The 230686-nt window shown below is 69.3% G+C and carries 217 protein-coding genes, 5 pseudogenes, 1 CRISPR repeat array and 1 riboswitch (2 of these 224 only partly in view); of the genes and pseudogenes, 141 read left to right on the top strand and 81 right to left on the bottom strand.

The window, feature by feature from the left end; translation table 11 throughout:
• From FHR38_RS25830 to FHR38_RS25840, 3 genes are all read right to left on the bottom strand, one after another.
• On the bottom strand, positions 1–1106 hold the 5' portion of the coding sequence (locus FHR38_RS25830) for a cytochrome P450 (protein WP_184537088.1). It extends 214 nt beyond the left edge of the window; the window shows 1106 of its 1320 coding nt (coding positions 1–1106); the start codon lies at positions 1104–1106; its stop codon lies off the left edge, out of view.
• A 16-nt stretch (positions 1107–1122) separates the two neighbouring features.
• Positions 1123–1989 carry an SDR family oxidoreductase gene (locus FHR38_RS25835; protein WP_184537089.1) on the bottom strand — a complete coding sequence of 289 codons (867 nt, stop codon included), beginning with the start codon at positions 1987–1989 and terminating at the stop codon, positions 1123–1125.
• A gap of 62 nt (positions 1990–2051) precedes the next feature.
• Entirely contained in the window at positions 2052–2660 is a 609-nt protein-coding gene (locus FHR38_RS25840; RefSeq protein ID WP_184537090.1) for a DUF4232 domain-containing protein, read from the bottom strand.
• A gap of 169 nt (positions 2661–2829) precedes the next feature.
• Between FHR38_RS25840 and FHR38_RS25845 the strand changes: the two genes are divergently transcribed.
• Entirely contained in the window at positions 2830–3453 is a 624-nt protein-coding gene (locus FHR38_RS25845) for a DUF4291 domain-containing protein (protein WP_184537091.1), read from the top strand.
• On the top strand, positions 3450–3938 hold the full coding sequence (locus tag FHR38_RS25850) for a GNAT family N-acetyltransferase (protein ID WP_184537092.1): 489 nt from the start codon (positions 3450–3452) through the stop codon (positions 3936–3938). The genes FHR38_RS25845 and FHR38_RS25850 overlap by 4 nt, the downstream gene beginning before the upstream one ends.
• Positions 3939–3959: 21 nt before the next feature.
• On the opposite strand, the gene FHR38_RS25855 is transcribed toward FHR38_RS25850, so the two are convergent.
• Positions 3960–4328, bottom strand: a complete 369-nt coding sequence (locus FHR38_RS25855) for an ArsC/Spx/MgsR family protein (protein ID WP_184537093.1) — start codon at positions 4326–4328, stop codon at positions 3960–3962.
• Between the two features lie 151 nt (positions 4329–4479).
• Between FHR38_RS25855 and FHR38_RS25860 the strand changes: the two genes are divergently transcribed.
• On the top strand, positions 4480–6312 hold the full coding sequence (locus tag FHR38_RS25860; protein WP_312882409.1) for an RNA ligase family protein: 1833 nt from the start codon (positions 4480–4482) through the stop codon (positions 6310–6312).
• Position 6313: 1 nt separating this feature from the next.
• A complete protein-coding gene (locus FHR38_RS25865; protein ID WP_184537095.1) occupies positions 6314–9295 on the top strand; it encodes a poly(A) polymerase in 2982 nt (993 codons plus the stop codon).
• A gap of 5 nt (positions 9296–9300) precedes the next feature.
• Here the strand turns inward: FHR38_RS25865 and FHR38_RS25870 are convergent, their stop codons facing one another.
• Positions 9301–10179 carry a MerR family transcriptional regulator gene (locus tag FHR38_RS25870; RefSeq protein WP_221449188.1) on the bottom strand — a complete coding sequence of 293 codons (879 nt, stop codon included), beginning with the start codon at positions 10177–10179 and terminating at the stop codon, positions 9301–9303.
• Between the two features lie 352 nt (positions 10180–10531).
• Between FHR38_RS25870 and FHR38_RS25875 the strand changes: the two genes are divergently transcribed.
• The 3 genes from FHR38_RS25875 (at position 10532) to FHR38_RS25885 (ending at position 12345) form a co-directional block, all read left to right on the top strand.
• Positions 10532–10708: a hypothetical protein gene (locus FHR38_RS25875; RefSeq protein ID WP_184540513.1), complete on the top strand. Its 177-nt coding sequence runs from the start codon at positions 10532–10534 to the stop codon at positions 10706–10708.
• A 153-nt stretch (positions 10709–10861) separates the two neighbouring features.
• Complete coding sequence (locus tag FHR38_RS25880; protein WP_184537096.1) at positions 10862–11344, top strand: MarR family winged helix-turn-helix transcriptional regulator; 483 nt, start codon at positions 10862–10864, stop codon at positions 11342–11344.
• 11 nt (positions 11345–11355) lie between these two features.
• A complete protein-coding gene (locus tag FHR38_RS25885; RefSeq protein ID WP_184537097.1) occupies positions 11356–12345 on the top strand; it encodes a pirin family protein in 990 nt (329 codons plus the stop codon).
• Positions 12346–12510: 165 nt separating this feature from the next.
• Here the strand turns inward: FHR38_RS25885 and FHR38_RS25890 are convergent, their stop codons facing one another.
• Positions 12511–13098: a YflT domain-containing protein gene (locus FHR38_RS25890; RefSeq protein WP_184537098.1), complete on the bottom strand. Its 588-nt coding sequence runs from the start codon at positions 13096–13098 to the stop codon at positions 12511–12513.
• 135 nt (positions 13099–13233) lie between these two features.
• Positions 13234–15357 (bottom strand): ATP-binding SpoIIE family protein phosphatase, encoded by a 2124-nt coding sequence (locus FHR38_RS25895; RefSeq protein WP_184537099.1) that lies wholly within the window; start codon positions 15355–15357, stop codon positions 13234–13236.
• A 195-nt stretch (positions 15358–15552) separates the two neighbouring features.
• Here FHR38_RS25895 and FHR38_RS25900 point away from each other — a divergent pair, with 195 nt between their 5' ends.
• On the top strand, positions 15553–16395 hold the full coding sequence (locus FHR38_RS25900) for a mechanosensitive ion channel family protein (protein WP_184537100.1): 843 nt from the start codon (positions 15553–15555) through the stop codon (positions 16393–16395).
• A gap of 152 nt (positions 16396–16547) precedes the next feature.
• Here FHR38_RS25900 and FHR38_RS25905 read toward each other — a convergent pair whose 3' ends face one another.
• Together FHR38_RS25905 and FHR38_RS25910 are read right to left on the bottom strand one after the other, a co-directional pair.
• On the bottom strand, positions 16548–16922 hold the full coding sequence (locus FHR38_RS25905; protein ID WP_184537101.1) for a DUF6401 family natural product biosynthesis protein: 375 nt from the start codon (positions 16920–16922) through the stop codon (positions 16548–16550).
• Between the two features lie 13 nt (positions 16923–16935).
• Entirely contained in the window at positions 16936–17148 is a 213-nt protein-coding gene (locus FHR38_RS25910) for a hypothetical protein (protein ID WP_184537102.1), read from the bottom strand.
• Positions 17149–17331: 183 nt separating this feature from the next.
• Between FHR38_RS25910 and FHR38_RS25915 the strand changes: the two genes are divergently transcribed.
• Positions 17332–18564, top strand: a complete 1233-nt coding sequence (locus FHR38_RS25915; protein WP_184537103.1) for an MFS transporter — start codon at positions 17332–17334, stop codon at positions 18562–18564.
• A gap of 31 nt (positions 18565–18595) precedes the next feature.
• On the opposite strand, the gene FHR38_RS25920 is transcribed toward FHR38_RS25915, so the two are convergent.
• From FHR38_RS25920 to FHR38_RS25935, 4 genes are all read right to left on the bottom strand, one after another.
• Positions 18596–18853, bottom strand: a complete 258-nt coding sequence (locus FHR38_RS25920; protein WP_184537104.1) for a hypothetical protein — start codon at positions 18851–18853, stop codon at positions 18596–18598.
• Positions 18854–19018: 165 nt separating this feature from the next.
• Entirely contained in the window at positions 19019–19477 is a 459-nt protein-coding gene (locus FHR38_RS25925) for an SRPBCC family protein (protein WP_184537105.1), read from the bottom strand.
• A 78-nt stretch (positions 19478–19555) separates the two neighbouring features.
• Positions 19556–19966, bottom strand: a complete 411-nt coding sequence (locus tag FHR38_RS25930) for a DUF2795 domain-containing protein (protein ID WP_184537106.1) — start codon at positions 19964–19966, stop codon at positions 19556–19558.
• A gap of 60 nt (positions 19967–20026) precedes the next feature.
• A complete protein-coding gene (locus tag FHR38_RS25935) occupies positions 20027–21016 on the bottom strand; it encodes a YihY/virulence factor BrkB family protein (protein ID WP_184537107.1) in 990 nt (329 codons plus the stop codon).
• A gap of 157 nt (positions 21017–21173) precedes the next feature.
• Here FHR38_RS25935 and FHR38_RS25940 point away from each other — a divergent pair, with 157 nt between their 5' ends.
• Positions 21174–21578, top strand: coding sequence for a ChaB family protein (locus FHR38_RS25940; protein WP_184537109.1), 405 nt, complete (start codon positions 21174–21176; stop codon positions 21576–21578).
• A 35-nt stretch (positions 21579–21613) separates the two neighbouring features.
• On the opposite strand, the gene FHR38_RS25945 is transcribed toward FHR38_RS25940, so the two are convergent.
• From FHR38_RS25945 to FHR38_RS25960, 4 genes are all read right to left on the bottom strand, one after another.
• Positions 21614–23053, bottom strand: a complete 1440-nt coding sequence (locus FHR38_RS25945) for an aldehyde dehydrogenase family protein (RefSeq protein ID WP_184537110.1) — start codon at positions 23051–23053, stop codon at positions 21614–21616.
• Between the two features lie 88 nt (positions 23054–23141).
• The gene (locus tag FHR38_RS25950; RefSeq protein WP_184537112.1) at positions 23142–24770 is read right to left on the bottom strand and encodes a hypothetical protein; all 1629 of its coding nucleotides are present in this window, start codon (positions 24768–24770) and stop codon (positions 23142–23144) included.
• Positions 24771–24772: 2 nt separating this feature from the next.
• Complete coding sequence (locus tag FHR38_RS25955; protein ID WP_184537114.1) at positions 24773–25087, bottom strand: hypothetical protein; 315 nt, start codon at positions 25085–25087, stop codon at positions 24773–24775.
• Positions 25088–25332: 245 nt separating this feature from the next.
• On the bottom strand, positions 25333–26667 hold the full coding sequence (locus tag FHR38_RS25960) for an FG-GAP-like repeat-containing protein (RefSeq protein ID WP_184537116.1): 1335 nt from the start codon (positions 26665–26667) through the stop codon (positions 25333–25335).
• An 810-nt stretch (positions 26668–27477) separates the two neighbouring features.
• On the opposite strand from FHR38_RS25960, the gene FHR38_RS25965 reads away from it, so the two are divergent.
• The gene (locus FHR38_RS25965) at positions 27478–27981 is read left to right on the top strand and encodes a hypothetical protein (protein WP_221449189.1); all 504 of its coding nucleotides are present in this window, start codon (positions 27478–27480) and stop codon (positions 27979–27981) included.
• 27 nt (positions 27982–28008) lie between these two features.
• Here the strand turns inward: FHR38_RS25965 and FHR38_RS25970 are convergent, their stop codons facing one another.
• Positions 28009–28659: a response regulator gene (locus FHR38_RS25970; RefSeq protein WP_184537118.1), complete on the bottom strand. Its 651-nt coding sequence runs from the start codon at positions 28657–28659 to the stop codon at positions 28009–28011.
• Positions 28656–29807 (bottom strand): sensor histidine kinase, encoded by a 1152-nt coding sequence (locus FHR38_RS25975; RefSeq protein ID WP_312882410.1) that lies wholly within the window; start codon positions 29805–29807, stop codon positions 28656–28658. Before FHR38_RS25975 ends, FHR38_RS25970 begins: the two co-directional genes overlap by 4 nt.
• 131 nt (positions 29808–29938) lie before the next feature.
• Between FHR38_RS25975 and FHR38_RS25980 the strand changes: the two genes are divergently transcribed.
• Positions 29939–30409, top strand: a complete 471-nt coding sequence (locus FHR38_RS25980) for a hypothetical protein (protein WP_184537120.1) — start codon at positions 29939–29941, stop codon at positions 30407–30409.
• Positions 30410–30415: 6 nt separating this feature from the next.
• Positions 30416–31501: an alpha/beta hydrolase gene (locus FHR38_RS25985; protein WP_184537122.1), complete on the top strand. Its 1086-nt coding sequence runs from the start codon at positions 30416–30418 to the stop codon at positions 31499–31501.
• Positions 31502–31825: 324 nt separating this feature from the next.
• Here the strand turns inward: FHR38_RS25985 and FHR38_RS25990 are convergent, their stop codons facing one another.
• Complete coding sequence (locus FHR38_RS25990) at positions 31826–33562, bottom strand: transposase (protein WP_184534137.1); 1737 nt, start codon at positions 33560–33562, stop codon at positions 31826–31828.
• A gap of 105 nt (positions 33563–33667) precedes the next feature.
• Between FHR38_RS25990 and FHR38_RS25995 the strand changes: the two genes are divergently transcribed.
• Complete coding sequence (locus tag FHR38_RS25995; RefSeq protein WP_184537124.1) at positions 33668–33850, top strand: hypothetical protein; 183 nt, start codon at positions 33668–33670, stop codon at positions 33848–33850.
• Positions 33851–33900: 50 nt separating this feature from the next.
• Here the strand turns inward: FHR38_RS25995 and FHR38_RS26000 are convergent, their stop codons facing one another.
• Together FHR38_RS26000 and FHR38_RS26005 are read right to left on the bottom strand one after the other, a co-directional pair.
• On the bottom strand, positions 33901–36231 hold the full coding sequence (locus FHR38_RS26000) for a hypothetical protein (RefSeq protein ID WP_184537126.1): 2331 nt from the start codon (positions 36229–36231) through the stop codon (positions 33901–33903).
• Positions 36228–36506: a hypothetical protein gene (locus FHR38_RS26005; protein WP_312882411.1), complete on the bottom strand. Its 279-nt coding sequence runs from the start codon at positions 36504–36506 to the stop codon at positions 36228–36230. Before FHR38_RS26005 ends, FHR38_RS26000 begins: the two co-directional genes overlap by 4 nt.
• A 313-nt stretch (positions 36507–36819) precedes the next feature.
• On the opposite strand from FHR38_RS26005, the gene FHR38_RS26010 reads away from it, so the two are divergent.
• Positions 36820–37086: a winged helix-turn-helix domain-containing protein gene (locus FHR38_RS26010; RefSeq protein ID WP_184537128.1), complete on the top strand. Its 267-nt coding sequence runs from the start codon at positions 36820–36822 to the stop codon at positions 37084–37086.
• Between the two features lie 322 nt (positions 37087–37408).
• On the top strand, positions 37409–37609 hold the full coding sequence (locus FHR38_RS26015; protein ID WP_184537130.1) for a DUF397 domain-containing protein: 201 nt from the start codon (positions 37409–37411) through the stop codon (positions 37607–37609).
• A gap of 191 nt (positions 37610–37800) precedes the next feature.
• Here FHR38_RS26015 and FHR38_RS33740 read toward each other — a convergent pair.
• From FHR38_RS33740 to FHR38_RS26025, 3 genes and pseudogenes are all read right to left on the bottom strand, one after another.
• Positions 37801–38514 (bottom strand): annotated as a pseudogene (locus FHR38_RS33740) (sensor histidine kinase); the annotation flags it as partial.
• A gap of 171 nt (positions 38515–38685) precedes the next feature.
• Positions 38686–39426, bottom strand: a pseudogene (locus FHR38_RS33745) (caspase family protein); the annotation flags it as partial.
• The gene (locus FHR38_RS26025; protein ID WP_184537132.1) at positions 39335–39700 is read right to left on the bottom strand and encodes an effector-associated constant component EACC1; all 366 of its coding nucleotides are present in this window, start codon (positions 39698–39700) and stop codon (positions 39335–39337) included. The gene FHR38_RS26025 and the pseudogene FHR38_RS33745, both read right to left, overlap by 92 nt.
• Before the next feature lie 280 nt (positions 39701–39980).
• Here FHR38_RS26025 and FHR38_RS26030 point away from each other — a divergent pair, with 280 nt between their 5' ends.
• The 7 genes from FHR38_RS26030 to FHR38_RS26060 all read left to right on the top strand — a co-directional run bounded on the left by FHR38_RS26030 (position 39981) and on the right by FHR38_RS26060 (position 44469).
• Positions 39981–40244 carry a hypothetical protein gene (locus FHR38_RS26030; RefSeq protein ID WP_184537133.1) on the top strand — a complete coding sequence of 88 codons (264 nt, stop codon included), beginning with the start codon at positions 39981–39983 and terminating at the stop codon, positions 40242–40244.
• Between the two features lie 9 nt (positions 40245–40253).
• Positions 40254–40511, top strand: a complete 258-nt coding sequence (locus tag FHR38_RS26035; protein ID WP_184537134.1) for a hypothetical protein — start codon at positions 40254–40256, stop codon at positions 40509–40511.
• Positions 40511–41158, top strand: a complete 648-nt coding sequence (locus FHR38_RS26040; protein WP_184537135.1) for a hypothetical protein — start codon at positions 40511–40513, stop codon at positions 41156–41158. The genes FHR38_RS26035 and FHR38_RS26040 overlap by 1 nt, the downstream gene beginning before the upstream one ends.
• A 2-nt stretch (positions 41159–41160) precedes the next feature.
• The gene (locus FHR38_RS26045; protein WP_184537136.1) at positions 41161–41592 is read left to right on the top strand and encodes a hypothetical protein; all 432 of its coding nucleotides are present in this window, start codon (positions 41161–41163) and stop codon (positions 41590–41592) included.
• Positions 41593–41882: 290 nt separating this feature from the next.
• Positions 41883–42074 carry a hypothetical protein gene (locus FHR38_RS26050; RefSeq protein WP_184537138.1) on the top strand — a complete coding sequence of 64 codons (192 nt, stop codon included), beginning with the start codon at positions 41883–41885 and terminating at the stop codon, positions 42072–42074.
• A gap of 86 nt (positions 42075–42160) precedes the next feature.
• Entirely contained in the window at positions 42161–42583 is a 423-nt protein-coding gene (locus FHR38_RS26055; RefSeq protein WP_184537141.1) for a hypothetical protein, read from the top strand.
• 242 nt (positions 42584–42825) lie between these two features.
• Positions 42826–44469 (top strand): DNA/RNA non-specific endonuclease, encoded by a 1644-nt coding sequence (locus FHR38_RS26060; protein WP_184537143.1) that lies wholly within the window; start codon positions 42826–42828, stop codon positions 44467–44469.
• Between the two features lie 18 nt (positions 44470–44487).
• On the opposite strand, the gene FHR38_RS26065 is transcribed toward FHR38_RS26060, so the two are convergent.
• Both FHR38_RS26065 and FHR38_RS26070 read right to left on the bottom strand, forming a co-directional pair.
• Complete coding sequence (locus tag FHR38_RS26065; protein ID WP_184537145.1) at positions 44488–45657, bottom strand: winged helix DNA-binding domain-containing protein; 1170 nt, start codon at positions 45655–45657, stop codon at positions 44488–44490.
• Complete coding sequence (locus tag FHR38_RS26070) at positions 45654–46628, bottom strand: helix-turn-helix transcriptional regulator (RefSeq protein WP_184537146.1); 975 nt, start codon at positions 46626–46628, stop codon at positions 45654–45656. Before FHR38_RS26070 ends, FHR38_RS26065 begins: the two co-directional genes overlap by 4 nt.
• Positions 46629–46790: 162 nt before the next feature.
• Here FHR38_RS26070 and FHR38_RS26075 point away from each other — a divergent pair, with 162 nt between their 5' ends.
• Positions 46791–47216: a VOC family protein gene (locus tag FHR38_RS26075; RefSeq protein ID WP_184537148.1), complete on the top strand. Its 426-nt coding sequence runs from the start codon at positions 46791–46793 to the stop codon at positions 47214–47216.
• A 299-nt stretch (positions 47217–47515) separates the two neighbouring features.
• Positions 47516–47974 carry a hypothetical protein gene (locus FHR38_RS26080; protein ID WP_184537150.1) on the top strand — a complete coding sequence of 153 codons (459 nt, stop codon included), beginning with the start codon at positions 47516–47518 and terminating at the stop codon, positions 47972–47974.
• Between the two features lie 108 nt (positions 47975–48082).
• Here the strand turns inward: FHR38_RS26080 and FHR38_RS26085 are convergent, their stop codons facing one another.
• On the bottom strand, positions 48083–48862 hold the full coding sequence (locus tag FHR38_RS26085; protein WP_312882413.1) for a sigma factor-like helix-turn-helix DNA-binding protein: 780 nt from the start codon (positions 48860–48862) through the stop codon (positions 48083–48085).
• Here FHR38_RS26085 and FHR38_RS32945 point away from each other — a divergent pair.
• The 3 genes from FHR38_RS32945 to FHR38_RS26095 all read left to right on the top strand — a co-directional run bounded on the left by FHR38_RS32945 (position 48846) and on the right by FHR38_RS26095 (position 50972).
• A complete protein-coding gene (locus FHR38_RS32945) occupies positions 48846–48977 on the top strand; it encodes a hypothetical protein (protein WP_281384926.1) in 132 nt (43 codons plus the stop codon). The genes FHR38_RS26085 and FHR38_RS32945 overlap by 17 nt on opposite strands.
• Positions 48978–49238: 261 nt before the next feature.
• Positions 49239–49505, top strand: coding sequence for a DUF4190 domain-containing protein (locus tag FHR38_RS26090; protein WP_184537154.1), 267 nt, complete (start codon positions 49239–49241; stop codon positions 49503–49505).
• 435 nt (positions 49506–49940) lie between these two features.
• Positions 49941–50972, top strand: coding sequence for a hypothetical protein (locus FHR38_RS26095; RefSeq protein WP_184537156.1), 1032 nt, complete (start codon positions 49941–49943; stop codon positions 50970–50972).
• 32 nt (positions 50973–51004) lie between these two features.
• Here FHR38_RS26095 and FHR38_RS32575 read toward each other — a convergent pair whose 3' ends face one another.
• On the bottom strand, positions 51005–51202 hold the full coding sequence (locus FHR38_RS32575; RefSeq protein WP_312882414.1) for a hypothetical protein: 198 nt from the start codon (positions 51200–51202) through the stop codon (positions 51005–51007).
• A gap of 204 nt (positions 51203–51406) precedes the next feature.
• Positions 51407–52192 carry a polyprenol monophosphomannose synthase gene (locus tag FHR38_RS26100; RefSeq protein ID WP_184537158.1) on the bottom strand — a complete coding sequence of 262 codons (786 nt, stop codon included), beginning with the start codon at positions 52190–52192 and terminating at the stop codon, positions 51407–51409.
• Positions 52193–52466: 274 nt separating this feature from the next.
• Between FHR38_RS26100 and FHR38_RS26105 the strand changes: the two genes are divergently transcribed.
• Genes FHR38_RS26105 through FHR38_RS26140 form a run of 8 tightly spaced genes read left to right on the top strand, consistent with a single transcriptional unit; the run spans position 52467 to position 61356 of the window.
• Positions 52467–54230 (top strand): HAD-IIIA family hydrolase, encoded by a 1764-nt coding sequence (locus FHR38_RS26105; RefSeq protein ID WP_184537160.1) that lies wholly within the window; start codon positions 52467–52469, stop codon positions 54228–54230.
• Positions 54227–55195 carry a glycosyltransferase gene (locus tag FHR38_RS26110; protein WP_184537163.1) on the top strand — a complete coding sequence of 323 codons (969 nt, stop codon included), beginning with the start codon at positions 54227–54229 and terminating at the stop codon, positions 55193–55195. Before FHR38_RS26105 ends, FHR38_RS26110 begins: the two co-directional genes overlap by 4 nt.
• On the top strand, positions 55186–56400 hold the full coding sequence (locus tag FHR38_RS26115) for a glycosyltransferase (protein WP_184537165.1): 1215 nt from the start codon (positions 55186–55188) through the stop codon (positions 56398–56400). The genes FHR38_RS26110 and FHR38_RS26115 overlap by 10 nt, the downstream gene beginning before the upstream one ends.
• Positions 56400–57224: a D-sedoheptulose-7-phosphate isomerase gene (locus FHR38_RS26120; protein WP_184537167.1), complete on the top strand. Its 825-nt coding sequence runs from the start codon at positions 56400–56402 to the stop codon at positions 57222–57224. The genes FHR38_RS26115 and FHR38_RS26120 overlap by 1 nt, the downstream gene beginning before the upstream one ends.
• A 53-nt stretch (positions 57225–57277) precedes the next feature.
• Positions 57278–58681 carry a PfkB family carbohydrate kinase gene (locus tag FHR38_RS26125; RefSeq protein ID WP_246447771.1) on the top strand — a complete coding sequence of 468 codons (1404 nt, stop codon included), beginning with the start codon at positions 57278–57280 and terminating at the stop codon, positions 58679–58681.
• Entirely contained in the window at positions 58678–59406 is a 729-nt protein-coding gene (locus FHR38_RS26130; RefSeq protein ID WP_184537171.1) for an SDR family oxidoreductase, read from the top strand. The genes FHR38_RS26125 and FHR38_RS26130 overlap by 4 nt, the downstream gene beginning before the upstream one ends.
• On the top strand, positions 59403–60386 hold the full coding sequence (locus tag FHR38_RS26135) for a glycosyltransferase family 9 protein (RefSeq protein WP_184537173.1): 984 nt from the start codon (positions 59403–59405) through the stop codon (positions 60384–60386). Before FHR38_RS26130 ends, FHR38_RS26135 begins: the two co-directional genes overlap by 4 nt.
• Positions 60367–61356 carry a DNA topoisomerase IB gene (locus FHR38_RS26140; protein ID WP_184537175.1) on the top strand — a complete coding sequence of 330 codons (990 nt, stop codon included), beginning with the start codon at positions 60367–60369 and terminating at the stop codon, positions 61354–61356. The genes FHR38_RS26135 and FHR38_RS26140 overlap by 20 nt, the downstream gene beginning before the upstream one ends.
• Positions 61357–61381: 25 nt before the next feature.
• Here the strand turns inward: FHR38_RS26140 and FHR38_RS26145 are convergent, their stop codons facing one another.
• The 3 genes from FHR38_RS26145 to FHR38_RS26155 all read right to left on the bottom strand — a co-directional run bounded on the left by FHR38_RS26145 (position 61382) and on the right by FHR38_RS26155 (position 63163).
• Positions 61382–61780 (bottom strand): hypothetical protein, encoded by a 399-nt coding sequence (locus FHR38_RS26145; RefSeq protein ID WP_184537177.1) that lies wholly within the window; start codon positions 61778–61780, stop codon positions 61382–61384.
• Positions 61781–61891: 111 nt separating this feature from the next.
• Entirely contained in the window at positions 61892–62326 is a 435-nt protein-coding gene (locus tag FHR38_RS26150; protein ID WP_221449190.1) for a CueP family metal-binding protein, read from the bottom strand.
• 333 nt (positions 62327–62659) lie between these two features.
• Positions 62660–63163 (bottom strand): hypothetical protein, encoded by a 504-nt coding sequence (locus tag FHR38_RS26155; RefSeq protein WP_184537181.1) that lies wholly within the window; start codon positions 63161–63163, stop codon positions 62660–62662.
• Positions 63164–64009: 846 nt separating this feature from the next.
• Here FHR38_RS26155 and FHR38_RS26160 point away from each other — a divergent pair.
• Positions 64010–65719 (top strand): tetratricopeptide repeat protein, encoded by a 1710-nt coding sequence (locus tag FHR38_RS26160; protein WP_221449191.1) that lies wholly within the window; start codon positions 64010–64012, stop codon positions 65717–65719.
• 70 nt (positions 65720–65789) lie between these two features.
• On the opposite strand, the gene FHR38_RS26165 is transcribed toward FHR38_RS26160, so the two are convergent.
• The 3 genes from FHR38_RS26165 to FHR38_RS32950 all read right to left on the bottom strand — a co-directional run bounded on the left by FHR38_RS26165 (position 65790) and on the right by FHR38_RS32950 (position 67534).
• Positions 65790–66224: a hypothetical protein gene (locus tag FHR38_RS26165; protein ID WP_184537183.1), complete on the bottom strand. Its 435-nt coding sequence runs from the start codon at positions 66222–66224 to the stop codon at positions 65790–65792.
• A gap of 84 nt (positions 66225–66308) precedes the next feature.
• Positions 66309–67259, bottom strand: a complete 951-nt coding sequence (locus FHR38_RS26170) for a TIGR03557 family F420-dependent LLM class oxidoreductase (protein ID WP_184537185.1) — start codon at positions 67257–67259, stop codon at positions 66309–66311.
• Between the two features lie 143 nt (positions 67260–67402).
• The gene (locus FHR38_RS32950) at positions 67403–67534 is read right to left on the bottom strand and encodes a hypothetical protein (RefSeq protein ID WP_281384928.1); all 132 of its coding nucleotides are present in this window, start codon (positions 67532–67534) and stop codon (positions 67403–67405) included.
• A gap of 224 nt (positions 67535–67758) precedes the next feature.
• On the opposite strand from FHR38_RS32950, the gene FHR38_RS26175 reads away from it, so the two are divergent.
• Positions 67759–69276, top strand: coding sequence for a glycoside hydrolase family 3 protein (locus tag FHR38_RS26175; protein ID WP_184537187.1), 1518 nt, complete (start codon positions 67759–67761; stop codon positions 69274–69276).
• A gap of 71 nt (positions 69277–69347) precedes the next feature.
• Here FHR38_RS26175 and FHR38_RS26180 read toward each other — a convergent pair whose 3' ends face one another.
• Entirely contained in the window at positions 69348–69632 is a 285-nt protein-coding gene (locus FHR38_RS26180; RefSeq protein WP_184537189.1) for a GNAT family N-acetyltransferase, read from the bottom strand.
• 105 nt (positions 69633–69737) lie between these two features.
• On the opposite strand from FHR38_RS26180, the gene FHR38_RS26185 reads away from it, so the two are divergent.
• The 7 genes from FHR38_RS26185 to FHR38_RS26215 all read left to right on the top strand — a co-directional run bounded on the left by FHR38_RS26185 (position 69738) and on the right by FHR38_RS26215 (position 74134).
• Positions 69738–70091, top strand: coding sequence for a hypothetical protein (locus tag FHR38_RS26185; RefSeq protein ID WP_184537191.1), 354 nt, complete (start codon positions 69738–69740; stop codon positions 70089–70091).
• Between the two features lie 143 nt (positions 70092–70234).
• Positions 70235–71056 carry a DUF1206 domain-containing protein gene (locus FHR38_RS26190; protein WP_184537193.1) on the top strand — a complete coding sequence of 274 codons (822 nt, stop codon included), beginning with the start codon at positions 70235–70237 and terminating at the stop codon, positions 71054–71056.
• 124 nt (positions 71057–71180) lie between these two features.
• Positions 71181–72377 carry a mechanosensitive ion channel family protein gene (locus FHR38_RS26195; protein ID WP_184537195.1) on the top strand — a complete coding sequence of 399 codons (1197 nt, stop codon included), beginning with the start codon at positions 71181–71183 and terminating at the stop codon, positions 72375–72377.
• Positions 72378–72564: 187 nt separating this feature from the next.
• Positions 72565–73002, top strand: a complete 438-nt coding sequence (locus tag FHR38_RS26200; protein ID WP_184537197.1) for a phage holin family protein — start codon at positions 72565–72567, stop codon at positions 73000–73002.
• The gene (locus tag FHR38_RS26205; protein ID WP_184537199.1) at positions 72999–73319 is read left to right on the top strand and encodes a DUF3618 domain-containing protein; all 321 of its coding nucleotides are present in this window, start codon (positions 72999–73001) and stop codon (positions 73317–73319) included. The genes FHR38_RS26200 and FHR38_RS26205 overlap by 4 nt, the downstream gene beginning before the upstream one ends.
• Complete coding sequence (locus FHR38_RS26210; RefSeq protein ID WP_184537201.1) at positions 73316–73588, top strand: DUF4235 domain-containing protein; 273 nt, start codon at positions 73316–73318, stop codon at positions 73586–73588. Before FHR38_RS26205 ends, FHR38_RS26210 begins: the two co-directional genes overlap by 4 nt.
• Positions 73589–73930: 342 nt before the next feature.
• Positions 73931–74134: a cold-shock protein gene (locus FHR38_RS26215; RefSeq protein ID WP_091424054.1), complete on the top strand. Its 204-nt coding sequence runs from the start codon at positions 73931–73933 to the stop codon at positions 74132–74134.
• A 270-nt stretch (positions 74135–74404) separates the two neighbouring features.
• On the opposite strand, the gene FHR38_RS26220 is transcribed toward FHR38_RS26215, so the two are convergent.
• Positions 74405–74611, bottom strand: coding sequence for a hypothetical protein (locus tag FHR38_RS26220; protein ID WP_184537203.1), 207 nt, complete (start codon positions 74609–74611; stop codon positions 74405–74407).
• A gap of 128 nt (positions 74612–74739) precedes the next feature.
• Here FHR38_RS26220 and FHR38_RS26225 point away from each other — a divergent pair, with 128 nt between their 5' ends.
• Positions 74740–75609 carry a methyltransferase domain-containing protein gene (locus FHR38_RS26225; RefSeq protein WP_184537205.1) on the top strand — a complete coding sequence of 290 codons (870 nt, stop codon included), beginning with the start codon at positions 74740–74742 and terminating at the stop codon, positions 75607–75609.
• 15 nt (positions 75610–75624) lie between these two features.
• On the top strand, positions 75625–76650 hold the full coding sequence (locus FHR38_RS26230; RefSeq protein ID WP_184537207.1) for an adenosine deaminase: 1026 nt from the start codon (positions 75625–75627) through the stop codon (positions 76648–76650).
• Positions 76651–76920: 270 nt separating this feature from the next.
• Here the strand turns inward: FHR38_RS26230 and FHR38_RS26235 are convergent, their stop codons facing one another.
• The 5 genes from FHR38_RS26235 to FHR38_RS26255 all read right to left on the bottom strand — a co-directional run bounded on the left by FHR38_RS26235 (position 76921) and on the right by FHR38_RS26255 (position 82834).
• On the bottom strand, positions 76921–78312 hold the full coding sequence (locus FHR38_RS26235; RefSeq protein WP_184537209.1) for a sensor histidine kinase: 1392 nt from the start codon (positions 78310–78312) through the stop codon (positions 76921–76923).
• 29 nt (positions 78313–78341) lie between these two features.
• Complete coding sequence (locus FHR38_RS26240) at positions 78342–79031, bottom strand: response regulator transcription factor (protein WP_184537211.1); 690 nt, start codon at positions 79029–79031, stop codon at positions 78342–78344.
• Positions 79032–79111: 80 nt separating this feature from the next.
• Positions 79112–81190 carry an amylo-alpha-1,6-glucosidase gene (locus tag FHR38_RS26245; RefSeq protein ID WP_184537213.1) on the bottom strand — a complete coding sequence of 693 codons (2079 nt, stop codon included), beginning with the start codon at positions 81188–81190 and terminating at the stop codon, positions 79112–79114.
• On the bottom strand, positions 81187–81567 hold the full coding sequence (locus FHR38_RS26250; protein ID WP_184537215.1) for an SCP2 sterol-binding domain-containing protein: 381 nt from the start codon (positions 81565–81567) through the stop codon (positions 81187–81189). The genes FHR38_RS26245 and FHR38_RS26250 overlap by 4 nt, the downstream gene beginning before the upstream one ends.
• 121 nt (positions 81568–81688) lie before the next feature.
• Entirely contained in the window at positions 81689–82834 is a 1146-nt protein-coding gene (locus tag FHR38_RS26255) for a class I SAM-dependent methyltransferase (RefSeq protein WP_312882416.1), read from the bottom strand.
• Positions 82835–82948: 114 nt separating this feature from the next.
• On the opposite strand from FHR38_RS26255, the gene thrS reads away from it, so the two are divergent.
• Positions 82949–84973, top strand: coding sequence for a threonine--tRNA ligase (gene thrS / locus FHR38_RS26260; protein WP_184537219.1), 2025 nt, complete (start codon positions 82949–82951; stop codon positions 84971–84973).
• A gap of 63 nt (positions 84974–85036) precedes the next feature.
• Here the strand turns inward: thrS and FHR38_RS26265 are convergent, their stop codons facing one another.
• The gene (locus FHR38_RS26265) at positions 85037–85795 is read right to left on the bottom strand and encodes a D-Ala-D-Ala carboxypeptidase family metallohydrolase (protein WP_246446750.1); all 759 of its coding nucleotides are present in this window, start codon (positions 85793–85795) and stop codon (positions 85037–85039) included.
• Positions 85796–86004: 209 nt separating this feature from the next.
• Between FHR38_RS26265 and FHR38_RS26270 the strand changes: the two genes are divergently transcribed.
• On the top strand, positions 86005–86523 hold the full coding sequence (locus tag FHR38_RS26270; protein WP_184540237.1) for an HIT family protein: 519 nt from the start codon (positions 86005–86007) through the stop codon (positions 86521–86523).
• A gap of 85 nt (positions 86524–86608) precedes the next feature.
• Here FHR38_RS26270 and FHR38_RS26275 read toward each other — a convergent pair whose 3' ends face one another.
• A complete protein-coding gene (locus FHR38_RS26275; protein WP_184537221.1) occupies positions 86609–88768 on the bottom strand; it encodes an elongation factor G-like protein EF-G2 in 2160 nt (719 codons plus the stop codon).
• A gap of 253 nt (positions 88769–89021) precedes the next feature.
• Between FHR38_RS26275 and pgsA the strand changes: the two genes are divergently transcribed.
• The 8 genes and pseudogenes from pgsA (at position 89022) to FHR38_RS26315 (ending at position 95897) form a co-directional block, all read left to right on the top strand.
• The gene (pgsA, locus tag FHR38_RS26280; protein ID WP_184537224.1) at positions 89022–89648 is read left to right on the top strand and encodes a phosphatidylinositol phosphate synthase; all 627 of its coding nucleotides are present in this window, start codon (positions 89022–89024) and stop codon (positions 89646–89648) included.
• Positions 89645–90583 (top strand): annotated as a pseudogene (locus FHR38_RS26285) (phosphatidylinositol mannoside acyltransferase); the annotation flags it as partial. The gene pgsA and the pseudogene FHR38_RS26285, both read left to right, overlap by 4 nt.
• Positions 90584–90693: 110 nt before the next feature.
• Positions 90694–91854: a glycosyltransferase family 4 protein gene (locus FHR38_RS26290; protein WP_184537228.1), complete on the top strand. Its 1161-nt coding sequence runs from the start codon at positions 90694–90696 to the stop codon at positions 91852–91854.
• Between the two features lie 84 nt (positions 91855–91938).
• Positions 91939–92439, top strand: a complete 501-nt coding sequence (locus FHR38_RS26295) for a hypothetical protein (protein ID WP_184537230.1) — start codon at positions 91939–91941, stop codon at positions 92437–92439.
• A gap of 169 nt (positions 92440–92608) precedes the next feature.
• Entirely contained in the window at positions 92609–93526 is a 918-nt protein-coding gene (pdxS, locus tag FHR38_RS26300) for a pyridoxal 5'-phosphate synthase lyase subunit PdxS (protein ID WP_184537232.1), read from the top strand.
• On the top strand, positions 93526–94131 hold the full coding sequence (gene pdxT / locus FHR38_RS26305; protein ID WP_184537234.1) for a pyridoxal 5'-phosphate synthase glutaminase subunit PdxT: 606 nt from the start codon (positions 93526–93528) through the stop codon (positions 94129–94131). Before pdxS ends, pdxT begins: the two co-directional genes overlap by 1 nt.
• A 260-nt stretch (positions 94132–94391) precedes the next feature.
• Entirely contained in the window at positions 94392–95141 is a 750-nt protein-coding gene (locus tag FHR38_RS26310; protein WP_184537236.1) for a YebC/PmpR family DNA-binding transcriptional regulator, read from the top strand.
• A gap of 84 nt (positions 95142–95225) precedes the next feature.
• A complete protein-coding gene (locus tag FHR38_RS26315) occupies positions 95226–95897 on the top strand; it encodes a ribonuclease FAU-1 family protein (RefSeq protein WP_184537238.1) in 672 nt (223 codons plus the stop codon).
• Between the two features lie 139 nt (positions 95898–96036).
• Here the strand turns inward: FHR38_RS26315 and FHR38_RS26320 are convergent, their stop codons facing one another.
• Positions 96037–97494: a glycosyltransferase family 2 protein gene (locus FHR38_RS26320; RefSeq protein ID WP_184537240.1), complete on the bottom strand. Its 1458-nt coding sequence runs from the start codon at positions 97492–97494 to the stop codon at positions 96037–96039.
• Between the two features lie 5 nt (positions 97495–97499).
• A complete protein-coding gene (locus tag FHR38_RS26325; protein ID WP_184537242.1) occupies positions 97500–98321 on the bottom strand; it encodes a glycosyltransferase family 2 protein in 822 nt (273 codons plus the stop codon).
• Between the two features lie 268 nt (positions 98322–98589).
• On the opposite strand from FHR38_RS26325, the gene FHR38_RS26330 reads away from it, so the two are divergent.
• The 16 genes and pseudogenes from FHR38_RS26330 (at position 98590) to FHR38_RS26405 (ending at position 117453) form a co-directional block, all read left to right on the top strand.
• Entirely contained in the window at positions 98590–101625 is a 3036-nt protein-coding gene (locus tag FHR38_RS26330) for an AfsR/SARP family transcriptional regulator (RefSeq protein ID WP_184537245.1), read from the top strand.
• 121 nt (positions 101626–101746) lie between these two features.
• Positions 101747–102115 carry a peptidase inhibitor family I36 protein gene (locus tag FHR38_RS26335; RefSeq protein WP_184537247.1) on the top strand — a complete coding sequence of 123 codons (369 nt, stop codon included), beginning with the start codon at positions 101747–101749 and terminating at the stop codon, positions 102113–102115.
• 15 nt (positions 102116–102130) lie between these two features.
• A complete protein-coding gene (locus FHR38_RS26340; protein ID WP_184537249.1) occupies positions 102131–103000 on the top strand; it encodes a hypothetical protein in 870 nt (289 codons plus the stop codon).
• A 51-nt stretch (positions 103001–103051) separates the two neighbouring features.
• The gene (locus tag FHR38_RS26345; RefSeq protein ID WP_312882417.1) at positions 103052–104224 is read left to right on the top strand and encodes a YncE family protein; all 1173 of its coding nucleotides are present in this window, start codon (positions 103052–103054) and stop codon (positions 104222–104224) included.
• A gap of 140 nt (positions 104225–104364) precedes the next feature.
• Positions 104365–105933, top strand: a complete 1569-nt coding sequence (locus FHR38_RS26350) for an MFS transporter (protein WP_184540241.1) — start codon at positions 104365–104367, stop codon at positions 105931–105933.
• Positions 105934–105943: 10 nt separating this feature from the next.
• A complete protein-coding gene (locus tag FHR38_RS26355) occupies positions 105944–106552 on the top strand; it encodes a TetR/AcrR family transcriptional regulator (RefSeq protein WP_184537251.1) in 609 nt (202 codons plus the stop codon).
• A 134-nt stretch (positions 106553–106686) separates the two neighbouring features.
• On the top strand, positions 106687–107214 hold the full coding sequence (ruvC, locus tag FHR38_RS26360; RefSeq protein ID WP_184537253.1) for a crossover junction endodeoxyribonuclease RuvC: 528 nt from the start codon (positions 106687–106689) through the stop codon (positions 107212–107214).
• Complete coding sequence (gene ruvA, locus FHR38_RS26365; protein ID WP_184537255.1) at positions 107211–107813, top strand: Holliday junction branch migration protein RuvA; 603 nt, start codon at positions 107211–107213, stop codon at positions 107811–107813. Before ruvC ends, ruvA begins: the two co-directional genes overlap by 4 nt.
• On the top strand, positions 107810–108880 hold the full coding sequence (gene ruvB, locus FHR38_RS26370; protein ID WP_184537257.1) for a Holliday junction branch migration DNA helicase RuvB: 1071 nt from the start codon (positions 107810–107812) through the stop codon (positions 108878–108880). Before ruvA ends, ruvB begins: the two co-directional genes overlap by 4 nt.
• A 120-nt stretch (positions 108881–109000) precedes the next feature.
• The gene (yajC, locus tag FHR38_RS26375) at positions 109001–109354 is read left to right on the top strand and encodes a preprotein translocase subunit YajC (protein ID WP_221449194.1); all 354 of its coding nucleotides are present in this window, start codon (positions 109001–109003) and stop codon (positions 109352–109354) included.
• Between the two features lie 164 nt (positions 109355–109518).
• A complete protein-coding gene (gene secD, locus FHR38_RS26380) occupies positions 109519–111426 on the top strand; it encodes a protein translocase subunit SecD (protein ID WP_184537261.1) in 1908 nt (635 codons plus the stop codon).
• Position 111427: 1 nt separating this feature from the next.
• Positions 111428–112630 (top strand): protein translocase subunit SecF, encoded by a 1203-nt coding sequence (secF, locus tag FHR38_RS26385; protein WP_184537263.1) that lies wholly within the window; start codon positions 111428–111430, stop codon positions 112628–112630.
• 85 nt (positions 112631–112715) lie between these two features.
• Entirely contained in the window at positions 112716–113279 is a 564-nt protein-coding gene (locus tag FHR38_RS26390; RefSeq protein WP_184537265.1) for an adenine phosphoribosyltransferase, read from the top strand.
• Positions 113280–113715: 436 nt separating this feature from the next.
• Positions 113716–115986 (top strand): annotated as a pseudogene (locus FHR38_RS26395) (RelA/SpoT family protein); the annotation flags it as partial.
• 175 nt (positions 115987–116161) lie between these two features.
• Positions 116162–117013: an alpha/beta hydrolase family protein gene (locus FHR38_RS26400; RefSeq protein WP_312882418.1), complete on the top strand. Its 852-nt coding sequence runs from the start codon at positions 116162–116164 to the stop codon at positions 117011–117013.
• Positions 117010–117453, top strand: coding sequence for a MarR family winged helix-turn-helix transcriptional regulator (locus FHR38_RS26405; protein ID WP_184537271.1), 444 nt, complete (start codon positions 117010–117012; stop codon positions 117451–117453). Before FHR38_RS26400 ends, FHR38_RS26405 begins: the two co-directional genes overlap by 4 nt.
• A gap of 157 nt (positions 117454–117610) precedes the next feature.
• Here the strand turns inward: FHR38_RS26405 and FHR38_RS26410 are convergent, their stop codons facing one another.
• Positions 117611–118447 (bottom strand): peptidylprolyl isomerase, encoded by an 837-nt coding sequence (locus FHR38_RS26410; RefSeq protein WP_184537273.1) that lies wholly within the window; start codon positions 118445–118447, stop codon positions 117611–117613.
• 66 nt (positions 118448–118513) lie between these two features.
• A complete protein-coding gene (locus FHR38_RS26415; RefSeq protein ID WP_184537275.1) occupies positions 118514–119407 on the bottom strand; it encodes a peptidylprolyl isomerase in 894 nt (297 codons plus the stop codon).
• Positions 119408–119668: 261 nt separating this feature from the next.
• Here FHR38_RS26415 and FHR38_RS26420 point away from each other — a divergent pair, with 261 nt between their 5' ends.
• From FHR38_RS26420 to FHR38_RS26430, 3 genes are all read left to right on the top strand, one after another.
• Positions 119669–120388 (top strand): MBL fold metallo-hydrolase, encoded by a 720-nt coding sequence (locus FHR38_RS26420; protein ID WP_184537278.1) that lies wholly within the window; start codon positions 119669–119671, stop codon positions 120386–120388.
• A gap of 43 nt (positions 120389–120431) precedes the next feature.
• Positions 120432–121778, top strand: a complete 1347-nt coding sequence (gene hisS, locus FHR38_RS26425; RefSeq protein WP_184537280.1) for a histidine--tRNA ligase — start codon at positions 120432–120434, stop codon at positions 121776–121778.
• Positions 121779–121845: 67 nt separating this feature from the next.
• Positions 121846–122790, top strand: coding sequence for an acyl-ACP desaturase (locus FHR38_RS26430; protein WP_312882419.1), 945 nt, complete (start codon positions 121846–121848; stop codon positions 122788–122790).
• Between the two features lie 124 nt (positions 122791–122914).
• Here FHR38_RS26430 and FHR38_RS33350 read toward each other — a convergent pair whose 3' ends face one another.
• From FHR38_RS33350 to FHR38_RS26455, 5 genes are all read right to left on the bottom strand, one after another.
• Entirely contained in the window at positions 122915–125290 is a 2376-nt protein-coding gene (locus FHR38_RS33350; RefSeq protein ID WP_221449197.1) for an ABC transporter permease, read from the bottom strand.
• Positions 125287–126018 carry an ABC transporter ATP-binding protein gene (locus FHR38_RS26440; protein WP_184537283.1) on the bottom strand — a complete coding sequence of 244 codons (732 nt, stop codon included), beginning with the start codon at positions 126016–126018 and terminating at the stop codon, positions 125287–125289. Before FHR38_RS26440 ends, FHR38_RS33350 begins: the two co-directional genes overlap by 4 nt.
• Positions 126015–126539 carry a PadR family transcriptional regulator gene (locus FHR38_RS26445; RefSeq protein ID WP_184537285.1) on the bottom strand — a complete coding sequence of 175 codons (525 nt, stop codon included), beginning with the start codon at positions 126537–126539 and terminating at the stop codon, positions 126015–126017. Before FHR38_RS26445 ends, FHR38_RS26440 begins: the two co-directional genes overlap by 4 nt.
• A 123-nt stretch (positions 126540–126662) precedes the next feature.
• Entirely contained in the window at positions 126663–127517 is an 855-nt protein-coding gene (locus FHR38_RS26450) for an SGNH/GDSL hydrolase family protein (protein WP_184537286.1), read from the bottom strand.
• Positions 127518–127737: 220 nt separating this feature from the next.
• Complete coding sequence (locus FHR38_RS26455) at positions 127738–128367, bottom strand: DUF998 domain-containing protein (protein WP_184537288.1); 630 nt, start codon at positions 128365–128367, stop codon at positions 127738–127740.
• Between the two features lie 220 nt (positions 128368–128587).
• Between FHR38_RS26455 and aspS the strand changes: the two genes are divergently transcribed.
• Positions 128588–130399: an aspartate--tRNA ligase gene (aspS, locus tag FHR38_RS26460; protein ID WP_184537290.1), complete on the top strand. Its 1812-nt coding sequence runs from the start codon at positions 128588–128590 to the stop codon at positions 130397–130399.
• 197 nt (positions 130400–130596) lie between these two features.
• Positions 130597–131421, top strand: a complete 825-nt coding sequence (locus FHR38_RS26465) for an SDR family oxidoreductase (protein WP_184537292.1) — start codon at positions 130597–130599, stop codon at positions 131419–131421.
• Here FHR38_RS26465 and FHR38_RS26470 read toward each other — a convergent pair.
• Positions 131396–132007 (bottom strand): GNAT family N-acetyltransferase, encoded by a 612-nt coding sequence (locus FHR38_RS26470; protein ID WP_184537294.1) that lies wholly within the window; start codon positions 132005–132007, stop codon positions 131396–131398. The genes FHR38_RS26465 and FHR38_RS26470 overlap by 26 nt on opposite strands.
• A gap of 91 nt (positions 132008–132098) precedes the next feature.
• Here FHR38_RS26470 and FHR38_RS26475 point away from each other — a divergent pair.
• A pseudogene (locus tag FHR38_RS26475) lies at positions 132099–132674 on the top strand (helix-turn-helix domain-containing protein); the annotation flags it as partial.
• 146 nt (positions 132675–132820) lie between these two features.
• Positions 132821–134347 (top strand): MFS transporter, encoded by a 1527-nt coding sequence (locus tag FHR38_RS26480; RefSeq protein ID WP_184537298.1) that lies wholly within the window; start codon positions 132821–132823, stop codon positions 134345–134347.
• Here FHR38_RS26480 and FHR38_RS26485 read toward each other — a convergent pair.
• Positions 134305–135030: a GNAT family N-acetyltransferase gene (locus FHR38_RS26485; protein ID WP_184537300.1), complete on the bottom strand. Its 726-nt coding sequence runs from the start codon at positions 135028–135030 to the stop codon at positions 134305–134307. The two genes, FHR38_RS26480 and FHR38_RS26485, sit on opposite strands and share 43 nt — an antisense overlap.
• Positions 135031–135229: 199 nt before the next feature.
• On the opposite strand from FHR38_RS26485, the gene FHR38_RS26490 reads away from it, so the two are divergent.
• Together FHR38_RS26490 and FHR38_RS26495 are read left to right on the top strand one after the other, a co-directional pair.
• Positions 135230–135439 (top strand): hypothetical protein, encoded by a 210-nt coding sequence (locus FHR38_RS26490; RefSeq protein WP_184540247.1) that lies wholly within the window; start codon positions 135230–135232, stop codon positions 135437–135439.
• Between the two features lie 141 nt (positions 135440–135580).
• On the top strand, positions 135581–137206 hold the full coding sequence (locus FHR38_RS26495) for a replication-associated recombination protein A (RefSeq protein WP_184537303.1): 1626 nt from the start codon (positions 135581–135583) through the stop codon (positions 137204–137206).
• Positions 137207–137317: 111 nt separating this feature from the next.
• Here the strand turns inward: FHR38_RS26495 and FHR38_RS26500 are convergent, their stop codons facing one another.
• Positions 137318–137833, bottom strand: a complete 516-nt coding sequence (locus FHR38_RS26500) for a hypothetical protein (protein ID WP_184537305.1) — start codon at positions 137831–137833, stop codon at positions 137318–137320.
• A 986-nt stretch (positions 137834–138819) separates the two neighbouring features.
• Between FHR38_RS26500 and FHR38_RS26505 the strand changes: the two genes are divergently transcribed.
• From FHR38_RS26505 to FHR38_RS26550, 10 genes are all read left to right on the top strand, one after another.
• Entirely contained in the window at positions 138820–139455 is a 636-nt protein-coding gene (locus tag FHR38_RS26505; RefSeq protein ID WP_184540249.1) for a hypothetical protein, read from the top strand.
• A gap of 145 nt (positions 139456–139600) precedes the next feature.
• Positions 139601–140065, top strand: a complete 465-nt coding sequence (locus tag FHR38_RS26510) for a DUF948 domain-containing protein (protein ID WP_184537307.1) — start codon at positions 139601–139603, stop codon at positions 140063–140065.
• A gap of 61 nt (positions 140066–140126) precedes the next feature.
• Entirely contained in the window at positions 140127–140432 is a 306-nt protein-coding gene (locus tag FHR38_RS26515) for a hypothetical protein (protein ID WP_184537310.1), read from the top strand.
• Positions 140429–143110, top strand: coding sequence for an alanine--tRNA ligase (gene alaS, locus FHR38_RS26520; RefSeq protein WP_184537312.1), 2682 nt, complete (start codon positions 140429–140431; stop codon positions 143108–143110). The genes FHR38_RS26515 and alaS overlap by 4 nt, the downstream gene beginning before the upstream one ends.
• 94 nt (positions 143111–143204) lie before the next feature.
• Positions 143205–143663 carry a Holliday junction resolvase RuvX gene (gene ruvX, locus FHR38_RS26525; RefSeq protein WP_184537314.1) on the top strand — a complete coding sequence of 153 codons (459 nt, stop codon included), beginning with the start codon at positions 143205–143207 and terminating at the stop codon, positions 143661–143663.
• Positions 143663–144856: an endolytic transglycosylase MltG gene (mltG, locus tag FHR38_RS26530; RefSeq protein WP_184537316.1), complete on the top strand. Its 1194-nt coding sequence runs from the start codon at positions 143663–143665 to the stop codon at positions 144854–144856. Before ruvX ends, mltG begins: the two co-directional genes overlap by 1 nt.
• Positions 144853–145680, top strand: a complete 828-nt coding sequence (locus FHR38_RS26535) for a shikimate dehydrogenase (protein ID WP_184537318.1) — start codon at positions 144853–144855, stop codon at positions 145678–145680. Before mltG ends, FHR38_RS26535 begins: the two co-directional genes overlap by 4 nt.
• A gap of 133 nt (positions 145681–145813) precedes the next feature.
• Positions 145814–148069 (top strand): Hsp70 family protein, encoded by a 2256-nt coding sequence (locus tag FHR38_RS26540; protein ID WP_184537320.1) that lies wholly within the window; start codon positions 145814–145816, stop codon positions 148067–148069.
• Positions 148070–148143: 74 nt separating this feature from the next.
• Positions 148144–149322, top strand: coding sequence for a chorismate synthase (aroC, locus tag FHR38_RS26545; protein ID WP_184537322.1), 1179 nt, complete (start codon positions 148144–148146; stop codon positions 149320–149322).
• Entirely contained in the window at positions 149322–149825 is a 504-nt protein-coding gene (locus FHR38_RS26550) for a shikimate kinase (protein WP_184537325.1), read from the top strand. Before aroC ends, FHR38_RS26550 begins: the two co-directional genes overlap by 1 nt.
• Here the strand turns inward: FHR38_RS26550 and FHR38_RS26555 are convergent.
• Positions 149815–150552, bottom strand: coding sequence for an alpha/beta fold hydrolase (locus FHR38_RS26555; RefSeq protein ID WP_184537327.1), 738 nt, complete (start codon positions 150550–150552; stop codon positions 149815–149817). The genes FHR38_RS26550 and FHR38_RS26555 overlap by 11 nt on opposite strands.
• Positions 150553–150635: 83 nt before the next feature.
• Here FHR38_RS26555 and FHR38_RS26560 point away from each other — a divergent pair, with 83 nt between their 5' ends.
• On the top strand, positions 150636–151646 hold the full coding sequence (locus tag FHR38_RS26560) for a helix-turn-helix transcriptional regulator (RefSeq protein ID WP_184537329.1): 1011 nt from the start codon (positions 150636–150638) through the stop codon (positions 151644–151646).
• 51 nt (positions 151647–151697) lie between these two features.
• Entirely contained in the window at positions 151698–152675 is a 978-nt protein-coding gene (locus tag FHR38_RS26565) for a zinc-binding dehydrogenase (protein WP_184537331.1), read from the top strand.
• A gap of 93 nt (positions 152676–152768) precedes the next feature.
• Here FHR38_RS26565 and FHR38_RS26570 read toward each other — a convergent pair whose 3' ends face one another.
• Positions 152769–153389 (bottom strand): helix-turn-helix domain-containing protein, encoded by a 621-nt coding sequence (locus FHR38_RS26570; protein WP_184537333.1) that lies wholly within the window; start codon positions 153387–153389, stop codon positions 152769–152771.
• Between the two features lie 100 nt (positions 153390–153489).
• Here FHR38_RS26570 and FHR38_RS26575 point away from each other — a divergent pair, with 100 nt between their 5' ends.
• The 9 genes from FHR38_RS26575 to FHR38_RS26615 all read left to right on the top strand — a co-directional run bounded on the left by FHR38_RS26575 (position 153490) and on the right by FHR38_RS26615 (position 159679).
• Complete coding sequence (locus FHR38_RS26575) at positions 153490–154110, top strand: class I SAM-dependent methyltransferase (RefSeq protein ID WP_312882420.1); 621 nt, start codon at positions 153490–153492, stop codon at positions 154108–154110.
• A 96-nt stretch (positions 154111–154206) separates the two neighbouring features.
• Positions 154207–155295, top strand: coding sequence for a 3-dehydroquinate synthase (gene aroB / locus FHR38_RS26580; RefSeq protein ID WP_184537337.1), 1089 nt, complete (start codon positions 154207–154209; stop codon positions 155293–155295).
• Between the two features lie 223 nt (positions 155296–155518).
• Positions 155519–155977: a type II 3-dehydroquinate dehydratase gene (gene aroQ, locus FHR38_RS26585; RefSeq protein ID WP_184537339.1), complete on the top strand. Its 459-nt coding sequence runs from the start codon at positions 155519–155521 to the stop codon at positions 155975–155977.
• An 83-nt stretch (positions 155978–156060) separates the two neighbouring features.
• Positions 156061–156618, top strand: coding sequence for an elongation factor P (efp, locus tag FHR38_RS26590; RefSeq protein ID WP_184537341.1), 558 nt, complete (start codon positions 156061–156063; stop codon positions 156616–156618).
• Between the two features lie 23 nt (positions 156619–156641).
• Positions 156642–157052 (top strand): transcription antitermination factor NusB, encoded by a 411-nt coding sequence (nusB, locus tag FHR38_RS26595; RefSeq protein ID WP_184537343.1) that lies wholly within the window; start codon positions 156642–156644, stop codon positions 157050–157052.
• Positions 157053–157199: 147 nt separating this feature from the next.
• On the top strand, positions 157200–157931 hold the full coding sequence (locus FHR38_RS26600) for a hypothetical protein (RefSeq protein ID WP_184537345.1): 732 nt from the start codon (positions 157200–157202) through the stop codon (positions 157929–157931).
• 18 nt (positions 157932–157949) lie between these two features.
• Complete coding sequence (locus tag FHR38_RS26605; RefSeq protein ID WP_184537347.1) at positions 157950–158279, top strand: hypothetical protein; 330 nt, start codon at positions 157950–157952, stop codon at positions 158277–158279.
• Positions 158280–158288: 9 nt separating this feature from the next.
• The gene (locus tag FHR38_RS26610) at positions 158289–159071 is read left to right on the top strand and encodes a hypothetical protein (RefSeq protein WP_184537349.1); all 783 of its coding nucleotides are present in this window, start codon (positions 158289–158291) and stop codon (positions 159069–159071) included.
• Entirely contained in the window at positions 159068–159679 is a 612-nt protein-coding gene (locus FHR38_RS26615; RefSeq protein ID WP_184537351.1) for a hypothetical protein, read from the top strand. The genes FHR38_RS26610 and FHR38_RS26615 overlap by 4 nt, the downstream gene beginning before the upstream one ends.
• A gap of 137 nt (positions 159680–159816) precedes the next feature.
• Here the strand turns inward: FHR38_RS26615 and FHR38_RS26620 are convergent, their stop codons facing one another.
• Complete coding sequence (locus FHR38_RS26620) at positions 159817–161340, bottom strand: right-handed parallel beta-helix repeat-containing protein (RefSeq protein WP_184537353.1); 1524 nt, start codon at positions 161338–161340, stop codon at positions 159817–159819.
• 149 nt (positions 161341–161489) lie between these two features.
• Positions 161490–161978 carry a transcriptional regulator BldD gene (bldD, locus tag FHR38_RS26625; RefSeq protein WP_184537356.1) on the bottom strand — a complete coding sequence of 163 codons (489 nt, stop codon included), beginning with the start codon at positions 161976–161978 and terminating at the stop codon, positions 161490–161492.
• 286 nt (positions 161979–162264) lie between these two features.
• On the opposite strand from bldD, the gene pyrR reads away from it, so the two are divergent.
• From pyrR to FHR38_RS26715, 18 genes are all read left to right on the top strand, one after another.
• Complete coding sequence (gene pyrR, locus FHR38_RS26630) at positions 162265–162849, top strand: bifunctional pyr operon transcriptional regulator/uracil phosphoribosyltransferase PyrR (RefSeq protein ID WP_184537358.1); 585 nt, start codon at positions 162265–162267, stop codon at positions 162847–162849.
• Complete coding sequence (locus FHR38_RS26635; protein ID WP_184537359.1) at positions 162846–163772, top strand: aspartate carbamoyltransferase catalytic subunit; 927 nt, start codon at positions 162846–162848, stop codon at positions 163770–163772. The genes pyrR and FHR38_RS26635 overlap by 4 nt, the downstream gene beginning before the upstream one ends.
• Before the next feature lie 16 nt (positions 163773–163788).
• Positions 163789–165066, top strand: a complete 1278-nt coding sequence (locus tag FHR38_RS26640; RefSeq protein ID WP_184537362.1) for a dihydroorotase — start codon at positions 163789–163791, stop codon at positions 165064–165066.
• Positions 165066–166220: a glutamine-hydrolyzing carbamoyl-phosphate synthase small subunit gene (carA, locus tag FHR38_RS26645; protein WP_184537363.1), complete on the top strand. Its 1155-nt coding sequence runs from the start codon at positions 165066–165068 to the stop codon at positions 166218–166220. The genes FHR38_RS26640 and carA overlap by 1 nt, the downstream gene beginning before the upstream one ends.
• Complete coding sequence (gene carB, locus FHR38_RS26650; protein ID WP_184537365.1) at positions 166213–169569, top strand: carbamoyl-phosphate synthase large subunit; 3357 nt, start codon at positions 166213–166215, stop codon at positions 169567–169569. Before carA ends, carB begins: the two co-directional genes overlap by 8 nt.
• 114 nt (positions 169570–169683) lie before the next feature.
• Positions 169684–170697 (top strand): quinone-dependent dihydroorotate dehydrogenase, encoded by a 1014-nt coding sequence (locus FHR38_RS26655; protein WP_184537368.1) that lies wholly within the window; start codon positions 169684–169686, stop codon positions 170695–170697.
• A gap of 121 nt (positions 170698–170818) precedes the next feature.
• On the top strand, positions 170819–172096 hold the full coding sequence (locus FHR38_RS26660; RefSeq protein WP_184537370.1) for an adenosylmethionine--8-amino-7-oxononanoate transaminase: 1278 nt from the start codon (positions 170819–170821) through the stop codon (positions 172094–172096).
• A gap of 118 nt (positions 172097–172214) precedes the next feature.
• Complete coding sequence (gene pyrF / locus FHR38_RS26665; protein ID WP_184537372.1) at positions 172215–173054, top strand: orotidine-5'-phosphate decarboxylase; 840 nt, start codon at positions 172215–172217, stop codon at positions 173052–173054.
• 171 nt (positions 173055–173225) lie between these two features.
• The gene (gene mihF / locus FHR38_RS26670) at positions 173226–173543 is read left to right on the top strand and encodes an integration host factor, actinobacterial type (RefSeq protein WP_184537374.1); all 318 of its coding nucleotides are present in this window, start codon (positions 173226–173228) and stop codon (positions 173541–173543) included.
• A gap of 26 nt (positions 173544–173569) precedes the next feature.
• Positions 173570–174133, top strand: coding sequence for a nucleoside/nucleotide kinase family protein (locus FHR38_RS26675; protein ID WP_184537376.1), 564 nt, complete (start codon positions 173570–173572; stop codon positions 174131–174133).
• Between the two features lie 76 nt (positions 174134–174209).
• Positions 174210–174473: a DNA-directed RNA polymerase subunit omega gene (gene rpoZ / locus FHR38_RS26680; protein WP_184537378.1), complete on the top strand. Its 264-nt coding sequence runs from the start codon at positions 174210–174212 to the stop codon at positions 174471–174473.
• A 15-nt stretch (positions 174474–174488) separates the two neighbouring features.
• Positions 174489–175694 carry a bifunctional phosphopantothenoylcysteine decarboxylase/phosphopantothenate--cysteine ligase CoaBC gene (gene coaBC / locus FHR38_RS26685; RefSeq protein WP_184537380.1) on the top strand — a complete coding sequence of 402 codons (1206 nt, stop codon included), beginning with the start codon at positions 174489–174491 and terminating at the stop codon, positions 175692–175694.
• Between the two features lie 88 nt (positions 175695–175782).
• The gene (gene metK, locus FHR38_RS26690) at positions 175783–176976 is read left to right on the top strand and encodes a methionine adenosyltransferase (RefSeq protein WP_184537382.1); all 1194 of its coding nucleotides are present in this window, start codon (positions 175783–175785) and stop codon (positions 176974–176976) included.
• Between the two features lie 59 nt (positions 176977–177035).
• Entirely contained in the window at positions 177036–179054 is a 2019-nt protein-coding gene (locus FHR38_RS26695; RefSeq protein ID WP_312882421.1) for a primosomal protein N', read from the top strand.
• A gap of 122 nt (positions 179055–179176) precedes the next feature.
• On the top strand, positions 179177–180160 hold the full coding sequence (locus FHR38_RS26700) for an AAA family ATPase (RefSeq protein WP_184537384.1): 984 nt from the start codon (positions 179177–179179) through the stop codon (positions 180158–180160).
• Positions 180161–180266: 106 nt separating this feature from the next.
• Complete coding sequence (gene def / locus FHR38_RS26705) at positions 180267–180827, top strand: peptide deformylase (protein ID WP_184537386.1); 561 nt, start codon at positions 180267–180269, stop codon at positions 180825–180827.
• 5 nt (positions 180828–180832) lie between these two features.
• A complete protein-coding gene (gene fmt / locus FHR38_RS26710) occupies positions 180833–181759 on the top strand; it encodes a methionyl-tRNA formyltransferase (RefSeq protein ID WP_184537388.1) in 927 nt (308 codons plus the stop codon).
• Positions 181756–183225: an RsmB/NOP family class I SAM-dependent RNA methyltransferase gene (locus FHR38_RS26715; protein WP_376771436.1), complete on the top strand. Its 1470-nt coding sequence runs from the start codon at positions 181756–181758 to the stop codon at positions 183223–183225. The genes fmt and FHR38_RS26715 overlap by 4 nt, the downstream gene beginning before the upstream one ends.
• Positions 183226–183302: 77 nt before the next feature.
• Here FHR38_RS26715 and FHR38_RS26720 read toward each other — a convergent pair whose 3' ends face one another.
• Positions 183303–184193 carry a septum formation family protein gene (locus FHR38_RS26720; protein ID WP_184537390.1) on the bottom strand — a complete coding sequence of 297 codons (891 nt, stop codon included), beginning with the start codon at positions 184191–184193 and terminating at the stop codon, positions 183303–183305.
• 97 nt (positions 184194–184290) lie between these two features.
• Positions 184291–185241, bottom strand: a complete 951-nt coding sequence (locus tag FHR38_RS26725) for a septum formation family protein (protein WP_246446755.1) — start codon at positions 185239–185241, stop codon at positions 184291–184293.
• Positions 185242–185408: 167 nt separating this feature from the next.
• On the opposite strand from FHR38_RS26725, the gene FHR38_RS33650 reads away from it, so the two are divergent.
• Positions 185409–185735, top strand: coding sequence for a transposase (locus FHR38_RS33650; RefSeq protein WP_376771437.1), 327 nt, complete (start codon positions 185409–185411; stop codon positions 185733–185735).
• Here FHR38_RS33650 and FHR38_RS26735 read toward each other — a convergent pair.
• The 11 genes from FHR38_RS26735 to FHR38_RS26785 all read right to left on the bottom strand — a co-directional run bounded on the left by FHR38_RS26735 (position 185660) and on the right by FHR38_RS26785 (position 197067).
• Positions 185660–185887 carry a hypothetical protein gene (locus tag FHR38_RS26735; RefSeq protein ID WP_184540515.1) on the bottom strand — a complete coding sequence of 76 codons (228 nt, stop codon included), beginning with the start codon at positions 185885–185887 and terminating at the stop codon, positions 185660–185662. The genes FHR38_RS33650 and FHR38_RS26735 overlap by 76 nt on opposite strands.
• A gap of 248 nt (positions 185888–186135) precedes the next feature.
• Complete coding sequence (locus FHR38_RS26740) at positions 186136–186864, bottom strand: GntR family transcriptional regulator (protein ID WP_184537394.1); 729 nt, start codon at positions 186862–186864, stop codon at positions 186136–186138.
• Positions 186865–186964: 100 nt separating this feature from the next.
• Positions 186965–188167, bottom strand: a complete 1203-nt coding sequence (locus FHR38_RS26745; RefSeq protein WP_221449202.1) for a dipeptidase — start codon at positions 188165–188167, stop codon at positions 186965–186967.
• Positions 188168–188233: 66 nt separating this feature from the next.
• Entirely contained in the window at positions 188234–189223 is a 990-nt protein-coding gene (locus tag FHR38_RS26750) for an ABC transporter ATP-binding protein (protein ID WP_184537396.1), read from the bottom strand.
• On the bottom strand, positions 189207–190190 hold the full coding sequence (locus FHR38_RS26755; protein ID WP_184537398.1) for an ABC transporter ATP-binding protein: 984 nt from the start codon (positions 190188–190190) through the stop codon (positions 189207–189209). The genes FHR38_RS26750 and FHR38_RS26755 overlap by 17 nt, the downstream gene beginning before the upstream one ends.
• Positions 190187–191023 (bottom strand): alpha/beta fold hydrolase, encoded by an 837-nt coding sequence (locus FHR38_RS26760; protein WP_184537400.1) that lies wholly within the window; start codon positions 191021–191023, stop codon positions 190187–190189. Before FHR38_RS26760 ends, FHR38_RS26755 begins: the two co-directional genes overlap by 4 nt.
• On the bottom strand, positions 191020–192201 hold the full coding sequence (locus FHR38_RS26765) for a M24 family metallopeptidase (RefSeq protein ID WP_184537402.1): 1182 nt from the start codon (positions 192199–192201) through the stop codon (positions 191020–191022). Before FHR38_RS26765 ends, FHR38_RS26760 begins: the two co-directional genes overlap by 4 nt.
• A 3-nt stretch (positions 192202–192204) precedes the next feature.
• Entirely contained in the window at positions 192205–193086 is an 882-nt protein-coding gene (locus FHR38_RS26770; RefSeq protein WP_312882422.1) for an ABC transporter permease, read from the bottom strand.
• 169 nt (positions 193087–193255) lie between these two features.
• The gene (locus FHR38_RS26775; protein WP_184537404.1) at positions 193256–194209 is read right to left on the bottom strand and encodes an ABC transporter permease; all 954 of its coding nucleotides are present in this window, start codon (positions 194207–194209) and stop codon (positions 193256–193258) included.
• Positions 194210–194239: 30 nt separating this feature from the next.
• Complete coding sequence (locus tag FHR38_RS26780; protein WP_312882423.1) at positions 194240–195868, bottom strand: ABC transporter substrate-binding protein; 1629 nt, start codon at positions 195866–195868, stop codon at positions 194240–194242.
• On the bottom strand, positions 195865–197067 hold the full coding sequence (locus FHR38_RS26785) for a dipeptidase (protein ID WP_184537406.1): 1203 nt from the start codon (positions 197065–197067) through the stop codon (positions 195865–195867). The genes FHR38_RS26780 and FHR38_RS26785 overlap by 4 nt, the downstream gene beginning before the upstream one ends.
• A gap of 288 nt (positions 197068–197355) precedes the next feature.
• On the opposite strand from FHR38_RS26785, the gene rpe reads away from it, so the two are divergent.
• From rpe to ribH, 7 genes are all read left to right on the top strand, one after another.
• On the top strand, positions 197356–198036 hold the full coding sequence (rpe, locus tag FHR38_RS26790) for a ribulose-phosphate 3-epimerase (protein ID WP_184537408.1): 681 nt from the start codon (positions 197356–197358) through the stop codon (positions 198034–198036).
• Between the two features lie 2 nt (positions 198037–198038).
• A complete protein-coding gene (locus tag FHR38_RS26795) occupies positions 198039–198995 on the top strand; it encodes a GGDEF domain-containing response regulator (protein ID WP_184537409.1) in 957 nt (318 codons plus the stop codon).
• A 226-nt stretch (positions 198996–199221) separates the two neighbouring features.
• A riboswitch (FMN riboswitch) is annotated at positions 199222–199395 on the top strand.
• 164 nt (positions 199396–199559) lie between these two features.
• A complete protein-coding gene (gene ribD / locus FHR38_RS26800) occupies positions 199560–200621 on the top strand; it encodes a bifunctional diaminohydroxyphosphoribosylaminopyrimidine deaminase/5-amino-6-(5-phosphoribosylamino)uracil reductase RibD (RefSeq protein WP_184537411.1) in 1062 nt (353 codons plus the stop codon).
• A 3-nt stretch (positions 200622–200624) separates the two neighbouring features.
• Positions 200625–201221, top strand: coding sequence for a riboflavin synthase (locus FHR38_RS26805; RefSeq protein ID WP_184537413.1), 597 nt, complete (start codon positions 200625–200627; stop codon positions 201219–201221).
• Positions 201218–201919 (top strand): nicotinamide riboside transporter PnuC, encoded by a 702-nt coding sequence (gene pnuC / locus FHR38_RS26810; protein ID WP_184537415.1) that lies wholly within the window; start codon positions 201218–201220, stop codon positions 201917–201919. Before FHR38_RS26805 ends, pnuC begins: the two co-directional genes overlap by 4 nt.
• A gap of 5 nt (positions 201920–201924) precedes the next feature.
• Positions 201925–203199: a bifunctional 3,4-dihydroxy-2-butanone-4-phosphate synthase/GTP cyclohydrolase II gene (locus FHR38_RS26815; RefSeq protein ID WP_312882424.1), complete on the top strand. Its 1275-nt coding sequence runs from the start codon at positions 201925–201927 to the stop codon at positions 203197–203199.
• A 3-nt stretch (positions 203200–203202) separates the two neighbouring features.
• The gene (gene ribH / locus FHR38_RS26820; protein WP_184537417.1) at positions 203203–203682 is read left to right on the top strand and encodes a 6,7-dimethyl-8-ribityllumazine synthase; all 480 of its coding nucleotides are present in this window, start codon (positions 203203–203205) and stop codon (positions 203680–203682) included.
• 78 nt (positions 203683–203760) lie between these two features.
• On the opposite strand, the gene FHR38_RS26825 is transcribed toward ribH, so the two are convergent.
• From FHR38_RS26825 to FHR38_RS26835, 3 genes are all read right to left on the bottom strand, one after another.
• Positions 203761–204156: a MerR family DNA-binding transcriptional regulator gene (locus FHR38_RS26825; RefSeq protein WP_184537419.1), complete on the bottom strand. Its 396-nt coding sequence runs from the start codon at positions 204154–204156 to the stop codon at positions 203761–203763.
• Complete coding sequence (locus FHR38_RS26830; RefSeq protein WP_184537421.1) at positions 204157–205419, bottom strand: MFS transporter; 1263 nt, start codon at positions 205417–205419, stop codon at positions 204157–204159.
• Between the two features lie 82 nt (positions 205420–205501).
• Positions 205502–208405: an AfsR/SARP family transcriptional regulator gene (locus FHR38_RS26835; protein ID WP_184537423.1), complete on the bottom strand. Its 2904-nt coding sequence runs from the start codon at positions 208403–208405 to the stop codon at positions 205502–205504.
• Between the two features lie 202 nt (positions 208406–208607).
• Here FHR38_RS26835 and FHR38_RS26840 point away from each other — a divergent pair, with 202 nt between their 5' ends.
• The gene (locus tag FHR38_RS26840) at positions 208608–209087 is read left to right on the top strand and encodes a PLAT/LH2 domain-containing protein (protein ID WP_184537425.1); all 480 of its coding nucleotides are present in this window, start codon (positions 208608–208610) and stop codon (positions 209085–209087) included.
• 249 nt (positions 209088–209336) lie between these two features.
• Here FHR38_RS26840 and FHR38_RS26845 read toward each other — a convergent pair whose 3' ends face one another.
• On the bottom strand, positions 209337–210392 hold the full coding sequence (locus FHR38_RS26845; RefSeq protein WP_184537427.1) for a hypothetical protein: 1056 nt from the start codon (positions 210390–210392) through the stop codon (positions 209337–209339).
• Positions 210393–210540: 148 nt separating this feature from the next.
• Here FHR38_RS26845 and FHR38_RS26850 point away from each other — a divergent pair, with 148 nt between their 5' ends.
• The 5 genes from FHR38_RS26850 to FHR38_RS26870 all read left to right on the top strand — a co-directional run bounded on the left by FHR38_RS26850 (position 210541) and on the right by FHR38_RS26870 (position 219733).
• Positions 210541–211437, top strand: a complete 897-nt coding sequence (locus FHR38_RS26850) for a helix-turn-helix domain-containing protein (RefSeq protein ID WP_184540266.1) — start codon at positions 210541–210543, stop codon at positions 211435–211437.
• Between the two features lie 62 nt (positions 211438–211499).
• Positions 211500–211895 (top strand): VOC family protein, encoded by a 396-nt coding sequence (locus FHR38_RS26855; RefSeq protein WP_184537429.1) that lies wholly within the window; start codon positions 211500–211502, stop codon positions 211893–211895.
• Positions 211896–212052: 157 nt separating this feature from the next.
• Positions 212053–218010, top strand: a complete 5958-nt coding sequence (gene proA, locus FHR38_RS26860) for an anti-phage protein ProA (protein ID WP_184537431.1) — start codon at positions 212053–212055, stop codon at positions 218008–218010.
• Positions 218011–218179: 169 nt separating this feature from the next.
• Positions 218180–218521: a DUF5713 family protein gene (locus FHR38_RS26865; protein ID WP_184537433.1), complete on the top strand. Its 342-nt coding sequence runs from the start codon at positions 218180–218182 to the stop codon at positions 218519–218521.
• A 429-nt stretch (positions 218522–218950) separates the two neighbouring features.
• A complete protein-coding gene (locus FHR38_RS26870; protein WP_184537435.1) occupies positions 218951–219733 on the top strand; it encodes a DUF2249 domain-containing protein in 783 nt (260 codons plus the stop codon).
• Between the two features lie 333 nt (positions 219734–220066).
• Here FHR38_RS26870 and FHR38_RS26875 read toward each other — a convergent pair whose 3' ends face one another.
• Positions 220067–220729, bottom strand: coding sequence for a hypothetical protein (locus FHR38_RS26875; RefSeq protein WP_184537437.1), 663 nt, complete (start codon positions 220727–220729; stop codon positions 220067–220069).
• Positions 220730–221255: 526 nt separating this feature from the next.
• Between FHR38_RS26875 and FHR38_RS26880 the strand changes: the two genes are divergently transcribed.
• The 3 genes from FHR38_RS26880 (at position 221256) to FHR38_RS26890 (ending at position 224867) form a co-directional block, all read left to right on the top strand.
• Entirely contained in the window at positions 221256–221507 is a 252-nt protein-coding gene (locus FHR38_RS26880) for a hypothetical protein (protein ID WP_184537439.1), read from the top strand.
• Between the two features lie 369 nt (positions 221508–221876).
• Positions 221877–223229 (top strand): hypothetical protein, encoded by a 1353-nt coding sequence (locus tag FHR38_RS26885; RefSeq protein WP_312882425.1) that lies wholly within the window; start codon positions 221877–221879, stop codon positions 223227–223229.
• Positions 223230–223373: 144 nt separating this feature from the next.
• A complete protein-coding gene (locus FHR38_RS26890) occupies positions 223374–224867 on the top strand; it encodes an alpha/beta hydrolase (protein ID WP_184537443.1) in 1494 nt (497 codons plus the stop codon).
• A 34-nt stretch (positions 224868–224901) separates the two neighbouring features.
• On the opposite strand, the gene FHR38_RS26895 is transcribed toward FHR38_RS26890, so the two are convergent.
• Positions 224902–225417: a MarR family winged helix-turn-helix transcriptional regulator gene (locus tag FHR38_RS26895; protein WP_184537446.1), complete on the bottom strand. Its 516-nt coding sequence runs from the start codon at positions 225415–225417 to the stop codon at positions 224902–224904.
• A gap of 692 nt (positions 225418–226109) precedes the next feature.
• Between FHR38_RS26895 and FHR38_RS26900 the strand changes: the two genes are divergently transcribed.
• The 3 genes from FHR38_RS26900 (at position 226110) to FHR38_RS26910 (ending at position 229177) form a co-directional block, all read left to right on the top strand.
• Positions 226110–227036, top strand: coding sequence for a quinone oxidoreductase family protein (locus FHR38_RS26900; RefSeq protein ID WP_184537448.1), 927 nt, complete (start codon positions 226110–226112; stop codon positions 227034–227036).
• 121 nt (positions 227037–227157) lie between these two features.
• On the top strand, positions 227158–228342 hold the full coding sequence (locus FHR38_RS26905; protein WP_184537450.1) for an FAD-dependent monooxygenase: 1185 nt from the start codon (positions 227158–227160) through the stop codon (positions 228340–228342).
• 229 nt (positions 228343–228571) lie between these two features.
• Positions 228572–229177 carry a hypothetical protein gene (locus FHR38_RS26910; RefSeq protein ID WP_184537451.1) on the top strand — a complete coding sequence of 202 codons (606 nt, stop codon included), beginning with the start codon at positions 228572–228574 and terminating at the stop codon, positions 229175–229177.
• 173 nt (positions 229178–229350) lie between these two features.
• Here the strand turns inward: FHR38_RS26910 and FHR38_RS26915 are convergent, their stop codons facing one another.
• Positions 229351–229716, bottom strand: coding sequence for a cupin domain-containing protein (locus tag FHR38_RS26915; RefSeq protein ID WP_184537453.1), 366 nt, complete (start codon positions 229714–229716; stop codon positions 229351–229353).
• 187 nt (positions 229717–229903) lie between these two features.
• A CRISPR array of direct repeats spans positions 229904–230686; the repeat unit is 37 nt; unit sequence CCAACACCGGCCGAACCTGGCCGGTCTCCATTGCGAC (it continues 303 nt past the right edge of the window).

Genomic DNA, 230686 nt, shown 5'->3' on the forward strand with positions numbered 1-230686 from the left:
GGGTCCTCCGGACGGTCCACGAACCGCTCCGGTCGGAACTGGTCGGGATCCGACCAGAGCCGCGGATCGTGGTCCGTACCGTAGAGACCCAGCAGCACCCGCCGACCCTGCGGGAACCGCACCCCGTTCCAGTCGAAGTCGGTCCGGACCCGGGCCACGACGGCCGGGAAGAACGGGTAGAACCGGCGTACCTCCTGGGTGAACCGCCGGGCGACCTCGGGATCGGAGCCGTCGGACAGTTGCTCCCGGCACCGCGGGTGCAGGTGCAGGGCGAGCGCCGCGAAGGTGATGAACCGGTCGACGGCTACCACGGGCCGCAGGATGTTCAGCAACTCCACCGCCGCGACCCGGTCGGGTAACAGTTGCCTGTCCGGCTCGCGATGCTCGGCGAAGGTGTGCCCGTCCGGCTCGCGATGCTCGGCGAAGGTGTGCAGGACGCCGCCGACCGGAGCCGTCAGTTCCCCCCGCCGGACCTGCCGCACGATCTCCGCCAGCCACCGCTCGCAGTCCCGTCGGGCCCGCCGCCCTCGCCAGTAGGCGGGACCGACGGCCGCCGGGGCGGCGATCAGCGCCTGGAGGTCCGCGGTGCGCCGACGTACGTCGTAGGCGGCCAGTGGCACCCCGGCCCATCGGCACACCGCCCGGCACAGCACCCAGGAGACCTCCTCGTAGAGGACGATCGACTGGACCCGTTTCCATCGGTCGAGGGCGGCCTGCCATTCCTGCTCGAAGATGTCGACCAGGTCGCGGATGCTCTCCGGCGTCATGATCGACATGAACATCCGCTTGCGGGACCGATGGGCCGCATCGTCCAGCCCCTGCACCCCGCCCTGCCCGAAGAGCGTCTTCGGCAACCGAGCCGGCGCGGCCCCGGCCCGCTCGAACCGGTCCGGATCGTAGAAGACCTTCGCTGCCTCGGCGCCGACCAGGCACAGGGTGCGTTCGAACAGCAGTCGGGTCTCGAAGACCTCGGAGCCGTACCGGCGGCACCGGTCGGAGATGAAGTCGTATCCGTCCCGGACCAGGGCCAGGGTGCTGTCGAGGCCCCTGGTACGGGGGACCGGCGTGTCCCGGAGGGGTGGCGTGTCCCGGAGGGTCGTTCGCATGATGGCTCCCGTGATCTCAGCCGGGCAGGGTGAGGCCGCCGATGGGGGCGAGCACCTCGCCGCTGTAGTACGACGACAACTGGTTGCTGGCGAAGAAGACGTACGACGGGGCGATCTCGTCCGGCTGTGCCGGGCGGCCCATCGGCACCTGCTGGCCGAACTCCTTGACCTGCTCGGCCTCGAAGGTGGCCGGGATCAGCGGCGTCCAGACCGGGCCGGGGGCGACACAGTTCACCCGGATCCGCTTCTCCATCAGCGACTGAGCCAGCGAGTAGGTGAAGGCGATGATCGCACCCTTCGTGGCCGAGTAGTCGATCAGATGGTCGTTGCCCTTCAGCCCGTTGATCGAGGCCGTGTTGATGATCGCCGACTGCTCCGGCAGGTGGGCCAGGGCCGCCCGGGTCACCCGGAAGTAGCTGTGGATGTTGACGTCGAAGGTGTGTAGCCACTGCTCGTCGCTGATCTCGGTCAGCGAGTCGGCGTTCTGCTGGTAGGCGACGTTGTTGACCAGGAGGTCCAGCCCACCCAACTCACGTACGGTCTGGGTGACCACGTGCTGGCAGTGCTCGGCCTCGGCCAGGTTGCCGGGGATCAGCACACAGCGCCGGCCGGCCGCCTCGACCAGTTCGGCGGTGTGCCGGGCGTCCTTCTCCTCACTGAGGTAGGCGATCGCGACGTCGGCGCCCTCCTTGGCGAAGGCCACCGCGACCGCTCGCCCGATGCCGGAGTCGCCGCCGGTCACCAGCGCGCGCCGGTTTTCGAGGAGACCGCGACCGACGTAGTCGGTCATCTCGTCGCGCGGGTGCGGGTCCATCCCCTCGGTCTGACCGGGGTACGGCTGTTCCTGGGCGGTGGGCAGTGGTGTTTGTTCCGGTGTGCTCATTTTGCGCAGGTACCCCGGCTGATCGGCCGGGAAACGGCGCACGGGTCAGTTCTGCGCGCTGGTCAGCGCGGTGACGAGGGCCCCTTCGGCAGTGTCCACGGGCTGACTCCGAGTCGGCCGGTCGTACCCAGGTCGAGGCCGCCGTCCACCGCCACCACCTGCGGGCTCTGCCCGTCAGCAGGGGCGATCTCCAGGTAGGTGGCGGTCGTCGCGGTCACCGACGCGTCCGTCACCGTGTTGCGCCAGACTACGACGGCCGCTGCTGCCTGGCCGGGTGGCAACTCGACCGGCTTCGGTGCGCCGTCGAAGCCCGTGATGGACGAGGTGATGGCCGAGAAACCATCGAGGACGTCGATCGCCATGGGCTTGTGTTCCGCGTCAAGGACGCGGACCGCCGGATATCCGGTGACCTGGTATGGGTCGTTCCCGCAGTTGATCATCTCCAGGCGGGTCACCCGGAGTCCCATGGCGGCTTCGACCGGACCAGATTCGATCATTACGCCCGCTTCCGGGCAGGCGGGAGTCACGCTGGTGGGGGCGGCCGGAGGGGTAGCGGCAGGGGTCGGCGCGGGCGATTTCGTACACCCGGTCACGAGCACGGTGATCAGGATCAGTGGGCTGAAGAGCCGGATTGACGCTACTCGCCGGGTGCCGACGGATGCCAAGTTCACCGGGTGATTGTCTCGGCCCGACCAGAGCGGCCTGCGGGAAGCCCCGGCCGGTGTTCGGTGCGGCACATCGGGCGTCGCCGACCGACCAGCCCCGGCCCGCGCCGGTGTGCCAACACCCCGGGCGGGAAATCCGCTCGCCCCCGGATCGTCGCGGGCCGACCATGGGTCGGTGAGCAGCGACAACCGCCAGATTCGAGCCGAGTACGACGATTCGACCCTCACCGTCTACCAGGCCTATCCGCCGCACATAGCCGAACCCACGGTAGAGCGAGGGGGATTCCCCGACTGGTACAACCGGGGCCGGATGACCTGGATCAAGCCGTCCTTCCGCTGGATGATGTATCGCTCCGGGTGGGCCACCAAGCCGGGGCAGGAACGGGTGCTGGCGATCCGGATCCGGCGTGACGGCTTCGAGTGGGCGTTGGCGCACGCCGCACTCAGCCACTTCGACCCGCAGCTACACGCCAGCCGGGATGCCTGGCGGAAGTCGCTGCGTGCGTCCCCGGTGCGGGTCCAGTGGGATCCGGAACGGGACCTGCACCTCGCCCCACTGTCGTACCGGGCGATCCAGGTGGGACTCTCCGGTCCGGCGGTCACCCGCTATGTCGACGACTGGGTGACCGCCGTCGAGGACGTCACCGACCTCGCTCACGAGATCCACACCCTGGTCCGACAGGGAGACCTGGCGCAGGCCGCCCGACTCCTGCCGGTCGAGCACGCCTATCCGCTGCCCCCACCACCTGCGATAGGTGCTCGTGTTCATGCACCTCGGCTCAGTAGGGTTTCCACATGAGGATCCGAGCCGCCGACGACGACCGGGACTGGCCGCAGATATTTCCGTTCTTCTCGCGAATCGTCGAGGACGGCGAGACGTACGCCTATCCCGACGGGATGACCGCTGATACGGCCCGATCACTGTGGATGGAGCCGCCCCCGGGGCAGACCGTGGTGGCCGTACGCGGTGACCAGGTGGTGGGTTCGGCGAAGATGGGGCCGAACCGCCCCGGGCGTGGTGCCCACGTGGCAACCGCCAGCTTCATGGTCGACGCGGCCCACCAGGGTACTGGCGTCGGCCGAGCATTGGGCAGCTATGCCGTCGAGTGGGCCCGTGCCGCCGGCTACCACGGCATGCAGTTCAACGCGGTGGTCGAGACGAACAGCGTCGCGGTACGCCTGTGGCTCTCCCTCGGTTTCGAGATCCTCGCCACCGTGCCGGAGGCGTTCGACCACCCGAGGTTCGGCCTCGTCGGCCTGCACGTGATGTACCAGAAGTTCTGACCGGCACCCGGGGCGGTCCGCCTAGCCTGCGCTGCGGCGGATCGCCTCGGCCAGCGCCTCCGGGGTACGACCGACCAGCGCCGAGCCGTCGTCGAGGAGCAGGATCGGCCGCTGGATGAGTTCGGGTGCCTCGACCATCGCCTCGATCCAGCGGTGGGCGTTCGCCTCGTCGCGAGGCCACTGCGCCATGCCCCGCGTTGCCGCCGCCGGTTCGCCGGTGCGGCAGATGTCCCACGGTTGCGCGTCGAGGCGGCGCAACACCTCGGTCAACTCCGCGGCGGTCGGCGACTGCTCCAGGTAGGCCCGTAACCGGTACGGCACGCGTGCCTCGTCCAGCGTGTTCCGCGCACCGGCACACTTCGAGCAGGACGGGTTGTTCCACAACTCCATACCACCGATCCTGCCAGCCGGTCCCGTCCGGCCGGAGCCGGCCCGGTGCGGCCAGCCGAGGGGAGCGGCGGCTATTCGGTGGACCGACGACGCTTGCGCCTCCTACAGTTCCGCGCAGCGTTTCATCGGTCATCGGGGGCAGGGTATGCGGGTGCACTATCCACGTACGCCGCACCTGCCCTGGTCACCCGGGGCAGGGGCGGACGACGTACGGGCCGGGGACCTGTCCGGACTGGTCGGCCGGGAGGTGGTGGTCACCGAGAAGCTCGACGGCGAGAACACCACCATGTACGCCGACGGGCTGCACGCCCGCTCGTTGGACTCCGCGCACCATCCGTCCCGGGCCTGGGTGAAGGCCCTGCACGGCCGGATCGCGCGAACGATCCCCGACGGGTGGCGGGTGTGCGGGGAGAACCTCTACGCCCGACACTCGATCGCCTACCACCAGTTGGAAAGCTGGTTCTACGCCTTCTCCGTCTGGACCGGCGAACACTGCCTGGACTGGGACCGGACGGTACGGTTCGCCCGCCGGCTGGGCGTACCGACCCCACCGGTGTTGTGGCGGGGCAACTTCGACGAGCGGGCCCTACGGAAACTGCGCCTGGACCGCACCCGCCAGGAGGGGTACGTCGTACGGACCGTCGACGGCTTCCACCGGGACGAGTTCGCCCAGCGGGTGGCCAAGTGGGTGCGGCCGGGGCACGTACAGACCGACGAACACTGGATGCTCGCCCCGGTCGTCGAGAACGGCCTGGGGGTGGCCGCCCCGCTGTGGGCGGTGCGCTCCGGAGCCGATCCAGGTCTGTCGTCGCTGCTCGCGGCGGTCGGCGTCGGTACCTCGGAACTGAGCGCGGCGGACGTACCGGAGCCGGTCGCGGTCGCGCGGGCCGAGGCAGGGCTGGTCGACGTCCGCACCCGGCTCGACCTGTTGGGTCGCTGCGGCGATACCCGGTTGGCCGGCGTGCTGGCGGCGCTGTTCCACGGCTGTCACCGATCCTGGTTGGCTCCCCGGCTGGTGGCTCCGCTCGGTATGCCGCTGGCCCGCCGGATCGCCGACCTGGTCGGGTTGCACACCCGGCTGCACCGGCCGTTTCCGGACAATGCGCGTCGAGCCGGCCTGGTCCGGTGGACCGCCGTCGCCGACCTGGGGGTGCTGCACGCGGTCGCCGCCGCCAGCCTGGCCGCCCGAGCTGTCGTCGATGGTTCAGCCCACGCCGACCGCCGAGCTGTCGTCGACGGTTCAGCCCACGCCGACAGTCAAGACGCTGCCGACGCCCGGGAACAGGTCGACTGGTCCGCCCTGTACGCCGAGAAGGCGGGTCTGCTCGGCGAGACGCCGTTGGCGTCCCTCCGGACCGGACTACGGCAGGCGTTGCGCGGGTGCGCCGCCGACGCGGCGGACCGGTGCTGGGCCGAGGCACGGGAGGCGTACGCGCTGGGGCGGGTGACCACCGCCGACTCGGCGGTAGCGGCGACCTGGCGGTGGCGCGACGGCGACTTTCCCCGGCTGGTCCTCATGGTGGGGCCCTCGGGCAGCGGAAAGAGCAGCCTGGCCCGGCGTCTGCCCGGCGTCGACGATGTCGTCTCCCTCGACGACCTGCGCGCCGCCCACGGTTCCCGGGCCGACCAACGGGCGAACGCGGCCATCCTGCACCACGGGCTACGCCAGCTCGACGATCTGCTGACCGATCGGCGAACCGTGGTCTGGGACGCCACCGCGCTGAACCGGCAGCAGCGTTCCCTGGTGCATGCCGTGGCCCGACGCCGCAACGCGTCGACCACCCACGCGGTCCTGCTGGTCCCTGAAGACGTGCTGATCCGGCGTAACGCCGAACGTCTCCACCAGGTGCCGTCAGCCGTGCTGGCCGCACAGCTACGGCGCTTCTGCCCGCCGTATCCGGGGGAGGCGCACCACACCTGGTATGTCGACGCGACTGGGGCGGTCCGCGACGTCGCCGGGACCCTGGCCGGCGAGGAGGACTGAGATGCGGACCAGCGAGGAGATCTACCACCGGATTCGCTGGGATCCGCGCTTCGACCCGGCCCGGTTCGTGCTCGGGATCAACGTACGCGGAGCCTCGCCCAAGCGGGTGCCGCTGCCCGCGTTCGTTCCGGGCGGCGACATTCCCTGGCACCGGGTCCTGTTCATCGAGGCGGACGGTGAGGTGGTCTGGGACCGGTCGGCGGGGGTGGACGACCTCGACTCGTCCCAGCTTGGCCGGGTCCGGCAGCCACGCCTGCTGCGGGCACCCCTGTTCACCGCCCGCTCGCCGTACGTCTGGGATCCGGTCGCGGGTTGGTGCCCGGCGGCGACCAGCCCGACTGGGCGGGTGGCGTCGGCGTCCCCGATGTCGGCGGCGCTGCGGGTGCTGACCTGGAACACGTTGTGGGACCGCTACGACAGCGACCGCATCGACACCGCCCGGCGCAGGCCGCTGCTGCTGGCCGCGCTGGAACGCGCCGACGCGGACCTCATCGCGCTCCAGGAGGTCGAGGTAGACCTGCTCGCCCTGCTGGCCGGCAGCCCGTGGATCCGTTCCCGCTACGCCCTGACCACCGATCCCACGTCCCGTGAGGTCGACGGCGACGGCCTCCTGTTGCTCAGTCGACTGCCGGTACGGGAAGCGGGCCGGCTGCCCCTCGGCCCGTACAAGGCCGTCGTGGCCATCACCGTGGAGTCGGCCGCCGGTCCGGTCGTGGTGGCCACGACCCATCTCACCAGCGACCATGCCGACGATGGTCCGGGTCGGCGGGACGTCGAACTGGCCCGGGTCGCCGAGGCGCTGACCACGGTGGACACCAACCTCATCCTGGTGGGCGACTTCAACGACGGTGGCGACCGACCCGCCGAGGCGCTGCGTCTGCGGGACGCGTGGACCGAGGTGTACGGGTCCGACGACCGCACCCCGACCTTCGACCCGCAGGCCAATCCGCTGGCGGCGGTCTCCTCGCTTTCCGGTCGGGCGGGGCGACTGGACCGCGTACTGCTGCGGGGGCCGGACCTGCGGGTCGCCGACGCGGCCGTACGGGGTGACTCGCCGGCCACCCCGGACAACCTGTTCGTGTCCGACCACTACGGCGTGGCCGTGGACGTGGTCGTTGGTGGGACCCCCGGGGGCAGCGACTACGCCGATGTCCTCGACGCCCATCCGACCGCCCGGACGGCGCTGGTCTGGCTTCCGCCGGAACAGCTCTGGTCGGCGATCCAGGAGATCCGTTCGGCGCATGACCCGCAACTGCACCGATGGCCGCCGCATGTCTCTGTGATGTTCGGATTCGTGCCGGAGGCCGACTTCGAGGCGGCGGTTTCGTTGCTGGTCGATGTCGTGGCGGAGATCGCCCCGTTTTCGGTGCTACTCCGGGGCGTACGCGCCTTTTCGCACGGCGACGACGCGACGGTCTGGCTCGATCCGGCAGCGGCCGGGGCAGCACCGTGGATCGGGCTACGGGACACGGTGGAACGGAGGTTCCCGCGCTGTCGTGGTCGTGGTGCGGGATTCGTGCCGCATCTGAGCCTCGGTCGGTCGCGGAAACCGGATCGGCTCGCCGCTGACTTCGAGGTGCGACTCGGCCACCATCGTGCCCAGGTGGGGGAGCTGGTCCTGTTGTCCCGGCGGGGTGTGGAGCCCATGCGCCCCCGGGCGACCGTCGCTCTCGGTACCGGAGCGGTGCGCTGGGTGGACCAGATCGGTGCCGTGGCTCCGATCGATGTTGTCGCCGGGACGGGCCGGGTCGAACGGCTAGTGGGACGACTACGGGACGCACTGCCGGATGCGGTCGTCCACGTCGTCGGATCTCGCCGGCTGGGCTGTGCGGTGGCCGGCGCGGATCTGGACCTGGTGGTGGCGCTGCCCGATTCGGTGGACCTGACCGAGCTGGCGGTACGGGTGGCAGCCGCGCTGCCGGCGGCGACCGACGTACGACCGGTGGTCGGTGCCCGGGTGCCCGGCCTACGCCTACGCGTCGGCGACCTGGACGTGGACCTGGTCGTCGTCGCCACCGCGGGGATTCCCCCGGTCGAGGCGGTGTCCCGTCGGACGGAGCTGGGGGAGCCGGCGGCGATGGCCCTGAGCGCGGTCAGTGACGCGGAGGCGATCCTCGCTGCGGTGGACGGGAGCCGCGCAGGGGTGGACGAAGGCTCTGCCGGGGTGGACGAAAGCCGCGCCGGGGTCGACGTGAGCCGTCTGCGGTTCGTTCGCCTGGCCCGAGAGGTGAAATCCTGGGCGCGGGCCCGTGGACTCGACTCGGCCCCGTTCGGCGGACTACCCGGCCTGGCCTGGACCATCCTGGCGGCGCGTACGGTCTGCGACGCCGGAGCCATCCCCACCGCCGACCTGCTCGGGCACTTCTTCGGCCAGTGGGCGGCGTGGGACTGGCGTCGACCGATCGCGCTCCGACCACCCCCGGGCGGCGACTCGTCAGGGACCGTCCCCGATTCGCCAGCGTCCGTCCCCGACTCGTCGGACGCAGACCAGGCCCCGGCGGTGTGCGTGCTGACCCCCACGGCTCCGGTCCGCTCCGGTAGCGAGCAGGTCGGGGTCGCCGGGCGGGAACTGTTGACACAGGAGCTCTATCACGCCTGGGAGACCGTGCAGGCGGCGAGCGACGACGGCCGAGATCCCTGGCCGGAGCTGCTGTCGCCACCGCCGTTGCACCGGCGGCACCGAGCGTGGGCGATCGTCACCGTACGGGCCCAGCGGAGTGAGGGGTTCGGCGTGACGTTGGGCCGGGTCCGGGGCCGGATACGGGCACTGCTCGCCGCGCTGGAACGGGCGGGGGTACGGGACGTGCATGCCTGGCCCCGGCCGTTCGAGTACGAGCCGGAGCTGGCCCGCTTCGCGGTCGGGATCGGTCCCGTGCCCCCGGATCCGGCCAGGCTCGCCGAGATCACCGCCCCCTGGACCGCCGGCCTAGCCGGAACCAGTGTCGAGTGGGCGGCCGGTGGCGAGGTGCCGACACTGCGCTGACGCTGTCACGTGCCGGGCAGCACCGGCATCACCACCTCGACCCCTACCGGCTGACCATCCTCGATCAGCCCGATCTGGCGTAGCTGGGGCAGGTCCAGCTCCAGGCCCCGGTTCTCGGCCTCGACCAGTAGCGCCACGACGGCCGGGTGGGTGGCCCCCACGACGGCTGGCATCGGCTCGTCGTGTCGCCACCGGACCACCAGTTCCGGACCTGCGGGGACCTGCCCCACCTCGGTCACCCAGCCGGGCACCGACCAACCGGGTGCCGGTGGACGGGCCACCGGCCAGCAGCAGAGCAGGTCGATCGCCGTACCCTCCTCGGCTGCCGGACGGGTGGTGCTGGCCGTGGGGTCGGCCGACCCGGCGGTCCGGAACGACGACCAGAATGGTCCGGTCGGGGCGTTGTCATCCGCCGACAGTTCTCGCCACAACGCGGCGAAGCCCGCGTTGGCCCGTTCGTCGGCGGCTTCGGGATCGATGTCGTCGGACGCCGGGAGCCGGAGCCGTACGCCGACCCAGTGGGTGCCGGTCGCCGTACGTTCCTGGACCGTCCAGCGCCAACTCTCCGCGCCGAGCACCGGTTCGAGGGCGGCCAGCGCGGCATCTTGTCGTTCCCGTTCGGCGGCGACCTGCGCCCGGTGTCGGGTCAGTACCGGCTCGGCGTCGTCGGGATCGGCCAGGATCCGGGCCGCGTCGGTCAGGGAGACCCCGGCGGCGCGCAGCGCCTTGAGTCGGATCGCCGGGGCCAGCTGTGCGGCGGTGTACCGCCGGTAGCGGGTCCAGGGGTCGACAGCCGCCGGTACGAGCAGTCCGCGCTCGTCGTACAGCCGGAGGGCCTTCACGCTCAACCCGGTCAGCTCCGCGAACTCGCCGATGTTCATCATGCCGACCAGTCTGGGGTCTTCCCCTGGGGCAGGGTCGAATTCGTCTGTCCGGCTGGCCTGGGCAACCGGTGGGGCAGACGGGACTTACCGCCCGACGTGGCGCACCCGCGCGGGTGGCCGGCGGAGAACCCGGGAAAAAGGCGGGGTAGCGCTGGTTTCCGCAGCACCATAGCGGCAACTCACAGCGCAGGTTGCCACATCGACAGGTTGGTGCGGCCGGACCCCGGTCGCCGCCGCCAGCCCGGGTCGATCTTCGCGAGGGGAGAGTCGACGCTGCTCGTCCTGGGTAGGGAACGAGCGGACGTGTGACGACGGCGTGGGTACGAGGCGACCTGGCGCGTCCGGAGAAGACGTGCCCCCCGACATCCCGGAACGAACCAGTGGCGAGGAGGCCAGCATGCCCCCGGAGACGACCAACCCCCAGGTGAACCCTGCAGAAAAGCCGGTGGAGAGTGAACGGGGAGCGCTGGTCGCGGTGCTGGTCATGGTCCTGCTCGGCGTAGCCGGGATCTTCGCGGTCTCCGCGTGACCCTCGCTCGCTCGGGTGGGCCCTGGGGCGACAACTACCCAATCCACTCGAATTCTTAAAAGTTCCAAGAGTGCGTGATTCGAGGCAGCAGGCGTGATCACCGCCTCACGCCGATGAGTGCTTCGAATTTGAAATAACTGCTAGTGTCGAGGCATGACGGAGAGCCTGGACAGTGCGCGGCTGGCTTGCTGGCGCGCCTACATCGAGTCGAGTCAGCGGCTGCTCACCCGCCTGGAGGAGGACCTGCGGGCGACCAGTGAGCTGAGCTTCGCCGACTATCACGTCCTGGTCCTGCTCTCCGAGGTCCCCGGTCAGCGGCTACGGATGGGCGAGCTGGCCAATCGCCTGATCTTCTCGCCGAGTCGGCTGACCTACCAGGTCTCCGCCATGGAGCGGCGGGGGCTGGTAGCCCGGCAGTCCTGTCCCGGGGACCGCCGGGGCAGCGAGGCGGTGCTGACCGCCGCCGGCCTGCTCGCGTTACGCGAGGCTGCCCCGCATCACCTCGCGTCGGTGCGTACCCACTTGATGGACGACCTCGACGACGCGGAGGTTGCCTGCCTGACCCGGGTCTTCGAGCGACTCGGCCGGCGACTCGGCGCCCCCACCACCACAGCATCCGACCTTTCGAACCGCTAGGAGCGACCGCCATGCCTGCTGTCACCGTCCAGGATGTCCTGGTCCTGCCTCGGCTGCCCCAACTGGACCAAACGACCACCCACTACCGTCCCGTGACGCGGGTGACCACCGCCCCCAGCGGCTACGAGGGCGAGGGTTTCCCGGTCCGGCGCGCCTTCGCCGGGGTGCCGATGCGGGAACTCGACCCGTTCATCCACCTCGACCAGATGGGCGAGGTGGACTACGCGCCCGGCGAGCCCAAGGGGACCGCCTGGCACCCGCACCGGGGCTTCGAGACGGTCACCTACATCATCGACGGCATCTTCGACCACCAGGACTCGCACGGTGGCGGCGGCACGATCACCAACGGTGATACTCAATGGATGACAGCCGGCAGTGGCTTGTTGCACATCGAGGCGCCGCCGGAGCACCTGGTGATGAGCGGTGGGCTGTTCCACGGCCTGCAACTCTGGGTCAACCTGCCCCGGGTGGCCAAGATGAGCCCGCCGCGCTACCAGGACATCCGAGGCAAGGAATCCGCCCTGTTGACCAGCCCGGACGGTGGTGCCCTGATCCGGGTGATCGCCGGGGAGATCGCCGGCCATCGGGGACCCGGTTCCACCCACACCCCGATCACGATCAGCCACGTCACCGTCCAGCCCGGTGCGGAGGTGGAGCTGCCCTGGCGTCCCGACTTCAACGCGCTGCTCTACGTGCTCGGCGGGCGCGGTACGGTCGGCCCCGACCGGCGGCCGGTGCACACCGGCCAGCTCGTCGTACACGGGCCGGGTGACGCCCTGCGCTTCGCCGCGGACCGTCAGCAGGACAGCCACACCCCGCAGCTGGACCTCTACCTGATGGGTGGGGAGCCGATCCGGGAGCCGGTGGCCCACTACGGCCCGTTCGTGATGAACACCCGGGACGAGTTGATCAAGGCGTTCGAGGACTACCAGGCCGGTCGGCTGGGCGTCGTTCCCGCCGCCCGGGTGCCGCACACGGACGGTCGATCGCCTCGTCCGTGACGACCTGTCGAGCCGGGACATGGACCACGACGACGCGCCGACATGGACAGGTGCCCGGGCGAATCAACGCCCCGGGCACCTGTTCGTTCCTTCCCAACGGCAGCTCGTTCAGCCGTAGCCGTAGCCGTAGCCGTAGCCGTAGCCGCACCGCTGCCGCTGAGGGAGCTAGTGCGCGGTTGGTGCCGCCTGCCAGTTCATCCGGGTCAGCAACTGCCGGGCCTGGTCGGCGAAGTCAGTGTCGACGGTGACTGCGTACTGGCCCGCTCGTAGTGAACTGGTCGAGGAGAAGTCCCGCTGGCCACCGGTCATGGCATGGGCGATGGCACCGAAGACCGCCCCCCACACCGCACCGATCAGCAGCGCCACGATGATGACCGCGAACCAGTTCGCCGTGGCGAAGATGCCGAAGAGCAGCCCGATGAACAGACCGAACCAGGCACCGGTGGCCGCACCGGCCAAGGCCGCCTTCACGGTCGTCATCCGCCCGAGCACCGTCTCCACCAGGGTCAGGTTGGTGCCGATGATGGCGGTGTGCTCGACGGGAAACCTGTTGTCCGCAAGGAAGTCCACGGCCCGCTGGGCGGATGGGTAGTCAGGATAGGACGCCATGGTGACCGTGGGACGCCCCATGTGTAGCCCACCGTCGCCGCTGGGCATCGAAGGCTGACCGCCCGGTCCGGGTGGCAGGTTAGTCCCACCCGGCATACCCGGCATACCCGGCCAGGCCGTACTCGAAGTCGAGGGTGTGGTCATTAGTCTGCCTCCTTCGTCAACAAGCTGGATTCCCCACCCCGGCCCCGCGGTAACCCCTGCCGCTTCGGCAACCCACCCCGCTCGCAGGTCAGGAAGGCCCCTTCTTGTCGCTTTCTGCCTCGGAAGGAGCCCTTCCTAACCGGGAAGCAGCATCTCGAACCAGACCGTCGACCCCCGCACCGTCGGATCCGTACCCCATGCGTCGCTGAGCTGTTCGATCAGCCCAAGTCCCCGTCCCCGACTGCTGAGCGTGTCGGTACGTGCCCGGGTCACCGTTCCCCGGGTGCCGCTGTCCGCCACCGACACCAGCAACCGCTCCGAACTCAGGTCGATCTCCACCCGGGCCGCCGTACCGGCGTGCAGAAGGGCGTTCGTGGCCAACTCGCTCGCACACAGCACCGCCGCGCCGATCATCGGCTCGGGCACCTGCCAGGCGGTGAGCTGGGCGGTCATCCAGCGCCGGACCCGACCCGGCGCGGTCGGCTCCGCCGGTACCGCCATCGACGCCGACCGACTGGGGGTCCGCGCGTGCTCCACCGCGAGCACCGCCACATCGTCCTCCGTCGTACCGGGCACCGCCGAGGTGGCCACCGCGCAGAGCGTACGAGGATCACCGCCGGTCGCTGTCGCGAGCGCCGTGGACAACCGCCGCAGCCCGTCGGACAGGTCCCGGTGTCGACGTTCGACCACGCCGTCACTGAAGAGCAGGAGGGTGTCACCGGGCAGGAAGTCGACGGTACTGGTGGTTCGTCGACCGTCCAGACCCAACGGCACACCGGGCGGTACCGACACGTACGTGGCGGCCGGCCGTTCGCCAGGCTTGCCCCGACGGAGCAGCGGGGCGGGATGCCCGGCACTGGCCAGGGTCAGCTCATTGGTCGCGGGATCGATGACGCCGTACACCACGGTCACGAAGAGTTCGTCGCTGTGCGCCTCGGCACCCAGACTCGTCACCAACCGGTCGAGCCCACGCAGGACGATCGCCGGGTCCGGCTCGCCGAGGGCGAGGGCTCGCAACGCGGCCCGTACCTGCCCCATCAGGGCGGCGGCCCGTACGTCGTGTCCGGCCACGTCGCCGAGGACCACGGCGAGCCGACCGTCCGGCAACGTGAACGCGTCGTAGAAGTCGCCGCCGGCCGCGTTGCCGTCCACGCCGGGGGCGTAGCGGGCCGCCATCCGTAGTCGGGGCAGCTCCGGCAGGTTCTCCGGCAGCATGCTGCGTTGGAGGAGTTGCGCCGTGCCGTGCTGGGTCTCGAAGCGTCGGGCCCGCTCGGCGGCCTGTGCCACCAGCTCTGCCCAGGCCGAGAGCAGTGCCCGTTCGGCCGGCAGCCAGGGGTACGGGGTCTGGTAGCCGAGGGTGAGTGCGCCGTGCAACGAGGCGGTACGCAGCGGCAGCGTGGCGAGTGCCCGTACCTTCTCGTCGTGCCGGTCGGTTGCGGTGTCCCGCAGCGGCTGCCCGTCACTGGTATAGACGGGTACGCCGTCGCGGGCGGCCACGATCAGCGGGGCGGGGGAGTCCGTCGGGTGACGCCGCCACAGTGGTGGCAGACGCTCATCGGCCTCGTCGAGTACGTCGCCACGAACCCGTCGGACCAGCCGCCAGCCCATGCCGTCGTCGACGCCGAACGCGACCTGGTCGGCGTTGAAGGAGTTGACGGCGTGGCGTAGCGCCACCCGGGCGACGTCGTCGAGGGTCACGGTGCCGGCCAAGGCCGTGCTCAGCTCGCTCAGGCTCTGTAGCTGCTGGGTCATCTGCGTCGTTTCGGCGGCCACGGTCAGGACACCGATGACGCGGCCAGCGTCGTCCCGTACGGCGCAGTGTCCCCGTACGAAGATCGCCTGATCGGCCCGGCCGGCGGTAGCGCGGAGCGGTAGCGAGGTTTCCCGTTCCAGGAAGGGTTCCCCGGTGCGGTAGACCCGCTGGATGATGTCGCCGACCGCCCGCGCTCGCCACGTCTCGGCGAAGATCTGCGCGGCGGGCTGCGCGAACGCGGCCGGGTGTCGGGAACCGAGCAGCTCGGCGCAGCAGTCGTTGTAGATCAGTGTCAGGTCGTCGCCGTAGGCGAGTGCCATCGCCACCGGCGACGAGAGTACGAGGTCGACGACGGCTCGCAGGGTGGGATCCCACAACTTTCGGGGGCCGAGGGGGGTTTCCGACCATCGATAATCGTCATCCAGTGGGTTTGGGTCACCCGGCGACGAGGAGCTGCCGGACGGCCCGATGGGTGTTGCGGGGCCTCGCCCCACCGTGCCTGGCATGTCAGCAGCCTAACTGGCGGGATGATGGGCGATGTTGATCAATGACCGGATCGCCCCTGATCGCCCCGGCCGACACGTGTCTGGGATCGGGTGCTCGGTTTTGGACGGCAGCATTTTCGGGCCGCGACGCCGGTTGATTCCGTTGCGGAGGGGTATGCGGCGCCGGTTGGGTCAAAGTGTCATAGGGGGACGACCATGCCCGGAACTCTCGCGGTCAGGCAGGCCGACATCGGGAGCACGCTGATGGACATGTGGCGGACGGTGCTGCTGTTCGTTCCACGGGCGATCGCGTTCGTCGCGATCCTGATCGTCGGATGGATAGTCGCACGCTTCGTGCTGAAGATCGTGGACAAGGCGCTGGAACGGGTCGGGTTCGATCGTGCCGTGCAGCGGGGCGGTGTCGGGCGGGCCATGGAACGCACCCGGTACGACGCCAGCGACATCCTTGCCAAGCTCGCCTACTACGCGATCCTGCTGTTCACCCTGCAGTTCGCCTTCGGCATCTGGGGGCCAAACGCGATCAGTGACCTGATCCGAGGCGTGGTGTCCTGGTTGCCCCGTGCCTTTGTCGCCATCGTGATCGTGGTCGTGGCCGCCGCCATCGCCAGCGCGGTACGGGATCTCATCACCGGCGCGTTGGGTGGGCTCACCTACGGCCGACTCCTGGCGAACCTGGCATCGGTCTTCATCATCGCGCTCGGTGTGATCGCCGCCCTCAACCAGGTGGGCATCGCGACCACGGTCACCACACCGGTTCTCATCGCGGTGCTCGCCACCGTAGCCGGGATCCTCATCGTCGGGGTCGGCGGTGGGCTGGTCCGGCCGATGCAGCAGCGCTGGGAGGGCTGGTTGCAGCGGGCTGCCAACGAGTCGCAGACGATCCGGGAACGCAACCAGGCGTACTCGGCCGGCCGTGGGGATGTCGAACGTCAAATGGCTGACCGTCCGACCCAGGTGCTGCCGCGCGCCGAGGAACCCGCACGGATGCCCGGCGGCGGGGGTGCCCGACACGACCAGCCGGGCACCGGAAACCGCTGATCAGACGACAGTGGGCCCGAGCGTCGATCTGTGAACGGTAGCCCGAGCAGGCGATCTGCGAACGGTAACCCAAGCCCGAGCATCGATCTGCCGATGGTGTGCCGATGCCCTCGATCCAGTGGATCGAGGGCATCGGCATGCAATGCGAGATCTCAGTGGCGTCCGACGCGGGCCACAGCGCCAGACCGCTGGGCCAGATCGCAGACCGCCAGTAGTCGCAGCAGCATCCAGTCGGCGTCGGCCCATTCGATCGGTTCGACCGGCAGGTGCCAGCCGTTGTCGGCGGCAGCCTCCCGTACGCCTTCGGCGTAGCCGGCCAGCCGCACCGCGCCGATCGGTCGCCGGTCGCCATCGAGACTGTCCCGAATGCTGGCGGCGTGCTGGTCGAGGGTGGCTTGTAGGCCCGGCCGGCGTGCTGCGGCGGAGAGCCCGGGGGTGCCCACCGAGGCCATCAGGTCGGTGAGCGCGGCCCGGGCCGACTTGTCGGCGGTACGACGGGCGGCCTCGCCACTGAACGGTCGATTCATGCCAGGCGGCGGTCTATTCGGCGGAACGCGCGTCGGCCGGGCGGCGGCGACGAGCGTCGTCGGCGATGATGACGGTCGCCACCATCAACGCCACGCAGACGCTGAAGAACCACGAGTCGTCACTGAGCAGTCGGGCGGAGACGGGGGCCTGGAGCGCGGTCAACACGAAGCCGAGCCAGGCCCAGCGGCGCTGACGCGCGGAGAGGAAGCCGGAAGCCTGATGCATTCCGAAAGTCTGCCTCCGGATTCGGTGGGTTGCCGTCAGCCGATCGGACGAACCTGACTGCTCTGTCCGGGTTGGTAGCGCTAAGCGGCAAGTGAGAGCCCTCACGGCACTGTGCCGCTGATAGTGGCGGACAGCACCATCAGCATTGGCAGGCCACTGGTTGGTCCGGAAGGATCAACGATCATGCACACCCGGCAGCCTCGTTTCTCCCTGCTCCTCCTGGCGTACCTGGCCTTTGTCAGCCTCGGCCTTCCGGACGGCCTGATCGGCGTCGGCTGGCCATCGATCCGGTCGGACTTCGCTGTGCCCACCGAGGCGGTCGGCCTACTACTCGCCGCCAGTACCACCGGCTATCTGACCTCCAGCATCGCCGCGGGTTTCAGCATCGCCCGGCTGGGGGTGGGCTGGCTGCTGGCCGGCAGCACCGCGGTGGCCAGCCTTGCCCTGACCGGGTACGCCCTGACCCCTGGACTCCTCGTCATGATCGGCTTCGCCGTGCTGTTGGGGCTGGGCAGCGGCGCGATCGACTCGGGCCTCAACGCCTACGCCGCCAGTGCCTTTGGCCCCCGGCACATGAACTGGCTGCACGCGTTCTTCGGGCTCGGCGTCGCGGTCGGACCACTGATCATGACCTCGGCGATCAGCACCGGTCTCACCTGGCGGTGGGGATACGGCTTGGTGGCCGTCGCCCAGGTGGCGTTGGCGCTGGCCTTCGTGTTCACCGTACGAGCCTGGACGGCCGGCCGGCGTCGAACGCTGCCAGCAGAGGTGCCCTCCGGCGCAGCTTCCGCACCGCGGGCCCGGGACACCCTGCGGCTACCCGCGGTCTGGTTCGGGGTGCTGGCCTTCGCCGCGTACGTCTCGATCGAACTGGGTGCCGGACTCTGGGGGTTCCTGCTGCTCACCGAGGGTCGGGGGATGGGGGCAACGGCAGCTGGGCTCTGCGTGTCGGGATACTACGGCAGCCTCTTCCTCGGCCGGGTCGTCCAGGGTCTGGTGGCCGAGCGGGTGGGCAGCACACAGGTGCTCTGGTGGAGCCTGCTCGGGATCGCCTTCGGCGCGGTGCTCGTCGCGCTGCCCGGACCCGGCTGGCTCGCCGTCGTCGGTCTGGCCGTCGTCGGCTTCGGGGCCGCGCCGGTGTTTCCGCTGCTCACCCTGACCACCGTTGAGCGGGTGGGGGCAGGGCACGCCGACCGGGCTATCGGGCTTCAGATCGGGGTCGCCGGTGCCGCCGGTGCGCTCGTACCGGGCGGGATCGGGGTGTTGATCAGCCGGGTGGACGTCGAGGTGTTGGGGCCGGCCCTGCTGGCACTGTCCCTACTGCTCCTGCTCGCCGTCTACGCCGCGTCGAATCAGCGGGCCCGTCCCGAGGTGGCTGTGGTAACCGAGCGATCCGGCGTGCGCAACCCCACGTAGCCAACAGGGTCGGCGGACAGACCCGGAGCCCTCAGTGGGGGCCTGTGCGGCCCGTGGTCGAGGGCCGGTACGCCCGCTGGTCGTCGGTCATCTCTCGGCCCTTGGCGGTCCGGTCCGGTCGTTCGTCGGCGGCTTCCGGGCCGTGACCGAATGCGGACTCTGCCCCGGCGTCGTTGCCCGTGGCGTCGTCGACTTCGCCGTCCGCCGCCGGGCTGGCCATCGCGCGTTCCAGTTCGCTGAGCGGGAGTCGTTCCTCGTCGCGCCACACCGCGCCATCGTTGTCGGTCATACCTACTGCGGTACCCGGACAGTATGCCGGCAAACTGCGGCAAACAGACCGGTGGCCGGCGGAGAAAGTCTCCGCCGGCCACCGGCGTGCTGTCGGCTCGGGCTGCGGTCGATGCTGCTGGCTCGACCTTGTCGCAGGTCAATGCTGCTTCGACCTTGTCGCAGGTCAGTGATGCTGCTCGACCTTGCCGCGCCAGGCGCCGGTCTCGGTGCCGCGACCCTCGATGAACTCCTTGAACCGCATCAGGTCGGCCTTGGCCCGACGGTCCACGAGACCGAGCTTGTCGCCGGCCTTCTCCGCCATACCGTGCGGTTCCATCTCCATCTGCACGGTGACCCGGGTGTGGTTGTCGTCGAGCCGGTGGAAGGTGACCACCCCGGCGTTGTTCGTGCCGTCGGTGGAGGTCCAGGCCACCCGCTCGTCCGGGATCTGTTCGGTGATTCGCGCGTCGAACTCACGCTTGACGCCAGCGATCTCCACCTTCCAGTGCGTCATGGTGTCGGAAATCTGCTGGATCTCCTCGACCCCCTCCATGAACTGGGGGAACTCCTCGAACTGGGTCCACTGGTCGTACGCGGTACGCACCGGCACCGCAACGTCCACAGATTCGGTTACCCCACTCATTGGTTCCTCCTTCGTCCGCCGGCCCGACCGGGGTGACCGGACCGGCCTTGGTTGGTTGTTACCCCCGTGGCGGCGTCCCTACCAGCGCTGGGTTTCGTTTTCGTGGCCCAGCGCAGCCCAGACCTCGGAGACCGTCTGGTACTCGACGCCCGAGGGGAGGCGAGCGAGTTCGGCGAGGAGGTCCTCGGGAGCTTCGTTCTCCTGCGCGTTACGCCACAGGCTCTCCCGGTCTCCAGGCAACGCGGAGAGGCTGATGAACCGCCCCAGCCGACTGCGCTGCTCGACCTCCAGCGGGGTCATGCCCCACGGGGCGCCACTGCGGGTCTCGGTGTTGAGGACGGTGGTTGCGTCCGGTTGGTCCTCGCCGGCCGGTTCAGGTTGGCGCCACTCCTGGGCTCGCGAGCCGGTGGTGCCCTGCACCGTACCGCTGACCTCCCGGCTCATCTCGTCATCGAGCCTCGGTCCGTGCTTGCTGTTACCCCGTTCCATGTCTATTGCCCTACCCTCCGGTAGTCCGGGTAAACACCTCTCCGGTCCGACGCGCCCGGTTCAGGACGCGGGTGGTTCCTTTGCCTCCTTCGGTTGCAGCACAGGTTCCGTCGGGTCCTCGGCGCCGGCCTGGATGGCTCGCCCCCGTTGCAGCTCGGCGTTGATTTCGACGCCCAACAACAGGGCGCAGCAGGACAGATAGAGCCAGACCAGGAAGACGATGATGGCGGCGAGGCTGCCGTACGTCACGTCGTAGGAGGCGAAGTTCGCTACGTACAGGCCGAAGCCGTACGAGACGACCCCCCAGGAGATTAGGGCCACCAGACCGCCGACGGTGAGCCACCGGAACCGGGGCTGCCGGACGTTGGGCGCGATCCAGAACAGCAGCGAGAGCAGCAGCATCATGATGGCCACCAGCAGCGGCCACTTGGCGACCGTCCACGCCATCCGAGGCGCGTCGCCGAGGGAGAGGGCATCGCCTACCGCGTTGGTGACCGGCCCGCTGACGATCAGCAGGGTGGCCACCACCGCCATCAGGATCAGGCCGACGGCGGTCATGCCGAGCTGGAGCGGACGCAACTTGTAGAACGGCCGCCCCTCCTTGATGCCGTAGATCGCGTTGGAGGCCCGAGTGAACGCTCCGACGAATCCGGACGCGGACCACAGGGCACCGATGAGACCAAAGCTGAGCAGTACCTTCGCCGAACTCTGCTGGGTCACCACCTCCTTGATGGCGCTGGTGAAGCCCTCACTCGCCACCACGGAACCGGCACCGATGTCCCGGCCCAGGTCGATGATGGTGTCGATCGTCTGTTCCCCGTTGGAGACCAGACCGACCAGTGCCACGACCACGATGGCGGAGGGAAACAGCGCCAGTACCCCGTAGTAGGTGAGCGCGGCGGCCCAGTCGGCACAGTTGTCGTCGGAGAAACCCTTCACGCTGCGGACCAGCACGCCACGCCAGGTGGACCAGCGCAACTGCCGTAACCGGCGAGGAAGGTGCTGCCGCCATGTCTCGTCCGCAGTGTCCGGATCTGCCTCGTGTGCCATTTCCGCTCCCCTCGCCGCTGCGGGGGTGTGACCCGCGAGACCGCCGTACCCCAGGGATGAACCGGACAAACGCCCTGCTACCGGTTTGCCGGTGGCGGCTGAGGGAACGGGTCAAGACAGGACCGATGCAGTCGGCACGGAAACGGAGGAGATGAACATGCCTGGTCGCGAGTCACTACCGAGCACCGTGCAGCGCTCCCCGAAGAAGGCCCAGGACACCTGGGTCAAGACACACGACTCGGCCGTCGAGACCTACGGCGAGGGGGAACGGTCGCACCGGACCGCCTTCGCGTCGTTGAAGCACTCGTTCGAGAAGGTCGGCGACCACTGGGAGCCGAAGGGACGCAAGGGGCCCAGCGACGCCCAGGCGGCCGGCGGTGGTCCGGCTCGTCGGGCGCCCACCGCTGGTGGTGTGGACGCCAACGCCAGCAAGGACCATCTGATGGACATCGCCAAGAAGCTGGACGTCAAGGGACGCTCTCGAATGAACAAGTCCGAGTTGGTCAGCGCGATCGAGAAGGCCAACACGCGGGCCACCGCGAAGGCGCGCGGGCGGCGCTGACCCGACGGGTACGGCCCACCGCCGGTCGGGCGCTGTCACCAGTGCCCGACCGGGCCGCCCGGGGCACCGAGGTGCACCACCTTCGCGACGGTCAGTTCGTCGAGCAGTTCGGGGCCGTACCCGAATCCCTGGCCGCTGCCTCGGCGCGGCTGCGCGGCACCGCCGGGAGCCCCACCGAAGACTGCGTTGATCTTCACCGTGCCGACCGGCAACTCTCGCCAGGCCCGCTGGGCGTTGCTCATCGATCCGGTGAGTACGGTCGCCGCCAGCCCGTACGTCGACCGCGCCGCTCGGGACAGCGCCTCGTCGAAGGAGGCCACGGTCAGCACCGGGGCGACCGGACCGAACGTCTCCTCCCGCATCACCGTCATGCCGTCGGAGCAGTCGGCGAGCACCGTGGGCGGGTAGAAGGCTCCCGGTCCCTCCGGAACCGTCCCGCCGCAGCGCAGCCGTGCGCCATCCTCCACCGCCGCCCGGACCTGGGCCGCCACGTGTTGCCGGTGCCGCCGGTCGACCAACGGTCCGAGGTCGGTCGCCGGGTCCCGACCCGATCCCATCCGCATCGCCTCGGCCCGCCGGACCAGTGCGCCAAGAAACGGCTCGGCCACCGCCCGGTGTACGTAGATCCGTTCGACCGAGACGCAGAGCTGCCCCGAGTTGGCGAACGCGCCCAGCGCGGCCTGTTCCGCCGCCCACTCCGGGTCGACATCGGCGTCCACGATCATCGGGTCACTGCCGCCGTTCTCCAACACCGCCTTGGCGTACGTCCGGACACACGCGGCGGCGATGGCCCGGCCGGTGGGGGTGGAGCCGACATGGGCCACCACGTCCACCTCCTGGGCGGCGAGCTGCGCCCCTACCCGGCCGTCCCCGGTGAGCAGGGTCAGCACGCCGGGTGGCAGGTGTTCGTCCAGCACCCGGGCCAGCAGCCAACCGGTGGCCGGAGTGCGCTCGCTGGGCTTGTAGACGACGACGTTGCCGGTGACCAGGGCCGCGCCGAGCAGGCCACAGGAGACCGCCACCGGATCGTTCCAGGGCGTGATCACCGCAACCACCCCCCGGGGCTGTACGGCCATCAGGTCGATCGCCTCCGGGGCGCCGGCCAGGGCCCGGCCCCGATGCAGTGGCCCCAACTCGGCGTACTGTCGAAGCGTCCCGACGGCGGCCTCGACACTGGCCCGGGCCGTCCCGATCGGCCGCCCCATCTCGGCGGTCTGCACCGTGGCGAGCTGGTCGATCGCGGCCTCCACGGCGTTCGCCGCCCGGTGCAGGAGTGCGCCGCGCTCGGCCGCCGCAGTGCCGGCCCAGCTCGGGGCGATCGCGCGGGCGGCCTTGACCGCCGCCGCCACGGCCGCCTCGCTGGCTATCGGGGCCCGGCTGACCGGGGAGTCGTCCGCGGGATCGACCACCACGAACTGGCCCGCGTCCCCGTCCGCGCCCCACGTGCCGCCGATGAGCTGCCGCACCTCGTACATGAGGCCCTGGATGCCCCGGTCTGGCCGGAACAAACACCATTGCGCCCGGTGGTGGGGCCCCGGATGCGGCAGGGCCCGGGGCGAGCCTTTACGCCGAAGCGGTCGCCTTGGCGGTGTCCTTCGGCAGCACCACACTCGAGACGGCCGACTTCTTGTCGTCGCCCATGCAGCCGTTGAGGAAGTCGTCCTCCTTGACCCGTACGACCTTGCCTTCCGGGTTGTCGAAGATGAGCTCGTCGCCGTCGCGCCCGATCAGCAGCATCCACTCCTGGGAATCGCCTTCGCCGATCCGCACCGGAACGCTGTGCCCCTTGTCGACTGCGGCCACCGAATCCTTGAGGGCGGTCTTCACCGAGTCGTTGTCGCTGCGGTCGACCTCGCGTGCTCCGTACGTGGTGCCGAGTTCGGACGAGTGCTTGTTGAGCCCGTTGGCCATGCCTTCTGGGTTCTCGGTTGCCATGTCCGACCAGTAGGGGTTGGCCCGAGCACTGATCCCCCCGGTTGGGTCGCCGTCCGGCTGCTGCGACTGGTCCGAGGTGTTGCCGGTGGTGTTGCCGTTCTGACCGGTGGTGTTGCCAGTGTCGTTGCCGCTCTTGCCGGTGTTGTTCGGATCCTGCCCGGACGGGTCGGAGCCACCCGGTTGGGAACTCGACGGGCTTGACGAGCCAGCGGGATTCTGACCGCCTTGCGGGGTCTGCTGGCCCTGGTCGTTGGCGTTCTGGTTGGTCGCGTTCGGATCGGTAGCGTTCTGGTTCTGGTTGTTGTTCTGGTTGTTGTTGTTCTGGTTGTCGGAGGTTGGCTTGGCGACCGGCGTGATGAGGTTCGGTTGATTGGCGAGCCACTCCGGCGACTTGTTCTTGATCTGTTCGGCGAACTTCCCGACCGCGTCCAGGCTGTAACCGTTCGCCAATGCCTTGAGCAGGTAGGCCTGGTGCTCCGGTGTGGGTGCGGCGGACAGCAGGGCGCTGAGGCGCGCGTTCTCCTCCGGAGACAGGTTCTTGCGCAGATCGGCTGCTTTCTTGGCCTCGTCCTCGGTGAGGATGGTCTTGAACTTGCCGCCCTTCGTCGCGGTTGCCAGCAGCACCGCGTTCACCGCGCCCATGCCCTCGAACCGTTGTGCGACGGCACGCCGCTGCACTTCCTTGAGTTCCTTGATGAGCTTGTCGTTAGCCTTGAGACTGTTCCGGTAGACCTGCTGGTTGAGCTCGAAGAGGCGGAGTGCCCGTTCGGCCAGGTCCTTCAACTTTTCCCGGCTGTCGGCGGCTGCCGTCTCGTTGTACACGTTGACGAGCCGGTTGTAGCGGCGCTCATGCTGACCGGCGAGTTCCCGTACCTGCTCCGCGTGTTCGCGCAGCGCTTTCGCCGCCATTCTCATCGCCGGCTGGGTGCGGTCCATGAGCTTGCCGGTGGCGCTGACCACCTCGCGAGCCGACAACCCGGCCGAGCTCTCCCACAGTTCGGGCAACCGCTTCCGGGCGATCACTTCGACATTGTCCACGAGTTTCTCGACCTGCCCGCCGAGCCGACCGAAGGCATCCGCGAGGTCGTCCAGCTGCTTGGGGCGACCCGGCGGACGAACCAGCATCCCTAGAACGGTGTAGATGCTGGTCAGCATCGCGTTCCGTCTGGCGGTCAGGTTCGGCCTGGCGGCCTTGAGTTCGGTGGACTGGGCTTCGATGCCCTTGATGATTTCCTCGAGCTGGGCCTCGGTCGCCACGGCTACGACAACTCCCGACCAAGGGCCCGGGTGGCCGCGTTCTCGGTGTCGTCGTAGGAGTTGGCGGCACGCTGTAGGCCGTCGTGCACCAGCGAGAGTGCTTCCATGTAGACGCCGATTTCGTCGAACCACGCATCCTGCATGCTGACGTACGCCTGGTTAGCCTCGCGTAGGCCGATCGCCTGCTGTGGCTCGTTGGTGTCGCCAGCCCAGGCACTGCGGGCCTGGTCGAGTTCGCTCGTGACATCGTTCGCCTGCGAGATGGTCTTACGCAGCTCCGGCAGGCTCAGGGAGACACTGTCACCGCCCTGTGGCATCGGCCGCGGTGAAACATCGGTCGGCTGCGCACCGGTTCCGGGATCCGGCGTGCGCGCCTGTCGCGTTTGGACTGACTCCACGTTGGCACGGTAGCGCACCCGGCCCTGCTCGGGTAGTACGGCGGTCACGGATGTTTGGCGCACTGTGCTACCTCGCGGCGGCGGCTCGATGCGTGGTTCGACCGGCACGGGTGGCTCGGGTCGGGAGTCTGCCCCGACCCGAGCCGATGTGGGCACGTGCCGCGTCAGGGGGCCAGGCGGTAGTCGTTCCAGCCGGGGCCGAGAGGGTACGCCTTGCTGGAGTTGAGCCACCCAGCTCCGGTGCCGGGGTAGCACCAGAGGGTGCCGTCGGTGTTGCGGGCGAGGATGTCGTCGTTGCCGTCACGGGTGAGGTCACCGATGCCGACGAGTTCGGTGAAGCCGTTCCAGCCGCCGCCAAGGGAATATGCCTTGGTGGAGTCGAGCCACCCACTACTGCTACCGGGATAGAACATGAGCGTTCCGTCGGCATCCTTGCGGGCGGCGACGTCGACGTGCCCGTCACCATTGAGGTCGCCGACGCCGATGACGAAGCTCATGGCGTCCCAGCCGGCACCGAGCGAGCGGGCCTTGGTGGAATCGAGCCACCCAGCGCCGGTTCCGGGATAGAACCAGAGGGTGCCATTGGTGCGGCGGGCGAGCAGGTCGTTGGTGCCGTCGCCGTTGAAGTCCCCGACCCCCGAGATTCGGTCCATGTCGTTCCAGCCGCCGCTACCCAGGGGGTACGCCCTGGTGGAGTCGAGCCAGCCGGTGCCGTTGCCGGGATAGAGCCAGAGGCTTCCGTCGGCGTCCTTCCGGGCGATGACGTCGGTGTGCCCGTCGCTGTTGAGATCGGTGGTGGTGATCAGACCCATGGCGTCCCAGCCGGCACCGAGTGATCGGGCCTTGGTGGAGTCGAGCCAACCATTGCCGCCGGGGTAGTGCATGAGTTGGTGGTCTGCCCGGACCGCGAGGACGTCGGGTGTGCCGTCTCCGGAGAGGTCGTGCCGTGTGGTGGCCCGCCCGCAGTTCTCACTGGTGATATAGCTGCGTGCTGGCAAGTCGACGTAGGTGAAGGACACGCCGTTGAAGACGGCTGGCTGTCGTACGCCGTCGAGCCGTTCCTCGAAGTGGAGGTGGTACGACCCGGGCGATCCCACGTCGCTGACCCGGCCGACCTGGTCTCCCATGTTCACCCTGGTGCCGGTCGGCGCCAGGCTGCTGACCTCCATGTGCAGGTATCGGGTCGACCAGCCGGCACCGTGGTCGACGATGACATAGGAGACGCCGTCGTTGTAGACGCCGGAGCCGGTGACCGTACCGGATGCGGCGGCGAGCACCGGTTTGCCCCGGTCGTCTGCCCCGGCACCGTAGTTGAAGTCGATGGCCCAGCCGTGCCCGGAGCGGGTGTTGCCACCCCAGGTTTCGCCACAGGGGAACGGTGCCTGGAAACCGGGGCGTGCGGCCTGGGCCGGGGACGCGGTGACGACTCCGACCAATGACGTGCTCGCCAGAATCATTGCCGCGCCGAGCGCGACCTTCCGGAGAAGGTGGATTCGCATCGCTGCTCCTCTCGTTGGGGACTCGGGAAGGCGGCGGCTCCGGCTCCGGCTCCGGCGTTGCCACGGGAAGGGGCCGGCGGAAGCGCCTCCGCCGGCCCCAATGCTCAAGCTGAACGATGATCGCGAATACGTAGATCTGTGGGATGTCGTGTTGTCGTCTCTGCTCGCCGCTACCCCCGGATCGAGGTCCGAGCAGGATCTGCTCGCCGCCCACCGCCCTGGGTGGTGGTTCAGTCCTTCAGGCGGATCGTGACGGTGGCGGTGTCCGTACGACCGTCCTGACTGAGTCGATAGACGAAACTGTCGGTGAGTCCGTGTGCGGCATCGCGGATGTAGACGATTTCGTACCGGGGGTCGTGGTTGCTGAGGTGGCCGTACCGGGGCGGGTCGACGATGGTGTCGTTGCCGTAGAGGGATGAACGGGACGATCGGGCGCAGCCAAAGGCCTTCCGGCGGACCTCGCCGCCTGCGCCGACTCGGTCAACTGCCCGGGACGTTAACTGTCACAACGCTGAGAGATCGCCATCTGCCCGTGATCTGACAGATACGTTCGGTGATTGACTGTCCGGCTGGTTTCGCGTTGCACCGCCCCGTGCTCCTCGTTGGAAACCGCGAGGTTCGTGGCCATTGCGGTGACACCGGGAACTAGCCGCCGGTAACGTGATGATCGCGCGAAGTGCTCCTCGTTCGAGGGGCGGTGGTGACCCTCGTCAGCTGTCTGTCGCGATGGGGTGAAGTGTGCCGCGGACCTAGTCCAGGCCCGGCCAACACGCGTCGAACATCTACCCGAAGCCGGGATTCGGAGGTCCCATGTCGTTGATTCGTCGTATCCTCAGCCGCCGGACTCTCGCCGCGCTCGGTGCTGCGCTTCCCGCGTCCCTCGGGGTCCTCGCCGACGCCAGCCCAGCGCACGCGATCAGCCATACCGAGGCCACGTCCCAACTCCAGGCCGCCGGCATTCCCTGGACCTCCACCGGAGGCTGCAACGACCAGGAACTGTCGATCTGCACCTCGTTCGAGAGGATCCGACCGGCCGTGATCGCCGGCATCATCACGTTCCAGCAGGCCAGTGGGTGTGCGGTCGCCATCACGGGAGCCACTGAAACCGGCCACCCGGGCCTCGGCTACAGCCACTCCAACGGCTACAAGGTGGACATCAGACTGAGCGCCTGCGTGCAGGACTACATCGCGGCCAACTACACCTACCTCGGCTACATTGCCGGCTTCGGCCACCAGTACGAGTCCCCGGCGGGCAACCTCTACACCAGAGAGAGCAGCCACTGGGACATCCTCTACTACACCTGCGGCTGCTGACCCGGCCGCGAAGCCCACGACGGGCCGCTAGATGAGCCCGGCCTCCTGGGCGAGGAGAGCGATCTGGGTGCGGTTGGTCAGGTCGAGCTTGGTCAGGATGTTCGAGACGTGGGCCTTGGCGGTGGTCAGGCTCATCGCCAGCTCGGTGGCGATGTCGGCGTTGGAGTGGCCCCGGGCGATGGCGATGACGACATCGCGTTCGCGCGGAGTCAGGGCGGCGAGCGTGGCGCGTGCTCGTTCGTACGACGCTGCGCCGGAGGCCACGTGTTGCATGAGCCGGCGGGTCACGGCTGGGGACAGGAACGGCTCACCGGCTGACGCCGCCTGGACCGCCTGAACGATCCTGGCCGGTGGGGTGTCCTTGAGAAGGAACCCGCTGGCACCTACCCGCAGGGCTCGGATGATGTGGTCGTCGGTGTCGAACGTGGTCATCACGATGACCTCCGGTGGCCGAGGACGGCGACGAATACGTTCGGTCGCGGCGATGCCGTTCATACCGGGCATCCGGATGTCCATGAGTACGACGTCGGGGGCGTGCCGGTCGACCGCCGCCATCGCCTGCGTGCCGTCCACCGCCTCGCCGACGACCGTGATGCCGTTCGCGCCGTCGAGCATCATCGCGAGCGCACCACGGACGAGCGGATCGTCGTCGACGATCAGGACCCGGATCGTTGTCATGCCGGCCACGGTAGCCAGGCGGAGAGTCGGAACTGCCCGGCGGCGTCGATCTCGTGCTCCAGCCCACCAGCGGATAGCGCCACCCGTTCCGCCAGACCGATCAGCCCGGTGCCCGATCCCGGGACCGAGGGGCTGCCGGCGACGGTCTGGTTGCGTACCTCAATGGTCAGGCGCGAGCCGGGACCACCGGTGAGCCGGAGGTGCACCGCTTGCCCGGGGGCGTGCTTGCGGGCGTTGGTGAGCGCCTCCTGGACGATGCGGTACGCGGTGCGACCGATCTGCTGCGGTGGCTCAGTTGCGGGAAGGGGGTTGTCGACCTGGACGGGTTGGCCGGCGGCGCGTGCCTCCCCGATCAGCCGGGGCAGGTCGCCAAGCGACTTCATCGCCGGAAGGTCGGCATCAGCGTCGTCGGCGTCGTCACTGCGCAGGAGCGTGATCACCTCGCGGAGTTCCACCAGCGCCTGGTGTGCGCTGTCCCGAATGACGGTGGCGGCTGCGGCAAGCTGTTGTGGTGCGGCGTCGGGGCGGTATTCGATCGCCCCCGCGTAGGTGGCGAGCAGCGACAGCCGGTGCGCGAGCACGTCGTGCATCTCGCGGGCGATCCGGGCCCGTTCGGCCTGCCGGGCCTCGGCGACCTTGTGCTGCTGGTCCTGCTCGGCCCGGCGGGCCCGCTCGCGTAGCGCCGCCAGCAGCTTGCGCCGGGCCTGCGCCCACGTGCCCCAGCCCAGTAGCGCCGCGTACGCCGCCGTCATGAGCAGTAGCCACCACCGGTAGGGCAGGCCAGCCGGTGGCCGCCAGAGGCCCTGGACGGCCTGCCCCGCCACACCGGCCGCGGCGACCAGTGCCGCCTGGGGAAACGGCCGCACCCGTGCGGTCTGCAGCGCGGCAAAACTCGCGACCGGTGTGGCCACCGGGGACACCGCCGCAAGCAGACCGGCCACGACACCGCCCGCGATCGGCTGCCGCACGATCCACGCGGTCACCACCAGGGACAACGCGGCAGTCACCAGATCAAGCCCGACGAGCGTGGGCGACTCCGAACGGGTCGTCGTCCACACCATCAGACCCACGAGTACGCCGATCGCCACCATCGATATCGCCGTCGCGGCGACCCTCGACCGCATGTTCGTCCAGCTCACCGCGTTCACCGCCGGAGGCTACCGAGCGGCCGGAGGGTGCGACCACCTACTAAAGGAGGGGCCGTCGGTTCTTCCGGGAGGAGCCGGCGGCGCTCGGCGACGGATGTGGGCGGACCCGGACCACCGGCATGCTTCGGCCCATGACACAGCAAATGAGCGGGATGTTCGTACAACACCGACAGGGCTCGCTTGCCTTCGGAGCGGCAACGTTGCGGACGGGATGGACGTGGCGGCGGGCCGAGATCCGGATCGGCGAGCGGGTCTGGACCGTCGGGCCGACCGACCGGCACCGCATCGGTGTCACCGCCCACGCGGGCGACAGTCCGGCCGTACGGCTGCACCCGCAGCAGTCGCACGTGCCGGGCCCCGGCGGGCCGGTCCGCTGGCATCCCGGACACCGCGGCGGCGAGTTGACCCGCGACGGCTGCCGGATCCGGTTGCGGATACCAGCCCGTCCCCGGGGGGCGATCCACGTCGACGTGACCGGCGATTGGCCCGACCTCGACCTGGTTGTGCTCACCGCCGTCTTCGCGTTGATGTCCCGACGCCGGCACCGGACCCTGAGGATCGTGGCGATCGTCGGAGCCACCGGCCATGGCCCGGTGGGGTGAACCACGATGCCCTGGGGTTACCTGACCTCCGTCACCCTGCCGGCGGTGTGCGTCCTGGCGGTGTTCGCCGCGCGTCGCGCACCGCGACCACTGGCAACCATCTTCTTCTACCTCGGGTTCATCAACGAGCTTCCGATCTTTGCCGCCTATTTTCTGATCGGCTCCGCCGCGCTGGCAGCCGGGCAAGGTGACCTGGACACCAGCGTCGGTTGGCTCGCGCTCGCGATCAGCCTCCCTACGCTGCTCGGGCTCGCCGTCCTCGTCGCCAGGGCGCTGCGGACCGGTCGCGTCCTGACCCGTGCGCTGACCGAGCAGTGGGGTCCGCTCCCTACCCGAGCCCGGACCCGCGTTTCCGTGCTGCGGATGCTGCTGTGGCCGAACCTGCGCCGCCGGTTCGACGTGCAGCGGACTGCCAACGTCCGGTATGGCGACGCCCACCTCCACACCCTCGACCTCTACCGCCGCCGGCACGCTGGTGCGGGAAACCGGCCGGTCTTCATCCATCTGCATGGCGGCGGGTTCGTCGGTGGCCGCAAGAACCAGGAGTCCCTGCCGTTGATCTACCAGCTGGCCCGGTCCGGCTGGTGGTGCGTCAGCGCCAACTATCGGCTCAGCCCCGCCGCCAGCCGCGACGACCAGGTCACCGACGTCAGGGAGATCATTGCCTGGGTACGTGCGCACGCACACCGGTATGGTGCCGACCCGAACAGGATCGTCCTTGCCGGCGGCTCGGCCGGTGCCCATCTCGCCGCGCGGGCGGTCCTCCCGGAGGCGAGTCCCGGCCTCAAGGCCGTCGTCATGCTCTACGGCGGCTACCCCGACCTCGCCGCGATCGACGTCTCACCCGGCACGCCACCGTTTCTGATCATGCACGGTACGCACGACACCCTCATGCCGGTCGAGGTCGCCCGCCAGTTCGTCGCGCGGTTGCGTACCCGCTCGCCCAGCCCGGTCGTCTACGCGGAACTACCCGGCGCTGGACACACCTTCGACATCTTCCACTCCCCGCGCTCCAAGGCGATCGTCGAAGCCACCCAGGCATTCCTCGACGACGTCGTCCGAGGAGCGGCGCCCGGCTCGTCTAGGTACTGACTCGCGGATCTTGGTGGTTGGGAAGGCGCGTAGCCAGTCGAGGGCCGCGCCCAGGTCCAGGGGCGGCCTGGAGATGTGCGCCACTTGTCCTAGCTGGTCGCCAGGCCAGAACGATCCGGCGGGGGTTAATCCAGCAGATCCTGATGATCATGCCCGCCAGGGGGTGACTGCTCCACTGCTTTGTGAACATCTGTTGCTGTCAGGCGGGCTGTTGCGAAATGAAGTTGGGGGGTGTTAGCGGGTGCTGGTGGTATTCGGGGTTTGATGTTGTTGGGGCCTGTGGGGTGTGGCCGGCGGGTTGGGGTGGTTCGTGGACTGGCTGCGCTATGCCTTGCCGGGTAGGAGATGGCCGGTGGTGCGGAGGGTGTGTACCAGCCGGTTGATGTTGTAGGTGGCGCAGATGAACTTCCATTCGGCGGTAGCACGGTCCAGACCGCGGCGGGTGAGGGTGCGGATGCCTGTGTTGTGTTTGATGTGGCCGTGGGGGGTCTCGGCGATGTGTCCGCGTTGGCGGTAGGTGGCGATGCCTTCGGGGGTGCGTAACCGCTGGGCCATCTGCTGGACCGGATCGGTGTGGTGGGGCTGGTCGGGATCCGGTGGCGGGTCGGCGGGTTGGGTACGGGCCGATTTCTCCACGTCGTGGCTTTTGCCGGTGGCGATGAGCCGGTCGGGTCCGGCGGCGGTGAGATTCTCCTCGGACAGGTAGCCGGCGTCCATGACCATTGTGCCGATCCCGTTCGGGTGGCGCGGACAGGATCGGCGGGTCGCACCGGTGGCCGGCGAGGCGGTTGGTGTTGGCGGTGAGTCCTGGCTGTCTTTTGGTGGGCAGGTGCAGGTCAGTTGCGCTGCTTCGGCCTGGTCGCGATGGGCACCGGTGATGAGGTTGGCGGCGTCTTCGGCGGCGGCCATCATCGGCTTTGCCTGTTCAACATCACCGGTGTCCTGGGTCAGTTCGGTGGCGATGATCAGATGGTCGGCCGAGACCACGTTTTGCGGGTTGTAGCCCTGGATGAACCCGGACTTGGTCGGCATGAGCCGACTGTCCGGGTCGGTGACGTTACGCACCCGCGGCCGTTGATCGGCCACCTGGCGTTCCCGCTCGGCCGCCCGCGCCAGCGCCTTGTCCAACCACGTACGCGCCCGCACGACCGCGAAGTGTTCATCGACCGGGCGGGGCCGCGCACCGACCAGCCCGCTACCCGTCGCGGCGATCTTGTCGGCGTTGCGCTGCTCCCACTCGGCGATCGTGGCTTGCCGAGCGGCGATGGCCTGTTCCAGCCGTAGCCTGGCCGAGGCAACCTCCGCGTTGACCGGCACGTTACCGCGGATACGCTCACCGCGACGTTGACGCTGCAGATACTGATCCGCCTTAGCCCCAGCCTCGGCCTGTCCGGCGGTCCGCTCGGCCTCCAGCTCGGCCAATGCCCGCCGCAGCCGCGGCCCACGACAGCGCTCATCGGCCAACTCCTCGGGCAGCTGGTCACCGCCGCAGGCGCCGCCGAACAGCGCATCCTCGGCCGTGTCCGTGGCCCGGTGCTCGGCCACCGCCTCGGCGGCCACCTCGGCCAACTCGGCGCGAATCCGTTCCTCGCTGCGGTTGGCCTTCATCGACGCGTTCGCGCCGATCTTCATCCCATCCAGCGTGATCGTCTCCAGCCGCCCCATCCCCGCCTTCGCGCACAGCAGCAGCACCTCGGCGAACAAGTTCTCCACCAACTGCGGGGCCATGTCAGCGAACCGCCAGATCGTCGTGTGATCCGGCACGTCCTGCGCGCAGATCACCCGGAACCCCACGTCCTCCCAGCACAGCCGCTCAATCCGCCGTGACGAGCGGATCCCCCGCGCGTAGGCATAGAACAACAATGTCAGCATCATGTCCGGGTCGAAGCCCGCCCGACCCACCCCACCCGTGCGACACCGGGCATGTATCTGCGTGGTGTCCAACAGCCGCACCGCCTCGATCAGCACCCACACCGGATGATCAGCCCGCAGCCACTGCCGCATATCCGGCGGCATCAGAAACTGTTGATCACGATCAACGGGTCGGTACCCCTTTGCCATACCACCATTCTATCTAAATATGCACAAAAAGGAGATCAACCGCCCCCAACTTCATTTCGCAACAGCCCGCAGGGCAGCAACAGATGTTCACAAACCCTGGCCATCATGACCGCCAACCAGCTCGACCTGACCGTTTCGCGGACCCAACCCGCAGATCACGAGGACGCCTCGGACCGAACCGGACTGATACGCGACCGGGCCGGACTGATACGCGACCGGGCCGGGCTAATACGCGACCGGGCCGGGCTGATACGGCCGGGCCAGCAGGCTCGGAGCTGGTCGGCCTGACGAGGTGGCGTGCTCGCCCGTCAGATAGTTCGTGATCCGCAGGACACGGCCTAGCCCGGTGCGAGACCGATCGCGGCGAGGGCGATCGGGACGGTACGGGCGCTGACCAGGTGCCGCAGGCTGTCCCGGTGCTCGTGGACGTAGAGGTGGCAGCCGGTGTGGTGGTATCGGATGCTCACCGGCTGCCCGGCGTGGTGGTGTGCGAGCCGCCGGATCAGCGGCACCAGGTCCTCGACCAGCGGGGCGGGTTCCGGGGTCTGCGGCACGCGGATGCCCTGCCTCGGGTCGGCCGGTACGGCGTCGGCCAACGCGTTCTCCAGGTATTCGAGGAAGTACGCGGAGGCGGCCTCCGGGCTGGACTGATAGGGCTGCAGTGCGGGGTCGAGTGGCTGCCCCGGCGGGATCATCGCGATGTTCCAGCTCTCCCCGTGGATCAGGCGCGGGTCGTGCTCGTTGAGCCGATGGTCGGTCAGGGTGACCACGAGGGTCTGGTGCAGGCCGAGGGCGAGCCGGATCAGCTTGGTGATCCGTACGGCCGCCGGTGGCGAGATGTCGATCAGCAGTCGACCGGCCGGATGCTGACCGCTGGCGTCGGCGATGTACCGGGCGTACGGGTCGACGCCGAGATGGTCGACGGTGACCGTACCGTCGAGGAGGTCCTGCTCGACGCGATGGTCGCCGTCAAGATAGGTGAGATCGGCCGGTCGGGCGTCCAGGACCCGCGCCCAGTGCCCGAGCTGATATTGCGCCGGCAACTGCCGGACCGGTTTACCGCCCGGCTGGGTGGCGACCTGCGGTGCGTCGTTCAGGTCGACGTCGGCCTGCGGTGCGTCGTTCAGGTCGACGTCGGCCTGCGGTGCGTCGTTCAGGTCGACGTCGGCCTGCGGTGCGTCGTTCAGGTCGACGTCGGCCTGCGGTGCGTCGTTCAGGTCGACGTCGACCTGCGGTGCGTCGTTCAGGTCGACGTCGGCCTGCGGCGCGTTGTTTAGGTCGACGTCGGCCTGCGGCGCGTCGACAGACCTTTCCGGGGGCAGCCAGTTGAGGTGCAGCGTGGTGTCGGCGAGGTCGGTCAGGGTGACCACCATTCCCCGGTAGACCCGGCCGCTGTCCCGGCAGGCGTGGCACGCGCCCGTCTCGGCAGCGACCCCGGCCCCGTCACACCCTGGGCAGGCCGGATCGGGTGGGCGGTTGCCGAGCGTGCAGAGGCAGATGCGTAGCCGATGCTGCGGGTCGCAGGCCGGACACGGGTCGTAGGGGATCGGATCACCGTGCCAGGCCGGGGCCGGCGGCTCCCAGGTGCGGGACAGGACGATCTTCGTCTCCCGCACGACCTGGCCGGTGCTCTGCTCGGTCAGCACCTCGACCTGATCCTCGACCTGGAGCCGGGTGTGTTGCCAGCGGCCGTCGCGCCAGATCGCCTGTGCCCCATGCGCCGCCCCGCCGACACCCTCCAGGTCGGCGTACACCCGTCGCTCGACCTGATCCACGTCGATCACCGGCGGTCCCGACCGGTGTGGCCGGTGTGGCCGCAGGAAGTGTGGGGGAGCGGTCAACGACCGCTCGACCAGGTTGAACATCGCGTCCTGCGCGGTGGTGGCCGCGACCGCCGCCGGCAGGTCCTCGGCCCAGCTCCGCTGCCTGCTGGGCACCCCGCCGCCCGGGAGCTCATACCGGATGTCCCAGTTCAATCCGCGGCCATTTGGCTTGCGGACACGTAACCCCTGGCCACGGCGGCGGACCTCGACCACCAGGTCCAGACACCAGAGGTCCGCGAGGTGGCAGAGCCAGCCCAACTCGGCGTCCAGGTTTCGCTCCGGGGAGGGCTCTGTGCGGGCGAACCAGAGTCGCCACGGATGCCAGCAGTGGCGGGTGATAGCCGCCGCCTCCAACTGCCACCGGTCGGCGGCCGGTAGGGTCGGCTGCCAATCGGTGGGCAGCAGGATCGGGAGCGGGTCAGCGGAACCACCCGGCGGGAAGGCGTCCCACCACTCGCCCGCCCCCACCTCGGCGGCCAGGGCGGCGACGACGGGAGAGAGGGCCAGCTCCCACCGCCCGCCGGCGTTGCGCCGGGGTTCCACCCCACCGGGTACGACGTTGAGCGAGCGCACCGCGCCGGTGTCCAGGTTGGCCACGGTGAGTACGAGCTGGGCCCGGCGTCGCCCGGTCCGGCGGCACTGGTCGCAGTCGTGGCCCACGTAGCCGCTGCCCTTGCACAGCTCACAGTCCTGATAGGCGCGGCCGTCCGCGCTGTGCCGGTCGCTGGTCGCGTCGACGAGGAACCGGTTGCCCCAGCGTACGCACTGGCACAGCACCAGCTTGCGGCCCTGGCCCTCACAGTGGTCGCAGGACACGACCGGTGGCGAGAACATCTCCAGGGTCACGCGCGCAGCCCACCTCGGGGCTGGCACGACCCGTCGTGACCGGCCCGGCGCTCGCAGCGTCGCCCGTTGGCGACCAGCAGGTCGCAGAAGATCCGATGGTGCTGGTTCTGCTCGCCCTCGTAGGTGAGGGTGGCCTCGCCGCCGTCCAGCTCGTCCAGGAACGCCAGGGACCGTACCAGGGTCCTGGTGAAGATCAGTGCCGAACTCAGGTCGCGTGCCGTGAACGGCAGATGTGCCACGTACCGCGTCGACTCGACCTTTCGTATCTCACTCACCGGATCAGACCGTCCTTTCCGCAGCTCATGGGGGTTGAAGGGGCGGCTCGGCACCCTGCCGCAGGGGCCGAGCCGCCCACGCTGCCAGCAGAGGGACCCGGAGGGATCGGGATTGGCAGCGCACAGCAACGAACGGGGCCGGGACGGGCAGCTCGTATGGGTCGCCCGCCCCGACCGGAGGTGAACACCCCAAGTGCCATGCAAGGAGTGCTCGCGAACCAACTTAGGCGGCCTACGCGCCTAAGTCAACGAATTCTTGTCGAGAACTTGCTCTTCGTGATCAAATCGGAGGTGCCATGCAAGGGGAGTCCATATGCCTACACAGCCGGACTATGTTCGGATTTCAGATGCCTACGCGGCGGCCATCGTCGCGGGGACGCTGAAACCTGGAGACAAGCTCCCGTCAATCGCTGAGATGACGGAGCGCTACAAGGTCGGCGCGACCACCATCAAGATGGTGCTGGTACGCCTCGAAGCGCGTCGCCTCGTGCGTCGTCATCAAGGGAAGGGCACGTTTGTAGAGCCCCGCGACAGATGGTTGCTACCCGACGACGAAGACGAACCCATGATCGAGATTTGACCTTTTGCTGTGGTCTTAAGCCCTTCATGCGCCTGAGAGCATTTCGGCAACAACGACGGAGGATGTGCGGTCGTCATACTCGCTGCGGTAGCACTGTCAAGCGTGCTTGCTACAGGGTGGATTCTGATCAGCTAACGCGATAGTGGTGACCGCATCCAGCAGGGAGCATGTCCCGGGGCGTGCACTCGGCCTGCCTGCCGCATCTCAACAAGCCGTCGGTGGGTGTACGCGTACGAGCTTGCCTGGGACGATCTGGGTAGCCGCGCCCTCGACGAGGACGTGTCGCGAAAGCGGATCACCGAGGCACTGGAGGGATTCGACAATGGCTGACCTGACCAGCGCTGTCTGGCGCAAGAGCACCCGCAGTGGCAATGGAGGCAACTGTGTCGAGGTGGCGGACAACCTGCCCGACGTGATCGCCGTCCGGGACAGCAAGGACCCGCACGGTCCCGCCCTGACCTTCGCCGCCCGCCCGTGGGCGGCGTTCGTCACCGGGCTTCGCGACAGCGGGACCAGCCGATAGCCAGCGCAAACCGGGGGAGCAGTCGGCGGAAGTCCGCCGTACTGCTCCCCGGTAGACGTTGAGTGGCCGCTCCAGGCAGCGCGGCCCCGACACTGACGGCCAACCTGTGTGGGTTGGGTCTACCTGGCCTCCTTCAGGGTCTCCGTGGCGTCGCTCGAAGCCTGTCCAGGGACTTGCGCCCGACCTCTCGCGGCGTGCACCGGGGCGGTTGCTACCCCGGGGGTCTGCGACGTGCGGTCAGGCGGCCGACGTTGGTCGATGATTGCGGTGGCCGGCAACAACACGTCGGCGATGGTGCCGCCCTCGGCGGCTGTGCGGAGTTCCACCTTGACCCTGTGGCGAGCCGCTAGCCGAGCCACGACCAGAAGCCCAATCATTCGATGTTCTGCCACCCGGAAGTCAGGCGGCGCGGCAAGTCGATTGTTGATTTCAGCTAGCTGTGTCGGCCCTATACCGATGCCGCGATCGATGATCTCGATCGCTACTCCGCTACGAAGTCGGCGGGCCCGCACGGTAACCGGGTAGTTCGGTGGCGAAAACGCGGTCGCATTCTCGAACAGCTCGGCGATCAAGCATACGAGTCCGTTGACGGCGTGCGCGGCGATCTCGATGTCAGGGTCGATCTTGTCAAGATTGATCCGCGTATACTGCTCGATTTCGCTCTGGGCGGCACGTAGCACATGATGAAGGGCTGCGTGCTGGCGCACCACGACGTCGGAGTCCGCGTCGGCCAGTATCAGGAGGTTGTCGTTGTTGCGGCGCATGCGGGAGGCGAGATGGTCGAGCTCGAACAGTTCGACCAGACGGTCCGGGTCCTCTGTGTCGCGTTCCAGCCGGTCTAGTTTTACGAGCAGTCGGTGCACCAGATACTGCGATCTACGGGCCAGATTGGCCAGGAGCACAGCGGGCGCAGAATTGTCCGGTTCCGTTCCCTGTAACGGTGCCTCGGTGCCTTCACGGGACTGATGGACGTCGTCCATCAGGGTCCGGTGCAACGGGTTGGGCGCAAGCGCCAGCCGACCAGCAGCGTCGGTGTGCAGCCGGCGTGGTTGTGGAAGGTTACGGGCCTTCATACAGGCACGGAGATGTGCGTATATGACGTCCAGGGTCAGGAGCGGTGGGGCACCCGGCACCCCGTGCCGCAGCATCTGGACCAGCTCGCTGGTGAACTCGGTGATCTTCGTACCGGTAATCGCCGGCTGGTTCGCCGGGCTTGCGGTGAGGACGTAAGCCCCGGCGATGTCGAGCTGTTCCAGGAGCGCCGCGGTTTCGGCGGCCATGATGGGAGCCGCCGCACGGCCCGAGAAACAACAGTCGAGGATCACCACCCGGTTCTTCGCGGGACTGTCCAGCACCTCCTCGCGCAGTACGTCGTAGGCCAGCGAGTGGAAGGCGGGCCGCTCGGGATCGGTCTCCTTGAGGGCGAGAAAGAGTTGGCTGCGACGCAACCCGCCCAGCCCATGGCCGGCGTAGTAGACCAGCAGCATGTCGGTCGCCTCGGCAGCGGCTTTGCCTACCGCGCGGCCTACCGCATTGCCGTCGGTGGGGTCCTGGACCACTGAACAGTGCCTGGAAGGCAACCGGCAGATTCCTTCGTCGGTCAGCACGGCGGCCATCTCGCGCAGACTTCGCCGTACCGAACGCAGGGGCGGCAGGCTGGAGTAACGGCTGGTGCCGATGAGCACCGCGCGGGAGGCGGCCGGGTCGAAGAGGCGACCGGACATCTCAGTGGGTGTCAGTCCACGGCTTGACGGCTGCGGCGACCACCGCCTCCACGTCCTCGACGCCCTTGGCATCGAGGTGCAGTTTGGTGCCATCCGGAAGTTCCAATCGCAGTCCGACCTTGCCTGGTCGGCCAGGCGAGCGACGGCGCAGCCAGAGAGCCAGCCCGGTGGCGAGGATGGTCGCTACGCCACCCGGCACGAGGGCGATGGAGATCGCCTCGATGGCGGTACCCATCTCATCCGGCCCAGGTAATGCGCGTACTGGTCGGATGCGGCCTCGAAGTTCGTCGTAGTCGCTGAGGAGGTCGACGAGGCTGGCGAGATCATTCTCGCTGCCGTTCTCGATGTGCAGTACCGCGAGAGGCATCGAGTGGTTCCTAACGTCGGAGAGTTGACCTGAATCGTTACCGGGACCTGACCGTCCAGTATGCACATCGGCCGCGACTGGGCGAGCGTCGAGAAGGAATACGGACTGACGGCCAACCTGCGGGCGTGCTCGCCTGCTCCCCGCGTCAGACGCGGGGCTGCACGAGGGTGATCGCGCCCGATAGTGTGCGTGGGGTCACGGATAGGTGACGACCCCTACGTCGTGTCGGTGACCCGCCCCTCTGTGCTCGGCCATCGACAGCCGCTACCAGGAGGATCACATGGCCAGCATCGAGGAAGTCAAAGCAATCCTTGCCCAGGCCGCCGAGCAGGGCAATGTCACGGTCAACCAGATCCAGGCCGCTGCCGCCAACGTCGAGCAGGTGCTCAACCGGCTGCGAGCCGTCTCGGCCGGTACGGGGCACCCGAAGACCGCCGAGGCGATCGCCCGTGCCGAACAGGCCAAGCAGCAGCTCGCCCAGGCCGCCGTCCTGATCCAGGGCAGCTCCGCCGCCGCCCGCGAATACCGCAGCCTCCTCGGCTGAGGCCAGCCGATGAATATCGGCGAGGTCAAGGCAGCCATCCAGGCAGGTATTGAGGCGTCCGAGCGGAGCAGCCAGCTGATGGATGAAGTCCGGGGGAAGGTGTGTCAGACCCACGAGCTTGCGGAAGTGACTGCTCAGGATAGCCAGCATGACACCCTGACCAAGGGACTACAGCTTCTCAAGGCAGTGGACCGGGAGATCACCCTGACCCAGCGGCGGCTGGCCGACGGCACCTCTGCCGCCGATAAATACCTCAGAAGTCTGTGATGGGGGATAGCGTCGGGGACGTCGTCCGCCAGTTCCAACGAGTGATCGATGCGTTGGACCAGACCGCCGGTGTGGTGAAGTATGCGCAGGCGGTTACAGAGCAAGCGTACGGTCACTACGACAAGGCGATGCGCGGCAGCGCTCATGATGATGTGACTCGCGCGAAGCGGGCGACTCAGACTGCCGCCGAAAAGGCTGGCAAGGCTGGTCGCCTTCTTTCGGAGGCGGCCACGGCGTTTGCTGAGTACGTGAACCACATAGCGCCCGGTAGTGTGGCTATCGCATCGGCGACGTCGGAGGGGATGCTCGGCGGCGAACAACTGGTTAGGTTGCCGGGGCGGCGCGGATCCCTGTCAAGTCGACTCCTGAACAAGACTAAAGATGTTGCGAACTCGGATGACGGTTTGCAGCATGCCAAGAAGATCGCGAATGCGATCCAAGATGCCGTACGGCCCAGCGGAACAGCAGCGCCGAAGACGGTGGGGCCGACTATTAAACCATCGTCAGCTCCTCAAGGCGCACATGCAGGCGACGTGCTGCTGACGACCTTGGTGGTGGCTGTGATGGGTGTGAAAGGTGCCGAGTTGGCTGCAAGGTTGCGTCGGAAAGTCCAGAGCAACCGGATGAAGGGCAAGCGAGGAGCGTAGAGATGGAAAAGAACACCCTCTTCTTGAAAGCGATGCTTCAGCAGGACTGGGACTTGTTCGAAAAGCTCTCGGCTGAGTTCGAGCAGCAGGGCAAGGGGACGCCAGTGGCAATCATCGGCACTGCCTTCCACCTCGCCGTACATCAGCGCTTCGGGCATAGTCGGAGCATGGACGATGTCATCCGCTTCGTTGCGGATGCGCGAGCCTTCCTCTCTGAGGGACGAGACCTTCCCACCCGGGAAGCCGAAGCGCTCATCTGCGCCACCCTCGATATGGATTTTCCTGACGTCGAAGAAATCATCGACAGCCTCGACGTCGGTGCTATGGCGGAAATCGAAGGCCAGCTTCTGTTCAAGCTCGTGTCGGATGCGAGCCCATCGGAAGAGCAACTCGACGCCTTCCTGGTAGAGGCGGAGGTCCTTGCCAGGCAATAGGCCATGCCTGGGCTTGCCTCGGCGGTTCGGTTTATGTAGGAGTGGCGAGGTTGCGAGCGCGTGAGCGGAACTGAGTGAACTGATCCGGGCGATGGCTCGGCGTGACTGGGGACGATCGACCGCCTGCTAGACGAGCTGCGCGCGCTCGAATGGGATGGGGCGACGTAGGAGATAGGCACGGCGTTTGCTCTGTCTGTTTATCGACGTTTTCATGGTCGAGCGGACCTGCATCAGATCAGCCGCTTTGTTGCCGAGACGCGCTCGCAGTACCAGGATGGGGGGGATTGCCGGTGCTCGAAATGGAAGGGCTGATCCGAGCTGCGTTGGGCGAGGTGGATCTGATGGACACTGTTAGTCCGGACATTGCGTTGTCTGCTCAGATTTTCATCTTTGGAATCTTGCTCCAGGATGATCGCCTTGCCGAAGCTGAGCTCGAATCGTTTATCAAGGAGGCCGAAGGGCCAGCCGTTGAGTTCATGTAGCTGCTGGGGCAAGAGTGCCCCACGGATCAGGACTCGGTTATCGAGAATGCGAGAGCGGCCTAGCAGGAGCCTGGAGAGGTGGTTTAGTGGCGATCAGCCCTGATGTCGTGGAGTACGTGCGCACTCTTGTGCGGGATGACCATGAAGCAAACGATCAGATCGAAGTGCGCTTTGGTGATGGCAAGTGGGGTGAAGCGGTTGCCTCGTTCATGAGTGCCGTATTTTTCTATGCGATGGACTTGCGCTTCCAAGGAAAGTGTGATGACAGGTCGATCCTGGCTTTCGTTGCGGAGCTGCGGTCTCAAAACCCGGAATTCGAGATGGACCCAAAGGTGGCAGAACGGGTCATTGCTGCCACCCTCGACGATGGGCTAGAGCTTGCCGTAACCCCAGAGGCGCTTGGCGCAATTCAGACTCTCGCCGCGTACAAAGCCCTATCGGAAGCCAACCTGTCTGATGCTGAACTCGACGCCCTGCTTCACGATGCCGCGCGTCTAGCAGTCGGGTAGCAGGTCTGCTCGACCAATGGGCGCGAGCAGGTGGGGTCGTTTCGCCAGCTTCATTCGGAAATCTCCACTGGTTGACGCTCTCCAGTCATGATCGAATGGGTCGGGGCTCATGGTCCACCCCAGGTGGTCGATGTTCAGGTGGCGAGCGGCGTCCCTGGATCACGAGCCGATGCCGGATGGCTCCCCCCGGATATGCACCTTCGTCCAGTGTCTATGACATCCCGTCGTGGGACCGTGTATCTATGCACGGCTTTCGTTCGCCCGCTGTCGCCGCTCGCCCCCGTGCTGTCGGGAGCATCGCCGCCCCCGCCCGGTCCCACCCGCTGCTCGCGATGCAGCGCATGGCGGGAAACCGTGCGGTGGCGGGCCTGTTGACCTCCGGGCCGATCGTTGTCCAGCGGTCCAGCCGTGACGACCTGCTGACGGCGCTGCGCACCGCCGTGCAGGCGGGGCAGTGGCAGGAGGTGGCCACTCGGCTGAATGGCTTCAACACCGCTGACATCAAGCGGCTGGCGGCCGGTCTGTCGGTGGGGGAGGCGGCGAACACCCGAGCGGCCGTGTCCACCTATCTCGCCGGCTGGCCCCAGGAAGAGGCGATCATCGCGGCCCTGGACGCTGGCCGGGCCGAGGTGGCCAGGATCGGCCGGATCTACCACGCGTACGAAGAGGCTCTCCGCAGCGGAGACTGGCCGACGGCGGTGCAGCAGTTGCACGCCATGTCGGACGTGGACATCGCCGCGCGGCTGCGAAAGCTGCCACCGGACTCGTTGCGGGCGCTCTGCGGGGCCGCCCCCGAGCTGAGCGAGCGGATCACGCGACTGGCGAACAGCATGGCCAGCCAGCGAGGTGTGGAGGTACCCGACGGGCTTGGACACCTCGTGGTCGGCGGACGTGATCTCGGTGCCGTCCGCGAGTTTCGTGCGGGCGGGGAGTCGACCGTCGAGGTGACGACGCCCGCAGCGCGCGGCGAGGGGGCGTCGATTGGTGCTCGGCAGATCGCCGAGGGCCTGCTGCTGGTGAGCCAGGCGGACGTCCCGCTGACCCCGGCGTCGGAGGCGGCCATCCGGAACCTTCTGGGTACTGCCGGTTCGGGTGCCGGTGCCGGTGGTGCCGGCGGCACCACTGCTCTCGCGGGCGCCGAAGGTAGCGCCGTCGCCACCGGTGTGGCCGGGACGGCACCCGCGCGAATCGCCGTCAGTCTCGCCGTACGCGTACCGGTCGTCGGTGTGGCGTTCCTGGTCGGCCTGCTCGGCCCGTACGCCGTGGGGTGGGCGATCGTCCATGCCGAGGAGGTCGACAAGGCGTTGAAGGAGTACGGCGGCACGTTGCCCCCGGGCGGCGGGCTGGCGCAACCCGAGGTGGACACGATGTCGGGCAGCGCGCCGTCATCCGCGCCGCAGGGTCAGCGAGAACATCAGGACGGTGGCGACGACTGCCGCGACTGCAAGCCGGGTGCCGACCCTCTCTACGGGCCGCTGGACGATCTCGGGCGGGCCACCGGCGTACGAGCGATCCTCAAAGGGCGTACCTGGAGCGGGCAGGAACCACAGGACGACCCGGCTGGTTTCGTCACCGGGATATCCGGTACGGCGGAGGGCGGCCAGCAGGCCCGCGCCCACCTGCTCGCCAAGGTACTCGGCGGCAACGGCGGCGCGCGGAACCTGGTCACCTTCGGCCAGGCCGAGAACGTGAAGATGTACGAGCAGCTTGAGTCACGGGTGGAGGAACACCTGACGCTCTTCCCCGAGCACTGCGTCGAGTTCGTCTCCACCCCGCAGTATCCCGGCCGGATTCTCTCCGCTTCGCTGATCCACCTTTTCGCCCGCGATCTCTGCACCGGGCAGGTCATCGTGAACGAGCCGGCATACAACCGCAGCCTGCACTGATCGGCCGAATTCGCCGCTTCAGGGTCTCATCGCTGGTGATGTGTAGATCGTGGGGACACGGAATCTGGCGAGCCAGGTGGTCAGGCGTTGCGCTTCGGTGTCGAGCAGGCGTTGCTCGGCTGCCGCGATCGGCTCCACCAGCCGTACGTTCACGGTGCCGGTATCGTCCTGTACCCAGCAGCCGACGGCCCTGCCGTTGACCCAGGCGGTGGTGCCGGCGTTGCCACGTCGCTCGAAGAGCAGGTCGCGGTGCGGGCCGAGAAAGAAGCCTCGCTCCTGCCAGCCCATCACGGTCGGGTCGAGTACGGGCAGCAGTGCCGCCCACGGTCCGGGGTCCGGCACCCGGTCGAGGTCGTCGGGCAGCAGCCAGCCGATCTGGCCGGAGTCCAGCGTGACCGGCACCGCCGCGAGGTCGGCGAGGGCTTTGCGGGCGATGGTCTTGGTGGTACCGAGCCACCAGACGAGGTCGTCCTCGGTGCCGGGGCCGAACAAGTACAGCCAGCGGCGCACGATCTCGCGGTATCCCTCGGTGGCGGTCACCGGGTCGGGCAGGTCACCGAGCCAGTGGCGCATCAGGGTCCACCGGGGCCGGGAGGTGGACCAGCCGGCGGTGTTGGTGCCGCGCACGACGTCGGCGGTGAGGCCGAGGTGGGTCAGCACCCGTGATGCCGCCGTCCAGGGGTCGTGCGGGTTGACCGTCACCTTGACGTCGATCGTCGGTACGGTGCGGCGGATCTCCTGGGCGATCCGCCCCTCCGGTGTGTCGGCGAGCAGGGCGAGCACCTCGGTACGGGCGAGGTCGAGCCAGTCGTTGCCGTCGGTGACGAGCCCTGCCGCCACGACCTCCTTGGCCATGCGGGCGCGTTCGGTGGCGGCGACCCGGGTGGCGGGGCCGGACCAGGCGGCGGGCAGCAGGTCACGGGGGAAGACGAACAGGGTACGCCGCATGGCGAGCTGTTTGACCAGGCTACGGTCGTCGTACAGGGCCCGGTCGACATCGACTGTCGTCATCGACTCTGTTCTTGCCCAGCACGAGAGGTAGACGGTGGCGGGCTCGGTGGCGTGCAGGACGGTCATCGCCCGGGTTACCGCCTCCGGTGACCCGACGCGGAACTGCGGGGCGAGCGCGTGCCGGGTCGCGAGCCGGGCGCGGCGCTCGGCGTCGTACACGTGGCGCGTCGGTGTCATGCGGCCGCGCCAGCGTAGCGGCGGGCGAGTCGGGCGAAGGCGTCCTTCAGCTCCCGGGGACGAATGACTTCGACGTCGGTGTCGAACCGGCCGAGTGAGGCGGCGAGAGCGGTCCATGACCAGGAGCCCTGGACGAGTTTGCAGCGGTCGGGGCTGATTTCTTCGACGATCCCGTCCCGGGTGTAGGTGGCAACGACCGTGGCGGGGAGGTCGAGGATGACTTCGCCGACGCACGGCCAGGCCGAGGAGTTCCCGTTACCACGGAACCTTCCGGCCACGAAGGTGGCCACGTCCGCGGTCGGCAGCTGCCGTGGGGTGAAGCGTGGGCCGGTGGGAATGCGGGGGTTGATGCGGTCGACCCGGTAAATGCGCCAGTCGTCGCGGTCGAGGTCCCAGGCGACGAGATACCACCGGCCGTACCAGTTGACGAGGTGGTGCGGCTCCACCCGGCGTGGCGGCGCTTGGGCGTCCGGCTCGGTGCCGGCTGGTGCGTAGTCGAAGCGCAGCACCTCGCGGGCGTGGACAGCCGTGCCGATCGCTGCCAGCACGGTGGTGTCGGCCGGGGAAGCAGGCCGCATGCGGGGTGCTTCGACGGCAGTGACCTGTAACAGGTCGATGAGGTGACGCAGTCGGCTGGGCATGACCTGCCGGACGGTGGCCAGCGCCCGCGCTGCGGCCTCCTGGATGTCGGTGCCCGAAACGGCGGTGAGCTGCAGGGCAACGGCGATGGCGACCGCCTGGTCGTCGTCGAACATCAGTGGTGGCATCTTGGTACCGGCATCGAGCCGGTATCCGCCGTCGGGTCCTTTGAACGTTTGAATCGGGTAACCGAGTTCGCGTAGGCGGTCGATGTCGCGTCGTACGGTGCGGGGGCTGACCTCCAGCCGTTCGGCCAGGAGGCCGCCCGGCCAGTCCCGGCGGGCCTGCAACAGGGAGAGCAACGACAGCAGCCGCGCCGAAGTTCTTGGCATGAATCCGATCCTGCCGAAAGTAGTGGCCAGTTGCTGACCTCTTCACCCGCGATTGTCTTCGTGGTCGGGGCAACCACTCCGACCTCAGGCCGGCGGGGCAGCGCCGTACCCGCCGGAACAGGACGACCCGCAAGGGTCGCAGCACAGCAAGGGGACACCGCAATGAGCGTCAACACCGTGGCTCACATCAACCTGCGCGGCAACGCGCGGCAGGCTCTGGAGTTCTACCAGTCCGTCTTCGGCGGCAACCTGGTCGCGGTCACCTACGCCGACGCCCACAACGTGCAGAACCCCGACGAGGCCGACCAGATCATGTGGGGTCAGGTCACCTCGCCGGAGGGGTTCTCGATCATGGCGTACGACGTGCCGGCGTCGCGGCCGTGGAGCCAGGGCGACCAGTCGTTCTTCGTCTCCGTCCGGGGTACGGACGCCGATGAGATCAGCGGCTACTGGAAGAAGCTCAGCGAGGGTTCGACCGTGCTGGTCGACCTCGGCCCGGCCGGCTGGGCACCGCTGTACGGCATGGTCACCGACCCGTTCGGCATCACCTGGGTCCTCGACGTGGCCGTCGGGAACCACGCGGCCTGACCGGTAGAAGGCGTCTCCGTCGAGCGCGGTGCGGGGATACGGCTGTGGTGGTGAGCTGTCCCGCCGACCGCCCATCGACCATCTTCCTCGGAGTCGGGTATTTTGCGACACTCGTGGCAGCTTCCACGCCGACTGTCTGAAGGGGAATCGTGCAACCCTCAACGCCGGATGATTCGCCCCCGACGCCGCAAACAGGTCCGACACCGCCGACTGATTCGTTCCCGCCGCCGCCCGCACCCCCGACATCGCAGACAGGTCCGCCGCCGCCGATCTCACCGCAAGGCCCGCGTGGTGGGGGCGTGAAGTGGTACTACTTCGTCATCGCCGGCGTCATCGCGCTGTGCCTGATCTGCTCCTGCGCCGGTGGCGTCGCCTACTTCGCGTTCCGCGACCGCCCGGGGGGAGGAGTCGGGCTGGATTTGCCCGGTACGGACCCGACCGCCGGCTGCGCCGAGGCGCTCCGGGGAGCACCGTCCGACAACTCCGGTGATGCCGGCGACCCGGCGAAACAGCGCAGGTGGGCAGCGCACTACCGCGAGGCTGCGGAGAAGGCCAACAACGCCGACATTCGATCGGCGATTCTCGAAGAGGCGGCGGCCTTCGACAAGTACGCGAACACCTTGGAAGAGGTCAACGCCAAGAAGAGCGCGGGAACCGACGACGTCGACGATGTCCTCGCCCTCACCCGGGGACTGCGGGAGCGGATTGCCGCTCACCGAAAGGTGATGCTGGCCTGCCAGGCAGCTGGATACAACTAGCGCCGACGGGCACAGCTCGCCTGCCGGGTCTGCGGCACCCGAGCGGTGTCATCTCGACGGGCGGCGATTCGTCCTATCGCCCACTACGTCGAGGGAGGCATGAAGCCCCTACGCGGGATCTGCTAGCCGCACCGTCCACGGCAGGAGCTTGTCGGGGTTGCGTACGGCCCAGATGCGCCTGATCCGGTCGCCGACGATCTCGAACGCGTACACCGAGGTGGTGACGCCGTTCTGCTGCGCGATCAGACCCGGCTGGCCGTTGACCGTGCGCTCCAGGATGGTCTGGTCGCGGAACCGCTCCCCGAGAAGGAGCAGCGAGCGCATGATGCGCTCGGCACCCTCGACCGGGTGCAGCACGGTCCGGACGAGGCCGCCGCCGTCGGCGATCACCGTGGCGCTCGGATCGAGGAGAGCGACGAGAGCGTCGATGTCCTTGGCCTCCCACGCCCGTTTGACGTCCCGGACGATCCGAGCGTGCCGGGATGGCGCAGCCGCAGGTACCTGCGCGGACCGGATGCGCCGCCGCGCCGATGCGGCCAGCTGGCGGCAGGCCGCCGGAGTGCGGCCGACGATCTCGGCCACTTCGCCAGAGGGATAGCGGAAGACGTCGTGCAGGATGAACGCGACGCGTTCCGCCGGGGTCATCGATTCGAGTACGACGAGGAAGGCCATGTTGACCGACTCGTCGAGGGTCACCCGGTCGGCGGGGTCGACGCTGCTGCCGTCCGACCGTCCGATGATCCATTCGGTCGGTTCGGGTAGTGGCTCGGGGATCCACTCGCCGACGTAGGTTTCCCGCCGGGCTCGCGCCGAGGAGAGCACGTTGAGACAGAGACGGCTGGCGACCTTGGTCAACCAGGTGCCGAGAGATGTGATCTCGTCCAACACCGTACTGAGCCGCATCGCGGGCACCGAACCAGCGGCGATCGAGGTGGGCTTCTCCGGGGCGTGTGTCAGCCTGGGCCGGAACGCCGGCCTACGGCAGTTCGACGGCCTGCTCTGACGCCTCGTCCCGGCCCGACCGTCTCGGCGGGTGTCGCGTCTGGGACCTCAGGGGAACCGCGTCGCGAGTGTCGAGTGTTGCTCGATTACGGGAAGCGCAAAGGCATATCGGCATATCTAAAATCGACGCATGACTAGTCCCAGCCCCGATGTCAGTTCTGACCCGGTGATAACCACTGACCATGGGCCGGATGCCCAGCAGAGGCCGGCCGCCGACCCGGCACCGGCGACTGTCCGGGTGGTGCCTACCTCCACTGTCGCCATGGTGAGCCTGATCGCTGGCATCTTCGGTGCGGTAGGGGGCTGCCTGTTCTGCGGGCTGCCACCGATCGTGGCCATCGTCACCGGACATGTGGGCCTTGCCCATACCCGCCGCGACGAGGCTAGCGGTTATGGGATGGCCCTTGCCGGCTTGATCCTGGGTTACGCGCTGATGATCCCGACCCTTCTGATGCTCTTCATCAGCTTGTTCACCGTGGTCAACTCAGGACCACCGGAATTCGTACGCGAAATCCTCTACAGCTTCTGATCGGCGGATCTAGTCTCCGCTGGCTGACGACAACGCAGAGGTGGGCGGTTGACTAGGCGGCACATGATGGCCCGGTGAAGCTGCGCCGCCCGTACATGTATCGGGTTCTTGTTCTGTTGTTCGGGATGCTGCTGCTTGCCGGAGCGGTCTCCCTTCCGTACGAGGCGGCGACCCAGGGCGTCGGCTGGGTTGCTTGGCTCTTCTGTGGTGCGGTTGCGCTGTTTGGCCTGGCGATGGGCGGTCGACTCGTGCGGCAGGCGGCGCTGCCGTTCCGAGTGGATGTCGACTCGCAGGGCTGGTCGATTCGGACGCCGAGGCTCAACCGGCACCTGCGCTGGGACGAGATAGCTGCGGTTGTTCTTGCCGATGCCCCCCGCAGCACAGCGTCCACGTGCGAGGGCGGGTCCGCGGCTGCTGCTGGTACCAGCAGTCGGGGTGAACCTGGGGGTGTCGCCTACCGAAGAGAACCCGGTGGACGGGCGGGCGGCTGTAGAACTGTTCCAACTCAATGAGGTGGACTACGACGAGGCCCGGTTCGCGCGAGAGTTGGTGGTGCTGGCTGGCGACCGCTTCCATAACCTCTGCCGCCAGCTGACCCGGCCGACGAGAGCGATTCCGCTACGCCGATTCCCGGACGGGCCCGACCACGCCCGGCTGATGCGCTGGCTGGACCGGCAGAAGGCCCTGCGGTTCGCCGGGTGGTATCTGTTCGTCCTCGTCCCTCCGTTGCTACTTGTTGGCCTGGCGGCACGGTACAACGAGTTTCTTGGCATCGTCGTCTTGGTGGCGGCTGCGGTGGTGATCGTCGCCGGGACCGCGAAAATCTGGGTAACCTCCGGCGATTGCCGAGGGTTGGCCGACGGAGAAGCAGCGATCGACGGTGCAGACCTGGTGAATGGCATAGCCGGCGTGCACCATCGGACCAACCTGTATTCCGGATCGGTCAACGTGCTGCGATCTGGCTTGCTGAAAGGCTTCGGCAGAGCATGGTTACTGGCCTCCCCGGGGCACAAGGGGCACCAGGTAGCGGACCTGCTGCTCAGCGATCCGCGCACCGGACAGCTACGGAGCGAGGAAGATCTGCGTGCGTTGGTAGCGGTACTGGGTGCCTCCTCACAGGAGAGCGACCGAGCCGCAGGTCGGCAACTCGAAGAACTGGCGGCGCAGGCACCGAGATCTGCGATGCTCCCCAGCATCACCGAATCGGGTGATCCGCCTTTCTCCGTCTATATGTACGTCCTGTGGTTGGCGGTAAAAGGTGTGGGCCGTGCGATTGTGTTACTGGGTGTGGTCTTCACGGTCGCGATGGCGGGCGGCATGGCAGGCGAGGGTTCGGCTCTTGTCGGGCCTGCGCTGTTCATCATTGCCGCATGCCTGTTCGGCGTCTGGGTCTGTTATGCGTTGTACCGCACGATTGGGCTTCTCGACGCGTTGCTCGGGTTTGCGGTACGGGCACTCCGCGCGTGACCCTCGCAAACGGCGAGAGTAGGACCATAGGGCTATTCGCAGCGGTCCTCGGCGCCTCGACCAAAGGGCTCGCAGCAGTCGGGCCGGTGGTCGTACACGCGTAGGTCCCTGCCTTGAGCGTGCCCCCAGTCGCCGGTGCGTTGATAGAGGCAGGTCCGCCACAGCGCGGTCTCGCCGGTAGCGGGCACGACCTGCCCGCTACCTGGCCCGCCCCGCAGCAGGACCTCCACGACGCCGACGTTACGCCCGCAGGTGGAACAGGGCACCTGATGGGTGCGATCGGTGGCGGCTCAGCAGCAGAGCGGGCGGCGTGTCGTACTCGTGAGACGCATCCGATCATGGGGCGCGGCGTCATGGGGAGCGGCTTGGCTGGGGTGGGTGGCCGCACGGCGGCAGAACGGCCCCGAGGCGCGGGCCGTTCCGCCTGAGCGGGTCTACTTCGGCTGGGGGTCGTTCCGGGTGATGTTGCGGTGCCGGCTGCGCAGCTTGAACGGCATCAGGGCACTTTCGATCTTGGTGGCCGTCGTCATCTTGGATTCGCCGTCGCGGCGCTCCTCGAACCGGATCGGCACCTCAAGGATGGTGTGTCCGAGTTTGGTGGCGAGGTAGTGCATCTCGACCTGGAAGCTGTAGCCGTTGGACTGCACCCGGTCCAGGCCGATGTCCCGCAGCGCGTCGGCGGACCAGATCTTGAAGCCGGCGGTCAGGTCCCGGATACGTACCCGCAGCAGGGTGTGCACGTAGAGGTTGGCCCAGCCGCTGAGCATGCGGCGGTAGAGCGGCCACGCCTCGTCGAGCTGCCCGCCGGGCACGTAACGAGAGCCGATTACCACGCTGGCCTTGGTGGAGAGCAGAGTGCCGAGCATGCCGGGCAGCGCCTCCGGCGGGTGGGACAGGTCGGCGTCCATCTGCGCCACGTACTCCGCGCCGCCTTCCAGGGCGCGGCTGATGCCATCGACGTACGCCCGACCGAGCCCTTCCTTACCGGCCCGGTGCACGACCTGGATGCGCTCGGGGTGCTCGGCGGCGAGCTTGTCGGCCACGTCCCCGGTGCCGTCCGGCGAGTTGTCGTCGGCGATCAGGATGCTCAGGCCCGGCAGGGGGAGAGCGAGGAGGCGATCGACCAGCACAGGCAGGTTGTCAGCCTCGTTGTAGGTGGGTACGACGACGGTTAGGCGTGCGTCCCGCCACGGAGAGGGCAACTGTACGGGTTCGATCATCGGGGCATCCTCGGTTTGCCAATAGCGGTCAGTGGCAAGGGTAGTCAATGCAGAACGCGGCCCTTTACTGTGGTCGGCCAAGATCATGATGATTCGGCCGATATCACCTGATAATTCGGGACAAAATACCGAAGTTGTACGGGTGGCGGCCTGATGCCGGTCGGGAGCAGCCCAGGTTTACCCCTCCTGCTCCTGGGAATTTGCCCGCGTGCAAAACGACCGGGTTGATCCTCGCGAGGGTAGGCCGGGTGCGGTAGGCGCCCGCCTCGGTGCGATGCGACCCGGCTCCGGTTCCGCCCCGATCGAGGGGGTGGCCCGGTTCGAGTCACCCGCCCCGATCGAGTCATCCGCCCCGTTCGAGGGGGTGGCCCGGTTCGAGTCTTCGGCCCTGTTCGAGGCCGTTCTCTTCGACCGTGACGGGACCCTGATCCACGACGTTCCGTACAACGGAGACCCGGACCGGGTGCGACCGGTCGCCGGTGCCCGCGAAGCCCTCGACCGGCTCCGCGCGGCCGGCCTGCGGATCGGAGTGGTGACCAACCAGTCCGGTGTGGCCCGGGGACGGTTCACCGCCGAGGACCTGGCCCGAGTAAACGCCCGCGTCGAAGAACTACTCGGCCCGTTTGACACCTGGCAGGTCTGTCCACACGCCGCACCGGCCCCCGGCGAGGTCGGCTGCCGCTGCCGCAAACCCGCCCCGGGCCTGGTGCGGGCGGCAGCACGCGAGCTGGGCACGACACCCGGCAGGTGCGTGGTCGTCGGGGACATCGGTGCCGACATGACCGCCGCCGGAGCAGCCGGTGCCGCCGGCATCCTGGTGCCCACCCCGGTCACCCGCACCGAGGAGGTGGCCGCCGCGCCGGCCGTCGCCGGTGACCTGGCCAGCGCGGTCGACCTGATCCTGCGCCGGCACCGATTGACCAGTGCCGTCCGCAGCGCGGGCACCGGTCGGAAACGACCGCGATGCGTCCTGGTGGCCCGCCCGGACTCGGCCGGTGACGTCCTGGTCACCGGCCCTGCCATCCGCGCCGTCGCGGCCGGAGCCGACCGGGTGGTGATGCTCTGCGGCCCCCGAGGGCGGGCCGCCGCCGAACTTCTGCCCGGGGTGGACGAACTCATCGAGTGGCCGCTGCCCTGGATCGACCCGCAACCGGAGCCGATCGACCGGGCCATGGTGGACCGGATGGTCGACCAGCTCACCCAGGTCGGTGCCGAGGAGGCGGTGCTCTTCACCTCCTTCCACCAGTCCGCGTTGCCGCTCGCGCTGGTGCTGCGCCTGGCCGGGGTGGGTCGCATCGCCGCGATCAGCGACGACTATCCCGGCTCGCTGCTGGACGTACGGCATCGGGTGCCGCTGGGTATCCCGGAGGTCGAACGGGCCCTCTCCCTCGCCGCCGCCGCTGGTTTCCCACTGCCCCCCGACGACGAACCGGTGCTACGGCTGCGCGCCGACTGCCTCACCGTCGACTACGTAGCCTCCCAGCCCGGCGATGGCGATGGCGATGGCGATGGCGATGGCGATGGCGATGGCGACGATGGGGTGGCCGAACCCGGGTATGTCGTCGTACATCCCGGATCGTCGGTCGAGGCACGAGCCTGCCCACCGGAACTCTGCGAACGGATCGTCACCGCGCTCTCCGCCGCCGGCCATCGGGTCGTGGTCACCGGCGGGCCGGGGGAGGGCGAACTCGCCACCCGGGTCGCCGGCCGGCACGGTGTCGACCTCGGCGGGCAGACCTCGCTCACCGGACTCGCCGCGATCATCGCCCGAGCCGGCTGCCTGGTGGTCGGCAACACCGGTCCGGCTCACCTGGCCGCCGCCGTCGGCACCCCGGTGGTCAGCCTCTTCGCCCCCACCGTTTCGTACGGACAGTGGGGCCCCTATCGGGTCCCGGCGGTACGCCTCGGCGACGCCGCCGCCGCCTGCCGGCACACCCGGGCCACCACCTGCCCGGTCGCGGGACACCCGTGCCTGTCCACCGTCGAGCCGGACAGCGTCGTGGAGGCGGTTCGGCTGCTCGGGGAGAGGTCGCCATGAACATCCTGCTCTGGCACGTGCACGGCTCCTGGACCACCGCCTTCGTGCACGGCAAGCACCGTTACCTGGTCCCGGTCACGCCAGACCGGGGGCCGTACGGGTTGGGGCGAGCCCGAACCTATCCCTGGCCGGACACCGTCGAGGAGGTGTCCGCGGAGGAACTGGCCGACCAGGACGTGGACCTGGTCGTACTGCAACGACCCGAGGAGTACGAGCTGGCCTGCGTCTGGCTGGGCCGCCGGGTCGGCCGGGACGTGCCGGCGATCTACGTGGAGCACAACACGCCGAAGGGGGATGTGCCCAACAGCCGGCATCCGATGGCTGACCGGGCCGACCTGCTCATCGCCCACGTCACCCACTTCAACTCGCTGTGCTGGGACACCGGTGGCACCCGTACGACGGTTGTCGAGCACGGCATCGTCGCGCCCTCGGTGCGGTACACCGGTGAGCTGGACCGGCTCGCGGTGGTGGTCAACGAACCGGTACGCCGCTGGCGGGTCACCGGCACCGACCTGCTGCCCCAGTTCGCTGAGATTGCCCCGCTGGACGTCTTCGGCATGGGCGTCACCGGACTGGCCGAGCACCTGGGCCTGCCCCCGGACCGGATGACCACCTACGACGACCTGCCGCAGGCCCGGATGCAGGCCGAACTCGGCCGCCGCCGGGCGTACCTGCACCTGTGCCGCTGGACGTCCCTCGGGCTCAGCCTCATCGAGGCGATGACCATCGGCATGCCCGTGGTGGTGCTCGCCGCCACCGAGGCGGTCGCGGCCGTACCGCCCCGGGCCGGGGTGCTCTCCACCCGGGTGGACACCCTGCTGGACGCCGCCCGCCGGCTGATCGACGACCCGGCGGTCGCCCACCGGGTCGGGGCCGGCGCCCGCGAGGTCGCCCGTACCCGGTACGGCCTGGATCGGTTCCTGGCGGACTGGGACCGGCTGCTGGAGGAGGAGCTATGCGCCTAGCGATGATCTCGGAGCACGCCAGCCCGCTCGCCGTGCTCGGCGGGGAGGACGCCGGTGGCCAGAACACGCACGTCGCCGAGCTGTCCACCGCGCTGGCCGCCGCCGGCCACGACGTACGGGTCTACACCCGACGCGACAGCGCCGACCTGCCCGGTACGGTGCGCATGCTCGACGGGGTCTCCGTGGTGCACGTACCGGCCGGGCCAGCGGAGCCGATCGCCAAGGACGAACTGCTGCCGTACATGGACGAGTTCGGCCGATGGCTGGCCGCACAGTGGCAGGGCGACAACTGGGTGCCGGAGGTGGCACACGCCCACTTCTGGATGAGCGGGCTCGCCGCCCTGACCGCCAGCGAGCTGACCGGGGTGCCGGTGGTGCAGACGTACCACGCTTTGGGCACGGTCAAGCGGCGACACCAGGGCGCGATGGACACCAGCCCGGCCAACCGGGTCGGCTACGAACGCGACCTGGGCCGTACCGTCGACCGGGTCGTCGCGCAGAGCCAGGACGAGGTACGCGAGCTGATCCGGATGGGGGTGCCCTGGTCCCGGATGACGGTGATCCCCTCCGGGGTCAACGAGCAGAACTTCTCGCCGGTCGGGGCGGTGGCCTACCGGGGCGACCGGCCCCGGATTCTCTCCGTCGGCCGGCTGGTCGAACGCAAGGGCTTCCAGGACCTGATCAGCGCCATGCGGCTGGTGCCGGAGGCCGAGTGCGTGATCGTCGGCGGCCCGCCGCCCGAGCAGCTCGCCGACGATCCGCAGGCCCGCCGGCTGCGGGCACTGGCCGAGACGTACCGGGTGGCTGACCGGGTGTGCCTCGTCGGTGCGGTGCCCCGCGAGGAGATGGCGCAGTGGTATCGCTCGGCCGACGTACTGGTGGCCGCCCCCTGGTACGAGCCGTTCGGCCTGACCCCACTGGAGGCGATGGCGTGCGGTGTGCCGGTGGTCGGCACCGCCGTCGGTGGCCTCACCGACACGATCGTCGACGGGCTCACCGGTGACCTGGTGCCGCCCCGGGATTCCCGGGCACTCGGTCTGGCGCTGCGGAGCCTTCTCGACGACCAGGTACGCCGGCTCGGCTACGGCACCGCCGCCCTGGACCGGATCCGGGACCACTACTCGTGGCGGCGCGCCGCCGACCAGCTCACCGCCATCTACGCGGCCGTCAGCGGGGTACGCCGGCCGAGTCGGGTGGTGGCCTGATGACCGAAGCCATCGGCAGGGACGTGCTGGCCGGCGACACCGGCCGGGAGCCGGTCACCCCGGTGCTGCCGCAGACCGTGGGGGACGCGCTGCGGCCAGGCGACGTACTGCGGCCGGGCGATGCGCTGCGGCCAGGCGACGTACTGCGGCCCGGGGCCGCCGGCATCCTGGACAGTCACCTTGCCGGCCTGGCGGCGGCGTTGCTGCCCTACCGGGAGGTGGCCGACCGGCTCAGCCGGTGGGGTGACGAGCTGACCCGGCGGCTGGTTGCCGGGGGACGGCTGCTGGTCGCCGGCAACGGTGGCAGCGCGGCCGAGGCCCAGCACCTGGTCACCGAACTGGTCGGCAAGCTGCGCGACGACCGTCAGCCGCTGTCGGCGATCGCCCTCTGCGCGGACACCTCGGCGGTGACCGCGATCAGCAATGACTACGGGTACGAGAACATGTTCGCCCGACAGGTACGCGCCCATGGCCGCACGGACGACATTCTGCTGCTGCTCTCCACCAGCGGCCGCAGCGCCAACCTGGTTCGCGCCGCGCAGGCCGGGCGGGAGGTGGGGCTGCGGTGCTGGGCACTGACCGGTCCCGCCCCCAACCCGTTGGCCGAGGTCTGCGCCGAGGTGGTCGCCGTGCCCTCGTCCGACCCGCAGGTGGTGCAGGAACTGCACCTGGTCTCGGCGCACGTGTTGTGTGAGTACGTCGACGCCGCCCTGCCGGGCGTGCTCGCCGATCAGGTCGAGCGGGCTCAGGTCGGGCAGACACAGGTCGGGCAGACACAGGTCGGGCAGGCTCAGGTCGAGCCGGGCCGGGGAGCCGGCTGGTGACCGGCCGGCTGGTCGTCCTCGGCGACACGCTGCTCGACCGGGACGTCGAGGGCATGGTCAACAGGCTCTGCCCGGACTCGCCGGTGCCGGTGCTGGACGAGAGTAACCACGTGGACCGGCCCGGCGGCGCCGGCCTGGCCGCGCTCTTCGCCGTCGACCAGGGATTCGAGGTGGTCCTGGTAACGGCGCTCGCCGACGATGCCGGCGGAGCCCGGCTCAGCACCCTGCTCACCGCCGCCGGGGTACAGGTCTACGCGTTGCCGCTGCCCGGCTCCACACCGGAGAAGATCCGGCTGCGGACCCGGGGCCGGATGCTACTGCGCTACGACCGGGGTGGCCCGGCCGGCGCACCCGGCGAGCCCACCGAGGCGGTGCTGGAGGTGCTGGCCGAGGCGGCGGCGATCCTGGTCAGCGACTACGGTCGGGGCGTCGCGCGGCAGCCGGGTCTGCGGTCCGCGCTGGCCGCGACCCGGGCCCCGGTGGTGTGGGATCCGCACCCACGCGGCCCGGGGGCGGTGCCTGGCGTGTGGTTGGCCACCCCGAACGAGACCGAGGCCCGGGAACTGTCCGGTACCGCCACCAGCGGACCGCGGCTGGACGTCGCCGCGCGCGGAGCGCAGGGACTGCGGCAGCGCTGGCGGGCGCGGGCAGTCGCGGTGACGCTCGGTGGCGAGGGTGCGCTGCTGTGCCACGCCGGCGAGACGCCGCTGGTGGTGCCCGCCCCGACCAGCGCCGATGGTGACACCTGCGGGGCCGGCGACCGGTTCGCCGCTGCCGCGACCGTCGCACTGGCGCGGGGCGCGCTGGTCTCCGAGGCGGTGCAGCACGGGGTGGCCGAGGCGTCTCGATATGTTGCCGGCGGGGGAGTGGCGGCGGCCGTACCGGCCCCGGTGGCGGTGACCCCGCCGGCCCCGGAGGTGGCGGTGGCGGTGCCGGTCAACGGGCGGGGGGAGCGGATCGGGGTCGCGGCGGCCGGCGCGGTCGTCACCCGGGTACGGGCGGCCGGTGGGACGGTGGTGGCGACCGGTGGCTGTTTCGACCTGCTGCACGCCGGGCACGTCGCCACCCTGGAAGCCGCCCGTCGACTGGGCGACTGCCTGGTTGTCTGCCTCAACTCCGATGTCAGCGTGGCGAACCTCAAGGGACCGGACCGGCCGCTGGTCCGCCAGGCGGACCGGAGCCGGCTGCTGGCCGCGCTCGGCTGCGTCGACGCGGTCGTGGTCTTCGACGAGTCCACCCCGCACGCCGCCCTCTCCTGGCTGCGACCCGACATCTGGGTCAAGGGCGGCGACTACGACACCGGTGGTGGGGACGAACCCCGGCTGCCGGAGGCGGAACTCCTGCATCGTTGGGGTGGACAGACCGTGGTGGTGCCCTACCTGGACGGTCGGTCCACCACCAGCATGATCGACGCGGCCCGGACGACCGGCCGCCAGCCGGTGGGGGAGAGCCGATGACGAACGACCGATCGGACATCGGCCCGGCCGGGGCGGAACCGGGCACCGGTCCGGCCGTCCTGGTCACCGGCGGATCGAGTGGACTCGGCGCAGCCGTGGTCGCCGGGGTGGTGAAGGCCGGCGGGCGGCCGTACGTGCTGGATCGGCAGGCCCCCGAGGACGGGGTGCCCTGGGTGGAGTGTGACCTGGCCGACACCCGGGCCGCTGAGGCGGCCACCCGGGAACTCGCCGAGCGGGCCGGCGGGCTGGACGCGGTGGTCACCGCCGCCGGCATGGACGTACCCGGGCGGCTGGTGGACGTACCGGCCGAGACCTGGGAACGGGTGGTGACCGTGGACCTGCTGGCCACCGCCGCGGTCATCCGGGCGGCCCTGCCGCATCTGGAACGCTCACACGGTCGGATCGTCACCGTCGCCTCGACGCTGGGCGTCAAGGCGGTCGGCGACGCGACCGCGTACTGCGCTGCGAAGTTCGGGGTGGTCGGCTTCACCCGGGCTCTCGCCGCCGAACTCGCCGGCTCCGTCGGGGTCACTTTGTTGGTGCCGGGTGGCATGCGTACGGCCTTCTTCGACGAACGCGAGGAGAAGTACCGCCCCGGTTCGGACGCCTCGCTCAACGACCCGACCCACGTCGCCTCGGCGGTGCTCTTCGCGCTCGGGCAGCCGGCCGGCTGCGCCGTACGGGAGATGGTGGTCTGCGCCGAGACGGAGACCTCGTACCCGTGATTCTGGTGCTGCGGGCGCTCGGCGTCGGTGACCTCGCCACGGCGGTGCCGGCGCTGCGCGGGCTGCGCGCCGCGTTCCCCGACCGGACCCTGGCGTTGGCCGTGCCGGCCTGGTTGATCCCGCTGGTCGAGCTGATCGGCGGTATCGACCAGATCGTTCCTACCGACGGCCTGGCCAGCCGCGAGTGGGGTATCGACCCGCCGCACTGGGCGGTGAACCTACACGGGCAGGGGCCGCAGTCACACCGGTTGCTGCTGGGCGCGCGCCCGCAGCGACTGGTCGCCTTCGCCTGCGCCCCGGCCGATCACCACGACGGCCCGGCGTGGGACGCCGACGAGCACGAGGTGCACCGCTGGTGCCGCCTGCTGGCCTGGTACGACATCCCCGCCGACCCGACCGACCTGGGGCTGCGTAGACCCAGCCCGCATCGGGTACCGGTGGGTGTGACCATCGTGCATCCAGGCGCCAAGGTGATGGGCAAACGGTGGGCGCCGGGGCGGTTCGCGACGGTGGCCCGGGAGCTGACCCGGCTGGGGCATCGGGTGGTGGTGACCGGGTCGACGGCCGAGCGGGACCTGGCCGAGCGGGTCGCCCGCCAGGCCGGTCTGCCGGGGGACCGGGTGCTCGCCGGACGGGGCGACCTGGCCGAGTTGGCCGCCCTGGTGGCGCACGGCCGGCTCGTGGTCAGCGCCGACACCGGTGTGGCGCACCTGGCCACCGCGTACGAGACGCCCTCGGTGGTGCTCTTCGGTCCGGTCTCGCCCCGACGGTGGGGACCGCCGCCGGACCGCCCGTGGCACCGCACGCTGTGGAGCGAGGAGCTGACCGGCCGGGTCGGGACGGATCAACGTGCGGATCGGCGGGCGGACTGGCAGTGGGTGCGGCCGGCGTTGGCCGCGATCGACATCGACCAGGTGCTGGTGGCGGCGGACGAAGCCGACCGGGCGGGGCAGGCGCGCGGTGCGGTTACGACGAAGTGACCTCGGCAAACCCGGCTACGGGCGGCGGCGTCGTGGCCGTGGCACGACCTATCTCGACCAGGCCGGGCAGCCGATCCGCGACCGAGCCGAGATCGACCGACTGGACGCGCTGGCCATCCCACCGGCCTGGCGGGATGTCTGGATCTCGCCGCATCCGGGTGGGCACATCCAGGCCACCGGCACCGATGCCGCCGGTCGCAAGCAGTACCTCTACCACCCGTTGTGGCGGCGCAAGCGGGACGAGGCCAAGTTCGACCACGTGCTGGAGGTCGCCACCCGGCTGCCGAAGCTGCGAGACCGGGTGGAGAACGACCTGGCCGGTCGAGGGTTGAGTCAGGAGCGGGTGCTGGCCACGGTGACGAAGCTGCTGGACATGGGGACCTTCCGGGTCGGCAGTGACCAGTACGCGGCCGGCGACGACGCCACCTTCGGAGTGGCCACGTTGCGCCCCGAGCATGCCCGGTCCCGCCGGGGGCGGATGGTGTTCGAGTTTCCGGCCAAGGGCGGCATCGAACAGATCTGCGAGGTGGTCGACCCGGACCTGTGTGCTGTCCTGCGTGACCTGCGCTCCCGTCGTCGTACGGCGGATCGGCTCTTCGGCTACTGGGATGGTCGAGCCTGGCACGACGTACGCAGTGACGACGTCAACGACTACCTGCGCGCGTCCAGCGGGGGCGAGATGACGGCCAAGGACTTCCGTACCTGGCACGCCACGGTGCTGGCCGGCTCGCAGCTCGCCGCCGCCGGGCCGCAGCCGTCGGCCACCCGGCGGAAGCGGGTGGTGGCCGGGGTGATGCGGGAGGTGGCCGAGTTGCTGGGCAACACTCCGACCGTGGCCCGCACCTCCTATGTGGATCCTCGGGTGGTTGACCTCTACCACGATGGCGTGGTGGCCAGGGTCGACGCGGACACCTCCCGGGAGGCAGCCGAGAACGCCGTCCTGGACCTGCTCGCGCCGGAGAAGGAGTGATCCCTCCGGCGACGGGCTGGCCGGGTCAGGGTGCCTGTACGGGATAGGGGCCGGGGCCGTACGGCATGGAACTGGCCTGCGTCGGCGGGGTGTCTCGGCGTTCGACCTGGGCGAACCCGGCCGCGTACCGGCTCTCCTGGGGCCAGCCACCGGCTTCGTGGAACAGGCGCATCGCGGTGGTCACCACCTGTTCCAGCGGCTCGTGGGCCTCGATCTCCACGGTGACTCCGGGGGTGTCCACCCGGACCTTCGTCGCGGTCTGCGGGGTGGTGATGGCTACCGTGGCGGTCGGTTCGCGCTCAGGAGTGCTTGCTTCGGGCTCAGGGGTGCTTGTTTCGGGCTCAGGGGTGCTTGCTTCGGGCTCAGGGGTGCTTGCTTCGGGCTCAGGAGTGTTTGCCTCGGGCTCAGGGGTCTCGCTTGTCACGGCGACCATTGTCGGGTGATGCTCCGGTTCCTACCACCCCGATAGGTCGCGCGTCCGTACCCGGTCGATCACGGACCGCCTCCGACCAGGCACGGACGCGCCAGAGAGTGCTCAGGCCAACCGCAACGTCGTCAGGCAGGTCGGCGCCTCCGGGCCGGTGGAGATTGTTGTTTCGCCAACCTTGCCACCGGAGGCGATCCGCAGCGTGCCGGTGATGCCACGAGGCAACCAGAATCCCACGAAGCCGTTGGCGAAGGTGGTGCTCACCTCGTCGACCAGCACCTTGCCGCTGGCGTCGTCCACGACCCTTACCTGCACCTCAACACCGGCCAGCTCACCCTTGCACGTGGTGAGCGAATGGTAGAAGCACTCGTGGGTCCGCTGCACGTATGGGGCGACCGACAGGTAGAAGCGGTCGCCGGGCAGGGCCAGGCTGTGCTCCTGCCCACCGGCAGAGACCATCAGTTCGCTCGGGCGCACCGACGCCTTCAGGTCAGCCGGCCGCTGTTGCAGGTCCAGCCGGTCGAGTTGGTCGATGACCTCCACCGTGCTCTTCCCAGCCAAGCCAAAGCGGGCCAGCAGCGTATCGGCTTCCGCAGACACCGACGGTGCCGCTGATCTCGCCGAATCGGTTCCAGTATTCGCCGTGGTGTCGCCGCCGCTGGAGCAACCGGTCACCATTAGCACTGACACCGCAGCCGCGAGGACGAATCGTCTCATGGTCATAACCCTGACACGGCCGCCAGACACGCTGCTTACTCGGACGACGGGAGGGGACGAAGACAGGCCTTCGGGCCGTCCAAGGACAGGCCAGCCGGGCCAGATATTCGGCCCAGCCGTCCCTTCCCACGCCTTATTACAGGGGGCGCACCGCCGCCGCTAGTCGTTGAGCACGTGGGACAGTTCGTCCCGGAACCGCCGCTCCGACTCGGTGACGATGTCGCCGCCGAGGCCGAGCAGACCACCGGTGCTGGCGGCGGTGACCACCTGTTCGGCGATCGCTACGAGCCAGTGCTTGTACGCCCCCGCCTCCCCCTCGTCGACCTTCCTGGCGAGCAGGGTCGAGGCGGCTCGGGCCCGCTCCAGCACGTCGGCGATCACCGCCTGCGGGTTGGTCGGCTCGATCGCCGGCAGTTCCTCGCCCGCTTCCGGGTCACCGACCCGGGACACCAGTTCGCCGGCGATGGCGGCGACCAGCGGGCTGGCCGATTCCCGGCCGGCGGCCATCGCCTCCAGGCCCACGGCGTTCTCTGTCCGGGTCCGTCGGGCACCGTCGGATTCGGCGGCGCTGGCTGCGGTGAGCACCGACTGGGGGAGGCCGACCAACAGCCCCCACTCATCATCGGAGAACCCGAACGTGCTGGACACCGGTGGGGTGGTCACGGCAATGCCCTCCCGTATTCATGGCAGCGCGAGTCGCGCCAGGACGTTTTGTCACAGTAACCTTAGTGCGATAGAGCCAAACTTCCTGACTCGCCGAGGTCGTCACCAGACTGCCCGGTGTCACTGCCCGGCGTCGGACAGGCCGGGGGTGAGCGGCTGCTCGGCGTGTGCTCGGTCGTTACCCTCAGGTATCCGGTGGTCTTCCGCAACGACCCCGACCGACCCGGGCGGGACATAGACCTCATTAGTTCTATGGAAATGTGGTGGAATCTGCTGCCCTGTTCGGTGGGAGCCTCATTCCGTCTCGGAACGAGCGCCCTGTCGTGGCCAGAGTTCTCGTAGTCGCACCGGCGGGCTGGGTGTCGATTCATGAATTATTTGCTCTCCCGGAGCATCCTTTGTGCGGTTGCTGTGCAGAACGATTCAGAGTGTCGTCGAAGGTGGCAGGGTGCAGTCAGCTGATTCCGCTATGGGCGCGTGACGCCTGCTCGTTCTGCTGCTCCGGGTGCTCGCGAATTGATGTGGCGTATCGTGGCGACTCGCTCCGAGGTGGCCGATCTTGGCCCGGTTTGACCTCTCCTGGCGAATGATCCTACGACTTTTGTCGATTAGCCTGACCGCGCGAGTGCGGCCAACGATCAGTCTTCATATTTCCCTTGATCGGGTTTACGCTCTGGGCCAGTCCGGAGATGGATCACAATGGAGGTGCCTCATGAAGAAGATGGCAATTCGCCGCAAGAGTGCGCTGCGTCTGGTGTCCGGTGCCCGTCGGCTCTGGATCGAGTGGTGCTGGTAACTCCCGGCACGGCGGGCGCCCCCGGGCGCCCGCCCCTGGGGCGATCGGAGATGGACCTGACCGGTGAGCCGGACGGCTACGACTGCCACCGCGACCACGGACCGTACGCGGGAGTCGCGGACTTTCTGGGCCGGATCGCCGCCGACCGTCCCCGCCTGGTCTCCCGCCACCAGGTGGAGCTGTACGCGATCGCACCCCGGCTGGACCACGCGGCGCGACCGGCCGCCGAGGAGGAGCCGATCCGGTTCCATCCCGCCCGGCGCACCGCCTACCTGGCCTACGGCGCGGCCGAGTTCGTGGCGGCCTGGGCAGACACCCTTCGGCAGCCGGTCACGGTGCGGTTCGACCACGTCGACAGCGCCGACGAGACCACTGTCGAACTACTGGCGGCGTTGACCCGACGGATCGAGTCGCCGCTGCTGCGCCTGGACCTGCGCGACGGTGGCCCCGACCCGTCGACGCCGGCCGACCCGACGCCGGAGGCACTGCGTACGGCATTGGGCGACAGCCTGGCCCGGGGCTTCTACCACCACGCCGCCCGGACCGCTCAGCGCGGACGCGGCATGGTGACCCCGGACGGCGACCTGCGGCACTGGTGGGCGTTCACCACCGGCCTGGCCACCGCCCTGGTGGCGCTGGACCGCGCTGCCGAAGCGCTCGCCCTCTATCACGAGACGCGCGCCGTCACCGACGATCCCAAGATCGCCATGTCGGCCGCGTACGCCACGGCCATGCTCTACGCCCGGCACCTGCCACCGGCAGAGCAGGACCCGGCACGGGCGCGGCGCTGGCTGGAACGGGCGGTCGCACTCGCCGCCGGAGTGGACGACTCGCGACAGCGGACACTCTCCACCGTCTTCTACGAGCAGGGCCTGGCCCTGCTGGACAGCCGGGCGGGGGAGACCGGTCGCGCGCTGCGGCTGGTGGACGACGGGCTGGCCCGGCTGACGGCGGTACTCGCCCCCGGCGAGCGCCGGCAGGACCTGGCCCGGCTACGCCACAACCGGGCCCAGGTGCACCTCGCCCTGGGGGATCCGGCGCAGGCCCTGGCCGACCTCGACACCGTCATCGCGGACGATCCGGACAACTGCGAGTACTACGTGGACCGAGCTGCTCTGCACCGGGCGGCGGACCGTATCCAGGCGGCGATCCGGGACTACGACACCGCCATCCGGCTGGGACCGCACCTGCCCGAGGCGTACTACAACCGGGCCGTACTCCAGCAGGAGCGAGGTCGCGTCGCACGGGCGCAGGAGGACCTGGAGCGCGTACTCGCCATCGATCCGGGGCACGTCGATGCCCGGATCGCACTGGTCAACCTGCACCTCGAACGCGGCGCACTGGACGCGGCCGAGGCCGGTGCGCGGGCCGGGTTGGAACTGGCCCCGCAGGAACCGGCGCTGCTGTGCACCCTCGGACTGATCCGCTCGGAGCGCGGCGGCCTCGTCGAAGCCGACGAGCTGCTGACCCGGGCCCTGGCTCGGGATCCGGACCTGGTCGAGGCATGGACGAACCGGGCTGCCGTCCGGTTCGACCGGGGGGACGCGGCCGCCGCCGTGGCCGATCTGGATCGGGCGATCGCGCTGTCGGCGGCACCCGAGCCCCGCTACAACCGGGGTACGGCGTTGATGCGACTGGGACGATGGGACGAGGCCGCCCGCGACTTCACCGACGCGCTCGCTCTGCCCGGCGTGGACCGGGCACTGCGTCGCGACCTGCGCGCGGAACTGGCCCGCTGTCGCCGTGCCATGGCCGGTTGACGACGGTTAGGAAGGGCCCCTCCCTATCGGTTTCTGCCTTGGGAAGGGGCCGCTCCTCACCTCGGGCCGATCAGGGGTGCTGCGGAGCAGCACCACGGAGGGCCCGGTTGCGGAGGGCGAGGCCGAGTCCGGCCGACGCCGCCGTGCCGGCCAGCGAGCCGATCGCGACCAGGAACGCCCCGATGATCCACAGTCCGTCGGCGTTCCGGTCGGTAGCGGCGTCGATGGTGAAGCAGAGGGTGAACACCACCGGTAGCACGATGGTGGCCACCCAGGGGCGGCCCCGCCGTCCGGCGACGAACGCGAGCAGGCCGAGCAGAAGTACGGCGAGGATGACCTGCCACGCCTCGTACGGCCCGGACTCGGACATGGTCTCCGGGTCGAGGTCCCTGTGCTGGTCCCAGGCGAAGAGCGCGCCGTAGACGGCCGCCGTACCCACCGCGACGAGAATCGCCCAGAGTGCGGCCGAGTCCGGCTTCCGTCGGTCATTGTGTACTTCAGTCACGCCATGACCCTCTCCCGACCAGCGTCGGCACGCAATGAGTACCGCGACCCAGTCCGCGGTCGACCGATCCTCGGTAGCGGGGCGTCAGCGCAGGCGGGGCAGCACCTGCTCGGCGTAGAGATCGAACAGTCCCTGGTAGTGCGGCCCGACATTGGCGACGTAGACCTCGTCGAAGCCCGCCTTGGCGTACTGGTCGATCATTTCCAGGTGGCCGGCCGGATCGTTGCCGCAGACGAAGACCTCCTTCATCATCTCCGGATCGACCAGTTGGGACGCCTGCTCGAAGTGTCGCGGGGAGGGCAGCACCTGGGACAGCTCGCTGGGCACTCCGGCGTTGGGCCAACGCTCGTACGCGATCCGTACCCCCTCGTCCACGCTGTCGGCGTACGCCGCCTTGAAGCCGGCCTGGCACGGCTTGTCGCCGCCCCCGTCGTCGCGGAACCGCTTGACGAGATCGGCGTCCGGAATGGTGCAGAGGTAGCCGTCGCCGATCCGGGCGGCCAGGGCCGTCGACTTGGGGCCGAAGCCGGAGACGTAGATCGGTGGTGGGGTTTCCGGCCGGGTGTAGATCCGGGCCTGCTCCACGGTGTAGTGCCGGCCCCGGTGGTTGACGAACCGGCCCGTCCACAGTTTGCGGATCACCTCGACGGACTCTTCGAGCATCTCCAGACGGACGTTGGCATTGGGCCAGGCGTCGCCGAGGATGTGCTCGTTGAGCGCCTCGCCGGTGCCGATACCGAGGACGAACCGCCCTTCGTGCAGTACGGCGCTGGTGGCCGCCGCCTGGGCGACGATCGCCGGGTGGATGCGGGTCGTCGGGCAGGTGACCGCAGTGGTGACCGGGAGCCGGCACACCTGGCTCAGCGCACCGATCATCGACCAGACGAACGGGCTCTGCCCCTGGCTGTCGGTCCACGGATGGTAGTGGTCGGAGATCCACAGCGCCTGGAAGCCGGCCTTCTCGGCACCACGTGCCTGGTCCAGTAGTTCGGCGGGGGTGAACTCCTCGCAGGACAGGAAATAGCCGATCCGCATCTGGTCCTCCTTCACAGGCTCGGGCGTGATGTCGCATGCCCGGCGCGGCGCGGTGTCCGATACCGGACGTGATACCCGGATCGGGGCCGCTGATGCCTGGACGGTGCCTGGACAGGAGGCTGGGCGGGCGGCTGGTCGCCGGGTCAGCGACCGCCCCGGCCGAACAGGGAGCGGATCGCCGCGAGTAGGAGCAGCGTGCCGAGTACGGCCCCGAGCAGTTGTACACCGGGCACGTCGTACCAACTGACTTCCTCAGCGGCCAGGATCTGTCGCATCCTGGCACTCTTGCACGGGCTGCCCGGCGGCGCGAGGGGTGCCGGCGTGGGGAAGTCGAGGTCGGCAGCTCGGCTGGCCGGCGATGTGACGATTTGTTCCGGTGGGAGCGCGCCAACAGTAATAGGAAGGTTTATTGACTATTGCTTGTCTCGATGTGACCATGGCACCAGCCCGCCTCGACCGTGGCAGGGTGATCCTGCGTATGACGGGGGTACGGCACCGGATGAGTACTTCGTTGGACGCCCTGACGAGCCTGGCCAGCACGGTCCTCCAGCCCGGATTCGAAGGCACGACCCCGCCGGCCTGGGTGCGACGCTGGCTCGGGGAAGGGCTGGGGGGAGTCGTACTCTTCGCCCGCAACGTGGACAGTCCAGAACAGGTCGCCGCCCTCACCACGGCGCTGCGGGCGGAACGCCCCGATCTCCTCATCGCCATCGACGAGGAGGCAGGCGACGTCACCCGGTTCGAGTCTCGCCTCGGCAGCTCCCGGCCCGGCAACCTGGCCCTCGGCGCCATCGACGATCCCGAGCTGACCGAGGAGGTCGCCCGGGACCTCGGTGTCGAACTGGCCGAGGCGGGGATCAACCTGAACTACGCCCCGGACGCCGATGTCAACTCCAACGCCGACAACCCGGTCATCGGTGTCCGCTCCTTCGGTGCCGATCCGGAGTTGGTGGCCCGGCACACCGCCGCGTGGATCCGAGGGCTACAGGCCACCGGGATCGCCGCGTGTGCCAAGCACTTCCCCGGGCACGGGGACACCAACGTCGACTCGCATGCGGACGTGCCGTACATCGGTGCGACCTGGGAACAACTCGTGGCCTGCGAGCTGGCCCCGTTCCGGGCCGCGATCGCGGCCGGGGTGCAGGCCGTGATGACCGGCCACCTGTTGGTGCCCGCCCTCGATCCCCGTCGCCCGGCGACCCTGAGCCGGCGCATCCTGACCGGACTGCTTCGCGACGAACTGGGCTTCCAGGGGGTGGTGATCACTGACGGCATCGAGATGCGGGCGGTCACCCACCGGTACGGCTTCGAGGCGGCGGCCGTACACGCGCTCGCCGCCGGTGCGGACGCCATCTGTGTCGGCGGGGAACACTCCGACGAGGGTTCCGCTCGGCGGCTACGCGATGCGATCGTGGCGGCGGTGGTTGAGGGAACGCTGCCCGAGGAGCGGCTCGCCGAGGCCGCCAAACGGATCGAGCAGTTGGCCGCCTGGACCATACAGGCCGGTTCCACCCGCCCGAAGTGGACCGGAGCCGACCAGAACGGCTCCGCGATCGGAACGGCGGCAGCCCGCCGGGCCGTACGGGTGACCGTCTCGCCACAGCACGACGGTGTCCTGCCGCTGACCGGACCGGCGCACGTGGTGGAGTTCGCGCCCCCGACCAACATCGCCATGGGTGCCGAGACACCGTGGGGGGTGGGTGCCCCGCTCGCCACGCTGCTGCCGGGCACCACGACCGTCCGGATCGGCGTTGAAGACCTGCCCCCGGATGTCGAGCCGTCCGCTGCGCTGGTCGCCGACGCGAGGCACCGGCCGCTCGTACTGGTGGTTCGCGACCTGCACCGGCACGACTGGATGGCGGCGGCGGTGAGTCGAGCACTGGCCGCCCGGCCGGACGCGGTCGTGGTCGAACTCGGTGTGCCCGCCCGGGTCGTCGGGGACGTGCATCTGGCCACCTACGGCGCGACCCGGGCCAGCGGCTGGGCTGCGGCAAGCATCCTTGCCGGCCGCCCCTGACCGGTCCGCCACGGGTGCCCGTGGGACCTGCGCCGGGTCAGCGGTCAGTGGGACCTGCGCCGGGTCAGCGGTCAGTGGGTGGCGAGCAGGTCGGCGTATTCCGGGTGTCGATCGATGAAGGCGGCTACGAACGGGCAGCGAGCAACCACCCGGTCACCCCGTGCCCGGGTCTGGTCGAGGGCCTCCCGGACCAGTCGGCTGCCCACCCCCTGGCCGCTGACCGACGGGTCGACCTGGGTGTGGGTGAAGACGACCAGGCCGGGGCGCTGCTCGTAGCCGGCGAACCCAGCCAACGCGTCGTCGACCAGGATCTCGTAGCGGCGTCGGGCGGGATTGTCCTCGACCAGAAGATTCACCGCGCCATTGTCCCCCGGGGTGGCCCGGTCGTGGGGCTTGCGGGCAGATCCCGGGGCAGTCGTGGTGGGCCGGAGGTGCATTCGCCTCGTACCCTTGGCCGGGTGATGACTCGACGTACGTCCCCCTCGGCGTCCGCCCTCCGTCGTACCGCCGGTCTCTTCGCCGGCCTTGCTCTCGGTCTGGCCGTCCTGACCGGCTGCAACTCCGAAGGTGCCAGCACCGACTGCGGGGTCGACGCCTGCACCGTCACCTTCAACCGGGGCGTCGATGCTCGGGCGAGCGTGCTCGGTGTCGAGGCCAAACTGGTCGGGGTCGACAACGACATGGCGACCATCGAGGTCGCGGGTGAGCGGTTGACCCTCACCGTCGGGCAGCAGGCGACCGAGGTGGGTGGCCTGTCGGTGGTGCTGGAGAGCGTCACCGACGACACGATCGCGGTGCGGATCGCCCGGAACTGAGCCGGCGGGCCGACCTACGGCTGACGGTTGGGCGTGCGGGCCGACCTATGGCTGACGGTTGGGCGTGCGGGCCGGCATGCGGGTGGTGACGGTTGGGCGCGGGTCACGTTTGGAAATCTCGGCGACGGGTGAATTGAGTCGCCATGTCGTTGACCCGTGACGCTCAGGCCGCCGCCACCCGTACTGCGGACAATGGCCTGCTCGAAACCCTCGCCCGAGCCGGTTTCATCGGTTACGGGATCGTCCACCTGCTCTTCGCCTGGCTGGCCCTGCAGATCGCCTTCGACCGGCCCACGGAGGAGGGCGACCAGTCCGGCGCACTGCGTACCCTGGCGGCGCAGCCGTTGGGGAAGTTCCTGGTCGTCGCCATCTGCGTCGGTCTCGTCGCGATGGCGGTGTGGCAGGCGCTGGAAGCCGCCGTAGGTCATCGTGACGAGCAAGGCCGGCAGCGGCTGTTGGAGCGGATCACTTCCGCCGGTCGCGCGCTCGTCTACCTCTACTTCGCCTGGACCGGCGTCAAGGTGGTGCGTAACGCCGCCTCCTCCAGCGCGGACAAGCAGCAGGCCCTGACCGAGCAGGTGATGTCCTCCACTGGCGGTCGGTGGCTGGTCGGTCTGGTCGGACTGGGCCTGGCCGCCCTCGGGGCGGGGCTGGTCTACTACGGTGCGGTCAAGCGCTTCGAGCGGCACCTGAAGACCGAGCAGATGAGCGCCCAGGTGCGGAAGGTGAGCCGCCGCCTCGGTATGGCCGGCTACGTGGCCAAGGGCGTCGCGTACGGCATCGCCGGGCTGCTCGTACTGGTCGCCGCGGTGCGCTACGACCCCGAGAAGGCCCGGGGCCTGGACGGTGCGCTGCACACGCTGCGGGAGCAACCGTACGGAGCGGTGTTGCTCGTTCTTGTCGCCCTGGGCATCGCCTCCTTCGCGACCTTCTGCCTGGTGCAGTCGAAGTATCGCAAGGTCTGATTCAGGGTTTAGTCCTGGACAAAAGGGCTAAATTGCCCGCTATCCCACTTTGTCGAAGACCGCCAGTCACCGACCGACGGGCGGTCTTCGACTGCGTACTGGTTCATGGGGAAGGAGCTACCCGGTGCAGACCTACCTAGGGACGATCGTCGGTGTGCTGGCCGCCGCCGCGATCGCCCTCATCGTGGTGGCGGTGGTCCACCGGCTCGTCCGGCCACTCGGCCGGCGATCCCTGCTGATGCGGGAACTGTCCGACCACTCCTACCGCCCGTTCCGGGTGGCGGTCACCGTCCTCGCCGTGCAGTTCGCCGTACGGGCCACCACCGGCTATGCCGTCGGCGAGCCGTGGCGGCAGGCGCTGCTGCACATCCTGGTGCTGGTCGTCATCGTCACCACCGCGTGGCTGGTGGCGTCGCTGCTCCTGGTCACCGAGGACACCGCGCTGGCCCGGTTCCGCACCGACGTGCCGGACAACCGCCAGGCCCGGCGGATCAAGACCCAGGTACGGATCCTGCGTCGGGTCACGGTGGCGGCCATCGTGGTGCTGACCATCGGCGTCGCCCTGATGACCTTCCCCAGTGTGCGGGGGGTCGGCGCGAGTGTGCTCGCCTCCGCCGGTGTGATCGGTGCGGTGGCGGCCCTCGCGGCGCAGAGCGTCCTGGGCAACGTCTTCGCCGGAGTGCAACTGGCGTTCAGCGACGCGGTACGCCTCGACGACGTGGTGGTGGTCGAGGGGGAGTGGGGGCGGATCGAAGAGATGACCCTCAGTTATGTCGTGGTGCAGATCTGGGACGACCGGCGACTGATCCTGCCCACCTCGTACTTCACCACCAAGCCGTTCCAGAACTGGACCCGGACCCAGGCCGCCGTGCTCGGCACGGCCGAGTTCGAGGTGGACTGGTCGGTACCGGTGCAGACGATGCGGGAGGAACTGCGGCGTGCCGTGGAGGGCACCGAACTGTGGGACGGTCGGGTCTGCGTACTCCAGGTCACCGACGCCGTCGGTGGGGTGGTCCGGATACGGGCGCTGGTCAGCGCGGCGGACAGCCCCAGCCTGTGGGACCTGCGCTGCCTCGTACGCGAGCACCTGGTCGGCTGGCTCCGGGACCAGCGACCCACCGCCCTACCCCGTACGCGCACCGAGATAGGCGACGCGAACAGCGACCTCGCCTGGCAGTGGGTCCAGCCCCGGCGACCGAACCCGACCCCGGCCGAGCAGGGCGTACCGGATGACGCGCGAGTCTTCGGCGGCAGCGACGACGGCGACGCCCGGAGCACCACCTTCGTCGGCCCCGAGGAACCGGTCGACGCGCCGCGTTGACCGGCAGCGGTGTCGACCTGGGCGGTTGGGCCATGGCCAGGGCCGTGGAGCGGGACAATCGTGCCAGCAGGACCGATCTGTTCCCACCGAGGTCAAGGCCTGGGTAGAGGATTGACCGCCACGAAGGCGGGGCATACACCCCGGGCACGGGAAAACAGGACCTCGGGTACCAGGAAAGGAGGACACCATGGCCGATGCTGCCAAGGGCACCACCCCCCGGCCGGTTGGCGAACAGACGACGGCCGAGCTGGTGCAACGGGCGACCGAGCAGCTCTCCCGACTGGTGCGCGACGAGATGGCGCTGGCCCGCGCCGAACTCGTCGAGAAGGGGAAACACGCCGGGCTGGGCGCAGGACTGTTCGGTGCGGGCGGGGTCCTCGCCCTGTTCGGAGCCGGGACGCTCGTCACCACGATCATCCTGGCGTTGGCGTTGGCGATGCCCGCCTGGCTCGCCGCGTTGATCGTGACGGTGGCGCTGTTCGTCCTGGCCGCGATCCTGGCGTTGATCGGTAGAAAGCAGGTTCAGCAGGCGGTGCCGCTGGTGCCGACGGCGGCTGCGGAGAGCGTACGCGCCGATCTGGCAACGGCCAGCTCAGCCTTGCGGGATCGGGGGCGGGCGGTATGACGATCAACAACGGGATGGGTGACCGGGAGGCGTTGCAGGCCGAGATCCGGCGCACCCGGGCGGAGTTGGGCGAGACCATCGAGGCGCTGGCCGCGAAGGCGGACGTGAAGGCGCGACTGCGGAGTACGGCCACCCAGACCAAGGAGCGGGTTCGGCTACAGGCTGACCGGGCGGCCGGTGCGGTCCGGCGACCGGTACGTGATGCCGGGCAACTCGCTCGTCGCAACATCGTTCCGGCCGCTGTCGTCGGTGCGGCGGCGGTGGGGACGGCGGCTATCGTGATCTTGATATTGGTGATGCGCAGGAGGCACAGGTGAGCAAGGCCATCAACCGGGCGGTCTACAAGCCGGTGGGCATGTTGCTGGGGATCGGCGCGGGTGTGCTCGCGGGCGCACTGTTCAAGCAGGTATGGAAACTGACGGCGGGTGACGGCGAAGCGCCGCGGGCCACCGATGAGGACCACGGCTGGGGCGAGATCCTGGCCGCTGCCGCGTTGCAGGGCGCGATCTTCGCTGTGGTCAAGGCGGCCGTCGATCGGGGCGGCGCGGTGGGCGTACGTCGACTCACCGGCAGTTGGCCCGACTGAGGTGTTAGAAAGGGTCCCTTTCCATCGTTCTTTGGATAGAAAGGGACCCTTCCTTCGTCTGGCGGGGGCGGGGAGAGGTGGCCCGGTGGGGTGGACGGTTCGACCGTCGCCGGGAGTGTGGGAAGCGATGAAGTTCGTCGGTCCTCAGGTCACATGTCGGAGAATTTCGTCGGGTAGGCTGTGCGAAGTTTTTGCGTACGTGGTTTGCTGTTCCACGCTGTTGAGAGATGGCGTGGGTTGAGGGAAGTCCTCCTTCGTGGGGGCCGACTCAGGCGCCGCTGCTCGAAAACGGCCAATCGGCCGCACGGCGTGCTCGGCCGCCAGTTTTAGAAGGAGATACACATGGCGCAGGGAACCGTGAAGTGGTTCAACGCAGACAAGGGCTTCGGCTTCATCACCGTCGATGGCGGGGGTGCTGACGTCTTCGTCCACTTCTCGGCCATCCAGTCCAGCGGCTACCGCACGCTGGAGGAGAACCAGCGGGTGGAGTTCGAGATCGCTCAGGGCCAGAAGGGCCCGCAGGCGGAGCAGGTCCGCCCCATCTGATCCGGTGCCGGCCGGCTGCCGCCGGCCACGAGGTATCCGGCCACCAAGAATCCGACCACGTCAGGGTTCGGCCACGGATCAACGATCGAGCCCCGCACTCTGTTCGAGTGCGGGGCTCGATGCCGTTTGGTCCCGCGCGACTGGCGCTTGCGCGAGTTGTGGCGTAGGTGGAGCGCCGGCTGCGATGCCAGGGGGGCGCCGCGCCAGCCGGGGCGGTCAGGTGGAGCGCCGGCTGCGGTGCCAGGTGGGGTGCCGTGCCGGCCGGGGCGGTCAGGTGGAGGGCGTACGGTCTCGCCGGCTGCGTAGGCCGAGGACCAGGGAACCGACCCCGACCAGCGCGACGAGCGGGCCGATCATCGCCCAGAGGGTCACCCCGGTCATCATGCTGCCCTCGACGTGGCCCAGCCCCTGCACCGTCCACATCGCTCCCATGATGACCGCCAGCAGGCCGAGCGTGAGCGGTAGCCAACCCTTCATCGTCTTCCTTCCGACGCTTACGGCCAGGGAGTTGCCCCTGGCCAGCGCTCCGAGCCTAGCTTGTGCCCGGCGTGATCTCCGCATTATGGTCAGTCACAAGACGGACGTACGGTTTTTTGGGAGGCGTCATGTGGGATCCCACGACCTATCGCCGGTACGACGCCGAGCGGTCCCGGCCGTTCGACGAGTTGCTCACCCGGGTGGCCGCCGAGCACCCGCGCGCGGTGGCCGACCTCGGCTGCGGACCGGGCAACCTTACTGTGCGCCTCGCCGAACGTTGGCCCGCTGCTCGGATCAGTGGACGCGACTCGTCGACGGAGATGATCGAGGAGGCCGCCCGGCTCGGCTCCACCGTCGATTTCCGCGTCGGTGACCTGCGCGACTTCACCCCTGAACCGGACGTCGACGTGGTGGTCAGCAACGCCGCCCTGCAGTGGGTGCCCGACCACGAGACGCTGCTCGCCCGCTGGGCCCGGGAACTGGCCCCCGCCTCCTGGATCGCGGTCCAGCTGCCCAACAACTTCGACGCCGCCTCACACCGGACTCTGCGGCAGCTCGCCGCCGAGCCCCACTGGCGTCAGGTCGTGGCACCGGTGCTGCGTGCCGATCCGGTCCGGAGTCTCGGCGACTATGTGGACCTGATGGTCGGTGTCGGCTGTGCGGTGGACGCCTGGGAAACTACCTACGTGCACCTGCTGCCGGCCCGGGAGCTGGCTGCCCCGGACGCGGCCGACCCGGCATCAGCGAGCCCGGCATCAGCGAGCCCGACCCCAGCCAGCCCGACCCCAGCTTTCGGGCGGGGCGAGCATCCGGTCCTCACCTGGCTGGACGGCACCGCCCTGCGTCCGGTACGCGCCGTGCTTGGTGGCCCCGGGCCGGAGTGGGACCGGTTCCGCACCGAGTTGGGCGATCGGCTCGCCGAGGCGTACCCGGTCCGGGACGGGTGGGTGCAGTTTCCGTACCGTCGGGTCTTCTTCGTCGCCCGGACCCGTACCTGACCAGAGGGAGAATTCGTGACCGACCTGTCGGCCTTCATCGCCGGGCTGCCCAAGGCGGAGCTGCACGTGCATCATGTCGGCTCCGCCTCCCCGCGCATCGTGGCCGAGTTGGCCGCCCGGCACGAGGGACAGACCCCGGTGCCCGCCGACCCCGACGCGCTCGCCGACTACTTCGCGTTCCGCGACTTCGCCCATTTCATCGAGGTGTATCTGAGCGTCGTCGACCTGGTCCGGGACCAGACCGACGTCTGGATCCTCACCCACGAGGTGGCCCGGGAGTTGGCCCGGCAGCAGGTCCGCTATGCCGAGTTGACGGTCACCCCCTACTCGCATGTCCGTCGGGGCATCCCCGCCCCGGCCTTCTGCGAGGCGATCGAGGACGCCCGGGTCCGGGCCGAGGCCGATTTCGGCATCGCCCTGCGCTGGTGCTTCGACATCCCCGGCGAGGCCGGTCTCACCTCCGCCGAGGAGACGTTGCGTATCGCCCTGGAGCAGCGGCCGGACGGCCTGATCAGCTTCGGTCTGGGTGGGCCGGAGATCGGCGTGCCGCGGCCACAGTTCAAGCCGTACTTCGACCAAGCGCGGGCGGCCGGCCTGCGGTCCGTACCCCACGCCGGCGAGACCACCGGCCCGGAGACCATCTGGGACGCGCTCCGCGAGTTGGGCGCGGAACGGATCGGACACGGCACCTCCGCCGTACGGGACCCTCGGCTGCTGGAACATCTGGCGGAGCGACGGATCCCGCTGGAGGTGTGCCCGACCTCCAACGTGCGGACCCGGGCGGTGCCGACGATCGAGGAACACCCGCTGCGGACCATGATCGACGCCGGAGTGCTGGTGACCATCAATTCGGACGATCCGCCGATGTTCGGTACCACCCTCAACGACGAGTACGCCGTCGCCGCCCGGTTGCTCGGTTACGGTCCTGCCGAGGTGGCCGGACTGGCCCGGGACGCGGTCTCCGCCTCGTTCCTGCCCGCGCCCGACCAGGCGCGATTGATCAGGGAGATCGACGACTACCTGGCGACCAGCGGGAAATGATCCGGTAGGCCGAGTCGCGTGTGGGCGCGCGAGGCGGGACCTGAGGGTGGGGGACCGCATCCCGCCACGCGCGCCGGGCTCCGTCGGATCTTAAGGGCGGTCGAGGTGAACTCCGGCGGAACCATTCTTGGATCACCGGTGACGTTGCCATCGGTCGCGGCGCGTCGATACGTAGTTAATTCAGAAATAAGGAAGATCTGACCAACACGAAAAGGTTTCACTCGATCGTTCCGACACCGTTGGTGACCGGCACAGCTCAGCCAATCGGGATCAATTGTCCGACGAACGGGCTCGCGGCCAGCGGCGGACACTGGAGTCCCGTTCCCGGGCCAGCCGCCCCACCAGGCCGAACCGGCTGACCTGGCGGGGGGCGGCGTCGGCATCGGCCAGCAGCATCACGACGCTGGCTCCACCCAGGTGGGCCCGGTCGATGCTGACCGAGCCGTTGGCCTGTCGGGCCACCCGACGGGCGATGTCGAGTCCGAGGCCGGTGGACCCCTGGTCGCTGCTGCCCCGGCGCAGCGCCCGGTCCGGGTCGGCGATGCCCGGGCCGGCGTCGTCGACCCGGACCGCGACGTAGCCATCCCGCCGGGAGACCACCACCTCGAACGCGGTGCCCTGCGGCGTGTAACGGAAGACATTGCCCAGCACGGCGTCCAGCGCCGCGGCCAGCTCGGCCCGGGGGACCGGTACGGGGATGCGCAGCTGCGCGCCGAGTACCTTGTGCGGGCGGTTCTGGTCGCCGGCCAGCGCGGACCAGAACACCATCCGATCCCGGACCACCTCGCTGACGTCGCAGACCGCCGGACCGGCCTCCTGGGTGACCGTCTTACGGGTGGTGTTGATCAATACGTCGACCTCGCCCTCCAGGGTGGCGATCGCCTGCCGGATCCGTCGGATGGTCCGCCGCCGGTCGAGTTCGGCCTCACTGAACGAGCCGGCGCTGGTGTCGTCGGAGTCCAGCGCGTCCGCGTCCAGCCGCAGCACGGTCAGCGGGGTCCGCAACCGGTGGGACAGGTCGGCCACCAGTTCCCGTTCGTCGGTCCGGGAGGTGACCAGACGGTCGGCCATCCGGTTGAAGGCGTACCCCGCCTCGGCCAGTTCCCGGGGCCCGCTGGGCTGGATCCGTACGCCGAGATCACCGTCACCGACCGCGAGGGCCGCCCGGACCAGGTTGCGAGCCGACGCCACCGCTCGGGCGGCGATCCGGTCGACCACGATCACCGAGGCCACCACCAACCCGGCCGCGATCGCCACCAGCATGAGCCAGGTGGTGCGGGTACCCTCGCGCAGCGTCGCCTGGGTGACGAAGACCTCGATCACCGCCACCTGGTCGCCGACCAGGAGCGGATCCAACCGGACCACCCCGCCCGGCACCTCGGTCACCAGCGGCTCGCGCTGCGTGGCGGCCTTCGTGACGTCCTCGGCGCGGGCCCGGCTCGGTGCCTTGCCCGCCAATCCGTGTACGACCGGCCGCGTCGCCGGGTCGCCACCACTCGCGGCGATCGCCCGCTGCACCGCCGCCGGTTCGGCGTCGACCAGCAGCGCGCCGGCCACCAGCGCACTACGCCGGGCCGCGTCGGCCACCGCCTCCTCGTACGCCTCGCGTTGCAGCACGAGTCCCAACGGAATGAGGAAGGCCAGGGCCACGATGGTGCTCATGCCGGCACCAAGATAGGCCAGCGCCCGCCTCAGTCCGGGGCCACCAGCCGAAATCCGACCCCCCGCACGGTGCGCAGGTAGCGGGGTTTCGCTGCGGACTCGCCCAGTTTGCGGCGAAGCCAATACAGATGTACGTCTATTGTCTGGTCCTCGCCGACCGACGGCTGCCGCCATACCTCCTCCAACAACTCCCGGCGGGAGACTACCCGGCCCGGGCGCGCAGCGAGATAGGCCAGCAGGTCAAACTCCTTCCGGGTCAGCGCCAGGGGGGTCCCGTCGAGGTGGGCGCTACGTTCGCCGACGTCGATGCGCAGTCCGCCCACCTCGTGTACGGCGGGGGGTGCCTCCCGGCTGGACCGCCCGGCCCGGCGGAGCACGCTCATGATCCGGGCATCGAGATGGGCACCGGTGAACGGTTTGACCATGTAGTCGTCCGCCCCGGCACGTAGCAGCCGGACGATCGCCTGCTCGTCGTCCCGGGCGGTGGCGATGATGATCGGGACGTCGGTGATGCCGCGCAGCATCCGTAACGCGTCCGAGCCGTCGAGGTCGGGTAGGCCGAGGTCGAGCACCACCAGGTCCGGCACCTCGGCGGCCACCCGACGCAGGGCCTCCAGGGCCGTACCGACCGCGTGCACGGCGTGCCCCCGGTCGGCCAGGGAGCGCAGCATCGCGCCGCGTACGACATGGTCGTCCTCGACCAGGAGCACCGTGGCCACGTAGAGACCGTACTGCCCGCTGCGGGTGCGGTGCGTCACCGCCCCGGGACGAGGGGCGCGGCACCGGCGGAGCGGGGTGCTCAGACCGGGTACGACTGGTGACGATGGGTGTCGGGTTTGCCAGCCTGTCCCCGGGCGAACGCGTCGGCGTGCCCCCACCGGCCCGGAATGTTGAGCAACTCGATCCGGCCCATCTGCTCCGGTAGGGCGGGGATCACGACCAGGTGTTCGCCGCACGGTTGGAGCCCGAGCAGCGTCCACAGCAGGGCCAGCGGTGTTCCGGCCGACCAGGCCTGCGGGCTGCACGCGGTGGGGTACTGGACCGGATACTTCGTCAGCGCCCGGTCGTAGCCGGCGAACGCCTCGGGCAGCCGTCCGTGGAAGAACTGCGCGGCGTCGATCATGCTTTCGGCGATGAGCCCCGCCTCCTCGGCGAAACCGTACCGCCGGAGTCCGGCCGCGATGATCGAGTTGTCGAAGGGCCAGACCGTGCCGACGTGGTAGCCGACCGGGTTGAACCGCCCCTCGCCCTCGGCCAGCGTACGGACGCCCCATCCGGAGAAGAGCCGTGGTCCGATCAGGTGCTCCGCGATCTTCCCGGCCCGATCCTGGTCGACGATCCCACTCCACAGCAGGTGCCCCATGTTCGAGGAGAGCGCGTCCACCGGTCGGCCCTCGATGTCGAGAGCGAGCGCGTAGTACTCGCCGTCGGCCACCCAGAAGTCACGGTGGAACCGCTCCTTGAGTTCGGCAGCCTCCCGTTCCAACCGCTGGGCGAGAGCCGGATCGTTCCAGAACCGGCGGGCCAATCGGGCACACCGCAGCTTGGCGGCGTACGCGTAGCCCTGGAGTTCGCAAGTGGCCCGGGGGAAGGGGGGCAACCGGCCATCCCGGTAGGAGACCCCGTCCCAGGAGTCCTTCCAGCACTGGTTCTCCAGGCCGTTCCTGGTGTTCCGGCGCTCGTACCAGATGTAGCCGTTGCCGAGGATGTCGCCGTACTCGTCGATCCAGTGCAGTGCGGCGCGGGCGTCGGTCTCCAACTCCCGGACCAGGCCGCCGTCACCGGTCCAGCGCTCGTATTCGTCGAGCAGGATCAGGAACAGCGGTGTGCTGTCGGCGCTGCCGTAGTAGGGCGAGTGGGGCTGCTCCTCGAAGGCCGCCGACTCCCCGTTGCGCATCTCGTGCAGGATCTTGCCCGGCTCCTCGTCTCGGAAGTCGTCCAGCCGGGTACCGATCAGCAGTGCCAACACCCGCAGCGTCGTGTGGGCGAGTTCCGGGATGAAGGGCAGCGCCTGGAAGCTGGTGATGATGCTGTCCCGTCCGAACAACGCCATGAACCAGGGCAGTCCGGCGGCGGGCATGGTCTGCCCGGTGGCGCCCAGCGGCTGGTACCGCAGCGCGGCGAGGTCCACGAGGCTGCGCCGGTAGCACGTCGCCAGCGCCTCGGAGTCGCAGTTGAGTGTCGGGGCGTTGGCCAGCCAGTCTTCCAGCTTCTCCTGCATGCTTGTCTTGATCCACGCGGGTGATTGGTGTATCCCCTCGCGGATGTCCCGTCCGCCCACCGCTTCCACCCGGGTGTCGACCCGTAGATCGGTTTCCCAACTGCCGTGCGGTTCGATCCGCACCCGGAAGGTCAGCCCGTCTTCGTCGAACTGCGCCGGCTCGGACGCTGAGATCAGCGTCTCCCGTCGGAAGCTCTCCCGCTGGTAGCCGAGGCGGAGCAGGCCGTTCTCCACCCGTACGTAGGATTGCCCCTTCTTGTGCTGGATGTCCTTGATCTCGAAGAGGTCGGCGAAGTCACTGGCCGCCTCCATCCGGATGGTCAGCTCGATTGGCTCGTTCTTGTGGTTGAGCACCGTCAGGTGCTCGCTGAAACTTCCCCCGATGGTGCGTTGCCGGATGATCGACACCTTGGCGTCGACGTAGTGGGTCGGCTCGCCCGGCACCAGGAAGAACCGGGTCTCGAAGTACTGGACATCGTCGACCGAGAGTGAGTTGAGCCGTTCGCCGTTGACCGTCAGATGCCATTTCGACAGGAACCGGGTGTCGTAGAGGAACATGCCGGTCGGCACACTGGGGGTGGCGTCGATGTCGCCGCGCCGGTCGCTGACCACGAAGCTGCTGCCGTCGATGATGCTGACAAGGTCATCTGTTGTCATTGCTGCCTCCGCTCCGCGTTGACCATCGCTCGGGGATGCCGGGCGTTGGGCGGCCCGGGAACGAGTCGCAGAAAGTGGATGAACAGGGGCAGTCGTCCCCAGGAGGAGATCTCGTTACGTAGCACCGCCGCCGCCGGCTGCGTCTCGCCGGTGATCATCCGGTCGAATGCCCTTCGATCCGCGCTGACCACGCAGTCGGCTTCCCGCTCTCCCTCGCGCGAGGCCCATACGTTCTGCTCGCGGAAGGTGACGAACCAGCGGTCCATGCCCGCCTCGGTGGCGAGGTCGAACCGGAGCGTCCCGGTGACGTCCGGGGGGAGTTCCGCTATCCGGCGTTGGTGGAGCCCCTTGAAGAACTCCTCGGTCGGGATTGCCATTCCGATAACCCCCCGTCGCCGAGCCGGCGCGGTGCCTTCGCACGCGGATCATGCTGTGCGGCGGGTATAGCCGACCCGGGCAGTCCTAAACCTCCGGCCGTTCCGCCGTCGGTCAACCGGATCAGGGCAGACGGAGCGTCCAGCGGTACGCCTGCACCAACCCGGTGTCGAAACCGGCGGCCGAGCCCCACAGGAAGAGGCGGAAGCGACGGTAGAGCGGTTCACCCCAGCGGGCCACGATCTCCTCCCGGGCGGCGTCCAGCCGGCGCGCCCACTCCCGGCAGGTCAGGTAGTAGTTGTGCCGGTCGTCGGCCAGGCTGAGCAGCTCGAACGGGGACCGGGCCACCTGGTGGAGGTACTGGTGCAGCAGCAGCGGAGCTGAGGCACCCGGGTAGATGTAGCGCTTCATGAACGTCGAGGCGGCGTGCTTGCGGCGCATGGCCAACGCGTCCAGGTAGACCCGACCACCGGGCCGTAGGACCTCGGCGTACTTGCGCAGCGTGGTGCGGTAGTCGGGCAGGTGCTCGGTGACCCCCATGTTGACGATGGCGTCGTACCTCCGGTCGGGGGTGTAGCCGAAGATGTGCTTGCGGATCACCCGTACCGGCAGTTGCTCCCGGTCGAAGAACTCGGTGAGGTAGCGCTCCGACTCCTTCGACAGCGTCGTCGTGGTGACGTTGATTCCCCGGCGCGCGGCGTGCTCGGCGAAGGCGCCCCACCCGCCGCCCACCTCCAGGACGTGGTCGCCCGGCCGTACGCCGATCGCGTCCAGGGCGAGGTCCATCTTGCGGGTCATCGCGTCTTCGAGGGGCTCGTCGTCGGAGAGGAAGACCCCCTCGGTGTAGCAACGGTGCCGGGTGTCGAGGAAGGTGAGGAAGAACTCCGAGTCCTCGTCGTAGTGGTGGGAGATGGTCCGGCGATCATCCTCCTGCCGGCCGCCGCGTACGACCGCGGGCAGGAACCGACCCAGCCAGGCCACCGGATGGAAGTCGGAGAAGAAGGCGCGCATCTTCAGCGCCGAGGCGAGGTCACCCTCGACGTCGAGCCAGCCCTGTAGGTAGGCGACCGCCACGCCGAACTGGTCCAGGTCGGCGAGGGCCTTCGCACCGCGCGGGTCGGCGACGCTGATGGTGAAGAGCGGATCACCACTGCCGAACCGGTGCGCCGGACCGCCGTTGGTCGTTACGGCGAACGGCAGCGCCGGTCGTGCGGCGAAGTACCGCACGTACCTGCGTTGTAGTGAGTCGACCAGGTCGGATGTTCCCACGGCGTCAATGTAGCGCTGCGGTCGCGTCGGCGGAGGGCGTTGAAAACACGACCGATAACATCGCAGGTGCCGAACCATGGCCTCGTCCTTTTTATCCCGATTGAAGGAGTCATCGTGTCCGCACCCCGTACCCCTGTCGTGGCCGACCCCGTCGTCGTCGCGGCCGGGACGACGGCGGCCGACGCGGTGGCCGCGGCGGGCTTGCCCACCAGCGGCCCGACCGCGATCGTGGTGGTCCGCGACCCCGAAGGCGGGCTGCGTGACCTGGACTGGACGCCGGAGGCCGACACCCCGGTCGAACCGGTCGCCATCGACTCGCCGGACGGGCTCAACGTGCTGCGGCACTCCACCGCCCACGTGCTCGCCCAGGCCGTGCAGGACATCTTCCCCGAGGCCAAGCTCGGCATCGGCCCGCCGATCGACAACGGCTTCTACTACGACTTCGCCGTCGACAAGCCGTTCCAGCCCGAGGACCTGGCCAAGCTCGAAAAGCGGATGCAGGAAATCGTCAAGTCCGGTCAGCGCTTCCGTCGCCGGCGCTTCGAGAGCCTCGACGAGGCAAAGGCCGAGCTGGCCGCCGAGCCCTACAAGCTGGAGCTTGTCGACGTCAAGGGCACCGACGCGGGCGTGGGTGCCGGGCTCGACGTCGGCGAGGTGATGGAGGTCGGCGCTGGTGAGCTGACCATCTACGACAACCTCGCCGCCAACGAGGACAAGGTCTGCTGGTCCGACCTGTGCCGGGGACCGCACCTGCCGAACACCCGGCTGATCGGGGCGTTCAAGCTCATGCGCTCGGCCGCCGCCTACTGGCGCGGCTCCGAGAAGAACCCGCAGCTACAGCGGGTATACGGCACTGCCTGGCCGACCCGGGACGCGCTGAAGGCGTACCTGAAGCTGCTGGAGGAGGCGGCCCGCCGCGACCACCGCAAGCTCGGTCGCGACCTGGACCTGTTCAGCTTCCCCGACGAGCTGGGCTCGGGCCTGCCGGTCTTCCACCCCAAGGGTGGGGTGATCAAGCGGGAGATGGAGGACTACGTCCGGGCCCGCCACATCGAGGAGGGCTTCCAGTACGTCGGCACCCCGCACGTCTCCAAGCAGGGGCTCTTCGAGACCTCCGGCCACCTGCCGTACTACGCCGACACGATGTTCCCACCGATGGAGCTGGAGGGCAGCGCCTACTACCTCAAGGCGATGAACTGCCCGATGCACAACCTGATCTACCGCTCGCGCGGCCGGTCGTACCGGGATCTGCCGCTGCGGCTGTTCGAGTTCGGCTCGGTCTACCGCTTCGAGAAGTCCGGCGTGGTGCACGGCCTGACCCGGGTGCGCGGCTTCGCCCAGGACGACTCGCACTCCTACGTCACCCCGGAGCAGGCCCCGGGCGAGATCCGGCACCTGTTGAACTTCATCCTCGGGCTGCTGCGCGACTTCGGCCTGGACGACTTCTACATCGAGCTCTCCACCCGGGACCCGAAGTCGGACAAGTTCATCGGTTCGGACGAGGAGTGGGAGAACGCGACCCGGGTGCTGGAGGAGGTCGCCCTGGAGACCGGACTGGAGCTGGTCCCGGACCCGGGTGGCGCGGCCTACTACGGTCCGAAGATCTCCGTACAGGCCCGCGACGCCATCGGCCGGACCTGGCAGATGTCGACCATCCAGTACGACTTCAACCAGCCGGCCCGCTTCGGGCTGGAGTACCAGGCGGCGGATGGCACCCGGCAGCAGCCTGTGATGATCCACTCGGCGAAGTTCGGCTCGATCGAGCGCTTCCTCGGGGTGCTCACCGAGCACTACGCCGGGGCGTTCCCGGCCTGGCTGGCACCGGTGCAGGTGATCGGCATCCCGATCCGCGAGGAGCACACCGGCTACCTGGACGAGTTCGTGGCGGCGCTGCGGGCCGAGGGCATCCGGGCCGACGTGGACGCCTCCGACGACCGGATGCAGAAGAAGATCCGCAACGCCCAGCAGCAGAAGATCCCGTTCATGGCGATCGCCGGTGACTCCGACGTCGAGGCCGGTACGGTGTCGTTCCGCTACCGGGACGGCTCGCAGCGCAACGGCGTACCGCTGGCCGAGGCGGTGGCGCACGTCGTCGAGGTGGTCCGGTCCCGGACCAATGCCGGCCCGTCCGCTGAGTAGTGAGGAAGGCCCCTTCCTGTCGCTTCCTGCACAGGAAGGGGCTCCTCCTCACGTCCGGTCAGGTCAGATGCCGCAGGTCGGGGCGGACCAGAACCGCGACGGAGAGTCGGCCACGTGTACGTGGTCGTTGTGCCCGACGTAACCGGGGCCGAGGATCTGCGTGAAACCGTGGTAGCGGGCCTGCTGGGCGAGGCGACACAGCGAGTGCGGCCCGACACCGAGGTCGACCCCGTCGCCGTAGAGGTGACGGCTGTTTGAGGCCCCACCGACCGCGCTGTTGCAGGAATAGCTGCGGAACCCGCTGGTGACCCGGATCGACTGGTCGCCGAGGGCGTGGCGCAGTGCCTGGAGCTTCCACATCGACACCAGCGCGTTGAACTTGGCCGTGCCAGCGGCCACCGCCCCGCCGGACCAGGTGCTGTTGCAGCCGTTCAGTTCCGGGTAGGTGAAGTTGATCGGGGTGCAGTCGTTGTCCTGCAACGCGTAGAGCTTGCTGAACGTCTGCGGTCCGGCCGCGCCGTCGGCGGTGAGGCCGTACGCCTGCTGGAACCGGATCAGGGCGGACCGGGTCGCCGGGCCGAAGGATCCGTCGAGCGCCAGTTCCGAGTTGTAGCCGGGGTAGCCGGAGATGCGGATCTGGAGCTGCCTGACGTCCTCGCCGGTCATCCCGGAGACGAGGGCACGTCCCCAGGTGTAGCAGCCGTCCGCCTGAGCGGCAGTGCTGGTCGCGACGACCCCCACCAGCGTGGTGGCGGCCGCGAGCACCCCTGCTGCCAGCAGTTTGCCCAGCCGCCGGACCATCGAAGCGGTACGTAGAGCCATGAGACCTCCATCGATGACTATCATGATTATTGGATGAAAGTTTCATGATGTTGGCGTTGGAGGTCAAGAGCCTTCATTCGTTGACATTGTTTCGAACTACCGGTCTGATCCGGTACCTGGTGAAGGGCGGCGACGGCGTGGGCACCCCGTGCCCGCCGAACCGTAGGATCGGCGGTGTGACAGGGGTGGATTGGCGCGCGGGCACCGCGATGGCAGACGGGTTGGAGCGGCTCTGGACGCCGCATCGGATGACCTACATCTCCGGCGGTGACCGACCCGCCGGCGGCTACGAGGAACCGGCCGGCTGCCCGTTCTGTCGGGCACCCGGGCAGGAGCCGGGGGAGAGCCTGGTGGTGGCCCGAGGTGCGCACGTCTTCGTGGTGCTCAACCTCTACCCGTACAACCCGGGACACCTGCTGGTCTGCCCCTACCGGCACGTCGCCGACTACACCGAGCTGGACGAGGCGGAGACCGTCGAGCTGGGCGTCCTCACCCAGACCGCGATGCGGGTGATCCGACAGGTCAGCAACGCCCACGGGTTCAACCTGGGCATGAACCAGGGCGGCGTGGCAGGTGCCGGCATCGCCGCCCACCTACACCAGCATGTGGTGCCCCGCTGGGGCGGCGATGCCAACTTCATGCCGGTCATCGGCCGGACCAAGGTGCTGCCGCAGTTGCTCGCCGACACCCGGGACATGCTCGCCGAAGCCTGGCCGGCCCGAGCCTGAGCGGACCCGGCCGGCTGGTAGCTACTCGGGCTGGCCGACCTGAGCGGACCAGCCGGCCTGAGCCTGAACGGGCACCGGCCGGAAGCTACTCCTGGGCCGAGGCGCTCTTGCGGGTCTGCTCGGCGAGGTGGGCGGGCATCGGGTCGTACCGGGCGAAGGACCGGCGGAAAGTGCCGGTGCCCGAGGTCATCGACCGGAGTTCGACGGCGTACCGGACCAGCTCGGTGGCGGGCACCTCGGCTCGGACCAGGGTCCGCTCGCCGCTCTCGTCCGGCTCGGTGCCCAGCACCCGGGCACGCCGACCGGAGAGGTCGCTCATCACCGCCCCGACGAACGAGTCGGGCACCCGGACGACCACCTCGTCGACCGGCTCCAGGAGGAGGATCTGCCCCTTCTCGGCGGCGTCGCGCAGGGCCAGAGCCCCGGCGGTCTGGAAGGCGGCGTCCGAGGAGTCGACGCTGTGCGCCTTGCCGTCGAACAGGCTCACCCGTACGTCCACCACGGGGTAGCCGGCGACGATGCCCCGCTCCATCTGGGCGCGTACGCCCTTCTCCACGGAGGGGATGTAGTTGTGCGGTACGGCGCCACCGACCACCCGGTCCACGAATTCGAAGCCGCCGCCCCGGGGCAGCGGCTCCACCTCGATGTCGCAGACCGCGTACTGGCCGTGACCGCCGGACTGCTTGACGTGCCGGCCGTGTCCCTTGGAGTTGGCTGCGAACGTCTCCCGCAGGGCGACCCGTACCGGTTCGGTGTCGAGGTCGACCCCACCGGCCCGCAGCCGGTCGAGCACCACGTCGGCGTGCGCCTCGCCCATGCACCACAGCACCAACTGGTGGGTCTCCGGGTTGCGCTCCAGCCGCATCGTCGGATCGCCGGCCACCAGCCGGGCCAGGTTCTTGGCCAGGGCGTCCTCGTCGGATCGGGTCTTGGCGACGATCGCCACCGGCAGCAGTGGCTCGGGCATCTCCCACGGGGCGATGAGCAGCGGATCGTCCTTGGCGGAGATGGTGTCGCCGGTCTCCGCCGTACCCGATTTGGTGATCGCGCAGATGTCGCCCGCCCGGCATTCCGGCACCTCGCGCAGGGTAGCGCCGAGCGGCGAGTAGATGTGGGCGACCCGCTCGTCGGCGTCGTGGTCGGGGTGCCCCCGCTCGGCCATGCCGTGCCCGGAGATGTGCAGGGTCTGCTCCGGCCGTAGCGTGCCGGAGAAGACCCGGACCAGGGACACCCGGCCGACGTGCCGGTCGATGGTGGTCTTGACCACCTCGGCGACCAGGGGGCCGTCCGGGTCGCAGGTCAGCGGCGGCCGGGGCGAGCCATCGATCCCGGCGACGGCGGGCAGTTCGTGTTCCAGCGGCGACGGGAACCCGGCGGTCAGCACCTCCAGCAGGCCGTCGAGGCCCACTCCGGTCTCGGCGCACACCGGGACCACCGGGTAGAAGTGTCCCCGGGCCACCGCCCTCTCCAGGTCCTCGATGAGCAGCGAGACCTCGATCTCCTCACCGCCGAGGTAGCGGTCCATGAGGGTCTCGTCCTCGCTCTCGGCGATGATGCCCTCGATCAGCTCGTCCCGAGACTCGGCGATGGCGGGCAGGTGTTCCGGATCCGGGTCCCGGACGTCCGCCGGCAGGCCAGCGGTGTAGTCGAAGACCCGCCGGGTGATCAACCCCAGCAGACCGGCGACCGAGACACCATCGTCACCGAGCATCGGCAGGTAGAGCGGCATGACGTTGTCGCCGAAGACGCGCTGGCACAGGGCCACGGTCTCGTCGAAGTCTGCCCGGGGGTGGTCCAGCCGGGCGACGGCGACGGCGCGGGGCATGTCGACCGCCGCGCACTCCTCCCACAGGGCGGCGGTGGCGGCGTCCATGCCGTCCACGGCGGAGACGACGAAGAGAGCGGCGTCAGCGGCCCGAAGCCCGGCGCGCAGTTCGCCGACGAAGTCGGCGTAGCCCGGGGTGTCCAGAAGGTTGATCTTCACGCCGTCGTGCAGCAGTGGCGCGCAGGCCAGACTCACCGAGCGCTGCTGGCGGATCGCGGCCGGATCGTGGTCGCACACGGTGGTGCCGTCCGTGACGGTGCCCGCCCGGCTGACCGTGCCGGTCGCGGCGAGCAGCGCCTCGACCAGAGTGGTCTTACCGGCCCCGGAATGGCCGACGAGCACCACGTTGCGAACCCTGCCGGGCTCGTTCACCACCGGCGCCGAGCCGGTGACTCCCTTCTCCTGATTTCTCTGCGCCATTCGGGCGCACCTCCCTAGGCCGATGGATGGTGGCGACCGCCGCGCGCGACGGGGGAGCTGCCCGGGCGATTCCTGCGGCGATATCCTCGGGTGGCGTGCTGAGTGCCGGGAACGTGCCGGGCAGTCGGGTGACTTACCTCACGTTTCCCCTTCCGATCCCACACCCGTATCGGTCCGTACACAACCCCGCGACGCGAAGTAGGCGCCACCGTGCGTACCGCCGGAGACCGGCGACCGATATCGTGGGACCGCCATGGCGAAGATCTTCCAAGTGTCGGCCCGGGCGGGTATGGCCCGCGTCGTCGAACCAATAGCGCGCGGCCTGCTGCGGCGGGGCGTGTCCCCGAACGCGGTCACGGTCGCGGGCACCGTCGGTGTACTCATCGGCGCGATCGGCTTCGGTGCCCGTGGGCATCTGGTCGCGGGTGCCCTCATCGTCACCGTTTTCGCGCTCACCGACCTGCTCGACGGGACGATGGCCCGAATGCGGGGCGGCTCCAGCAAATTCGGCGCCTTCCTGGATTCGAGCATGGACCGGATCGCCGATGGTGCCATCTTCGGCGCGGTGACCTACTGGCTGGCCAGCCAGGGCGACTCCTGGGGGGTCGCGGCGGCGCTCATCTGCCTCGTGCTCGGCCAGATCGTCTCCTACGTCAAGGCCCGCGCCGAAGGGCTGGGTCTGACCTGCAACGTGGGGCTCGCCGAGCGCACCGAACGACTGATCATCGTCGGGATCGGTGGTCTGCTCAGCGCGGTCGTCGACTGGGGGCTGACCGCAGCGCTCTGGGTGCTGGCGGTCCTGTCACTGGTCACCGTGGGGCAGCGGATCGCCCACGTCTACCGCCAGGCGCAGCGGGCCGAGCTGGACGTGGACGCGTGAATCTGGCCGAACTCGGTTATCTCGCCGGCTGGCGCGTCGTACGGGCGCTGCCCCGCCCCGTTGCCGAGGCGGTCTTCCGCGTGGGTGCCGACCAGGCACATCGCAGGGGCGGCCGGGGTGCGACGAGACTCGCCGCCAACCTCCGCCGGGTGGTCGGCCCCGAGCTGCCGGCGGCAGAACTCGACGCGTTGAGCCGTCGGGCACTGCGCTCCTACGCCCGGTACTGGATGGAGGCGTTCCGACTGCCCTCCCTGTCCCAGGAACAGGTGCGGCGCGGGTTCCGGCTGGAACGGCACGAGCTGCTGGCCGAGGATGTGGCCGCTGGACGGGGCGCGGTGGTGGCGTTGCCGCACGGCGGCAACTGGGACGCCGCCGGGGCCTGGGTGGCGGCGATGGGGTGGCCGTTGACCACGGTCGCCGAGCGGCTCAAGCCGGAGGCGGTCTTCGAGCGCTTCGTCGCGTTCCGGGAGGGGCTCGGGATGGAGATCATCCCGACCCACGGTGGGGCGCGGCCACCGTTCGACATTCTGGTCGACCGGGTACGCGCCGGACATGTCGTACCGCTACTCGCCGACCGGGACCTCTCCGCGCGGGGTGTGGAGGTGACCTTCTTCGGCGGCCGTACCCGGATGCCGGCCGGGCCGGCGCTGCTCGCCATCCGTACCGGCGCGCCGCTCTACGTCGCCTCGATGTGGTACGAACCGGATATTCCGTGTGCCCGGCTGGAGGGTCCACTGGAGGTGCCCGACCCGGAGAGCGGATCACTGGACCAGCGGGTTCGGGTGCTCACCCAACGGGTGGCCGACTGCCTGGCGGCGGGCATCGCCGCGCACCCGGAGGACTGGCACATGCTTCAACGCATGTGGCTCGACGATCCGACCGGCGCCGCCACCACCGTCCCGGCGGAACCGGTCGGGGTAAGCCCGACGACGGGCGACCCGTCTATGGTCCCCCCGCTGACCGGTGACCTCCCGTCGGCGGGGGAGTCCTCCGGGGTGCGCCCACCGTCCACGTCCGGGCCGGTCTGAGGGGGAGGGCGGCGCCAGTGCGGATCGGCATCGTGTGCCCGTACTCCTTCGACGTCCCCGGTGGGGTGCAGAACCACATCATGGACCTTGCCGAGGCGTTGATCAGCCTCGGTCACGAGGTCAGCGTGTTGGCCCCCGCAGACGAGGACGCACCGCTGCCGCCGTACGTGGTGCCGGCCGGTCGATCGGTGCCGTTCCCCTACAACGGCTCGGTCGCCCGGATCACCTTCGGTCCGGTCTCCACCGCCCGGGTACGGCGCTGGCTGGCCCGGGGCGACTTCGACGTGCTGCACGTCCACGAGCCGTTCGTACTCAGCCTGTCGCTGTTGGCCGTGTTGTCCTCCCGGGGACCGGTGGTGGCGACCTTCCACACCGCGATGACCCGGTCGAAGGCGATGGCCGCCGCGCAGGGGATTCTGCAACTCGTGCTGGAGCGGATCACCGCGCGCATCGCGGTCAGCGCGTTGGCCCGGAAGGTGCAGGTGGAGCACCTCGACGGGGGCGCGGTGGAGATCCCCAACGGGGTCGCCGTGGCGAAGTTCGCCGACGCCGAGCCGCTACCGGGCTGGCCCGGCGAGTGTCGCCCGGGTGAGGGCGGAACGCTGGGCTTCCTGGGCCGGTTCACTGAGCCGCGTAAGGGCTTCCCGGTGCTGCGCGAGGCGTTCGTGACCCTGGCCGAACAGCGATCCGGACTGCGGCTGCTGGTGGCCGGACCGGGCGACGTGGCCGATCTGCACGAGGGGGTGCCACCGCACCTACGGGACCGGATCACCTTCCTCGGCATGGTCCCCGAGGAGGAGAAGGCGCGGATGCTGCGTAGCGTCGACCTCTACGTGGCGCCCAACATCGGCGGCGAGTCGTTCGGGATGATCCTGACCGAGGCGATGGCGGCCGGGACGACGGTGGTGGCCAGCGACCTGGACGCGTTCCGTCGGGTGCTGGACGGTGGGCGAGCCGGGCAGCTCTTCACCACCGGTGATCCGATGGCGTTGCGCCGGGCGCTCGCCGAACTCCTGGACGACCCGGACCGGCGCACGGAGTTGTCGGCATGCGCTAAGCAGGTGGTGTCATCCTTCGACTGGCCGGTGGTTGCTCGTCGAGTTCTTGAGGTATACGAAACAGCGATCGAGGCCACCCACGGTCGGGTGATCGACGAGGAGTGGATTGAACCGCGCTGACCGCTATCGGATGCGGCGCGAGGTCGAAGAAGCGCCGTGGGCGTCGGATGCGCCCTCGCGGAACTGAATGGGAGCGACACTACGATGCCGGGCATGTGGTGGGTGGTGGGCATCGTAGTGGTGGTTGTCCTGACGTCGGCATACCTGACCTGGACGGCGGCCCGGGTCGATCGGCTCCATCGCCGGGTCGAATCGGCGGCCCGGGCGCTGGATGCGCACCTGTTGCGTCGGGCCGCCGCCGCCGCGGTGCTGGCTGAGGAGTGCTACGCCGTCGAGTTGTACGCGGCGGCCCGGATCGCACTCGACGCCGGACCCGACGAGCGGGAGGCCGCCGAGAACGATCTCACCCGCCAGCTCCGCAGCACTCCGCTGGTGCCGGACGAACAGGCGGCGGAGGCGGTGGTGGCGGCGAGCCGCCGCCTGGTGTTGGCTCGTCAGGTACACACCGACCTGGTCCGGGACGCCCTGTCCGTACGGCGACGTCCGGTCGTACGGTTGTTGCGAATGTCCCGCAAGCATGAGCGTCCCCGCTACTTCGACGTGGACGACCCGACCCTCACCCCGGAGCCGTTGTCGGTCGGGTGAGCGGCACCACCGGGTGCCACAGCGCAGGGGTGAGCGGTGCCACCGCGCAGGGGTGAGCGAGGCCACAGCGCAGGCCACCGGTGGGTCGATTGGCTGTCGGTCGCGGGCCGAGCCCGAAGTAGCATCGGGGCTGAGTCGCATTCCACCACCTCTGAGGAGCGAAAACGCCGTGTCCGATGCCGCTACGCAGTCTGCCGCCACCACACCCGTAACCGGCACCGCCCGCGTCAAGCGGGGGATGGCCGAGATGCTCAAGGGCGGTGTGATCATGGATGTGGTCAACGCCGAGCAGGCGAAGATCGCCGAGGACGCGGGTGCCGTCGCGGTGATGGCACTGGAGCGGGTGCCGGCCGACATCCGGGCCCAGGGTGGCGTCTCCCGGATGAGCGACCCGGACATGATCGACGGGATCATCAACGCCGTCTCCATTCCGGTGATGGCCAAGGCCCGGATCGGACACTTCGTCGAGGCGCAGGTGCTTCAGGCGCTCGGCGTCGACTACGTCGACGAGTCCGAGGTGCTCACCCCGGCCGACTACGCCAACCACATCGACAAGTGGGCCTTCACCGTGCCGTTCGTGTGTGGGGCGACCAACCTGGGCGAGGCGCTGCGTCGGATCACCGAGGGTGCCGCGATGATCCGTTCCAAGGGCGAAGCGGGTACCGGTGACGTCTCCAACGCCACCACCCACATGCGCAAGATCCGGGACGAGATCCGCCGGCTCACCTCGCTGCCGACCGACGAGCTGTATGTCGCGGCGAAGGAGCTGCAGGCGCCGTACGAGCTGGTCAAGGAGATCGCCGAAACCGGCAAGCTGCCGGTGGTGCTCTTCACCGCCGGAGGTATCGCCACCCCGGCCGACGCGGCCATGATGATGCAGCTCGGTGCCGAGGGTGTCTTCGTCGGCTCCGGCATCTTCAAGTCCGGCAACCCGGAGCAGCGCGCCGCGGCGATCGTCAAGGCGACCACCTTCTATGACGACCCGGACGTGCTGGCCAAGGTGTCCCGTGGTCTGGGCGAGGCGATGGTCGGCATCAACGTCGACGACATCCCCGTCCCGCACCGGCTCGCCGAGCGCGGCTGGTGATGGCCCGACCGACCATCGGTGTGCTCGCCCTGCAGGGCGACGTACGCGAACACGCGAACGCACTGGCCGAGAGCGGTGTCACCGCCCGGCCGGTGCGTCGCCCCGAGGAACTCGACCAGGTCGACGGCCTGGTGATCCCGGGCGGCGAGTCGACCACGATGAGCAAACTGGCCGACGTGTTCGGGCTGGCTGACCCGATCCGGAAGCGGATCGCCGACGGTATGCCGGTCTACGGCTCCTGCGCCGGGATGATCATGCTAGCCACCGAGGTACTCGACGGCCGGCCCGACCAGCGCGGCTTCGACGGGATCGAGATGACCGTACGGCGTAACGCGTTCGGTCGGCAGGTCGACTCGTTCGAGGCGCCGGTGGAGATCACTGGCGTTCCCGGGCCGGCCTTCCACGCGGTCTTCATCCGGGCCCCCTGGGTCGAGCGGGTCGGCGACGGGGTGGAGGTGTTGGGCCGGGTGACCGACGGTCCGGCCGACGGCCGGGTGGTGGCGGTACGACAGGGCAACCTGCTCGCCACCGCCTTCCACCCGGAACTGACCGGTGATCTCCGGGTGCACCGCTATTTCGTGGACGTCGTCCGAGCTGCCGCCTGAGTAACGCTGGATCCTGGCGGGTCATGTCCCTAGCGGGTTTCATGACCCGCCAAGTTCTGTCAGCGGACAGCCACCGGTGGTGGTGTGGTCACGGCGCGGCGGGCCGCCGGTAGGATTGGCCCGTTTCAGGAGCCGAGCCTGGCCGCGGCTGCCTTCGCGCATCATGACCACCGGGTCGCGCATCGATCACGGTGGAAATTGGGCGGGGTGTGGAGATCGTGGAGGGTGACGCCGAGTCGGGGTAGCTACGGAGGTCATCCATGTCCGGCCACTCAAAGTGGGCGACGACCAAGCACAAGAAGGCGGTCATCGACGCCAAGCGCGGCAAGATGTTCGCCAAGCTGATCAAGAACGTCGAGGTGGCGGCACGTACCGGCGGTGGTGACCCGGCGGGGAACCCGACCCTGTTCGACGCCATCCAGAAGGCCAAGAAGAGCTCGGTCCCCAACGACAACATCGACCGCGCGGTCAAGCGTGGCTCCGGCCTCGAAGCCGGCGGCGCCGACTGGCAGACCGTGATGTACGAGGGCTACGGCCCGAGCGGTGTGGCGCTGCTCATCGAGTGCCTGACCGACAACCGCAACCGGGCCGCGACCGAGGTACGCACCGCGCTCACCCGCAACGGCGGTTCGCTCGCCGACGCCGGCTCGGTGTCCTACATGTTCTCCCGCAAGGGTGTCGTGATCGTCCCCAAGGCCGGACTCTCCGAGGACGACGTGCTGATGGCGGTGCTCGACGCCGGAGCCGAGGAGGTCAACGACCTGGGCGAGGCGTACGAGGTGGTCTCCGAGCCGGGTGACCTCATCCCGGTCCGCACCGCGCTGCAGGACGCCGGCATCGAGTACGAGTCGGCTGAGTCCTCCCTCATCCCCAGCGTCAACGTGCCGCTGGACGAGGAGGGCGCGCGCAAGGTCTTCAAGCTGATCGACGTGCTGGAGGACTGCGACGACGTGCAGAACGTCTACGGCAACTTCGACGTCTCCGACGAGGTCATGGAGGCCGTCGGCTGACGGTCCTGACCGGTGATTGCACCGGGCATGGTTCGGCCCGGAGTCCGATAGCTCGGCCCGGAGCCGAGGGTGAGGGGGTGGCGGATGATCACGACTGGGACTACCGAACCGGAGAGCCGGTTCGCCCCCGGTGACGTCGTGGTGCGGCGGGAGATCCTGCTCGGCGAGGTGTGGTTCGCCTTCCCGACGATCTGCGTCGAGGATTCCGACGATCTCCTCGCCCTCTACGTACCCACCGGCACGGTCTTCGGCTTTCCGGAGACGGGACGGTTTCCCGCCGGCCGGCACCCCTGGCAGGGTAGGTCCAGCCAATGGTCCGGGCACGGGAAGTTGATGCTGCACCGGCCGGGGGAGGCGCACGCGATCGACGTCTTCTGGACCGGTCCGGAACGGTCCTTCGCGGGTTGGTACTTCAACCTGCAGGACCCGTTCCGGCGTACCCGGATCGGCGTCGACACCCTCGATCACGAGTTGGACCTGTGGTGGGCGGCGGACGCCGACCGCTACGCATGGAAGGACGTCGAGGAGTTCGAACAGCGTCTCGTCGAGGGACGCTATCCGGGCCAGGCGGCGGCGATTCGGGCCGAAGGACACCGGATCGCCGCCCTTCTCGACGCGGGCCATCGGTGGTGGGACGAGGGCTGGGCCAGGTGGCGGCCGGATCCCACCTGGCTCCCCCCGTCCCTACCATCGGACTGGGCGGACCTGCCGGTGACCGCTCATCGGGACAGCCCGCCGTTGTCGGTCAGCTCCTGACCCACCGCGATCTGGAGTTCGGCCACCCCCTGCTCGGCAGCGTCCGGGTGGTGGTCAAGGTAGATCTCCCGGTGCAGGCCGAGCGGTCGGTAGCCGTTGGCGTCGATCCACCGGGCCAGGATCTGGTCGCCGGACAGGATCAGTCCCGGTAGGCCGCCGACGACGCGCGCATCGGGGCGGCGCCCGAGCGGCGGGCTCGCCGACAGAGGTTTCCTTCTGGATCGCGGTGGTGCCCGTCGAGGCCACCCAGCCGGTGCCACCACGTCCGCTCGACGAGCAGTAGTCCCGTGGGGAGGCTCCGGGTCGGGTGGACGTCGTACCGGCGTGCCCGGCCCGGCCGGTCGGCAGGGCCGGCCCGTTCCGACGGCGGGCGGCGGGCGGCCGGAGCGCCCCCGTACAGGCCGGCGGTGGGGAAGCGGATGGCCACGGCGAGAAGCTGGTCGAGGGCACCCGGGATCAACTCGACGTCGCCGTCCACCAACAGCAGATAGTTTCCCTCGCCCCGATCGGCGACCCGATTCACCGTTGCGGTGTCGGCGTCGACCACGGTGACGCACAGCCGGGCCCAGTCGGATCGGAGGCTGGCGAGGCAGCGGTCGAGGGCGACCCTCGGCCGGCGGATGACGAGCACGTCCACTGTGCACGGGCGACCGGAGGGCGGCTGGTCCGGGGCCATCGCGCGCAGCCCGGCGGCCCGGGCCCAGCGCTGCCGGGGACGTAGCCTTCCGGCCCAGTTCACCAGCAGGAACCCGGGCAGACGCGGCCAGAGCGCCGGCTGGGTGGCGACCGTGGTGAGATTGCGGCCGGCCCCGGCGGCGGGTGAGGCGCTACCTGTTCGCGTCAACCGATCTCCGTCCCGGCCCGGACCGCGGTGGTGGCGGGCCAGCGAGGCGAGTTCGGCGTTGCCCCGACGCCATCGGCTGGCCACTGCGATCAGCTCCCGCCAGCGGGGCAGCACCAGTAGAAAGCCCCCCGATCCGACCACTCGGCGCTCGGCGGAGGTGAAGCGCGACCGGACGTACGCGTCGTCGGCGGTCAGCTCGGGAAACTCCGTCCACCGGGCCCGCCCGGCGGGGTTCACCGCATAGCAGCCCGCGCCGACCACCTGCCCGGACACGGCCGGAAGAGCGAGCCACACGGCCGCGAAGTCCCGTCCGAGACGGTCGGTGGGGCGTACCAGCACCGGTCGAGGGGCGACCAGCCGCGCCGCCCGGGTCTCCGTCAGTGCGTCGACCAGGGCGGGCAGGGTGCCCGGGGTGATGACGGTGTCCGCGTCCAGATAGAGCACCGAGGCGTCGCCCCGTCGCTGCCGGTCGCCCGCGTTGAGCGCCGCTGCCTTGCCCGCCGCCGGCAGCTCCACCAGCACGACCTCCGCCGGCCGCCGTGATCCATCCCGGGCTGGGAGATCGGCGGCGATCGCCCGCACCAGCTGCGTCGTACCGTCGGAGCAGCCGTTGGCCACCACGATGATCCGTAGGTCGATCGTGTTGGCATCGCAGAGTACGGCCCGCAGGCAGCCGCCGATCAGCGACTGCTCGTCGTGGGCCGGTACCACGACGTCGAGCCGGCGGCCGAGACCCGCTGCCGGTCCGGGCACTGTGGTCACCCCGTCCCCAGCCGGCCGCGCAGCATCGCGACCGCCCCGTGTACGGCCAGGAAGACCGCGACGGCCGGCCAGCGGGCCGGTCGGGTTGCCAGGTTCCGCAGGATGCCGTGGTAGCGGGCGAAGTCGTCCGGATGGGGCGGCAGCGGGGCGACGCTCACCAGTTCCCGATTGCCCCGGTGGTAGCGGCAGCGGGCTCGGACCAGGGCCGCCAGCCCGTCCGGTACGACCACCTCGTAACTGGCCGCCACGACCCGCCGTTCGTGCGGCGCGAAGTGCCACCGTACCCACTTGTCGTCCGAGTGCAGTCGGGGAAAGCGGGCCCAGCGACGCCGGCCCTCCTCGGAGACCGCGTACGCGCCGAAGGTGACCGGGGAGTTCCGGACGTAGGGCAGTTCCCGCCAGATCCGGTAGTAGGCCCGAGACACCAGGCTGTGTGGTGGTGCCAGCCCCAGCACCGGGACGGCGAAGTGGATTCCGGTGCTGGGGGCGAGCGCGTCGGTGAGGTTGGCCAGGGCCAGGGGCGACAGTTTCGCATCCTGGTCGAGGTAGAGCCGGGGTCCCGGGGGAAGGTGCCGCTCGGCGGTGTCGAAGGCGGCGGCCCGCCCGGGCGGGGTACGTACGACTTCGCACTCCGCGCCGACGTCGCTGAGCACGGGGGCCAACCGTCGGGCCTGGGCGAGACTCTCCGGCCGGTCGTCGTTGACGGCGACGACCACGTGAAGGTCGCCGGTGAAGTGCTGTCCGGCCAGGGAATGGATGCTGCGCTCCAGCAGGAGCGAACCTTGATGGGTGGGAATCACCACGCCGATGTGGGTCAACGGTCCTCCCTCGCCCGAATTCGGGCCGGTAGCGGTGGTCTGCGCTCCACGGATGACAAGCCCTTGATACCGCTGCCGAGTGACTGGCACATCCCCGGCGCGGGCGGGCCGCTCCGCCGAGGGGCCGGTACCTCGCGCCGATCAGCGGAGCGGAAGACGAACGGAGAATGCTGAACAGGATCGATGTGTTGGCTATCGACTCGATGTGCAGCGTCGAAGTTAGCATTGACAAACATCGTTCTGCTGTTGGTGTGGGAGGTGTCGGCGGATGACCGCTCCCGTCCCCCTCGAGATCAGCCTCCTCGGTCCCGTCGAGGTACGGGTCGCCGGAACACTCGTACCGCTGGCCGGGCAGCAGATCCGTACGTTGGTCGCGGTGCTGGCGCTGCGGACCGGCGAACCGGTGCCGATGTGGCGGCTGATCGAAGCACTGTGGACGGGCGAACCGCCTGCCCGTGCCCGCAACCAGGTGCAGGTGTACGTGTCCCGGATCCGTAAGGCGCTGCTGCACGCCGGCTGCCCCGACCAGGTGCTGAGAACCCGCGGCGAGGCGTACCTGTTGGATCTGGACCGTGATCGCGTGGATGCCCTGCGATTCACCCGCCTCACCACCCTGGCGGAGGAGCGGGTGGCGGGCGGGGCATCCGATTCGGTGGCCGGCTTGCTGCGTGAGGCGCTGGCGCTCTGGCGCAGCGACCCGTTCGCCGACGTGACCAGTGGCGCGCTGCGAGCCGATGCCGCTGCCCTGGAGGATGCGCGTTGTGCGGCCCGGGAACGCTGGTTCGACCTGGAGTTGGCCCGGGGCGGGCACCGGTTCCTGGTGGCCCAGTTGCGCTCTGCCGTCGCGGAACGCCCGCTGCACGACGGCTTCCGCCGCCGGCTCATGCTGGCGCTGGCCGGCTGTGGCCGCCACGCCGAGGCACTCGACACCTACCGCGAAGGGCGGCGCATCCTGCACGACGAGCTGGGGCTCGACCCCGGCACGGAACTTCAACAGTTGGCGCAGTCGATTCTGCGCGGTGTCGTACCCGGGTCGGAGTTGATGCCCGTGCCGCCGCTGGCGGCACCACGCGACCCGCCCGCGCCCGCCGCGGTCTGCTCCCTGCCACCGGCGGTGGCGGGTTTCGTCGGTAGGGCGCTGGCGAAGAACGTGCTTCGAGCGGGGCTGGGCCGGTCCGGATCGCCACCGGGCATGGCGCTGGTGACCGGTCCCGGGGGGATCGGCAAGTCCACCCTCGGGATCCGGGTGGCACACGAACTGCGGGACCGGTATCCCGATGGCCAACTCTTCATCGACCTGCTCGGCAGTCGTGCGGAGCCGATGGCGCCCCGCGAAGCCCTGGGCCACCTGCTGCGCGGGTTCGGTGTAACCGGTGCGGTGCTGCCCGACGACATTACCGAGCGGTTGATGCTCTACCGGTCCATCGCGGTCGAACGACGGGTGCTCATCGTCCTCGACGACGCCGCACACGAGCAGCAGGTTCGCCCGCTGTTGCCGGGGGCCGGTGGCTCCGCCGTCCTGGTCACCAGCCGATCCCGGCTGGTCGGGCTGGACGATGCCATCCGGGTCGAACTCGGTGTGCTGGACCGGGTCGAGTCGTTACGGCTGCTCGGCAACATCGCCGGTGAGCACCGACTCGTGGTGCAGCCGGCCGCCGCGGACCGGATCGCCGCGCTGTGTGGCGATCATCCGCTCGCGGTACGCATCGCCGCCGCCCGCCTCGCTGAACGTCCACATCTGCGCCCCGAACGCCTGGCCGACGAGCTGTCCGACGAGCGAGCCCGGCTGGATGCGTTGCGCGCCGGTGACCTGGAGGTACGGGCGACCCTGGCGGTGGGTTACGGCGGTCTGGACCCGGCCGGTCGCCGGGCGGTACGCCTGCTCAGCCTCGCCGACCTGCCCCACTTCCCGGCCTGGGCGGCGGCCTGCGTGCTGGATCTGCCGCTGGTCGAGGCGGAACGGCTGGTGGAGACGATCGTCGACACCCGACTACTCGAACCGGTGCTGGATGAACCGGGGGGCGAGGTCCGCTACCGCTTCCACGAGCTGGTCCGGGTCTTCGGCCGGGAGCGGGCGGCCATCGAGGAGCCGGCGACCGGCCGCGTCGAGGCGTTGCAGCGCTGTCTCGCCGGTTACCGAACCGCCACCGAGCGGGCGGACGCCATGCTGGCGGCCGGCATCCTGGGCGTCCGGCGACAGCCGGCGGAGCTGCCCCCGGTTCCACCGGTGTGGATCGACGCGGTCCGGCTGGACCCGGCGGCCTGGTTCACCCGCGAACTGCCTGCCCTGGTGGCGCTGGTCCGGCAGGCGGTAGCCACGGGTGAGGTCCGGCTGGCCGGGGCGCTCGCCGCCGGCATGGCGACCTTCCTGGAGACCCGGAACCTCTACGACCACTGGGTCGACACCCACACCCGGGTGCTCTCCGCCGCCCGAACCGCCAACCTCCGGCCGATCATCCTGGCGATGCTCCGTAACCTCGGCGAACTGCACGCCATTCGGGACGAGACCGCCGCCGCGATCTGCTGCTTCACCGAGGCGCTGGCGTTGGCTCGGGAGACCGGGGAGCGGGCCTACGAGGTCGCCTCGCTGGCCGGTCTGGGCTACCTCCATCGCCTGACCGGGCGGTATCCGTTGAGCATCGAGGCGTTCACCACGGCTGCGGCGGCGGCTAGGCGGGACGGCAACCGTAACGGCGGGATCTTCGCCGAGCAGGGCGTGGGAGCGGTCTGGTTCGAGCAGGGTCGCCTTGCCGAGGCCGCCGTCCGGTTCACCGACTGCGCGCACCACAGCCGGGTGGCCGGTTACCGGGCGGGGGAGGCGCAGGCGCTTCGCGGCCTCGGGCTGGTGCACCTGGTGCGGGGTGAGCCGGCCCGGGCGGCCATGCTGTTCCGCCGGGCCCGCCGGATCAGCGCCGCGCTCGGCGACCAGCTTGTCGAGGCGTACGCGACGCAGTTGTTGGGGGACGCCTATGCCCGCAGCGGCCGGTACGGCCGGGCCGAGTCCCTGCTCCGGTCCGCGGACCGGGTCTTCGCCCGGTTCGGTAGCCGGTTCGGTCGGGCGATGGTGCTGGTCAGTCTGGCTCGGGCCCGGATCGGCCGGCGTCGGCTGGTGCCGGCACGGGTACTGCTGGAACAGGCCGGCCCGATCTGGGGGCGGCTGGGCATGCCGTACTGGGGTGGGCAGGCGTTCGACCTGCTCGCGGAGGTGTGCCGGCGGACCGGTGACGCGGTGGGTGCCGACCGGGCCGTTCGGCAGGCCCAGTTGCTGCGATACGGCGGAATCACCGCCGATGCGGCCGACTGACCAGTGGGGCCCGGGTGGATTCAGCGGGTGTTCAGCGGTGGTACAGCGGCACCCGACACGCTGGTGCCGTCAACCGCCGTCCCATCAGCGGACGGGGGGCCGAAGAGAACGGAGAGCCATCGTGCGCCTACGGAAGCGGGTCGTGGCGGTGCTCGGTGCCACCGTCATGGCGACCGCCGGCCTCGTCGGAATCGCCGCGCCGGCCAGTGCCGACCCCTGCCCGTCGGGGGCCACCTGTGCCTACACGTCGACGAACTGGAGCGGGGCACCCGGACCGGTCTACGGGGACAACCGGGACCTCAGCATCTATGCCAAGTGGCGAGGTGCCGAGTCCATCTACAACAACGGCAACTCCTGCCATGTCTACATCTACTCCAAGGTCGGCTACGCCGGCAGCCGGTATCCGCTGGCCCGGGGTACGGGTTGGCAGAACATCATCGGTTCGGCGCTGTGGCATCACGCGTACAGCAACCTCTGGTACGGCTGCTGAACCGGCATGCGACGGGTGAGCACCGCGTTCGTGGCGGCGGCGCTCGGCACGGCGGGTCTGGTCGGTTGTGGCGGGAACAGCCTCGCCGACCGGGCCCAGCCGGGGCGGCTCTATCCCTTCGACAGCGCGGTCTATCTGACCGTCCAGGAGGAGCGGACCGCCCAAACCGTGCTGGAGCGGGCGACCGCCGCCTGCATGCGGGATCGGGGGTTCGACTACACCCCACTGTTGGACCGGCGCGGGGAGGTCGAGCCCGACAACCCGTACGGCCTGCTCGACGCGGCTACGGCCAACACCGACGGGTACGGGATCGTGCCGGCCGTGCTGCGGCGTCGGGAGCGTCCCGTGGCGACGACGGGTCCGCAGCCCGATCCGGCCTACGTGACGGCGCTCAATGGCAGCGAACAGGCGCGGCACACCCTCGTGCTGCCCGGTGGCGAGGAGGTGGCGGTCGCCTCGGACGGTTGCGTGGCGAAGGCCCGCGTCGATGTCTACGGTTCCGACTGGGACCGGCTTTACTACACGTTCCAGTCGTTGAGCAACACCGTGATCGAGCGCGCTGGGACCGACCCGGCGGTGACGGCGGCGACGGCCGACTGGTCGGCGTGCGTCGGTCGGGCGGGCCACCCGGCGGCCAAGCCGAGCGACCTGCGTCAGGCGATCGAGAGCAGGGCGGCCCAGGCTGCCGACGACGCGGCGATCCGGGCGGCGGCCCGGGCCGAGTTGGCGGTCGCCCGAGTGGACGCCACCTGTCAGGACCGTGCTGGTCTCCGGGCGGCGGTGGCGGGCGCGCAGGCCAGCGCCGAGCGGCAACTGCTCACCGAGGTGCTACGACAGGACCTGCATCGGTTGCACCAGCTCAAGCGGGCGGCGCTGAATCCCTGACCTGGCGGAAGCCGCCCGAAAAGCACCAATTCATGAGTAAAATCAGCATTTGTGAAGAAGGTGAAGCGTGGGATCGCGGTAACGCTGGTGGGACTGCTGGCCGGGCTCGGTGCCTGCACCGAGGTGCCCCGTAGCTCGGTGAAGATCCCCGAACAGGTGCCGCCGCCCGTGCCGGCGAACGAGCTGATAGCTGGCATGCCGGCCTATCTGGGCGGCCCGAGCGTCTACGCCGCCGCCGGGCCGAACATGCTCAGCGAGCAGGTACGGGAGGACAAGTCCCTGGTCTACGTGCCCAACACCAACAGCGACGACGTCTACGTCATCGATCCCGCCACGTACAAGGTGGTCGACAAGTTCCCCGGCGGGCCGGAGCCACAGCACATCGTCCCCTCGTACGACATGCGCACCCTCTACGTCGCCTCCAGTCGGATCCCCACCGGCGGCCTGATCCCGATCGACCCGAGGACCGGCAAGCCCGGCGAGTTTCGGAACCTGGAGGACGTCTACAACCTCTACTTCACGCCGGACGGGCAGCAGGCGATCGTGGTCGCCGAGGCGTACAAGCGACTGGACTTCTACGACCTCAAGACGTGGCAGCGGACGAAGTCGCTGGAGTTCCCGGAGTGCGCCGGGATCAACCACATGGACTACTCGGCCGACGGTCGGGTGATGTTGTTCAGCTGCGAGTTCGCCAACCGGATGCTGGTGCTCGACGGGACGACGCACGAGAAGATCCGGCACTTCGACCTGCCCCAGGTGATGGACGGGATGCCGCAGGACACCCGGTTGACCCCGGATGGGCAGCGGTTCCTGGTGGCCGACATGAATGCCGACGGCGTGTACGTCTTCGACAGCACCGCCACCAGTCGGCTCGACTTCATCCCCACCGGCGAGGGGGCGCACGGCATCTACTTCAGCCGGGACGGTCGGGTCGCGTACGTGACCAACCGGGGGGAGGGCAGTGTGACCGTACTCGATCTGGCCACGCTGAAGCCGACCGCGACCTGGCGGATTCCCGGCGGCGGCAGCCCGGACATGGGTGGGATCTCGGCGGACGGCAAGGTGCTCTGGCTCTCCGGTCGCCAACACAACGAGGTGTACGCGTTGAGCACCGACGACGGCAGACTGCTCGCCCGGATTCCGGTCGGCGACGGTCCGCACGGTCTGACCATCTGGCCGCAGCCGGGTCGCTACTCGCTGGGGCACACCGGCAACATCCGTTGATCGATCCGGTGGGTGCGCTGGGTCACATGCGAAACGAGACGGTTCCGTATCGGTTCTTCGTCTTGTAGCGTCCTTCCCCGTTACGAAACTGCTCCGTGTCGTATTTCGGCGCGGGCGTACCGGGGGAGAGCAGCGGACCGATGCAACTGCACGAGAACACCGGACACCCGAGGCGGTGGAGCATCCTCGGGGTGCTCGTCTTCAGCCTCCTGGTCGTGGTGCTGGACAACACCATCCTCAACGTCGCGCTGCGCGTCCTGGCCGACCCGGTGCACGGCCTGGGCGCCACCCAGGGTGAGCTGGAATGGTCGATCAACTCCTACACGCTCGTCTTCGCCGGCCTGCTCTTCACCTTCGGGATCCTCGGCGACCGGTACGGGCGCAAGCGCTTCCTCCTGATCGGACTGGCCGTCTTCGGCCTGGCGTCGCTGCTGTCCGCGTACTCCCAGGAGCCCGGCCACCTGATCGCCGCGCGAGCGCTGATGGGGTTGGGTGGCGCGGCCATCATGCCGGTCACCCTCTCGATCATCTCCAACGTCTTCGACCCCCGGGAACGGGCCCGAGCCATCGGCATCTGGTCCGGTGCGGTCGGCCTCGCCGTCGCCATCGGCCCGATCCTCGGCGGGCTGCTGCTGGAACACTTCTGGTGGGGCTCGGTCTTCCTGATCAACGTGCCGGTGGTGCTGGCCGGACTGGTGGCGGTGGCGCTGCTGGTGCCCGAGTCGCGTAACCCGCAGCCGGGCCGGATCGACGTCGTCGGCGTACTGCTTTCCGTGGTCGGGTTGGTCGCCCTGTCGTACGGCATCATCAACGGTGGCGAGCACGGCTTCGACCGGCCGGGGGTCTGGGCCGCGATCGTCGGTGGCCTGGTCGTGCTGACCGCGTTCGTCGCCTACGAGCGGCGTATCGAGTACCCCTCACTGGACGTCCGGCTGTTCCGGCTGCCCCGCTTCGCGGCTCCGATCGCGGTGGTGGGGCTGGTCTTCTTCGCCTCCATGGGCATGATGTTCTTCGGCGCCTTCTACCTGCAACTGGTACGCGGTTACACACCGCTGGAGACCGGGCTGCTGTTCCTGCCGTTCGCCAGCGCCCAGCTCGTGTTCGCCCCGACCAGTGCCACCCTGGTCAGGCGCTACGGTGCCCGAGTGGTCTCCACCATCGGGCTGGTGCTGGTGACACTCACCCTCGGTGCGTTCACGGTCATCGAAGCGGACACCTCGGTGTGGATCGTCGGCACGGTCTTCTTCTTCCAGGGGGCCGGCATGGCCAGCATCATGCCGCCGGCCATGGAATCGATCATGTCGTCACTGCCCCGGGAACGGGCCGGCGTCGGCTCGGCGGTCAGCAACACGGTCCGCCAGGTCGGTGGGGCCCTCGGGGTGGCGATTCTCGGTTCGGTGCTCGCCGCGATCTACCGCACCGAGATCGAGCCGGCCACCTCGGCGTTGCCCGACGCGGCCCGGGCGGCGGCCAACGAGTCGATCGCCGGGGCGTACGGGGTGGCGGGGCAGCTCGGCCCCGACGGTGGCAACGTGATCACCGCCGCCAACGACGCGTTCATCTCCGCCATGCACGTCGCCTCCGGGGTGGCCGCGATCATCGCTGCCCTCGGCATCCTGGTGGTGCTGCGCTGGATGCCCGGCCGACACGTACAGCAACAGGTCACGCCAGCACCGACCAGCGAACCAGAGTTGGTCCCGGTGTCGTAGGTCGGGGACAATGCCTGACATGACGACTGACGCGGGTGTTCCGAGGTCCCCCGGGCGACCTCGGAGCACCCGCGCGGACGAGGCGATCGTCGACGCCGCACTGGACCTGCTCGCCGAGGGCAACACCGTCGACGCGCTCGCCATCGAGGCGATCGCCACCCGGGCCGGGGTGGGTAAGGCGACCATCTACCGGCGCTGGCCGAACAAGGTGGCGTTGCTGCGTGACGCGCTGGCCACCCTCAAGGGACCGCCGCCGGTCCCCGCCGGCCACTCGATCCGCGACGACCTGGTCACCCTGCTCGGCCCGGTCGGCTCCCACGAAGACCCGCGCGCCACCCGAATCATGCCGTGCCTGGTGCCCGAGATCCACCGCAGCTCGGAGCACTACCGGATCTACCAGGAGATGCTCGAACCGCGTCGGCAGTTGATGCGCGACGTCCTGCGCCGGGGGATGGCCTCCGGCGAGCTGCGCGCAGACCTCGACATCGAGTTGACCATGTCACTGCTGACCGGTCCCGTGCTGTTGCAGCGGTTGCTGCACTGGCATCGGATCGACGAACACGATCTGCCCGAGCGGGTGGTCGACGCCATCCTCGCCGGCATCGCCATCCGACCCTGATCCGCCATCCCGGAACAGCCGCCCGTCCGGTGTGTCCCCGTGCGCCGGTGTCACCCCCGGCCAGTAGGGTGTCGAACACACGTACGTGCGGCCGGATCCGAGGGTGGGCCGGTGGACCGGGGGAGGGGACCGCATTGCGGGTGCTGGGCATCGACCCGGGGTTGACCCGGTGCGGCGTCGGTGTGGTCGAGGGACTGCCCGGTCGGCCGTGCACCATGGTCGCCTACCACGTTGTGCAGACCGATCCGGGCGAGGAGCTGCCGCTGCGCCTGCTGCGACTGGACCAGGAGCTGACCCGGCTGGTGGCCGAGCACGAGCCGGCCAGTGTGGCCGTCGAACGGGTGTTCAGCCAGCACAACGTTCGTACCGTGATGGGCACCGCGCAGGCCAGCGCGATCGCCGTACTGGCCGGGGCCCGGGTGGGGTTGCCGGTGCAGACCTATACGCCCAGCGAGGTGAAGGCGGCGATCACCGGCTCGGGTCAGGCCGACAAGGCCCAGATGACCAGCATGGTCACCCGACTGCTGCGGCTGGACGCCCCGCCGAGGCCCGCCGACGCCGCCGACGCGCTGGCGCTGGCCATCTGTCACATCTGGCGTGGCGGAACCCGGTCCAAACTGGCCGCGGCAGCCGACCGGGTCCGACAAGGAGGAACGAGATGATCGCCAGCGTGCGCGGGGTCGTCGCCGCGGTCTCGCCCGCCGGGGCGGTGATCGAGGTCGGCGGGGTCGGTCTGGCCGTGCAGTGTGCGCCGGGCACCGTGGCCAACCTGCGGGTGGGCGAGCCGGCCCGGCTCGCGACCAGCCTCGTCGTACGCGAGGACTCCCTCACCCTCTACGGCTTCGCCGACGACGACGAGAAGCACCTCTTCGAACTGCTCCAGACCGCCAGCGGGGTCGGCCCCCGGCTGGCGCAGGCGGTGCTCGCGGTGCACACCCCCGACGCCGTACGCAAGGCCATCGCCAACGGTGACACCGCCGCCCTGACCCGGGTGCCCGGGGTCGGCAAGAAGGGTGCCGAGCGGTTGGTGCTGGAACTGCGGGACAAGATCGGCCCGGTCCCGGTGGGTGCGGACGGCGCGGCCGGGGTCACCGCCGGGGCGTGGCCGGAGCAGGTGCGCCAGGCGTTGACCGGGCTGGGTTGGACGGCAGGGCAGGCCGACCAGGCGGTGGCCGCCGTGGCGGAGAGCCTCGACGGGCCGGTCCCGCCGGTCCCGGTCCTGCTCAAGCAGGCGATCCGGCTGCTCGGTAGGACCCGATGACCGCCGAGCCCGAGGGCCTGGTCTCGGCGTACGCCAGCGACGCCGAGCGCGATGCCGAGGCGACCGTACGCCCGAAGCGGCTGGCCGAGTTCATCGCCCAGCACCGGGTACGCGACCAGCTCGACCTGCTGCTGCGTGGCGCGATGAAGCGCGGTGCGCCGCCGGACCACATCCTGCTCAGCGGCCCACCTGGCCTCGGCAAGACGACCCTGGCCAACATCGTCGCCGCCGAACTGGGGTCTGGCATCCGGACCACCAGCGGTCCGGTGATCGAGCGCTCCGGCGATCTCGCCGCGATCCTGACCAGCCTCGCCGAGGGCGACGTGCTCTTCATCGACGAGATCCACCGCATCGCCAAGCCCGCCGAGGAGTTGCTCTACAGCGCGATGGAGGACTTCCGGGTCGACGTGGTGGTGGGCAAGGGCCCGGGGGCGACCGCCATTCCGCTTGACGTCGAGCCGTTCACCCTGGTCGGCGCGACCACCCGGGCCGGGTTGCTGACCGGTCCGATGCGTGACCGGTTCGGCTTCGTGGCGCACCTCGACTTCTACGCCCCGGCCGAGTTGGAGGCGCTGCTGCAACGCTCGGCCCGGATCCTCGGCGTGCCGATCACCGACGACGGGGCGGCGGAGGTGGCCCGCCGGTCGCGGGGTACGCCCCGGATCGCCAACCGGCTGCTACGCCGGGTACGGGACTTCGCCGAGGTCCGCGCCGACGGGGTGGTGACCCTGGAGGTGGCACAGGCCGCGTTGCGCGTCTACGACGTGGACGACCTGGGCCTGGACCGGCTGGACCGGGCGGTGCTGACCGCGCTGGTCGACTCGTTCCGGGGCGGGCCTGTGGGGCTGTCCACCCTCGCGGTGGCGGTCGGGGAGCAGTCGGACACGGTCGAGGAGGTGTGCGAGCCGTTCCTGGTGCGGGCCGGTCTGCTGGCCCGTACGCCCCGAGGCCGGGTGGCGACCGAGGCGGCCTGGCGGCACCTGGGCAAGCCTGTCCCAAATGGTACATTTAGTGGCGGTGTCGCTCCGGCGCCCGATCTATTCTCTCGGGACCCTGATCGTCCGTGATCCGTTCGTGATCCGTGCCACCTTCGGCGTTCCCAGCAACAGGGATTAGACTCGCCGCCGTCTGTACAGGACGTGAGATCCTGCCTCCGCTCCGGTTCCCTTGGGCGCGGTCGGAGGCCAATGGGAAGGTCATTGACCGTGTTTTACGCAGCAGAGAACAGTGGTGGAGCCGGCAGCTTCATGCCGATCCTCATGATTGTTCTGCTTTTCGGCGTTATGTATTTCATGATGATCCGGCCGCAGCAGAAGCGGCGCCGCGAGGCGGAGCAGATGCAGTCCGGGATTGGCCCGGGCGACGAAGTGGTGACCATTGGTGGCCTCTACGGCACCGTTGCCGGCGTCGATGACGAGACGGTGCTGCTGGAGGTGGCGCCGGGGGTCCAGACGCGGTACGCCCGTCCCGCCGTCGCTCGTGTCGTGAACAAGGCGACCCCGGCCGAGACGGTCGTCGAAGAGGTGGAAGTAAAGGAGTGACCTGTCCTCGCCAAATCGGCCAGGATAGGTAATATATCGAAATATCTGAAAGCCGCGTCCGGCGTACCCCAGCGCCTGGCGCGGTACGAACGTCGCCGGGTATACCGGCGCCCCACTCGCCGCGGAGCATCAGCGGCCGAACCGCGCAGGGAGACAGGACAGCCGTGGCACCACCTCAGGGACAGATGCGGCCCGGGCGGCAACTTGCCGTACTCGGGCTCATCTTTGCCGTCCTTTACCTCTTGGTCTTCTTCGCTGGCGCCAGCGGCGGTTGGAAGGAGCGCCTGGAGCCGAAACTCGGTCTGGACCTCATCGGTGGCACCCGGGTGACGCTGGAGGCGACCACCAGCGACGGCCAGCCCCCGTCCGAGGGCAACCTCGAAGAGGCCCGGCGGATCATCGAAGACCGGGTCAACGGTTACGGCGTGGCCGAGGCCGAGGTCGTGGTCGAGGGCAACCGGAACATCGTCATCTCGCTGCCCGGTGAGAACCGCGACCTGAAGGACGTCGGTGCCGCAGCCGAGCTGCGCTTCCGTAAGGTGCTGAAGGTTACCGACGGCGGCGGCGTCGCCGCCCCCGCGCCGGCTCCCTCGGGCAGCGCCACCCCGACCCCGGGTGCCTCGGGCAGCCCCGCCCCCGGCGCGTCCGGCACCCCCGCCCCCGGAGCCTCGGCCTCGGCCGGGGCCGGCGGCGGACAGGGCGGCATGGCCCCGAGCGCCACGCCCACCGCGGAAGCCAACGTCATCAGTGCTCCGGCTGCGACGCCGAGCGCCTCGGCTCCGGCTGACCCGGGTGCCGCCCAGAGCATCGAGCAGCAGCGGGCCGCCATCCAGCAGAAGGTCGGCGCGGCGGCCTGGCAGACGGCCAGCGCGCTGCAGGCCCCGGCGGACGTCACCCAGGACCCGACGGTGGCCGAGAAGCTCAAGCCGTTCGGTGCGCTCTCCGGTCGCGAGGTCGGCGCGCTGACCCCGCAGATGCAGTTCAACATTCCCACGATCACCTGCGCCCAGCTCGACGACCGGGCACCGGCCGCGATCCGGGACGAGAGCCAGCAGGCCGTGGCCTGTGAGGGGCCGGTCAAGTACTTCCTCGACGTGGCCAAGGTGCTGGGCACCGACGTCAGCGACGCCAACGGAGTGCTCGACCAGACCACCAGCCAGTGGGTGGTCAGCCTCGACTTCACCGGCGAGGGCCAGAAGAAGTGGACCAACCTGACCCGGGAGGCGTTCAACAACGAGGGACAGGCGTGTGACGCCGGTGCACTGGGGGACAGCGGCAAGTGCCGGGTGGCGGTCGTACTCGACAAGAAGGTGATCTCCGCTCCCGAGATCCAGGGCGTGCTGACCGGTAACTCGCAGATCACCGGCAGCTTCACCAACCAGAGCGCCAACGAACTCGCCGGCCAGCTACGCTACGGCGCGCTGCCGGTCACCTTCGAGCAGTCGGAGGCGCAGACCGTCACCGCGACGCTGGGCGCCAGCTACCTGCGGGCGGGTCTGCTGGCCGCCGGTATCGGCATGCTGCTGGTCGCCATCTACGCGTTCTTCTACTACCGCCTGCTGGGCACGGTCATCTTCCTGAGCCTGATCATGTCGGCGCTGCTGGTCTTCGGCGCGCTGGTGGTGCTCGGCCGGCAGATCGGCTTCACGCTGACCCTCGCCGGTATCGCCGGGTTCATCGTCTCGCTCGGTGTGGCGGCCGACTCCTTCGTCATCTACTTCGAGCGGCTCAAGGACGAGATCCGGGAAGGGCGCAGCCCGCGTAGCGCGGTACCCCGCGCCTGGACCCGAGCCCGCCGTACGATCATCTCGGCCAACACCATCACGATCATGGCGGCCGTCGTGCTCTACATCGTCTCGGTCGGCACGGTGAAGGGCTTCGCCTTCGCGCTGGGTCTGGCCACGGTGCTCGACCTGGTGGTGGTCTTCCTCTTCCGGCATCCGATCATGACGATGTTCGCGCGGACCAGCGCCTTCCTGTCGCCACGGGTCAGCGGTCTCGGCCGGGTGCTCCAGTCAAGCGACCAGGCTGAGCCGGTCAACCCCCGCAACCCGCGCGCCAAGGAGGCCTGACATGAGCGGTCGTAGCGGTCTGGCCACCCGGCTCTATCGGGGCGAGGCCGGCCTCAACATTGTCGGTAAGCGGAAACTCTGGTTCGGCGTCGTGGCCGTGCTGGTGCTGATCGCGATCGGCAGCATGGTGATCCGGGGCTTCGGCCTCGGCATCGAGTTCAGCGGCGGTAACGCCTTCCAGGTCCCGGCGAGTGTCGGCACCCTGGAGGATGCGGAGAAGACGGTCAAGGAAACCATCCAGAGTGTCGGCGGCGAGGAAAAGCACGTCGTGTCGACCCAGCGCATCGGTGGGGCCAACGGCACCTACGAGATGCGTACCACCGACCTGGACACCGAGGAGTCGGCGCGGGTCCAGCAGGAACTGGCCCAGAAGTTCTCCATCCCGGTCGACCAGGTCAGCGTCAATCGGGTGAGCGCGGCCTGGGGTAGCCAGGTCACCGAGCGCGCCCTGCTCGGTCTGGTGATCTTCATCGCGGTGGTGATGGTCTACCTGATCCTGCGCTTCGAGTGGCGGATGGCGGTGGCCGCGGTCTCGTCGCTCGTTCTCGACCTGCTGCTCACCGCCGGTATCTACTCGCTGGTCGGCTTCGAGGTCACCCCGTCGACGATCATCGGCTTCCTCACCATCCTGGGCTTCGCGCTCTACGACGTGGTCGTGGTCTTCGACAAGGTCCAGGAGAACACCAAGTCGATCACCGGCAGCGGCACCCAGACCTACGGCGAGGCGGCCAACCTGGCCATCAACCAGACCCTGATGCGGTCGATCAACACCGGTCTGGTGTCGTTGCTCCCGGTCGGCGGTCTGCTCTTCATCGGTGCCGGTCTGCTCGGGGCGGGCACCCTGAAGGACCTGGGCCTGGTGCTCTTCTTCGGTATGGGCATCGCGGTCTACTCGTCGATCTTCTTTGCCACGCCGGTGCTGAGCGTGCTGAAGGACTACGAGCCGCGCATCCAGGCGCACACCAAGCGGGTCCTGGCCCGTCGGTCGGCGATCGCCTCGGGCGAGGTCAAGCCGAAGGGTGCGGCGGCGCGGGCGCGCACGACGGACGAGTCGGCGGACGAGGTGGAGGAAGACGCGGCGCTCGCCGGTGCGACCCCGAAGGTCGGTAGCCGACCGGCGGGCAAGCGCTCGGGCGGTGCGCGTGGCGGCCGTCCGGCTGGCGGTGGCGGCAACCGACCGGGTGGCGGCAGCAAGCGACGCTGACCCCCGGAACACGCCGGTGACAAGGCGTCCGGCATGCTGTGCGAGCAGCATGACGGACGCCTTGTTTCGTGAGAAAGAGGACCAGGTGACGGAGACCCAGACCGAGGTACGGGGAGACAGCGGCCCGGCCACGGCACAGCTGGTGGCGAGCCGGGTGCTGGACGTGCCCGACTTCCCACAGCCGGGCGTGATGTTCAAGGACCTCATGCCACTCTTCGCCGACGGCGCGGTGTTCCGCGAGGTGATCGACGGCATCGTCGACTACCACGGTCGGGACTCCTTCGACGTGGTGGTGGGCATCGAGGCGCGCGGGTTCGTGATCGCCGCCGCCATCGCGTACGCCACCGGTGTGGGTGTCGTCCCGGTGCGTAAGGCGGGCAAGCTGCCCCGCCCGGCGTACGCGGCCTCCTACGCGCTGGAATACGGCGAGGCGACGCTGGAGGTGCATCAGGACGCCTTCACCGCCGGTCACCGGGTGCTGGTGGTGGACGACGTGCTGGCCACCGGCGGGACCGCAGCGGCGACGCTGGACCTCGTCGAGCGGGCCGGCGGACAGATCGCCGGCTTCACCGTACTGTTGGAGCTGGCCTTTCTCAGCGGTCGGGAGCGACTCGCACCCCGCCCGGTTCATGCATTGTTGACCGTCTAGGCGACTGCCGTTCCGTCGGTCGGCACGGTACGGGTCGAGGGAGGGCATCGGACCGCCCCGGCGGGTACGATTGCCTTTTCCTGGCCAGGTAGAGACCGTTCCGCCTGGGAACACAGGAGCCGGCCAGCCCGGGTTCGGGTGGCCCGTTCCGGAAGGTGTGAGGAGGCCGGTGTCCCACGATGTCGTCCCTCCGGTGGAGGGCATGGTGCATCCGACTGGCGAGGCCAAGAGCGCCGCGAACGGTTCGCCCGAGCAGGGCGGTCCGCCGACGGCCGGCCAGACGTCGTCGACCCGTAACGGAGCCGGTGTCGAGGGTTCCCCCGCACCGGGCGCTGCTGCCGGTGCCGGATCAGGCGCCTCGCCCGCGCCGGTACGCGCGTCCGGTGAGTCCGCCGTGGCGGTGCGTACGACCGGTGACGACGGGTCGGGGCCCTCCGGCTTCGGGCTGGCCAGCGCCCCGACCGGTAGGCGGGTCCGGGCGCGGTTGGCCCGGTTCAACGCCCCCTGGCAGACCTCCCAGGTCAGTGAGGTGCTGGAGCCGCTCATCGCGGCGCATCGCGAGCACCACCCCAAGGCCGACGTCCGGCTGTTGCAGCGGGCCTTCGACCTGGCGGCCCGCTGGCACACCGGGCAGTACCGCAAGTCCGGGGATCCGTACATCACCCACCCGCTGGCCGTGGCGTCGATCCTGGCCAATCTCGGGATGGACACCACCACCCTGGTCGCGGCGCTGCTGCACGACACCATCGAGGACACCGACTACCGCCTCGACCAGATGCGGGAGGACTTCGGCAGCGAGGTCACCCTGCTGGTCGACGGGGTCACCAAGCTCGACAAGGTCAAGCTCGGTGACGCGGCCAAGGCCGAGACGATCCGCAAGATGGTCGTCGCGATGGCCAAGGACCCCCGGGTGCTGGTGATCAAGCTGGCCGACCGGCTGCACAACATGCGTACGCTGACCTTCCTGCCCCGGCCGAAGCAGGAGCAGAAGGCCAAGGAGACGCTGGAGATCCTGGCCCCGCTGGCCCACCGCCTGGGTATGAACACCATCAAGTGGGAGCTGGAGGATCTTGCCTTCGGCACGCTTTTCCCGAAGCGTTACGAGGAGATCTTCAGGCTGATCGGTGAGCACCAGCCGCAGCGCGAGGCACTGCTGCGCCAGGTCACGCAGAAGGTGCAGGTCGACCTCAAGGCCGCGAAGATCAAGGCGGAGACGACTGGACGACCCAAGCACCTCTACTCGATCTACCAGAAGATGATCGTGCGGGGTCGGGACTTCAACGACATCTACGACCTGGTCGGGGTGCGGATCCTGGTCGACACGGTGCGCGACTGCTACGCCGCGCTCGGGGTGATCCACGCGAACTGGCAGCCGGTGCCGGGCCGGTTCAAGGACTACATCGCGATGCCCAAGTTCAACATGTACCAGTCGTTGCACACGACGGTCATCGGGCCGACCGGTAAGCCGGTCGAGATGCAGATCCGCACCTACGCCATGCACCGTACGGCGGAGTTCGGCATCGCGGCGCACTGGAAGTACAAGGAGCAGAAGGGCGCGACGATCGTCGGCCCGCCGGCGCACATCGACGAGATGACCTGGCTGCGGCAGCTGCTCGACTGGCAGCGGGAGGCCAGCGACCCGAGCGAGTTCCTGGACGCGCTGCGGTTCGACCTGTCCAGCCAGGAGGTGTACGTCTTCACCCCCAAGGGGGACGTGATTCCGCTGCCGACCGGGTCGACGCCGGTCGACTTCGCCTACGCGGTGCACACCGAGGTCGGGCACAAGTGCATCGGCGCGCGGGTCAACGGCAAGCTGGTGCCGCTGGAGTCGACACTCTCCAACGGCGATGTCATCGAGATCTTCACCTCGAAGTCGGACACCGCCGGCCCGACCCAGGACTGGCTCGGTTTCGTCAAGAGCCCCCGGGCCCGGACGAAGATCCGGCAGTACTTCAACAAGGAGCGTCGCGAGGAGGCGATCGAGGCAGGTAAGGACGCGATCGTCAAGGCGATGCGCAAGCAGGGGGTGCCCCTGCAGCGGATGCTCAGCTCCGACAACCTGATGACGATCGCCCGGGACCTGCACCTGGCCGATGTCGCCTCGCTCTACGCGGCGGTCGGCGACAGTCAGGTCTCCGCCCAGTCGGTGGTGCAGCGGTTGATGGCCACCTACGGCGGCGAGGAGGGCGCGGTCGAGGACATCGCCGAGACCGCCGTGGCGACTCGTCCACCCCGGAGCCGGGCCAGCAGCCACGACCCTGGCGTGGTCGTACGGGGCGTCAGCGACGTCTGGATCAAGCTGGCTCGCTGCTGCACCCCGGTGCCACCGGACACCGTGTTCGGGTTCGTCACCCGTTCCGGTGGGGTCAGCGTGCACCGGGACGACTGTGCCAACGCCGAGGACCTCAAGGTGCAGAGCGAGCGGATCGTCGAGGTGAGCTGGAAGCTGACTTCGGCCTCGACGTTCCTGGTGGCGATCCAGGTGGAGGCGCTCGACCGGCACAAGCTGCTCGCCGACGTGACCCGGGTCCTCTCCGACGAGCGGGTCAACATCCTCTCCGCCACGGTCACCACCACCCGGGACCGGGTGGCGGTGAGCCGGTTCAGCTTCGAGATGGCCGACCCCAAGCACCTGGGGCACCTGCTGGCCGCCGTACGCAAGGTGGATGGCGTCTTCGACGCGTACCGGGTCACCTCAGGCGCCTGAGCGCTGACGACTACCGGGTAGGAGGCTCCTACCCGGTACTCAGGCTGCTCGGTGTGCTTGCCCTGCTGCCCTGCCTGCCTTGCCTGCCCTGCCTGCCCTCTTGGCCACAGGGGAGCCGTCCCGTAAATTATTTCGTATGCGAAGTGACTCGCCAGTAACATCCGAGGTCGTCCGGGTGCCGGTACAGAAGGCGGGGGAGATCTCGGGCACTCTGTGGTGGCCGCCGGACCAACCGACCGCCGCCGTGGTCATCCATCCCGCGACCGCCACCCCCGAGCGGTTCTACGCGGCGTTCGCGACCTATCTGGCCGAGAACGGGCTCGCTGTCGTCACCTACGACTATCGGGGTACCGGCAAGTCCGGGTCACCGCGCAGCCATCGCGCACTCCGGATGCGCGACTGGATGGATCACGACGTCCCGGCCGTGGCCGCCTGGACACGCCAACGGTTTCCGCGACTGCCCCAGCTCGCCATCGGACACAGCGTCGGTGGGCACGCCCTCGCCCTCGGCAACGGCATCGAGGAACTCACGGCGCTCGCGTTGGTCGCTTCGCATGCGGGGGAGACGCGTACGATCCCCGACCCCGTCGAGCGGATGCGGGTCCGGCTGGTGCTGAACGTGGTGGGGCCGTTGCTCGGCACGGTGCTGGGCTACGTCCCCGCGCGACGCATCGGGTTGGGCGAGGACCTTCCCGCCGCCGCCATGACCGAATGGGGCCGATGGTCCCGCCATCGCGGCTACTACTTTGGCGATCCGTCGATGCGGGCGTTGGAGCGGGCAGCCACCGTCACCCAGCCGGTACTGGCGATCGGGTTGCACGACGATCCATGGGCCATACCCCGGCAGATCGACGCGATCACCGACCATCTCGTCTCCGCCCGGGTCGAGCGTCGTACGTATTCCCCGGCTGACGCCGGGGTGCCGTCGATCGGCCACCACGGGTTCTTCCGCCGTACCGTCCGGGATACGCTCTGGCCCGAACTGTTGACCTGGCTCCAGAAACAGATCGCTAACCTTGCGCAATGACGGACATCGGTCCCCCGCCCCGGTTGGTCTTCCAGCTCACCGTCGCAGAGCGGTCGGTACGCCGCTGGATCGACGCCCGGTCCGGCGACACCGGGATCGGCGCGGCCGGGGCCGGTGTGCTGTTCCACCTGGCCAGCCACGATCATGCGTCGATCGGTGACGTGACCGCCGCCCTCGACGCGTCCCCGTCCGGGATGAGTGGGCTGGTCAACCGGCTCGAACGCGCAGGTCTCCTGAGCCGGTCGTCGGACCCGGCCGACGCTCGCGCCACCCGGCTCACCCTGACCCCCCTCGGTCGGCAGACCGTCGCGTCCGCCCGGGTCGTCCTGGGCGGGCTCAACACCCGCCTCACCGACGGGTTCACCACCGAGGAGTTACAGGTCGTGAGCCGGTGGCTCACGCGCATCGCGCACGAGCTGCGTCCCGGGGCCAGCGACTGACCGAGGAGGACCGACCGGGGGCCTGCGACTGATCGGGCCCAGTCACTGAGCGGGCGCAGCCACGGGGCCAGCGACCGGACCGAGGGCAGAAACGACCGAAGCGGCTGGTTCGTCGTCCGGACGACGAACCAGCCGCTTCGAGAGGTCTGGCGGCGGGTCAGCCCTGCGGGGCGCTCATCACCAGGCTCTTGATCAGGACTTCCTTCTTCGGGTGGCCACCGCCGGCCGACTGGCCGAAGGCGTTGTCGTGCCCCGCCGCGCCGACCTGCTTGACGATGTCCATGCCGCTGGTGATGGTGCCCAGCACGGTGTAGGCCGGGTCCAGCTCAGAGTCGCCGTAGACGATGAAGAACTGGCTGCCGGTGCTTCCCGGCTGGCCCGAGTTGGCCATCGCGATCACGCCCTCCGGGTAGGCCGGACGCTTGTCGGTCGGCAGGTTCTCCTCGGCGAACCGGTACGCCGGGCCGCCCGTGCCGTCGCTCTCCCGGTAGCCGGCACCGGTGGCGCTCGGGTCACCGCACTGGAGCACCTGCAGGCCCTCGGTGACCAGCCGGTGGCACTTGGTGTTGTCGAAGAACTTCTTCTCGGCGAGGTGGGTGAAGCTGGAAGCGGTGCACGGGACGGCCGCCAGGTCCAGTTGCGCGACGATCGGGCCGAGGTTGGTGTCGATCGTCATCACCTGGCTGCCGGTGTTCTTGGCCTCGACCGGTGGCAGGCCGACATCCTTGGTCTGCGGGCTGCGCTGCTCCGCCGGTGCCTCGATCCAGCTACACACCGCCGCCCCGGCGGTTGGCGTCGTGCCCTGGTCCTTGTCGTCGTCACCGAGGCTGGTCACCAGCCACACCGCACCGGCCACGACCAGTAGCAGGGCTGCGCCCGCACCGATACTGGCCTGCAGCTGACGGCGCTTGCGGGCCTGGGCGGCGCGCTCGGCCATCTCCTTTTCCAGTCGTGCCCGCGCCGCAGCGCGCTGCCGCTCTCTGGTGGACGTCACGGTGGCTCCTCCTGGGCTGTCTGGGCGGTGCGTATCTAGTCTGCGGTCTGTCCGTGGCCGAGCAGGTCAGGACTTCGCGGCAGCGGTCGGGGTGGCCGAGGGCGCGGTGGTCGGGGGTACGGCGCTCGCGGTCGACTCGACCGGCGTACCGGTGGGGTCTACCTCACCAATGGTGAGGCTCTGCACCACCACGTCCGACTTCGGTGTCACCTTCGCCCCGGAACCATTGTCCACGGTCTCCAGGGCGCCGATCTTCTGGACCACGTCCAGCCCGCCGGTGACCTTGCCGACAATCGGGTAGCCGGGCTGGGCCGGGCTGAAGTCCTTGAAGAAGATCAGGAACTGGCTGCCGTTGGCCCCGGGGGCGTTGCTGGTCAAGGCCACCGTGCCCGCCGGGTAGATCGCCGGCTGGCCCGGCGCCGGACTCGCCGCCGGCACCGACGGGATGTTCTCGCTGACGAAGGAGTAGGTCGGGCCGCCCTGCCCGGTGCCGCTCGGGTCGCCGCAGCGCAGCGCCCCCTCGTCGGTGATCTCGTGGCACTTCGTGTTGTCGAAGAACGAGTTGCTCGCCAGATGGGCGAAGCTCGCACCCGCGCACGGCGCGTTGCCCAGGTCGAGGGCGACGGTGATGGGAGCGCCCTGGTTGGTGGTGATGGTCATCGGGCGGGTACCGGCGTCCGGCAGCCCCGTCGTGGCCGGCTTGCCCACCTCTTTGAGGTTGCTGTTGCCAGACGAGTCCTGGGGAGTCCAGGCACAGATCTCCTTGGCGGTCGGGGTGGACTCGCGGTCGAAACCGCCGAGCGCCCAGACCGAGCCGAGTACGACGAGCGCCAGTGCCACTGCCGCACCGATACCAGCCTGGATCTGTCGCTTCCGTCGGGCGGCGGCCGCCCGACGGGCCATCTGCCGATCGAGCTTTGCCCGCGCCAGTTTTCGCTGCCGGTCCCTGCTGGAAGCCACCCGCGCTCCCCTTTCCTCTGACCCGGATCCCGTGGCGGACGGCAGGCTGCCGTTGTCGGGCGTCAAGTGCGCCACGCCACACGCCCGCCAGAGTGTACGGCTATCGGCTGAGAAAGTGGTGTACGAGGTCGACCGAGTGGTGATCGGACAGCATCATTGTTGCCACTGATACCAACGGGAGTGGTGTGTGCCCGCGAAAAGCGGGACGGAGCGACGGATAGTCTTTCCTGGACGACAACCGTGGACGGGAGGATATCCGACGTGTTGATCGCCGGCTTTCCCGCTGACTTCCTGGGCACCAATTGTTATGTGGTGGCCCCCGGTCGCGGTGAGCAGTGTGTCGTGGTCGACCCCGGCATGGGGGTGCTGGACCAACTCGACGCCGTACTCGCCGAGCATCGACTCCAGCCGGCCGCCGTCCTGCTCACCCATGGGCATCTCGACCACACCTTCTCGGTGACGCCGGTATGCGGGGCGAAGGGCGTCACCGCCTACATCCATCCGGCCGACCGGGAACTGCTCGCCGATCCGACGAAGGCGCTGTCGACGGACCTGAGTCAGATGTTCGGCGGCCGGCTGCCGTACACCGAGCCGGAGGACGTGGCCGAGCTGACCGACGGCGCCACGATCACCCTGGCCGGGCTGGAGATCACCGTCGACCATGCCCCCGGCCATACCGGCGGGTCGGTGCTGTTCCGACTGCCGGCGGCCGGCTCACCGTTCGAGGCGGAGCAGCTCTGCCTCTCCGGAGATGTCCTGTTCGCCGGTTCGATCGGCCGCACCGACCTGCCGGGCGGCAGTATGCCGGCGATGTTGACCAGCCTGCGGGACAAGATCCTTCCGCTCGCCGACGACACCGTCGTGCTGCCCGGCCACGGACCCGCGACCACCATCGGCCGCGAGCGCGCGAGTAACCCGTACCTGCGGGAGGTCGCCGACCGCGACGGCACGCGCCCGGCCGGTCCCACCCGAGGCTGGTAACCACACCCGGCGCCACGTCGCACCGGGAGTTTCAAGGAGCATGATGAGCAAGCCCACGCCGATCTCCGGATTTCCCGAGTGGCTGCCGCCGCAGCGGATGATCGAGCAGTACGTCCTGGACCACATCCGTAACACCTTCGAGCTGTACGGCTTCGCCCCGCTGGAGACCCGGGCGGTGGAGCCGTTGGACCAGTTGCTGCGCAAGGGCGAGACCTCCAAGGAGGTCTACGTGGTGCGGCGGTTGCACGAGGATCCCGCCGAGCCGACCGGGGATGACGCCCTGGGTCTGCACTTCGACCTGACCGTGCCGTTCGCCCGGTACGTGCTGGAGAACGCCGGCCGGTTGCAGTTCCCGTTCCGGCGCTACCAGATCCAGAAGGTGTGGCGCGGAGAACGACCGCAGGAGGGGCGCTATCGCGAGTTCCTTCAGGCCGACATCGACATCGTCGACCGGGACACGCTGCCGGCGCACTACGAGGCGGAGTTGCCGCTGGTGATCGGGGACGCGTTGAGTGGGCTGCCCCTGGGCCAGTCCGCCGGCCAGTCGCCGATCCTGATCCAGGTCAACAACCGCAAGGTCTGCGAGGGGTTCTACCGGGGGATCGGGCTGACCGACCCGGAGGCGGCGTTGCGGGCGGTGGACAAGCTCGACAAGATCGGTCCCGACCGGGTGGCGACGCTGCTGGTGGACACCGCCGGGGCCAGCCCGGCACAGGCCAAGGCATGCCTGGCGCTGGCCGAGATCTCCGCGCCGGACGCATCGTTCGCCGAGGCGGTGCAGGCGCTGGGCGTACAGGATCCGTTGTTGGACGAGGGCCTGGCCGAGCTGGTCGCGGTGGTGGAGACGGCCGCCGCACACTCGCCGGGGCTCTGTGTGGCGGATCTGCGTATCGCCCGGGGGTTGGACTACTACACCGGCACGGTCTACGAGACCCAGCTGCGCGGATATGAGCGGTTCGGCTCGATCTGCTCGGGTGGCCGGTACGACAACCTGGCCACCGCCGGCAGCACCCGGTTCCCCGGTGTGGGCATCTCGATCGGAGTGTCCCGGCTGCTCGGTCTGCTCTTCGGCGCCGGGGCGTTGACCATCTCCCGGAGCGTGCCGACCTGTGTGCTGGTCGCGCTCGGGGCCGAGGAGCAGCGTCCGGCGAGCAACCGGATCGCCGAGGCGCTGCGTCGCCGGGGTATCCCGACCGAGGTGTCCCCGTCCGCCGCGAAGTTCGGCAAGCAGATCCGGTACGCCGAGCGGCGGGGCATTCCGTACGTCTGGTTTCCGGGGGTCGACGGGGCGACCGACGAGGTCAAGGACATCCGCTCGGGCGACCAGGCGCCGGCCGTGGCCGACGTGTGGAGCCCGCCGACGGGGGACCTTCGACCCGTCCTCGGGTGAGATCCACTGGCGTTTCGCGCGTTCTTAACCTACGGTGGCGTAAGTTACGCCACCGTAGGGAGACGCCGTGACCGCCCGCACCGCCCCGCTGAGTCAAACCGCCCTGCTCCTCGAACTCGAACCCGTCGTCGCGAGCAACCTCGACCGGCACCTCGGGCTCGCCAAGGAATGGTTCCCTCACGAGTACGTGCCGTGGAGTGAGGGGCGGACCTTCGACGGCCTGCTCGACGGGGAGGCATGGTCACCCGAGGACTCGAAACTGTCCGACGTGGCCCGTACGGCGCTCGTGGTCAACCTGCTCACCGAGGACAACCTGCCGTCGTACCACCACCAGATCGCGACCCTGTTCGGTCGGGACGGCGCCTGGGGGACCTGGGTGCACCGCTGGACGGCGGAGGAGGGGCGGCACGGGATCGCCATCCGCGACTACCTGACCGTCACCCGGGCGGTCGACCCGGTGGCGCTGGAACGGGCCCGGATGGTGCACATGTCGACCGGGTACAGCAACGCCCACGACAGCGAGATGCTGCACTCCATCGCGTACGTGTCGTTCCAGGAACTGGCCACCCGGATCTCCCACCGCAACACCGGCAAGGCCACCGGCGACCCGGTCTGTGAGCGGTTGCTGGCCCGGGTGGCGGCCGACGAGAACCTGCACATGGTCTTCTACCGCAACCTGCTCGCCGCCGCGTTCGAGGTGGCGCCCAGCCAGACCATGCGGGCCGTGGCCGACGTGGTGGCCGACTTCCAGATGCCCGGCAACGGCATCGAGGGCTTCGCCCGCAAGTCGGTGGCGATCGCCCTGGCCGGCATCTACGACCTGCGCCAACACCGCGACGAGGTACTCGCACCGGTGCTACGTCAGTGGGACGTCTTCAACGTGTCCGGACTGGACGCCGATGGCGTGGCCGCCCAGGAAGAGCTGGGCCGTCAGCTTGAGGAACTGGATCAGGCCGCCGCTCGCTTCGAGGAGAAGCGGGACGCCCGGCTGGCCCGGCTCGCCAAGCGCTGAGGTGTGGCTCGCCAAGCGCTGAGGTGTGGCTCGCCAAGCGCTGAGGTGTGGCTCGCCAAGCGCTGAGGTGTGAGGAAGGGCCCCTGTCGAGGCAGAAGCGATAAGAAGAGGCCCTTCCTCATCTCTACTCGGTGCGCAGGCCGCCCGGCTTCAGCAGTCGCCACAGTGCCGGCAGGCTGAGTGCGGTCACCAGCAGTACGACCGACAGCGCGAGACCGGACATGCCGAGGATGCTCGACCAGTCGAGGCGTACCTGTTCGTTGGTCATCTTCAGCAGGACCGCACCGAGCGCGGTGCCGATGCCGATCGCCAGCGCCAGTCCGAGCACCACCGGGATGGCCGCCTGCCAGAGGATCGACCAGCTCAGCGTGGTGCGTCTGGTGCCGAAGGCGACCAGCACCGCCAGCAGCCGCCGCCGTTCCCGTAGCTGCTCCAGGGTGTTGACCAGCAGACTCATTGCTAGCAACGACAGGGTCGCCACCACACCGACGTACAACCCACGTTGGATGTCGGCGAACCGGTTGGTCGCCTCGCTCTCCAGCAGGATGCTGACCCGGGTCAGCGGACTGACGTCGCCCGCAGCGTTGCGGACCAGTTCGACGGCGTCCGGCACGTCCGGGTCGAGGCGTAGGAAGACCATCAGGTCCAGCTTTGGCAGCCGGGTCGCCTCGACCGCGCCGGGGGTGGCCAGGATCCCGGCGAGCAGCCGCCCCGCCGGGTCCGGCCGGGACGTGGCCGACCGCGCGTCGGCCGGCACCGTCCAACTTTGATACGTCGAGTCGTAGTGGCTGAAGATCTCGACTCGCTGTCCGGGTGCCGGCGGAAGCGGCTCGCCGGTGAATTCCGGTTGCTCCGGCGGTACGACGAAGACGTCACCATCGGTGCAGCGGTCCACCGTGACCACCTCGGCCAGGGACGGACAGTCGCCGATCAACAGCAGGCTGGTTGGTGGGTCCTGATCGGGGATGGGGGTGGCATTGGCGGGCCGAAGGTTGGTGTGGGCGAGGCTCGCGACGGGGGTGACGCCGGAGAGCGCGGTGAACCGCTGGGCATTCTTCCGGGCCGTGTCCTGGTCGACGCCATCGAGGTAGGTCACGGCCTGGGCGCGGGTGAGGTCCTGCCCGGTGGACTGGGTGTAGTTCTCCGCGACTCCGGCGAAGAGCATCTGTAGCGCGATCCCGCCGGCGACCGCCACCGCGATGCCGTTGACCATTCGGGTCGAGGTGCCGCTGTCGAGTTGCAGCCGACGTACCGCCAACTGCCAGGGCAGGTTGCCATTGGGCAGCCGGTGTACCACCTTCTCCACCAGCCACGGCAGCAGCGCGGTCACCCCGACCAGCAGCAACAGTACGCCGACGACGACCTGGGTCTGATCGAAGGTGTCCCCGGTTTGGTCGATCCCGCCCAGCAGCGGAATGAGCAGCCCGGTGCCGACGACCGGCAGGAGTAGCCGCCACCAGAGTCGGCGGGTGGCCCCACCGGACTTGCGGACCACCCCCAGTGGCTCGATGACGATCCGGCGCAGGGTCAGCAGGGTGACCCCGACCGACGCCGCCGGTACGGCGAGCAGGATCACCGTGGCCAGCACCGGGTCCGGCCGGACGGACTCGGTGAAGACACTGAGACCTTCCAGGGTGACCAGTTCGATGAACTGGCGGCCGACGAGGAAGAAGGCGACCCCTGCGGCGAGTCCCAGCGCGGACAGGAACAGCGCCTCGCCCGCCGCTATCCGGCGGGCCATCCCGCCGTCCGCGCCGACCAGGCGCAGGGCGGCCAACCGGCGGTCGCGCTGTGCCCCGCCGAAGCGGATCGCGGTGGCGATGAAGACCGCGACCGGCAACAGCAGTACGACGAACGCGATCACGACCAGCAGCAGGAGCACCGGGTCCAGCCCCTCGTCGGGGCCCGCGTCGAACTCGCCGAACCGGTCGATGCGGAGCACCGCGCCACCGTGACTGAGCTGGTCGCTGCCGAGATAGAACGCGTACTCGTTCGGCCCCTCCAGCCCGGCGTCGCCGATGACGCCGACGACGGGCTGCGACAGCCGGGGGCGCAGCAACGCCCCCTCGGGCGAGGCCAGCAGCTCGGCCAGCTTGGGGGAGACGATCAGCTCGTTCGGCCCGGGCAGCCGGGTGAGCCCGGGTGGGACGGGGGCCTGCGGGCCCTCCGGCTGTAGGACCCGGCCCCGGATGGACCTGCCCCGGTAGTGGGTGCCGGCCTCGGCGACCAGGAGCGTGGCGGCTGAGGCCGACGGTTGCTCCCCACTCAGGTGCAGGTCGTTACGTGCGGCAGTCCGCTCGGAGCGGGCGTCCATCATGGTCGAGAGGGAGGCCGCCAGCAGCAGCATCGCGATTCCCAGCCCGACCCCGATGGCGGCCATCCCGGTGCGGAGCAGGCCCCCGCGACCTCCGACGGCGGCCATCCGGGCCCCGAGCAGCAGTTCCCGGGCCCACCGAACCGGTCCCGGCTGCCGGCCCGCCGGGCCGGTTGCGCGGGTCACGGTGCCACCAGGGTGGTGTCCCGGGCGCGGCCGTCGCGGACCACGATCTCCCGATCGGAGTACGCCGCCACCCGCGCCTCGTGGGTGACCAGTGCCACGGCGGCCCCGGTCTGCCGGGCGGCCTGGGTGAGCAGCTGCATCACCCGCTCGCCGTTGAGCGAGTCGAGCGCGCCGGTGGGCTCGTCGGCGAAGACCACCCGGGGTTCGGTGACCAGGGCCCGAGCGACCGCGACGCGTTGGCCCTGGCCGCCGGAGGCTTCACCGGGCCGTTTGCCGGCCACGTCGGTGACCTCCAGCCGGTCGAGCCAGTCGTGGGCCCGCCGTTCGGCCTCCTTACGTGTGACGCCGTCGAGGCGCAGCGGCAGGGCGACGTTCTCCAGGCAGGTCAGTTCGGGTACGAGTTGGCCGAACTGGAAGACGAAGCCGAACTCGCCCCGCCGCAGCGCGCTGCGCTCCCGGTCGGACATGGCCGACAGCTCCTGGCCCCGGTAGTGCACCCGACCCGAGTCGGGCCGCACGATGCCGGCGAGGCAGTGCAGCAGGGTGGACTTGCCCGAGCCGGACGGGCCCATGATGGCGACGACCTCGCCGGCTGCGACGTGCATCGACGCACCGGCCAGTGCCGGCGTCGACCCGTACGTCTTGTGCAGGTCGGTCGCGGCGAGCAGCGGGGTGCTGGGCTGTGGTGTGCTGGGCACGTCGTAACCCGGTGGGGGTGGGGTGGTCATCGGCGGACCGCCGTGGCGAGCTGGTCGAGTCGCGCGGTGGTCAACTCCAGCCACCGCAGGTCGGCTTCCAGGTGGAACAGCGCGTGGTCGCAGATGAGTTGGTCGGCGAGATCACCGTCGGCCTTGCGGCGGGTGAGTTCGCGCATGAGACGCAGGTGTTCGGCGCGCTGGGTGTCCAGGAGTTCGGCGGCACCCCGGCCGGTCAGCAGGGCGAGCAGCACCTTGGTGTAGAGGGTGCTCTGCAGATAGGCGTCCGGCTTTTCCGGTTGGGACAGCCACCGTTGCACGTCGGTGATGCCGGCGGCGGTGATGGTGTAGCGCTTGCGCTCCGGCCCGCCGCCGGGCTCGACCCCGTCGACCTCGACGAGTCCCTGCTTCAGCAGCCGGGCCAGGGTCGAATAGACCTGGCCGTAGTGCAGTGGGCGGCTGTGTGCGAACCGTTCGTCATATTCGCGCTTGAGGTCGTAGCCGTGCCGAGGCTGGGCTTCCAGGAGCCCGAGGAAGGTTTGTCCGACTGACATGTCGAAGGACTATACGCGATGCGTATACGCGCGGTGTATACGCATCGTGTATAGCTGTTTGAGCAGGCCTTATCGCTGTCCGTGTGTTGTCTCGCGGGCCGGTGGCGCAGGCGAAGGTGAGGGCTACCAGCCGAAGCCGGCGGCGTACGACACGTCGGCGAGCACCCGCTGGCCGCTCGCGTTGGGGTGGAAGTAGTCCCAGCCGGAGAGCTGTCCGAGGGTGAACGGGTAGTTGAAGACCGCGTTGCCGTCGAACCTGCAGTTGACGCCGTACGCGACACACGCCTGGGCGAGTTGACCGTTGAAGTCGGCGACCCGCTGACGTACGCGGGCGCGCCGGTCGACGTCGGCCTGGGCGGTGGACGTCGGATTGGCCAGCAGCGACTGGCAGATGCCAAAGAGCGACCAGGTGTTCCGGGCGCTGGAGCTGTCCTTACCGACCGCCCACAGTCGGTGTACGTCCGGAATGCTGATCAGGTAGACCTTGGCGTTCGGCAGCCCCGACTTCAGTTGGTTGAGTGCGGCGTCGATGTTCGCCCGGTAGGTGGTCACCGACGTCATCGTCGACTCGGAGCTGGTGCAGGCATCGTTCGCGCCGATCAGCATGGTGACGTATCCGACGCCCTGGGAGACCGCGGTGCTCGCCTGGCCCGCCATGTCGGCGGACTTCGCGCCGGACTTCGCGTCGTTGTGGTTGCGGCCGTTGATGGCGGAATTGACCGCCCGGATACGCGGGTAGTGGCCGTTGACCGAGGTGTCGTCGCCGGTGCTGAACGAACGCGAGGTGCAGTCGACGTACCAGCCGCAGGCGTTGAAGCCCCGGGTGATCGAGTCGCCCAGGCTCGCCATCGAGCTGGGCGGGGGGCCGGGATCTGCGGCTGTCGGGGAGGCGCTGGCGGGGGCGGCGGCCAGTGCGGCGGCTGCGGTGACGGCGGAGAGGAGGATGGGGAGGAGACGGCGGCGTCGAGCGAGCGGCATGGTGGCCTCCGGATCGCGGTAGGACCGGGGAGCTGAGCTCCGGTGGCCGGGATCGTATAGACGTTAATCACTTGTTGCAACCGTCGGTCGGGTGCTGTCGAAGGTGGGGTGAATTAGCTCAACATCGGTTGCCTTCGATCTCTCGTACGCGAATAATCCTCTCGCGTACGTGCAGGTCCTCCTGATTCCAGGCTCTGGCCACCGCGCGTTCGGACGCTGGCTACCGCACCTCGGCAACGGTCGTACGGTGTGCCGCGCGACGGGTCGTCAGCACCACGACCAGTGGCCAGCACGCCTGAGTGCCGGCGGCTATCCGCTCGGAGAGGCCGATCCACGAGCCGCGGGACTGGAGTTCGAACGCGAACCAACCCACCAGTACGAGCAGGAGCCCGGTCACCGCCAACGCCACCGCCGGTCGCAGCGCCCAGGCGAGAGCGCTTGGCCATGCCCCGCTCAGTCGCCCCACCAGCACCGCCCCGGCCGGCCAGAGCGCGACCGAGAGGCAGGCGACCGAGGCGATCACGCCATGAGCGTCGGAGGGGCCCGCCTCGGGCTGTGGGAACAGCGTGACCAGCATGGTGGCGATCCCGCCGATGGCCAGGATGGCCCGACCGACCACCGGTACCGGGCGCAGGCCGGCGGCGGTCAGCAGGTAGCAGGACCCGACGGCCAGCAGCGTGAGGTTCATGATCCAGCGATCGGCGGCACCGTTCGCGGCGAGTTCGCTGATGGTGTCGTCCACTCCGTTGTAACCGTCAGGCTGACGTTCCCCTGCCACGGTCCAGCCTGCGAAGAGCAGCACCGGTGCGGCGGCTGCGGGCAGTAACGTCCACCATGGCGGAGGTCGCACCTGGTAACCGTATGATCACCGAAGGGGTGGGTAGATCGAAATCCGGGAACCCGGCACGTTCGGGATCGGAACCCGAGCCGGTAGTGGCGTTGGCTGTCCCTGCCCGTCCTGACCCGATGCGGGACCGTCCTGACAGAATGCGGGGCAGCACTCGTACTCCGGCCGGACCGCGACAACGTGGGCCGTCCGGACGCTCGGTACCCGTGAGGAGACGCTTTCCGTGATCCGTACCCATGACGCCGGCAGCCTGCGCGCGACGGACGCCGGCACGACGGTGACACTTGCCGGCTGGGTGGCCCGCCGACGCGACCACGGCGGCGTGATCTTCGTTGACCTGCGCGATGCCTCCGGGGTGGTCCAGGTGGTCTTCCGCGAGGAGATGGAGTCCGCGCACGCCCTGCGCAACGAGTTCTGTGTCCGGGTGACCGGCGAGGTGACCCGCCGGCCCGAGGGCAACGAGAACCCGGACCTGGCCACCGGCGAGGTCGAGGTGACCGCCACCGTACTGGAGATCCTCTCCGAGGCCGCGCCGCTGCCGCTGCCGGTCGACGACCAGATCGAGGCCGGTGACGACGTACGGCTCAAGTACCGCTACCTCGACCTGCGGCGCAGCGGGCCGGCCGCCGCCCTGCGGCTGCGCTCCAAGGCCAGCCAGCTGGTCCGCAACGTGCTGCACGACCGGGACTTCCTGGAGATCGAGACGCCGACCCTGACCCGGTCCACCCCGGAGGGGGCCCGGGACTTCCTGGTGCCGGTACGCCTCCAGCCCGGCACCTGGTACGCCCTACCGCAGTCACCGCAGCTGTTCAAGCAGCTGCTGATGGTCGCCGGCATGGAACGCTACTACCAGATCGCCCGGTGCTACCGGGACGAGGACTTCCGGGCCGACCGGCAGCCGGAGTTCACCCAGCTCGACATCGAGATGTCCTTCGTCACCCAGGACGACGTGATCGAGTTGGGCGAGGCGATCGTCGGCACGCTCTGGAAGGAGCTGGCTGGGCACGAGATCAGCCTGCCGATCCCCCGGATCACCTGGCACGACGCGATGGACCGGTACGGCTCCGACAAGCCCGACCTGCGCTACGGCGTCGAACTGACCGAGCTGACCGAATACCTGCGCGGCACCGAGTTCCGGGTCTTCGCGGGGGCGATCGACGCGGGCGGCTACGTCGGTGCGGTGGTGATGCCCGGCGGTGCCTCGCAGACGCGTAAGGAACTCGACGGCTGGCAGGACTGGGCCAAGGCGCGCGGTGCCCGGGGCCTGGCCTACGTGGTGCTGGACGCCGAGAGCGGCGAGGCACGGGGGCCGGTGGCCAAGAACCTCTCCGATGCGCACCTTGCCGGGCTGGCCGACGCGGTCGGGGCCAAGCCGGGTGACGCGGTCTTCTTCGCCGCCAGCGCCAACCGCCGCGAGGCGCAGGAACTGCTCGGCGCGGCCCGGATCGAGATCGCCAAGCGGGCCGGGCTGATCGACGAGAGCGCGTGGGCGTTCTGCTGGGTGGTCGACGCGCCGATGTTCGAGCGTACGGACGACGGTGGCTGGACCGCCGTACACCACCCGTTCACCTCGCCGAACGCCGACTGGCTGGACCGGTTCGAGTCCGCGCCGCAGGAGGCGCTGGCCTACGCGTACGACATCGTCTGCAACGGCAACGAGATCGGTGGCGGTTCGATCCGTATCCACCGGGCCGACGTGCAGCGTCGGGTCTTCGAGCTGCTGGGCATCACCCCGGACGAGGCGGACGACAAGTTCGGCTTCCTGTTGGAGGCGTTCAAGTACGGCCCGCCGCCGCACGGCGGCATCGCCTTCGGCTGGGACCGGACCTGCATGCTGCTCTCCGGGGCGGACTCGATCCGTGAGGTCATCGCCTTCCCGAAGACCCGGGGCGGGTTCGACCCGCTGACCAGTGCGCCGACGCCGATCACCGCGCAGCAGCGTGCCGAGGCCGGGGTCGACGCCAAGGCCAAGCCACCGACTGCGCCGGTGCACACCGGCACCGCTGGCGTCTCCGCCCCGGTCGAACCCTCCTGACCCACTCGACCTGTCTGCTGTCCGTTCTGCTGTCCCCGGCGCCCCGCCCCCTGCCCGTTGATCATGAAGTTGTGGCCGAGAAATGTCGGCCGTCTTCCGGGTGAAAACTTCATGATCAACGGAGCGGAGCGGGGTGGAGCGGGGTAGGGCGGGAGAAGGCGGGGTGGAGCGGGAGCGGGATGGATTGGGGAGATGGTGTGACGCTGCTGGTGGTTGGGGCGAGTGGACACCTCGGGGGTGAGGTGTGTCGGCGGGCGCTCGCGGCGGGGCAGCGGGTGGTCGGGACGTATCGCCGGGCTCCCGGTGTCGTCGACGGTGTCGACTGGCGTCCGTTGGACGTACGTGACCGGGCCGCCGTGGGTGCGCTGATCGGCACCCTGCAGCCCCGGGTTGTCGTCAACTGTGCCTTCGAGTACGCCAGTTGGGTGGTCACCGCGGACGGAGCCGCCCACGTGGCGCTCGCCGCAGCCGAGGCGGGTGCCCGGCTGGTGCATCTGTCCAGTGACGCCGTACATGGGGGACGCTGCACTCCCTACCTCGACGACGAGCCACCCGCCCCGGTCTTCCCGTACGGGGCGGCGAAGGCGGCCGCCGAGACGGCTGTACGACTGGTTGATCCGAGCGCCGCGCTGGTGCGTACCTCGGTGATCGTCGGTGACGCGGCGAGCAGGCAGGTAAGGCTCTGCTTCGACGCCATCTCGGAGACGGGCAGTGTCGCCCTGTTCTCCGACGAGATCCGCTGTCCGATCTCGGTCGACGATCTGGCGGCGGCGGTGCTCGAGTTGGTCGAGTCCGACCATGCGGGGCTGATCAATGTGGCGGGCCCGGAGGCGGTCAGCCGGGTGGAGTTCGGGCTGCTGGTGGCCCGCGTTCACGGTCTCGACCCGGCCCGGATGCGGACCACCACCATCGCCGAGTCGGGCCTTGCGCGCCCGCCTCAGGTGCAGCTCGACAGCGGTCGGGCTGCCGCGTTGCTGACCACCCCACTACGGGCGGTCAGCGAATTCCTGTCCCGGCCCTGACCGTTCGGGTGGCCATACCCGTTGTCGACCCCTCACCGGGACCGCCACTGTCGATCCAGCGGACCTCGCCGTCGAGCATGGTGTCCGACGGGTTCAGGCCGAGCGTGCGGGCGACGGCTACAGACGCGTCGTTGCCCGGATGGATGTGGGCGACCAGCTGATCCACCCCTTGTTCGCGTAGCCAGTGCGCCATGGTGAGCGCCCCCTCGCGGGCGTAGCCGTTGCGCTGGTGGTCGACGCCGACCACCCAGGCGAGCGCCGCCTCGATGCCGCCGGTAATCGGGCGGGTGAGCGTGGCCTGCACGGTGCCGACCAGCTGCCCGTCCGACACTCGGCGCAGCATCCAGTTCAACCAGCCTTGCGTGCCGTCCGGTGACCGTCCGACGGACTGCCGGCGGTACTGGGCTTTGAGCTGCGCGAACGACCGGGGCTCCCCGCCGGTCCAGGTGTGCAGCCGTATGTCGGCGAAGACCGGGACGGCCTCCTGCGCATGCTCGACGCGAAGCGGCTCCAGGCGTAGGCGTGGGGTCAGCAGAGGGGCGGCGGCGAGCCATGCCGCTGGATCTGACACCGCTGGATCAGGCATCGCAGGAGCGTATCGCGCGTGATTTCACAGATCGGCCCACGGTTGTGCACAAAACTTGTGCACAATTTCTATGCAGAGTTATTGTGCACCCATGGCAGCGTCTACTCGACCGACTGGCGACCGTCAGCCCGAGGTCTGGCTCGACAGTCGACAACTCCGTGTCCTCGCCCACCCGCTGCGCTCCCGGCTGTTGAGCGCACTGCGCCTCGACGGACCCGCCACCGCCACGGGGCTTGCCCGAGTGCTCGACACCAACACCGGCGCGACCAGCTACCACCTGCGCCAACTCGCCGAGGTCGGGTTGGTGGTCGAGGAGCCAGATCGAGGCGCCGGTCGGCAGCGGTTCTGGCGGGCGGCGCACGCCAACCACGGCTGGTGGCTCACCGACCATCCGGACGACCAGGCCGCACTGGACTGGCTCGCCGAGTACCAGGTGACCGCCTTCGCCGAAGAGGCGGCCAAGTGGCGGGCAGCGCAGCACCAGCTGCCCCGGGAGTGGCAGGACGCGGCCACGCAGAACGACTACGGCCTTCGGCTCACCGCCGAACGCCTGCGGGCGCTCAACGACGAACTGGCCGAGGTGATCGTGCGCTACCGAGACGAGGCGGCCCGCTCCACCGATGACCAGCCGACCGAGGAGGTGGCGGTCTTTTTCGCCAGCTTCCCGCGCGTGACACTGGCGAAGCCCGGCGCGCCCAACCGTGGGCCGGGGGAGGGCGGAGCACCCGACCTTGACCCGGAAGAAAACGGCGCGCCCGGCCGTGGGCCGGGGAAGGCCGAAGGCGCGACGGCAGACGGGCAGGTGGGGGACTGATGGCCACGCTCACCGTACGTCAGGCGCACCGCCGCTATCTGATCCTGCACGGACTGCGGTGGCTGCCCACCGGGCTGCTCATTCCGATCATGGTTCTGCTCATGCTGGAGCGTGGGCTGTCCATCGCCCAGTTCGGCACGGTCGTCGCCGTGCAGGGGCTGGTCGTACTCGTGTTGGAACTGCCCACCGCCAGCCTGGCCGACGCGCTGGGCCGCAAACCGGTGCTGATCGCTGCCGCGACGATCAACCTGGCGTCGCTCGCGCTCTTCTCCGTCGCCCAGACCCTCGGCTTCTTCCTGGCGGTCTTCGTGCTCCAGGGGATCTACCGGGCCCTGGACAGCGGTCCACTGGACTCCTGGTACGTCGACGCTGTGCTCGCCGCCGACCCGGACGCGGACATCGAACGTGGCCTGAGCCACGGCGGTACGGTCCTGGGCCTGGCCGTCGCGGTTGGCGCGCTGATCAGCGGAGGGCTGGTGGCGCTCGGCCCGATCGGCGGGCTCAGCGCGTTGACGGTGCCGGTGCTGGTGGCCGCCGTCCTACAGGTCGCCGCGCTGATCGCACTGATGTTGCTGCTGGTCGAGGTACGACCGGCCAAGGGCATGACGGCGCTGCGCACCTCCGTACGGCAGGTGCCGAGCGTCATCGGGGGCGCCTTCGGCCTGCTACGGCGGTCCCGGATCGTACTCGCGCTGGTCGCCGTGGAACTGTTCTGGGGCTTCGGGATGGTCACCTTCGAGTCGCTGCTGCCGGTTCGACTGGCCGAGGTGGTCGGTGACGCCGACCAGGCGGCGGCCCTGCTCGGTCCGGCGGGCTCGGCTGCCTGGCTGGCCTCGGCAGCCGGGGCCGCCCTGGTCCCGTTCGTCAGCCGCTGGATCGGCGTGGCTCCGGCGGCGGCACTGTTGCGCATCCTCCAGGGCGCGACGGTCGTCGGAATGGCACTGATCGCCGGCCCGATCGGCCTGATCGCCGCCTACCTTGCCTGCTACGTCACGCACGGCGCGTCCAACCCGCTGCACATGGGACTACTGCACCGGCAGGTCGACGGGCCGTACCGCACCAGTGTGGTGTCGCTCAACTCGATGGTGGCCCAGCCAGCCGGGGCACTCGGCGGGGTGACCCTGACCGCCATGGCCGGGGCTACGACCACCAGCACCGCCATGCTCGTCGGGGCCGGCGTGCTCGCTCTCGCCGCGCCGCTCTATCTGCCGGCCTGGCGGAGCAGGCGGGGAGCCGAGCAGCCGACCGAACCACCGGCCGCTGCCGACCAGTCCGATCCCGGCAGCCCGCTCGATCCTGCTGGCCAGCCCGATTTCGCTGCTCAGTCCAACGGCGCTGCTCAGTCCAACGGCGCTGCTCAGTCCAACGGCGCTGCTCAGTCCTACGGCGCTGCTCAGTCCTACGGCGCTGCTCAGTCCTACGGCGCTGCTCAGTCCTACGGCGCTGCTCAGTCCTACGGCGCTGCTCAGTCCAACGGTGCTGCTCAGTCCAATCGCACCGAGGTACGGGAGATACGACCGGTGTAACCCAGCCGCTGGTAGAGCCGGGTGGCGCGCTCGTTGTGCGACCACACACCCAGCGTCACCCGGTCGTACCGCTCGAACAGGCGGCGGGTCATCGCGGCGGTCAGCGCTGCACCGAGTCCCCGCCCCCGTTCAGCCTCGGCCACTACCAGCCCGGCGAGAAAGCCGATGTCGCCCTGGCTGCGGTCGGCGCCGCAGGCGACCAGCCGGTCACCGGACCAGATGCCGTACCAGCCAGAGACCCCGGGGGTGCCGGGACGGGAGGTGGTGGCCGGGAAGGCCGCGTCGACCAGGGCGGTCATGGCCGGGAAGTCGGTCTCGGTGAGGGGAACGACCCGCTCCTCAGCGGGCTGCTCCGGTGGCTGCCGTTCGGTCCACAGGAACTCCCACTCGTCGCGCTGCACAATCGACAGCCGTTCGGCCACTGCTGGATCGGTGAGCCGAGGCAGGTGTAGCCAACCGGCGGAACGGAATATCGGTTCCTCGGTGAGCAACTCCACCGCCCGCTGCGGGTCGCCGAGGGCGTACCCGTCTCGACCATTCGCGCCGACCCAGACTGTCGTACCGTCCGAGTGGAAGCCGTCGGATGTCCTGTCCAGCGCGAGGCAGTGTCGGGCGTACGGGTGGCCGTCGGTCGCGGCCACGAGCGCTTCCCGCCCACTGATCAGCGTCGCTTCCTTGATCACCGGGCAACTCTAGAGCCGCTGTGGCGTCGACCAGCCGGGCCGGGGACCCGACATGGTGAGGGTCACGTAGCCGCATCCATCGGAACGGCAGGCCGGTAATGACATCCTCTTCGACCCGGGTAGGCCGCACCGAAGATTGACGGACAGTGACGTGGGGTACATCCCGCTTGACCTACCGGAACCCCCACTGGAGGGCCACATGCTCGCCATCGCCGCCGCCGTCGTGTTCGGCTTCACCCTGCTGTTGGACCTGCTCAACACCGACCTGGGTGCTCCGGACCTGTTCAACTGGCAAACCCTCACCCTGATCGGGCTGCTGCTGCTCGCCCTGCACCTCGGCGGCGTCGGCCACGGTACGGCCGGCAGCGGCCGGCGGTGGTACCGGGGCCGCCGCCCGGGGCGGGGCTGACCTCGCAGGACAGGTGCACCGGCTGCGAGACAGGTGCACCCAGGTCGGCCGACCAGGCCATACTCACCTGGTCGGCCGGCCACCGCCGGCCTGGTTTCAGGGAATTTCGGCGCCTGACACCGGGCCGGTACTGTCTTCCTGATGGAGTCCGACGCCCTGTTCACCCTCGGCAATCCCGGTGGCCCGCCCAGCGCAGCCAGCGGGATCGATGGTTTCGACACCCCTGGCGCGGACTCACCACTGCCGGTCCGGATGCGCCCGACCAGCCTGGACGAGCTGGTAGGGCAGGACCACCTGCTGGCACCGGGGGCTCCGCTGCGTCAACTGGTGACCGGTTCGACGCCGATGTCGGTGATCCTGTGGGGGCCACCGGGTAGCGGTAAGACCACCATCGCGCACCTGGTGGCCGGAACCACCGACCGCCGCTTCGTGGCGATGTCGGCGCTCACCGCCGGGGTCAAGGACGTGCGCGCGGTGATCGAGGCAGCTCGCCGCGCCCGCCGGGCAGGTGGCCTGCCCACCGTTCTCTTCATCGACGAGGTGCACCGGTTCAGCAAGACCCAGCAGGACTCGCTGCTCGCGGCGGTTGAGGACCGGACAGTCACCCTGCTCGCGGCGACCACCGAGAACCCGTACTTCTCGATCATTTCGCCGCTGCTGTCGCGGTGCGTACTGCTCACCCTCCAGCCGCTCGGGGACGAGGCGGTCCGCTCCCTGTTGCGCCGCGCGGTCGCCGACGGGCGCGGCCTGGGTGGGGCGGTGGCGCTGGACACCGAGGCCGAGGACCATCTGGTACGCCTCGCCGGCGGCGACGTACGTAAGGCGTTGACCGCCCTGGAGGCGGCGGCTGGTTCGGCCGTGGCCCTCGGTGCGGGCCGGATCGACCTGGCCACCGCCGAGCAGGCCGTCGACGTGGCCGCCGTCCGCTACGACCGGGATGGCGATGCGCACTACGACGTGATCAGCGCCTTCATCAAGAGCATGCGTGGGTCCGACGTGGATGCCGCACTGCACTGGTTGGCCCGGATGCTGGTAGCCGGGGAAGATGCCCGGTTCATCGCCCGCCGGCTGGTCATCTTCGCCAGCGAGGACGTTGGCATGGCGGATCCGACCGCGCTGACCGTGGCGACCGCAGCCGCCCACGCCGTCGAGTACGTCGGCCTGCCCGAGGCCCAACTCAACCTGGCCCAGGCGGTGATCCACCTGGCCACCGCCGCCAAGTCCAACTCGGCGACCGCCGCGATCGGCGCGGCCATCGCGGACGTACGCGCCGGGCGTGGTGGGGCGGTGCCCCGCGCCCTGCGCGACGCGCACTATTCCGGCGCTCGTGGGCTGGGGCACGGTGCCGGGTACCGCACTCCGCACAAAGACCGGCGGGGCATCATCACCCAGCAGTACGCGCCGGACGACTTGGTCGGGGTCGACTACTACCGGCCCACCGGTCACGGCGTGGAGCGGGAGGTCACCGCCCGCCTCCCGGTGCTGCGGCGCATCGTCCGGGGGGAACCAGCCCCCGCATCCGCTACCGAGCACAGCAACGATCGTCCGCCGACAACCGAGGTCACCAACGGCCAGCCTGTCGTCACTGAGCCGGCCACCGATCGGGTGACCGCGGCGACAGTGGATGATGTTGGAACGGGTGTGCCGGGGAACGGAAACGACCCCGTGCGGGCGGTCAGCGGGTCGGGTTCGACAAGTACGCACCGGCCGGACGACCGGAGAGCAGACGACAGCGGCAGGGTGCCTGCCGGGGAGGAACACCAGTGAGATCGCGCGGTTCCGATCGGCCTGAGGACGGCCCCGACGAGCGGCGGGATCCACCGGCCAAGGGACGACGCTGGGGTCGGGGCAGGTCGGAAGCCCCTGCCGAGGAGCCGGTCAGCGGCGAAGAACTCGGTTGGATCGCCGACCTACGTACGGCCAAACAGCAGCGCGCTGATCTGGGGCCGCAAGGGGCTGCCGGCGGGCTGCCGGAGGCACCGAACCTGGGGAGGCCACCACAGTCGGCTGCCGGCACGCCTCCGACCAGCGAATCAACGAGCCGTCCCGAAGCCACCCCACCTGGGCGGTCGCACGCTGACCCACTGCCACCGGTTGCTCCTCCGCCTGGTCGTGTGCCTGGTGGTCCGTCGTCGTCTTCGGTTGCTCCTCCGCCTGGTCGTGTGCCTGGTGGTCCGTCGTCGTCTTCGGTTGCTCCTCCGCCTGGTCGTGTGCCTGGTGGTCCGTCGTCGTCTTCGGTTGCTCCTCCGCCTGGTCGTGTGCCTGGTGGTCCGTCGTCGTCTTCGGTTGCTCCTCCGCCTGGTCGTGTGCCTGGTGGTCCGTCGTCGTCTTCGGTTGCTCCTCCGCCCGGTCGGTCGCCCGTCGGCCCGCCGCCGCCAGCCGGCCCGCCGTCATCCGCCGGCCGGCACGCTGCTGGGCCGTCCCCCGATGCCCGGCCGGCCCCGGCGTCGGACGCGACGGCCATCACCCCGGTCGTGCCGAATTCGGGTAACGCCCGCCCACCGGGGCCCGCGCCGATGCCGAGTGCGGCGCGTCGAGCCGCTCCGGTGCCCCGCCCCGAGGATTCGGGAGCCACCAGCGTGATCCCGGTGCACCGCGAGCCAGCCCGGCCACCGGCGGATCACGAAGCCGGCCGGCACACCTCAGCGCCGCCGGACCGTCGGTCGACGCCAGGCCGCGCCCGTCCGGCTCCACCCACCGGTGTGGTCCCGCCCGATGCGGCACCGCCGGGTCGGGTTCCGCCGCCGTCGCAGGGTCGGGTTTCGCCGAGCCCGATGGTTCCACCGCCCGATGCGGCACCGCCGGGTCGGGTTCCGCCGCCGTCGCAGGGTGGGGATCCGCCGCACCCAATCGTTCCGTCGACCCCACTGACTCCGCCGACCCCGTCGGTGGCGGCGGACCCTCGACCGGGCAGGCCGATTGACCCAACCGGTGCCCGTGCGGTGGCTCGCCCCAGAGGCCCGGTGCCGCCGGGCAGGTCTGTACCACCCGGCGGACCGGCTGGCCCTGACGTCGCAACCGGTGAGGTCCGGGGAGCGGGTGTAGCCCCGGTGTCGAGCGGCCCCGGGCTGCCCCGGGGGGCTGCTCCGATCCCCAGAACATCGTCCGATCTGTTCGACCGCGCCGACCGCCCAACTCCCGCCGGAACACCTGGCGGACCTGACGGTGGACCGGCTGCCGGACCGCCACGCGGTGCCGCCCCGGTAGGCATGGCCCGGCCTGCCCTCCCTGACAGCGCTCTGGGCAGCGAACCCGCCGCCGACCCGCGTCCGGGGCGTGCCCCGCTGCCGGAGGTGGCCTCTGGTACGGAGGAGACCGGCCAGCCTCGCTCCGCCGGGCTCGGAACACTGCGAGTTGCCCGGTCCGAGATCCGTCGCCAGATGCGCGAGCGGCGACGGGTCCGGGTCGCTGTGGTGGTCATGATCAGTTTGCTGGTGCTCGCTGCGCTGCCGCTCTACTTCGGTGTCCGGGCGGCCATGCGGGACCCGGTGTTCAACTCACTGGATCAGTTGGACGTCCCGGCCTGGGCAACGGTCAACACGGTCGACGACGTCAGCGGCAGTCGGTGGTGCCTGGAGGAGTGTCGTTATCGGGAACGCACCGCGCAGTCCGAGCGGGCCGCGGCCGAGACGGCACCGGTCTACGAGAAGGCACTGGCCGCAGAGGGGTGGCAACCCTGGAAGGTGCAGTTCTGCCCGGACCTGCCGGTGCGGACGGAACTGCCCGGCCGGTACACCTGCTGGAAGCGCGACGAGCTGACGCTCGACCTGTGGGTCCGGGACGCCACCTGCACCATCGAAGCCGCACCGGACGCCCCTGCGGTGGAGCCGACCGAGGGGGCAGTGCCCCCGGCAGCGGAGTGCAAGGGATCCCTGGTCTCGATCAAGGTGCGGAACGCCATCGCCGACGATCGGACCGGGCCGCGGCCCAGCACCGACCCGTCGCTTACCGGAGTGGACCCTGACCCGATCTTCAGCGACGATCCACTGGACGATTTGACACCCTCACCGTCCTGAGCCGGCAGCGATCACAGAGGGTAGGGTCTGTCGGTGACGCGAGGTGGGGTGTTTGGCGGTCGGTGACCGACTGCCAGACAGTCACGATACCGGGCCCGACCGGGCGCCGGTCGCGTATCCGAGACTGTGGGTGGAGGAGACAGGCGTGCAAGCTGGAGAGATCGCTGCGCTGGTCGCGGCTGGGGCATTCCTGATGCTGGTGCTCGTGCTGGCTGTGCCGATCCTGCGGTTGCGGCACACGGTCGATGCGGCGACCCGGACGATCAACGATCTGAACGACCAGACCGGCCCGCTGATGCGCAACGTCAACACGACGGTGGAGAACGTGAACACCGCCCTGACGCAGGTCCACACCTCGCTGGACGGGGTCAACATCCAGCTCGCCAAGCTCGACACGATGACCGGGCACGCCCAGAACGTGACCGCCAACATCGCCAACCTGACCACCGTGGTCTCCGCTGCGGCGGCGAACCCGCTGGTCAAGGTCGCTGCCTTCGGCTACGGCGTACGTCGGGCGGCTTCCGCCCGTCGGCACGCCGAGGACGAGCGTGAGGTGCGGGCCACGCTCAAGCAGCAGCGTCGGGCCGCCAAGCGGGCCACCGCCAACTGAACCCGCTCGGGCATCCGCACCCGATCGGGGTGGTGCCACCGCAGGGAGAGAGGATGAGGCCATGAAGCGGTTGCTGTGGTTGGGCATCGGGCTCGCCGTTGGCGCGTTGGTCGTCCGGAAGGTGACCCGCACCGCCCACGCGTACACCCCGGGCGGCATCGCCACGTCACTACAGGAATCGGCTGGCGGCGCAGTCGAGCAGTTGCGTAACTTCTGGGCAGACGTTCGGGACGGCATGGCCGAACGCGAACAGCAGATCCACGAGGCGTTTGCCGAGGGGGTCGCGTTCGACGACCAGTTCGCCGAGCTGCGCGAGGACCCGCAGATCGGTGACCACAAGATTTTCCCGGAGGAAGGCAGCCGATGAAGACGGCGGAGATCAAGCGACGGTACCTCGCGCACTTCGAGGCGAACGGCCATACCGTGGTGCCGTCCGCTCCGCTGCCGGCCATCAGCGATCCGAATCTGCTGTTCATCAACGCGGGCATGGTGCAGTTCGTGCCCTACTTCCTCGGGCAGCAGACTCCGCCCTACCAGCGCGCGGTCAGTGTGCAGAAGTGCATCCGTACGCCGGACATCGACGAGGTCGGCAAGACCAGCCGGCACGGCACGTTCTTCCAGATGAACGGCAACTTCTCGTTCGGTGACTACTTCAAGGAAGGCGCCATTCCGCTGGCCTGGGATCTGCTTACCAGGTCTGCGGCCGACGGTGGCTTCGGTATCGATGCCGACCGGCTCTGGGTCACCATCTATCTCGACGACGACGAGGCGCACGACATCTGGCACCGGAAGGTCGGCGTGCCGGCCGAGCGGATCGTCCGCCTCGGCAAGGGCCCGAACTTCTGGTCCATGGGCATTCCCGGCCCGTGTGGCCCGTGCTCGGAGATCTTCATCGACCGGGGGCCGGCCTACGGCCGTGAGGGTGGCCCGGCGGTCGACGACGACCGCTACATGGAGCTGTGGAACCTCGTGTTCATGCAGTACGAGCGGGGGCCGGGCACCGGCAAGGAGGACTACCCGATCCTGGGCGAGCTGCCGGCGAAGAACATCGACACCGGCATGGGTCTGGAGCGGATGGCGTCGGTGCTCCAGGGCGTCGACAACCTTTACGAGATCGACGAGGTGCGTCCGATCCTGGACCGGGCGGCTGAGCTGACCGGCAAGCGTTACGGTGCCCAGTCCGGCCAGGTGGCGAGCGAGTCGCACCCGGACGACGTACGGCTCCGGGTGGTCGCCGACCACGTACGGACCTCGCTGATGTTGATCGGTGACGGGGTGGTCCCGACCAACGAGGGGCGTGGCTACGTCCTACGCCGGATCATGCGCCGGTCGATCCGGGCGATGCGGCTGCTCGGCTGGCAGGGCCCGGCCCTGCCCGAGTTGTTGCCGGTTGCCCGGGACTGCATGGCCCCGTCGTACCCGGAGTTGGCGACCGAGTTCGAGCGGATCTCGCAGTACGCGTACGCGGAGGAGGACGCGTTCCTGTCCACCCTGCGGGCGGGTACGACGATCCTGGACACGGCGATCGCCGAGACCAAGTCGGCGGGCAAGCCGGCGCTCTCGGGTGACAAGGCGTTCCAACTACACGACACCTACGGCTTCCCGATCGATCTGACCCTGGAGATCGCGGCCGAGCAGGGGTTGACGGTCGACGCCGACGGTTTCCGCCGGTTGATGGCCGATCAGCGGTCCCGGGCGAAGGCCGACGCGCAGGCGCGCAAGACCGGTCACGTCGACCTCTCCGCCTACCGCAGCGCGCTCGACGAGGGCGGTCCGGTGGAGTTCACCGGCTACACGGAGGTGTCCCGGGAGTCGCGGGTGCGTACCGTGCTCTCGGCCGGCGGCGCGGTGCAGGCGGCGGGCGAGGGGGAGCTGGTCGAGCTGGTGCTCGACGCCACCCCGTTCTATGCCGAGGGCGGCGGCCAGCAGCCCGACCTGGGGCTGATCTCGGTGGGCGGCGGTCAGGTCGAGGTGCTCGACGTGCAGCAGCCGATTCCCGGGCTGATCGTGCACCGGGCGCGGGTGGTGCGCGGTGAGGTCCGTACCGGGGAGACGGGTTTCGCGGAGATCGACATCACGCGGCGGAAGGCGATCTCCCGCTCGCACACCGCGACCCACCTGGTGCACCAGACGATGCGCAACTTCCTCGGCGAGTCGGCGACCCAGGCCGGTTCGCTGAACGCCCCGGGCCGGTTGCGGTTCGACTTCAACACCCCGACCGGCGTGTCGCCGAGCGTGCTCGCCGACGTCGAGCAGCAGGTCAACGAGGTGCTGCTGGCCGACCTGGAGGTGAACGCCTTCATCACCAGCCAGGAGGAGGCGCGGCGGCTCGGCGCGATGGCGCTCTTCGGCGAGAAGTACGGCGAGGAGGTCCGGGTCGTCGAGGTCGGTGACTACGCCCGGGAGCTGTGCGGTGGCACGCACGTGTCCCGCTCCGGCCAGCTCGGCCTGGTGAAGATCCTCTCCGAGGCGTCGATTGGCTCCGGCGTACGCCGGGTCGAGGCGCTGGTCGGCATCGACGCGTTCCGGTTCCTGGCCAAGGAGCACCTGCTGGTGTCCCGGCTGGCCGAGCTCTACCGGGTGCCGAGTGAGCAGGTGGCCGACCGGGTCGAGCAGACCGTGGCCCAGTTGCGCGACGCGGAGAAGGAACTGGAGAAGCTGCGCGCCCAGATGGTTCTCGGCGGTGCGGCGGCGCTCGCCGCGCAGGCCAAGGACGTGCGGGGCACCGCATACGTCGGCACCGAGGCGCCGGAGGGCGCGGCGGGCAACGACGTACGGACCCTGGCCCAGGAGATCCGGGGCAAGATCGACCCGGCTCGGCCGGCGGTGGTGGCGGTAGCGGCCCGCTCCGGCGGCAAGGCGTCGCTGGTGGTGGCGGTGAACGCGGCGGCCAAGTCGCGTGGTCTGTCGGCGGCGGTCCTGGTCAAGGCGGCGCTCTCCGGCCGGGGTGGCGGCAACGCCGACCTGGCCCAGGGCGGTGGCCTGCCGGCGACCGAGGCGCCGAACCTGCTGATCACGGTCGAGAAGGCGATCGCCGAGGCGTGATCTTCGGTTCTGGTTGATCTAGGGCAAATCATTGTGGTTGGATCTGGTCCACAATGATTTGCCCTAGATCGTATTCAGCTCTGGATGGTACGGATTGAGCGACTTTTCGCCTGGAGTGCGACTAGGTGTCGACGTCGGAAAGGTCCGGGTCGGGGTCTCCATCTGCGATCCACACGCCATTCTGGCCACGCCGCTGGTGACCCTGCCCCGGGACCTGACCGCGGCTGACGACGTACTTCCGGCCGACATTCGGGAACTCGCCCGACTCGTGACCGAACACGAGGCGGTCGGGGTGGTGGTCGGCCTACCGGTGACCCTGGCGGGCGGACACGGGCCGGCGGCAGCACACGTGACGGCGTACGCTGACCGACTGGCTGAGGTCATCGTCCCCGTACCGGTGGTTCTCGTGGACGAGCGGATGTCAACGGTAGTCGCGTCTCGTAGGCTGTCCGAGCGGGGCGTACGAGGACGGCGACAACGAGCGGTGGTCGATCAGGCGGCCGCGGTGGAGATTCTGCAGAGCTGGCTGGATGCGCAGCGGAGGCGGACGTGATGATCGACGAACTTGAACTCGCTTTCGACGAGTCGGACAAGGGCCGACATCGGCGTAGCGCCCAGCGCAAGCGCAACAAGAAACAGCGCGGCGGGCGGGGCAAGACGGTCTTCGCCCTGGTGATGGTGCTTGTCCTACTGGGCGGCCTGGGTGGAGTCGGTTGGTACGGCTTCGACCGGTTCCAGGGCTACTTCATGACGCCGGACTACGAGGGTGGCGGCACCGGTGAGATCGTCATCGAGGTCAAGCAGGGTGACCTTGCCGCCGACATCGCCAACACTCTGGTCGCGGCCGGTGCGGTCAAGAGCGCCAAGGCGTTCATCAAGGCCGCCGACGGCAACTCCCGCAGCCAGAGCATCCAGCCGGGCTTCTACAAAGTACGCAAGGAGATGAGCGGCGAGACCGCCCTCAGCCTCCTGCTCGACCTGAAGAACAAGATCGTGAAGGGGTTCACCGTCCAGGAGGGGCTGACCGCGAAGAACACCTACGAGCGGCTCTCCAAGCAGACCAACATTCCGATCAAGGAGTTCGAGGCGGCGGCGAAGGACCCGATCGCGCTCGGCGTGCCCGACTGGTGGTTCAAGCGCACCGACGGCAAGAAGGAACTACGGTCGATCGAGGGCTTCCTCTTCCCGGACACCTACGAGTTCCCGCCGAACCCGACCGCCGAGGTGATCCTCAAGGCAATGGTCGACCGCTTTCTCACCGTCACCGGTGAGATGAAGTTCGCCGACGAGGTCCAGGCCAAGCGGGGCGGAATCAGCCCGTACGAGGCGTTGATTGTGGCCTCTCTGGCCCAGGCCGAGGCCGGCAACAAGGACGACCTCGGCAAGGTCGCCCGGGTCGCCTACAACCGGGCGTACGGTGACTTTCCCTGCAAATGCCTAGAGATGGACGTGACGGTCAACTACTATCTGGCATCCATCGGCAAGGAGACCAAGCGGTCGGGTGACATGACCAACTCCGAGCTGGACGACCCGAAGAACCCGTACAACCGCAAACTGCCGGGCATGATCCCCACGCCGATCAACAACCCGGGCAAGGACGCATTGCAGGGCGCGATGGACCCGCCGCCCGGCAAGTGGCTGTTCTTCGTAGCGATCGACGACAAGGGCCACTCTGAATTCGCTGAGACCTACGAGCAGCACCAGCGCAACGAGGACAAGGCGAGGAAGGCCGGGATCATTCCGTGACGGAGCTGCACCGGGCGGCGGTGCTGGGTAAGCCGATTGGGCACTCGCTGTCGCCGGTGATACACAACGCCGGCTATGCGGCGGTCGGGCTGACCGGGTGGTCGTACGTGGCGATCGAGTGTGCCGAGGCCGAGCTGCCGGACCTGGTGGCCGGCCTCGGCCCGGAGTGGGTCGGGCTCTCGCTGACCATGCCGCTGAAGGAGGCGGTGCTCGACGTGGCTGATGAGGTCGCGCCGGTCGCCGCCACCGTCGGTGCCGCCAACACCCTGGTACGTCGCCCCGACGGTTCCTGGTACGCCGACAACACCGACGTCGGCGGCATGGTGCGGGTGCTGACCGATGCCGGGGTGACCGGCGGCGCGACGGTCACCGTGCTCGGTGCCGGTGGCACCGCCCGCGCCGCCCTGGCCGCCGCCGCGCAGCTCAAGGCCGACGGCGTGACCGTGGTGGCCCGTCGCCCCGAGGCGATCGACGAGCTGCGCCCGGCCGCTGCCGCGCTGGGCGTACCGCTGTCCGGTGTGGCCTGGTTGGACGCGCCCGCCCACGTCACCGCCGACGTGGTGATCTCGACCGTGCCGAAGGGTGTGGCCGACCCACTGGCCGGTCAGGTCACCTGGCGACCGGAGACGGTCTACTTCGACGCCCTCTACGACCCGTGGCCCACCCCGCTCGCCGCCTCGGCGGCTGCCGCCGGCTGTCGGATCGTCTCCGGCCTGGACCTGCTGCTGGCCCAGGCGATCGGCCAGTTCGAGCTGTTCACCGGCGTTGCTGCTCCGGCGACACAGATGCGTACGGCGTTACGGGCCGGTCGCGCCACCAACTGAGGAATGCTCCCCGGTCGAGGTCCGGCTGCGCCCCAGGTTCGCGCGTCGAGGGGATATTGAAGCCCTGCCCTAGGGTAATCGTGTGGCGATGGGTGGATATCGGCTCGGTGTCGATTTCGGTACCTCTTCAACGGTGGCGGTGCTGTCGGGTCCGGACGGGCGGGCGAAGCCGTTGCTGTTCGACGCGTCGCCGCTGCTGTCGTCCGGGGTGTTCGCCGGATCGGGGGACACTCCACTGCTGACCGGGGCGGATGCGGAACGTGCCGCGTTGACGGGCCCGGCCGGTTTCGAGACCAACCCGAAACGGCGTATCGACGACGGGGTGATCTGGCTCGCCGAGCGGGAGGTGGCCGTCACCGACGCGATCGCGTCAGTGCTGTCCCGCGTGAGCGCCGAGGCGTGCCGGGTGGCCGGCGGGCCTCCGGATGAGGTGGTGCTCACGCATCCAGCGGGGTGGAGTCGTACGCGGCTGGGTGTCCTGGCAGCCGCCGCCGATCGGGCGCAACTCGGTGAATGCCGCTTCGTCGCCGAACCGGTCGCTGCGGCGGCCTACTTCGCCGACGTCCTCGGCCGGGATCTGCCGGTGGGGCAGTGCCTCGTCGTCTACGACCTCGGTGCCGGCACCTGCGATGTCAGCATCGTCCGCCGTACCGGGGGCGGGCTGGAGGTGGTGGCCACCGCCGGACTCGACGACGTCGGCGGACTTGACCTCGACGCCGTGATCGTTGCCCACGCGCGCTCGCTGACCACCGACAACGCCGACGCGTGGCGGCGGCTGAACTGGCCGCAAACCCCCACCGACCAACGCGCCCACCAATCGCTGTGGCGGGACGCCCGGGCCGCGAAGGAACAACTGTCCCGCCACGTCACCGCTGATCTGCATATTCCGCTCGTTGACACCGTCATCCACCTCACCCGGGACGAGTTCGAAACCGCCGCCCGCCCGCATCTGGACCGCACCACCGAACTCACCACCACGCTTCTGGGCGACGCCGGCATTCCCAGGGAAGACATCGCCGGGGTGTTTTTGGTCGGCGGCTCCTCCCGCGTACCCCTCGTCGCGTCCCTCCTGCACCGCACCCTGCGCATTGCCCCCACCGCCCTCGACCACCCCGAACTCGTCGTCGCCGAAGGCGCCCTCCACGCCCCCACCAAGGCCACCCATCCGTCGGCCGAACCCACCCCACCGACAACAGCGACCCCGATACGGCCGACAACAGCGACCCCGGCACCCCCGGCGAGCACGACACCATTCCCCTCAGCAGGAGTGACACCAGTACCCTCGGCGGACAGCCCAAGCATCGGCAATGCCCACCAAGTCAATCGTTGGCGGCCCCGAAGCCCTCGCGACCGAGCCGTCGTCGCCGGTGCCGCTGCCCTGGTAGTGGTGATCGTCGCCGGGTTGTGGATCTTTCTGCCCTCCGAGCGCCCGGATCGGGCCGGCGGTCAGCCGCAGGCCACCATCACGGGCCAGAACCCGCAGGCCACCGCCACCTCCACCAGCCAGAATTCGCCGCAGGCCACCCCCACCCCCACGGAGCACACCGACACTGTCCAGGACGTGGCGTTCAGCCCGGACGGTAAGACCCTCGCGACTGCCAGCAATGACAACACTGTGCGGCTGCGAGATGCCGGCACCGGAGCAACCAAGGCTGTCATCACCGGTCACACCGAAAGCGTCTTCGACGTGGCGTTCAGTCCGGACGGTAGGAGCCTGGCTTCCGCCAGCGGTGACGACACCGTGCGGCTGTGGGATGTGAGCACCGGGAGCTTCGCCGGCATCCTCACCCATACCGGCTTCGTCAGCACCGTGGCGTTCAGCCCGGACGGAAGGCTCCTAGCGTCCGGTGGTAGCGACCGGACCGTGCAACTGTGGGACGTGGCTACCGGCAAATCCATCGCCACCCTCACCGGCCACGAGGGCGTCGTCGACGGCGTGGCGTTCAGTCCGGACGGCAAGAGGCTCGCCTCCGCCAGTTGGGACTACACCGTTCGGCTGTGGGAGGTGAGCACTGGCAACCCCATCGCGACTTTCACCGGCCACACGTACATGGTCGAGAGTGTGGCGTTCAGCCCGGACGGGAAGACCCTCGCTTCCGCCAGCGGTGACGACACCGTGCGGTTGTGGGATGTGGCCGCCCTCAGGCCCGCCGCCACCCTCCGGGGCCCCGACGGTTTCGGCGACGTGGCGTTCAGCCCCGACGGTAGGACCCTCGCCACCGCCGGCGATGACGGAGCCGTGCGGCTGTGGAACCTAGCGACCCGTAAGACCACCGCCACCTTCCGACACGACGGGTACGTCACCAGCGTGGCGTTCAGCCCCGACGGCAGGACCCTCGCCAGCGGCAGCACCGACGAAACCGTACGGCGGTGGAAGCTCGGCACCTGACCGTGGTCGTCCGCAGGGCGGGACGGTGTGACCGGTGCGTGGTACCGGACCATGCCCGTGACAGACTGGCCATCGTGTTGCGCTGGCTGACCGCAGGTGAATCCCATGGCCCCGCTCTCGTTGCTCTCCTGGAGGGGGTACCCGCCGGGGTGGAGGTGACCAGCGCGGAGATCGTCCGTGAACTGGCCCGCCGCCGGCTCGGCTATGGCCGGGGCGCGCGGATGTCCTTCGAGCAGGACGAAGTCGAGATCATCGGCGGGATTCGGCACGGGGCGACCCTGGGCAGCCCGGTCGCGATCCGGGTCGGCAACTCCGAGTGGCCCAAGTGGCAGACCGTGATGGCCGCCGACCCGGTCGACCCGGACGAGTTGGCCAGGCAGGCGCGCAACGCGCCGCTGACCCGGCCCCGGCCGGGCCACGCCGACCTGGCCGGCATGCAGAAGTACGGCCACACCGACGCCCGGCCGATCCTGGAACGGGCCAGCGCCCGGGAGACGGCCGCTCGGGTGGCGGTCGGCACGGTGGCCAAGGCGCTGATCCGGCAGACCCTCGGCGTCGAGATCGTTTCGCACGTGACCGAGCTGGGGTCCGTCGCCGCCCAGCCGAGCCTGCGCCCCCGCCCCGAGGACGCCGAGCGGATCGACGCCGACCCGCTGCGCTGCCTGGACCCGGAGGCGAGCAAGCGGATGGTCGCCGAGGTCGACGCCGCGAAGAAGGACGCGGACACCCTCGGCGGCATCGTCGAGGTGCTCGCCTACGGCGTACCGCCGGGGCTGGGCAGCCACGTCCAGTGGGACCGCAAGCTCGACGCCCGACTGGCCACCGCGCTGATGTCCATCCAGGCGATCAAGGGCGTGGAGATCGGTGACGGCTGGCAGCAGGCCCGCTCGCGCGGGTCGGTCGCGCACGACGAGATCGTGCCGACCGAGACCGGGGTGCGCCGGGTGACCGATCGGGCCGGTGGTCTGGAGGGCGGCATCACCACCGGCGAGCCACTACGGGTACGGGCGGCGATGAAGCCGATCTCCTCGCTGAACCGGGCGCTCTCCACGGTGGACGTGACCACCGGCGAGCCGGCGACCGCGATCAACCAGCGCTCCGACGTGTGCGCCGTTCCCGCCGCCGCGGTGGTGGCCGAGGCGATGGTCGCCCTGGTGCTGGCCGAGGCGGCTACGGAGAAGTTCGGTGGCGACTCGGTCGCCGAGATCCGCCGCAACCTCACCGGCTACCTGGAAAACCTGGTGATCCACTGATGGCCCCGGTGTGTGTGCTGGTCGGAGCACCCGGTTCGGGCAAGACGACCACCGGTCGGGCGCTGGCCGCCGCGCTCGGCGTCGATTTTCGCGACACCGACCAGGACATCGAGGCGACCGCCGGCAAGCCGATTCCCGAGATCTTCATCGACGAGGGGGAGGAGCACTTCCGTACCCTCGAACAGGTGGCCGTGGCCACGGCGCTGGCCTCCTTCGACGGGGTGCTCGCCCTCGGCGGTGGGGCGATCCTGGCTGAGGAGACCCGGGCGGCGCTGGCCGGACACACCGTGATCTACCTGTCGGTGGAGTTGACCGACGCGGTCCGCCGGGTCGGTCTGGGCGTGGGGCGACCACTGCTGGCGATCAACCCACGCGCCACCCTCAAACACCTGCTCGACCAGCGGCGACCGCTCTACGAGCAGGTCGCCACCAGCACCGTCGCCACCGACGGCCGCAGCACCGAACAGGTCGTCGACGAGGTCCTGAGCATCCTCAAGCGGTAGCCGGCTCGGCGACGACCATCAACAGTTCGGCCAGCCGCTTCGGTTCGCCGAGCATCGGCCAATGGCCGGTGGGTAGGCCGTGGACCTCGGCACCGGCCAGCCCGGCGAAGAACGAGTGCCCCTGCGCGATCATCTGGCGGGCCACCTCGGCCGGAAACGTGCAGGCGATCAGCGCAGTCGGCACCGGCTGTCTGCCACTGACACGGACCGGGTCGGTGGCGGTACGCACCGGCTGCGGCGTGCTGCGGGCGCGCAGCAGCGCCAGGGTCTCCGTGTCCAGCCCGACGTAGTTCTCCGGGTCCTCCTCCGGCTCCCAGGCCGGTGGGGGAAGCAGGTGGCCGTCGCCGATCAGGTCCCGCAGCCGCTTCTGCTCCTCTGGCGGGAGGGTGTCGAACTGCGCCGTCCCGTCGGGCAGCGGGCCGCTGTCGACGTAGACCACCCGGGCGATCCGCTCCGGGATCCGGTCGGCAGCCTGGGCAGCCGGCATTCCGCCACCCGAGTGGGCCACCAGCACCACGTCCCGCAGGTCCTCGGTCTCGATCAGCCGGACGATGTCGGTGGTGTGGGTGTCCAGGCCGACGTCCGGGGTGGCCAGGTGCGACCGGTCGGCCAGCCCGGTCAGGGTTAGCGGATGTGCGTCGTGCCCGGCGGCGCGCAGCACCGAAGCGACATTCCGCCATGCCCAGGCACCGAGCCAGAAACCGGGAACCAGTACGAAGGTGCTCATCTCGATCTCCTTGATCGCGTCGCTGTCGAGTAGACCGTAGGGTTGAATCCGGACAGGTTCCGCCCGGATTTGGAGAGTGGTCTGTGTCACATCCCGCCGCCCGGGTGCTCGGCATGCTCGAACTGCTCCAGAGCCATCCCCGGCTCACCGGCGCTGAGCTGGCCGAACGCCTCGACGTCGATGAGCGCACCATTCGCCGCTACGCGACCACTCTGGTCGATCTGGGCATCCCGGTCGTTGCCGTCCGGGGCCGGTACGGCGGTTACCGGCTGCTGCCCGGTTACAAACTCCCGCCACTGATGCTCACCGATGAGGAGGCAGTGGCGGTGCTGCTCGGGCTGATCGCCGCCGAGCGAATCGGCCTCGGCACGGAGGCTCCCGCCACCGCACTGGCGCAAGCCAAGATCCGTCGGGTGCTGCCCGCCGCGCTGGCTGAACGGCTCTCCGCCGTACAGGAGACGCTCGGGTTCACCCTGCACCCGCGTACCGCGGCGACCAGGCCGGCGACCGCGATCCTGCTGGCCCTGGGGGCCGCCGCCCGGTCCCGGCAGCGGGTCACCATCGACTACCGGTCATGGAAAGGTGGTCAATCCCAGCGGGACCTCGACCCGTACGGCCTTGTCTTCCACTCCGGCCGCTGGTACGTCACCGGGCACGACCATCGGCGTGACGAGATCCGTACGTTCCGGCTGGACCGGATCATCGCCGTCGAGCCTGGTCAGCTGAGTTTCAGCGTGCCGGACGGCTTCGACCCGGTCGGCCACGTCACCCGCTCCCTGGCCGGGGTGCCCTACCGCTGGGAGGTCGAGGTGCTGCTGGAGACCGACCTCGCCGAGGCCCGCCGCCGGATACCGGCCAGTGTGGCCGAGCTGTTTGAGGCACCGGACGGTGTGCTGCTGCGGACCCGCGCCGAACACCTCGATGGGATGGCCCAGATGCTTGCCGGCATCGGCTGGGACTTCATCGTCGTACGCCCTGACGAACTGCGGACCGCCGTCGCCGAATATGCCGCTCGGCTCGCTGCCCTCGCCCAGCGGGAGTCCAGTGTGCTCGGTCATGGTCGACCCATCGGGGAATCAACTGGCCCGGCATAGCTTTTGATCGAGCAGATGGATGGCTGGCACACGACGGGGAGGCCCAGGCCAATGTACGCAGTGGTAATGGACGAGTTCGGCGGTCCGGAGGTGCTTCGATACCGGCAGGTGGCCGACCCGGTCGCCGGCCCCGGTCAGGTGCTTGTGGCGGTGGAGTACGCCAGCATCACCTTCGTCGAGACCCAGGTCCGGGCCGGTCGGGGGCCGGCGGCCATCAACCGGCCCACGCTGCCCCGGGTGCCCGGCAACGGGGTTGGCGGCCGGATCGTCGCAGCAGGTCCGGATGTCGATCCGGCACTGGTCGGTACGACCGTGGTGACCACCACCGGCGGCGAGGGCGGGTACGCCGAGCTGGCCCTGGCCCGGGCCGAGGAAACGGTGCCGGTTCCCGCCGATCTTCCGTTACGAGACGCGACCGCTCTGCTGGCCGATGGTCGTACGGCCCTCTGGCTGCATCGCCGCGCGCAGGTGCAGTCCGGCGAGTGGGTGCTCGTCGAGGCGGCTGGCGGCGGGGTGGGCAGTCTCCTGGTGCAGCTCATGGTCGACTCCGGTGCCCGGGTGGTCGGTGCCGCTGGCGGCGAGGGCAAGAGTGAGCTGGTGGCCTCGCTCGGTGCGGCCGGTTACGTGGACTACTCGACGCCCGGCTGGTCCGGTCATGTCGTCGAGATCGTCGGGTGTGCCGGGCTCGATCTCGTCCTCGACGGGGTCGGCGGCGACATCGCTGCCGAGGCGGTCACCGCCCTCCGGGACGGCGGCAGGGTGCTCAGCTATGGGATGGCCAGCGGCTCGTGGTCTGCCCTCGACGACGCCGAACTCGCCGCCCGTTCGATCACCGTCGTCGGTGGCGCGCCGCTGACGCCCGCCGAGGCGCGGGCACTCAGTAGCGAGGCGCTTGCCCTGGCTGCCGCCGGTCGACTGCGACCGACGATCGGCCAGGCCCGCCCGCTTGCCGAGGCGGCAGCGGCCCACGCCGCCATCGAGGCCCGCGCCACCACGGGCAAGACACTGCTGGTTCCGGACCGGGGCTGAGGCGTTTGGCTGCGCTCGTTGGTGCAGTCTCGTGCCTGGATCGCGGTCGGGTGGCGGGCATGACCGGAACTCAAGACGGGCTGTCACAGGAACTCAAGACGGGCTGTCACCGGCCGGGTCGTCCGAGGGCGCGTCGGCCTTGGGTTGGGCGCGGAGGTGGGCACGTTCGCCCTGCCTGCCGAAGAGGCTGAGAAACTCGACTGGTTCGGCGTCGGTGGCGCCGAACCAGTGCGGTACCCGGGTGTCGAACTCGGCCGCTTCGCCGGGTGAGAGCACCAGATCCTGGTCACCGAGGACGAGCCGTAGTCGCCCGTTGAGGATGTAGAGCCATTCGTAGCCCTCGTGGGTCTGCGGGTCGGGTTCTCTTGGGTGGCTGCCGGCCGGGATGATGAGCTTGTATGCCTGGATACCGCCGGCTCGGCGGGTCAACGGGAGCATCGTCATGCCGTGGCGGGTGACCGGGCGCAGATGGATGCGTGGATCTCCGGTGGGTGGTGCGCCGACGAGTTCGTCGAGGGTGACGCCATGAACCCTGGCCAGGGGTAGTAGTAGTTCGAGGGTCGGCCGGCGGGCACCGGACTCCAGCCGGGAAAGGGTGCTCACCGAGATGTCGGTCGCTGCCGACAATTCGGTGAGCGTGGTTTCGCGCCGTCTCCGCAGGGCGCGTAGCCGAGGGCCGACCGCGTTGAGGGTGGGGTCGAGGTCGCTGTCCATGCCGCTAGTTTGCCAGATTGGCAAGAACGTTTGCGGGAATGGCTCTCGGTGCACATTCTTGTCGTGGCAGTGGTCAGGGAGTCCGCGGAGGAGAGCCGTCGTGTCCGAAGAATTCGACCGGACGTTCTGGGAAGAGCGTTACCGCAGCCACACCACGAACCATCATGGGCGGCCCAATCCGCAACTGATCGCGGAGACCGGGGAACTGGTGCCCGGCACGGCACTTGACGCGGGCTGCGGCGAGGGAGCCGACGCCATCTGGCTCGCCTCGCGCGGCTGGCGGGTGACGGCGGTGGACATCGCCACCACGGCGCTGCGCCGAGCGCAGGAGCACGCAGAAACCCTCGGTGGGGAGATCGCGAGCCGGATCGACTGGGTAGCGGCCGATCTGACCAGTTGGACGCCTCCCGACGCCCACTTCGATCTGGTCTCCACCCACTACGCGCACCCGGCAACATCACCTGATGTGCTGTTCCGCCGGCTGGCAGCAGCGGTCGCGCCGGGCGGCACACTGCTCGTCGTCGGCCACCACCCATCGGATCACATCTCGCACGGCGCGGGCCCAGAGGTGCACTTCACCGCCGAGGAGATCGCGGCCAGCCTCGACCCCGACCGGTGGGACATCCTCGTCGCCGAGGCCAGATCCCGATCGGTTACCGACCATGGCGGACGGGAGATCACCATCCGGGACGCCGTACTTCGGGGCCGCAGGCGGCCATGAGCCTGACGCGGTGCAACCCCGTGACGATCTCCGCCTGATTCCCGCTCGTACACGGTCCCGGATGCCTGGGAAACCAGTCATCTAGGCTCTGACTTGATGAACGACGTGACCCGAATCCCGGTTGGTGGCGAGCGGCCCTATCAGGTGCTCGTCGGTCGCGACCTGCTCGACGCGCTGCCGTCGCTGGTCGAGGGGGCGGCGCAGGTGGCTGTGCTGCATGCCGCGCCGCTGAAGGCCCGTGCCGACGAGGCTGCCGAGACGTTGGCCGCAGTTGGCGTACGACCGACGTTGATCGAGGTGCCGGACGCCGAGGCGGGCAAGACCATCGAGGTCGCCGCCGCCTGCTGGGACCGGCTCGGCGAGGCCGGGTTCACCCGTACGGATGCGGTGGTCGGCGTGGGCGGCGGCGCGGTCACCGACCTGGCCGGCTTCGTGGCCGCCGGTTGGCTCCGCGGGGTGCGCTGGGTGCCGGTGTCGACGTCGCTGCTCGGCATGGTCGACGCGGCGGTCGGCGGCAAGACCGGCATCAACACCACGGCGGGCAAGAACCTGGTCGGGGCGTTCCACCCGCCGGTCGGGGTGCTGTGCGACCTCTCCACCCTGGAGAGCCTGCCCCCGGTCGACCTGACCGCCGGCCTGGCCGAGGTGGTCAAGTGCGGCTTCATCGCCGACCCGGCCATTCTCGACCTGATCGAGGCCGACCCGGCAGCGGCCACCGACCCGGCCAGCCCCGTGCTGCGGGAACTGGTCGAACGGGCCGTGCGGGTCAAGGCCGACGTGGTCACCGGCGACCTGCGCGAGTCGGGCCGCCGCGAGATCCTCAACTACGGCCACACGCTGGCCCACGCGATCGAAAAGGTCGAGGGCTACCGCTGGCGGCACGGCCACGCAGTGGCGGTCGGGCTGGTCTACGCCGCCGCGCTGGCGGAGCGCGCCGGCCGACTCGCCGACGCCGGCGCGGTCGCCCGGCACCGGAGCGTGCTGGAGAGTCTGGGACTGCCGGTCGCCTACCGGGCCGACGCCTGGCCGGAGTTGCTGGCCGCGATGCGTGTCGACAAGAAGGCCCGGGGCGCGCGGCTGCGCTTCGTCGTACTGGACGGGTTGGCCCAACCGTCCATCCTGGCCGGTCCGGACGACGCGTTGTTGCATTCCGCGTACGAGGAGAGTGTGGCGAGTTACCAGTGAGTGCGAGGAGTGAGCGTAGCGAGCCCCGCAGTCGCGAACGAAGGATGGCACCGTGAGTGCGAGGAGTGAGCGTAGCGAGCCCCGCAGTCGCGAACGAAGGATGGCACCGTGAGTGCGAGGAGTGAGCGTAGCGAGCCCCGTAGTCGTGAACGAAGGGTGGCTGGGTGAGTGTGAGGAGTGAGCGTAGCGAGCCCCGCAGTCGCGAACGAAGGATGGCACTCTGATGAAGACGTACGTGCTCAACGGGCCCAACCTGGGCCGGCTCGGCACCCGGCAGGTGGACGTCTACGGGCTGATCAGCTATGCCGGGCTGGTCGAGTTGTGCCAGACCAGCGGTGCCGAGTACGGGCTGGACGTCGAGGTACGCCAGACCGACGCCGAGCACGAGATGCTCGCCTGGCTGCACGCGGCGGCCGACGAGCAGGCTGCGGTGGTGCTCAACCCGGGTGCCTGGTCTCACTACTCGTACGCGATCCGGGATGCCTGCGCGATGCTGCGCGGCCCGCTGGTCGAGGTGCACATCTCCAACATCCACGCCCGGGAGGAGTTCCGGCACCATTCGGTGGTTTCCGCCGTGGCGACCGGGGTCATCTGCGGGCTCGGGGTGCACGGCTATCGGCTGGCCCTGGCGCACGTCGCGCACCTGGCCCGAGCCGACGAGTCGACGGCGGGACAAGGCTGACCGGGTAACCCGAGCCAGCGGCTACACCCTCCGGCCCAGTAGACTTGTCAGGTCTGTCCGCCAATTGAAGATCAAGGCAGGAAATGGCCACCACCAACGACCTCAAGAACGGCTTAGTACTCAACCTCGACGGTGAGCTGTGGGCCGTCGTAGAGTTCCAGCACGTCAAGCCCGGCAAGGGTGGCGCTTTCGTGCGCACCACGCTCAAGAATGTGCTGTCCGGCAAGGTCGTCGACAAGACCTTCAACGCGGGCACCAAGGTCGAAACCGCCACCGTCGACAAGCGCACCATGCAGTACCTCTACGCCGACGGTGAAGACTACGTCTTCATGGACCTGGAGACCTTCGACCAGATCCAGGTGCCGGGCGGAACTGTTGGCGAGGCGGCCAACTACCTGCTGCCCGAGGCCGAGGCGATCGTGGCGACGCACGAGAGCGTGCCGCTCTACATCGAGCTGCCGACCAGCGTCGTGTTGGAGGTCACCTACACCGAGCCGGGCCTTCAGGGCGACCGTTCCACCGGTGGCAACAAGCCGGCCACGGTCGAGACCGGGGCGACCGTGCAGGTTCCGCTCTTCATCACCACCGGTGAGAAGATCAAGGTCGACACCCGCGACGGCCGTTACCTCGGCCGAGCCTGATGGCGGAGGGACCCAAGTCGCAGATGCCCGCTCGCCGTAAGGCGCGCAAGCGGGCGTTGGACGTCCTCTACGAGGCCGACCTGCGTGACCTCCCACCGGTCCAGGTGCTTACCGGCTATGTGCAGCGGCTGGAACTGCCACGTCCGGAGCACCTGGAATACGCGGTGGGTCTGGTCGAGGGGGTTGCGGCGCATCTGGGGCGCATCGACGAGCTGCTCGCGAGCTACGCCGAGGGCTGGACGCTGGAGCGGATGCCGGTCGTGGATCGCAACCTTGCCCGGATCGCCGTCTACGAGCTGCTCTACGTCGACGAGATCGACGATGCGGTGGCGATCAGCGAGGCGGTCGAGTTGGCCAAGCAGATGTCGACCGATGATTCACCTCGGTTCCTCAACGGCATCCTGGGCCGGATCGCCGAGTACGCCACCCGGTAGTCCCAGCTACTGTCCGGTTTCCTACTGGATGTGCTCCTCGGGTTGTTCTCGATACAGCGAGTAGCTACCGTGATCGCGGCTTGCAACCGGCAGGACGCGAACGGGGATCTGATGCGGCAGCAACCATCCGGGAGGTCTTCTCCGGCGGTGGCCATGGCGCGGCTGCGGGACGAGATGTTGGCGCTGGCCGGTCAGCTCAGGGCCGCGTCCAGCGCCACGACGCTGACCTTCACCGGCGAGGACGACAGCGGCAGCGTACGGGTCACCCTCGACCCGGCTGGTCGTCCTGGTGAGGTGCTGGTCAGGGCCGGTTGGCGTGATTCGACGGCCGACCGGGCCGGCCTCGCCGAGGCGGTACGGCAGGCGTGGCGGGCTGCGGTCAGCGCCCGTCTGACGGCGTGGAGCGAGGCGGTGGAGGAGAGCTCCCCGCCCGCTCCGACCGTCGAGTGTGAATCGTTCAGCACTCCGGTGCTACCCGCCGACGCCGTACCGGGCGACCTGTTGGACTACCGGGCCCAGAGCAATCTGTCTGGCCTCACGTCACTGCTCGCCGACGCCGAGGCTGCCCTCGACGAGCTGCCAGCGATCACTTCTGCCGTTACGCCGGCCATGGCGGACGGGCGTAGCCCTGGCCGCGAGGTTACGGTCACGATCGCTGATGGCGAGCTGATCGAGCTGCGTCCCGATAGTCGATGGCTGGCCGATGCGGCCCCGGCGACCATCAGCCGGATGATCCAGGCTGCGCTCACCGATGCCTACCGCAACCTCGACCAGAGTCAGGGGCAGGGCCGCGTACAGCCGGCCGCCCTGCGGGAGTTGACCGAGTTGACCAACGATCCCGTCACCTTGATGCACACCGTCGGCCTGCTACGCGGCTGAGGAACGGGGAGCCGAACAATGCCGCCACCCGATGGCCTGACCGAGGACCAGCTAAAGGTCGCCACGGACGCCCTTCGCAAGGACGCGAAGGAATGGCTCCGCTGGTCCCATACCCTCTACACCGCGTCCCAGACCGCCGCCGGCCTCACCCTGCGGGGTGGTGAGATGTGCGTCCTGAGCGAGATGATCGGCCTGCCCGACCTGTACGCGGCGGTCAAACAACAGGCGGCCGAACTCGCTTTAGCGGGGGCGGCGACCTTTCTCGACGTGTCGGATGCGCTGATTCTCGCCGCGCGTTACTACGACGAGTCGGACCAGAACGCGCGCCAGCGATTGACGCCACGGTAGGGAGACGATGTGACCATCGCGATGGCCGTACCGGTCGTCATCACGAAGTTCGACGAACTGGACGAGCAGGTACGCCGGTTGCTCGTCCGACTGTCCGAGGGCATCGACCGGGTGATCGACACCGCCCGCAGGTCATCCCGCCTACTGCCGAACGCCGCTCAGGTCGACGCACTCTGCGTCCGGTTGCGTGATTTTTGGGAGCAGGTCCGCCAGGGGATCAAGCGGGTGCTGGAGCCGGTGGGCAAGCCCTGGACGGTGTGGGAGACCGGAGCTGCCTGGGCGGAGAAGTTCGCCGGCCCGCTCAGTGCGCACCTCGGCGAGATGAACGAGCTTCATCTGAGCGCCGACTACGAGTGGGACGGTCGGGCCGCCGAGATGTACGCCGCAGCGACCAGCCGGCAGAAGGAGGCGCTTGCCGCGTTGCAGGGGATCGGCAACGACCTGCACACCTCACTCGGTCATGTGGCAGTGGCGATTTGCGCCCTCTGGGCCGCAGTCGTATCCGGGTTGCTGGTGGCGGCTGCCAACCTTGCTCTCGCCGTGGCGTCAGCGGTCAGCGGCATCGGAGCACCTGCGGCCGTTGCGTTCCTGATCGAGACGTTGGCGGCGTTGGCTAGCGGCGTCGCGGTGGGCATTGGCGGTTTCATGCTGGTCGCGGAGCGGGCCAACGACGCGATGATGACCCTGCAGGCTCGGCTGCACGACAAGAGCGCCCTCGACGGCGGCCAGTGGCCGGCAGCCAAGAGCGAGCGCTACCGGGACGGTGCGTCGTGGAAGCTTGCGGAAGAATGACCCGCCCACAACCCCCGGAACCGGCCCTTCGCGATCTTTCTCGGTTTCTGCGCGGTCTGCGGGTTTTCCGATGGTTCGGCTCGGCGATCGGCGTCTTCGGACTGCTCATTGCCTGCTGCGCCGCGCCAGCGAGCAACGACTTGAAGGGCTTGTTGATCCCGGCGAGTTACCTTGTTTTCGGTTTGCCGGGCCTTGTGTTGTTGCTGATCAGCCTTACCCGAGCAATTGCGGCTATTGATGTTGCGTCGTGGAGCGTTTCCCAAGCTGGACTTCTTGGCGCGCGGCACTGGTCCTGGGCCGCCGGTACGTTCTTCGCCGCGAACGTCTTCGCTTTGCCACTTGCGCTACTGCTCGGGGCCGAGCTGTCGCTGGCGCTACTGCTCACCCTGCCCCTCGCTTTTGTCTTGCTGATGCTTCTTGCTGTTGCTGGCTGTTACGGGTACTACTACCAGCGACTGGCGAGGTGGCATCGGGAGGCGCCGCCGGAGGCACTGCGGCCGACGAAGGTGGGGGGTGGGACGTGGGGCCCCGGGCAAGTGGTTTTCCCGCCGGACCAGCAGCCGCCCGCTGAGCATCGACCGTCTGTTGGTCCGCCGTCCGGCGGCTGACGACCGTACCAGCTGCCCCCGCCTCCCTTGTTAATCATGAGGTTGGCCGGTACGGGGCCCTTCGGGGTGGATCTCTCAAGAGGTGAAGAGCGCCTGCGGGTCGGCATCGGCGACGCCGACCCGGCCCGCTGGCAGGCTCAGCTCACGTTTCCGGTCATCGAGGTGATGTGCCCGGGACCGGCGAGGTTCAGCGCCGCGTCCTGGTAGCTCGTGCGCAGGTCGTTGTGGACGCAGAGCACTCCGGACGATGCGGAGTCCGCCGAGATGGCGTACCGGGGTGCCGGATTCGCTGAAGCCACCTTGTTGCCCTGGACCATGCTCGAGGTCACCCCGGACAACTGGATCGCGTCTCGGGCCTGGTCGGTGGCGCGCGCCGCGTTCAGTACCGAGTTGTCGGTGATCCGGTGGTGTCCGCCGCCGCTGACGGAGACTCCCGACCACTGGGCGTCCCGGGTCAGGTTGCCCGAGACGGTGGCGGAGGTGCAGTTGATCGCCTCGATGCCATGCCTGCCGGAGACATGGATCGAGTTGTCGCGGATCTGGACCTCCGGTGCCCAGACCGCCGAGATGCCGCTGCCGGCGGTTCGACGCAGGACGTTCCCGGTCACCGAGGTGCACCAGACCTGTCCGTCTCCGGCGCTGCCGCCGTTGGCCCCGGTCAGTCGGATTCCCTCGTCGACGGTGGTCGTGTCGATGACGTTGTCCGCGACCACCACGCTGGTGAGTGATCGGCGGGCGGTGGTGTCGTCGTGGCATCGGATCATCACTCCGCCGCCGACATTGAGCATGGTGTTGTCCGTTACCACCGCGCGACTGGTGTTGCGCAGGCTCACCCCCCAGTAGGTGAGGTCGCGGATGACGTTGCCGGAGATCACCACCTCCTCGTGCCCGGAGGTTGCCAGACCGGTGTGGCAACCGGCGAACGTCGGCCAGCCCGTACAGCGGTTGTCGATGATCCGGATGCCGCGGCACTGGGTGTTGTCGGCGGCGCCGAACGGCACCAGCCCGGCAGCGGCGAGGTCGAAGCTGACTGCCTCCTGGTTCCATGCCGCGCTGGGGCGGAGCCGGGTACCGACGAAGGTGCAGTTCTGTACCAGGGCGTCGGCCGTGGAGTTCAGTTCGATGGCGTGCCACTCGGAGACATCGCGAATCTCCAGGTCCCGTACGGTGACGTTGCGGGCGTGCGCGAAGACGATCGCCCAGCCCGGGGTGGGCACGCTGTCCGCGTTGGCGTCCCAGACGCCGCCCTCGACGATGATGTTGCCGGCACCGTTGTAGCCGGTGCTGGTGTCCGAGGAATCCCCGTTGCGGAGCATCGCGTTGACCGCGCCGGTACGGCGCAGCACGGTGGCGGGGGTCAGGGTCAGTCGGGTGTTCGCCCAGATGCGCAGTGGCGAAGTAACCTGCCAGGTACCCGGGCCGACGACGACGTGCCCGCCGCTGGCGGCGTGTGCCTCGTTGAGCGCGGCCTGGATGCCGCTCTGCGTCGGGGTGCCGCCGGGGTGCTCGACGAAGAAGACCTTCCAGCCGGCCGGTGCGGCGAGGGCGGCACCGGGGGCGAACAGGGCACCTGCGGTGGCGCCACCGGCCAGCGCGCCGCCGAGGAGCGCGCGTCGGGCCAGCCGGCCGGTGGTGGCCGGAGATTTCTCGGACGGTGCCACGATGCCCCCCCATGATCATGCCTATCGACGATCAACCATGGTACGTAGAGCTGCTCATCGAAGCCAGGACATCCGGGGCCGATCCGAGGGTCCTCGGACGGCCAGCGGGGCCCGTGCCGGTGGGCACGGACCCCGCTGGTCGGACCGGCTCAGGAGGCGAAGAGCGCCCGAGGGTCGGCGACGAGGACACCGTGCTCGGTCAGCCGCTCGATCAGCCCGGACGGGGACGAGTCGTAGACGATGGCGAGCGACCGAAGGTCGTCCGCACGGATCGACAGGACCCGGCCGTTGTAGTCACCCCGCTGCTGCTGGATGGCCCGGGCGTAGCGGGCGACGTACGCGAGTTCTTCGGAGGCGTCGTCGTAGAGGCGCTCCAGGTCGAGCACGATCTTGTTCGTGGGCTCGTGCCGGACACCACTGCCGTCGGGCAGCAGTTCCGCGACGGGCACTCGGTAGAAGTCGGCCAATTCGGCGAGACGGGAAACCGTTACGGCACGGTCACCCCGCTCGTACGAGCCAACTACGACAGCCTTCCAACGCCCGTTCGACTTCTCCTCCACCCCCTGCAGGGACAGCCCCTGCTGCTGGCGGATAGAGCGCAGACGGGCACCCAACGACTTGGCGTACTCAGAGGGCATGCGGACACTCCCAATGCTGGTTTGGGGTTCTCCCCAGCGATCGCTACGGAGCGTGACGGTACGGGGATTGCGACACCGGGTCAAGTAGTCGTGACCTTACTGTTGACAAGATCGCCCGCAGTGGGCGATTTGCCGACGACTGATTGGGCGATCAGCGACCCGCAGCGGGAATCGCCGTGGCCACTGGTAACGTGGCGTGAAGCCCCGGTACGGAACCGCTCGCGGGCCGGCCGGAATTAGACATCCTTTAACGACCCGTCCCGTGAGGCGGGGAAGGAGGTCCGCCGTGGCCTACTCACCGGCTGCCCAGCCTGCGCCGGTTTCACCACCGTCCGTGAAGGTCATCCTTACCAGCGCTGATCTCCAGCGGGTGGTGGACCGGATCGCCCACCAGATCCTGGAGAAGACCCAGGGCGCCGCCAACACCGTACTGCTCGGCATCCCGACCCGGGGAGTCCCGCTGGCCCGCCGGCTGGCCGCCCGGATCAGCACCTTCGAGAGCGTGGACGTGCCGGTGGGTGTGCTCGACATCACGCTCTACCGCGACGACCTGCGGCGCAACGCCACCCGGGCGGTCGGTCCGACCGAGGTGCCCGCCAGCGGCATCGACGGCAAGCGGGTGATCCTGGTCGATGACGTCCTCTTCTCCGGCCGCACCGTGCGCGCCGCTCTCGACGCCCTGAGCGACTTGGGCCGGCCCAGCTCGGTGCAGCTCGCGGTCCTGGTGGACCGGGGACACCGGGAGCTGCCGATCCGCGCCGACTACGTGGGCAAGAACATCCCCACCGCACTCGCCGAGAGCGTGCGGGTCACCCTCGCCGAGACCGATGGTGTCGACGAGGTCAAGCTCCTGGGCGGTGGGCAACTGTGATCAGGCATCTGCTCTCCGGCGCGGACCTCGACGCGGCGACCGCCACGCTGATCCTGGACACTGCGGCCGAGATGGCGAGCGTGGCCGGACGTGAGGTCAAGAAGCTGCCCGCACTGCGCGGCCGTACCGTCGTCAACCTCTTCTACGAGGATTCCACCCGGACCCGGATCTCCTTCGAGGCGGCGGCGAAGCGGCTCTCCGCCGATGTGATCAACTTTTCGGTCAAGGGGTCGAGCGTCTCCAAGGGCGAGAGCCTGAAGGACACCGCCCTGACCCTCCAGGCGATGGGTGCCGACGCGGTGGTGATCCGGCATCCGGCCTCCGGGGCCCCGCACCGGCTGGCAAACTGGGTGGACGGGTCGGTGGTCAACGCTGGCGACGGCACCCACGAGCACCCGACCCAGGCGCTGCTGGACGCGTACACGATGCGGTCCCGGCTGGGCCGGTTGGCCGGTCTCCAGGTGGCCGTGGTCGGCGACGTGCTGCACAGCCGGGTGGCCCGCTCCAACGTCCTGCTGCTGTCGACGCTCGGGGCGAAGGTCACCCTGGTCGGTCCGCCGACGCTGATCCCGGTGGACATCAGCGCCGCGCTCGCACCCGGCACCCAGGTCTCCTACGACCTGGACGCGGTACTGCCCACCACCGACGTGGTGATGATGCTGCGGGTGCAGCGGGAGCGGATGGACACCTCCTACTTCCCGTCCGCCCGGGAGTACGCCCGCCGCTACGGTATGGACGGCGCCCGTCTGCGCAGGCTGCCCGAGCACGCCATCGTCATGCATCCGGGGCCGATGAACCGGGGCATGGAGATCGCTCCGGAGGTCGCCGACTCACCCCGGTCCACCATCGTCGAACAGGTCACCAACGGGGTCTCCGTCCGGATGGCCGTTCTCTATCTGCTGCTCGGGGGAAAGAACCAGTGACTGGGGGAAAAGAACAGTGAGCGCGTACCTGATCAAGGGCGCGAGTGTCGTCGGTGCCGCGCCCACCGATCTGCTCGTGCGCGACGGTGTGGTGGCCGAGGTGGGTCGCGACCTGGATCCGCGGGGGGCGGCCACGGTCGACGCCCACGGGCTGGTCGTCCTGCCCGGGCTGGTCGACCTGCACACCCATCTGCGGGAACCGGGCCGTGAGGACGCCGAGACGGTCGAGTCCGGCTCCCGGGCGGCGGCGCTCGGCGGCTACACGGCGGTCTGCGCGATGGCCAACACCTCGCCGGTGGCCGACACCGCCGGCGTGGTGGAGCAGGTCTGGCGGCTGGGCCGCGAGGCCGGCCTGGTCGACGTGCAGCCGATCGGCGCGGTCACCGTGGGGCTGGCCGGCGAGCGGCTGGCCGAGTTGGGCGCGATGGCCGACTCCGCAGCCCAGGTGCGGATCTTCTCCGACGACGGACACTGTGTGGCCGACCCCCGGCTGATGCGCCGGGCCCTGGAATACGTGAAGGCCTTCGACGGGGTCATCGCCCAGCACGCCGAGGAGCCCCGGCTGACCGAGGGTGCCCAGATGCACGAGGGTGAGGTCTCCACCCGGCTCGGCCTGACCGGCTGGCCGGCGGTGGCCGAGGAGGCGATTATCGCCCGGGACGTGCTGCTCGCCGAGCACGTCGGCAGCCGGCTGCACGTCTGCCACGTCTCGACCGCCGGCAGCGTCGAGGTGCTGCGTCAGGCCAAGGCCCGAGGGGTACGGGTCACCGCCGAGGTCACCCCGCACCACTTACTGCTTACCGATGAGCTGGCCGCCAGCTACGACCCGGTGTTCAAGGTCAACCCGCCGCTGCGTACCGCCACCGACATCGCCGCGTTGCGCGCCGCGCTGGTCGAGGGCGTGATCGACATCGTGGCCACCGACCACGCGCCGCACGCCCTGGAGGACAAGGAGTGCGAGTGGGCGTACGCCCGGCCGGGAATGCTCGGACTGGAGACCGCGTTGTCGATCGTGCTCGACGTACTCGGGCCGGAATGGGACCTGATCGCCGAGCGGATGTCCCGGACGCCAGCCCGGATCGCCGGGCTGACCGAGCACGGGCTCAACCCGGCACCCGGGGTGCCGGCCAACCTCACCCTGGTCGACCCGGCCGCACGACGCACCATCGTCGCCGGCGAGTTGGCCAGCCGAAGCCGTAACACGCCCTACGCCGGCACGGTGCTGCCCGGCCGGATCGTGGCGACGTTCCTGCGGGGCGAGCCGACGGTCCTCGATGGAAAGGCGGTCAAGTGATGACCAACAGGCGCAGGCCCGCGATCCTCGTACTGGAGGATGGCCGCATTTTCCGTGGCGAGGCGTACGGCAGCATCGGGGAGACCTTCGGTGAGGCGGTCTTCACCACCGGCATGACCGGCTACCAGGAGACGTTGACCGACCCGTCCTACCACCGCCAGGTGGTGGTGCAGACCGCCCCGCACATCGGCAACACCGGGGTCAACACCGAGGACGACGAGTCCAGCCGGATCTGGGTCGCCGGGTACGTCGTCCGGGATCCGGCCCGGGCCAGCTCCAACTGGCGGGCGACCGGAGACCTGGAGGACCGGCTGGCCACCGAGGGCGTGGTCGGCATCAGTGGGGTCGACACCCGGGCACTGACCCGCCACCTGCGTGAGCGGGGCGCGATGCGGGTCGGGATCTCCAGTCGGGACGACGACCCCCAGGCGCTGTTGGAGCGGGTACGGCAGGCGCCGGAGATGACCGGCGCGAACCTTTCGGCCGAGGTCACCACCGAGAAGCCGTACACGGTCCGGGCCGAGGGCGAGCATCGGTTCACCGTCGCCGCGCTCGACCTGGGAATCAAGCGCAACGTGGCACGACGGCTCGCGGCCCGGGGCGTGACCACCCACGTCATGCCGGCCTCGTCCACAATAGACGATCTGTTGGCGATGGGTGCGGACGCGGTCTTCCTCTCGCCCGGCCCGGGTGACCCGGCCACCGCCGATCACCCGGTCGCGTTGGCCCGTGAGGTGATGCGCCGCGAGATCCCGCTCTTCGGCATCTGCTTCGGCAGCCAGATCCTCGGGCGGGCGCTGGGCTTCGGCACCTACAAGCTGGGCTACGGCCACCGGGGCGCCAACCAGCCGGTGCTGGACCGGACCACCGGCAAGGTCGAGGTGACCAGCCACAACCACGGATTTGCCGTCGATGCGCCGCTGAATCGGGTCATCGACACCGACTTCGGCGGGGTCGAGGTCAGTCACGTGTGCCTCAACGACAACGTGGTCGAGGGCCTGCGGGCCAAGGACGTGCCCGCCTTCACCGTCCAGTACCACCCGGAAGCGGCGGCCGGACCGCACGACGCGGACTACCTGTTCGACCGCTTCGCGGAGCTGATCGAGCGTGGCGGTCGGCCCGGCACCAAGTTGAGCGAGGATGAGCGTGCCTAAGCGGACAGATCTGAAGCATGTCATGGTGATCGGCTCCGGCCCGATCGTCATCGGACAGGCCTGCGAGTTCGACTACTCCGGCACCCAGGCGTGCCGGGTGCTGCGCAGCGAAGGGCTGCGGGTCAGCCTGGTCAACTCCAACCCGGCCACCATCATGACCGACCCGGAGTTCGCCGACGCCACCTACGTCGAGCCGATCACCCCGGAGTTCGTCGAACTGGTCATCGCCAAGGAACGCCCCGACGCACTGCTGCCCACCCTGGGTGGCCAGACCGCGCTCAACACCGCGGTCGCGCTGCACGAGTCGGGGGTACTCGACAAGTACGGCGTGGAGCTGATCGGCGCGGACATCGACGCGATCCGGCGCGGCGAGGACCGGCAGCTGTTCAAGGAGATCGTCGCCAAGGCCGGCGGCGAGACCCCGCGCAGCCGGGTCTGCCACTCGATGGACGAGGTCCGGGCGACCGTGGCCGAGTTGGGCCTGCCGGTGGTGATCCGGCCGTCGTTCACCATGGGTGGTCTCGGTTCGGGCATGGCGCACACCGACGAGGACCTGGAGCGGATCGCCGGGGCGGGCCTGGCCGCCAGCCCGGTGCACGAGGTGCTCATCGAGGAGAGCGTGCTCGGCTGGAAGGAGTACGAGCTGGAGCTGATGCGCGACCGCAACGACAACGTGGTGGTCGTCTGCTCCATCGAGAACATCGACCCGATGGGTGTGCACACCGGCGACAGCGTCACCGTTGCCCCGGCGATGACCCTGACCGACCGGGAATACCAGCGGCTGCGCGACCTGGGCATCGCGGTGCTGCGCGAGGTGGGCGTGGACACCGGCGGGTGCAACATCCAGTTCGCGATCAATCCGCGCGACGGCCGGCTGGTCGTCATCGAGATGAACCCCCGGGTGTCCCGCTCGTCGGCGCTGGCCTCCAAGGCCACCGGTTTCCCGATCGCGAAGATCGCCGCGAAGCTGGCCATCGGCTACACCCTGGACGAGATCCCCAACGACATCACCCGCAAGACGCCGGCCGCGTTCGAGCCGAGCCTGGACTACGTCGTGGTGAAGATCCCCCGGTTCGCGTTCGAGAAGTTCCCCGGCGCGGACGCGGAGCTGACCACCACGATGAAGTCGGTGGGCGAGGCGATGAGCCTGGGGCGCAACTTCGCCGAGGCGCTCAACAAGGCGATGCGGTCGATGGAGACCAAGGCGGCCGGTTTCTGGACCCAGCCGGACCCGGTCGGGACCACCCTGGAGAACACACTCGCCGCGCTGGGTACGCCGCACGACGGGCGGCTCTACACGCTCGAACGGGCACTGCGGCTGGGTGCCTCGGTGGCCGAGGTGTCGGCCGCCTCCGGTGGGGTCGACCCCTGGTTCCTGAACGAGATCGTCGCCCTGATCGAGCTGCGTGCGGAGATCACCGGTGCGGCCGTACTCGACGGGGAGCTGTTGCGACGGGCCAAGCGCGCCGGACTCTCCGACCGGCAGATAGCGGCGCTGCGTCCGGAACTCGCGGCCGAGGACGGGGTTCGTGCGCTGCGCCACCGGCTCGGTCTGCGCCCGGTCTACAAGACCGTGGACACCTGCGCGGCCGAGTTCTCCGCGGCCACGCCCTACCACTACTCGTCGTACGACGAGGAGACCGAGGTGACTGAGTCGGCCGGGGCGAAGGTGCTGATCCTCGGCTCTGGGCCGAACCGGATCGGGCAGGGCATCGAGTTCGACTACTCGTGCGTACACGCGGTGATGGCGCTGCGCGAGGCAAGCTCCGGGACGCGCGGTGGCGACGGTTCGGGCTTCGAGACCGTCATGGTCAACTGCAACCCGGAGACCGTCTCCACCGACTACGACACCGCCGACCGGCTCTACTTCGAGCCGCTCACCTTCGAGGACGTGCTGGAGGTCTGGCACGCGGAGGACTCCTCCGGCCGGGCCGCCGGTGGCCCCGGGGTCGTCGGCGTGATCGTCCAGCTCGGCGGCCAGACCCCCCTCGGCCTCGCCCAGCGGCTCAAGGACGCCGGGGTGCCGATCGTCGGCACCTCGCCGGAGTCCATCCACCTGGCCGAGGACCGGGGTGCGTTCGGCGCGGTGCTGGAGCAGGCCGGGCTGCGCGCCCCCGCGCACGGCACGGCCACCTCGTACGACGTGGCGAAGGCGATCGCCGACGAGATCGGCTACCCGGTGCTGGTCCGTCCGTCGTACGTGCTCGGCGGCCGGGGCATGGAGATCGTCTACGACGACGCCACGCTGCGTGACTACATCGGCCGGGCCACCGACATCTCGCCGGAACACCCGGTGCTGGTCGACCGGTTCCTGGACGACGCGATCGAGATCGACGTCGACGCGCTCTGCGACGCCACCGGTGAGGTCTACCTCGGCGGCGTGATGGAGCACATCGAGGAGGCGGGCATCCACTCCGGCGACTCGTCGTGCACGCTGCCGCCGATCACGCTGGCCGGATCGCACCTGGCCGAGGTACGTCGCTACACCGAGGCGATCGCCCGGGGCATCGGGGTACGCGGCCTGCTCAACGTGCAGTACGCGCTCAAGGACGACGTGCTCTACGTACTGGAGGCGAACCCGCGCGCGTCGCGGACCGTGCCGTTCGTCTCGAAGGCCACGGCGGTGCCGCTGGCCAAGGCCGCCGCCCGGATCATGCTCGGGGCGACCATCGCCGACCTGCGCAGCGAAGGCTTGCTGCCGTCGACGGGCGACGGCGGGACGGTGCCGGCCGGTGCGCCGATCGCGGTCAAGGAGGCGGTGCTGCCGTTCAAGCGGTTCCGGACCAAGGCCGGCAAGGGGGTGGATTCGTTGCTCGGCCCGGAGATGAAGTCCACCGGCGAGGTGATGGGCATCGACACCGCCTTCGGGCAGGCGTTCGCCAAGTCGCAGTCGGCCGCGTACGGCTCGCTGCCCACCGCCGGGAAGATCTTCGTGTCGGTGGCCAACCGGGACAAGCGCGGCATGATTTTCCCGGTGAAGCGCCTGGCCGACCTGGGCTTCGAGATCGTGGCGACCGCCGGCACCGGCGAGGTGCTGCGCCGGCACGGCATCGAGTGCGAGGTGATCCACAAGCACTACGAGGAGGCCGGCGACGGCCGCAACGCGGTGTCGCTGATCGCCGCCGGTGAGGTCGCCCTGGTCATCAACACCCCGCAGGGGTCGGGGGCCAGCGCCCGGTACGACGGGTACGAGATCCGTAGCGCGGCGGTCACCGCCGACATCCCGTGCGTCACCACCGTTCCCGGTGCCGCCGCCGCGGTGATGGGCATCGAGGCTCGAATCCGGGGCGACCTGACGGTGCGACCGTTGCAGCAGCTACACGCCGCCCTCCGGGCCGCCGACCAGTGAGTGCGAGGAGTGAGCGTAGCGAGCCCCGCAGTCGCGAACATGCAGGCAGACCAACGACGGGCGCAAGACCGGTCGGTCGGTTCGACGTCTGCGGCTTCGTAGATGGGGTTGCCGGTGATGTTTGAGCAGCTGGTACGGCCAGTGCTGTTCCGTCTCGGCGGCGGGGACGCCGAGACGGCACACCGGTGGACCACGCGCCGACTGGCGGGCCTGTCCCGTCGGCCGGCCGCCCTGGCGGCACTACGTAGCCGGTACGCCGTCTCGGCTCCGCGCACCGTCTTCGGTGTGGACTTCCCCAACCCGGTGGGACTGGCGGCCGGGATGGACAAGGACGGCCACGCGTTGCCAGCCTGGCCGGCGTTGGGCTTCGGATTCGTCGAGGTCGGTACGGTCACCGCGCACGCCCAACCGGGCAACCCGCGTCCCCGGTTGTTCCGGTTGCCGACGAGCACTGCGGTGATCAACCGGATGGGCTTCAACAACGCCGGGGCCGAGGCACTGGCCGGCCGGCTGGCGGCGCTGCCCCGACCGCTGGGCGTACCGTTGGGCATCTCGCTCGGGAAGTCGAAGATCACGCCGATCGACGAGGCGGTGGCCGACTATCGGGCCTCCTACCGGGCACTGCGCGACCATGGCGACTACTTCGCGGTGAACGTCTCCTCGCCCAACACCCCCGGCCTGCGGGCCTTGCAGGACCGGGACCACCTCGACGCGTTGCTCGCCGAACTGGTGGGGGAGAAGCCGATCCTGGTGAAGATCGCGCCTGACCTCACCGAGTCGGCGATCGCGGAGGTGCTGTCGGTCTGCCTCGACCGGGGTGCGGCCGGGATCATCGCCACCAACACCACGCTGAGCCGGGACGGGCTTGCGGCGGTGGACGCTGTCCGGGGTGCCGAGACGGGGGGCCTGTCCGGCAGGCCGCTGACCGTCCGGGCCCGTGAGGTGGTCGCCTTCGTGCACCGCGAGACCACCGGGAAACTGCCGGTGATCGGGGTCGGCGGCATCCTCGACGCCGACGACGCGGCCCGGATGTTCGACGCCGGAGCGAGCCTGGTGCAGCTCTACACGGGATTCATCTACCGGGGACCGGCGTTGGTGCGGTCCGTCGCGCGGGCAGCCCGGACATGACCGGCCGGGCCGCGTCGAGCTGGGTCCTACGTGGAATGCGCCGAAGGAGTGAGCCGGTGCGGCGTGGTGGCGAGCTGGTGCGGCCTGGTGGCCTGGCCGGCCGAGCAGGGGAGTGCGGCACGTGACGCCCGAGGAGATCGTCGCCCTCGACCAGGCACACGTCTGGCACCCGTACGCGCCGATGCCCACGACGGTCGCACCGTATCCCGTGGACGGTGCCGAGGGGGTACGCATCCGGCTGGCCGACGGCCGGGAACTCGTCGACGGTATGTCGTCCTGGTGGGCGGCGATCCATGGCTACCGGCATCCGGTGCTGGATGCCGCCGTCACCGACCAGCTCGGTCGGATGAGTCATGTCATGTTCGGTGGGCTCACGCACGAGCCGGCCGTCCGGTTGGCCCGGACCCTGGTCGAGCTGACCCCGCCCGGGCTGGAGCATGTCTTCCTCTGCGACTCCGGCTCGGTCGGGGTCGAGGTCGCGGTGAAGATGTGCCTGCAGTACCAGCGGGGTCGGGGCCGTCCGCGGCGGCATCGGATGGCCACCTGGCGCGGTGGCTACCACGGTGACACGTTCCATCCGATGAGCGTGTGCGACCCCGAGGGGGGCATGCATCATCTGTGGACGGACGTACTGCCCCGGCAGGTCTTCGCCGACCTGCCCCCGGCCGGCTTCGACGCCCCGGTCGACGACGCGTACGTCGCGGCACTGACCGATGCGGTGGCCCGGCACGCCGACGAGTTGGCCGGGGTCATCGTCGAGCCGGTGGTGCAGGGGGCCGGCGGTATGCGGTTCCACAACCCGCACTACCTGCGGGTGCTGCGGGAGGTGACCCGGGAGCACGACATCCCACTGGTCTTCGACGAGATCGCCACCGGGTTCGGTCGTACCGGTGCGCTCTTCGCCGCCGACCACGCCGGGGTGGCTCCGGACGTGATGTGCCTCGGCAAGGCGCTCACCGGCGGCTACCTGAGCCTCGCGGCGACGCTGTGTACGCCCGAGGTGGCCGCCGGGATCGGGGCCGGGGGTGGCGTGCTGGCACACGGCCCGACGTTCATGGGCAACCCGATCGCCTGTGCCGTCGCAAACGCCTCTATCGGGCTGCTACAGGGCGAAAACTGGGCAGTCGAGGTGGCGAGGGTGGAGGCGGGGTTGCGGACCGGTCTGGAGCCGTTACGGGCCGCGCCAGGGGTACGCGACGTACGGGTTCTGGGTGCGATCGGCGTGGTGCAGTTGGACCACGAGGTGGACATGGCGGCGGCCACCGCCGCGACCGTCGCCCGGGGGGTGTGGCTGCGGCCGTTCCGGGATCTGGTCTACACCATGCCGCCGTACGTGACGGCCGACGAGGACGTGGCGCGGATCGCCGCCGGAGTGGCTGCCGCCGTTGCCGCCGGCTGAACGCAAGGAAGGGCCCCTTCCTGACAGTCGGGGCGGCTGGCCCCGGGCGGTCGCCCCGGTCGATGGGTTCGGGGAGAGGACGTCGCGGCGGATCCCGCGACAGGGAGAGGAGACAGCGATGGAGAGCTTCGGAGCCCGACTGCACCGGGCGATGGCCGACCGGGGGCCCTTGTGCGTGGGGATCGACCCACATCCGGCACTGCTGCACCGGTGGGGTCTGACCGACGACCTGGACGGGCTGGCGCGGTTCAGTCAGACCGTGGTCGACGCCCTCGGCGACCGGGTCGCGGTGTGCAAACCGCAGTCCGCCTTCTTCGAGCGCTTCGGCTCCAGAGGGGTCGCCGTGCTTGAGTCAACTATCCGACAGTTGCGGGATTCCGGTGCGCTCGTGCTGCTTGACGTGAAGCGTGGCGACATCGGCTCGACAGTCGCCGCGTACGCGGCGGCGTATCTGGAACCATCCAGCTCGCTGTATGTCGACGCGGTCACCGCGAGTCCATATCTGGGCGTTGGTTCGCTCGCGCCGATGTTCGAAACAGCGACGGCGCACGGGGGCGGCGTTTTCGTGCTCGCGCTTACCTCCAACCCCGAGGGGCCGAGCGTCCAGCACGCGCGCGGCGCGGACGGCCGCACCGTCGCACAAACCGTCATCGACGAGATTTCGCAGCTCAACCGGGGTGCGCAGCCGCTCGGCAGCTTTGGACTGGTGGTCGGCGCGACGATTGGTGAGACCGGTCACGATCTGTCCGGAGCGGGCGGACCGCTGCTCGCTCCGGGCCTCGGCGCGCAGGGCGCGAGCGCGGCGGACCTGCGTACGGTCTTCGGTCGGGACCTCTCCACGGTGCTCCCGTCGTACTCCCGCGAGGTGCTCAACGCGGGGCCCGACGTGTCCGGATTGCGGTCGGCGTTCGACCGGGTTCTGGCCGACTGTCGAGCCGTACTGGGTAGTAGCTCCTGACTGACGAGTCGGTCACTCTTTGGTGATCATGGCGTGCCCACGTTGCCGAAAACTCCGGCGGCAGCTAGTTTTCCCCGCGCTGGGAACCACAAACCCCTTTGGTTTTCAGGCACACCACGTTTCACAGCGGCGGCGTGTCCCGCCGTCGCGATAGGGACCTGAGGAGAACTGGTGCCGCTCCCGTCACTGAGCCCCGAGCAGCGCGCTGCCGCGCTGGAGAAGGCTGCGGAGATCCGCAAAGCCCGTGCTGCATTGAAGGAGCAGCTCAAGCAGGGCAAGACCACCCTCGCCGCCGTCCTCGACCGGGCGGAGTCGGATGATGTCGTCGGCAAGCTGAAGGTTTCGGCCGTTTTGCAGGCGATGCCGGGCATCGGCAAGATCCGGGCGACCCAGATCATGGAAAAGCTCAAGATCGCTGACAGCCGGCGGCTGCGTGGCCTCGGCGAGCAGCAGCGCAAGGCACTGCTTGGAGAGTTCGCCTCGAACTGATCCGCGTCAGCGGGTAGAAACGAGCAGTGAGCACGGTTGACGACGCGCGCCCGGCTGCTCGGCTCACCGCCCTTGTCGGCCCTTCCGGGGTCGGCAAGGGCGGCGTGGTCGAGTTGATCCGGGCGCGTTCGCCGTCGGTGTGGATATCCGTTCCGGTCACCACCCGGCCGATCCGGGAGCACGAGGTGGACGGGGTGGATCGCTACTTCGTCGACCGTAGCGAGTTCGAGCGCATGATCGCGGACGGTCGGCTGCTCGACTGGACCGAAATCGCCGACCATCTGCACGGTACCCCCATCGAGCCCATTCGGAGCCGGCTGCGGGCTGGGCAGCCGGTGTTGCTGACGATCGACCTGCCGGGTGCCTGTCGGGTCCGAGCCGCGATGCCCGAGGCGCGACTGGTGTTCCTCGCTCCGCCCGTACCGCGCGCGACCCGGGCGCAACATGTAGATCCAGATCGGCCACCGCCACTATCGTGCGAATTTGACCAGACGGTGGTGAACGAGCACGTCGAGCGCGCTGCGGCCGAACTGGTAGGCTTACTCGGTTGTTCTTTTCCGACTCCGGCCCAACCGCGGGTTCGCGGTTGAGAGACCACAACCGCAGGTTCGCGGTTGAGAGACCACAACCGCAGGTTCGCGGTTGAGAGACGCAGAGGTTTATCCCGTGGGATCCATCGCCAGCCCCGAAGGCATCACCAACCCGCCGATCGACGAGCTGCTGGAGAAGACCTCGTCGAAGTACGCGCTGGTGATCTTCGCTGCCAAGCGTGCCCGTCAGGTCAACGCCTACTACAGCCAGCTCGGCGAGGGCCTGCTGGAATACGTCGGCCCCCTGGTCGAGACCACGCCGCAGGAAAAGCCCCTCTCGATCGCCATGCGCGAGATCAACGCCGGGCTGCTCACCGCTGAGCCGACCGACCAGCCGTAGCACCGTCGATCGTCGATGGCCGAGGTCGTCCTGGGGGTAGGCGGAGGCATCGCCGCCTACAAGGCGTGCGAATTGTTGCGTCTACTCACCGAGTCGGGTAATCGAGTCCGGGTCGTGCCGACCTCCGCCGCGCTGCGGTTCGTCGGGGCACCGACCTGGGCGGCGTTGTCCGGCCAGCCGGTCGCCGACGACGTCTGGTCCGACGTCCACGAGGTGCCGCACGTCCGCCTCGGTCAGCAGGCCGACCTGGTCGTGGTCGCGCCGGCCACCGCTGACCTGCTGGCCCGGGCGGCTCACGGGCTCGCCGACGATCTGCTCACCAACACCCTGCTCACCGCCCGCTGTCCGGTGGTCCTCGCGCCGGCCATGCACACCGAGATGTGGGAGCACCCGGCGACGGTCGACAACGTCGCCACCCTGCGCCACCGGGGCGTGGTGGTGATCGAGCCCGCCAGCGGGCGGCTCACCGGTGCGGACACCGGCAAGGGGCGGCTGCCCGATCCCGCCGAGATCTTCGCCGTCGTCCAGCGGGTGTTGCGTCGTGGACCGACAGCCCCGCGTGACCTGGCCGGCCGGCGGATCGTGGTCACCGCTGGCGGCACCCGGGAGCCACTCGACCCGGTCCGGTTCCTCGGTAACCGCTCCTCCGGTAAGCAGGGCTACGCGTTTGCGCGTACCGCCGCCGGCCGGGGAGCCCAGGTCACCCTGATCGCGGCCAACGTCACGCTGCCCGATCCCGCCGGCGTCGACCTGGTGCGGGTCGCCACCACCGAGGACCTGCGCAAGGCCACCCTGGAGGCGGCTGATGCCGCCGACGTGGTCGTGATGGCGGCGGCACCGGCCGACTTCCGGCCGGCGACGTACGCGGCCAACAAGATCAAGAAGTCGGAGACCGGTGCCACGCCCACGATCGAACTGGTCACCAATCCCGACATCGCCGCCGAGCTGGGGGAGCGCCGCCGGCCGGGGCAGGTGCTGGTGGCCTTCGCAGCCGAGACCAGCGACGCCGTGGTCAACGCCCGGGCCAAGCTGATCCGCAAGAAGGCCGACCTCATCGTGGTCAACGAGGTCGGTCCGGACAAGGTCTTCGGGGCCGACGCCAATACCGCGACCGTGCTCGGCGATGACGGATCTGTGACATCTTTTCCAGAGCAATCCAAGGAAGACCTCGCCGATGCGGTCTGGGATCTGGTAACAACGCGCTTAACCAGCATGTCCTAACCGTTGAGCACGATGTGTCAGACGATCAACGGGTCAGACTGCGGTTAGTACACTGCGCGCAACCATCCAACGAGATCTGAGGAGCACCGTGGCACGTCGCTTGTTCACTTCCGAGTCGGTCACGGAGGGCCACCCGGACAAGATCGCTGACCAGATCAGCGATGGCATCCTGGACGCGTTGCTGGCACAGGACCCGCGCAGCCGGGTCGCTGTGGAGACCCTGATCACGACCGGACAGGTGCACGTCGCGGGCGAGGTGACGACGAAGGCGTACGCGGACATCCCGACCATCGTCCGGGAAACGATCCTGGGAATCGGCTACGACTCCTCGAAGAAGGGATTCGACGGCGCTTCCTGTGGGGTGAGCGTGTCCATCGGCTCGCAGTCGGCGGACATCGCGCAGGGCGTCGATTCGGCGATCGAGTTGCGCAGCGGCGGGTCGGAAAGCGCATTGGACGCGCAGGGCGCCGGCGACCAGGGAATGATGTTCGGTTTCGCCTGCTCCGAAACGCCCGAGCTGATGCCGCTGCCGATCGCGTTGGCGCACCGGTTGTCGCGCCGGCTGTCCGCCGTACGCAAGGACGGGACGGTGCCGTACCTGCGCCCGGATGGCAAGACGCAGGTGACGATCGAATACGACGGCTTCCGCCCGGTCCGGCTGGACACCGTCGTCGTCTCCAGCCAGCACGCCGCCGACATCTCCCTGGAGTCGCTGCTGACCCCGGACGTGCGGGAGCACGTGATCACGCCGGAGCTGGAGGGTCTGGAGCTGGACACCGAGGGCTACCGGCTGCTGGTGAACCCGACCGGACGCTTCGAGATCGGTGGCCCGATGGGCGACGCCGGCCTCACCGGCCGGAAGATCATCGTGGACACCTACGGCGGCTACGCGCGGCACGGTGGTGGCGCGTTCTCCGGCAAGGACCCGTCGAAGGTGGACCGCTCCGCGGCGTACGCCATGCGGTGGGTCGCCAAGAACGTGGTGGCGGCGGGCCTCGCCGAGCGCTGCGAGGTGCAGGTCGCGTACGCGATCGGCAAGGCGCACCCGGTCAGCCTCTTCGTGGAGACCTTCGGCACCGAGACCGTGCCGGTGGAGCGGATCGAGCAGGCGATCGGCGAGGTCTTCGACCTGCGCCCGGCGGCGATCATCCGGGACCTGGACCTGCTACGTCCGATCTACCAGCAGACTGCGGCGTACGGCCACTTCGGCCGGGAACTGCCCGACCTGACCTGGGAGAACACCGACCGCGCCGCCGACCTCAAGTCGGCAGCAGCGGCCTGACCAGCGGTAAGCGCGGCGACCGGCAGCCCGCCGAAGGGCTGCCGGTCGCTCGTGTCTGCGTGGACGTGCCACTGGCCCACCTGGATCGTCCCTTCGACTACCTGGTGCCGGCCGAGCTGGCCGAGACGGCGCAGCCCGGCACCCGGGTACGGGTCCGCTTCGCCGGTCAACTGGTCGACGGCTGGCTGCTGGAGCGGGCCGAGTCCTCGGCGCACGACGGGCGACTGATGTTCCTGGAACGGCTGGTCTCGCCCGAGCCCGTCCTGACTCCGGAGGTCGCCCGGCTGGCCCGGGCCGTCGCCGACCGCTACGCGGGCCACCTCGCCGACGTGCTGCGCCTGGCCGTCCCGCCCCGACACGCCCGGGTCGAACGGGAACCGGCCCCGGACGCAACCGACGACCCCGCCTCCGCCGGGAGCACCGATACGGACGCCGGTTCGGCCGGAACCACCAGCGCGGCCGGTCCCGTATCAGCCGGGACCAGCAGCGCGGATGCCGGTTCGGCCGGGACCAGCAGCGCGGACGCTGACCTGGGCGGCTGGCGGGACTATCCGGCCGGGCCGGGCTTCCTGCGGGCCCTGGCCAACGGCCGGACCCCCCGCGCCGTGTGGTCGGCGTTGGCCGGCGAGGACTGGGCCGCCCGGATCGCGGAGGCGGTCGCGGCGACCGTACACGGCGGGCGGGGTGCGCTCGTGGTGGTCGCCGACGCCCGCGACCTCGACCGACTGGACACCGCCGTGACCAGCACCCTGGGCGCGGGACGGCACGTGGCCCTCTCGGCCGCGCTCGGACCGGCCAAGCGGTACCGCGCATTCCTGGCCGCCCGACGCGGCACCGTACCGGTGGTGATCGGCACCCGGGCGGCGATGTTCGCGCCAGTGCACCAGCTGGGCCTGGTCGCGATCTGGGACGACGGGGACGACCTGCACGCCGAGCCCCGCGCTCCCTATCCGCACGCCCGGGAGGTGCTGCTCACCCGGGCCCAGCTCGGCGCGACGGCGGTGCTGGTGGCCGGGCACACCCGTACCGCCGAGGCGCAACTGCTGGTGGAGACCGGCTGGGCCAAGGAGGTCGTCGCGGACCGGGCGACGGTGCGCCGACGTACCCCGCTGGTGACCCCGACCGGCGACGATCCGCAACTGGCCCGCGACCCGGCGGCAGCCACGGCGCGACTGCCCAGCCTGGCCTGGGAAGCGGCCCGGGGGGCGTTGCGCGCCGACACACCGGTGCTGGTGCAGGTACCCCGACGCGGTTACCTGCCCTCGGTGGCCTGCGCCGACTGCCGCGCCCCGGCCCGGTGCCCACACTGCGCGGGGCCGCTGGCCCTGCGCTCGGCTGGGGCCGCCCCCGCCTGTCGCTGGTGTGGCCGGGTCGCCGCCGCCTACGCCTGCCCGCACTGCGCCGGACGCCGGTTGCGCGCCGCCGTGGTCGGCGCCCGCCGTACCGCCGAGGAACTGGGGCGGGCGTTCCCCGACATTCCGGTACGGACCTCCGGGCGGGACGAGGTGCTCCACCGGGTACCCGGCGGTGCCGGTCTGGTGATCTCCACCCCGGGGGCCGAACCGGTCGCCGAGGGCGGGTTCGGTGCAGTGCTGCTGCTCGACTCGTGGGCCCTGCTGACCCGGGCCGACCTACGCGCCGGGGAAGAGGCCCTGCGGCGCTGGCTGACCGCCGCGGCCCTGGCCCGACCCGCCTCGGCCGGCGGTCGGGTGGTGGTGGTCGCCGACGGCGGGTTGGTCCCCGTGCAGGCGTTGCTGCGCTGGGACCCGGCCTGGTTCGCCGCCCGGGAGTTGGCCGAACGGCGAGAACTCGGCTTCCCGCCGGCCGTCCGGATGGCCAGCCTGACCGGCGTACCGGAGGCGGTCGCCGACCTGCTCGCCGCCGCCCGGCTGCCCGCAGAGGCGGAGGTGTTGGGGCCGGTGCCCGCCGAGGCGGAACAGGAACGGATGCTGGTCCGGGTGCCGCGCTCCCGGGCCGCTCTGCTCGCCGAGGCACTGCACGCGGCGGCCGGGGTGCGGACCGCTCGGCGGGCCAGCCAGCCGGTCCGAGTCCAGGTCGATCCGCTCAGCCTCTTTTGAGCAGCGTGCTAGCATCGTCCGTCATGCCGGACGCCCCTCGCGGCGCGGCGGAACAGAGACCGCGTTAATCTGGCAGTGAGTCGATTGACGTCAACCAGCCGGTGATCAGGGGTGGGTAAGTCGTGACCGTTCGTCAGTCGATCGTCCTGAACGGTGACCTGGGCAGCGGCAAGAGCACGGTGTCGATCGAGCTTTCGCGTCGACTCGGGCTGCGGCGGATCAGCGTCGGCGATCTCTATCGCGAAATGGCCCAGCAGCGGCAGATGACGGCGTTGCAGCTCAACCTGCACGCCGAGCTGGACCAGGCGGTGGACGGCTACGTCGACCAGTTGCAGCAGGACATTGCCAACTCCGGTGAACAGTTGATCGTCGACAGCCGGCTCGCCTGGCACTTCTTCAGCTCCGCGCTCAAGGTCCACATGATCACCGAGCCCACCGAGGCGGCCCGGCGGGTGCTGGCCCGGCCGTCCGGCCCGGCGGAGAGCTACACCTCGATCGAGGAGGCCCGGACCAAGCTGCGGGAGCGCAGCGAGAGCGAGCGCGGCCGGTTCATCCTCCGCTACGGCGTCGACAAGGCGAAACTGCGCAACTACGACCTGATCTGCGACTCCACCCGCGCGTCGGCGATGGAGGTCGTGGACTACGTCATCGCCGCCTTCACCGGCGCGCTCGGTGCGGAGATCCTGCGGGACTCCCCGCCGCTGTTGCTGCTCGACCCGGGCCGCGTCTTCCCCACCCAGGGGATCGAGAACCTGCGGGGATCGTGGGAGTCGGACTTCGCCGAGCAGGTGCAGCAGGCCGGCCAGGCCGCGCTGGAGCCGCTGAGCATCGGCTACACCGGGGAGCACTTCTTCGTCGTCGACGGACATCGGCGGCTCAGCGCCGCCCTGCGCAGCGGGTTCACCCTGATCCCGGCGCGGCTCACCGCCGAGGTGGACGAGCCGGTCGTCGCCGGTCTCAGCGCGGTCGACTTCTTCCGTACCGAGGTCGAGCTGAGCACCCTCTACGACTGGGAGGCGGCGCACGGCATCCGGCTGCCGATCCCCGCGCACGTGCTGCACCGGGCCGACACCGTCCTCGCCAGCGAGGCGGGAGTCACCCCGTAACCATCCTCGGCTGAGGTCACCCTCGGCCCACGGTTGCCGGGGTCGGACACTCCGTAGACTGGTGTGGCACTGAATCTTTACTGCCCTGACGAAGGAGCCACCCCGCGTGACCGTCCAGCCCATCCGTCTGTTCGGAGATCCGGTGCTGCGTACGCCGGCTGAGCCGGTAGTCGACTTCGACGTCGAGCTGCGCAAGCTGGTCGCCGACCTGACCGAGACGATGCGCGACCGCAGCGGTGCCGGTCTGGCCGCACCGCAGCTCGGGGTGGGGTTACGGGTCTTCACCTTCGACGTCGACGACGTGCTCGGACACCTGGTCAACCCGGTCCTGGAGTTCCCCGACGAGGAGGAGCAGGACGGTCCCGAGGGCTGCCTCTCCATTCCCGGGCTCTACTTCGACACCAAGCGCCGGATGAACGTCGTGGCGAAGGGCTTCAACGCGTACGGCGATCCGATGCAGATCGTCGGCACCGGCCTGATGGCCCGCTGCGTACAGCACGAGACCGACCATCTCGACGGAGTGCTCTTCCTCGACCGACTGGACCAGGCTGGTCGTAAGGCGGCCATGAAGGAGATCCGGAAGGCGGACTGGTACGACCCAGCCGCCCCACCCACCGTCAAGGTCAGCCCGCATGCCCCGGCCAGCCCCTTCGGCCTGGGGCGGTGACGTAGATGCGCCTGGTCTTCGCCGGTACGCCGGCTGTCGCCGTACCCGCCCTGGACGCCATCGCCGCCTCCGGGCACGAGCTGGTCGCCGTGGTCACCCGCCCCGACGCGCCCGCTGGTCGGGGCCGGGGGCTGGTGCGCTCACCGGCGGGAGCCTGGGCCGACGAGCGGGGCATCGAGGTCCTCACGCCGCAGCGGCCCCGCGAGCCGGAGTTCCTCGACCGGCTGCGGGAGCTCGCCCCGGACTGTGTGCCCGTGGTCGCGTACGGCGCGTTGGTGCCGCCGGTGGCGCTGGAGCTGCCCACCCACGGCTGGATCAACCTGCACTTCTCGCTCCTGCCGGCCTGGCGGGGAGCCGCGCCCGTGCAGCACGCGGTGCTGCACGGTGACGAGGTGACCGGGGCCAGTGTCTTCCAGTTGGAGCAGGGGCTGGACACGGGGCCGGTGTTCGGCACGCTGACCGACGAGATCCGCCCCACCGACACCTCCGGTGACCTGCTGGACCGCCTCGCCGTCTCCGGGGCGGGCCTGCTGGTGGCGGTGCTCGACGCGATCGAGGCCGGCACCGCCCGCGCCGAGCCGCAGCCCGGCGACGGAATCTCCCTGGCCCCGAAGTTGACCGTCGTCGACGGGCAGGTCCGCTGGACGGACCCGGCCTTCGCGGTGGACCGTCGGATCCGGGCGTGCACGCCTGCCCCCGGTGCGTGGACCACGTTCCGCGACGACCGCGTCAAGCTCGGTCCGGTCCGTCCCGCCACCGACGGGCCCGACCTCAAGCCGGGCGAGCTGCTGGTCGAGCGCAAACAGGTGCTGGCCGGCACGGCCACCACACCGGTCGTCCTCGGCGAGGTGCGGGCGGCGGGCAAGAAGGCCATGCCGGCGACGGACTGGGCGCGCGGCGTCCGGGTACAGACAGGGGAACAGTTCACGTGACCGAACGGCAGTCGTCCGCAGACCGGGACTCCGGCATCCGCCGGGGACCAGCCGCCGCCGAGCGGCGGGGCCCGGCCCGCACCGGACGACCCTCGCGGCCCAGTCGCCCCACCGTCGACCTGGCCCGCAAGGCGGCGTACGAGGCGATCGCGGCGGTACACCGCGACGACGCGTATGCCAACCTGGTCCTCCCAGCGATCCTGCGTGATCTTGGGCTGCACGGCCGGGACGCGGCCTTCGCCACCGAGTTGACCTACGGCACACTGCGTGCCCGAGGCACCCTCGACGCGATCGTGGCGGCGGCGGCCGGCCGGGAGGTGGAGCGGATCGACCCACCAACCAGGGACGCGTTGCGACTGGGTGCCTACCAGTTGCTACACACCCGGGTGCCCGCCCACGCGGCGGTCTCCTCCACCGTCGACCTAGTGCACGTGGTCGCGCCCGGCGCGACCGGGTTCACCAACGCGGTGCTGCGCGAGATCACCACCAAGGACCTGGACACCTGGGTCGCCGAGCTGGCTCCGCCGATGGAGACCGACCCGATCGGGCACCTCGCGCTGGCCTACAGCCACCCCCAGTGGATCGTCCGGTCGTTCGCCGAGGCGCTCGGCGGTGATTTGGCCGAGACCACCCGGCTGCTGATCGAGGACAACGAACGCCCACCGGTGCACCTGAGCGTCCGGCCGGGGCGGGCCGACGCGGTCGAGTTGGCCGACGAGGTGGGTGGGGCGCCGGGGGCGTTCTCCCCGTACGCGGTCTACCTCTCCGGTGGCGCGCCCGGTGACCTGGCCGCGATAACCGACGGTCGGGCGCAGGTGCAGGACGAGGGTTCACAGTTGGTGGCCACCGCTCTTGCCACGGCACCGGTGGACGGGTCGGACACCCGCTGGCTCGACCTGTGCGCCGGGCCGGGGGGCAAGGCAGGGCTGCTCGGCTCCCTCGCCGCGCAGCGCGGTGCCACCCTCACGGCGGTGGAGGTGGCCGAGCACCGGGCCCGGCTGGTCTCGCAGGCGGTACGTGGGCTGCCGGTGACCGTCCTGGCCACCGATGGCCGTTCCGTGGGCAGTGATCCCGACCTGCCGGAGGCCACCTTCGACCGGGTGCTGGTCGATGCGCCGTGCACCGGTCTCGGTTCGCTGCGTCGCCGGCCGGAGTCGCGCTGGCGGCGGCAACCCTCCGATCTGCCCCCGCTGACCCGGCTACAACGTGAGCTGCTCAGTGCCGCGCTTCGTGCGGTACGGCCCGGGGGAGTGGTCGGTTACGTGACCTGCTCGCCGCACACCGTGGAGACCCACGTGACGGTCACCGAGGCGGCCCGGCGGTCGGGCGTGCCGGTCGACTTCGTCGACGCCCGTCCGCTGCTGCCGGCCGGGATGCCGGGTCTCGGGGACGGGCCGACGGTGCAGCTCTGGCCACACCGGCACGGCACCGACGCAATGTTCCTGGCGCTGCTGCGGCGCGGCTGATTCGGGTTCGGACAGGTGGGGGCGGCACCCGGAACGGGGTGCCGCCCCCACCTGGTTCTCTGGTGCTGGTGCCGGTCTCAGTTGACCGGTAGGGCCTTGGTGCCGCCGCCCTTCACCGACTTCGTCATGTCCCGGCTGCTGAGCCAGAGGAAGCACCGGATGCCGCGCTCGCCGGCTTCCCAGTTCTCCTCGCTCGGCGGGTAGTAGATCGTGCCGGCACGGTACTTCATGTCGCCGTTGTTGGGCACACCCACGTACTTCGCGATGACGCCCAGGCACTCCCGGTGGGTACGGGTGGAGTCCTTCGTCATCGCGTCGAAGCTGGTGTCCGGTGCCTGGTAGATTCCGACGAACTCGGCGCGGTGCTTCGCGGTGCAGGCCACCGGCGTCATGCTGTCCAGCTCGTCCTTGACCACCTTCGGGTTGTAGCAGCCGAGCGACAGGTCGGACGGGCTGTTCAGCGCCCCCTTGAGGCTGCTGGACCGGAGGGTGAAGCCCGGGTCGTCCAGGCTCTTGTTCTCGCTCATGTCGCACCGGAACCAGCGGGCGCCACCGTTCCAGCCCTGCGGGGACGGGAGCACGATGTCCAGTTCCAAGCGGGCGCTGCGCCAGTCGCCGCCGAGCACCTCGGCCACCTTGGTGTCACACTCCTTACGGGCGGTACGCATGCTCGGCGAGTCGCTCGGCGGCGGGCTGGTCCGGGCGGCGTCCTCGCCGGTGAACGTGCCGAGGTGGAGGGTCTCCATCCGGTGCGACTGCCCGCAGTCGACCGGGTTGTACGCACTCCGGTAGCCGACCTCCGTGAAGTCCAGGTGGCACGTGCCGCCCTCGGGCGTGAAGATCTTGGCCTCGCCGATGGCGGCCCAGTCGTCGGTCAGGTCACCATCGACCCCGCCCGGGTTTGCGCAGCCGGTCAGCGCCAGCGCCGCTACCGCGCCCAGCGCTCCCAGGGTCAACCACCGTCGCATCTGTACGTCCTCCTAGGGAACTGACGGCCGGTATCCGACCGAGCACGGGTAAATCGTAGGTGAGCCGGGAGAGGTCATTCTCAGCCCGCCCAGTTCTTCAACCGGTGGTGACGGGTAGGCCGTTACTGCCGGTGCCCTTCAGCGTCCGGGTTACGGTTCGCTTCTCCAGCCACAGGAAGCAGCGCACCCCGCGGTTGCCGGAATCCCAGGAAATTCGGGTTGGGGGATAGGTGATAGTCCCGGTGCGGTAGATCAGTCGACGGTCGTCGGGCACCTGGACATAGGACGCGACGACGCTTCGGCAACCCGCATGGAGAAGTTCCGAGTTCTGGTTCAGCATTTCGAACGATGTGTCCGGTGCGGTGTAGATGCCAACGAACTCACTGTGGTGCGGGGTGGTGCAGGGGACCTTGACCATTTCTTGGATGATGTCCCCCGCGAGCTTGGGATTGAAGCAGCCGTGCTGAAGGTCGGATTTTTTGCCCAGGATCCCTTTCAGGCTGCCGGTACGCGGTACCGGGATAAGATCAGTGTCAAGCTTGTAGGTCTCGCTCACCTCGCAGCGGAACCACCGGGCACCGCCGGTCCACGCCTGTGGCGACGGCAGAACGAGGGACAGGTTCAGCCGAGCCGCACGCCATTCACCGCCGAGTCGTTCGGTGGTTCGGGAATCACACTCCCGCCAGGCCGTGTGCCTGCTCGGTGAACCGCTCGGTGGCGGGGTGACCCGCTCGGCGTCCTCACCGACGAAGGTACCCACGTGCGTGGTTTCCGCCGAGTGCAACTGCGCGCAGTCGACCACATGGTAGCTGTGGACGGTGCCCTCGACTCTCGTGACCGTGGGATGGCAGGTGCCGGGCTGCGGAACGAACACCGTCGGCTCGCCGATGGCGGCCCAGTCGTCGGTCAGGTTGCCGTCGACGCCGGCCGGGTTGCTTCCGCAGCCGGTCAGTGTCAGCGCCGTTACGACACCGAGCGCTCCCAGGGTCAGCCGTCGCCGCATTCGTACGCCCTCCGTGGTGATCCGGGCTGGCATCGTTCCGCCCATCGCCGCGCGGAGCAGCATACGTGGTGATCTCTGGCTTCCCGCTGACTGGTTGCCCCGCAGCCGTCGTGCTCCGGTTGCCCCGACGGGCCGTCCTGCCGAAGCGGCTGGGTTCTGTCCGCGGATCATGAATCTCGTTCGTCTCATGAATCTCGTTCGGCGGACCGTTCGTGGCACGAGACGATCTGACGAATCGGGAGTGGGCTGTGCTGGCACCATTGCTGCCAGCACAGCCTGACCGTGGCGACCAATGGCGAGACCATCGGCAGGTCGTCAACGAGGTCTGCTGGGTGAAACGCACCGGTTCACCATGGCGTGACTGGAACGCCCAGGTCGACGCCCCGATCGCGTGCACTCGCCAAGGTAGATCAGTTGGGAAGGCCATGACCGCGACGCTGCCTCAAGCGCGCAACGCCCCAGCTCACAGGCCCTTGGGCCCTTCACGGCCTGCGGTTTCGTCGATGTACAGCCACTGGCCGTGGCGTGCTGGGTCGTAGTCCTCCATCGTGGTCAGGTGGCCGACGACGGTACCGTCCTTGGTGACGATCTCGCCACGTCGGATCAGGAGTCCCAACTCGTGGGCCCAGCCTACGGGGTCGTTCTTCCATCGGTTGTCTTGCGCCGCGAGGATTCTGTCGAGGTCTCCCATTTTCCGTGCACCTCCACATCGGTTCGGGGCTACATGGTTTCAGGTGAGCGCCATGTGACGGCGGCCGAGCACTGTGTTTCGGGGCCAAATGTGCGATGGTCTCGCCATTGGTCGCCACGGTCAGGCTGTGCTGGCAGCAATGGTGCCAGCACAGCCCACTCCCGATTCGTCAGATCGTCTCGTGCCACGAACGGTCCGCCGAACGAGATTCATGAGATGAACGAGATTCATGATCCGCGAGACAGAACCTAGCCGCCCCGGGTGATCTTCAGGGTCAGTACGTCGGTCCGTACGGTGATGTGACCGTGGAAGAGCGCGGCTCCCTGCGGGCTGTAACCGACCTGGGTGGCACTGACCAGCGGATGGCCGACCGGCACCCCCAGCCGGTCCACCGCTTCCCCCTCGGCCAGTACGGCGGAGAGTTCGATCTCGGCGCGGCGGATCGGCATGCCGGTCGCGTTGGCCAGGAACTCGAACAGGTCCAGATCGATGCTGACCAGCCCGGACGGGTCCAGGTCCAGTCCGTCGACGCTGAGCGGCAGGTGGTCGCGGATCCACGCGGCGGCCACCTCGTCCACCGCGAAGAGGCGGTCGACCTGCCACACCGGCGCACCGGGGGGCAGGCCGAGCACCTCGGCGCAGTCGGCGGGGCAGCCGGTCCGGGTGACCGAGGCGTCGTGCAGCGCTGGCCGATGGCCGGAGGCGGTGATCCGGTCCCGCAGGGCGACCACGTCACCGATGGAGACCGGCACCCGGGCCGCCGTGTCGTGCACGAACGTCCCGATGCCCCAGGTGCGGGTGACCACCCCTTCGGCGGCGAGCTGCCCGAGGACCTCACGGACGGTGGCCCGGCTGACCTCGAGTTGCTCGGCCAGATCCCGTTCGTTGGGCAGCTTGTCGCCCGGCTGGAACTCGCTGTCGATGAGCACCCGTAGCCGGCCCTGTGCGGCCTGCAACGTGGTTTCCCGCCGCGCCATCCACCTTCACCTCTTCACGCCCGATGCCGCCGCTGGCGGCCTACGGAGTGTAGTAGCGTGCCGGCCGGAGCGTCGACTACGCCACCCCGCCGGCCCCTACTCACCAGACCTGTTCGAGCACCCGGATGGTGTTGCCGCCGATGACCTTGGCGATCTCGTCGTCGGAGTAGTCGTGCTTTACCAGCCAGCCGACAATGTTGCCGAACGCCTCGCCCGGATTCTCCACACCGGACACGTACTCCACCCGGGGATGTTCCGGCCGGTTGCCCGCGTCGTGGGCGTAGTTGCCGGCGTACGTGTTGTGCACTCCGACGTGGTCACCGAACATCGTGTCCGGCCCGAAGGTGACGTGGTCGATACCGACCAGATCCACGCAGTACGCGAAGTGGTCCATCACCGACTCCAGGGAGTGGTGCGGGTGTTCGGCCGACAGTGTGGTGTGCGGGGCGGCCTCGATGCCGATCACGCCACCGCGTTCGGCGCAGGCCCGGATCACCTCGTCCGGCTTCATCCGCGAGGTGTCCCACACCGACCGGGCACCGGCGTGGGTGATGAAGACCGGCACCCGGCTGGCTTCGATCACGTCCAGGCAGGTCTGGTCACCCGAGTGCGAGATGTCGATGGCGATGCCGAGCTTGTTCATCCGGTCCACCGCACGCCTGCCGAAGTGGGTCAGCCCACCGTCGTGCCGCTCGGAGAGGCCACCACCGAGCATGTTGGCCTGGCTGTACGCGATGCCGAGCTGCCGTACGCCGAAGCCGTACAGGATGTCGATCCGGTCCAGTTCGTTCTCGATCGGGCTGCTGCACTCCAGCCCGGCCACCAGGGCCAGCCGTCCGTCCCGCTTGGCGGCGTGGATGTCGGCCAGCGAGGTGGCCAGCGTGACGTAGTCCTGCTGGTAGATGTCGCTCATCCGCATCCCGAGGGCGTAGATGAGGTCGTTCCACTTCCAGCCGTTCTCGCTGGTCACACAGGAGGCACCGGCCATGAAGTTGTCGAACACGGCGGTCAGACCGGAGCGGGACAGACCTTCGTAGCCGGTGCGCTGCCGGGCGGTCCGGTTGTATTCGCGCAACCGCGAGACGTCCTCGGGCAGGACCACCGGATGCTCGTGCAGCGAGATCGCGATGTGCTCGGTGAGCAGCCGGGTCACCCGCTCCCGCTGCCCGTCGGACAGGCCCAGGTCGTGCTCGGGCACCCGGCCGACCTCCTGCGCCAGCGGAAAGACCCGGTAGTCCGTGTGCGGCTCCAGGTACGAATAGGACTTGTGGCCCTGGTACCGGGGGGCGGGTTGCTGCAGCAAGACAGATTCTCCTTAATGGGCTGCCGCCGGGTCGTCGCGAGGCGGCCAGATGGGACGGGCCGGCCGCTACGCGGCCAGCGGATAGTGGCAGGCGACCGGATGGTTGTCGTCAGCCAGCGCTGGTTCGGTGGTGGCGCAGGTCTCGGTCGCCTGCCAGCAGCGGGTCCGGAACCGGCAGCCCGAGGGCGGGTTCACCGGGCTGGGCGGATCGCCGGCCAGCAGGATCCGTTGCCGGCCCGCCCGCTCGACCGGGTCGGGCACCGGCACCGCCGAGAGCAGAGCCTTCGTGTACGGGTGCCGGGGCGCGTCGTACAGCCCCTGCTCCGGGCCGGTCTCGACCAGCTTGCCGAGGTACATCACGGCCACCCGGTCGGAGATGTGCCGCACCACGGAGAGGTCGTGGGCGATGAAGACGTACGCCACGCCCAACTCCTCCTGGAGCCGTTCCAGCAGGTTGACCACCTGGGCCTGGACCGAGACGTCCAACGCGGAGACCGGCTCGTCGCAGACGATCACGTCCGGTTGCAGGGCCAACGCGCGGGCGATGCCGATGCGCTGCCGCTGACCGCCGGAGAACTGGTGCGGATAGCGGTCCAGGTGCAGGCTCGCGTCGAGGCCGACCAGGTCCAGCAGTTCCTTGATCCGCTCCACCCGACTCCGCCGGTCGAGCACGTCGGGGTGGATCTCGAAGGGCTGGAGCAGGATCTCCCGGATCGTGCGCCGTGGGTTCAGCGAGGTGTACGGGTCCTGCAACACGATCTGGATCCGTCGGCGCAGCGCCCGCAGTTCCCGGCCCCTGGCCCTGTGCACCACCGACTCGCCGAAGCGCACCTCGCCGGAGGTGGGCTGCTCCAGCCCGACCAGCATCCGGGCCAGGGTGCTCTTGCCGCAGCCGGACTCGCCCACCACGCCGAGCGTCTCGCCGCGACGCAGGTCGAATGAGATCCCGTCGACGGCCTTCACCACTCCGCCCGAGGTGAAGGGGATCCGCCCCTTGACCGGGAAGTGCTTGACCAGGTTCTCGACCCGTAGCACCACGTTATCGCTGGGTGGCACCGAGCACCTCCTCGTGGTGGTGGCAGGCGCTCGCCCGGTCGGCGGGGAGCGTCTGGAGCAGCGGTAGGGTCGCCCGACACTCGTCGGTGACCCGGGGACAACGCAGGTGGAACGGGCAGCCGGTGGGAAGCCGGGCCGGGTTGGGCGGGGCACCCGGGATGGCGTAGAGCTCCTCGTCGCGCCGGTCCACCCGAGGCATCGAGGCGAGCAGGCCCTCGGTGTACGGGTGGGCCGGGCCGGCGAAGATCTGCTCGACCGTGCCGCGTTCGACGAGCCGTCCGGCGTACATCACCGCCACGTCGTCGGCGACCTCGGCCACCACACCCAGGTCGTGGGTGATCAGCAGCAGGCCCATGCCGCTGTCCCGCTGGATCTCGGCGAGTAGTTCCATCACCTGCGCCTGCACGGTCACGTCCAGCGCGGTGGTGGGCTCGTCGGCGATCAGCAGGTCGGGTTCCAGGGAGATGGCCAGCGCGATCATGATGCGCTGGCGCATCCCACCCGAGAACTGGTGTGGGTAGTCGCGGATCCGGTCCTTGGCGGCCGGGATGCGTACCCGGTCGACCAGTTCGATGGCGCGGCGGCGGGCGTCGGCCTTGGACATGCCCCGGCGGACCCGCAGCACCTCCATGATCTGGTGCCCGACGGTGAAGACCGGGTTGAGCGCGGCCATCGCGTCCTGGAAGACCATGCCGATCTCTTCGCCGCTGATCCGGTCGCGCTGCTTGCGTGGCAGGGTGAGCAGTTCCCGGCCACGCAGCTGGACCGAGCCGCTGATCCGGGCCGGTGGCGCGTCGAGGATGCCCATCACCGCCTGCGCGGTGACGCTCTTGCCGGAGCCGGACTCGCCGAGGATGGCCAGGGTCTGTCCGGTGTCGACCTGGAGCGACACCCCGTTGACCGCGTTGACCGGCCCGAGCGGGCCGGGGAACGCGACCCGCAGGTCAGTGATCTCCAACAGGCTCATCGCAGCACTCCGGCTCTGCCGAGGAAGTCGCGCACCACCTGCTGGAACAGTTCGGGCTCCTCCAACTGCGGCGAGTGGCCGGACTTCTCGAAGACCACCAGCTCACCGTGGGGGATCAGGTCCGCGATGACCTGCGAGGCCGCCACCGGGGTACGCCAGTCGTGCCGGCCCACGGTGACCAGGGTCGGGCAGGTGATCGACGGCAGCTTCGGCTTCAGGTCGTACCTGGGCATGTTCTGCCCGAAGGCCGCGTTGTGCGTGCGGTAGTGGAACCGGGTGGCGGCCAACTTCGCCTCGTCCTTGGCCGGGTCGTGCTGGTGGTCGTAGAGCGGCAGGATCGCCCGCCAGTACTCCCGCAACTGTTCGTTGCTCTCGAACCGGCCGGTGCCGATCCGCTCGATGACCCACTCCGGGATCACCGAGCGGTCGGTGTTGCGGGCCCGCTCGACCGCCAGGTAGTCGTGTGAGGTGTCCGCCGCGGTGTCCCGCAGCACCAGCGCGGAGACCCGGTCCGGGTGGGCGATGGCGTACTCCAGGGCGATGAACCCGCCGTACGAGCCGCCGGCCATGACGATCTTCTCGTAGCCGAAGTGCTCCCGGATGGCGTCCACGTCGGCCACCCACTGCTCGTGGGTGAACGGCTCGTCGTCGCTGGACTCGCCGGAGCCCCGGGCGTCGAAGACGATGACCCGCATCCGGTCGGAGAACGGTCCGAAGCTGCGCTTCGGCTCGTTGCGGGAGCCCAGCCCGGGTGCACCGTGATGCACGATCATGGCTGGCCCGTCCTCCGGGCCGAACGCCTCGACGACCAGTTCTGCGCCGTTGATTTTCATCGGACCCCCTGAATGACGTTGGATTCCAGATCGCGCGGGTAGCCGGTGAGCCGACGTGGCCCGGACTCCTGCACCAGGACCGTGTCGGAGATGCGGTAGCCGGCGTGGCCGGGGACGTAGACACCGGGCTCGCTGGAGAGCAGCATCCCGGGGGCGAGTACGGTGTCGTCGCCGTCCTCGACCCAGGGCGGCTCGTGCCCCTGTATCCCGATGCCGTGCCCCTGCCGGTGCCGGATGTAGTCGCCCAGCCCGTGCTCGCGCAGCACGTCCAGGCAGATCTTGTTGACCTCGGTGCAGGTCCGACCGGCCAGCATGGCCTGGGTGCCCACCTCCTGCGCCTGGCGGTCGGCCTCGTAGTAGCGCACCTGCTCGGCGGTGGGCTCGCCGACGACGAAGGTGCGTTCGCTCTCCACGAACCGGCTGGCCACCGCCGCACCGAGGGAGAGGATCAGGGTGTCGCCCGGCTGGATGCGTCGCCGGGTCGGCAACCCGTGCGGCAGGGCCGAGTTCGGCCCGGCGTAGACCAGTCCACCGGCCAGCTTGGTGGTGTAGACGACCAGGTCGTAGTTGGCGTACATCTGGTCGGTGCCGTACCCGATGACGTGCCGGGCTATCTCGTCCTCGCGGGGCAGTGGCCCGCCGCTGGCCAGCGCCTCCTCGATCAGCGCCCGGCCGGCGGCCAGCATCTCGTCACAGATGCGGGCCGCCGCCTCGTGGAACGGGATCTCCTCGGGGAACTTGCACAGCCGCAGCTTGGCGACCGCGTCGGTGGTCTCCAGTTCGGTCCCGGCGATGGCCCGGGACAGTGCCCGGTACGCGCCGACCGACAGCCCAGCGCTCACCCCGATGCGCCGGCCCGGCCCGCCGGGGCGGGACAGTGCGGCGGCCAGTGTCTCCTCGGCGCTGACCACGCCCGGGTACTCGAAGTAGCTGACCGTCGGCACCGTGACGCCCTGCTGGGCGGCGTACTCCTCGTCGAGGCGGGGGATGACCAGCAGCGGATCGCCCGCACGAGGCATCCACAGGTAGACCGGTCGCTCGGTGGCGATGTAGAAGAAGCCACTGAGGAAGGCGACGTCGGCGGGGGAGGTGGCCAGGAAACCGTCCAGTCCACGTTCGTCCAATGCCGCGTCGAGCCGGCTACGGACACTGGTGTAGAAGCTCTCGGGCAGTCGCATGGGTCAGCCTCCGTTCCGGCGAGGGTCACGGGTGTCGTTGAACCGCATACCGGCGAGGGTCGCCGCGAGCACCAGCAGCAGGATCGCCAGCGACGGGAAGAGCGTCTGCCACCAGGCGATCGCGATGGTGCCGCTGCGCTGGGCGTTGAGCAGGATGCGGCCCCAGGACCAGGCGTCGGGGTCGCCGAGACCGAGGAAGCTCAGGCCAGCCTCGGAGATCACCGCCCGCGAGGCGGTGAGCAGCACACTGACGATCATCAAGGAGACGACCGCCGGCAGGATCTCCCGGGTGACGATCCGCCACCCGGAGGCACCGAGCACCCGGGCCCCGTCGATGTAGGGCATCGCGCTGATCACCAGGCCCTGTGACCGGATCAGTCGGGCCACCTCGGGCCAGGCGAAGAGGCCGATGATGATGGTCAGGGTGACGACGCTGGGGCTGACCACCGCCGCCAGCATGATCATCAGCGGCAGGGTGGGCAACGCCAGCATCACGTCGGTGATGACGGTGGCGACCGCGTCGATCGGGCGGAAGTAGGCTGCGGCCAACCCGATCGCGGTGCCCAGCACGATCGCGATCAGCGAAGCGGCCAGCCCGATCACCAGACTGGTCCGGGTGCCCCAGACCACCTGGGCGAAGATGTCCTGCCCGAGGTCGTCGGTACCGAACCAGTGCGCTCCCGACGGAGACTGCAGCACGTCCGGGCCGGCGCCCGCGGGCTCGTCGGCGATCAGCGGTGCGAAGACCGCCATCACCACCATCACGACCAGCACCAGTACGGACAATGCTGCGGAGGGTTGGCGCAGGTAGGCGTACCAGGATCGCCTGGTGGCGGTTGGAACGACCGGCGGTACCGACTGCTCGGTCAGCACAGGGGCGCTCACGGCACCCTCCCTTCGTTGATGGTGGTGGCGAACAGGACAGCGCTCACAGTGTTTTTTGGGTTCGCGACTGCGGGGCTCACTCGCTGCGCTCGTTCACTCCTCGCGCTCACGGTGCTGACTGGGTTCGCGACTGCGGGGCTCACTCGCTGCGCTCGTTCACTCCTCGCGCTCACAGGCGGATCCTGGGGTTGAGGACCGCGTAGAGCATGTCGGTCAGCGCGTTGGCGATCACCACGGTGACGGCGAGCATGATGAACGCCCCCTGGATCACCGGGTAGTCCTGCTGGCCGACCGCCTCGTAGATCAGCCGGCCGACGCCGGGGTAGGCGAAGACGGTCTCGGTGAGCACCGCGCCGCCGACCAGGGTGCCCAGTTGTAGACCCATCAGGGTCAGTGCCGGCAGGATCGCGTTGCGCAGACCGTGCTTCCAGACCCGGCGTCGGGCCGAGAGACCACGGGCCTGGGCGGCCCGGATGTAGTCCTCACCGAGGACCTCGATCATGTTGGTGCGCAGGGTCAACGCGTACGGGCCGAGTTGCACCAGCACCAGTGACAGCACCGGCAGCACCAGATGGTGGGCGAGGCTCAGGTAGGCCGCCGCGCCCCGGGTGTCCGGGTCGATCGCCCCACCGATCGGGAACCAGCCGAGCTGGGCCCCGAAGAAGACCAGCAGCAGGATGGCGACGCTGGGTACGAAGAGCGCGTTGGCGCTGATGCCGAAGCCCTGGAGTAGCCGGTCCATCAGCTTGCCGCGGTTGACCGCGGCGGTCACGCCGATCGGAATGCCGACGGCGATGGTGAGGATGAACGCCGTGCCGGCGAGCAGCAATGTCCAGGGCAGCCGGTCGAGGATGATGTCGGTGACCGGCTGGAGTTGCCGGAAGGAGATGCCCAGGTTGCCCTGGAGCAGCTCCCGCAGGTACGACACGTACTGCTCCCACAGTGGACGGTCCAGGCCGTACGTCTTGAGCAGTGCCGCCTGCATCTCCGGCGTCATGTCCCCTTCGACCATCAGGGTCGTGGGGTCCCCCGGCAGGAGCCGGAGCAGGAAGAAGGTCGAAGTGATCGCGATCCACACGGTCAGGACGGCCTTCAGTGCCCGGCTGAGCACGAAACGCACCACGGGGGACCCCTCCTTTCCCTTTTGGTTGGGTTACTTGACCGGGGTGACCTGGGCCAGCGAGTACGCGGTGACCATGCCGAGCAGGTCCGACGGCGACGCGACGAAGCCGGTGAACTTGCTGGCGTTGTAGGCGAACTGGAAGTTCTCCACGTACAGCGGGGTCAGGTACGCCTGCTCGTGCACGACCTTGTCGATGTTCTTGATCTTGACCTTGAACGCCTCCGGGTCGGTGGTGCCGGCCGCGTCGTTGATCAGCTTGTCCATCTCGTCGGACTTGAGCAGGTTGTAGTTGATGCCACCCGGGTTGCTGGACAGGTAGGTGCTACGCAGCTGGTCCATCGGGTTGTCGAACACGCCCCACTGGGTGGCGTCGATGTCGTACTCACCGTTCTTGGTGCGGGTCAGGAAGGTGTTCCGCTCCACGCACTGGTTCTCCAGCTTGATGCCGGCCTTGGCCGCGCTCTCGCGGAAGAGTTGCACCACCCGGGTGATGTTGGCGTTGGACTGGTCGCAGGCCACGCCGATGGTGAGGCCGTCGAAGAAGCCGTCGCCGTTGCCGTCCCGGTAGCCCGCCGCGGTCAGCTTGGCCTTCGCGCCATCCGGGTCGTACGCGTACGGCTGGATCTCGGTGTTGTCGTAGTCGGCGAAGATCGGCGAGATCGGGCCGGCCATCTGCTGGGCGTCGCCCTGGAGCACCGAGGAGATGATCGCCTTGGTGTCGACCGACATCGACAGCGCCTGCCGCACCTCCTGCTTGGCCAGGTGCTTGTTGTTCATGTTGTAGGTCAGGTGCGCGAAACCGAGCGCGCCGACCTTCTCCAGCTTGATCTTCGAGTCGTTCTCGAAGGTCTTCGCCGCCGACACCGGCACCGGCGTGCCCATCATGTCGATGTCACCGTTGCGCAGCGCCAGCATCATCGTGTTGACGTCCGGGTAGACCCGGTACTCGACCTGGCTCACCGCCGCCTTGCCGCCCGGGGCCAGCGGGTAGTTCTCGTTGCGCTTCATGACGTAGCGCTGCCCCTTGGTCATGCTGTCCAGCACGAACGGCCCGGCACCGACCCAGTTGGAGTCGTTGGGGAACTTGGACAGGTCGCCGGCGGACTCGAAGACGTGCTTCGGCACGATCGACATCCAGAAACCGACGCCCTCGGCGAACGGCGCGTACGGCTGCGACAGCTTGAACTTCACCGTCGTGGCGTCCGGGGCCTCGATCGACTCGACCCAGGTCAGCTTGGCCGCGACGTTGCCGAGCTTGTACTTCATGATCATTTCAGCGCTGAACTTGACGTCCTCGGCGACCACCGGCTTGCCGTCGGTCCACTTGAAGTCGTCGCGCAGGGTGAAGACCGCGGTCTTGCCGCCGTCCTCGTACTTGTATTCCTTCGCCAGCTCCGGCGCCTTCTTGGCGTTCTCGTCGATCCGCAGCAGGTGCGGGTACATCGCGTTGAGGATCCACGAGTCGGTCTTGCTCAGCGACTGCAAGGGGTTAAAGTTGCTGACGTCGGTGGTGGTGCCGATGCGCAGCACGGAGCCGTTACCCGAACCGCTACCGGACGACGCGTTGTCCTCGTTGAGGCTGCAACCGGAGAGGCCCAGCGCGGCCACCGCGCCGAGCGCGACGGCAACCCGCCACCGGCCCTTGACTATGTTTTTCACCAAACCTCCTGAAGAACCCGGATGATGTTGCCGCCGATGACCTTGGCGATCTCGTCATCGGAGTAGTCGTGCGCGACCAGCCACCCGACGATGTTGCTGAAGCACTCCGCGGGGTTTTCCATGCCGGAGACGTACGGCACCCGGGGGTGGTCCACCACGCCGTGGGCCTTCCCGATCGCCAGGTGCTGGGTGAAGCTGTCGTGGAGTCCGACGTGGTCACCGAAGTTGGTGTCCGGGCCGAACGCCACGTGGTCGATGCCGACCAACTCCACGCAGTACGTGAAGTGGTCCATCACCGACTCGATGGAGTGGTGCGGGTGGTCCGCCGAGAGGGTGGTGTGCGGTGCGGCCTCGATGCCGATCACACCGCCCCGTTCGGCGCAGGCCCGGATCACCTCGTCCGGCTTCATCCGAGGGGTGTTCCAGACCGAGCGGGCACCGGCGTGGGTGATGAACACCGGTACCCGACTCGCCTCGATCACGTCCAGCGAGGTCTGATCGCCGGAGTGCGAGATGTCGATGGCGATGCCGAGCTTGTTCATCCGGTCCACCGCGCGCCGCCCGAAGTGGGTCAGCCCGCCGTCGCGGTCCTCGGAGAGCCCGGAGCCGAGCATGTTGGCCTGGCTGTACGCGATGCCCATCTGGCGTACGCCGAAGCCGTAAAGGATGTCGATGCGATCGAGTTCGTTCTCGATCATCGTGGCCGCCTCCAGGCCGGCCACCAGGGCGAGCTGGCCGTTGCGCTTGGCCTCGAAGATCTGTTCCAGGGTGGTGGCCACGACCACGTGGTCCTGCTTGGCGACATCGGCGAAGCGCAGCCCGATGTCGTAGATGACGTCGTCCCACTTCCAGGCGTGCTCGCTGGTCACACAGCCGGTGCCGTTCATGAAGTTGTCGAAGACGGCGGTCATGCCGGAGCGGGCCAGGCCCTCGAAGCCGAACGAGTTGCGGCCGGTGCGGTTGTAGTCGCGTAGCTGCGACACATCGGCCGGCAGGATCTTCGGGTGTTCGTGCAGTGAGATGGCCATCTGCTCACGCAGCAGCCGAGCCACCCGCTCCTGCTGGCCGTCGGTCAACCCGAGGTCGTGCTCCGGCACCCGGCCGATCTCCGGGGCCAGCTCGAAGACCTTGTAGTCCCGGTGCGGCTCCAGATAGTCGAAGGACCGGTAGCCGCGGTACCCACCTGCGGTTTCCTGCAACGCCGCTCACCCCATCAGTCGTCAAAGGTCAGAGGATGGAGGTCTGACCTCTCGGTGTTGCGGGGCACGCTATGCGACCTGTCGCGGTCGGGGGAAGAGGCGAAACATGAACGTTACAAACGTCGGGGGAAGTGCGTTGACCAGGCCAAATGCGCGACCGGTGAGGCTTGTTCCACATGTTGGAAGGTGGGTTCCCTGGGCCTGACCAGCGGTGGATACTCGTTGGCCGTCCTGGGAGCCGTCGACGGGCGGTGCGGAACGAACCGGTGGCGTTCGTACACTGTCGCCGTGACCGCACCAGTGCCCATCGTCGCGCCCAGCATTCTCTCCGCCGACTTCGCCCATCTCGCCGACGAGGTCAAGGTGGTCGAGTCCGCGGCCGACTGGCTGCACGTCGACGTGATGGACAACCACTTCGTGCCCAACCTGACCATCGGCCTGCCGGTGGTGCGGAGCCTGCTCGCCGCTACGACGTTGCCCTTCGACGTACACCTGATGATCGAGGATCCGCGCCGGTGGGCCCCCGGGTACGCCGAGGCGGGTGCCTACAACGTCACCTTCCACGCCGAGGCGTGCGACAACCCGGTGGCCCTGGCCAGGGATCTGCGGGCGGCCGGGGCGAAGGCCGGGCTGGCGATTGATCGGGACACCCCGATCGAGCCGTACCTCGAACTGCTGCCCAGCTTCGACACGCTCCTGATCATGACCATCAAGGCCGGCTTCGGCGGGCAGGCGTTCATCCCCGAACTGCTGGACAAGGTCCGGGCCGCCCGTCGGCATGTCGACGCCGGCCACCTCGAACTGCGGATCGAAGTCGACGGCGGGATCGCCGCCGACACCATCGAACAGGCCGCCGCCGCCGGGGCGGACGCCTTCGTCGCCGGCACCGCGGTCTACGGCGCGGCAGACCCCGCCGAGGCGGTACGCCACCTGCGAGGGCTCGCCGAGCGGGCCATACGGCAGGACTGAGGGTGGAACCGGCCGAGGATCAGCGTGATCTCATCCTGGTCGTCGACGACGACGAGGACATCGCCCGGTTCGTCGAGTTCAATCTTGAGCTGCACGGCTTCGACGTCGTACGTGCCAGCGACGGCCAGGAAGCCCTTGAACTGGTCGAGCAGCGCCGGCCCGACCTGGCCATCGTCGACCTGATGATGCCGCGGATCGACGGCCTGGAACTGACCCGCCGGCTCCGGGCCAATCCGTTGACCACCGCCCTACCAGTGATCATGCTGACCGCCAAGGGAATGACCGTGGACAAGGTCCACGGCCTCACCGCCGGCGCCGACGATTATGTGATCAAGCCGTTCGACACCGCCGAACTCATCGCCCGGGTCAGCTCGACGCTGCGCCGCAACAAGGAGTTCCGCGAGGTCTCCCCACTGACCGGCCTACCCGGCAACAGCCGGGTCCGCCGGGAGATCACCGACCGAATACGCAGCGGCGTCGACTACGCCGTCGGCTACGTTGACATCGACCGGTTCAAGAGCGTCAACGACCGGTACGGCTTCAGCCGGGGCGACGAGTTCATCGCCGCGCTCGCCCGCAGTCTGCACCGGGCGGTGGTCGCGGTCGGGCTCCCGCCCGCCTTCCTCGGCCACATCGGCGGCGACGACTTCGTCATCGTCTGCGCCCCCGACCAGGTGCGCCCGATCACCGAGCGGGCGGTGGTCGACTTCGAAAAGGCCGCCGACGATCTCTACGACCCCCAGGACCGGGGCCGCGGCTACGTCGAGCTACAGGACCGGCGGGGCAACGTCCAGCGGGCCAACCTGGTGACCCTGTCGATCGGGGTGTCGATGTCGGTCGTCGAGCGCCGGTTCACCAACCCGATGGACGCGATCGCGGTGGCCTCCGAGATGAAGAGCCTGGCCAAGCGGCAGCCCGGGTCGTACGTGGCCGTCGATCGGCGGCGCGCCGCGGGCTGAGGCAGTGGCGGCGGGGGCTGGCCGGCGGCGTGCGGCCGGCTTGAGGCTGTGCTGGCGGCTGCCCGGGGGGCGGGCAGCCGGCTTGAGGCTGTGCTGGCGGCTGCCCGGGGGGCGGGCAGCCGGCTGAGCGCGGTAGGCACTCGCTGGCGGACCGTCAGACTGTGAACTAGCTCGCCCGAATGACGACGCGCTGCGGATTCCGTGCAAGACTCACACCGTACCCACCATGCGCTGGCGGGACTCGGTGTAATTCCGAACCGGCGGTGATCCACGGTCTGACCGTGGTAAGCCCGCGACCCGGACGGCTCTGCCGCCCGGTGGACCTGGTGAGAACCCAGGGCCGACGGTTGAGTGCGGGCACCCGCCCATGCTCAGACAGTCCGGATGGGAGACAGCGCAGGGCGGAGGGCCCCGACCTGGGCCGGTGACGGCATGCCGGGTCGGTTCCCGGGGTCGGCTGTGCCGTACCCGGGTGGGCCCATCGCCGCGTGGCTGGACAGCCGCGCCCTGTCTCCGTTGCCCCGCCCGCGCGCCCGACAGGCGAGCGAGAAAGCAGGGCCGGCGATGCCGAGCGTCTCCACCGACAAGGCGATGCGTCGAGCGATCGAGCTGGCTGCCCGAGGTCTGGGCACCACCAGTCCCAACCCCGTCGTCGGCTGCGTCATTCTGGACGCCGCTGGGGAGATCGTCGGGGAGGGTTTCCACGCCTACGCCGGTGGCCCGCACGCCGAGATCGTCGCCCTGGCCCAGGCCGGGGACCGGGCCAAGGGCGGCACCGCCGTGGTCACCATGGAGCCCTGCGACCATACCGGCCGTACCGGCCCGTGCACTCGGGCGCTGATCCGGGCCGGCGTGGCCACGGTGGCGATCGGCGTCACCGACCCCAACCCGGTCGCCGGGGGCGGAACCGGGACATTGCGCGCCGCCGGCGTAGACGTCGTCTCCGGAGTACACGCCGCCGAGGCCGAGGCCGGCAACCTCGCCTGGCTGACCGCTGTACGGCGGGAGTGGCCGTACGTCATCTGGAAGTACGCCGCCACCGCCGACGGACGCTCGGCGGCCACCGACGGCACCAGCATGTGGATCACCTCCGAGGCGGCCCGGATCGACGTGCATGCCCTGCGCGGCACCGTCGACGCGGTGATCGTCGGATCGGGCACCGTACTCGCCGACAATCCCCGGCTCACCGCCCGCAACCTGCGGGACGGCACCCTGGCCATCCGGCAGCCGCTGCGGGTGGTGGTGGACAGCAAGGGCAACACCCCGGCCGACGCCCGGGTCCGCGACGCCGCCGCCCGGACCTGGATCGCCACCGCCGCCGAGGTCGGTGCCACTTCCGACGGCCGGGTGGACCTGCCGGCGTTGCTCGCCGTGCTCTACCAGCGCGGCGCGCGGGCGGTACTGCTGGAGGGTGGTCCGACGCTGGCCGGCGCGTTCCTCGCCGCCGGCCTGATCGACAAGATCGTCGGGTACGTCGCGCCGAAGCTTCTCGGTGCCGGCCCCACGGCGCTGGCCGACGCCGGGGTGCACACCATCACCGACGCCATCGACCTGGACTTCGTCGACATCACCCGGGTCGGTCCGGACCTGCGGATCACCGCGCTGCCCCGCAAGAGGGAAGGCTGAGACATGTTCACCGGCATCATCGAGGAACTTGGCACCGTCGTCCGGCTGACCGACACCGGAGCGGACTCCGTCCTGCTCGCCGTACGCGGACCGGTGGTCACCTCCGACGCCCGGCACGGCGACTCGATCGCGGTCAACGGCGTCTGCCTGACCGTGGTCGACTCTGCCGACGGGGTCTTCACCGCCGACGTGATGGGCGAGACACTGCGCCGCTCGTCGCTGGGGGTGCTGCGGCCCGACGACCCGGTCAACCTGGAACGGGCCGCGACCCTGGGCAGCCGGCTGGGTGGGCATTTGGTGCAGGGCCACGTCGACGGGGTAGGGGAGATCCTGTCCCGGGAGCCGGCCGAGCAGTGGGAGACGGTCCGGTTCGCGTTGCCAACGGAGATCGCCCGGTACGTGGTGGAGAAGGGCTCGATCACCGTCGACGGGGTGTCGTTGACCGTCACGGAGGTCACCGACGACAGCTTCTCCGTCGGGCTGATCCCGACCACGCTCAAGCTCACCACCCTCGGTCACAAGCAGGTCGGTGACCCGGTCAACCTGGAGGTCGATGTGCTCGCGAAGTACGTCGAGCGGCTGCTGGGCGACCGGCGGTGACCGGCCCGCTGCACTGGCTGCTCGACGCCCACCTGGAGGTGGCCGGTACGACCGTGCTCTGGCGTGAGATCGTCGGCAACGGGTTCGGTCTGGCCTCGGCGCTGCTCGGCATCCGCCGGGTGGTCTGGGCCTGGCCGGTCGGGATGTTCGGCAACGCGCTGCTGCTCACCGTCTTCCTCGGCGGAATGTTCGCCACCCCGCAGGCCCTCGACCTCTACGGGCAGGCTGGCCGGCAGATCGTCTTCTTCGCGGTCAGCGCCTACGGCTGGTGGAGTTGGGCGCGGACCAGACGCGCAGGCTCGGCAGCTCAGGGAGGGGCGGTGGCCCCCCGCTGGGCCACCGGCCGGGAACGGCTCGCCATGCTTGGCGTCGCCGTGCTGACCACCGTGCTGGCGTACCCGATCCTGCAGGCCCTCGGCTCGTGGGGCCCGCTGCCAGACGCGTGGATCTTCGTCGGCAGCATGCTCGCCACCTACGGCATGGCCCGGGGCTGGGTGGAGTTCTGGCTGATCTGGATCGCGGTCGACGCCGTCGGCGTTCCACTTCTGCTGGCCGGCGGGTTCTATCCCTCGGCCGTCATGTACGCCGTCTACGGCCTCTTCTGTGGATGGGGCTTTGTCAGCTGGCTGCGGACCTCGCGCGCATCGCAGCGGGTGTCCAGTCCAGCCGTGCCGAGTTACGCGGAGGCAGTCGCGTGAGAATCGTGAACAGCGCCAGTGAGTCAGGCGAGACCAGCCAGGCACCAGACACCGGCTTCGGCACCATCGAGCAGGCGATTGCCGACATGGCCGCCGGCCGACCGGTGGTGGTGGTCGACGACGCCGACCGGGAGAACGAGGGCGACCTGATCTTCGCCGCCGAGCGGGCCACGCCCGAGCTGCTGGCCTTCATGGTCCGCTACACCTCCGGTTACATCTGCGCACCGCTGACGGAGGAGGACTGCGACCGCCTCGAACTGCCGCCGATGTACCACACCAACCAGGATCGGCGGGGCACCGCGTACACGGTGACAGTCGACGCCCGGGAAGGTGTCAGTACCGGCATCTCCGCCGCCGACCGGGCGCACACCATCCGGCTGCTCGCCGATCCGGCGACCAGCCCGATCGACCTGGCCCGGCCCGGACACGTCGTGCCGCTGCGGGCCAAGGCCGGCGGGGTGCTGCGCCGCCCCGGGCACACCGAGGCCGCCGTCGACCTGGCCCGGCTCGCCGGTCTTCGCCCGGCCGGCGTGCTATGTGAACTGGTCAACGACGACGGCACCATGATGCGCCTGCCCGACCTGGAGAAGTTCAGCACCGCGCACGGGCTGACACTGATCAGCATCGCCGACCTGATCGCCCACCGGCGGCATACGGAGAAGCAGGTGGAGCAGGTCGCCGAGGCGCGACTGCCCACCCCGCACGGGGTGTTCCGGGCGCACGGCTACCGGGCCGAACACGACCCGGCCGAGCATGTCGCCCTGGTCTACGGTGACCTCGGCGACGGCCAGGACGTGCTGGTCCGGGTGCACTCCGAGTGCCTGACCGGGGACGTGTTCGGCTCGCTGCGCTGCGACTGCGGGCCGCAGCTCGACGCCGCCCTGGCTCGGGTCGCCGAGGAGGGGCGTGGCGTGGTCCTCTACGTACGCGGACACGAGGGGCGCGGTATCGGCCTGCTGCACAAGCTCCAGGCGTACCAGTTGCAGGACCTCGGCCGGGACACCGTCGACGCCAACCTCGACCTGGGCCTGCCGGCCGACGCCCGCGACTACGGCACCGGCGCGCAGATCCTCTACGACCTGGGGGTGCGCTCGATGCGCCTGCTGACCAACAACCCGGCCAAGCGGGCCGGGTTGGAGGGCTACGGGTTGACCGTGGTGGGCCGGGAGGGCCTGCCGGTACGCCCACACCCGGAGAACGTGCGCTACCTGCGGACCAAGCGGGACCGGATGGGGCACCTGCTCGACGAGTTGGACGAGGTCACGGAAGGACTGGGCTGACGCATGGCAGGTTTCGGAGAACCGGACACGTCCACGGTGGACGCGGTCGGGCTGACCGTCGGTGTGGTGGCCGCCCGCTGGCACGGTGAGCTGACCGACCACATGCTCGACCGGGCGGTGGCCGCCGCCAAGGCGTGCGGCGTCGATGAGGTGGTCACCGCCCGGGTTGCCGGCTCGGTAGAGCTACCCGTGGTGGCCCAGGCACTGGCTCGCCGCTGTGACGTGGTGGTGGCGCTCGGCGTGGTGATCCGGGGTGCCACCGCGCACTTCGACTACGTCTGCCAGTCGGTGACCGAGGGACTGACTCGGATCGCCCTGGACACCGGCAAGCCGGTCGCGCACGGCGTACTGACCGTCAACAGCATCGAACAGGCCCGGGACCGGGCCGGGCTGCCCGGTTCCGCCGAGGACAAGGGCTGGTCCGCCACCGTGGCGGCCCTGGACGCCGCTCTCACCCTCCGCGACCTGCGCCTCCCGGGTTGACCTCTCTTCCGGGTTGATCAAGAGATCGGCGTCATGCTGACACCGGATCCCTGACGTAAATCTCTTGATCAACCCGGTTCAGTGCGCGGTGTCTAGGCCGGTACGGGAGCTGTCGAGGTGGGTACGCAGCCGGCCGATTTCTTCGTCCAGCCGCTCACGTAGGTCGGTGAGGGCCTGGATCCGCTGGTCGAGCGTCTCCAATCGACTGAGGTAGACCTCCAGCGTGTCGACGGTGCAGGCGGCCGGCGGGACGCTGGATTCGCGCCCCAGGCAGCCCCGGAACCGGAGCAGGTCCTCCGAGCTGAGCCCCGCGCTCAACAGTCGGGCGATGTCGCGGACCACCGGCACGGTGCCGTCGTCGTAGTTCCGGTAGCCGTTGTGGTCCCGATCTGCGGTGATCAGGCCCTGCTCCTCGTAGTAGCGCACAGCCCGGGGGCTGACCCCGGCGGTACGGGCTAGTTCGCCGATTCGCACTCAACGTCCCTTCCGATCGCGTCGACCTCGTTTCCGCTCCAGCCTGAAGGCTATGGCGAACAACGACAGGGCCACGACGAGGCATCCTGTTGCAGCGGCCGGCACGGCCAATGGACCACCGACGGTGAGGGCGAGGCCGCCGAGCCCACCGGCTACCGAAAAGCCGAGGAACATGAAGCTGTTGTTGAGTGCGATCAGTTCGTTGGCGGCGGAACCGCCGTCCCCGTGTAACAGCCACGCCTGCGTCGCGGGTGAGATGCCCCAGGTGGCCAGCCCGTAGCCGGCGAAGGTGACCACCATGACAACGAACGGATACGGGCTGCCCGTACGCCCGAGCCCGAGTCCGAGCATGACCACCGGTGCCGCGAGCATCCCGGCCAGGAAGATCAACATGGCACGTCGCGGGCCGAACACGTCGACCGCTCGGCCGCCGAGCAGCGCACCACCGATCCCGGCCAGCCCGATGGCGGTAATCAGCAGCGCCAGGCTCGACCCGGATACGTTTCCCAGCCGGCCGGCGACCTCGGAGACGTACACGTACGACATCATGCCGCCGGCACCGCTGGGCACCATCGCGACCAGCGCCAACGCCGTACCCGGTCGGCGCAGGGGAACGAGTCGGGCGCGGAGCGACCCCGGCGGGACACCGGGCAGTTCGGGCAGGCTCGTGAGCAGGCCCAGGCCCGCGACCACTGCCACGGCCGCGACGAAGACCATCGTCGTCCGCCAGCCGAACGTGCCGCCCAGCCACGTGCCGATTGGTACGCCCGCGACCAGCGACGTGGTGAGCCCAGCGCTGACGATTGCCAGGTAACGGCCCTGGCGACCCGCCGGGGCGGCGGTGGCCGCCACGGCGAACGCGGCAGGGGAGGCGGTGGCGGCGGCCAGCGCCGCGACGATCCGCACGACGAGCAGCAGTCCGTACGTCGGGGCGAGGGCGGCACCGAGGTTGGCCACGACGAACACGGCGGCGGCCCCGACCAGCACGGCGCGGCGGGGCAGGCGCGCGGTGAGTAGTGCTGCGACCGGGGCGGCCAGCGCGTAGGTCAGAGCGAAGACGGTGACGAGTTGCCCGCTCGCCGCAACGGAGACCCGTAGGTCGGCGGCGATCTCGGGCAGGATCCCAGCGATGATCATGTCATCGGTGCCGAAGGAGAACGCCAGCAGGAACAGGGCAGCCAGCCACACCGGTGTCCGGCGGGTACGGCCAGTTGCACCTGCCGGGGCGTCGGCCCTGGGCTCGGTGGTAGGTGGTGCGGTCATGCCGGGACGCTAGAACCTTGCCGTTAGCGTCAACGTCAAGTCCGGGGTTCCACCGCAGCGGAAACGGCGAAGGTTGTCGTGGCTACCCGACAGCCTGTGGATCTGGCTCCCGGTGGACTCCGTCGGCTGACCGGTCGAGCAGTCCGGGCACTCGGTCAGCCTGCCGGAACGTGAGCCGAAGGAGCCGGGCGCGGACCGGCTCGGCATCGGGATGGCCGAGCGCGTCGAGGATGTCCAGGGCCTGTAGCCAGGCAAGCCGGGCGGCGTCCGGATCACCCGCTGCCTGGTGGCTGTCCCCGTCGTGGGTGAGCGTGTCGGCCTCGTAGTAGCGGTCACCGAGAGCCCGGAACAGGGTGATCGCCTGCTGGTAGCAGGCGGTGGCCTGGCGGTGGTCGCCGAGGTGGTGGTGGGCGTAGCCGAGGCTGTCCCAGGTGTTGGCCTCACCGGAGCGGTCGCCGACCTGCTGGAGCAGGACGAGTGCGCGCTGGCAGTGGTGCAACGCCTGCCGGTGGTCGTGCAACTGGGCGTACTGCCAACCGACCGAGTTGAGCGCCCGAGCCTGCATGGCAAGGTCACCGGTGGACTCGAACAGGGCCAGGGCGCGCTCCGCAGCGGCGAGCCCTTCCCGGTGTCGACCCTGCCGAGAGAACACCCACGCGAAACTACGATCGGTGTGTGCCTGACCGGCCGGATCGCCGACCCTGCCGTACAGCTCCGCCGCCGTTCGCAGGTGGAGGTGGGCCTCGGTAAACCGGCCCAGCTGAGCCCGCGCCCGGCCGAGTCCGTAGTGGATTCGAGCCTGCGCCCGTTGGTCGGCCAGCCGCCCGGCGGCGGCGAGCGCGGTTTCGTGGGTCACCTCCCAGTCGCGCCAGTGTCCCGTACGGTCGAAGTAGTCGGCCATGGCGCAGGCCAGCCGCCAGGCGTGACCGGACATCCCGTCACCCGTTGCCCGCGTGATGGCGTTGAGCAGCACCGAATGTTCGACGGAGAACCAGGCGATCGCTGCTTCGACGTCCGAAGGCACGACCGAGACGACACGGGGCCGAGCCGGTGCCGGGTCGATCAGCTCGTGGAACGGCTGGAGCAGCCGAGCACCCGCGCACGCGGTGTGCAGGTAACAGTCGAGCAGTCGGTGCACCGCCTCGCGGCGGTCCTGCTCACTGTCGTGCTCGTGGGTGAGTTCGGTGGCGTAGGCGCGTAACAGGTCGTGGAGGGTGTACCGGCCGGGGGAGTGCTCCATGAGCAGATGGCTGCTTGTCAGCTCGGCAAGCAGTGCCCGCGCCGGCCGGGGCGGGATGCCGGCGAGACTGGCCGCGGCCGGGACTGCGATGTCCGGTCCGGGATGCAGGCCGAGCAGCCGGAACAGCCGGGCGGCTGGCTCGCTCAACGCCCGGTACGACCAGGAGAAGACCGCCCGTACGTCGGTGTCGGGTTCCGAACTGTCGAAGGCGTCCAGCCCGTCGGCCGTGTCCCGTAGCTCGTCGGCGAGTACGGCCAGCGGGAAGCCGGGTCGGGTGGCGGCCCGTGCCGTGGCGACGGCGAGCGCGAGCGGCAGCCGGGCGCAACTGTCGATGATCTGTTTGACCGCCTTCGGTTCGCCGCTCACCCGGTCGGACCCGAGCCGGCCGGCCAGCAGGTTCGTGGCCTCCGTCGGGGACAGTAGATCGAGGGCGAGCGGGTGCGCGCCTTCCGTGACGATCAGCGGGGTGAGCTGGTTGCGGCTGGTCACCACCGCGAGGCAGCCGGCCGATCCGGGCAGCAGCGGGCGTACCTGCTCCGCGTCGCGGGCGTTGTCCAGCACGACAAGGAAGCGTCTGCCGGTCAACAGGCTGCGGTAGAGAGCTGCCTGGGCGGGCAGCCCGGCCGGGATGCGTTCCACGGGAACACCGAGTGCGTCCAGGAACCCTCGGATCGCCTCGGCCGGATCCATCACCAGCCCGCCGGCGTCGAACCCGCGCAGGTTCACGTAGAGCTGCCCGTCGGGGAAGTGGGCGGCGACCCGGTGCGCCCAGTGCACCGCCAGTGCGGTCTTGCCCACCCCGGGTGTCCCGGACACCGCCGAGATGACAGCCGCCGCTGGCCCGGCCCCGTCCGGCCCGTCAGGAAGCAGGGCGTCGAGTCGGGCCAGTTCCCCCGTACGGCCGGTGAAGCCGCGTACCGCCAGGGGCAGTTGTGCCGGGACCGACGCGCGGACCGGAACGGCGGCATTCACCTCGATGGCCGGTCGGGGTAGGTCCAACCCCGGTTCCTGTCGCAGGATGGCCGATTCCAGGTCACGCAGCGTCGGGCTCGGCTCGATCCCCAACTCCTCGTCGAGCGTGCGGCGCAACCGCCGGTACGTCGCCAACGCGTCGGACTGCCGGCCCGCCCGGTAGAGGGCGAGCATGAGCTGTTCGTGGATGCGCTCGTCAAGCTGGTGTTCCCGAACCAGGCTCTCCAACTCCGGTACGAGTTGCGCGTGCTCGCCGAGCGCCAGGCGCGCATCGGTGAGTGCCCGTACGGCCACCAGCCGGAGGCGCTCCAGACGTTCGGCCTCCTGGTGTAGCCGGTCGACGGCGGAGACGTCCACCAGTGACCGGCCCCGCCACAGCGCGAGGGCGGTACGCAGATGCGCGGCGGCCTGCGGGGGGTCGGCCGACTGCGTGCCGACGTCGAGCAGTTGCGTGCCGACCCGGATGAGGCGTTCGGCGACCTCGACGTCGGTGGCGTCGGGCGGGATGTCCAGCAGGTAGCCCGGCGGACGCGCCACAATCGCCGAGCGGGTGCCGATCACGCGGCGCAGATAGGACACGTGACTCTGGAGCGTGTTGGACGCGGTGGCGGGGGCCTCGTCGCCCCAGATCACGTCGATGAGCCGATCGGTGCTGACGATCTCGCCCGGGTGCAGGGCGAGTACGGCGAGCACAGCCTTGCGGCGCAGCCCGGACACCGTACGCGGCACGCCGTCCACGGTGATGTCGACCGGTCCGAGCAGTCTGACTTGCATTGATCCGCCCCCGCCTCAATTGCGAGTTCGGATCCAGGCTATCGGCGCGGCCAGGGCTCCCGGCCGGCTCAGTCGCACACCTGACCGTGTGCCGTTCCAGCGGCGCATCAGCCCCGTTTCAGCGTGCGCTGCCACATTGAGTTCACTGCGACGGCGACACCGGCGCAGAATCTCACCAACCTTTACCGCAAGGAAGGTCATCATGCGTTTCCGCAGTTCATTCGGATTTGCCGGCGTTCTCGTCGCCATGCTCGGCGTCCTGTTCGCTGGCACCGCCGCCTCGGCGGCTCCGGCCGCCACCGACACGAAGTCAGGCGGCGTCGGCGTCAACGCCGTCACCAGGTACTGGATCTTCGTGCACACCGCCGACATCGCCAACGCCGGGACCGACGCCACCGTACGGATGAAGGTCTACGGAACGGCCGCGGAGTCGCCCGGATATGTGAACCTCGACAACTCCGCGGACAACTTCGAGCGCAACAGCAACGACATGTTCGGCCCGTTCTCCTGGTTCGACATCGGACGCCCCGACTTCATCGGCGTCTACAAGGGGAGCAACGGCTCCGAGTGGTACCCGGAGTATGCGCAGGTCTACTCGGAGGGCACCGGTACGTGGTACCACTGCCCGATGAACGCGTACTACGGTGACGGGGAAGAGACCCGCTGGTTCGACTGCCCGTAGCACCGGCACGGGACGCATGGTCTCCACCTACCGTACGAGTCACCCCGGCTGCCGGGCCTCCTCTGGGGCCCGGCAGTCCGGCCGTCCTACGGGTTCGACCGGCATGGCGTCCTCTGTCGCTATTGCAGGTGCTGTGCAGCAACAACAAGATATGTGTCTTCAACTGCCGGTGGTCTGGCGGCACAGTCGGGCAGCGCCCGAACGGCTGGCCGCATCACTTGTATCGGTGCTGGTGGCCGCCGTCGTCGACTACTGGACGTCGAGGTGGAACGGGGTCTCCGGACACCGGAGACAGACGAAGACACGCAGCGCGCCGTATCGGCCGACGGCGACGCCGGTTGGCTCCTGGAGCAGGTGCCAGTCCGGGTGCGACGAGTCGATGCCCTGTTCCTCGACCGGACGCCACCGGTCCCGATTACCGCCGTCGTACTCGGACGAATCGATGACCAGCGCCAGGACGGTCGGCCCGGCGCACCGTGGGCACGGGGTAGGGAGCAGGTCGGTGACGCTCCAATTGGCATATCCGCCGACCTTCCAGCCGGGGGCCATGAAGGTGTCGACATAGTCGTAGTCTTCGTCTTCGTCCTCGTCTTCTTCCTCCCACGCGTCCACCTGGGCGCGGAGGCCGTCCGGCAGTCCCTCCGGGTACGGGTACTCGACGATCTGCTCGGGATGCAGCCGGCACGGACGGGGCAGGTAACTGTCGTTTCCGACGTCGCCACGCGGCGGCTCAGCGAGGAGTTCGGTCACGTCCACCTCCCGCCGCCAGTGGAGTCGCACACATGGGCCCCACCGGGTGTCTTCGTGGTCGAACGGACACCAGAGCACCTGGAGCAGGTCGGCCCCGCCGGGGCGGGGCAGGTCAGGAACATCCGCAGCCCGCAACTGGGCCAGGGCCACCATCGGATTGGGCCGGGGATGTGGGCGGGAAACGTACCGGTGACCGACGACGGGCCCGCCGTTCGTCGAGCCCCAGCCCGTGAAGCCCGGCCCCACCAGCCGGGCGATCTCGTCGTGCACCTCGGCTTCACCCTCGGCGAGCACGTGCCCGACGGTACGGCGGGCCTTCGCCGCGTCGAGCCGGGCCACCAGTTCGGTGGGGATCGGCACCGTCTCCCGTACGACGTACGGGGTGTCACAGGTGGGCCACGGCTCGTCCGTCGGCCACCGCAGTGGCCCACCGACATGGCTGTCCAGGGCGGTGACCGCCGCTGGTCGTGGGTGCAGCCGGGTGGTGGTCCGCCCGTGGGCGGCCAACCCGGGGAGACGGGCCAGAGCGTCAGCCGGGACCGGTGGGGTGATCACCGAGCGATGGTAGTTGCCTGCTGTGACGACAGTGCCGCGCCGGACCGGACCGGACCGGCTGAGCCGAGACGAGACGAGACGGGCGCCGGATCGCATCGGATCGGCTGAGCCGTACCGTCGCGACGGTCGTACCGTGACGGGGGTGACCATGCCTGCCGAGCAGCTACCCGCCGCCCTGGCACCGTTCGTGGCGACGCTGGCTGCGTACGACCTTGGGTCAGGCTCGGTCGGTGTTCATCGTGGGCTTCCCTCGTGCCGGGTGTCGATCACGATCCCCGAGGAGGACTCCCTCGAGATCGCCTGGGTCGGGCGCCCCGGCTCGCGCAGACGGCTCCGGGCGGTTGTTGCCGGACTCCATCTGAGCGCGGCTGAGCTGAGGCAAGAGGGGTGCACGCGCGGCGTGTGGTTGACGCTCAGCCCGCTCGGTGCCAGCGCGCTTCTGGGACTCCCCGCGTCGGCACTGGCCGGAGACATAGTCGATCTCGCCGATGTCGCCCCGGCGCTGGCGGACCTGCCGGAGGGCCTGACGGGCTGCCGGTCCTGGGCGCAACGTCGCGCCCTTGTCGAACGCTCTCTGCTCACCGCTCTGGCCCGGCACGGCGAACGCGCCAACCGATACGAGCTGCGGGCCGTGCTGACGGCCCTGTCCGGAACCACCCGGGTGCAGGAGGCCGCTCAGATGCTCGGGTGCTCCCGGCGGCACCTGAGCAGTACGGTTCGTACCGAGTTCGGGGTGACGCCGAAGGAGTACCAACGGCTCGTCCGCTTCGAGTCTGCCCGGGGCCGGCTGGTGGCCGCCGCCGGTGCCGGAAAAGTCGGTCTGGCAGTGGTGGCCGCAGCCTCGGGATTCGCCGATCAGGCGCACTTCACCCGGGAATGGCGGGCCATGACCGGGTACACGCCCATTGAATGGCTGCGCGCCGAAGGTCTGGCCGTGCGGAGCCCGTCAGCCCGCGACCGACTACCGGGAGAGAGGCGTCGGGCACCGGGCGAGAGGCGTACGTCGGGCCACCGGGCGAGAGGCGTACGTCGGATTGACGGCTGATGCGGGCGCGTCCGTTCCCAAATGTTCAATACCCCGTCGTCGCCCGGCCCCACGATGGATATATGACCCCGAGTATTCGTATTCTTCCTCGTCTGATCGTGCCCGATCCGGACCGTGCGTCGGCGTTCTACCAGGATGTTCTTGGTGCCGAGCAAGTGCTCCGTGCTCCACTGATCGACGACGGGAGACCCGCCGTTGTCGATCACCGCGTTGGTGGTTCGTCCTTCCGGGTCTCGCCGGCTGTCTCGGCGTGGGGGTGGCTCTCGCCAAGTGATCTCGGCGGCTCCGCAGTCCTCCTTGAGGTCGAGGTCGACGACCCGGACGTAGTCGGCGAACGCATGGTCGCCCACGGTGCCGAGGTGGTGGTGCCGATCGAGAATCGGCCCTACGGCAAGCGCTCGGGCCGCATCCGTGACCCATTCGGTCACCTGTGGATTGTCAGCGGAGAGCTTCGTTGAGCCAACTGAGGCGACAATCGCCGTGGCTCTGGCTGGTGTCTGGGGCCACGGCACGCCGCCTCATCCGGTCCGGTGTCGCACAACGAGACCCGAGCCGAAGATGGGTCGCCCCCACTCCGTAAGCTGACGATCTCCACTCCGGCTCTTGGAGAAACCCTTGCCCAGCACCATGTTTGAGCAGTTCACGGCCGACGACGGGCAGCTGGCAGCCGGTCTGCTCGTGCAGCCGGCTGTCAGCTACGCCCTGGTCCGCAACCGGGTGCCGCTGGTCCGCCACCTGTCGCTGACCAACCTCGGTCAGGAACCGCTCTCCGGGATGGTGCTGACCCTCGAACTGTCCCACCCCGGCGAGGTGCTGGCCGGGCCGTGGCGGCGTACCGTCACCGGGACGCTCCGGCCGGGCGCAACCATGGGCTGGGACTACTTCGCCGACCTCGCCCCCGATCCGGACCGGTTGCGGCTCACCGAGACGGCGTTCCCGCTCGACTACCGGCTCACGGTGCACCGCGCCGGCCACCCCGATCTGCGGTTGTCGGCCCCGTCCCTGGCGCTGGCCCACGACGAGTGGTTCAACCGGCCCGCCCTCTACGACTCGCTCGCCGCGTTCGTCCAGCCCGGCGGCCGAGTGGTGGCCGGAATCCTGGAGACCGCCGGGCAGATCCTGGCCCTGCGTACCGGCTCCGGTGCGCTCCAGGGCTACCAGGCCGGCCCCGAGCGGGCGGCGAACATCGCCGGCGCGATCTACGAGGCGTTGCGCCATCGCGGTATCGGCATCGAGGCAACAGCGGCCCCGTTCGAGGACAACCGGCACCGGGTACGCGACGCCGCCGCCGTCCTGACCGGAGGTACCGGCACCTGCCTCGACCTCTGCGTCACCTATGCCGCGTGCCTGGCGGCAGCGGGGCTGCACCCGCTGATCTGGATCACCGCTGGGCACGCCCTCGCCGGCTTCCTGCTCGACGAGGAGCGGCTCGGCTCGACAACCGTGACCGAGCCACGGCTACTGGTGTCCATGGTGGAGACCGGTCGGGCGGTACCGGTGGAGCTGTCCCGGCTCGGCATCGGCGCGTCGGCCGTCACCTTCCCCGACGCGGTGCAGGCTGGGCTCGCCCACTTCGAGCACCAGAACGGTCGGGACCTGCGGGGTGTGATTGACGTCCGCCTGGCCCACCGGTCGGGCCTCCGGCCGCTGCCGACGGTGGATGGGACGCTGTCGACGGACGCTCGCCGCACGACGGACGCGACGCCGCCGCAGACGCCCGCCGCCACGAGTGCCTTCGGTGGCGAGGCGATCGAACTGCCCCAGGGCGGTGCCCGGTCCAAGCTGCACCGTAGCGCCGCCGACCGCGACGACGCGCCACTCCAGTCGGATGCCTCCCCGGCCCGGATGCAACGGTGGAAGAAGTCCCTGCTCGACCTGAGCCTTCGCAACCCGCTGCTCAACCTGCCGACCCGGGGACGCGGGCTGGAACTACACGTCCCGGTCGGGGCACTCGCCCTACTGGACGATCTCATCCACGACGGCAAACAACTGGAGATCAGCCCACAGGACGCGGTCGGCCACCTGCCGGACCGGGGCGACGCCCGGCGGGCGCAGGACCTCGACCCGGAGATCCTCACCCGGGAACTGGGCACCGGCCGACGGGTCTACGGCTCGGTCGCCCAGGCCCGCTACACGGAGGCGATGCGGGAGCTGCAACGCGAGGCCCGCACCATGGAGCAGGAGACCGGCGGCAACTACCTCTATCTGACCATCGGCACCCTGGTCCACCCGAAGACCACCGGCGGGGAGGCGCTCGCCCCACTGTTCCTGCTGCCCGTACGCATCGAGGGTGGGACTGGTCGGCGACCGTACGGGATCGTCATCGACGGTACCGAGGTCGCCACCCCGAACCACTGCCTGGTCGAGTGGCTACGGGTCCGGCACGGGGTGCGGATCCCCGAACTGGAGGACCCGGCGCTGGACGAGCGGGGCATCGACATCCCCCGGACCCTGGCCGCCATCAAGACCCGACTCGCCGACAACCAGCTCGACTACCGGATCGACGAGGCGGCGTACCTGCGCCTGTTGCAGTTCTCCACCTTCCAGATGTGGCGGGACCTGACCGACCACTGGTCGGTGTTCCTGGACAACCCGGTGGTACGGCACCTGGTCGAGTCGTACGGGGACTCGTTCGCCGACCCGGCGTTGGCCGACGGCGAGCCGGAGGTGGACGAGGCGCGACTGCACCTGCCCATCCCGGCCGACGGTTCACAGCTGCGGGCGATCGTCATGGCCGAGCACGGCCAGTCGTTCATCCTCGAAGGTCCGCCGGGCAGCGGCAAGTCGCAGACCATCGCCAACATGATCGCCGCAACGGTGGCGGCGGGCCGTTCGGTGCTCTTCGTCGCCGAGAAACAGGCGGCGCTGGAGGTGGCCAAGCGTCGCCTCGACCAGATCGGTCTCGGCCCGTTCGCCCTCGACCTGCACGGCCGCAAACAGTCGGTCAACGCAATCCGGCAGCAACTCCAGGACGCACTTGACCAGCGGGAGACCAGCGACGAGAACGTCTGGGCCAGCGTCGAGAACGCCTATCGCAATCGGCTCGTGCCGCTGACCCGCTACCCGGAACAGGTGCACGCCGAGAATGCCACCGGCCGGTCGCTCTGGTCGGCCTACGAGCAACTCCTCGCGTACGGCGACGGACCGACCGCCCCCGTACCGGTGTCCTACCTGGCCGCCCCGCAGGCGGTTCGGTCCCAGGTGGAGCAGGCCCTGCGGGAGCTTCCCACCGCCGCCCACGCCGCGCGGCTCCGGCCGGAGCATCCCTGGTCGCTGAGCGGCTGCCGGGAGCTGACCGGCCTGCACGTCGAGGCGGTCACCCAGATCGCCGCCGACCTGGAGGAGAGCCGGGCCGCGCTCGCGGCCCAGCCCCACCTGATGCGACTGCTGCGGGAACTGCCCAGCCCGGAGTTCATCCGTGACCTTGCCCCCGCCGCCTGGCTCGCCGTACGCGGGATGCTGCCCAACTGGGACACCACCCAGCAGGCGAGCAGCCCGGGCTGGGGTGAGGCGGTCAGCCGGTTGCAGACCGAGCTGACCCAGTTCCAGCACAGCTACGAAGATGAGCTGACCACCTTCCGGCCGGACCTGCTCAATGTCGACGAACTGGAAGGGTGGCACGCCGAGGCGCAGGCTGCCGCACGACGATTCTTTGGCGGTGGGAGGCGTCGTCGGGCCCTCGCCGAACGGCTCGCCATCTATCTCCAGCCGCTGATGGTGATCGACCCTGAGCAGATCGAGCTGATCCTGGCCCGGCTGGTCGCCGCCCAGGCACACGCCCATGCGCTGCTCCAGCAGGTGGCCGTGGTCGGTGGCCTGTGGCTGCCGGCCGACTGGCACCCCGCCGACCCGGCCGCCGAGGTGCAGCTCTACGAGGCGGTGCAGGCGACCCAGATGAGCCGGACCCTGCTGACCAACCACCCGGCCGCCTGGGAGCTGTTCCAGAACAGCCTCGGCGAGCCGGGCGCGATCCTGCTGGACCAGGTGGCCGCCCGGTGGCGGGCCTGGCAGGGCATCCTGCGGTGTGAGGCGGCCGAGCTGGTTCTCTGGACCGGCGGGTCGCACTGGCTCGACGCGTGGCACCGCGACGGCGCGACCTGGCTACGCGACCTGCGTACCGAGGCGCTGTTCCCGCTGCACCGTTGGGCCGACCTACTCGCCCGTGGCGATGTGCTGGCCGCTGCCGGGCTCGGCGACTACCGGGCCCAGTTGCTGACCGGGCAGGTCGACCCGGAGCATATCGAGGAGGCCTACCAGCGGGGGGTGGCCACCGCCTCGCTGCCGGAGCGGCTGCGGGTCGGCGGACTGCACGACTTCGACCCGGACCTGCACGACGAGCAGATCGCCCGGTACGAGTCGGCCGCCCACGAGCTGCGTACGGCATTGCCGCAGCGACTCTCCTCGGTGCTGGTCCGCCGTCGCCCCTTCGACCCGACCGATCGGCGGGGCCGGTTCGGCGAGTTCGAGTCGGAGCTGCGCCGTAAGCGGGGTGGCAAGACGTTCCGCGAGTTGTTCGAGACGTACCCGGATCTGGTGCTGGCGCTCACTCCCTGCGTCCTGGTGAGCCCGGCCTCGGCCGCCACCTTCCTCGCCCCCGGTGCGCACCGCTTCGACCTGGTCATCTTCGACGAAGCGTCGCAGATCCGGGTGGCCGAGGCGGTCGGTGCGATGGGCCGGGGCCGGGCGGTCGTCATCGTCGGTGACTCCCGGCAGATGCCGCCGACGACCGTCATGCAGGCGGCGCACGGCAGCGAGGAGCCGATCGAGGAGAACGGGCCGATCCCCGAGGATCTGGAGAGCATCCTCAACGAGGCGGTCGAGTCCGGGTTGCCGCAGCGCTGGCTCTCCTGGCACTACCGCAGTCACGACGAGTCGCTGATCGCCTTCTCCAACCGGTACTACTACGACAGCCAGCTCTCCAGCCTGCCGTCGCCGGGTGTCGACGGGTCGGCCGGGATCCACTGGCGGCGTGTCGACGGCCGGTTCGACCGGGGGGCCAGCCGGACCAACGAGGTGGAGGCGCAGGCGATTGTCGCCGAGATCGGTCGACGGCTGCGCGACCCGGCCACCGCCGGCCAGTCGATCGGCGTGGTGACCTGCAACATCCAGCAGCGCAACCTGATCCTCAACCTGCTGGAGGAGAGCAACGACCCACTGGTACGCCGGAACCTGGCGGACGCCGCCGAGCCCGTCTTCGTCAAGAACCTGGAGAACGTACAGGGCGACGAGCGGGACGTGGTGCTCTTCTCGCTCGCCTTCTCGCCCGACCCGGATACCGGCCTGCTGCCGCTCAACTTCGGCCCGCTCAGCCAGGCCGGTGGCGAGCGACGTTTGAACGTCGCCATCACCCGCGCCCGGCGGCAGGTGGTGCTCTTCGCCTCGTTCGACCCCAGCCACATCGACCTGGCCCGGACCTCGGCGGTCGGCACCCAGCACCTGCGGGCGTACTGCGAACTGGCCGTCGCCGGCGCCGAACGGCTCGGTGACCTGAGCACCGCCCGGACGGACCGGTCCAGCCGGGTACGCGACGAGGTCGCCGAGGCGATCCGGACCCGGGGGTACGAGGTCACGACCGGGCACGGGCTCTCCGACTTCACCGTGGACATCGCCGTACGGACGCCCGGGGCCGCACGCTGGCAGGTGGCCGTCATGCTCGACGGTCCGGAGTGGAGTCGGCGGCGCACGGTCGCCGACCGTGACTCGGCACCGACCCTGCTACAGAGCATCATGGGCTGGCCGCAGGTGGTCCGGTTCTGGCTGCCGGCCTGGATCAACGACCGTAACGCGATGTTGGACCGGATCGAGACGGCCATCGCCGCCGCAGTCTCCGCCGGGTCGGCTGGTGCTGTCACCGCAGTCTCCGCCGGGTCGGCGACCGGTCCGTTGGTCGAGCCGATGATCGAGCCCGGTGGCGAACCGGTCGGCCGGGCCGCTCCGGCGACGCCTCCCACCGTTGTGGCGACCTCTCCCGCTGATGCGGAAACGTCATCCGCGAGGGTGACCGGCACCTGGACCCGGGCATTCGTGCCGTACCTGCCGACCGTGCTCGGCGGGCCGGCGGACGTCGCCTCCGTCGTCACCGACCAGGGCGTCCAGGCGACGGTCCGCAAGGCGTTGTGGGAGGTCCTTGCCGCCGAGGGGCCGATCGAGCAGCACCGGCTGGTCCGGTTGACCTTCGCCCGATTCGAGTACACGCGGGTTCGGGCCGACCGGCGGGCCGCGGTGCTCGCCCTGATCGACCCCGAGCTGATTCGCGAACACCCCGAGATCGGGACCTTCGTCTGGCCGACCGGCGTCAACCCGTTGACCTGGCCTGGTATCCGGGTCACTCAGGCCAGCGCCGACCGGTCGATCGGCGAGGTGCCACCGGAGGAGATGGCCAACGCGCTGGTCCACGTCGTGGGGGCGGCGCCGGTCGAGGAGGTCCAGCTCCTCCGGTCGGCACTCGAACTGCTCGGCTATCGTCGCCGGACGGAGAAGAGCGACAAACTCCTCCGGTACGCGTTGCGGATCGCCGAGATGAGCGGCCGAATCCACCGTACGGCTGACGGCCGCTACGCGGCGGCGAGCTGACCACCGCCTTCACCTACCCAACGCGAGCGACGGTGGCGGCATCGTCAACCGGGACGCGGTGATCATCCTGCGCAACCTGACGGTGCACCGGCACAGGTGGTGCGTCGCCCGGCGATGTCAGAGGTGGCCGGCAGGATGGCGGCGTCGGTCTCAAGCAGGAGGAGAAACGGTGCCGGTCCGGAACCAGCAGGTGGCAGCGTACGCATTTCTGCAGGAGATGTACGAGGACGCGTTCTTTCCCGATCATCTGGTCGACAAGGGCAAGGCGATCCTGCTGCGGCTCTGTGAACGGATCGAGGCCCAGCAGCCGACGGACCTGACCGCGCTCTACGCGCTCACCGAGGCGGCGACGGAGCAGTTCAACGCCCTGGAGGCGGATTTCGACGCGGCCGGTAGTGAGATCGAGACCGTGGCTCGGGAAGACATCGGTGAGGGTTTTCACGTCGTGGCAACGGCGTACGGCTTCACCGAGGCCGACCCGGAGAAACTGATCGGCGTACGGAACTGGTGACGAGACTGGGACAGCCGCTACCCGCGACTTCTACGTGGCAGCACGCGGCAACCCGGTCACCAGCCGATTAGTCGAATCCGCGGCGCCCGGGTACACCGTCGTTGGTGCGGGACTCGACCAGTAGTCATGCGTCGACGAGCCGTCTCCGGGGGCGCACACGGTCGACGGGTTCCGCCCGGTGTGCTCGACGACGTGGGCACTGGTCAGCCGGTAGACGTGGGCGCTGGTCAGCCGGTATCCGAGTCGCAGATCAGCCGCAGGATCGTCACCGGCTGGCCGAACCGGGTGGCCCGGCCGGATCAGCGGCCTGGCTGGCCTGCCCGGTGCCGTGCGTGTCGATCGTCTCTCCGGACGAGCCTGTCGCCGTGATTCTCACAAAGACTATAGTTATAACGTCAGACGGCAGTAAAAACCCGGAAGAGGCAAGCCATGTCACAGTCAGATGCCGACCGCCGCGCCGCCGCTGCGGTGGTGGCCCACCACACCCAGCTGTCCACCGATCTGGCCGGCCATGTGGCGGCGCTGCGCGACGTCGTAACGGGCCGGGAGGCAGGCTCCGTCTGGCAGCGGCAGGCTCTGCTGAGCTGGCTGCGCGAGGAGTTGGTGCCGCACGCCACCGCCGAAGAGGCCGGCCTCTACCCCGCAGCCGCCGCGCAACCCGGCGGACGACTGCTGGTCGACGGGATGCTCGTCGAGCACCAGGCCATTACCGCCCTGGTAGCTGAGATCGAGGCGGCGGGGACCCCGGTGGATGCCACCGCGGCGGCGCGAGCCCTTGCCGCCCTGTTCGAGGTGCACCTGGCGAAGGAGAACAACCTGATCCTGCCACTGCTGCTTGACGCGCCCCAGGTGTCGCTGGCCGACCTGCTGGAGGGCATGCACGAGATGCTCGGGGCCGACGAGACCGACGGTGGCGGGTGTGGTTGCGGCGGGTGCGGCTGCTCGCAGGGTTCGGCTGACGCACCGGTGCTGGCCGTTGACGCGCGCTTGGACGTGCGGAGCCTGCCGCACGCCGAGCGGCACGCCCAGGTGCTGGCCGCAATCGATGCGCTGCCCACCGACGGAGCGCTGGTGTTGGTCGCCCCGCACGCCCCGCGTCCGCTGCTGGCCGAGATCGACGCTCGCTACCCTGGGCAGATCGACACGCAGTGGCTGCAGGAAGGCCCCGACGTGTGGCAGATCCGGCTGCACCGCCAGCCGGCCACCGTCTGACCGGTAACACCCTTTGGAACACCGCACCCACCTCACCGGATAGACGGCCGGCGGGCGTGTCAAACGCCGGCCCCTGTTCGGGAATCGACCCTGCGGAAACCAACGACTATCTGGGATCGTCCGTCGCGATCCACGACCTCGACGGGACGGGACCGCCGGAGATGTTCGTGGAGTCGCGATACGAGCTTCCGGTGAGTCTTCAGCGCCCGGCTGACTTCTCGACTCCGGGAGCACGGGTGATCCGTCTCCAGAACGGCCCGCTGAGCGCCTGGACGATGGCCGAGCGCGGCCGGTGCACCTTCGACCCCGATCCGGACCTGGGTGCGCCTCGGATCATTTCTGTGTCCAGGCGGTAGCCACGATCACCAGGCTCTGACTGGAATCGACGGACACGATGGTGAAACGCACGAGACCATTGCTGGCCGTGGTCATGCAGTAGGTGGAGCCAGGCTCGATCGACTGGGCCAACATCCGTCTCGGGGCACCCTGTTGCAGGTTGGCGGCGTCCGCGCACTCTGCGGCCGGCGGCTTACCGTCGACCCGCGCGAAGCTGCGGTCGTACTCCGGCACGATCAACCAGTACTCGTTCGCCCCGTAGCAGTTGCTGTAGACGAGGTCGTATGAGCCGGTACTCACCGCCGCCAACTTCCCGGTCTGCACGGTTGGGCGTGACGAAGCGAACGTCACCGTGTTGTCGAGACAGGTGCCGTCCGGCTGAGGCAGAGTTAGCTGTACGTCTTCGTATCGCACGACGTACCCGTCTTGCGCCTGAGGCGGTGCCTGTCTGCTGGCCTCGGTCAACGTACTGCTGGAACGGGATCCGGCGGTGGCGGGAGGTGGTGTGGTACCGCCACCGCCACCCCCGGCTGCGAGGAGGGTGCCGACGACCCCGATCAGCGCACCAAGAATGGTGACCAGTCCGGACGTGAGCCAGAACTGGCGGTGCGAAAACGACTGCCCAGCACCCGGTGCCGCCTGTCCACGCTCATCTGTCATGGTCGCCCCAGTCCCGACGGCTGTACGGCGTTCCATGATAGTGACGGCCGTCGCTCACCAGTGCTCAACGCATCGGCGTGGTGTGCTCCTTTCGCTAGCCTCTGACCATTCGATCTTCCGCCTTCGGAGAGAAGCGTGCCTCGATCGTCCGTCAACTCGCCGAACAGCTCGCTACCTTTGCTGAGCGGCTACTCCGTATGCGGCAGCCGCGGCCAGATCTCGACTCCACGTAACCTTCGAGGCCTGGCGGTGGCTATCTGCTGTCCACGGACAGAACCACACCTGCCACAGCGGGCCGAAACGGATCTTGTGTAGGAGTGTCAGCCTGCTCCGCCCGGCAGGAGGTTGTGGTCCATATGGCGGTGACGTCCCTGTTGATGAGGCGGAGTCACTATTGGCGGCTGACCAGACGAGTAGTTGATTGGCCGCAATATCCAGACGTCTTCTTCTATCGTCGGGAAACCGTCGTCAATGCGTCCATCGTGGACGATTGTGTCGCTGGCGCGAATCCGTGAGGAGAGGCAGCATGCTCCGTCGTATCCTGGTGACAGTGGCACTCGCCGTCGTCGTCACCATCGTTACTCCCAGCTCGCCGGCTCTGGCTCTCTATCCTTGCCCGGCCAACTACATGTGTATCCACAATTGGTACACCGACTCGACCCGTACGCACTGGAACGGCAGCCACAGCGTCAACTGTGAGGGAAGCGTGGCGCGGTTGGGTGTGCAGTCCGGCTACCTGGTCTTCAGCAAGCAGTCGTGCGAGAACCTGCCGGTCTGACGTACGACAGGGTGGCCCGGAAGCTTCGGGTCGACTGATTCCTGCCTGCTGGCTGCGTACGTGGTACTCGCACAGGTCCCGGAGGACTGGCTTGTGTCGACCACGGCGGCTTCGCCGAACCTGCCGTGGTGGGCGATCGCCACCGTATCGTGTGCTTTATTCACGCTAGGCCGACTTGTCCCGGTAAGCGGTCCTACTGTGACCACCAGCGGCGACGATCCGTAGCCCTCCGCGCCCGGTCGGCGTGGCCAAGCCTCATGAAGGCAGGAGAACTTGATGTTCAGGTTCCAAGGAAGTGGAGAGGGTTCCGACGGGCCTACAGCACAGCGAACAAGACGACGATCCCGACGCTCCCTATCCGGCGGATTCGTGGCCATAGGCCTGGTTACCGGGGCGGCCGGGCTCGGGATCGTCTCGATGGCGGGTGGCAGTGGTGCCCTGAACAACGTGAACCTGGGGCCGCTGGCCGCGATCACCGCCAGCGATGGCGTTGAACACGGGGAACACGGGGACAAGGAGCAGGTCCGAACGGATCCGCCCCGACGAGACGCGTCGAAGCCAGCGGACCCGAGCCTCCCGAACGCCGTGACCTCGGTGGCGACACCCGTCCCCTGTGACCCGTACGGGCTGGTCGCCGCGCTGGTGCGCGCCAACGCCGAAGGTGGCGGCGACCTGAACCTGGCCGCCGGCTGTACGTACACGCTCGCCACCCCCGACCAGGGCGATGCGCAGTCCGGTCTGCCGATCATCCAGCACCCCATCACCATCATCGGCGCGGGGGCGACCATCGCCCGGGACAACGACGCCGCGCCGTTCCGGTTCTTCACCGTCCGGGGCGGCGGTGAGCTGAAGCTGGTCGACCTCAACCTCACCAACGGTCGGGCCGCGAGCGGCGGCAGTATCCAGGTCGACCACGACGGCACCGCCACCGTCGAGCGGGTCACCATCACCGAGAGCACCGCGCTCGCCCCCGACGGGGGTGGTGGCGCGATCTTCAACGACGGTCACCTCACCGTGGTCGACAGCACGTTCCACGCCAACCGGGCGGCCGGTGCGACGGGTAAGGGAGGGGCCCTCCTCAACGGTGGTGTCCTGACCGTGGCCGGCTCCGAGTTCACCAACAACACCGCCGGAGGATCTGGCGGCGGATTCGCCAACTTCCAGGGCGCGGCCGACGTCGCCACGAGCACCTTCATCAACAACAACGCGACCGAGGGCGGCGGGATTGCCAGCGTCAACGCCCGGAGCAAGGTCTGGGACACCGCCCTCACCGGCAACACCGCCAAGGTCGGTGGCGGCATCGTCAACCGGGAGGCGGTGATCACCCTGCGCAAGATGACGATCCGTCAGAACATCTCGACCGCGAATGGTGGTGGTATCGCCACCATCCAGGGCCTGGTCGCGGCTGACGACAGCTTCGTCGAGGAGAACACCGGGCGCGGGAACGGTGCCGGCATCTTCGCGGAGACGTCGACCCTGCTCGTACGGCGGACCGAGGTTAACCGCAACAGCGGGGTCGGGCCGCAATCGAAGGGCGCTGGCATCCACGCGGAGAAGGGCCAGATCACGATGTTCAAGAGCAGGGTGGCTGAGAACGGTGCCACCCAGAAGCCGGGTGGCTTCTTCGTCAAGGATGCCCAGTCCAAGATCGATAACGTGACGGTCATTGCCAAGAACGGACCCGTCAACTGCGGAAAGGCAGTCGAGAACTGCTTCGGCTGACGACCGAGTTTCCCAGGACGTACGGTCGGGGAACCGGCCGGGGCGCGTGAGCGAATCGTGGGCTCACGCGCCCCGGCCGCGCGTGGCCGACCTGCGTGACCGAGTTCCACCCCGGCGAAGCCACTCGTGATGTTAGATGTGTGGATGAATAGAGTCAGGGCCGCATTCGCCGCGATGGTTCTCGGAATCCTGCTCCCTGCACCACCAGCCTCGGCAGCCGAGCCGGCGGCCCTGTCGCTTGCCTGGAGCCCATGCGCTGCTGCCGGCAGCAGCCTGGAGTGCGCCACCATCCAGGTGCCGCTGGACCATGCCGACCCGACCGGGCCCAGTATCGACCTCGCCATCTCACGTCTGCCGGCAGCCGACCCGTCGCGTCGTCGCGGGGTGCTGCTGGTCAACCCGGGCGGGCCAGGAGGGAGCGGACTCGGCCTGCCGGAATACATCGCCCAACTGTTCGCTGGCCATCCACGGGTTGCCCAGGAGTTCGACCTCATTGGTTTCGATCCGCGCTTTGTCGGCCGCTCGTCGCCGGCGACCTGCGGCCTGACCGGTGCGGACATCGCGATCCTGCGCTGGCCCGGAGCGGGTGGCTTCCCCGGCGAGGTGGCCCAGGCGAGGTCGATCGCGCAACGGTGCGCCGCGCACGCCGGCTGGGCCATCCCGTACGCGACGACGGCCGACGCGGCGCGGGACATGGATCTGATCCGGGCGGCGCTCGGTGAGCGCAAGATGTCGTACCTCGGTTACTCCTACGGCACGAGCCTCGCACGGGCGTACGTCGCGCTCTTCCCGGACCGGGTCGATCGGTTCGTGTTGGACAGCAACACCAATCCGTTGGAGTCCGGCCGGGAAACCTTCCGAGGATTCGGCCCGGCCTTCGAAAGGATGCTTGGGCTCTTCGCCTCGGCAGCGGCCCGCGACGATGCCCGGTACGGCCTGGGCAGCGATGCCCGAACGGTGCGCCGGGTGGTGGACGGGCTCGTCGCGCGAGCGGAGAAGGAGCCGCTACCGGTCGGGGAGGAGACCTTCACCGCAGCCGAACTCCGGACCCTGATCTTCCGGATGCTCTACGCCGAGAACCGGTTCGACTACCTCGGCCGTTTCCTCTCCGTACTTCGTGCCGGTCAACCGCTCCCGGCCGACCTCGCGTTCCTGGTGAACGCCGGCAGTTGGGAAGCCCCACCGCCGGCTCCCGCGGACAATGCCGTGGCGGGATACTTCCTCGTAACCTGTGCGGACAGCAAGTGGCCGACCAAGGTTGGGCGGTACCGCGCCGAACAGGTGATCGACAGTCGCGCCTACCCGTTCTTCGGGCCCGCCGCCGCCAACATCTCGCCCTGTGCGTTCTGGCCGGAGATCGACCGTCCCGGCATGCCGAGCGTTGCCGGTAGCCGGATACCGAGTGTTGCTGGCAGTCGGGTGCCGGTGCTTCTGATCAACTCGCTGGGTGATCCCGCCACCCCTTACGCGGGCGCGTTGGCCACCCGACGGATGATGCCCAACGCCCGCCTGGTCACCGTCTCGGCGAGCCACCACGCCGTACTCGGGGAATACCCGAACGCCTGCGTGGAGGAAGCCGCGGTCGGCTACCTGCTCTCCGGCAGGTTGCCGATGCGCGATCTGGCCTGCCCGGCCTGAACGCCCCCCCCGCCCGGCTTCCTGGCCGCGACTGTCAGTCGGTAGCGAGTCTCGGGTGGCGCGTCGGAGTCTTCTTCGGCGAGGGTTCCCCGGTGCCGGTGCCGGTGCCGGTGCCGGTGACAGGGTTGATGATCGGTTCGATCAGTTCGGTGAGCCGATGGCGCTGCTCCGGGGCCAGTTGGTCGGTTGCCGGCAGCAGCGCGGCCCGGACCTCGCCGTAGATCCGCTCGGTCAGTTCGAGTCCGGTCGCGGTGAGGAATACGTCAACGGCTCGGCGGTCCTCGGCGCTCCTGCCACGTGCGAGCAGCCCTCGGCGCTCGGCGCGGTCGATCAGGCCGGACATCGTCGACTTGTCCAGCCCGAGGAACGTGGCCAACTCGGTCATCCGTGGCCTGCGATCGCGCAGCAGACCAAGGACCCGCAGTTGCGTCAACGACAGATCGTGCTCGGCACCGACCCGGGTGAGCACACCCATCACCTGAAAGGCGTTGCGGACGAGAGCGTCCAGGAGCGGATCCGTGGACGCGTCAACGGGCGCATCGGTGGTCATGTCCGTATGCTAGTTGACATGGTTCGTAATGCCAACCAAAGTGGTCGGAGGTTGGTAAGACGAACTACTTGGCGGAGGTCATCATGCTTGTCACCGCTCTGGCAATGCCCGATCCGCTGGTCCGCCGGGATTCGTAGCGGTCGCCCGCCTCCGTGACCGCGCTGATCGGGCGCCTGCTCGCCGCTCTCATGATCCTGCTGCACTCCGTCGGTCGGTCCTCGTGCGCGACCGTCGCCGCGCTCGCCGTACTCCTTCTGGTCGCTATTTCCTGGCGTGCCAGTCCAGGCGGGCGGCCGGTTGCACCCTTCGGTCGGGCTGGTCGCTGTGTCCGTGCGGATTCCCGAATCGCGTCACGGCCTCCGGTGTCTCCCCCGTCGAATCCGACCTGCTCCCGGTCGGAGCTGGATCCACCGACCCGCATGCCGTCGGTGACGTCGCCGGCCCGATTCCCCTCGGTGACGTCATCGACTCGAATCCTCTCGGCCACGTCTTCGGCCTTCCGGCTGCGGCTTCCGCCCTCGTGGCATCGCCACGCGGCGCCCCGCCGCCACCCTGACCGCAACCGCCACCCTCGCTCGCGGTGACTCGGCAGGCCGGGCATTGGCCGAGTAGCGAGCCATCCACCCTTGACATCGTTTGTAATGCCAACCATCATCGCTCTTGTTGGTAATGCAAACGACCTAAGGGGACCCATGTACGCCGCCGTCATCACCACCTTCGACGCCCCACCGACCTACCGTGAGCACCCCGAACCGGTCGCCACCAGCGAGAACGCGATGGTCGTGGAGGTTCTCGCGGCCGGACTGCACCATCTGACGAGGGCGAAGGCCGACGGTTCGCACTACTCCAGCAGCGGCGTACTACCGCTCGTTCCCGGCGTCGATGGCGTCGTGCGCGACAGCCAGGGGCGGCTTCGCTATGCGGCGCTGGACGACACGGCCATGGGCACGTTCGCCGAACGAACGGTGATCGATCCGCGCCGCAGCGTTCTTCTACCGGACGACATCGATCCCGTGCAGATCGCCGCCGCGATGAACCCCGGGATGTCCTCATGGGTCGCGCTGCGCCGCCGCATCGACTTTCCGAAGGGGCAGCGGGTCCTCGTGCTCGGTGCTACCGGCAGCGCCGGACGGATGGCGGTCCAGATCGCCAAGCGATTCGGTGCAGCCCAGGTGATCGCCGCCGGCCGCGACGCCGCGCGCCTGGCCACGTTGCCCGCGCTTGGCGCGGATGAGGCGATCACGTTCGACCAGATCGAGCAGGCGGCCGACGTCGATGTCGTCCTCGACTACGTCTGGGGCGAACCCGCCGGCCAGGCCATGATCCAGCTGCTCACCGCTCGTACCGACCGCAGCGTCCCGCTGACCTGGATCGAGATCGGTTCGATCGCTGGCGACCTCGCACGGGTCCCGTCCGCCGCCCTGCGCGGTGCCCGGCTACAGATCGTCGGCAGCGGCATCGGCTCCGTCTCCCCCCGCGACTTCATGGCAGAACTGCCGGAGCTGGCCACCGCGGTGGCCGAAGGCGCGATCGAGGTACGGGCCCGCCGCACGCCACTCGTGGAGATCTCACAGGTGTGGACCGCCGAGACGGACGAGCGCGTCGTCCTGGTGCCGTAGTTCCACTGAAGAAACGCCCACTGTGGCCGCCACGACGGGCGGTCTTCCGAGAACTGCCCGGCCAGACGTCGAAGCCTCACCTGCCGTCCGGCCGGGCGACCGTACCAACAGGGAGTGGTTCGTGCAGAAGCGTGCATTGGTCGTGGGATCGGGGATCGCGGGCATGGCCACGGCGATCGGGCTACGCCGGGCCGGCTGGATGCCGGTAATCATCGAGCGGGCTCCAGAGCGCCGAACCGGCGGCTATTTCATCGGCTTGCTACCCGACGGCAAGCAAGCGGCCGACGACCTCGGCATCACCGACTACCTGCACACCCGTACGCCAGATAGCGGGACCGTGTGGTCCCTGAACCGGGACGGGGCCCGCAAACCCGGTTTGGGTTTTCTCGACCAGCCCGGACGGCCGAGCGCGGTACTGCGCGGTGACATCGAAGCCGCGCTCTGGCGCGGGGTCACCGAGCCGACACCGGGGGAGAGCGACATCGAGGTCCGCTACGCCACCACACCCACCGAGATCGTCGAGGGCTACGACCGCGTGGCGGTACGGCTCGACGCCGCCGCCACCGGCACCCGGTACGACGAGTACTTCGACCTCGTCGTCGGCGCGGACGGGCTGCGCTCACGCGTGCGCCGGATCGTGTTCGGCCCACACGAGCGCTTCATGACGAACTGGAACGCGATGATCTGTGCAGTCCAGTTGTCCGAGCAGGTACCCGGCTACGCGCCGCAGGACAGCATCATCAGCGCCCGTGCCAAGCGGGCGGCGTGGGTGTTCGCGCTGGCCGACCGAGCGCCGACGGCGCTCCTGACCTACTGCACCAAGGACGTCAACGCCGAATTCACCGACGAGCCAGTCGCACGTCTGCGCGCGGTCTACCGGGGCATGGACGATCCCGTGGTGCGGCACGTCCTGGACTCCCTGCCGCAGGCCACCGACTATCTGTTCGACTCGGTGCACCAGGTACGGATGCCTCAATGGCACCAGGGACGGGTGATACTGCTCGGTGATGCGGCATGGTGCCTGAACCTCTACTCGGGAATGGGAGCCAGCGCCTCCCTCAAGGGCGGCGCTGAACTCGGCCGGGCACTGCGAGAGAACCCCGACGACATCCACGCCGCCCTGGCCATCTGGGAAGCCCGACTGCGCCCGTTCATCGCCAAGCACCAGCGCACCGCCCGCCTGAAGCAGCAGATGCTGGTCCCGACGAACCGCTGTTTCGCGGCGGTGCGCTCGCTCGTCGTGGCCCTCGGCGCCAGGCTCCGCCGTCGCGCGGTCGCCCGGGAGGCCAGCCGGCGGGACACCTGACCGAGCCTGGCGGTGCGGACGTCAAGGAGCATTTGATACCGCAGCCGCACCGAATTCTCCGATTCGCGTTTCTCCATATCCGAGAATTGTGTCGTCCCTGACATATGAGGGCACGTGTGATATTCGAATTCGTCGACAATTCCCTTGTCGCTGGTGCTGTCCTACAGTCGTTCCTGCCGGCCGGTGCGAAAGTCTGATAGTCACGGACGAAGGGAACCGAATGGCAGCCATGGTGCAACCACGCGTATGCCGCTCGGCGGGTCGACTCCTCCTCGCCGCGCTGTTGACGGCGCTGATGACGATTTCCGCGAGCGGTACCGCCATTGCCGACAGTGGGTCCGACCGTGGTGTCGGGATCCTCACCCCCAGGGACGTCTACATGATGGACTACCCGGGGGACACCGCTCTTGAGCCGAACTCCTCGGGGCCGCCCTACTGGAACAGTCCCGACGTCAGGGTGTGCCCCACCACGGCCCCCTGCTCGCCCGGCCTTACCGCGCCCGCCTACACGACCAACTACATACAGGTGACCTTGCGGAACCCGGGGCCGTACGGATCGGGCACCGACGTTGGCACCCTGCGGGTCTACTTCACCACCTCGGGAGGTGCCGCGATCTGGCCGCTCGACTGGACGCACCTCAACTCGGCGATGGTGACGGTACCGCCCGGGGTGATGACCGTGGTGCTGCCGTGGACCACCCCGGGTCCCGGACTCGTCTCCACGCTGTACCGCTGGGTGTCGACGGACGACCCGATGCTCTACGAGGGGCCGGACACGTACGACAACGCGCGGTTCAACAACAACGTAGCCTGGAAGAACTTCTCCGTCGTCTGATGGAGTCTGCGCCGAGTTGAAAACGGGCCACTCCCACACCCTCGGTGTCGGCACCGCCGACCCGCTCTAGCGCGAGTAAAAGTAGCCGTTCGAAAGCGCCTATCGCGACAGCGTCCGCCGCCCCGACAAACAGTACGGGCGGCGGACGCGTCAGTGGCGGGGAGGTGAACTGGTCAGTCGTCGGACGGCATCCAGTAGACGGAGACGGCATGCAGGGTTTCCGGCCCGTCGTTACGCACCTGATGGGGCACCCTGCTCTCGAACGCCACCACCTCCCCGGGCCGCACCACCGTCGCCTGGTCGTCGGCCCAGGTCAGGATGCCGACCCCGGAGACGACGATCCACACCTCACGCGACCGGTGTACGTCCAGGTCGTTCGACGTTCCCGGAGCGACCGACCAGCGGGCGACCTCGAACGGGGCAGGTGCCTCCGCCGGGTACGGAAGCAGCGCCCGGTGCACGGGTCCGCCCTCGCTGAAGTCGTACCAGTGCTCGAACTCGACAGGGCCGCTGGTCGTGGCCAGGTTGGTGCTCGACATGCCGTCCAGGTTGCCGACCACCGGGCTCGTACGTCTGGCGGCAATCGGACGCAGCGTTACCCGAGGCAGGGCAGACGGCGGCTTGCTGCCGAGAGTTGACGAGTAAGCTACGTCGATAGCCGTCGGGTAGCCGTTCGTTAACATATGAAGAGAGATGCCCGATCTGTCGCCTCGCTTCGGAACCCCGCCAACACCGGCCAAACCTGGCCGGTCTCCATTGCGACTCCATCCTCAAGGGTGGAGCCCGTAAGAGCACGTCCGCCAACACCGGCCGAACCTGGCCGGTCTCCATTGCGACCTGGTAGTCCGCGGCGGCCTGGTTGTAGATCTCCTTCCCAACACCGGCCGAACCTGGCCGGTCTCCATTGCGACGGTCAGCACGGTCACGGCTCCGTCCTCGCTGACCGCGATCCAACACCGGCCGAACCTGGCCGGTCTCCATTGCGACCGATGGGCCCCTGCACCGGGGAATCTTGGCGGATGGTCCCAACACCGGCCGAACCTGGCCGGTCTCCATTGCGACTCGAAGTGAGTTAACTGTTCTCGGCTGAGCTTGCACGGGCCAACACCGGCCGAACCTGGCCGGTCTCCATTGCGACATCCAACACCACCCTCTCGTCACCGACACCTGCGAAACCAACACCGGCCGAACCTGGCCGGTCTCCATTGCGACGGCTGGCGGCGTTGGTTGGCGTACCCCCGGCCAACCTCCAACACCGGCCGAACCTGGCCGGTCTCCATTGCGACGGCTTCTACGCACCGAAGGCCGAGGTGTACCGCAACGACCAACACCGGCCGAACCTGGCCGGTCTCCATTGCGACGTGGCCAGCGGCGTCAGCAACATGCGGGCCAACTTTCCAACACCGGCCGAACCTAGCCGGTCTCCATTGCGACTGGTTTCGCGACAGCTCACCCGTGCCGCCGCCGTCCACGCCCAACACCGGCCGAACCTGGCCGGTCTCCATTGCG

The sequence above is a fragment of the Micromonospora polyrhachis genome, from assembly GCF_014203835.1.
Classification (GTDB): Bacteria; Actinomycetota; Actinomycetes; order Mycobacteriales; family Micromonosporaceae; genus Micromonospora_H; species Micromonospora_H polyrhachis.

Excerpts from the sequence above, each read along its gene's own strand:
- FHR38_RS25835 (WP_184537089.1), bottom strand. The coding sequence starts at position 1,989 with ATGAGCACACCGGAACAAACACCACTGCCCACCGCCCAGGAACAGCCG.
- FHR38_RS25850 (WP_184537092.1), top strand. The coding sequence starts at position 3,450 with ATGAGGATCCGAGCCGCCGACGACGACCGGGACTGGCCGCAGATATTT.
- FHR38_RS25855 (WP_184537093.1), bottom strand. The coding sequence starts at position 4,328 with ATGGAGTTGTGGAACAACCCGTCCTGCTCGAAGTGTGCCGGTGCGCGG.
- FHR38_RS25865 (WP_184537095.1), top strand. The coding sequence starts at position 6,314 with ATGCGGACCAGCGAGGAGATCTACCACCGGATTCGCTGGGATCCGCGC.
- FHR38_RS25870 (WP_221449188.1), bottom strand. The coding sequence starts at position 10,179 with ATGATGAACATCGGCGAGTTCGCGGAGCTGACCGGGTTGAGCGTGAAG.
- FHR38_RS25880 (WP_184537096.1), top strand. The coding sequence starts at position 10,862 with ATGACGGAGAGCCTGGACAGTGCGCGGCTGGCTTGCTGGCGCGCCTAC.
- FHR38_RS25885 (WP_184537097.1), top strand. The coding sequence starts at position 11,356 with ATGCCTGCTGTCACCGTCCAGGATGTCCTGGTCCTGCCTCGGCTGCCC.
- FHR38_RS25890 (WP_184537098.1), bottom strand. The coding sequence starts at position 13,098 with ATGACCACACCCTCGACTTCGAGTACGGCCTGGCCGGGTATGCCGGGT.
- FHR38_RS25895 (WP_184537099.1), bottom strand. The coding sequence starts at position 15,357 with ATGCCAGGCACGGTGGGGCGAGGCCCCGCAACACCCATCGGGCCGTCC.
- FHR38_RS25900 (WP_184537100.1), top strand. The coding sequence starts at position 15,553 with ATGCCCGGAACTCTCGCGGTCAGGCAGGCCGACATCGGGAGCACGCTG.
- FHR38_RS25905 (WP_184537101.1), bottom strand. The coding sequence starts at position 16,922 with ATGAATCGACCGTTCAGTGGCGAGGCCGCCCGTCGTACCGCCGACAAG.
- FHR38_RS25910 (WP_184537102.1), bottom strand. The coding sequence starts at position 17,148 with ATGCATCAGGCTTCCGGCTTCCTCTCCGCGCGTCAGCGCCGCTGGGCC.
- FHR38_RS25915 (WP_184537103.1), top strand. The coding sequence starts at position 17,332 with ATGCACACCCGGCAGCCTCGTTTCTCCCTGCTCCTCCTGGCGTACCTG.
- FHR38_RS25920 (WP_184537104.1), bottom strand. The coding sequence starts at position 18,853 with ATGACCGACAACGATGGCGCGGTGTGGCGCGACGAGGAACGACTCCCG.
- FHR38_RS25925 (WP_184537105.1), bottom strand. The coding sequence starts at position 19,477 with ATGAGTGGGGTAACCGAATCTGTGGACGTTGCGGTGCCGGTGCGTACC.
- FHR38_RS25930 (WP_184537106.1), bottom strand. The coding sequence starts at position 19,966 with ATGGAACGGGGTAACAGCAAGCACGGACCGAGGCTCGATGACGAGATG.
- FHR38_RS25935 (WP_184537107.1), bottom strand. The coding sequence starts at position 21,016 with ATGGCACACGAGGCAGATCCGGACACTGCGGACGAGACATGGCGGCAG.
- FHR38_RS25940 (WP_184537109.1), top strand. The coding sequence starts at position 21,174 with ATGCCTGGTCGCGAGTCACTACCGAGCACCGTGCAGCGCTCCCCGAAG.
- FHR38_RS25945 (WP_184537110.1), bottom strand. The coding sequence starts at position 23,053 with ATGTACGAGGTGCGGCAGCTCATCGGCGGCACGTGGGGCGCGGACGGG.
- FHR38_RS25955 (WP_184537114.1), bottom strand. The coding sequence starts at position 25,087 with ATGCCACAGGGCGGTGACAGTGTCTCCCTGAGCCTGCCGGAGCTGCGT.
- FHR38_RS25960 (WP_184537116.1), bottom strand. The coding sequence starts at position 26,667 with ATGCGAATCCACCTTCTCCGGAAGGTCGCGCTCGGCGCGGCAATGATT.
- FHR38_RS25965 (WP_221449189.1), top strand. The coding sequence starts at position 27,478 with ATGTCGTTGATTCGTCGTATCCTCAGCCGCCGGACTCTCGCCGCGCTC.
- FHR38_RS25970 (WP_184537118.1), bottom strand. The coding sequence starts at position 28,659 with ATGACAACGATCCGGGTCCTGATCGTCGACGACGATCCGCTCGTCCGT.
- FHR38_RS25980 (WP_184537120.1), top strand. The coding sequence starts at position 29,939 with ATGACACAGCAAATGAGCGGGATGTTCGTACAACACCGACAGGGCTCG.
- FHR38_RS25985 (WP_184537122.1), top strand. The coding sequence starts at position 30,416 with ATGCCCTGGGGTTACCTGACCTCCGTCACCCTGCCGGCGGTGTGCGTC.
- FHR38_RS25990 (WP_184534137.1), bottom strand. The coding sequence starts at position 33,562 with ATGGCAAAGGGGTACCGACCCGTTGATCGTGATCAACAGTTTCTGATG.
- FHR38_RS25995 (WP_184537124.1), top strand. The coding sequence starts at position 33,668 with ATGACCGCCAACCAGCTCGACCTGACCGTTTCGCGGACCCAACCCGCA.
- FHR38_RS26010 (WP_184537128.1), top strand. The coding sequence starts at position 36,820 with ATGCCTACACAGCCGGACTATGTTCGGATTTCAGATGCCTACGCGGCG.
- FHR38_RS26015 (WP_184537130.1), top strand. The coding sequence starts at position 37,409 with ATGGCTGACCTGACCAGCGCTGTCTGGCGCAAGAGCACCCGCAGTGGC.
- FHR38_RS26025 (WP_184537132.1), bottom strand. The coding sequence starts at position 39,700 with ATGCCTCTCGCGGTACTGCACATCGAGAACGGCAGCGAGAATGATCTC.
- FHR38_RS26030 (WP_184537133.1), top strand. The coding sequence starts at position 39,981 with ATGGCCAGCATCGAGGAAGTCAAAGCAATCCTTGCCCAGGCCGCCGAG.
- FHR38_RS26035 (WP_184537134.1), top strand. The coding sequence starts at position 40,254 with ATGAATATCGGCGAGGTCAAGGCAGCCATCCAGGCAGGTATTGAGGCG.
- FHR38_RS26040 (WP_184537135.1), top strand. The coding sequence starts at position 40,511 with ATGGGGGATAGCGTCGGGGACGTCGTCCGCCAGTTCCAACGAGTGATC.
- FHR38_RS26045 (WP_184537136.1), top strand. The coding sequence starts at position 41,161 with ATGGAAAAGAACACCCTCTTCTTGAAAGCGATGCTTCAGCAGGACTGG.
- FHR38_RS26060 (WP_184537143.1), top strand. The coding sequence starts at position 42,826 with ATGCACGGCTTTCGTTCGCCCGCTGTCGCCGCTCGCCCCCGTGCTGTC.
- FHR38_RS26065 (WP_184537145.1), bottom strand. The coding sequence starts at position 45,657 with ATGACACCGACGCGCCACGTGTACGACGCCGAGCGCCGCGCCCGGCTC.
- FHR38_RS26070 (WP_184537146.1), bottom strand. The coding sequence starts at position 46,628 with ATGCCAAGAACTTCGGCGCGGCTGCTGTCGTTGCTCTCCCTGTTGCAG.
- FHR38_RS26075 (WP_184537148.1), top strand. The coding sequence starts at position 46,791 with ATGAGCGTCAACACCGTGGCTCACATCAACCTGCGCGGCAACGCGCGG.
- FHR38_RS26090 (WP_184537154.1), top strand. The coding sequence starts at position 49,239 with ATGGTGAGCCTGATCGCTGGCATCTTCGGTGCGGTAGGGGGCTGCCTG.
- FHR38_RS26100 (WP_184537158.1), bottom strand. The coding sequence starts at position 52,192 with ATGATCGAACCCGTACAGTTGCCCTCTCCGTGGCGGGACGCACGCCTA.
- FHR38_RS26105 (WP_184537160.1), top strand. The coding sequence starts at position 52,467 with ATGCGACCCGGCTCCGGTTCCGCCCCGATCGAGGGGGTGGCCCGGTTC.
- FHR38_RS26110 (WP_184537163.1), top strand. The coding sequence starts at position 54,227 with ATGAACATCCTGCTCTGGCACGTGCACGGCTCCTGGACCACCGCCTTC.
- FHR38_RS26115 (WP_184537165.1), top strand. The coding sequence starts at position 55,186 with ATGCGCCTAGCGATGATCTCGGAGCACGCCAGCCCGCTCGCCGTGCTC.
- FHR38_RS26120 (WP_184537167.1), top strand. The coding sequence starts at position 56,400 with ATGACCGAAGCCATCGGCAGGGACGTGCTGGCCGGCGACACCGGCCGG.
- FHR38_RS26125 (WP_246447771.1), top strand. The coding sequence starts at position 57,278 with ATGGTCAACAGGCTCTGCCCGGACTCGCCGGTGCCGGTGCTGGACGAG.
- FHR38_RS26130 (WP_184537171.1), top strand. The coding sequence starts at position 58,678 with ATGACGAACGACCGATCGGACATCGGCCCGGCCGGGGCGGAACCGGGC.
- FHR38_RS26160 (WP_221449191.1), top strand. The coding sequence starts at position 64,010 with ATGGACCTGACCGGTGAGCCGGACGGCTACGACTGCCACCGCGACCAC.
- FHR38_RS26170 (WP_184537185.1), bottom strand. The coding sequence starts at position 67,259 with ATGCGGATCGGCTATTTCCTGTCCTGCGAGGAGTTCACCCCCGCCGAA.
- FHR38_RS32950 (WP_281384928.1), bottom strand. The coding sequence starts at position 67,534 with ATGCGACAGATCCTGGCCGCTGAGGAAGTCAGTTGGTACGACGTGCCC.
- FHR38_RS26175 (WP_184537187.1), top strand. The coding sequence starts at position 67,759 with ATGAGTACTTCGTTGGACGCCCTGACGAGCCTGGCCAGCACGGTCCTC.
- FHR38_RS26185 (WP_184537191.1), top strand. The coding sequence starts at position 69,738 with ATGACTCGACGTACGTCCCCCTCGGCGTCCGCCCTCCGTCGTACCGCC.
- FHR38_RS26190 (WP_184537193.1), top strand. The coding sequence starts at position 70,235 with ATGTCGTTGACCCGTGACGCTCAGGCCGCCGCCACCCGTACTGCGGAC.
- FHR38_RS26200 (WP_184537197.1), top strand. The coding sequence starts at position 72,565 with ATGGCCGATGCTGCCAAGGGCACCACCCCCCGGCCGGTTGGCGAACAG.
- FHR38_RS26205 (WP_184537199.1), top strand. The coding sequence starts at position 72,999 with ATGACGATCAACAACGGGATGGGTGACCGGGAGGCGTTGCAGGCCGAG.
- FHR38_RS26215 (WP_091424054.1), top strand. The coding sequence starts at position 73,931 with ATGGCGCAGGGAACCGTGAAGTGGTTCAACGCAGACAAGGGCTTCGGC.
- FHR38_RS26220 (WP_184537203.1), bottom strand. The coding sequence starts at position 74,611 with ATGAAGGGTTGGCTACCGCTCACGCTCGGCCTGCTGGCGGTCATCATG.
- FHR38_RS26225 (WP_184537205.1), top strand. The coding sequence starts at position 74,740 with ATGTGGGATCCCACGACCTATCGCCGGTACGACGCCGAGCGGTCCCGG.
- FHR38_RS26235 (WP_184537209.1), bottom strand. The coding sequence starts at position 78,312 with ATGAGCACCATCGTGGCCCTGGCCTTCCTCATTCCGTTGGGACTCGTG.
- FHR38_RS26245 (WP_184537213.1), bottom strand. The coding sequence starts at position 81,190 with ATGACAACAGATGACCTTGTCAGCATCATCGACGGCAGCAGCTTCGTG.
- FHR38_RS26250 (WP_184537215.1), bottom strand. The coding sequence starts at position 81,567 with ATGGCAATCCCGACCGAGGAGTTCTTCAAGGGGCTCCACCAACGCCGG.
- FHR38_RS26265 (WP_246446750.1), bottom strand. The coding sequence starts at position 85,795 with ATGGCTCTACGTACCGCTTCGATGGTCCGGCGGCTGGGCAAACTGCTG.
- FHR38_RS26270 (WP_184540237.1), top strand. The coding sequence starts at position 86,005 with ATGGCAGACGGGTTGGAGCGGCTCTGGACGCCGCATCGGATGACCTAC.
- FHR38_RS26275 (WP_184537221.1), bottom strand. The coding sequence starts at position 88,768 with ATGGCGCAGAGAAATCAGGAGAAGGGAGTCACCGGCTCGGCGCCGGTG.
- pgsA (WP_184537224.1), top strand. The coding sequence starts at position 89,022 with ATGGCGAAGATCTTCCAAGTGTCGGCCCGGGCGGGTATGGCCCGCGTC.
- FHR38_RS26295 (WP_184537230.1), top strand. The coding sequence starts at position 91,939 with ATGCCGGGCATGTGGTGGGTGGTGGGCATCGTAGTGGTGGTTGTCCTG.
- pdxT (WP_184537234.1), top strand. The coding sequence starts at position 93,526 with ATGGCCCGACCGACCATCGGTGTGCTCGCCCTGCAGGGCGACGTACGC.
- FHR38_RS26310 (WP_184537236.1), top strand. The coding sequence starts at position 94,392 with ATGTCCGGCCACTCAAAGTGGGCGACGACCAAGCACAAGAAGGCGGTC.
- FHR38_RS26315 (WP_184537238.1), top strand. The coding sequence starts at position 95,226 with ATGATCACGACTGGGACTACCGAACCGGAGAGCCGGTTCGCCCCCGGT.
- FHR38_RS26330 (WP_184537245.1), top strand. The coding sequence starts at position 98,590 with ATGACCGCTCCCGTCCCCCTCGAGATCAGCCTCCTCGGTCCCGTCGAG.
- FHR38_RS26350 (WP_184540241.1), top strand. The coding sequence starts at position 104,365 with ATGCAACTGCACGAGAACACCGGACACCCGAGGCGGTGGAGCATCCTC.
- FHR38_RS26355 (WP_184537251.1), top strand. The coding sequence starts at position 105,944 with ATGCCTGACATGACGACTGACGCGGGTGTTCCGAGGTCCCCCGGGCGA.
- ruvA (WP_184537255.1), top strand. The coding sequence starts at position 107,211 with ATGATCGCCAGCGTGCGCGGGGTCGTCGCCGCGGTCTCGCCCGCCGGG.
- ruvB (WP_184537257.1), top strand. The coding sequence starts at position 107,810 with ATGACCGCCGAGCCCGAGGGCCTGGTCTCGGCGTACGCCAGCGACGCC.
- yajC (WP_221449194.1), top strand. The coding sequence starts at position 109,001 with ATGGGAAGGTCATTGACCGTGTTTTACGCAGCAGAGAACAGTGGTGGA.
- secF (WP_184537263.1), top strand. The coding sequence starts at position 111,428 with ATGAGCGGTCGTAGCGGTCTGGCCACCCGGCTCTATCGGGGCGAGGCC.
- FHR38_RS26405 (WP_184537271.1), top strand. The coding sequence starts at position 117,010 with ATGACGGACATCGGTCCCCCGCCCCGGTTGGTCTTCCAGCTCACCGTC.
- hisS (WP_184537280.1), top strand. The coding sequence starts at position 120,432 with ATGAGCAAGCCCACGCCGATCTCCGGATTTCCCGAGTGGCTGCCGCCG.
- FHR38_RS26440 (WP_184537283.1), bottom strand. The coding sequence starts at position 126,018 with ATGACCACCCCACCCCCACCGGGTTACGACGTGCCCAGCACACCACAG.
- FHR38_RS26445 (WP_184537285.1), bottom strand. The coding sequence starts at position 126,539 with ATGTCAGTCGGACAAACCTTCCTCGGGCTCCTGGAAGCCCAGCCTCGG.
- FHR38_RS26450 (WP_184537286.1), bottom strand. The coding sequence starts at position 127,517 with ATGCCGCTCGCTCGACGCCGCCGTCTCCTCCCCATCCTCCTCTCCGCC.
- FHR38_RS26470 (WP_184537294.1), bottom strand. The coding sequence starts at position 132,007 with ATGCCTGATCCAGCGGTGTCAGATCCAGCGGCATGGCTCGCCGCCGCC.
- FHR38_RS26480 (WP_184537298.1), top strand. The coding sequence starts at position 132,821 with ATGGCCACGCTCACCGTACGTCAGGCGCACCGCCGCTATCTGATCCTG.
- FHR38_RS26490 (WP_184540247.1), top strand. The coding sequence starts at position 135,230 with ATGCTCGCCATCGCCGCCGCCGTCGTGTTCGGCTTCACCCTGCTGTTG.
- FHR38_RS26495 (WP_184537303.1), top strand. The coding sequence starts at position 135,581 with ATGGAGTCCGACGCCCTGTTCACCCTCGGCAATCCCGGTGGCCCGCCC.
- FHR38_RS26500 (WP_184537305.1), bottom strand. The coding sequence starts at position 137,833 with ATGACGGCGGGCCGGCTGGCGGCGGCGGGCCGACGGGCGACCGACCGG.
- FHR38_RS26505 (WP_184540249.1), top strand. The coding sequence starts at position 138,820 with ATGCGCGAGCGGCGACGGGTCCGGGTCGCTGTGGTGGTCATGATCAGT.
- FHR38_RS26515 (WP_184537310.1), top strand. The coding sequence starts at position 140,127 with ATGAAGCGGTTGCTGTGGTTGGGCATCGGGCTCGCCGTTGGCGCGTTG.
- alaS (WP_184537312.1), top strand. The coding sequence starts at position 140,429 with ATGAAGACGGCGGAGATCAAGCGACGGTACCTCGCGCACTTCGAGGCG.
- mltG (WP_184537316.1), top strand. The coding sequence starts at position 143,663 with ATGATCGACGAACTTGAACTCGCTTTCGACGAGTCGGACAAGGGCCGA.
- FHR38_RS26550 (WP_184537325.1), top strand. The coding sequence starts at position 149,322 with ATGGCCCCGGTGTGTGTGCTGGTCGGAGCACCCGGTTCGGGCAAGACG.
- FHR38_RS26555 (WP_184537327.1), bottom strand. The coding sequence starts at position 150,552 with ATGAGCACCTTCGTACTGGTTCCCGGTTTCTGGCTCGGTGCCTGGGCA.
- FHR38_RS26565 (WP_184537331.1), top strand. The coding sequence starts at position 151,698 with ATGTACGCAGTGGTAATGGACGAGTTCGGCGGTCCGGAGGTGCTTCGA.
- FHR38_RS26570 (WP_184537333.1), bottom strand. The coding sequence starts at position 153,389 with ATGGACAGCGACCTCGACCCCACCCTCAACGCGGTCGGCCCTCGGCTA.
- aroB (WP_184537337.1), top strand. The coding sequence starts at position 154,207 with ATGAACGACGTGACCCGAATCCCGGTTGGTGGCGAGCGGCCCTATCAG.
- aroQ (WP_184537339.1), top strand. The coding sequence starts at position 155,519 with ATGAAGACGTACGTGCTCAACGGGCCCAACCTGGGCCGGCTCGGCACC.
- efp (WP_184537341.1), top strand. The coding sequence starts at position 156,061 with ATGGCCACCACCAACGACCTCAAGAACGGCTTAGTACTCAACCTCGAC.
- nusB (WP_184537343.1), top strand. The coding sequence starts at position 156,642 with ATGCCCGCTCGCCGTAAGGCGCGCAAGCGGGCGTTGGACGTCCTCTAC.
- FHR38_RS26605 (WP_184537347.1), top strand. The coding sequence starts at position 157,950 with ATGCCGCCACCCGATGGCCTGACCGAGGACCAGCTAAAGGTCGCCACG.
- FHR38_RS26615 (WP_184537351.1), top strand. The coding sequence starts at position 159,068 with ATGACCCGCCCACAACCCCCGGAACCGGCCCTTCGCGATCTTTCTCGG.
- bldD (WP_184537356.1), bottom strand. The coding sequence starts at position 161,978 with ATGCCCTCTGAGTACGCCAAGTCGTTGGGTGCCCGTCTGCGCTCTATC.
- carA (WP_184537363.1), top strand. The coding sequence starts at position 165,066 with ATGACCAACAGGCGCAGGCCCGCGATCCTCGTACTGGAGGATGGCCGC.
- pyrF (WP_184537372.1), top strand. The coding sequence starts at position 172,215 with ATGGAGAGCTTCGGAGCCCGACTGCACCGGGCGATGGCCGACCGGGGG.
- coaBC (WP_184537380.1), top strand. The coding sequence starts at position 174,489 with ATGGCCGAGGTCGTCCTGGGGGTAGGCGGAGGCATCGCCGCCTACAAG.
- fmt (WP_184537388.1), top strand. The coding sequence starts at position 180,833 with ATGCGCCTGGTCTTCGCCGGTACGCCGGCTGTCGCCGTACCCGCCCTG.
- FHR38_RS26720 (WP_184537390.1), bottom strand. The coding sequence starts at position 184,193 with ATGCGACGGTGGTTGACCCTGGGAGCGCTGGGCGCGGTAGCGGCGCTG.
- FHR38_RS26725 (WP_246446755.1), bottom strand. The coding sequence starts at position 185,241 with ATGGGCGGAACGATGCCAGCCCGGATCACCACGGAGGGCGTACGAATG.
- FHR38_RS26735 (WP_184540515.1), bottom strand. The coding sequence starts at position 185,887 with ATGGGAGACCTCGACAGAATCCTCGCGGCGCAAGACAACCGATGGAAG.
- FHR38_RS26740 (WP_184537394.1), bottom strand. The coding sequence starts at position 186,864 with ATGGCGCGGCGGGAAACCACGTTGCAGGCCGCACAGGGCCGGCTACGG.
- FHR38_RS26755 (WP_184537398.1), bottom strand. The coding sequence starts at position 190,190 with ATGAGCCTGTTGGAGATCACTGACCTGCGGGTCGCGTTCCCCGGCCCG.
- FHR38_RS26760 (WP_184537400.1), bottom strand. The coding sequence starts at position 191,023 with ATGAAAATCAACGGCGCAGAACTGGTCGTCGAGGCGTTCGGCCCGGAG.
- FHR38_RS26765 (WP_184537402.1), bottom strand. The coding sequence starts at position 192,201 with ATGCGACTGCCCGAGAGCTTCTACACCAGTGTCCGTAGCCGGCTCGAC.
- ribD (WP_184537411.1), top strand. The coding sequence starts at position 199,560 with ATGCCGAGCGTCTCCACCGACAAGGCGATGCGTCGAGCGATCGAGCTG.
- FHR38_RS26805 (WP_184537413.1), top strand. The coding sequence starts at position 200,625 with ATGTTCACCGGCATCATCGAGGAACTTGGCACCGTCGTCCGGCTGACC.
- ribH (WP_184537417.1), top strand. The coding sequence starts at position 203,203 with ATGGCAGGTTTCGGAGAACCGGACACGTCCACGGTGGACGCGGTCGGG.
- FHR38_RS26830 (WP_184537421.1), bottom strand. The coding sequence starts at position 205,419 with ATGACCGCACCACCTACCACCGAGCCCAGGGCCGACGCCCCGGCAGGT.
- FHR38_RS26835 (WP_184537423.1), bottom strand. The coding sequence starts at position 208,405 with ATGCAAGTCAGACTGCTCGGACCGGTCGACATCACCGTGGACGGCGTG.
- FHR38_RS26840 (WP_184537425.1), top strand. The coding sequence starts at position 208,608 with ATGCGTTTCCGCAGTTCATTCGGATTTGCCGGCGTTCTCGTCGCCATG.
- FHR38_RS26850 (WP_184540266.1), top strand. The coding sequence starts at position 210,541 with ATGCCTGCCGAGCAGCTACCCGCCGCCCTGGCACCGTTCGTGGCGACG.
- FHR38_RS26855 (WP_184537429.1), top strand. The coding sequence starts at position 211,500 with ATGACCCCGAGTATTCGTATTCTTCCTCGTCTGATCGTGCCCGATCCG.
- FHR38_RS26870 (WP_184537435.1), top strand. The coding sequence starts at position 218,951 with ATGTCACAGTCAGATGCCGACCGCCGCGCCGCCGCTGCGGTGGTGGCC.
- FHR38_RS26875 (WP_184537437.1), bottom strand. The coding sequence starts at position 220,729 with ATGACAGATGAGCGTGGACAGGCGGCACCGGGTGCTGGGCAGTCGTTT.
- FHR38_RS26880 (WP_184537439.1), top strand. The coding sequence starts at position 221,256 with ATGCTCCGTCGTATCCTGGTGACAGTGGCACTCGCCGTCGTCGTCACC.
- FHR38_RS26890 (WP_184537443.1), top strand. The coding sequence starts at position 223,374 with ATGAATAGAGTCAGGGCCGCATTCGCCGCGATGGTTCTCGGAATCCTG.
- FHR38_RS26895 (WP_184537446.1), bottom strand. The coding sequence starts at position 225,417 with ATGACCACCGATGCGCCCGTTGACGCGTCCACGGATCCGCTCCTGGAC.
- FHR38_RS26900 (WP_184537448.1), top strand. The coding sequence starts at position 226,110 with ATGTACGCCGCCGTCATCACCACCTTCGACGCCCCACCGACCTACCGT.
- FHR38_RS26910 (WP_184537451.1), top strand. The coding sequence starts at position 228,572 with ATGGTGCAACCACGCGTATGCCGCTCGGCGGGTCGACTCCTCCTCGCC.
- FHR38_RS26915 (WP_184537453.1), bottom strand. The coding sequence starts at position 229,716 with ATGTCGAGCACCAACCTGGCCACGACCAGCGGCCCTGTCGAGTTCGAG.